The sequence below is a fragment of the Vibrio gazogenes genome, from assembly GCF_002196515.1.
GTDB lineage: Bacteria > Pseudomonadota > Gammaproteobacteria > Enterobacterales > Vibrionaceae > Vibrio > Vibrio gazogenes_A.
The window spans coordinates 1,211,102-1,441,787 of the sequence record NZ_CP018835.1 but is presented as its reverse complement, the minus strand read 5'-3'; the positions used below and the strand labels follow the sequence as shown (position 1 = coordinate 1,441,787).

Sequence of the window (230,686 nt, the reverse complement as noted above, 5' to 3'; positions counted from 1 at the left end):
AATCGGCCGATGATGAAAGAGGCAACGTTCGGTGGCGCAGTCTGTTTGAACATAACCTGACCGAAGAGAAAATATGTTTATTCAAACAGGACTGTTATGTTATCTCTCGTCAGAAGCAACTTTCTATTGCTCATCGAGAACTTTTTGTCAGAATTCCTGAGCCGGGGCAGGGCTTTATGAAAACGTCCCGGTTTATCTCAGCGATTGTCGCTGTCGGATACGAGATGGTACTGGATCGTGTTACCTGTCATCGCGTTGTACGGTTTCTCCGTGAGGAAGGTGATGCGACTGATATATATTCGATCAATTTATATGTCACTTCATTTGCTCAGCGTGCTCACTTTATCTGGTTCAGAAATTTGCTGATGCAACTGCCTCGAGCGTATCGCCAGCGGCTCTGCTTTGAGTTTACGGAAAGTCACTTAGTCAAACATCTTGACTATATGCGGCCCGTACTAAAAATGATTGCGGCGTTCAATTGCCAAATTGTGGTTGGACAGGTTGGGCGTACGATTGTCAGTACGCATTACATTAAAGAATTCAAAATTGACTATCTGAAACTTCACCGTAGTCTGGTCAAAGGGATCGAACGACGCTCAGAGAATCAGTTGTTCGTTCGGAGTATGGTGGGTGTTTGCCGTGGTGCGGACACTCGGATTATCGCCGTTGGTGTTGAATCCGAAGGCGAATGGAAAGTACTTCAGTCTTTGGGGGTCAATGGTGTTCAGGGACGGTTATTTGATGTCGAATCTCAATGGATTCCTAAACCTCGGATAACAAATGTTAAACCGGGGAAACGGAAACGCTGGAAAACGAAACCCGCTCAGCGCTGACAGAATTGGCTAAGATTCGGTGCTATTTCAGACGGAATCTTAGCCTTGAGTAAGAAATCTGTTAGAAATTGCGTGTTTCTGTCCATGTTTCTGTGTCTATATCTTGCTGTGACAGCAAGGCATTGGTACATTTAACGGAATTTTAATCTTCAATTTTCTTGCAGGATGAACGAAGAATATGTTTAAGAAACTTCGTGGCATGTTTTCAAACGACTTATCGATTGATTTAGGGACTGCCAACACGCTTATATACGTTAAAGGACAAGGTATTGTTCTTGATGAGCCTTCCGTTGTCGCAATTCGCCAAGATAAAGGGCGTGGTGGTCGTAGTGTCGCTGCCGTCGGACATGCGGCGAAACAAATGCTGGGACGAACTCCGGGAAATATTTCAGCGATCCGCCCCATGAAAGATGGTGTAATCGCTGATTTTTACGTCACTGAGAAAATGTTGCAAACTTTTATCAAACAAGTCCATGACAATAGTTTTCTTAAACCGAGTCCTCGGGTGTTGATCTGTGTTCCTTGTGGTTCAACTCAGGTTGAACGGCGTGCGATCAAAGAGTCGGCAGAAGGCGCCGGTGCCCGGGAAGTCTATTTGATTGATGAACCTATGGCTGCGGCCATCGGTGCAGGACTTCGAGTGTCAGAACCGACCGGTTCAATGGTTGTTGATATCGGTGGTGGTACGACCGAAGTTGCGGTTATCTCTCTGAATGGTGTCGTGTATTCATCTTCAGTACGGATTGGCGGTGACCGATTTGATGAAGCCATTATCAATTATGTACGCCGGAACTACGGCAGTTTGATTGGTGAAGCGACGGCTGAAAAAATTAAACATGAAATCGGGACCGCTTATCCGGGTGATGATGTCCGGGAAATCGAAGTTCGTGGTCGTAACTTAGCCGAAGGTGTACCGCGTAGTTTTACGCTGAACTCGAATGAGATTCTGGAAGCCCTTCAGGAGCCGCTCACGGGGATTGTCTCCGCCGTGATGATTGCATTAGAGCAATGTCCACCGGAACTAGCATCCGATATTTCTGAAAACGGAATGGTGCTGACAGGTGGTGGTGCACTGCTGAAAGATATTGATCGTCTGCTGACGGAAGAAACGGGAATCCCTGTTGTCGTCGCCGATGATCCACTGACATGTGTCGCCCGAGGTGGTGGTAAAGCACTAGAAATGATCGACATGCATGGCGGTGATTTATTTAGTGAAGAGTAGTGCCATCTTTGTGTCATTGTTTGAGATGAAGAGACGCTGCAAAACGGGATTGTCATCATGAAGCCAATTTTTGGGCGAGGTCCATCTCTTTCGCTACGTCTATTTTTTGCCGTTGTTTTATCAGCCAGTCTTATGCTGGCTGATAGTCGTTTAAATACTTTTTCTCACGTACGTTATTTCCTCAACAGTTTTGTTGCACCCATTCAGTATGCTGCTGACCTGCCACGGGTTTTATTTGATGGTTTTTATGAGCGAATGCAGAGTCATCGGACGCTATTGAAATCGAATCAACGCCTGAAACAAGAAGTGTTGACGCTCAGAAGTGATTTGATTTTGTTCAATCAGTATAAAGAGGAAAATCAGCGCTTAAGAAAGCTACTGGGATCTTCTTTCGTCCGGGATGAGCGCAAGATGGTCACGGAAGTGATGGCTGTCGATACCTCACCTTATACCCACCAAGTTGTCATTGATAAAGGCCGCACTGATGGTGTCTATGAAGGTCAACCCGTCATTAATGAAAACGGGATTGTCGGTCAGGTAACGTTTGTGGCTGCGCATAATAGCCGGGTTTTATTGTTGATTGATGCCAATAGTGCGATTCCTGTTCAGGATCTGCGTAACGATATACGGGTGATTGCTTCCGGTAATGGTCAATCGGAGTATATTCAACTGGAACATATTCCGAGTAGTACCGATATTGAAGTGGGAGATTTATTAGCATCCTCAGGATTAGGGGGCATTTATCCGGAAGGTTATCCTGTTGCCAGAGTATCTAAAGTGGATAAAGACACCCGTCGTGAATTTGCTGTGATTGAAGCAACACCTGTGGTTGATTTTGATCGCTTACGTTATTTGCTGCTGGTCTGGCCGAATGAAGATCGACAACAGAACGCCCGTCAGTCTTTAATGGATACATTGAATAAGGAGGGGCAGCGTGGCCAATAACGTCCTGAGAGGACATGTTGTGATCTGGGTATCCTTCTTTTGTGCGCTGGTTTTGCAGACCATTCCATGGCCGGGCGCGCTTGAGTTATTACGCCCTTCATGGATTTTACTGATTCTCTGTTATTGGGTACTCGCGCTGCCTCATCGTGTGAATGTCGGAACTGCGCTGGTGCTCGGGTTACTCTGGGACTTGATTCTCGGATCGACGTTGGGGATCCGTGGCATGATGTTGTCTATTATTGTGTATATTGTTGCGATGAATTTTTTGATTCTGCGGAATATGGCGTTGTGGCAACAGGCAATCGTGATCGGATTACTGACAATCGCGCTAGATGTCATGGTTCTGGGAGGCGAGTTTTTGTTCCGGCCTGTTGAGTTTAATGCGCTTTCTTTATGGGGCGGGATCATTAGCTGCATTTTGTGGCCGTGGCTTTTCCTGCTGCTGAGACGAGTGAGACGCTACTGGAATATTCGATGAATGACCGAATACTTTATCTTGCATCAGCTTCCCCGAGACGAAAAGAGCTCCTGACGCAGTTAGGTTACTCGTTCGACATTATTTTACCTGAGGTCGTAGAAGCGCATCAGGCTCATGAATCAGCAAAAGCTTATGTGTCGAGATTATCCCGAGAAAAGGCTATCGCGGGTTTGGACATGGTGAAGTCAGAGCAAGCGGTTGTTTTAGGTGCTGATACGATAGTGGTGATTGATCAGCATATTCTCGAAAAACCGACATGTTTGACGCATGCTCGGCAGATGCTCTTGCAGCTTTCTGGGCGAAATCATCAAGTCATGACTGCTGTGACGGTGACGGATACCCAACAAACACACACGATAGTTGTAACCACTGATGTATGGTTTAAACCGTTGTCGGATGATGAAATAGAACGTTATTGGCAATCGGGTGAGCCGTGTGATAAAGCTGGCAGTTATGGTATTCAGGGATTGGGTGGAAAATTTGTAACTCGGATTGAAGGTAGCTATTTTGCCGTTGTCGGGCTACCGCTATTTGAAACTGACCAGCTCTTGCATAAATTTTTATAAAATCAAATTGAGGTGCGCTCATGAGTGCAGAGTTGTTGTTGAATGTAACTCCGAGTGAGAGTCGCGTGGCGATGATAGAGGGTGGCGTCCTTCAGGAAATCCATATCGAGCGGGATGCGAAACGCGGTATCGTCGGAAATATCTATAAAGGAAAAGTGAGTCGGGTGTTACCCGGTATGCAGGCTGCATTTGTTGATATCGGTCTGGATAAGGCCGCTTTTCTTCATGCTTCGGATATTGTTCCTCACACTGAGTGTGTGGCGGAAAATGAAAAGCAGCAGTTTCAGGTGCGCGATATCTCTGAACTTGTCCGTCAGGGACAAGATATCGTCGTACAGGTTGTCAAAGATCCGCTCGGTACGAAAGGCGCCCGCCTGACGACGGATATTACGTTACCTTCCCGCTATCTGGTTTTCATGCCCGGGGCCAGTCATGTCGGTGTTTCCCAACGAATTGAAAGTGAGAGTGAAAGAGAACGTCTCAAGAATATCGTCGCTAATTATTGTGATGAACTGGGCGGCTTTATTATCCGGACTGCGGCAGAAGGTGCGGATGAGAAAGAACTCTCTCAGGATGCCGCTTTTCTCAAGCGCTTGTGGAGCAAGATTATCGAGCGGCGGGCAAAGTATAAAACGCGTACTACCCTTTATGGCGAACTGGGGTTGTCACAACGAATTCTCAGAGATTTTGTCGGAACCGATTTAACCAAAGTGTTAGTGGACTCGCGTCTGGAGTTTGAAAACCTCAAAGAATTCACGTCTGAATATGTGCCGGAACTGACTGAGAAACTGGTGTTGTATGAAGGCGATAAACCTATCTTTGATATGTATGATACAGAGAATGAAATCCAGCGTTCTCTGGAGCGTAAGGTTGAGCTGAAATCCGGCGGCTATCTGATTATCGACCAAACAGAAGCCATGACCACCATTGATATTAATACCGGTGCGTTTGTTGGCCGTCGCAATCTGGAAGAGACGATTTTCAACACCAATATAGAAGCAACCCAGGCGATCGCCCGTCAACTTCGGCTGCGCAATCTGGGGGGCATCATTATTATTGATTTTATTGATATGGTCTCGGAAGAACACCGGACCCGCGTGCTGACCTCCTTAGAAACTGCACTGAGTAAAGATCGTGTTAAAACCAATATCAATGGCTTCACGCATTTGGGATTGGTCGAGATGACACGTAAGAGAACACGGGAAAGTATTGAACATGTATTGTGTTCGACTTGTCCAACATGTGAAGGACGTGGACAAGTCAAAACTGTTGAAACCGTTTGTTTTGAAATTTTGCGTGAAATTACCCGGGTTAACCGTGCCTATGATGCCGATAACTTTGTCGTCTATGCTTCGCCGGCGGTTGCGGATTCTTTACAGGGTGATGAATCGCATGCATTGGCCGAGCTTGAGGTCTTTATCGGCAAACAGGTACGGATTCAAGCGGAACATTTGTATGTCCAGGAACAGTTTGATGTTGTCATGATGTGACTTAACTGAGTAGGGTATTGTGCGTTTTATAGTTTCTCGTCTTGTTCGGACATCACTATGGCTTTTATTAAGCCTGTTGGTTTTGCTTGCGATTCTGATTTCAGCTTTGAGAGTTGCTTTACCTCATATGAATCAGTATCAGATACCGATGACCGAATGGATGAACCGGCAGGCTGAAATTCAGTTTTCTGTGAAGGATATACATGGATACTGGCGTAATCGTCATCCTTCTCTGTCTTTGACGGGGTTTCAAGCACATCTACCCGATGAATCGAATATTCATTTTGCCGCAGATCGGGTGGATATTGAATTCGATTTATTCAAATCACTGCTGCAATGGCAGCCCGTAATTGCCAACTTAGTGATTCACCAGTCAAAATTAGATGTGAGTTCGGTTGATCTGTTTCAACAACAGTCATCCAATGATTCCCAAGAGCAAAAAAAAGTACAACAGGAAACCATTCGTCATCTGGACAATATTTTTCTGCGCCAGCTTGATGATTTTTCTGTTCTGGACTCGGCCATTCGTTACCGCTCAATCTCGGGTGATATCCGACAATTGGAAATTGCCAGACTGAAATGGAAAAACAAGGGTCATCACCATCAGGCTCAAGGCGTGGTGAGTGTCACCAATACCGGTATCAACTCTCTTTCTGTTCGTGCTGATTTTGAAGATTTTGACTCATTCCATGATATTTCTGGCCAGTTCTATGTCAGTTCGGACAATATTAGTGTTGGTCCATGGCTGACTCAGTACCTGAAAAAAGAGACTGGTATTCATAGTGGACAGGTTAGTTTCGATGGCTGGTTGACGCTCGAACACAATACCCCGAAAGATGGCTATGTACAGGTTCGTCCTTCCGATCTGTTCTGGTCGGATTTATCCACTCAACATGCAGATTCGGCGACAAATAAACAACACCGTTTACATATGCAGGAAGGGGTGTTCCGGCTGATTCCAAAGCAAGATGGCATGGTGATTCAAGCTCAGTCTGTGGTATTGCAAACAGACGAGGCCCAATGGCCGGAACTCAATTTTTTGATGAAATGGCAGCCTGATCATTGGCTGATGAATATCGGTGAGATTAACATTGGTTCATTAGTGCCGCTGATTAAACGGATGCCTTTGTCAGAGCAATTGCAAGGAATGCTGACACAACTGAAACCGGAAGGTACCTTGCATGATATTCGTTTAGCCGGTGATATGCAGGGCATCCGGCAATATTCCGCACAACTTTCAGAAGGCTCGATTCAGCAGTGGTATTTATTGCCAGAAGTGCATCATCTTCAGGCAAGTATCCGTGGCAATACCGATAAAGCGGTGATTCGTGCCAATCTGGATGATGACACACTTCCTTACGGTGATGTGTTTCAGGCACCGCTGATTATCCAAAAAGGTCAGGTCAATCTAGTCTGGCAGTCTACAGCGGATGGCTGGTCCTTATGGTCAGATCATGTCGCTGTACGTACGCCGGATTTACAGACTGTTGGTCAATTTAAACTGGATATGTTCCATGATCAGAGTCCGTTACTGTCACTGTATAGCGAAGTTGATCTCTTTCAGGCCGGAGAGACATGGCGTTATTTGCCGGTCCGGGCATTAGGCGATGAGTTGACCGATTATCTGTCGACTGCAATTCAGGGTGGGAAGGTTAAGACGGCGAAGATATTGTGGTACGGGCGTCTCAAGGATTTTCCTTATCAGCGAAATAACGGTATTTTTCAGGCTTGGGTCGGGTTAAAAAATGCCCGGTTCAGTTACAATACCGCATGGCCACCTTTAACCGATTTACAGCTGAATCTGCTGTTTCAGAATGAATCCATGTATCTGGATTCAAGACAGGCGCATCTGATGGATGTGAATGCGCTACGGATTACCGGACGGATACCGGCATTAATGCATTCTGGCCATATTGAAATTGAAGCAAAGGCCCAAGCCCAAGGGAATGCGTTACGTGATTTTATGACATCGACCCCGTTAGTTCATTCGGTCGGTGCTGCATTAACGACCGTACAGGTTAACGGCAAGATTCAATCTGAGTTTCAGCTCAATATTCCTTTTGAAAGCGACCAAGAGCCGAGAGCATGGGGCTGGGCTGACCTCAAGAACAACCGCGTTGATATTCAATCTCCGCCACTTGATTTACGCAAAGTTTCCGGACGTATTCGGTTTGATAATGATGTGGTAACCGCGTCAGCGTTGCAGGGGGAGATGCTTGGTCAACCTGTCACATGGGATTTTCAGGGAGAAAGTAGCAGCAAGGGATACAATGTTCATATTGACACGGTCGGCGATTGGGAAGTTACGCCCTTGGCATCTTATGTCGGCCAGAAATGGATTGCACCGCTCTCCGGCCATGCGCCATGGGAGATGGGCGTCGATATTCAGCTCAATGATATTGGTTTTTCTTATCAGGCAGACCTGAATACTGATTTGCAAGCGATAACCAGCCTGTATCCGTATCCATTCAATAAAAAGGCTCAGGAACCGGGGAAAGCCGCTCTACAGATTTCTGGTAATCAGGAAACGATCAGTGCCCGGCTTCAGGTCCCGCATGCCAAGTATCAGACAGAAATCGATGTGACACAATCCGAGCCAGTGCTCACGGCAACCAACCTGATTTTGGGGAACGGGAGCTTTAAAGTCAGTCCGATTGTCGGCCATTCAGCTGCCATCCGCTTAAATCATTTCGATCTTGATCAGTGGATTGCCTTGCTGACCAAAGAAGACGTGTCTTCTGGTGCGCCGAAAACAGGTTCCCGGCATACGATGTCAATGCCACAAATTCCGATACCGGATCATGTCGAATTGCAGGTGAAAGATCTGACACTGGCGTCACTGGAATGGCATGATGTGGATTTTCTTGCCCGACATAAAAGTTTTGGCTGGCGTATGAACCTCCAGAGCCAAGAAATGAAAGGGAAAGCCAATTATATTGCGCCCTATGATTTGAGTGTGTCTTTGGATCAACTGCATCTTTATGTCCCCGCATTGGAAAAGCGTAAAGATCATGATTCATTATTTGTTGATGAGTCTCGTCAAAATGAGCGTCGGATTACCAATTTTGATCGTCAGTTTCATCAGTTGATGCCAAACCTGACATTAGTGATCAAAGATTTCTGGTTTCAAGGGTATAAAGTCGGTCATTTGAATATGGACTTCCAGCGACAGGGGAAAACACTGTCATGGAAGAAAATAGATATCGTCAGCGGAAGTAATGAAATTCATGCCAATGGTCAGTGGACACTGGATGGGAAACAGTCCCATACTGTGCTAAACATGGATTTGAAAGGCGATAACAATAGTGATCTGATGGAACGCTTTGGGATCACCTCGGGGATTCAGAATGCCCCGTTCTCGATTAAGACACAGATGGCATGGGATGGCGCACCATGGGCGGCACAAGTTGATACCCTCAAAGGCTCGGTCAGTTCAAAACTGGGCAAGGGCAGCATCTCCGATGTCAGTGGTGCGGCACGTTTTCTGGGATTATTTAGTTTAGATTCTATTATTCGTAAGATGCAGCTCGATTTCAGTGATGTTTTTGATCAGGGAATGGCGTTTGACTCAATTGAAGGAAGCGGAGAAATATCACAGGGTGTGTTCGTAACCAATAATATTGAGATGGATGCTTTGGCTGGCAATATGACCATTAAAGGTATGGTTGACCTGAACGCCAATACCATTGATGCTGAAGTGAATTTTGTGCCTGATGTGACGTCCGGATTACCTGTCCTCAGTGCTTTTGCGGTCAACCCAGTGACAGCACTCTATGTGTTGGCCATCACAACCGTGATCTCCCCGGTGGTTGAGGTATTCACGGAAGTCAATTATGAAGTGAAAGGGCCGATTGATAGTCCTGTTGTGAAAGAGATCTCCCGTAGTAAAGGTGAGTTCAAACTACCGGAAAAACTACGCGAAGAAGCACAGCAACACAAACAAGGAGCAACCCAATGAGCCGAGTCGGTTTAATTCAGATGACATCCGGAGCTGATCCGGAGCACAATATGCGATGGATTGAAACACAGGTTGAAGCGTTATCTGCTCAGGGTGCTGAGTGGATAGTGACACCGGAAAATGCCATCGTTTTCGGTTCTAAACAGGACTATCATCATCATGCTGAAGTGTTGGGGAGCGGCCCTTTACAGGAGGCTTTGAGTCGGATTGCGAAAGCCTTTTCAGTCTGGCTCGTCATTGGTAGTTTTCCGGTGAGAACGCCACAGGGAGTGACAACCACACTGCTGGTGTATTCTGCTGACGGTCAGCTCGTCACTTCTTATGATAAGCTGCATATGTTTGACGTTGATGTTGCCGATGGACACCGCCATTATCGCGAGTCCGATATCTTTTTTCCCGGCTCCGAAGTTCGGCTCGCATCCACACCGTTTGGTGAGTTGGGGCTTTCGATTTGTTATGATGTTCGTTTCCCTCATCTCTATTCTATGTTACGCCAGCAAGGTGCTCAGGTTATATTGGTTCCGGCCGCATTTACCGCTGTGACCGGACGAGCTCACTGGGAGATACTCCTGAGAGCCCGAGCAATTGAAACCCAATGCTGGGTCGTTGCTGTGAACCAAGGGGGTGTCCATGAGGGAGGCCGGGAAACTTGGGGACACTCCATGGTGATTAACCCTTGGGGAGAGGTCGTAGCAAGTCTGGCACAAACCGCAGCGACATTGGTCGCCGATATCGATCTTGATTTGTTAGCTCAGGTGAGAACTTCAATGCCGGTATTATCGCATACAAGATTTAGCAATCAGTTTTTGGAACAGAAGAGCGAATTATGACAATTGAACATATAGAAAAAGCACTGCTTCATCCGACCGGGCTTTCTGAACAATTCATTGAGCAAACGTTGTCGACTATGATGGCTCGGCAGATCGATTATGCGGATCTGTATTTTCAGTCCAGTTGGCATGAATCGCTGGTTCTGGAAGATGGTTTGATTAAAGACGGATCTTTCAATATTGATCGGGGTGTTGGTGTCCGGGCAGTCAGCGGTGAAAAAACCGGGTTTGCTTATTCAGACCAGTTAACAGAAGAGGCTTTGCAGCAGAGTGCAACCGCAGCAAGAGGGATTGCTCAGCAAGGCCAGAGTGGTCAACAGCGGGTCCGGCAATTTTCTCGCAGCAATACGCAGGATTATTACGGTATGGATAATCCGCTTGATAGCTGGCAAAAGCAACAGAAGACTGAATTACTGAAAGCGCTGGATGCTTATATCCGCACCAAAGAGCCGCTGATTCAAGAAGTGTCGATCAGTCTGAGTGGTGTCTATGAACAAGTTTTAATTGCTGCTTCCGATGGTACATATGCCGGAGATACGCGGCCGTTAGTGCGATTATCCATTAGTGTACTGGCACAAAAAGGTGAGCGTCGTGAAAAAGGCAGCGCCGGAGGCGGTGGTCGAGTGGGTTATGATTACTTCCTGACTGAGCGAGACGGTATGGCCGTGGCTTATGAATTTGCCGATGAAGCCATTCGACAGGCTCTGGTCAATCTCGAAGCGGTTGCCGCACCTGCGGGGACCATGCCTGTTGTTCTCGGAGCCGGTTGGCCGGGTGTGTTACTACATGAAGCCGTCGGTCATGGACTCGAAGGCGACTTTAATCGTAAGGGATCATCGGTATTTGCCGGTAAGATCGGGCAGAAAGTTACCTCGGATCTTTGTACCATCGTCGATGACGGCACGTTAAAAGATCGCCGTGGATCATTGAATGTTGATGATGAAGGGGTTCCGGGACAGTATAATGTCCTGATCGAAAATGGTGTGCTGAAAGGATATATGCAAGATAAATTGAATGCACGCCTGATGGGGGTAGCACCGACCGGCAATGGTCGCCGGGAGTCTTATGCCCATTTACCGATGCCGAGAATGACCAATACATATATGCTTCCCGGTCAGCATACACCGGAAGAAATTATTTCAACGGTTGAAAAGGGCGTATATGCACCAAACTTTGGCGGTGGTCAGGTCGATATTACCTCTGGAAAGTTTGTTTTTTCTGCATCTGAAGCCTATTTGATTGAAAACGGCAAAATTACCCGACCTATCAAAGGGGCGACCTTAATCGGTTCAGGAATTGAAGCGATGCAACAAGTCTCGATGGTTGGTAATGATTTACAAATTGATAAAGGGGTTGGTGTGTGTGGTAAAGCCGGACAAAGCTTACCTGTCGGTGTCGGACAGCCAACTCTCAAACTCGATGCAATTACTGTTGGTGGGACGGATTAATCATCAATATTTTTAAATATCAAGCTGGAGTATGAACATGTCCCATGAAGACGATTATGTTTCTGTTGAGTCGTTAATCGAATTACAGAAAGAAGATACCCGAGAAATCATTCAGGCACTATTGGAAGATGGTAGTGATCCTGAAGCACTCTATGAGATAGAGCACCACCTGTTTGCTGAAACTTTTGAGAAGCTTGAAAAAGTCGCAGTTGAAGCATTTAAGATGGGTTTTGAAGTGTTGGAAGCCGAAGAAGTTGAAGACGAAGAAGATGGCGAAATCCTGTTTTGCTGTGATGCAACAATGCAGTCAGCGTTGAATGCCGAAGCCATTGATGAGCAGGCTGAAAAACTGATTCATCTGGCTGAGAAGTTCGACATCATCTATGACGGTTGGGGGACTTACTACGAAGGGGAAGACGCCCTGTATCCCGACGATGATGACGATGAATCATGATCTGATTTAGATGAATATTCAAATAAAAAACCTTGCTGCAAAGCAAGGTTTTTTATATCTAATCGAAAATAATAAGAGCTATATGATTCCGGCATGTCGGTCGTTGTAGTTGCCCACTAAATCGTTCATTTATGTTCGAGAGGAGATGCCAGAGTTGATTTTGGCTTAAGTTTCTTTGAACAAAACCAGATTCCAACGCCAATGAGCAGCGCACTGACAATATGGTAACTCTTTAATTGAACGTCCAGAAAAACGATACTGAATACACCGCCTGATAAAGGGATGATATGCGTGTAGATTTCTCCTCTTGTAGCCCCGATCTCACCAATACCTTTGTTCCAAAAGACATAAGATAACCAAGACAGAAAGAGCACTAAATACAGCAGACCAGCCAGAAAACTACCATGAGTATACGATGATAGGCTGATAGGAAATTGAGTCGTGTAGTACCAGACGATTGGTATTAAGATGACTGCACCGGTAAGAGAGCTGACAGTGACGAAAGCATTACTGGGGATCGTTTTGTCTTTTAGCCGTAAGAAAGAACAATAAAATGCCCAGCTTAAGGCCGACCCCATAGCCCATAGATCACCGGTATTGATATGGTGGAAGACTCGAGTATCGCTCACATTGCCTTTCATCACTAAAAAGAAAACGCCAAATGTACTCAAAATCACACCCAAAATATTATTCAAGGTAATTTTATCTCTGAATATGACACCATTGATAATTAATACAATCCCCGGTGTCGCTGACATATATATTGCAGCATTCAATGATGTGGTGGTTTGTAGTCCGATATAGAGTGTTAGCGGAAACAGAACTTGACCAAAAACAGAAAGAAATATTATCGCAATAAAACAGTTTCTTATCTTATTTAAATTGTTTTTAACTTGGTTGAAATACAAAAATCCAAGTAATATGGCCGTGAGTAACCATCGTGCCTCTGTCATAATAATCGGGTCTGCTTGGGCAACGAGTATATGACCAACAACGTAATTACCACCCCAAAACATGGCAGCAAGGATTAATAATAAATATGGCATTAAAATATCCATTTAAATGATTATCAATATACAACAGGGGGCATTTGTGTATTGGTGACTATAGTCACATAATTCCTTTTTTATAATGTTATTTACTCTCACATTTGGTTCTTATTAATCAGATTGAATATAAATATTATTTTTTAATTTAATGAGTTATTAGGAAACGTTTATTATTTATAATAACGTACTTGGGTTGATTTGAATCAATGTTTTTAATCTATTTTTTTTGGTCGTTATTGAACGCTGTTTTTGTGTGATTTAATAAGAATTAAAGGGATTTTATTATGTTCAATAAGATGCAAGTTTAATCATCATTTTCAAATGATGAACTTGGGATAATAAATAATTTTCAAACATTTATAAATGGTGTTTCTATTGATAATCATGAAAGGGGTTAAAAGAGCCATTGCGGTCACGTGGCGTCTCGAGTTCAAATTCACCGGATGAGTTTTCGATATTTTTCCGGGATTTACCGTTTTGCCGATTCTTAGGCTCATCAGCAAGGTGTAGGTCGATTTCAGCGCCGAGCGCAGCTTCAGTGATTTGCTTAATCAGCGGCGTGAGCAGGGCCACCTTTGCCATTCAGACCTTGTCCAGATTGGAGAGCTTTGGCAAAAGCCAAAGGCCTGAACATCGATTTCAAATATAAGGTGTCATTTCCTTTTTGGTTCGGTGTACAAGAATGACACAGAATTTTGTTCACTACCCTAATTTAGCGGACACTGGACTGCCCCCAATCTCTTTAACAGAATCTAATAAGAATTGTATAAACGTATTTATTGTTGGTGGAACGGGGGTCTCAGGGAGACGCAATATCGACATACTACGAGACCTGATTGAAAAATCAGGAAGAATTTCAACCAATCGCCCTGACTGAATATCTTTTTCAAGCATGATTCTTGAATTCAAAGCGATGCCTAAACCGTTAAGTGCTGCCTGTCGAATTGATTCGCCTGTATTGCTCACAAATCGAGGATGAATTTTAACATTATAAACCTTATTTGATTTTTCCAAACTCCAGTATTGATTGGAATGCCATTGAGAAAAACAAATGCAGTTATGCTTTATAAGATCGTCAGGATGTATAGGGATATCATTTTTCTGTAAGTAATTAGGCGATGCGACTAATACCATGGAATACGGTGGCAAATTGATAGCAACGACTCCTTCATCAACCACATCACCAATACGAATAGCGAGTTGAAAATTATTTTCAATAAGATCAACTTTTCGGTCGGTCAAATCCATTTCTATATTAACCTCTGGATAGTTTAATAAAAATTTTGAAATGAGAGGTGCTAAAATATGGTTTCCAAAAGCTATTGGGGAACTAATTCGTATGTTACCTGCAATTTTATCATTAAGTTGATGTAAGACTTCTATTGCTTCTGCTTTTGTAGCTATTATTTGATTGCTATACTTAAGAAAACATTCTCCTGCTCGCGTTAGTCCTTGTTTGCGAGTTGTCCTGTTCAATAGTTGACACCCCAAGTATTGCTCAAGTTCTTTAATCTGACGACTCAACAGACTTGGGGTTATATCAAGAGCTTCTGCGGCATTAGTAAAGCTACCTTTTTCGACTACAAGAGTAAACGCTTCAATCGATTTTATAAAGTTCATGACTATTCCTATGGGGCTCATCTGATTATGTACATATTGTAATAACTATTTGAACAAATTAGATGTTTTTAGTCAAAAAATAATGAGTTAAACTAATTTTAGTTCCCAAGGTATGAAAAAATATCGCTGATAGCGGTAGGGGTTTATATGTCAAAAATAGTTGTGTTAACGGCAGTAGCTGTATTCCGGGTAATTATACTGCTGTTATTGATGATGTGATGAGCGGGATTGATTTCAAATATATTCGGCTATTTGAGAAAAATGTTATTCAATGTGAAAATTACCGTGATATAGGAAAAGGTTATTGATAAATTTATACAAATCGATCTGACTATTTTTATTAATTTGATATGTTGGTGTGGTGTTTTATGGGCAATAAAAGTGTTTATAGGTAGGTTTTTTAATTATTTAAAAACATCATGTTTTAAATAAAAGTTATAAATAAGAAAGTTATTTTAATCGTAATAGGTGATGACGAGTCACATAAGAATCATGAGATAATAAAATATCAGTTTCCATGATTTTGAAAGCATTAAGTTTTTCGTTGTCGAGACTGATAGAGTTTACGAAATCATGTATGAATAATAAGGTATTATTATGAATATTAATTTGTCGGTTCTAACAAATCCTAAATTTGTTCTCTTTTTTATGTCGGATATTATTTCTGGATTTGGCGTTGGTATGGCAACGATTGGTGCTAACTGGTTTGTATTAATGAAAACAGATACCACCGCAAGTGTAGGAATGTTACTAGCTGTAAATGTTGTAGCAGGTTTTCTTGCCTCAGTTTTCTCTGGAGTATTGACAGATAGATTATCGCGTAAGAGTTTAATATTTTGGACTCATTTTATACGTGCCATTGGTATTACCATTATCTTGATTATTTTACACATAAATGATTTTAATATTAACTATCTGTATGCATTCGCTGCAATTAACGGAATTGGTTGGACTTTGTATATGGCTGCATCTCGTAGTTTTTTACAAGAGATCTTGGATAATAAGAACTATGTAACCGGTAACTCTCTACTCGAGATTAGCCTTCAAGTAGGGATGTTTCTTGCGGCAGGTATTTCTGGATTTTTATATCGTTATTATAGTTTTGAAATTATTTTATTGGTTAACGCCATAATGTTTATTGTAAGTGCGATTATAATTAAGCAGATTAGACATGTTAGTGAATTACAAACAGAATATAGACAAAGTTATGTACAGACATTAAAAGATGGATTTTATTTTCTTAATCAACACAAAGCTATTTTTATTCTAGGTGTTGTTTCTATAATTCCACTCATAGTCACAATGATATATAACGTTGTACTACCAAATTATGTGAGTAATACACTAGGAAAAGACAGTGTAACTTTTGGTTTTGCCGATATGTCGTATGGGATAGGTGGTTTACTTTCTGGATTTCTAATTTCCATAGTGACTAGAAAATTTAAAATGGGAAGATTAATCACTTTATTTTTTATTATTGCAACGGCAGATTTATTGTTCTTGAGTCAGAATACTCATGTATTCAATCTGTATTTATGTAGTCTATTGCTTGGGCTATCTAATTCGTCATTGAGAATTCTTATGAACTCCTTATTAATGAATGTTGTAACGAAAGAGTTCATGGGAAGGGCGATGTCAGTATGGATTGGAATATCTCTAATTTTTCAATGTGTTTTCTCATTAAGCATAGGTAATTATATCGATCATCATGGTGCTATGTTTGGCATTGTTATTATGGGACTTATCATGGGACTAGGACTAATTTTATATATTATTGAACAAATTGTATTGGCAAAAAATGTACATACAGAAGCGGGGAGTAATATCTGATGGATAAAAAAATTGTAGTCTTAGTTGAACCTAGTTTTTACGGGGTCAATTATGTCCGTGAAGCAAAAAAACTTGATTGCTTTGTTGTTGTCGTTGTATCTGATAAAAATAATCCTCAAGTTTATGGTTACAATGATTTGTACGATGATATGTTGGTATGTGATATTCGAGATCCAGAGTCAATTTATCATGCAATCAAGGTCTCCAAGTATAAACATATTGATGCATTAATTTCAGCAACAGATTATGCAATTGCTAATACATCTAAAGCTGCAGAAAAACTTGGTCTGAAATACTTAAGTTATGGTGCAGCGCAATGTGTACGTAATAAAGATATTGCAAGACAATGTTATGCAGATAATCATGTACCTTCAGCTCGATTTAGTGTTGTACGAACTATGGAGCAAGCGGAAGAAGCAGCATTAAAGATCGGTTTCCCTGTTGTGCTAAAACCAACTAACTGTGCAAGTAGCCAGCATGTATTCTTCATAGACAATGTGAAAGATTTACATGATGCATTCAAAGAAATGGAATCATTCATGACTACATACATGGGATTTCAGGTTCGTGAAGATTATTTAGTAGAAGAGTACCTAGATGGTCCTGAATTTAGTGTGGAAATTTTTGTTGAAGATGGTCAGGTTATTTTTTCTGAACTCACAGAAAAAATTACAACAGCCTTACCATTCTTTGTTGAAAATTATCATATATTCCCGTCATCAATTATGCAATTAGAGAAGCCATCGATTATAGATGTGGCAGCACAGGCCTTGAATGCAATTGGTTTGGTAAATGGACCTGCGCATGTGGAAGTGAAATACACTACTCAAGGTCCTAAAATTGTAGAAGTTAATGGTAGACCAGGTGGAGATAATATTACTTCAGACTTAATTCCTACAGCTTATCATATTGATATTTTCCGTCAGACAGTCCGTAATTTATTAGGGTTACCAGTTGATTTTAATCTCGATAACACAAGTAGTTCGGCTATTGGTTTCATTTGTGCAAATAAGGAAGGTATCCTAGAAAGTATAGTAGATTTAGATAAGTTGGAGGAAGATGAATCAGTTGTAAGGTATTCGATTGATGCTAAAGTTGGTGACAAAGTTAGAGTTCCAGAAAGTTCTGATGATCGATTAGGCTATGTTATTGTAAACATGCCTACACCTGAGCAAGCTAAAAATAAAATTATTAATATTATTAATTCCATTAAAGTTAATATAAAAAGTAAACAATTAGTAATGTAGGAACAAAGTAGACAGAATTAATAAAGACCTGATCTGACAGTTATCCAGATATTTATATTAGGTTCTGTCAGATCATTAGGTACTCACGATCCCACGGGGCGTTTAGTGTGAGAAGTTTCAAGGAAGAAGTGAGTCGATATCAGGCTCTGGTTTTGCCTTAAATGAAACCTTAACTTGTATAGTTCTCTGCGACATAGAAAAACTCGTTTCACTATCAGGGTCGTGGTAACGGCTAAGTCGCTGAACCAATGAAGCCTACCGCGTTTGCTTTGCTTCCACTTGCTTATCATCCTCATCAATCCAGAAGGTCAGAGAACCGAGGTTCATTAAGGCTTTGTTGTACTGCTTCCAGTTGGTTTTTTATGACTCCGGCTACTCAAAACATGTTCGGGGGCATTCGCGGATTGCGACATCGGCTGACATATATTTATCTTTACTGACTTTTTCCGATGTTTGGGCCCAGCCGTATAGCGGAATGCCCGGGTGTTCCAAGTTCTTCTCAATCTGATAAAGTTTGAATTTGAAATGTTGCTTCAAGTGAGGTGAGTCCCCGGATTTAACGGCAACAACCAGATAGACCTTCTTTGACGTTTTGATAAAACCAAAACTTCTCACCAAGACATTGGAAACAGAGACATTAATACCAAATAGCGTGAATCGGTCACCTGCTGGTGTCGGTACAATCGAGTAGGTTGCGTCGCTATTCTTGATATAAACCGAGAGTGTCGGATCCGGATGAGATGTGTTGTTATCAAATCGCGCATAAAAAACTGCATCAGCAATGCCATCTGAGTTTAAATCTAGCTGGTTCAAGCCACTGTTTAATTCGAAAAAGCTCGCCGCAGAATATGCATAGACAGGATTTAAGATCAGCACGAATAAATATAAATATCTCATTTGTTGATAGCCTCTTCTGGGTGATTGAATCAGTGCGATTTTTATCACCACAAAAGTTTACCCATAGGATGACAGTAATCAGGAGGCTAATATAGTCTTTGCCAGCATGATTCAAAATAGGTTTCTTACTGTGTTCATGAGTGGGGTGTATCAGGCTGGGAGGTATATCTCACTAATCGAAAATTTAAGTGATAGTTAAGCTTTTTCTATGCAGGAGAAAGGTCTTTTTATTTACGGATGAAGAAAAAAGCCTTGTTATCACAAGGCTTTTTCAGTTGTTATCGATAGGGTGAATCAGGTATTACTCCTGAATCAAAGCGACGGCTTCACGAGTGAGACGGGCGAGTTCTTCCCAGTCGCCATTTTCAATCAGTGATTTTTCGACCATCCAAGTTCCGCCACAGCCAATCACGCGAGGGATATCGAGGTAATCTTTGACGTTGGATGGCTTAATCCCGCCAGTCGGCATCAGCTCCAGACTGGTATATGGAGCAAGCAAAGATTTGACCATGCTGATACCGCCCGATGGTTCTGCCGGGAAGAATTTCATGGTGGTGATGCCCATTTCAAGTGCGGCTTCCACGGCACTCGGATTGTTGATGCCCGGAATGATTTCAATCCCCAGTTCCTGACAAGCCCGAACAGTGTTGGGGTTAAAACCGGGAGAGACAATAAATGTCGCACCTGCTTCTTTAGCAGCAATGACCTGCTCCCGGTTTAGCACTGTGCCTGCACCAATAAGCATGTCCGGTTGTGATTCACGTAGCAGGCGGATGGCTTGCGCGGCTGCATCAGAGCGGAAGGTGATTTCTGCGGCGGGCAGGCCGTTTTCTACTAATACTTTACCCAGAGGAATAATGTCCTCGGCTTTGTCGATCGCAATGACAGGAATGATTTTGATTGCTTTGATTTGCTGTTTAATGTCAGACATGGTTGTTCCTTATTGAGAGAGTAGCGCAGCCTGAGTATAGATAGGATCGATAATCGCACCGCGATGTTGAATGACTATCCCTGCGAGTTGATTACCGCGTTGGCACGAGGCTATCAGTCCGTATCCGGCTAAATAGGCAGACAAAAAACCGCCATTGAATGAGTCACCGGCCGAGGTCGTATCGATAACCTGTGTAACAGGCGTCGTGGGCACGGTGTGAGCCGATGTATCATCCCCCTGAACGAGACATCCATCCGCCCCTATTTTAACGACGCAGCGCTGTACCCCGAGTTTTTTCAAGCGATTCAGCGTGTGTGTTGGTGTGGGATCGCCCCACAGTTGTTGTTCATCATCAAACGTCACCAAGGCTAGATCGGTGAGCCGATACATGGCCTCGTAGATCGTTTTCACGGTGACGTGATGATCATCGGGCCAAAGTGCCGGACGGAAATTGCTGTCAAATGCGATTTCCACGCCTTGTTGACGCAATTTTGCCAATAGGTTGAGCAGTTCCATTCGATCTGGCTCGGGTAAGATGGCGAGAGTAATACCACTGAGGAATACCATATCGACATCGTTCAACGCTGCTTTGATCTGATGAATATTCGGATGTTGCATCAAATAGCGCGCTGCCGATTGGTTACGCCAGTACAAGAATGTACGTTCACCCTGCTCATCGAGCTGGATTAAATACAACCCCGGAGAGCGCTGTTCATCACGTAATACCAATTCGGTATCGAGTCCTTCCTGGTGCCAACGCGAGATCATACCCTGACTAAGCGGATCGTGCCCCAAAGCCGTGACGTAGGAGACTTTTATCCCCCCCGGCTCGGCATTGGCAGCGCAACCGCGGCAAAGATAAACGGCTGCGTTGAGGGTATCACCGCCAAACGTTTGTTGCATCGGGCCGAATGGTTTGCCATTCAGCTCAATCATACATTCACCGATAATGGCGATATGTTTCATCAGTTAATTCCTCTGCTCAAAATAGCGTTGCGCATTGCCGAAACAGATATTCTCAACCATTGGACCGAGCAGTGAGAAGTCGTTGGGCACTTCACCGTTTTCAACCCAGCGCCCTAGCATATTGCACAGAATCCGGCGGAAATACTCGTGACGAGTGTAAGAGAGAAAGCTACGAGAGTCGGTCAGCATCCCGACGAACTGGCTGAGCAAACCAAGCTGTGACAGTTGCTCGATTTGACGCTGCATGCCATCTTTCTGATCGTTAAACCACCATCCGGATCCAAACTGAACTTTGCCGGCAATACCGCCACCCTGGAAGTTACCGATCATGGTTGCCATCATTTCGTTATCTCTGGGGTTGAGGCAATACAAAATGGTCCGGGGCAATGCATTGGTTTTATCCATCTCATCTAAGAGGTGAGCCAGTTCAAAAGCAAATGGTCGATCCCCGATCGAATCAAAACCGGTGTCCGGGCCAAGTTGGGCGAACATGCGGCTATTGTTGTTTCGCTGGGCGCCAATATGGAGCTGCATTACCCAACCCAGTTTGGCATAGCGTTGACCAAGCCAGACCTGTACCGCAGTTGAAAATTGGGCGCATTCCAGCTCAGAAAGCGTCTCGCCATTGAAACGACGTGCTAGCAGGGCATCGAGGGTTTTGTCATCCGGAATCGGTGCATAGCGGACAATCTCGATCCCGTGGTCTGCTGCGCGACAGCCGTGGGCATCGAAATGAGCCAGACGCTTATCGAGTGCACTTAATAAATCACTGAAGCGTTCAATATTGATATCAGCGACCTTGGCCAACTGTTGTACATAGTCAGAAAAGCCATCAAGTTCAATCTTGAAAACTTTGTCCGGGCGCCAGCTTGGGAGGACGGCAATGTCGAAACTGTCATCTTGAGCGATAGCTTGGTGGTGTTCGAGCGAATCCATTGGATCATCCGTGGTTCCGGCCATGACGACGTTCATCTGTTGCATGATCCCACGGGCCGAGTAGTCGGGAGTGGCTAATAACGTTTTGCATTGCTCCCAGATAGCATCAGCGGTTTGTGGCCCCAATAAGGTATTGGTGATACCGAACGGGCGACGCAGTTCGAGGTGGGTCCAGTGATATAAAGGATTTCCTAACGTTTGTGGAACCGTCTGTGCCCAAGCGAGATACTTGTCGTAGTCGCTGGCATTCCCGGTGATCTGCTGCTCAGATACACCCGCTGAGCGCATGGCTCGCCATTTGTAGTGATCCCCCGCCAGCCAGATTTGAGTCAGGTTTTCAAAGTGACGATCATTGGCGATATCTGCCGGACTCAGGTGACAGTGATAATCATAGATGGGTTGATGACAGGCATATTCGTGGTACAGACGACGTGCTGTCTCTGTTTCCAGTAGAAAGTCTTCATCCATAAAGTTTTTCATTATTTTTCTCCTGACAGCGCGGCGACCGTTGCGCGGGCGCCGTTATCCAATAACGATTGATAGGCACGGCTGACAGCCTCAATCACTTGTGGGTTTTGGCCCAGTTCACGAGAGAAAATCGCTTCTACACCGAGTAACGCCGGCACGACTGAGACGTTGAGGCCGTGTTGATCACAGATGTCACGCAACTGTTTTGCCATCGGATCGCGCACATCAATCTCGTTTCCCGCTTCATCGACACCCGAGACATAACGCATCCAGCCGGCAATGCCAGTTGCAATCCACGAAAAATCACTGCCATGCGTCAGGTGGTAGGCTAGGCTGCGTCCCATCCGCTGGGGGATTTTCTGACTGCCGTCCATCGCGATTTGCCAGGTGCGATGTTTCAAACTCGGGTTGGTGAAACGCTCGATCAATTGTGTGGCATAGGCTTGTAGATTTGTCCCTTCCGGCATATTGAGTGAGGGTGCCTGCGCCTTCATCATCATATCGAACGCTGCTTGTCGGTAACCCGCATCCGTCATGGTGTCAGAGATATGCTCGTAGCCACCGAGGTAGCCAAGATAAGCGAGAAACGAATGACTACCATTGAGCATTCTCAGCTTCATCTCTTCATAGGGGACGACATTGTCGACAAACTCTGCGCCAGCCACATCCCATTCGGGACGTCCGGCGACGAAATTATCTTCGATGACCCACTGACTGAACGGTTCACAGGCAATGGCACATGGATCGTGGCAACCCAGTAAGGTTGCAATTTCATCGAGCGTATCAGGCGTTGCCGCCGGTACAATGCGATCAACCATGGTACAAGGGAAAGTGACATGCTCTTCAATCCAGAGGCGCAGCTGTGGATCAAGCTGTTGGGCAAATTCAAGTATCGCCGCTCTGGCCACATGCCCGTTTTCCTGAATATTATCGCATGACATGACCGTAAAGGGTTGTAAGCCACGGTCACGGCGTCGTTTCAATGCTTCAACGATATAGCCCAGCGCTGATTTTGGGGACTCGGGGGTTTGTAGATCTTGCTGAATGAGGGAATGATTCAGATCAAGCTGGCCGGTTGCCGGATCGACGCAGTAGCCTTTTTCGGTGATCGTCATCGAGACGATTGCCACTTGAGGTTCTGCCATTTTCTCCAGTACGGCTTGAATACTGTCCAGTTTCGGGTGGCATGATTCTGTCACCGAACCGATAACTTTGACGGCTGTTTCCTGTGCGCCTTTTTCGACCACGGTGTAACAGTGATCCTGATGACGCAGCGCGGTGATCAAGTCTTCACTGGTAAATAGACTGACTTCGCAAATCCCCCAGTCACTGGCGGTTTTTTGTAACAGTTCATGGGTAAACAGTGCCTGGTGTGCGCGATGGAAGGCACCGAATCCTAAGTGAACCATTCTGGTGACCAGACGGCTTCGATCATATTCTGGTAAAGATACGCCAGAATTCAGTTGTGTATTTGCAATTGTATTCATATTGCTCTCTTCTCAGATTGAAATGCGATGATGGTTCTCGGCCGGTTGACCGTTGACGATAAGTTGCCGGTTTTCTGTTATCGGGAGGCGAATCTCGACACTATCGTAATCAGGAGCAAAGTCACCAGACTTCGAGACAGAGACCTGAACTGTTTTGGCATCGCTCGTAACTGTCACGGCCAGTTCTAAATAGTGACCGTCCTGATAGGCATAACTTTCACCGTCATCGTCAAAAATAGTTTGAGAAAAATGATGGCAGCCCTGAGCCGGGAAAATCAGAATGACACGTTGGTTGTCATGCTGCGTGTTGGGGACACCTGCTTGCGGATTGAGAGGCAATGCACAGCCAGCTTTAACCAGAAGCGGCAGTGTTTCTAATGCAGCCGGTCGCGTGATGGTTTGACCGGCACTAAACCATTGGTGCGTATAGAAGTCATACCATCCCACGGTATTTTCCGGGAGATAAACATCACGCTGACGTTGATTCGGCTCAACGACAGAGGCAACCAGCAGTGATTGACCCAGCATGAAGTCATCATTTTCTAACCAAGTGTTGGCATCATGTTCATGATCGAGGAACGTCGGACGGAGCATTGGTTCATGGGCATGGTGAGCCAGCCAAAGCGCATCATAGAGATAGGGCATCAATTGGTAACGCAGCGCGATCGCTTTGCGGATAATCGGCGTGACTTCGGGATACATCCACGGCTCATTGACCGTCCCATCATCATTCCATGAATGAATGGTAAAACGTGGGTGCATGACGCCGTTTTGAACCCAGCGAACAAAGAGTTCCGGATCGGGTTTATCACCGGAGAATCCCCCGACATCATGTCCGAGGTTATACAAGCCCGATAAACTCATCCCCAAGCCCATTTTGATGTTGTATTTCAGGCTGGTCCAATTGGTTCGGTTGTCACCACTCCAAGTCTGCACGTATCGGTTCATGCCGGGACAGCCTGAACGGGAGATCAGGTAAGGGCGTAATTGCGGTGCGAATTCTCGTTGCGCGTGGTAAGACGCTTTCATCATCAGGAGTGGCTGTAATGGTCTGATTAAACCGACAGGAATCGCGTCGCCGAATCCGTAACAGCGCGCCTCGCGGTCCCATATTTCGTATTCATTATTGTCGTTCCAAGTTGCGTCGATGCCTTTTTCAAGCAACTGCGTTGTGACATTACTTTTCCACCAGTCCACAGTTTTCGGATTGGTAAAATCGAGGTGAGAGCCATCGGCATCCCAGAAGACGGAGATTTCAGGACTGTCACTTTCTGAATCCTGAATAAACAACTCCTGTTGTTTGACGGATTGATACATCGGGTGATCATGCAGTAAACAGGGCTTGATATTGGCTGCGAGCTTCATACCATGCTGGTGGAAATGATCTGACATGGCCGTTGGGTTGGGCACTTTGTCGTCATTCCAGTTAAACACATAACGTTTATCGCCAATCGAAGTGTACCCAGATGAGAGTTGGAAAGAGTCACACGGGATTTGATGGCTGTCGCACTGATCAACGAAACTCTCCAGCAGTTCTTGCGCATTGGGTTCATCGGTATAACGCATTGTCGAACCGCTATAACCTAAGCTCCATTTCGGGCCGAAGATTGTGCCACCGGTTAATTTGACGAACGCGCGGGTTACATCAATGACTTGAGGGCCAAGGATAAAATAGAAATCCAGATCGCCGTCTTCAGCGCGATAACTGCGATATTTGACGTGATAGTTATCGAGCTCATTCCCCAAGTCGAACCAGCAACTGGCAAGGTTATCGTAGAACAAACCATAACTGACATTGTGTGGTGTTCGGGTAATGTAGAACGGGATGTGTTTATAGAGCGGGTCGGTTGAGCTGGCATTGTATCCCATGGCGTCGAGATTGCGCATTTCGAAGCGACGGCCTTCACGATTGAGGTTTCCGGTCTTTTCTCCGAGCCCAAAGTAATACTCGTCATCGCCCCGATGCATGAAGTGGGCAACCCCTTCCGAACGTGTGGCGAGTTGAATTGCACCCGTTTTACGATCATGGGCGAGGGGATGCCAGTTACCTTGGGAACGATGCTGCCAGTGCAGTTGCAAAGGCTGTGTGATCGTCAGCTTAAGACGCTCAGTGGCTATTTCAACCACATCATCATCATGCTTTAACTGATAATCGGGCAGTGAATAGCCTTGTGTTGAGGTTCTTGCCCGGCCATGCCAGTCAATATCATCGGCTGACGGTGATACTGTCCAGGTTCTGTCGAGGCGCAAGCTTTCGTTTTTCTTGACTAACACCCGGAAGATGTCTTGTTCGAGGACAAATACATGTAGTGTATGTTTCGCATCACAGCGAAGAATCACTTCGTTACCCCGAGCTGAATCCCATTCCCAATGTTTTAATGTTTTCATGATTTAATCCTTACATTGGGGTGTACCTTTCGGACACCCCTAAGCATACAAGCGAGATTAATAGCCGAGGAAGGCTTGAGGCAGTGCTAAGCTGATTTCCGGAATATAGGTAACGAGCATCAGCGCGAGAACTAAGACTGCATAGAATGGCAGTAACGGTTTGATGACTTTATCTATTTTTACTTTACCCACGGAGCAACCAATGAATAGTGCACTGCCGACCGGTGGTGTACAGATACCGATGCAGAGGTTAAATGTCATCATGATCCCGAAGTGAACCGGATCCATGCCCAGATCCATCGCAATCGGCAAAAAGATCGGCGTGAAAATCAGCAGAGCCGGTGTCATATCCATGAAGATTCCCACAATTAACAGAATCAGGTTAATGATGAGAAGTACAACCAACGGATTCTCAGATACATTCATTAATGCATCACTGATCATGTAAGGAATATCAGCATTGGCCATCGCCCAAGACATGCCCATCGATGCACCGATCAGCAACAGTACGATCGATGTGGTGATGACTGACTCTAGAATAATCCCGGGGAGCTGTCTGATGGAGACTTCACGATAAAACACCACGGCCAGCATTAAGGTATAAACCACAGCGATTGCAGAGGCTTCGGTTGCGGTAAAAATCCCTCCGATGATGCCTCCCATGATGATGATGATAAGACTAAGGCTGGGTAATGCATCTAATGTTCTTTTCAGTACCATTTGAGCGGTGGGTTTTTCGGAGACCGCGTAGTGACGTTTTTTGGCGATAATCGCAGCGACGATCATCAAGCTCAATCCCATGAGCAGGCCGGGAATATAACCTGCGAGGAACAGTGCACCAATCGATGTCCCGCCAGAAATTAATGAGTAGACGATAAACGTGTTACTGGGCGGAATCAGTAATCCGGTCGGGCAAGAGGTAATGTTGACTGCCGCAGAGTAGGCCGGATCGTAACCTTCTTTCTTTTGCAGGGGAGACATTGTGCCCCCCACTGCCGCTGCGGATGCAACGGCCGAGCCTGAAATCGAACCAAACATCATATTTGCGAGTACATTGACGTGCGCTAGTGAGCCGGGTAACTGGCCACCCAGTACTTTGGCAAAATTAATCAGGCGTAGGGCGATCCCCCCCTGATTCATGATATTCCCCGCAAGAATAAAGAAGGGAATGGCGAGCAGGGAAAAGCTATCAAGACCCGATGCCAGTTTCTGTGAAATAACCGTAATGGCGGCATCAAAAGGGAGTGACAGCATCACCGTCAACAGTGATGAGATTGCGATACCAAATGAGATTGGTACACCTAATCCTAAGAAAATAAAGAAGGTACCAAACAGAACAATAATAATTTGCCAATCCATGAGTCAGTTCCTATTTCAATTGGTTAGCCACAGAATCCACTTTATGTGATTTAGTGCACATCAGGGTTCTCAGGTTGGTCAAAAAGTCAGTGGATAGATAAATCAACATGAATATGCCACTGAGGGGAATTGCTGCATAAACATATCCCATCTGGATGCTAAGAGCCGGAGATATCTGACCGGTTGCAAGGACATGCAGCATGAGTTTACCTCCGCCATAAACCATGATCACGCTGGCAAACAGGAGACTGATTACATTCACAACAAGATGTAGAATACTGAGTTTAGCCGGTTTGTTCTCTAGAATTTGTTCAAGTAATTCAATGGCTAAATGGCGCTTCTGCCCCAATGTATATGCTGCACCCATCAGGCCTACCCATATAAAAAGAAAGCGGGCGAGTTCGTCTGTTGTTGTACTGGGGGTATTCAACACATACCGAGAGAAAACTTGCCAGACGACGCAAATAACGAGGACGCTGGATAACCCGATGCAGAATATCGATAGTCCTCGATTAATGACGCCTATTAACTTGTCCATAATAACTCCTGGTAAACCAATTTTTGTTATATAAGCATGTAGGGGGTAAATTATTTCCTTAAAATCGCTTGGCATTAGAGCATGTCACACAGAAACAGCCTGTGATCGAACTCTCATTAACATTTGGTCTGAACAGTTGGGGGTGTTTTTTATGAAGTTGGTCAACCAATTGAAAGTTTTTGATTGAAATTGGTCTGCATTGACAGCTAATTTAATAGTGACCTACTAGAGATGAGACAAATGAGGCATGGATTGCTCATCCGATAATCTGAAAGATAACGCATGAAAACAACATCACTCTAAATGGAGAATATTATGCGGTTGAATAAAAAAACGCTGTCTACCCTGATGGCTTGTGTGGCGGCAGCTTCAATTTCTTTTACAGCATCAGCGACCACCATTTTAAAGTTGAGCCATAACCAAGACAGAAATCACCCTGTTCACAAGTCAATGAAATATATGGCAGACAAAGTGAAAGAGTATACGCACGGTGAGGTAAAAATTCGTATTTACCCGAATGGCCAGTTAGGGACGCAGCGTGAGTCGATGGAATTGCTGCAAAATGGCGCTTTGGATATCGCAAAATCAAATGCGAGTGAACTGGAGTCGTTTGAACCCGCTTACGGTGCATTTAACATTCCTTATATTTTCCATGACCGCGACCACTTTTACCGCGTGATGACGGGTAAGGTCGGGGACGATATTTTAAATGCATCCAAAGGAAAAGGCTTCATTGGTTTAACTTATTATGATGGTGGTGCCCGTAGCTTCTATGCGAAGAAACCGATCAAGTCACCGGCTGATCTGAAAGGTATGAAAATTCGTGTACAACCAAGTCCTACCGCCGTCAATATGATCAAACTGATGGGTGGGTCACCAACACCACTGGCTTATGGTGAATTGTACACAGCACTGCAACAAGGTGTGGTCGATGGTGCCGAGAACAACGAAACGGCGTTAACTAACTCTCGTCACGGCGAAGTCGCAAAATTCTTCAGTATGGATGAACATACGATGATTCCTGATGTACTTGTTATCAGTGAAGATTCTTGGAATAAGCTGACACCCGATCAACAAGTTGCTGTTCGTAAAGCTGCGAAAGAGTCCATGATGTATCACAAAGATCTTTGGACCAAAATGATTGCAGAAGCACAAGAAAAAGCCAAATCAGCGATGGGCGTTTCTTTCGTGAAGGTTGAGAAACAGCCGTTTATCGATGCGGTCAAACCTATGCATGATAAAGCACTGAATAACAAAGCAATTTCAAAATATGTAAAAGAAATTGATGCGTTGGCATCAAATTAAGACATGTCATTAAAGGTTGACCAATGTATCTTGGTCAACCAATTTTCAGGGACGATGTCGTAGCATGATGATCCAACAATCCCGTCCCCCCAGACTAACGGTCGTAACTAAGTGAGATCATATGGGTATTCAAACAAACTTGAGTGTTCGTGTTGATATGACTCATCCACAGCGCCTTTATCAAAAAATAGGCCTTGGATTGCAAAAACGGATTACATCCGGGGAGTTTGGTCTCGGTGATCGACTGCCGCCTGAACGAGAGATCGCAGAGGAACTTGATGTGAGTCGTTCCGTCGTTCGGGAAGCCATTATCATGTTAGAGCTGCAAGGGTTTGTTGAGGTTCGCAAAGGATCGGGGGTTTATGTCATTAAACTGCCGGACACACGACAAGAAGAGCAGGAGCCTGAGTTAAATCGCAGTAGCGATGTCGGCCCGTTTGAATTGTTACAAGCACGGCAAGTATTAGAAAGCCAGATTGCGAGCTTTTCTGCATTGAACGTCACGAAGAATGAGATCTCTCGTCTTCGATACTATTTGGATCAAGAGCGTATCAATCTGGAAAATAATACCGAGGATTACGAATATGATCGGCTCTTCCATCTGACGATCGCTGAAGCCTCTCAAAATAGTGTCTTGAGTGACATCATTCATGACTTGTGGGAGCGACGCAATGATAGTCCGATGTGGCAACAACTGCATTCACGTATCAAGAGTAATACTTACCGTTGTCAGTGGTTAGAAGATCATGAGCGAATTTTATTGGCGTTGCAAAAGCGTGATCCGGACGGTGCCAGACAAGCGATGTGGCAGCATATCGAAAATGTGAAGCAGACGCTGTTTAAATTATCCGACATGGATGATCCACTATTTGATGGTTATCTATTTCGCTAACTTTCTGAATCGAGCCATGTCGCAACATGCAGTATGGTTCCACAATGAATCATTATAAAACGAATAACTAGGAAACAATTATGGAACAAACTTGGCGTTGGTACGGCCCAAGCGATCCTGTGTCTTTAGATGATATAAAACAAGCAGGCGCGACGGGAATTGTAACCGCATTGCATCATATTCCGAATGGTGAAGTATGGGGCAAAGATGAAATTCTCAAACGCAAAACGCTGCTGGAAGAGAAAGGTTTTAATTGGTCCGTTGTCGAAAGTGTTCCGGTACATGAAGAGATTAAGACGCGCACCGGTCACTATGCGCAATGGATTGAAAATTACAAACAGTCACTGATCAATCTGGCGGAATGCGGCATTGATACCGTGTGTTATAACTTTATGCCGGTACTTGATTGGACGCGTACCGATCTGGAATATCAGTTACCTGACGGTTCTAAAGCACTGCGTTTTGATCAGATTGAATTTGCAGCATTTGAACTGTTTATTCTCAAACGGCCGAATGCAGCGGCCGATTACACCGCCGAGGAACAAGCACAAGCGAAAGCCTGTTTCGAGCAGATGTCTCAGGCACAAGTTGACAAGTTAACCGCCAATATTATTGCCGGTTTACCCGGTGCAGAAGAAGGCTATACGTTAGAAGAGTTTCAGGCGCGTCTTGATACGTATCAGAACATTGATAAAGAAAAACTGCGCGAACATATGGTGTTATTCCTACAAGAGTTGATGCCTGTGTGTGAGCAATACGGCCTTAAATTAGCTGTTCACCCTGATGATCCTCCGCGTCCGATTCTTGGTTTACCTCGGATCGTGTCAACCATTGAAGATATCGAAGCGCTGACGACCGCGGTACCAAGTCTGATGAATGGTATTACCATGTGTACCGGCTCTTATGGGGTGCGCGGGGACAATGATTTGGTGCGGATGATAGAAACCTATGGTGACCGCATTTACTTCACTCACTTACGTTCGACCTTGCGCGAAGAAGGCAATTCCATGAGTTTTCATGAAGCCGCGCATTTAGAGGGTGATGTGGATATGTACAATGTGATTCATGCGTTGCTTAAAGAAGAGCACCGACGTGAAACGCAAGGAGATATGCGTCGCATTCCGATGCGTCCGGATCACGGGCATCAGATGATTGATGATCTGAGAAAGCAAACCAATCCGGGCTATTCCTGTATAGGGCGTTTGAAAGGTCTGGCTGAGATTCGGGGTGTTGAACTTGCTTTGAAACGGGCATTCTACACCAGTAAGTAAATGATTTATCTATACCTAGTTACGTTCTTTGCTGTTGATTGACTTAGCCGCTATTCAGCGGCTTTTTTTATGCGTGACATTTGATTTTTCCCAAATGGTCGTTAATCTGGGATAATGTAAAATTGATCGAGAACAAGTTGTGACATATGAAATATTCATTGGCAGGTTATTGGCAGCTTTCTCCGCTGACTGATCTCACTGTTCCTCAGGATGATATCTGTTTTCCCGCGCCATTGAGCGAAATTCTCCCTGTCACGCTTTCTGAAACAGAGATTGCAGCACAGGAATGGCACCTCATGCACGATATTGAAGTCGATGATGCGTTGCTGGGTTATGCGGGGATCGATCTCGTTTTAGAAGGGATCGACCACTATGCCGAGATCCGTCTCAATGGTGTTGCGCTGTTTGATTGTGACGGATTCTCATCGATATATCGTAAAGATATTCGACCATTACTTCAGCCCGGCCGGAATCGGTTTGAGATTCTCTTTCTTGAACCCGATGATGAGCCATTGGTTGATGTCGAGCAGCACCCACTCTGCTTTCTGGGAAAAGAGCAGGTTCGTCATTATGACTCACGCGTCGGTATCTGGAGAGAACCTTATCTGCAATGTATCCGCCATGTCCGGTTGACGCATTTGGCCACGGAGCAAGTATGGCATCATGGTGGGGGATGTGAGCTGTTAGTGCATGTTTATTTTGACATGTTAAAGCCGGGATTGGTCTCTGCGGTGATTAAATTTGATGGGATGAGTTATCAGATCCCCATCGATATGAGAAGTGATCAGGCAAGTGCGGTCTTTCAGGTGGATGCCCCCCGTTATTTTGATCCTAGCCACCCGGATCCTCAGGATTTGTATGTCTTAACCGTTCAACTGGACGGGCAGGAAGAAAGTTGTCAGATTGGTTTGAGTGAAGGCATTTGTGTGACTCATTTTCCGCTTTGATAATGACATAGCGGTGTCGAATCAATTGCAGCGCTGTTCAAGCTGACGATAAAAAACACAAAAGGTGCAGATTTACAATCTGCACCTTTTTCGTGTTGTTTTGAGTATGACTCAGGTTGTTGAGGTTAGAACTCTTGAGGTTTGACAACCAGCACATGAATCGGGGAACTCTGTACGACTTTGCTGGCGACTGAGCCTAATACCACTTTATCAATTTTGGAGCGTTTGTGGCTTGGCATGATAATGAGGTCACTGCCCAGTTTCTCGGCATAATCCAAAATGGTGCTATAAGGTTTACCCTCAGCAATGTGGAGGTGATAGACCACTTCCTCATCGATATGCGCTTCTGCGAAAGCTTTGAGTTGTGCTTTGACATCCGCTTTCATGTTGGCTGCCGCATCTTTAGGGAAATAGGTCGAAACCATGGACATGTGAATACCAGGCAAAACATTGAGCAGATGTATTTCAGCATTTGAATGTTTTGCATGCCAGACAGCGATTTCTACCGCTTTATCGGCAAAGCCTTGTTCATTTAAATCAACAGGTACAAGAATATGTTTGTACATGGGTATATAACCTCTCTAGCCAGAATCGGAGCCATTATATGCCTGATTGGAATCAGGCATATTGATGTGGCATCTATTTTGATGATCTTATCCGGCGTTTTTGATTCCAGATTAATAATAACGTAAGGAATAATGCCGGAATAAATACCCACTCTTTCATTGGGCGCTCAGATTCGACAATGATAGAGTCAATTTTCCAATCAAAATCAATGCCGGAGGCTTCTGCCGGACTACCGAATTCAACCATATCGACGATCATATCTTGCCCTTTTTCGGTCAGCATCAAACCCATAGAACTGACTCTCTCTGCGGCTGTCTTGGCGCGCTCATCGAATGGCAGCCGAACCGTTTTCGTCACATGTTCGCCATTCATTTTGTCGCCGGAGACGACCAGTTCCAATGCTTCACCCGGATGAAGTTGTTCCGTAACCTGATAAATATCGGTTCCCGGATAGAGTTCATGCTCAGGATAGATCATGTCCCACCAGAATCCGGGACGGAAGAATGTGAAGGTTAGCGCGAGGAGTAAGACGGTTTCCCACCATTTATTTTTCGTAAACCACCATCCCTGCGTGGCAGCAGAGAACAGTAACATCGCAGTAATGGCCGAGAAAATGGTTAGCATTAAATGCCACCAAGTATCGATACCAATCAGCAACAGTTGGGTATTGAATACAAACATGAACGGTAGAATGGCTGTGCGAATATCATAGGTAAAGCCTTGAATACCAGTTCGAATCGGGTCTGATTTAGCAATTGCAGCAGCTGCAAAAGCCGCGAGACCCACAGGGGGCGTATCGTCTGCCAGAATACCGAAATAGAACACAAACAAGTGCACTGCGATGAGTGGGATGATCAGACCATGCTGTGCCCCGAGCGTGACGATCACCGGCGCCATCAGCGTAGAAACAACAATATAGTTTGCCGTGGTTGGTAGCCCCATTCCCAGTATCAAGCTGATCACCGCGGTAAAGATCAACATCATGATCACACTGCCGCCAGAGATGAATTCGACAAAGTCAGTCATCACCAAACCGATCCCTGTCAAGGTAACCACACCGACCACTGTCCCTGCGGCAGCTGTCGCGACCCCGATACCGATCATATTACGCGCACCGGACGCCAAGCTTTCAAAGAAATCATTCAAGCCGACTTTTGCCTGTGCAGCAATGTCACCGGAGCGATTCATGAAAGCCATTAACGGGCGTTGGGTCAGCAAAATAAAGATCATGAAGACGGTTGCCCAGAAGGCAGATAATCCCGGAGAAAAACGTTCAACGGTCAAACACCAGACCAATACAACAATCGGTAGCAGGAAGTGCAGACCTGATTTCAGCGTTGGTCCCGGATCTGGCACTTCACGCAAGTCCTCATCAATATCCATGGTCTGTCCGGCATAGCGGGAGGAGATTTTGACCAAACCAATATAGGATGCCAGAAGGAGCAAGGTAACGATCGGTGTTGCTGCTGAGCCAAAGGCTGCTTTTGTCCAACCCACGCCGTAATAGACGATAGCACTGATTGCACCGAGCACCAGAATGGTACCGGTAAAAGATAAAATGCTCTGTAGTAGTGTGACCGTTTTGCGACGCGGCAGTCCTTCCATGCCCGCTTTACAGGCTTCGAGATGAACAATATAAATCAACGCGATATAAGAGATGATCGCAGGCAGTGCTGCGGCTTTGATCACTTCAACATAAGAAATACCGACATATTCGACCATCAGGAAAGCGGCTGCACCCATGATTGGTGGTGTCAGCTGACCATTGGTGGATGCGGCAACTTCTACGGCACCGGCTTTGGTGCCCGGAAAGCCGACTCGCTTCATCAACGGAATGGTAAATGTGCCGGTTGTCACCACGTTTGCAATCGAAGAACCGGAGACTAAGCCGGATAATCCGGACGCAACAACCGCGGCTTTAGCCGGACCGCCTCGCATGTGACCCAGTAATGAGAACGCAACTTTAATGAAATAAGCACCTGCACCGGCTCTTTCCAGCATCGCACCGAACAGAACAAACAGAAAAACAAACGAGGTTGAGACGCCTAAAGCAACCCCGAAGACCCCTTCCGTCGTCAGCCAGAGGTGAGACATCGCTTTACTTAGGCTCGCGCCTTTGTGCGCAATGACATCCGGCATATATGGCCCGGCGAAGGTATACGCGAGAAATACCATCGCAACCATCATCAATGGTGGACCTAAAGCTCGGCGTGTCGCTTCGAGGAGTAATACCATACCGATAACCGAGACCACAATGTCAACAGTTGTCGGAGCGCCTGAGCGTCCTGCCAAAGCTTCATAAAATAGATAAATATAAGCAGCGGAGAAGCTACCGAGTAATGCCAGTATCCAGTCCATCAGGGGAATATGATCCCGAGAAGAATTCTTCATGGCCGGATACGCTGTGAATGCAAGGAATATTGCAAACATCAGATGAATGGAACGAGCCTGTGTGTCGTTGAGAACGCCAAAATTAAAAATGAATGGTAGCGGTGAGGCATACCAAAGTTGGAATAATGACCAACAGACCGGAACAACCCAGAGAATCCGGCCTGCAAAGCCCTTGGGATTCCGAGCACCTGTATCTGCCTGTGCCACCATATCCTGTACATTTGCTTGCGTCATGTACGTTATCCTTATTATTGATGGTCTAATGATGAAGTTACATCATGGCTTTCCTATCTACGGAAAGTCAGAAAAGATATTGCGAAATTAAAATGAGTGATTTATGCAATACCAAAATACAAAATGAGGAGGCGCTGGCCTCCTCATGATTTATCAAAGCGTTAGCCTGAGGAGGTTCTTATTTGAGTAAGCCAACTTCTTTATAATATTTGACTGCACCCGGATGGAGCGGAATGGAGATCCCTGCTTTCACCATGTCTTCTTTTTTCAGGTGCGCAAATGCCGGATGAAGTCTCTTGAACGTGTCAAAGTTTTCAAACACAGCTTTGGCAACGTTATAAGCAACTTTGTCGGAGACATCCGCACTGGTGACCAGTGTGGCAGCTACACCGAAGCTTTTCACGTCCTGATCGGTTCCCCGATACATACCAGCGGGTACATTGGTATAAGTATAGTAAGGGTTTTCTGCAACGATCTTGTCAATTTCTGGGCCGGTTACAGGAATAAGTTTGGCATCACATGATGTTGTTGCCTCTTTGATAGAGCCATTCGGGTGACCAACAACGTAGATAAAGGCATCGATTTTGTTATCACACAGTGCTTGAGAACGCTCTGAACCTTTTAACTCTGAAGTGAGTTTAAAGCTGTCTTTCGTCCAACCCATTTTCTCCATGACCACCTGCATTGTGGCACGGTCACCGGAACCTGGGTTACCGATGTTGACTCGCTTACCTTTTAAGTCTTTGATATTGTTGATATGGGCGTCGGTACGGGCAATGACGTTAAATGGTTCTGTATGAAGAGAGAACATTGCACGTAGTTTTTTGTAAGGACCTTGTTCAGCGAATTTGCTAGTCCCGTTGTAGCCGTGATACTGCCAATCTGACTGGACGATGCCAAAATCAAGTTCACCGGAGCGAATTGTATTGACGTTATAAATCGATCCGCCAGTTGATTCAACGGAGCAACGAATATCGTGTTCCTTGCGATCTTTATTCACGAGTTTACAGATTGCGCCACCAGTTGGGTAATAGACACCAGTGACAGATCCTGTTCCTATCGTAATGAATTCTTGCGCACTGACGGCAGTGCTTGCACCGATGGCAGCAGCAGCAATCGCGCTAAGTTTCATAATTTTATTCAATACCATGAATATTCCTTCCTTTTTGCTTGTTGTCTCTCAGTGAATATAGACTGAAGAGTATTCCTATTGAAGAAACAGCAACTTTTCATATGACTCGAAAAGTGGGCCGATAATATCAAAAAATTGGCACAAAGCTGAAATATTGTTAATAAAAATTATACATATGACAGAAATATCAGAGAAAAATTTGGTGAGCAGTAATCGAATAGGTGAGTGGAATCAATAGCTTAAATATGAGTAAAATCAAACACTAGAGATGTTGAAGATGTGATGTGTATCACGTTAAATCATTCATTAAACAGAATATTATTCTTTTTATCACTAGTGTTTTGTGCTGCAAAAATTATCCGAAATATTCAAAAAGTTCGCACACAGAATGGTGTAACTCTTCAACGGAAATTTGACGGGTTGGGGTAATGAAGATGGTATCATCACCGGCAACAACACCGAGAATGCCTTCTGACTTACCAAGTGAATCCAATAGGCGAGCAATAAGCTGTGCGGCACCGGGGCCAGTGTGAATCACCACTAAGGCTGGGTTATAATCGATATCAAGAACAAGCTCTCGTAAAGAACTTGAAACAGTAGGAACCCCCAATTCAGCAGGAAGACAGTACACCATTTCCATTTTGGCATTGCGCGTCCGGACGGCACCGAATTTGGTTAGCATCCGAGAGACTTTGGATTGGTTGATATTCTCAAATCCTTCGCTGCGTAGGGCTTCGACAATATCACTTTGAGAGCCAAAACGTTCTTCTTTCAGCAATGCTTTAAATGAGCGGACTAACAGATCTTGTTTATCTACGTTTTTCATAATTTACTTAGCAAAGGTCTTTCCACCGATGGGAGATTGACCTCATGGTTATCAAAATTACTACATAAGGTGAGAAGGTGAAGAGAGACCTTATGTATCCTTTGAATATTTTCGCATAGTTATGCACAATGCTCCAACTGATTTAAAGTTCAGTATAGAAAGGTCAGTTATAAGCGATTTACTGTCAATGAATATATAGAGCATAACGTATTGTATAATCGCTAAAAATACGGTGGGAAATAATTGCTCCGGTGAATGCTTCATATTGGTTCTTGCGTCACTTCGCAAAGCGAGTGAGAGTCAATTGTAATCAAGTTGTAATTGCTATAGCTTTTCCTGTTGCATAACTACCCTATAAAAGAAGTATCGAGAGAACGCTCAAGGAGAATTACAAATGAAAGTCGCTGTTATTGGTGCCGCTGGTGGTATCGGTCAAGCCCTTGCTCTGTTATTGAAGAATCATCTACCTGCTGGTTCTGATCTTGCCCTTTACGATATCGCACCTGTGACACCAGGTGTGGCAAAAGATCTGAGTCATATCCCAACACCTGTTTCAATCAATGGTTATTCAGGAGAAGATCCAACACCAGCCCTTGAAGGTGCCGATGTCGTGTTGATTTCTGCGGGTGTCGCTCGTAAGCCGGGTATGGATCGTTCGGATCTGTTTAATGTTAATGCTGGGATCGTTAAATCTCTTGCTGAAAAAATTGCGGTTGTTTGTCCTGAAGCATGTATCGGGATTATCACCAACCCTGTCAATACGACTGTTCCTATTGCTGCCGAAGTCCTGAAAAAAGCGGGTGTTTATAATCGGCGTAAACTGTTCGGTATCACGACGCTGGATGTGATCCGCTCAGAAACATTCGTTGGTGAATTAAAAGGAAAAAATCCGCTGGATGTCAATGTTCCTGTGATTGGTGGGCATTCAGGTGTGACCATCCTTCCTTTGCTCTCTCAGGTCAAAGATGTCACTTTCTCTGATGAAGAAGTTGCAGCTTTAACAAACCGCATTCAAAACGCGGGGACTGAAGTTGTTGAAGCAAAAGCGGGTGGTGGTAGTGCAACATTATCAATGGGGCAGGCGGCTTGTCGTTTCGGTTTGTCGCTCGTGAAAGCGCTTCAGGGTGAAGCCAATGTTATCGAGTGCGCGTATATTGAAAGTGATGGCGGACTAGCACCTTTCTTTGCTCAACCTGTCAGATTGGGTAAAGATGGCATTGAAGAAGTGCTGAGCTATGGTGAATTGAGTGCATTTGAACAAAAAGCACTAGACGGGATGTTGGATACATTGAATGGCGATATTCAGCTTGGTGTTGATTTCGCATCATAACCATTCGCTATATTGGTTAGAATAAAAAAAGCTGGCTTAGCCAGCTTTTTTATCATGCTTGAATCGCTTTATTTTGTTCGATGAACGGCGAGATGGGCCAATGAAATCAGCGCTTCTTTGTATTCGTTGTCAGGAATGATATCGAGTGCCTGAATTGCTTTGTCGGCTTCTTCCTGAGCTCTCTGCTGGGTGTAAGTGAGAGAGCCTGTTTGTTCCAGAATATCAAGGATCGTCTCTAGGTGCGCCATACCATTTGATTTTTCGATGGCATCGCGAATCATTTGGACTTGCTCGGGAGTGCCGACACGCATGGCATGCAATAGTGGGATCGTTGGTTTTCCTTCTGCAAGATCATCACCGACGTTTTTACCCATTTCGTCACCATCTGACGTGTAATCCATCAAATCATCAATAAGCTGAAATGCAGTCCCCAGGTAGCGTCCATAATCTTGAAATGCTTTTTCGGTGTCAGAATCAGCATCACTTAGGATCGCTCCGATCTGCGTGGCTGCTTCAAACAAACGGGCTGTTTTGGAATAGATCACCTGCATGTAGTTCTCTTCGGTGATATCCGGATCATTACAGTTGATCAACTGCTGGACTTCGCCTTCTGCAATGACATTTACTGCGTGACTCATGAGTTCTAATACTCTGAGAGAGCCCAGTTGTGTCATCATTTGAAATGAGCGCGTATAAATGTAGTCACCGACCAATACACTGGCAGCATTGCCAAACGTCGCATTTGCTGTGGCTTTGCCCCGTCTCATGTCCGATTCATCAACTACATCGTCATGAAGTAACGTTGCAGTGTGTATAAATTCGATAAACGCAGCCGCTTTTGTGTGAGCCTCACCAGTGTAACCCAAGGCGCGGGCAGAGAGCACTGCTAACAGAGGACGAAGGCGTTTACCTCCACTATTGATAAGATAAAAACCAAGCTGATTGATCAATGAAACATCAGAATTAAGTTGGGCAAGTATTGTCTCATTAACTTTTGCCATGTCATCGGCAGTGAGTGCTTGGATAGCTTTAAAATCCATTGTAAATCCGGCTGAAGTTCGATATTTGTAAGGGCGTAATGTTCTTTGAATCTGCCCATAATACACTAAAAAACAGGGATGAATACATGCTATAATGCTGGGCTGGGGAGAGTTTTGTCCGATGAGTTGTTTTTCGCCAATTTTTTAAAAATAGAGCTTGTTTTAAAAACTTCATTCGCGTAGAATCTGCGCCCTATTGATGATTAGTTTAGCGCACACCCAAAATTACTCAAATAGTAGGATGGCTGTGCGGAAAGAGCGGAGTAAAATATGTACGCTGTTTTCCAGTCTGGTGGTAAACAACACCGAGTAAGCGAAGGTCAAACACTTCGTTTAGAGAAATTAGACGTTGAAACTGGCGCAACTGTTGAATTTGATAAAGTTCTTCTGGTTGCTAACGGTGAAGAAATCACTGTTGGTGCGCCTCTTGTCGATGGCGGAAAAGTAACTGCAGAAGTCGTACAACACGGTCGTGGCGATAAAGTAAAAATCGTCAAGTTCCGTCGTCGTAAGCATTCTCGCAAGCAACAAGGTCATCGTCAGTGGTTCACTGAAGTGAAGATCACTGCAATCAACGCTTAAGTAGGAGAGTTTAACAATGGCACACAAAAAAGCTGGTGGTTCTACTCGTAACGGCCGCGATTCAGAAAGTAAACGTCTTGGTGTAAAACGTTTTGGTGGTGAATCTGTATTAGCAGGTAACATCATCGTTCGCCAACGTGGAACAAAATTCCATGCTGGAACTAACGTAGGTATCGGTAAAGACCATACTCTTTTTGCTTTATCTGATGGTAAAGTGAAATTTGAAGTAAAAGGTTCTAAAAACCGTAAGTTCGTTAGTATCGAAGCTGAATAATTTTAGTTTCCTGATGAATTTAAAAGCCCTGCCATTTGGTGGGGTTTTTTGTTTATTTCAAGTCTGTCAGTTTGGTTTTTACGTGTTTAGCGCATCAATGCTGAATGCTATTGAACACCAGAGTTTAAAGTGATCGACTTCGGTTGTGATCTTCGCAAGCAGGTATTATGTCTGTTTTGATCCGAAGACGAACCGCTAAAAGAATGTTATGAATGATTTACTCGGAGTTCTGCTAAATTTATAGCAAAGATATTCGAGTAATGTTGCAACGCAAGTAGTGCGGAGTGAAAGATGAAATTCGTTGATGAAGCTGTCGTAAAGGTTCAGGCGGGTGATGGCGGAAACGGCATTGTCAGCTTCTGGCGTGAAAAATTTGTCACAAAAGGCGGCCCTGACGGTGGCGACGGCGGTGATGGCGGGGATATTTATATTCTTGCGGATGAGAACTTAAATACGCTGATTGATTATCGCTTTCAGCGCTTTTATGACGCTGAACGTGGCGAAAATGGACGTGGCGGGAACTGTACGGGAAAACGCGGAAAAGACAAAGTGCTTCGTGTTCCTGTCGGAACCCGGGCTGTCGATATTCATACCAATGAAGTGATTGGTGAAGTCGCCGAGCATGGCAAAAAGCTAATGGTTGCCAAAGGCGGCTGGCATGGTTTAGGCAATACCCGCTTCAAGTCTTCAGTTAATCGTGCCCCGAGACAGAAAACGATGGGAACGAAAGGCGAAGTCCGGGAACTTCGTTTAGAGCTGTTATTATTGGCCGATGTTGGTATGTTGGGCTTACCCAATGCAGGAAAATCGACATTTATTCGCGCGGTTTCGGCTGCAAAACCGAAAGTCGCGGATTATCCCTTTACGACGTTGATTCCTAGCCTCGGTGTTGTCAGTGTTGTTCCTGAAAAGAGTTTTGTTGTTGCCGATATTCCAGGATTGATCGAAGGTGCTGCGGATGGTGCAGGGCTGGGGATTCGATTTCTGAAACATCTTGAGCGATGCCGTGTATTGCTACATATGATCGATTTGTTGCCAATTGATCAAAGTGATCCGGCTGAAAATGCCAGGATCATTGTCGACGAATTAAGCCAATACAATGATAATTTGTCACAAAAGCCTCGTTGGTTGGTATTTAACAAAGTTGACTTACTCCCTGAAGATGAATCTGACAAGATTATTCAATCTGTACTGGACGAGCTAGAATGGGAAGGTGAATATTTCCGGATTTCAGCCATCAATAAACAGGGAACGCGTGAGCTCTGTATGAAGTTGGCTGACTTTATGGAATCTTTACCAAAAGAAACGCCAGAACGGACTGAAGAAGAAAAAGTCGAATTTATGTGGGATGATTACCATCAATCGGCAATGAATAGTCCTGATGTGATTACAGAAGACTGGGATGATGAGGATTGGGACGACGACGATGACGATGGCCATGTGATTTATGTCCGAGACTAATCAATGTATTTAATTTTTTAAACCGCGATTTTTATTGCGGTTTTTTTTGTCTAAATCATTTTTCAACGTACAGTTTTCGGGCAAACTCTAAGTTTCGTATGCTATTGACGAATGGATTAGGTTGGGAATGGAATCATGACATCGAAACAGAGAGCGGTTTCTCGTCTGATTGCTCAGGCGGGGCAGATGCTGTTAGCTCACGGTGCAGAGAGCACTTTAGTCGCGGATATCATGAGACGGATAGGGATAGCCAGTGATATGGATGAAGTCGAAGTTGCACTTACGGCGAATTCACTGGTGGTGACCACTGTTTATGACGCGCATTGTATAACGACGGCACGTCGGTGTCAGGATCGTGGCATCAACATGAAGGTTGTGACTGATATTCAGCGGATTTGTATCATGATGGAAAAAGGCATCGTTGATTATCAGCTTGCGCAACAAAAACTAAATCGGATTACCCCGCAGCGATATAATCGTTGGCTGGTTCTGGTGATGATTGGCTTGTCTTGTGCGTCATTTAGCCGCCTTGCCGGCGGGGACTGGGTCATCTTTGCCGCCACTTTTGTGGCTTCTTCTGTCGGTATGTGTGTCAGGCAGGAAATTGGTCATCGTCATTTCAATCCGCTACTTAATTTTGCCGCCACGGCATTTGTCACCTCTTTAATCTCAGCGCAAGCCGTCAGCTATCAATGGGGAAATAACCCAACGTTAGTGATGGCTTGCTCTGTGTTAATGCTGGTACCGGGTTTTCCGCTGATTAATTCAGTGGCTGATATGTTGAAGGGGTATGCCAACACGGGGATTGCCCGGTTCATGATTGCGTCGCTTCTGACCCTTTCAACGTGTTTAGGGATTATTGCAGCTATGTTTGTGACAGGTGTTTCGGGGTGGTAATGATGAATATAGAGATGATCATGACGTTATTACTGGGATTGTTGAACGACATGTTTTTTGCGTCAATTCCAGCCGTCGGTTTTGCCTTGGTTTTTAACGTTCCAGCGCCAGCATTGAAATATTGTGCGCTGGGTGGTGCAATCGGTCACGGTTGCCGTTTTCTGTTAATGAAATATGGCATGCCAATTGAGTGGGGAACATTCTTCGCCGCGACACTCGTCGGCATGATCGGTGTTCACTGGTCTCATCGCTTTCTGGCTCATCCGAAAGTATTTACCGTTGCCGCGTTAATTCCGATGGTTCCTGGCGTTTTTACTTATCGAGCCATGATTGCTATGGTTGAAATTAATCATCTCGGTTTTACACCGGATCTATTTTCAGTGTTGATGGAAAACTTTCTGAAGGCGATGTTTATTATTGCTGGCTTGGCAGTTGGCTTAGCGGTTCCCGGTTTATTATTTTACCGTAGAAAGCCAGTCGTTTAGATTGCTTGAAGTTTGAATCTCGATAGAATAGCAGCTTATTTTTGATGTGATGGCAGTATTACTATGATTATCAGTATGATTGCAGCAATGGCGAAGAATCGGGTGATTGGTAAAGAAAATCAGATGCCTTGGCATTTACCCGCTGATTTTGCTTGGTTCAAACGTTGTACGTTGGGTAAACCAATCATCATGGGGAGAAAAACTTTCGAGTCGATTGGTAAGGCGCTTCCCGGACGACAAAACATCGTCATCACTCGCAATTCTCAGTTTTGTGCAACTGGGGTTGAGGTGGCAGATTCCCTTGAAAATGCATTGGCGTTAGCTGATCAGGCTGATGAAGTCATGATTATTGGCGGGGGCAGTATTTATCAATCCAGCTTACCGATGGCTTCAAGACTGTATCTTACCTATATTCAGGCTGATATTGATGGGGATACTTGTTTCCCTGAATTCGGTATTGAATGGTACGAGACCTATCGGGAAGAGTATCCACAAGATGAAAAGAATGCCTATGACATGTCATTTGTGATACTGGAGCAAAATCAAGATTAACTGGATTGCTGGCTCAGAGGAGATTAACACCTCTGAGTTTCAGTTAGCGCTGGTTGACTGAACAGTTGCTGATCTTCCCAGCGAATCATCGTTAATGTTCCCCCCCAGACGCACCCCGTATCAAGTCCGATAACATCTTTTCTGACACAACCTTCTAATGCAGCCCAGTGACCGAAAATAATACGTTTCTCGATTGGCGTTACCCTTGGGAGATCAAACCATGGGCGTAATTGAGCGGGATCGACAGCGGAAGGGGGCAACTTACAGTCCATATCTAATGCCCCACTAGGGGTGCAGAAACGCATTCGGGTAAAGGCGTTAATGATATAACGATAGCGTTCCAGACCGGATAGTGAATCATGCCACTGATTGGGCATATTTGAATACATATGCTCGATAATCCATGGCCATTGATCGCTTTGGAGCAGAGACTCAATTTCCTGAGCGGCCTGACGTGCAGTGGGCAGATCCCATTGGGGAGAAATGCCTGCATGACAGACGACAAATTCAGAATGTTCCTGAAGAAGTGGTTGATGCCGTAACCATTCGAGTAGTTCATCTCTATCTGGTGCCTGAAAAATAGCCGCGGTACGATCTTTCTTTTTCAGAGGATGAATCCCCAGTGCAATCGACAGCAAGTGGAGATCATGATTGCCTAATACAGTTTTGGCGGATGTTCCCAATGCTTTAATATAGCGCAGTGTTTCCAGTGACTTCGGACCTCTGGCAACCAGATCGCCAGCAACCCACAGTTGATCATGCTGAGGGCAGAAGTCAACTTGAGAAAGGAGTCGTTCGAGTTCGTCCAGACACCCTTGTAGATCGCCAACAATATAATTCGCCAATTGGATAGTCCTTTTTTGTTTAAAGCAATTACGTTTAAGTCATTATGCTGAAAGCAACACGTTTAAAATGCTTCACTGAAGACAATTCATTTCAGTCAATTCAATTCGAACGCTAGTTGAGAATATGCGGAACATAAAGGCGGAAAGGTTCAATTTCCGCGGTGAACTCTTCCCCCTCGCTATCATGCATGATGTACTGTCCTTGCATGACGCCAACCGGTGTTTCGAGGGCGGTTCCACTGGTATAAGTATATTCGTCATTGGCTGCAATAAACGGTTGTTCTCCGACTACACCATCGCCTTCGACAGACATCTGTTTTCCATTGGCATCTGTAATCAGCCATCTGCGTCCGATCAACTGAACCGTTTCCTGACTGAGATTCTTCACCGTAATGATGTATGCAAAAATATATCGGTCTTGTTCTGGGAGTGATTGTTCGGGGATATATTTGGTATGAACTTGCACTTTAATGCATGGCTTGGATATATCCATATAACCTCCTTACGCGGCCGTGCCGCGGATGATACCGCGGCAATGATGCAGCTAGCTGTTACTGTCCAGCCAGTTTGCCATCGCGACAAACTGGCTAAGGGATAGATTCTCCGGACGGCTAGTCGGATTGATACCTAGTTCTTCTAAAACTGAAACATCGAGTAGCGATTTATAGCAGTTACGAACGGTTTTACGCCGTTGATTAAATCCTTCCCGACAGACTCGGTCGAGCCATTTGAGGCTGGTTGCCGGATAAGGTAACTCCTGATGTGGTACGAGCCGGACGACTGCCGAATCTACCTTCGGTGGTGGTACAAACGACTCCGGTGGTACTTCCAGCACCGGTATGACTTTACAGTAATACTGAGCCATCACTGTCAGCCGTCCATAGGCTTTTGTTCCTGGCCCTGCTGCGAGTCGGTTGACAACCTCTTTTTGCAACATGAAATGCATATCCTGAATTTGATTCTGGAATTCAAACAGGTGGAACATCAAGGGTGTGGATATATTGTATGGCAGGTTACCAAACACACGCAGTTTGTTCTGAGGTTGCACCAATTGGCTAAAATCAAAACTTAGCGCATCCGCTTCGTAGATCGATAGTTTGTCTTTTAAGTCAGGATGATTTCTCAGTCGCTCAGCCAAATCACGATCGAGTTCGACGACGCTGAGTTTATCGATTTCTCTTCCGACGGGCTCTGTCAACGCCCCCAGACCAGGGCCGATTTCAACCAGATTTTCTCCGGGCCTCGGGTTGATCGCAGAAACAATACCATCAATGATATAAGGATCATTGAGGAAGTTTTGACCGAAGCGTTTTCGGGCTTTGTGTCCTAAGTGGACATCATTTTTCATCATCATTAACTACTTTGTTCTTTTATTGACTAATTCGATAGCTTGCTGTAAAGCCGTTTTAAAACTGCCTATATCCGCAGTTCCGGTGCCAGCAAGATCCAAGGCGGTACCATGGTCGACCGAAGTGCGGATAAAAGGCAGCCCTAGCGTAATATTAACCGAACGGCTGAATCCTTTATATTTTAGTACAGGAAGCACTTGATCATGATACATCCCTAGAACTGTATCCGCTTGCTCGAGATACTTGTCATGAAATATCGTGTCGGCAGGCAGAGGACCGGTGAGGCGCATATTTTCTTCATCTCTTAACACATTCAGCGCTGGCGTGATCGTGTCTATCTCTTCATTCCCTAAACACCCGTCTTCACCTGCGTGAGGATTGAGTCCACACACGTAAATATGTGGGTCGTCAATGGCAAATTTCTCTTTCAGGTCGTGATGAAGAATACGAATAATGCTTTGGAGGCGTTCGGTCGTGACTGCTTTGGCTACATAAGCAAGTGGAATGTGAGTGGTCACTAAAGCCACCTTGAGCCCTTCTGTCGCAAGCATCATCACCACCAGTGGCGTATTTGATTTCTCGGCAAAAAATTCGGTATGTCCGCTGAAGGCAACGCCGGAACGATTGATAATCCCTTTATGAACCGGGCCGGTAACGACAGCATCAAATTCATCGTTCTGGCATCCTTCAGTTGCTCGCTCCAACGTTTGCAGCACATAGCGACTATTGGCTTCATCGAGCTGTCCTGCGGTAACCGGAGTCGCTAGCGCGACATGTTCCACTACCAGTGAACCCGCTTTTTGAACGACCGGAGGTTGGGTCGGATCATAATCATTGAGTTCAACCTCGATACCCAACTGAGTTGCTCGCTGTTGTAACAGAGACTTATCTGCACAGACGACGATTTGGTGCGACCAATCTTCCTGAGAGAGTGCTAATACCAGATCCGGACCAATGCCTGCTGGTTCTCCTGCGGTGACTACAATACGCTTAATTGCCATTCGAGCTGTCCTTGAGTCGTTCAATAAAGGCACTCGCTTTTAACTCTTGGATCCAAGTACTGGATTCTTCATTAAACTTGCGATTGAATAGAATTCGATAAGCTTTATTTTTCTGTGCTGCATCGGTCTTATCCACCTGACGGCGTCCCAAGACTTCAACAATATGCCAGCCGTGAACGGTTTTAAATGGTTTACTGATCTGGCCTACCGGTAGCGTCTCAATCTGATGTTTGAATTCTGGGACATAAATATCCGGTGATTGATAGCCGAGATTGCCTTGTTGTGATGCTGAGCCCGGGTCTTGACTGTACTGCTGAGCAAGTTCGCCAAAAGTTGCTTCTTTATTATGAATCTTCTGAATGAAAGAATTCAGCTCTTTCTTAGCCCCATCATCACTTAAAATAATAGAGGGTTTGAGCAGAATGTGACGTGCATTCACCTCAGTCACAGACACCGTTTGTAACCCTTTCACATTATCAATTTTCAAAATGTGGAATCCGACACCACTACGAAACGGGCCAATAATCGTTCCTTTACTTTGCATCTTGATTTGATCAGCGAAAATGGTCGGCATTTCTTCTTTTCTCATCCAGCCCCAGTCTCCGCCTTCCAGCGCCTTAGGGCCTTTTGAATAGGTTAGTGCCAATGTTCTGAAGCTTTCGCCTTTAGCGAGTCGGCGAACTAATGATTTTGCCAGTGCTTCGACTTTAGACTTGTCATTATCACTATCAATACGGAGTTGAATATGACTAATTTTGTACTGAACGGAAGTATCTGTTTCTTGATTGAGGATATCAGCCAGCGAGTCTACTTCTGCCGGTAAAATATTAATTCGACGGCGCACGAGTGCATTACGCGCTTCTGAAATGGCTATCTCATCACGAATTTTTTCTCTGAATGTACCGTAGCTGACACCAGACTGTTCGATTGACTTTCTGAGTTCCTGTATCGTTTGATCATTTTGTTTGGCAATTTCTTCAATCGCCTGATTTAAACGACTGTCATCAATTTTTACCCCGATACGGTCGGCTTCCTGCTTTTGCAGCGTGTCTGAAATGAGTTTATCGATAACCTGTGCACGGATAACATTGTCCGACGGAAGGGTTTGATGATGATGCGTTGCATTTGCTTTAAATAGCTTCATCTCCGTGTCTATATCACTGGTTAAAATCGCACTGTCATTGACAATCACGGCGATACGATCGAGCTCGACCGGGGTTGCACTAATGTTCAGACTATAAAGGCTGATGATTGTGATTAGAAAGTATTGCCACAGTTTCATCGAAAATCCTATTGATTGGGCATATCTTGAATGCCACTTGTTGTTCAAAAATATAATGATTTACAAACACCGAGATGAACGCAACGAATGAGCCCATCAGCTTTGTTATTGCTGTTAGTCATTAGTTACTGAGCATGAAAGGCCGTCCGTAACCAATTGCATTCGATGTGAGTTCATTGTTATGTGTCATATTCGTTCCCAAGCCGATAATACCGATATTGACGCTAAAGTTGTTCTCATATCTTGCTTCGGCATCAGGATACTGTTGGAACGACGGCGTCCATTTATCCAGCTCCCGGCTGTACGTCAGGCCGATAAACCAGCAGTCAGAGATATAAGTCAGGTTCGCCTGCCACTCTAATGGATTATCTGTGGTGAGATCATAATAGTAGAGCCCTTTCGTTTGCCATTTCGGACTGAGGTTATATTGTGCAACGACACCGAGTTGTGAAATACCATCTTTGGTCAGAGAATTGACATCCAAAGTGTCACCGACGGTATCTTCGATATACTCTTGGGTGACGTAACGGTAGTTGGTCTGAATAAAGCCTTTCTCATGTCGGTACTCAAGGGTACTGTTGGACAATTGTACACGAGACGTGTCAACGTCATATTGGATCCCTCCATGATAGAACAGCGAGTCATCATAGTTGAAATCCATTTCGACAGCCCATGCTGAATAATCTGAGTTTTCTGAGGTTGAGCGATTTAAGTTATTATCTTTCAGACCTTTATCCAAATAGAATATCTGCCCAAAAGCGATGTTTAAGCGTTCTTTATATTGATCATCGAAAAAGCGCGAAGCTGCACCATAGCTAATTTGGTTCGCTGGGGCGATATAGTCAACACTCCCGTATTTACGGCTCCGGAATAGACCATAGTAGTCGGTCTGTAACGGCGTTGTATCGTAACGAGCGATGTCACTTTGATCTCTTTTGGGAATGTAAAGATACTGCACCTGAGGTTCTAACGTTTGTGTATACCCATCTAAAACGACGGTATCTCGCTCAAGAATTAAGCCAAAATTCGAGCGAAATTCAGGAATATCTCGGGATACATTTTCTTTATAGCCCTTTGAAGCATCAACCCCTTCTAAATCTTGTCGATAATAGGTTGAGAGTAATCGTGCCTCTGTTGTCCAGGTTCCCCAAGTGGCTCCTAACGGAATCTTGATTCCCGGTTCAACATGGACTCGAGTTGCTGAAGGTGCACCATTTTCATCGGTATCGAATCTTGAAACATGACTAATCAAGTCAAAATCAAGATAACGCATCAGCTCAGGGGCGTAATAGTTGAATGCAACCTGAGGCATGAGTTTGTACGGTTGATTGCCGGTTTTTGTCAGGATTTGGAAATCCCGGGTGAGCAGAGACAGATCCCAACTGGCTGAACGGTAAGTGATACTCGCTTCTTGGGTTAACTGACCATCTTGTCGGGTGCCTATTTCTGAACCTAAATCAGAAAAATAATCGATATCACTGACTTCAGCGTAATTGATCGCCAGCGCCCAGGATTGATCATAAATACCGTAGTGAGTGAGTTGGAATCCCCAGCGGTCATCTTTTTCCGGATATTTTTTATCGTCCGGCAGATATTCATAATTGATGTTGCCACTTCCGAAAGCATTCAAATAGCGAAAATGGCTGTTCAGTTGTGTTCCCCGATTTTCCATGTATTTCAGATCGGTTTGCAAATCATAGTTGGGTGCAAGGTTCCAGTAGATCGGGACATTCAGTTGAAAGCCATCTTTTGAACCGAAAGAAAATGTCGGATAAAGAAATCCGGTTTTTCGCGTATCTCCGATCGGTACCGTGAGCATTGGTAAGTAGAGTAGGGGGACGCCCAGCACTTCCATTCGCGGGTTATAAAATATTGCAGTTTCTTCATTCTGATCAATCGAAATACTGGAGGCTTTTAAACGCCAGGCGTTATCTCCGTCAGGACAGGACGTGATCGAACCATCTTCTATTTCATACATCGCCTGACCTGTTTTAGCGATATAAACCGCATCTCCCCGCCCCGGTTGGCAGAGAAAATGATAGTTGGTTTTTTCCAGCGTCAATTGGTCAGTATTGAGATTATTGGTCGCTCGCTCTGAAACTGCTTGAACTTCACCATCATCGAACTTGACATTCCCTTGTGCGACCACAATGTTATCTTTTTGGTGTAGGGTAACGGTATCGGCAGTCATCCGTTTTTTGCCCTGAACCACGACAACATTACCAGCATATGTCGCTTTATCGCCATTAACTGCTTCAAGCTTATCCGCTTCAACATTAATGGGTTGCTCATTCTGGTTGGTTGGTTCGATGTCTCCGGCACGGCACTGACCGATAGTGACCGTATTGCTTTGCGGAGCTGTTTCTGCATAACTATATGGAATAAAAAGCGCTGCACAGATCGAAGCAGCTAGCAACGAACGAGGAAAGTCTGACATCTAGTTGTGTTATCCTGTTAAATTGAGTTGATTCGGATGATCAGCATCAGTTGAACTAAAAATGTCTCTAATCATAATGGAAATTCAATCATACAGCACTAGTAGACTGCGCAACTCGTAAAAAATTCATTGAATGAGAGTCAATAATGCATATTTTCGGCAAAATTTTGGGTACTTTTTTTGGTTTATTGCTGGGTGGTCCGCTAGGGGCCATTTTCGGGCTTTTTCTTGGGCATCAGTTTGATAAAGCCCGAAGACAGTATCAAGGTTCACCATTCTCAGTCGGAGGGAATGGAGGCGCATCTCAGGAAGCGCGTCAAGATGAATTCTTTCGTGCCGCTTTTTCAGTGATGGGGCATGTTGCTAAAGCCAAGGGGAAGGTGACGAAAGAAGAGATTCGTCTGGCAACGATTATGATGGATCGGATGAACCTGAACGATGCGCAGCAACGTTCGGCACAAGAGGCGTTTCGTGAAGGAAAAGAATCTGGTTTTCCTTTAGAAGAAGTGCTTGAGCAGGTGATGCGTTCAACCGGTGGGCGACGTGATTTAATTCAATTTTTTCTAGAATTACAGATCTCCGCAGCCTTTGCTGATGGAGAGTTACATCCGAGTGAGCGAGATATTCTGCATAAGATAGCCAGAGGATTGGCATTCTCAGAAGCGCAGCTTGAGCAACGGTTGAGAATGCAGGAAGCGGCGTTTCGATTTCAACGTCATTCGGATGCGGGGCAAGGAAGTTATCAAGAGCATCAGCAGGGTGGTTTCGGACAATCATATACCTCGAATCATCTGAGTGATGCATATCATGTGCTGGGTGTTGATGAAAGTGCAGATGCAAAAACGGTAAAAAGAGCGTATCGGAAGCTAATGAATGAACATCATCCCGATAAACTGATGGCGAAAGGTCTGCCTCCGGAAATGATGACAATGGCGAAAGAAAAATCGCAGGAAATTCAACAGGCTTATGATCTAATCAAAAAGGCCAAAGGCTTTTAAACTGATTTCAGGATAAGGTCGCTATTCAACCAAAAAAGCCACAGCAAATGCTGTGGCTTTTTAGAAAGTGGCTCCCCCTGCGGGACTCGAACCTGCGACATACGGATTAACAGTCCGCCGTTCTACCAACTGAACTAAGGGGGAATAAACTTTTTAGACATCGCTGTCTATACAAAATATGGTGCCGGCTGCCGGAGTCGAACTGGCGACCTACTGATTACAAGTCAGTTGCTCTACCTACTGAGCTAAGCCGGCGATATAAAATATGGCTCCCCCTGCGGGACTCGAACCTGCGACATACGGATTAACAGTCCGCCGTTCTACCAACTGAACTAAGGGGGAATAAACCTTTAAGGCATTTCAGCCTACTGAAAATGATGGTGCCGACTGCCGGAATCGAACTGGCGACCTACTGATTACAAGTCAGTTGCTCTACCTACTGAGCTAAGTCGGCGATAATCACTTTCATATAATTTGTGGTGCCCGGAGGCGGAATCGAACCACCGACACGGGGATTTTCAATCCCCTGCTCTACCGACTGAGCTATCCGGGCAACGGGGTGTATTAAAAAGTTTTTCTCAGACAAGGTCAACAATAAAATGCAAAAAAAGTATCGTTTGTTGCTTTTATACCCAAGTTCCCCAGAAATACAGGCTTAAAGCAATATTTTATCAGAATATTGGAGGATAAAAATGGGAAAAAGAGAGGGGGGACGTTGTTGTGTAAAACCAGAATCGTCAGGGGAGTGATGGTTGTTTGCATATCGCGAATGATGCTGGTTTCAGTTCGGTCAATCCGGGAACACGGAAAACGAATTGCTGGTTATTCCGGTGATTAAAAATGAGAGAGCAGGGGGAGGGAACAACGCTGAAGCAACTGATGATACACCACACTTTTGGACATTCGTGAGCAAGTGCACTCACCAAGTTAAATCCAAATAAAGACCACCAAACGTTATCGGTGGCCAGTCACGATAGCTTTGAATATTAAGCAGTGAAATGAGCAGGTTAATTTTTCATAAACTGAGATATGATGGCAAAATCTGAGGTTAACTTACCGGCTGCATCCGCTTTGGCAAAAATAGACTTGTAGCCATTCAAGACAGAGTTATCTAACCCTTTATCCTGCATTACAGATTCTAGGTGATGCATTGCGCCATAGTGTGTTGCTACAGTCGCAAGGGTCTTTTGATCACCCTCTATTCTTCCGTCGACATTACGCGAAATAAAATCATCAACCATAAACTGCACCACAGGGCCTGAGCTTTTCCAAAATTCGCCCAAGACATTCAGGTCTACACCTTCCGCTTCACATACTGCAACGGCATGTGCGGCACCAAACAGTGCTCCCCACATCATACTCAGGGACGAGACATCAATTGCATTTGCGCTACCAATCTCACTGCCGACATGAATTGCAGAGCCAAATGCAGATAAAGTAGGCTGTACTTTCTCAAATAACCCTAGATCACCCGATATTACAATTGCAGCTTCTTCTGTGCCGATTAAGTCAGGCGTTGCTAGGATTGCACCATCTAAATAAGATGCGCCTAATTTATCCACCCATTGCTTTGCTTCTCTCGCTTCTTTTGGCGCTCCTGATGCAAGTTCAACAATGGTCTTTCCTCTAAGAAGTTCCGCAGTATGGCTTGTATTCAGCACCGCTTCAGTTGTTTTGTTGTCGCGTAGATTGCCGATAACGATATCTACACCACTAAGTGCTTGCTCAACAGTATCAACGACCTGTGCCCCAAACTCCGTCAGTGGTAGCGCCTTCTCTTTCGTGCGGTTCCAAACTGTAACATCGTGCTCATTAGCAAGCAGTGACTTAATTAATGCAGAGCCCATTAAGCCTGCACCTAAAACCGTTACTTTCATCATTTCGTTTCCTAACTGATGCCCACACTTGCAGGCATCTCATTCATTTTTTAATAGTGTAAATTAAAATTCGAAATATTTAAGTGTCGCTTCTGCCTAAACGTCTAAGCAGTACGAATCGGTAAAAGATGTTAAGAGAATCCAAATGCTGCCCAGAGGGTTCATCTGAACGTGTCTTGCTCTTTGTTACGGGTCATTTGCTTAGGATAGCTAAGCGGCATGCCCCGCGCCGCGATCAATACCCGTTCAGATTGAACGAAATTAAACCACGAAAGCTCAATAGCCCCTAGATTTATGACCCGTCCTGATATGGGTTGACACATTTTAGTAAAACGCTCGATGTACTTCATCGGGCGTTTTGTATTTTAAAGCTGTGTGTGGCCTATATTGATTATAGATTTTTACCGACTCTGCAACCATCTTTCGTGCTTCTTCTAAATTCGCAGGCTTGTTAAGAAGATATTCATTTTTGAGTATTCCATTGACTCGTTCTGCCAACGCATTCTGGTAACAATCATACCCATCTGTCATTGAGCAACTGACGCCATTCTGTTGGTGAAGCGTTTGATACTCTGCCGAACAATACTGTAACCCTCTATCTGAGTGATGAATGAGTGGTTGGTGAGTTCTTCTACTTTTAAGCGCATGAATAAACGCTTGCTTAACGGATTGAGTTTTCATGTTGTCATCAACGTGATAACCAACGATTTTCCGAGAGTAAGCATCCGTGACTAAACTGAGATAAGTTTCTCCCTCACGAGTCGGTAGATAAGTAATATCTGCAACCCACAACTGCTCGGGACGCTCAGGCGCATAACCCGATTTTATGATGTTAGGGTGACAATGAAATCGATGATGGCTGTTCGTCGTGCGATGGTATGCTTGCCTTGTTGGAACAAGAAGTTGGTTCGCTTTAAGAAGAGCAAACAAGTGGTCTCGGCCGATGATTAAACACTTTTGTGACAAAATATATTTTAGTTTTCTGACACCTATTCTAGGTTGTACCAGACGCTCTTTCTTCACAGCAATGAGCACATGAGTCTCATGGGAGACTCGTTCTTTTTCTGCTTCGCAGCGCTTGTAGTATGCTTGGCGTGAAATCCCGATAAACAAGCAAGCTTTTGTCACGGTTAACTTTGAAAGCGTTTTTTCCTCAATAATTCGGCTTTGCGCTTTTTTGAAAGACGGACTCCGAAGTCTCTGTCCATGACTTTTACAACAGCCTCGAAAAAATCGGCTTTTAGCTGAGTTTCTTCTAATTGTTGTTCAAGCTCTTTAATGCGTTGTTCAGGTGTTTGTGGGGAAGATGACTGAGACATAGCGATACCTTTTCCCTTTAATTCAGAGGCGCCTAAAGACCAATCTAGTTGACCATGCTTACGAAGCCAAACTAAAACAGTCGAGCGACCTTGAATACCATACCGCTCTTGAGCCTGTTGATAAGTCATTTCACCTTTTTCAACTTGCTCAACAACCGCCAATTTAAAGGCAAGGGAATAATCTTGCTGTGTACGTTTACCTATTGATTTCATGACATTCTCCAATTTGTGGCTGGAAAAGTGTCAACCTTAGTTAGGACGGGTCATTAGATACAAAAAAAGACGTCCTAGGACGTCTTTTTTTCTTGAAGATGGCTCCCCCTGCGGGACTCGAACCTGCGACATACGGATTAACAGTCCGCCGTTCTACCAACTGAACTAAGGGGGAAAAGATGGTGCCTCGAGGCGGAATCGAACCACCGACACGGGGATTTTCAATCCCCTGCTCTACCGACTGAGCTATCGAGGCATGGAATAAATGGTGCCGGCTGCCGGAGTCGAACTGGCGACCTACTGATTACAAGTCAGTTGCTCTACCTACTGAGCTAAGCCGGCACGATATTTATTCTCAATGCTTTTCTTTTACTTTTATTTAATCAGGTAGTTACAACACCAGATTAAATTAATCATGGTGCCCGGAGGCGGAATCGAACCACCGACACGGGGATTTTCAATCCCCTGCTCTACCGACTGAGCTATCCGGGCAACGGAGCGCTATTAAACGGATTTACACGCCAATCGTCAACTAGTTTTTCATGTTTCTATGAAAAAAGTGACTGTTTGCATGGTTTTTAACCTGGTTGTTCACAATCCAAGCGAATCAAACATGCAAGATTGATTTATAGTTTCCCTGAATTAAACATCTGTTTGTAGTGCGTGACTTTTTCCAGATAGCGGCGAGACTCTGCGTTTGGATGTTTTTTCGTCAGTGCCCAGTAAACTTGGTTGGGTTTCAGCCGGTTGATTTTACTCAGTGCCGTTTTTCTACTGCGGCTGAATGTTCGCAGCACACCGCCGGCACCACCGTTATATGCAGAAATCATACTGTATTCGAGAGACAGTGGATTGGCGACTGAATTCAAATAGTTATGTTTTAAGATATAGAAATAGGCGGTTCCGGTATCAATATTATTCTCTGGATTAAACAGATATTCAGGAGAGGGTTGCCCTGAGCGTTTTTTGATGCGTTGAAAGACATCTTTTCCTGCGGTCTTCGGCACGACTTGCATTAAGCCATACGCGTTGGCCCAGCTCACCGCGTAAGGATTGAAACTACTCTCTGTTTTGATAATGGCGTAAATCAGATCTTCCGGAATGCCATATTTGCGAGCGGCCCGACGGATAATATCAGCATACTTATAGCCGCGAATTTCAACTTGATCTTCCACCATCGGGATTTCAACATAGTAAGATTTTTTAAAATCGACCTGTTTGACCTGTAACTTATTTTTGATCAGGTAATCCGCATATCGATTGGCGCGCCAGCTCCACTGAATCGCCTTATGATCTTGATCGACGACTTGTTGATAAAGAAACGGCTTTCCTTTGAGGACGATTTTTTCGGATGAAAATAAATCGACATGTTTGGGATCATCCGGGGTCAGGAGGGTGGTGACAATGGCTTTTTTCAAATGTACCAACGGCTCGGTTGTTGCAACCGTCTCGACGGTGATTTGTCCTTGATTGAAATTGACATCAGCACGGCTGCGATAGTCATCGATATATTTCACATAGTTTGTTTTGCCGGCAATTTTAACTTCTTTAGTTCCCCAGCGATGTTCTATTTTACCGGTGAAGCTACTGATGAGAGCATCTAATGCTGCTGCATCTTTCATAAACTGGCCGGGAAGGGGCGCTAAATGCTTGGCAAACCGATTGGTCGGTTCGTAGTTCACATCGTATATTTTTTCGATCAATTCACGGCTACAACCACTGGTTAATAGCGGAATGACGAACAAGAGCAGAGTGCTGAATCGGGTGGTTCGCTGCTTGAGAGCAGTGCAGTGCGTTAAGCTGTGCATTGAAAATATGTGTCGAATCAGATTGGTCATCCATGGCACCTGTGCGGGAAACATTCACACAACCACCGTGACTGGTGACTGTGTGAATAACAACTTATGACTCACTTGGTGGTGTGTATCCTTCGATGTGGACCTCTTTCCCTTCAAACAGAAAATTCGCCATCTCTGTTTCAAGTAACTGGCGATGCTGCGGATCCATCATATTCAGTTTTTTCTCATTAATAAGCATGGTTTGTTTATGCTGCCACTCTGCCCAAGCTTCTTTAGAGATGTTGTCAAAAATTTTTTTCCCTAATTCACCGGGATAAAGTTGAAAATCCATCCCTTCGGCTTCTTTCTTCAAACGTGCACAAAAAACAGTGCGACCCATAAGGATATCCTCATTGTTCGGCGTTAAAAACTACTGATGTTATACCAGAGAGTCCAATTTCCTGCCACTTCAGCAGCCCTCAAGGTGACGTGTCAGGAATTTTTTTATCGGGGTGGGGAGACCAAGGTTGAACACTTCACTTTTTTCGACCCACTGTAACTGAGGTTCCATGACGCCCAAACGGTCGATCATCCACACATTGGCATCCAGTTTATAGTGGGTGAAGGTGTGTTTGAACGTCCCTTTGAGCTGCATATGTTCACCAAACTGTTCGGGTTGTAGGTGAATCTGTGGCAGACACCAGAGTGCGCCCCAAATCCCATCGCTGGCTCGTTTTTCCAGCAGAATTTTATGGTCCGATTCAACCCATAGAAATTGCCCGGCTTTGGTTGGAATCGTCTTTTTCGGTTTCGGCGTCGGTAATGTTTGCACTCTGTCGTATTTGAAAGCCAGACAGTTTTTTTGGAAGCAACACTGCTCGCAATCGGGGTTCTTTGGTTTACAAATTGTGGCACCGATATCGAGTAAGCCCTGAGCAAACACTCGGTTATCGGTCTCGGGTGTGAAGGTCTCGGCCAGTTGCCAGAGTTGCTTATCGACCGCAGACGTTCCCGGAACACCATCGAGGGCAAAAAAACGGCAAAACAACCGTTTGACGTTCCCATCAACAATGGGACCGTAGCGGTCATAAGCAAATGAACGAATCGCACCGGCCGTATATCGCCCGACACCGGGAATATCCAGCAGTGCTTCGAGTGACTCCGGAAATTGCCCCTGATGGTGTGTCATGATGTATTGAGCTGCTTTGCGCAGATTTCTGGCCCGGGAATAGTAACCTAAACCTTGCCAATGATTCATGACCTCATCTTCCGTGGCGCTGGCGAGCGCTTCGATGGTCGGGAAACTCGTCATCCAACGTTCGAAGTAAGGAATGACCGTTACGACCTGCGTTTGTTGCAGCATCACTTCTGAAACAAGAACACGATACGGGGATGGATTTTGTTGCCATGGCAAATCATGACGCCCGTGAGCTCGTTGCCAATCGATCAAGTGTTGCTGAAATTGTTGTGGCGATATTGGAGATTGCATTTGCATGGCTGACTTTACTTTTTAATGAATGATTTTCTATGAATGACAGTGTCCACAATTGTATTCATCTTATGCGACGATTGATGCAGATCCTGATGAAACACCGCTGATTGCAGCACAGAAAAGTTGCGTTGTAAAACACATAAATCATACATGATTCGATATAATTTTCAGTTCAGGACTTGAACCGATACGTATTCTTTGGATAATCACACCTCCTTATATCCGGGAGTAGGAAAACAGGCGAGAACCATGAGTGAAGTAACAACCAACGAATATACCGATGATGGTAAAGTCATGCGTAAAATTCGCAGCTTTGTTCGCCGAGAAGGGCGTCTGACCAAAGGTCAGGAAGCCGCGATGAATGAGTGCTGGCCTCGGATGGGAATCGATTTCCAGCCGCAAAAATTAGTTTGGCAGTCGGTGTTTGGCAATGATAACCCGGTCATTCTGGAAATCGGATTCGGTATGGGATCATCGCTGGTTGAAATGGCTAAAAATTCGCCGCATCAAAATTTTATCGGCATTGAGGTCCATGGGCCGGGTGTCGGCGCTTGTCTGGCGTCTGCACGGGAAGCCGGTGTGACCAATCTTCGGGTTATGTGCCACGATGCAGTTGAAGTCTTCGAACAGATGATTCCTGATCATAGCCTGCACCGGCTACAGCTATTTTTCCCCGATCCGTGGCATAAAAAACGTCACCATAAGCGTCGGATTGTTCAGCCTGAATTTGCCGCGATGGTACGTCAGAAGTTGATCATCGGAGAAGGTATTTTCCATATGGCAACGGACTGGGAAAACTATGCGGAACATATGATTGACGTGATGAATCAGGCGCCCGGTTATGTCAATGTTGCAACCGATGGTGACTTTATCCCTCGACCTGACGAACGCCCGTTGACGAAGTTTGAACAACGTGGGCAGCGTTTAGGACATGGTGTCTGGGATATCCAGTATCGCTGTGTCGCATAACAGACCTGAATCTGCGGATCGGCATCACCCGTAAAAACAGCTTCGTCCTGTCTGCTGGCACTTCATCTTCTCGGTATTAAGATGATTGTCTGGCGTGATAAGCGTTGTTTTTCGTTATAGAGTCTGTGAGACGATAAAAGCCAGCATGTTCCATGCTGGCTTTTTCTGTCGAACCATCATGCATTGTGAAGTAACCCAAATGAAACTAACAAACGAGATACTGAGCGAAATATTAGATGAAGTGCGTCCGTTGCTCGGACAAGGTCAAGTGGCTGACTATATTCCAGCACTTGCACAGGTTCAGGCGGATAAACTGGGAATTGCAGTCCTGACCAATGAAGGCGAATTATTTCAGGCCGGAGACGCAGAAGAAGGCTTTTCCATCCAATCCATCTCCAAAGTGCTTAATCTCACCCTATCGATGGGGATCTATACTCCGGATGAGATTTGGTCAAGAGTGAGGAAAGAGCCCTCAGGACAAGCATTCAACTCTATGATCCAGCTGGAAGTTGAGCACGGTATCCCGCGTAATCCATTTATCAACGCTGGTGCGATTGTCGTCGCCGATATGTTACAGACGCGTCTGTCTGCACCTCGTCAACGGTTGCTGGAGTTTGTCTGGGCATTAAGTGATGATACCCATATTGTGTATGACAAAGTGGTTGCCCGCTCAGAGATGAAACACAGTGACCGGAATGCCGCGATTGCTTACCTGATGCGCTCGTTCGGTAATTTTGAAAATCATGTGCAACCGGTACTGGAAAACTATTTCCACGGATGTGCATTGAAAATGAGTTGTGTCCAGTTAGCCAAAACATTCAGTTATCTGGCGAATCAGGGCGTTTCCGTGTTGAATCACAAGGCGGTGATCACGGCTGTTCAAGCCAAACAGATTAATGCATTACTGGCGACTTGCGGTCTGTATGATGAAGCCGGAGAGTTTGCCTATCGGGTCGGAATGCCGGGTAAATCCGGTGTGGGTGGCGGCATCGTTGCTATCGTACCCGGAGAGATGACCATTGCCGTTTGGTCGCCTGAACTCAACAGCTCTGGTAACTCGTTGGCGGGCAGCAAAGCACTGGAGCTGCTTTCCGGACGTATCGGGCGATCTATTTTTTAAGTTAGGATATTTTCAGGGAGCCATATGCTGATGACGGGAACATCCTTATTCCTCATCAGCCATAAATTCTGCCAGTAAATCATTGAGAAAGAGTTTGCCACGTTCTGTGATTTGCCAGTGTTGTTCGGTTTCATCCAGAAAACCCTGCCGCTTTGCCCAATCGATGGTGGGCTGAACCGTTGCGATTGGTAAGCCGGTCGTATCCGGAAAATCCTGTTTCGGACATTGCTCTATCAAGCGGAATCGATTCATAAAAAACTCAAACGGTCGATCTTTTGTCGACACCTCCGTTTCATGATCCAAATAAGGTTTGAGTAAATTCAAGTACCCTTTGGGATGTTTAACTTTGGTGGTGCGAATGATACGGCCATCGGCAAAGCTGATTTTACCGTGCGCGCCACAGCCAATACCGAGATAGTCGCCGAAACGCCAATAGTTGAGGTTGTGCTGGCACTGAAATTCCGGTTTCGCATACCCGGAAATCTCATACTGGATATAGCCGGCTTGCGTCAGTTTTTGATGTCCCTGCTCAAAAATATCCCACAACAGATCATCATCCGGTAAACGAGGCGGCTGGGAATAAAACAGCGTGTTGGGCTCGATCGTCAACTGATACCAAGATAAATGCGGTGGATCTAAAGCGATCGCTTGATCTAAATCCGCCATTGCCTGTGACAGTGTCTGGCCCGGTAAGCCGTGCATTAAATCCAGATTAAAGCTTTTTAAACCAATTTGATGAGCCAGACGGGCTGCGCGGGTTGCTTCTTCCGAGCCATGGATTCTGCCGAGCTGGGTGAGTTTCTCGTCATCAAAACTCTGGACACCGATGGAAATGCGGGTGACACCTGCCTGTCGGTATTGGGCAAACCGTTCTGCTTCGATAGTGCCCGGATTGGCTTCCATGGTTATTTCAATATCCGGTTGAAAAGCCAGTCTTATTTGTACACCGTCCAGCAGTCTTTTGATCTCACCGGGGCTGATCAGACTAGGCGTTCCGCCACCGATAAAAATGGAATGGAGCTTTCGCGGCTGGCCGTGATCCGCTGGTGCGCAGCGCTGATAGCGCAGGAGATCCTGATCAAGATCTTCCAGTAGCGCATCGATATAAGCCTGTTCAGGGATGCCCGACTTCAGCGCATGGGAGTTGAAGTCACAATAAGGACATTTCTGTACACACCAGGGAATGTGAATATACAGACTCAGCTTCGGTGGTATCAGCATGGTTGTTGCTCATTCAACTGTTGCATCAATAAGCGAAGCGCCTGGGCGCGATGGGAGAGCTGTTTTTTTCGGGCTGGCGGCAATACTGCCGACGCACATTGCTCGGTGGGAACCCAAAATACCGGGTCATAGCCAAACCCATGTTCACCATCAGGCTGATGCAGAATGGCCCCCTCCCAGACACCGTGACAAACCAGCGGGGTCGGATCCGCAGCATGTTTCATGAAGACCAATACACAGTGAAAGCGTGCGCTGCGTTGTTGTTCGGGGACATCTGCCATCGCGGTCAGCAACTTTTCGATGTTTTGCTGATCGGTTGCACCAGCGCCCGCATAACGTGCGGAGTAGATACCCGGTGCCCCATCAAGCGCATCGACTTCAAGGCCTGAGTCATCCGCAATGGCGGGTAATCCCGTGGCTGCGGCAGCATGGCGTGCTTTAATAATGGCATTTTCAATAAATGTGGTTCCCGTCTCTGCAACGTCGGAGACATTGATATCGGTCTGTGCAAGCACTTCAAAGCCGAAATCGGCCAATAAGTCAGACATTTCGCGGACTTTTCCCGGATTTCCGGTCGCTAAAACAATTTTTTGCATGATAGAAGCGTTTTCTGAGATAGGCGAATAGGGGGCACAGTGTACCTTGCCTCGTTTACTTCCATCAACGACTTCCACCAATCGGTGAATGATATCTGCGTCAAAAGGGTGGCATTGTCGTCGCAAAGCAGCAGATGAGCTATTTTTATCAAACTATTTTTATCCAAGTCCGTATCAGAGCACGGATATCAGTGCTTCGAGCTTGTGACATGCCCCGCATTTACTGCAGGCAATTTCTTGCTCGTCGGGCAACTTTTTGCTCGCCTCCGGGCAACAAGTTGCCTGTAATAATCAATCACATAATATAATGACTTGATTTCGTTGTGGAGGTGTGGTTGGCACAACTGTTGCTGCACTTATCTTATTGAATAAAAAGGTTGATCCGATTTGGAACAGAGATCAACAAGTTGAAAATCAAACCAATATATAGGTGCTCTGTTGCTTATATTGAGGTGGGGTTATTCTCAATAAGACAAAAGGCAATTCAAATGACAACGTTAGGTTTTCGCTTCACGATTGATGGTGTCCATGACGAGACGCTGGTGGTTCGTGAATACCAAGGAGAAGAGTCGGTATCAGACTCGTTCAGCGGACCGAGAGAACGAGTCTACGGCTTTCGCTATCAAATCGAACTGGCCAGTCGCAATGCCGATTTAGCCGCCAAGCAAATTGTCGATAAAACCGCATTGCTGGAAGTGATTCAAAATGGAGAGGTAACTCAGCACGTTCATGGCATTGTGCGTCATTTCAGTAAAGGGGATACCGGACACTCTCACACTTTTTATTCCGTCACCTTAGTTCCGGCATTAGAACGTCTCTCACTACGTCGCAATAGTCGGATTTTTCAAGAAAAAAACATTCTCGATATTTTTAAGATCCTATTTCAGGAGATGAACATTACCGATTATGTCTTCTCGGTTAAACGTGAATGTGCCCTACGCGAGTTCTGTGTTCAGTACCGAGAATCTGATCTCGACTTTTTCCATCGTTTGGCGGCTGAAGAAGGGCTGATGTACACCTTCACGCATGAGAAGGGCAAACATACATTGGTGATAACCGATAACAGTGAAGGATTTGCGCCGTTAGGCTCTCCGGTCCCTTACAACGCGCTTTCCGGCGGACATATGACGACCCCCTATGTTTCGACCATGACGGAGCATTATCAGTCGGAAGTGAGTTCGGTGTTAATGCAAGACTACAGCTTTAAAAAACCGGACTATAACTTCGCCCAGTCAATGGACGGGGCGGATCTCAGCTATCAGCTATCTAACTATGAACACTTCGATCATCCGGGGCGCTTCAAAGACGACGCCAATGGTAAGGCATTCAGCCAGATCCGACTGGAATATCTACGACGCACAGCACATACCGCCAGCGGCAAAAGTAATGATGCCCGAGTGCAGGGTGGGGTACGTTTTGAGCTCGAAGAACATATCGATTCAGCGATGAACCGCGAGTGGCTTGCGGTTTCCGTCAGTCATCAAGGTAGCCAACCACAAGCATTGGAAGAAGCCGGTGGCCATGGCGCGACGACTTATGCCAACCAATTTACCGTCATCCCGAAAGAGACCCTGTGGCGAGCGACACCACAACCGAAACCGCAAGTCGACGGTCCTTGTATTGCGACCGTTGTCGGCCCCAAAGGCGAAGAAATTTACTGTGATGAACATGGTCGGGTCAAACTACATTTTCCGTGGGATCGCTATGATCAATCCGATGAAAAAAGTTCTTGCTGGGTGCGGGTCTCACAGGGCTGGGCCGGTGCTCAGTATGGCTTTATGGCGATTCCTCGGATTGGTCATGAAGTGATTGTCTCATTTCTCAATGGCGATCCGGATCAACCGATTATCACCGGGCGGACTTACCACGCCACCCACGTTCCCCCTTATATTTTACCCAATCACAAAACCCGTACTGTGTTGAAAACGCAGACTCACCAAGGTGAAGGTTCTAACGAAATTCGTTTTGAAGATCAATCGGGCGTTGAGCAGATCTATGTTCACGCGCAGAAAGATCAAGACATTGTGATCAATAATATTCATCGCGAATCGGTCGGTCTGGACAGCCATCGACGTGTCGGGCGACACCTGTATCAGATGATCACTGAAAATGTCCATCGTCTGGTCGGTAAAAATGTCAATGAAGAGCTCGGACAGGATTTCCACCAGAAAGTAGGGCGCAATGTCGTTCAGCGCATCATCGGTAAACTCAGCCAGTTTATTTCCGGTGGGATCATTCAAAAGATCGAAGGCGCTTGGGTCGCCGAAATAACGGCTTCAGAAGAGAAAAAAATTGGTGCCAATCAACGGGTTGAAGTCAATAATGAAAGCTATCTCAAGGCTAAAAAAGTGATTCTGGATGCAGGAGATTCTTTGACGATTCACGGGCCGGGTGGGTTTGTCAAAATTGACAAGGGTGGTGTCACAATCTCCGGCACGAAAGTCAAAATTAACGAAGGGGGTTCACCGGATAAAGGCACCGCACCAACCATGGTGAAACCTGATGAAACCAATAAACCGCAAGAGCCGGAAGCGCCGGATCGGAGGGGATAACCATGCCAGCAGCAGCACGACTCGGTGACAACGGCTCAGGGCATGGCTGTTTTCCAGCGACGCCGATTATTGCCGGCAGCGGAGATGTCTCGATCAACGGTAAACCAGCGGCTCGTAAAGGGGATGCGATCTTACTGCACGCCTGCCCGTGCCCGCAGGTTCCCCACGGGATCCACGGTCGTAGTATCTCCGCTGGGTCTGCCAATGTATCGATCAACGGCAAACCGGCAGCCCGGGTCGGTGATGCGATCGACTGTGGCGGCTCCGTCGCCGCGGGTTCCGGCAATGTATTGATTGGTGATACGCCGTACAAATCACCGACCCATGATTGTGGGGAAGGGGCCGCGCTGAAACAATCGCCGTTCTTAAGTATTCAGCCGCTTGCAGAGCCACCACCTTTTGACTGGGCCAGTCTGCCGTTTGTGGAAGAGGTTTTTTCTGGTGCTGCGAAAGATAAGCAGAAAGTGGTTGAGGAGAAGAGAGCAGCTCCGTCGGCCATGAGACAAACAGGAGGCGGAGGGGAGAGTGGTTCTGCTGATGAGTTATACGATAAGATTCGTGCTAGTAATACTGATGTTTCTGCTATTGCCCATAATACTGGAATTAAAGCAGTAAATATTCAAAAGGTTAAAGACCATGTTTTCTATAATAAGCACTTGCTAGATAAATATGTTGACTATGGGGTTCCTGCTGAGCTGGCACGATTTGATAGTGATTTGAATCAAGCCCAAGCATGGCAAAGATTAAAAGATGGGACTCATACTGAGAAGGATATGACTTGGTTAAAACACGAAATGGCGGAACAGTGGTATGAGTCAAAACATAATTCCGGTTATACCGAAGCACATAATGCAGCAGAAAGAAAATGGACAGGTGATCCTTGGGGAGAAAGCTAATGCAATTTATTAAAGATAAGGATTTTTACAAGGTGGCAAGAATTACTGGACCAACTCATAACTTCTTATCGATTCGATTATCAGAAAGTCACTCCACAATACAGGTGACATTATTGCCAATAAAAGAAGGTGAATCTGAAAAACTTGATGCTGATGAAGTGCTTAGTCAGGTATCGTCGGGATTGGATGAAGTAAATAGAGAATTAGAGCAAACATATTTTATCTCAGAGATACAGTTTATTCCTTCTGACTCCCGGCCAGCATCAGTATACAGTTACCTGACACAGGAACTGATCAAAAGAATTGACTCCGGAGATAACTTCATTGTCGTCTAGAACTTGTTGAAAAAATAGATATGTTTATTCATAGCAATATTGGAGTTATTCATTATTTATATAGAAAACCGTCAGGATACTCTGGTTAGGGTATGAATGCTGACGGTTCACTCAGGCTAGGAAAAATAAAAAATGAAATCCTTATTCGACATATTAACCATGTCAGAAGGAAATACGTCAGAAAAAAAAACATGTTACTTACTGTTTGATCGGGTGCAGTTTCCGCAAGCGACCGAATTCTGGAACACCATGAAGCGACGCGAAGATGTCACATGGTGTGAACTGCTGCGTGGCAGTGAGCTTCAGTATCTGACCGATGTTTCGCCATTACTTATCGATATTCGCGATGGTAATCCGGGAGAAACCCTTTATTACTGGCTGGCAGACAACGAACCTCGTGCTGAGCAGTTCGGGTTTGTCGGTGTGTTTGACGGCGATTTCGCCGCACTCAGAGCCCACTGGCAGCAATGGGTGGCTTGTCGTTATCCCGATCAAAACGAAGTGATGCTGCGCTTTTATGACCCGAATGTCTTACCCCAGTGGTGGAACATTCTGACACCGACGCAACAGGCGGTGTTTCAGGGAAAGCACCAAGGGATTTATCTGCCGCGCAGAGATGACAATCAACAACTCAAACTCTTTGAATTTCCGATGATTCAGCGGACGGATTCCCCGGAATGCACTGCATTTTCAGATCGTATGGTATCTGCCGAGAATACGACGGAAGTCCATTTTCCACTGCAACTGACGCAGGATCAGTACGATCGGTTCTTTCATCCGGAACAGCGTCACGCACTGGCTGAAACCTTATATCGGAAGTTGTTACCCCAATATGGTGATGCATTGTCTTTGTCACTTGTCGAAGCGCGTTTTGATGAAGGGCTGACGCTCGCGCAAAACCGCTATGCAGATGCAACCGAGCTGGATCAAGAGACCTTCGCCCTGTATCGCTTTTATCTGGGTGACCGCTTTGATGAACATCCGGAGTTTCAGCGTTTGATGAATTTCTATTCGCTGCGCCAAGCCATCGGTGAATTCCATCATCAGTATCGGGGACGTGAGGATGAACTACACGCTTACCAGACACCGGGCTGGCTGAACGAACCGATGAGCACGGAGATCAGTTCATGACTGAATTTGATGTAAAAAATAGTGACGAAACCATCTGGTGGGGTGTGTTGTCACTTGATGCGTGGCAGATGATGCTCGAAGCGCCGGGTTGGTTTGTCGTGGCTGAAGCTGCGATTAACCCTGCAATTCGCGAGTTGGCGGAACAAAATGAGCAAACGGATCAGCGTGTGTACTGGGATGAAATGGGCAACATTCATGCCTCAATTTCTCCTTATGTGATGCCATTGCAGTCTTGGGATTGGTTTAAAGAGCAGATTGCGATTCAACCCCACTGGGGAATTGCACTTCAGTTAGATGCTCGTTTCCATCAGCTTCCTATGACGCGTCAGACCGAGTTGGTACTGCGTTATTTCCGCGCATGGACAATGGTGGAAACCCCGACTCAAGAACAAGAGCAGCTATTGCTGCGTCTTTCTGACTGGGATGTTTTCGGCGTGCTATGGCAGGCCAGCGATCCTGTCTATCAAAAACATATTCAGGGTCCCCTCCAGCAGGTTGTCTATTGGGAGCCGGAACAACCTGAGGCCAAAGTGCTCTGCTTTCAGCCCCCGATGTTAGACAAAACCACGCTACCGCTGCCGATCCGCCTGACCGATGCACAATATCAGGCGCTCAATATTTGGGGTAATCGTCAGATCTACCGCCAGTATCAGGATCATTTACAAGCCCATCACAGTGAAACTCAAAGCTGGGATCAGGCACAGTTTGATGCGTATCTTCATCAGCATGTCACTCAGGCCAATCAGTTAGGATTTCAGCAACCGAATGATGTTGTTCGCTATCTGAGCCTGACGGTGGTTTTTGGTAAGCAATTTACGACTCAGCCGTGGGCAAAACAGGTTTTACAATCTCCCGATTATCAGGGCACGCAAAGTCGGATGGACCGGTTATTTGAACGTGGGTTAGATGAATTGGATAAGGAGTCAGAACAGTCATGAGCGACAATAAGAAAGCCGATTTACTCTCCAGTGCCGAGGCAGCGACCCAGAACTTTTCCACCGACAACGTCCTCGATGGTGGCTGTGTCGAGTGTGGCTGTGAAGTGTTTATCCGTTATCACTATGACGATGGTCAGCCGGTACCGGAAGCCGACTTTGTACTGACGAACATCAAAAAAGAGATTTCGGGCAAAACTGATAAACAGGGGATGTGCAAAATCGAGAACATGGATTGTGGCGGGTTTGAGCTTCTGCTGGGCGAAGGCAGTGATGAATTTGAACCAAAAGATGTTGCGCAGAACAATCCGGTGATTCAGGCCAACCCCGAATATGCTGCCAAAGCGGGGGAGTACTTTGCCCTGTATACCCTGCTGAGTCGAGAGGGGTATCTCACTTATGATGAATCCGGTAGCTCTGATAGTTTTGTTGATGTTGATCGCAAATTATTCACGTGGGTAGACAGTGATTATGAGGAAGCTTATGACCGCTTCTGGGAGCTGGATAAAGAAATCAACCACGGCCCGATAGCGCTGAGACAGGCGGTCAATAAAATCCACCACAGTCTGGCCGGCGAAATGGCGGGGATGGCGCAGGACAATACGGCCATTTTGCTGTTTTGTGAAATTGCCCTCGGCTTTGTCCCAGTAGTCGGACAGGCGATGGACTTGTATGACTTAGGCTGCTGGGGCTGGGATACCTGTACCAAGAGTGATTTAGATTTTTGGCACTGGGCAACGGGGGCTTTGGTGGTGATTGGTTTTGTGCCGGGGCTGGGGGATGCAACCAAAAAAACCGGCAAAACTATTATTGATGCACTGAAAAAATCGGACTCACGGGTCATTCAACAGGCGATGAAGATGCTGCGCAGCTTGTCGAACGGCAATCTGGTCAAGTATCTGAAAAAGTTCGGTGGCTTACTGTCTGAGTACGCCAACAAAGCCAAAGCATTGCTCAATGAGATTATTGACGGGCTGACCAAGGCGATTAAGAACAGTAAAAGCTGGGCGGTCAAACTGCTGAGCAACTCATTTGAGATGCTGGTCGATGCGATGAAATCGCTGGAGAAGAAAATCGACGAGATGGTCGGCAAAATTACCGCCAAGGTCGATGAGTTTATCGGTAAAGTGGTGACCCGTAAAACAGGTACACCGCATCATAAAGGGGCGAACAAAGTCGATAATATCAATGCTGAGCAAGCTTCAATTCACGGTGATAAACCGGATGGCACTCATGGGAAAGATCCGACTGAAGTGGAAAAGCAGACAAAAACCAATGGTTGCGGAGAAGAAGGCGAACCGATCGATCTATACACCGGGAAGGTGTTTGAAGAGCGGCAGGATTTTGTATTAGCCGGAATGTTGCCTTTAGCACATCAACGTTACTATCACTCGACTGGTTTGAAAGTAACCGGATTGATGGGCAGTTTGTGGCGCAGTAGTTGGGATATTTCGCTGACCATCGAGGGGATGTTAGCCACCTTTACTGATACCGACTATACCCAAGCTGTTTTCGAACTCCCTGAGCCGCGAGAAGAAAGTCCCTCGTTACTGAAACCGCAGTGGCGACTGACCCGGGGAGAGCAGGCAGAATTAATCCTTCGGCATAAAGATGGGCTGAGCTACCATTTCGGTCATGCGATTGGCACGACGTTGCGCTTATCCAAAATCGAAGATGCCTATGGCAATACCATTCAGTTTGCTTATGAGCGTCGTACCCTCAAATGGATTATTCTGAGCGATGAACGGCTGATTGAGGTTAAAACCGAGCATCAGCGTATCACTCAACTGACGTTGTGTGATGCAGCACGGAGACCGCAACGTGAACTGGTTCGCTATGAATATGATAATTCTGGGCGGTTACTTGCAGTACGTGCTGAAGCCGGACGTAGCTTTGATTACCAGTACAATAAAGCCGGTTATCTGACCCGCTGGCAGGATTTGGCCCATACCTGGGTTGAACACGATTATGATGCGCAAGGCCGGGCGATTGCCAGCCGTTGTGCCGACGGGTTATGGACCGACCAAATCCGTTACGATGATGATAACCATATTCACTACTATAAGAGCGCATTCGGTGGTATTAAGGCTTACCATCTGGATGAGCGCAACCGCCCCTATGCCATCGTGGATGCAGCCGGCAACCGAATTGAGCAGCAGTGGCAGGATGATTTGTTGGTGGGTGAAACCAATGCTTTAGGTGAGACGACTGCTTATACCTATGATGCATGGGGAAATATCACCACAGCGACTTTGCCGGATGGAACGGTACACGGCTACGATTACAACGAGCAGGGATGGCTGACAAGTTACACTGACCCACTCGGTGCCAGTTGGTTGTATGAACATAATCCGCAGGGGGATGTGATTGCGGTTACCGATCCACAAGGCCGGGTCTGGCAAATGACTTATACCGAGCGTGGTTTGCGTGACTCTGTGACCGAGCCGGACGGCAGCGTGACCCGCTATACCTACAATGAACGCGGTCTGCTGATGAGGCTGGATCCGGCAACTGGCTATGGTATGACCTTCCATTATGACCGCTTTGACCGATTGGTGAAGCGGGTCAGCGACAAGCGCGATAGTCAGGGATATCTCACCCGCCAGTGGCATTACCACCAATCAAACTCTTTTCCCGATAAAGTTATCTACGAAGACGGCAGTGAAGCGCATTTTAGCTACGATATTGAGGGCAATCTGATTTCGGTTACCGATGCGCTTGGTCAAACCCAGCGCTTTGAATATGGCGCCTTCGATAAGCTCAAAGCTGTTACCGATCCACTGGGTGCAACCACGCAGTATCACTACAATGTCGAAGCCGAATTTGCCGGTGTAACCAACAGTCACGGGCAGCAGTGGCTGTACGGATTTGACCAACTGGGGCGGATTGAAAGTGAGCGTCACTACGACGGTCGCACTGAAACCTACGCCTATGATCCGGCCGGGCGATTGATGCAGCGCAGCAAACCGGACGGTCACACCTTCCGCTATCAGTACGATGTATGCGGCCGCCTGCTCCAGAGTGAAAGCTTCGATAATCAGGACAATGCAACTGGTAAAAGCTGGTATGAATATGATGCGGCTTCACGGCTGACTTACGCAGAAAACGGTGATGCGTGGATTGCACTCACCTATAGCCCGGCAGGGCAATTATTGAATGAAAATATCAACGGCACCGAACTGACCCACCAGTACGATGCAGCCGGGCGACGCATCCGGTTTAGCGGCACACAGACCGAGCGTAGCTATCAATGGCAGCAGCAACGACTATCTGAGTTGCAAGTCGGTCACCACAATCCGCTGAAATTTGCTTATCTGCCGGGTGGCGAGGAGCAGTCCCGCCAGACGGATACCGGGTTTAATCTGCAACATGAGTGGAGTGCGACCGGATTATTGCTCGGGCAGCAACTCGGCAATCAATCGCTACGCCGGTATCGCTATGATGCCTTGGATCGATTAACGGGGATTGAGGATAGCCATCGCGGCAGTGCCGAATTCACCCTTAACTCCAACAGTCAGATTACCGCAGTACGCCAGCGTAAATCGTGGGAGACCAAAGCCGGGTTTGTCCATCTGTTCGGGTATGACAGTGAGCTGAATCTCAATGAAGAAGGGTTCGGCAGTGAATATGGTGACAATGTGGTGTCACTGGCTGACGAACGGATGAAGCGCCAGAAACGTGACTATGATAAAGCCGGGCGTGTAACCGAAGTCGGCCGCTTTCAATATCGTTACGATCAATGCGGTCGGGTAATAGAGAAAAGCGAATCGAAAGACGGCTTCCGGCCGCAAAGTACGACATTTATCTGGAATGATGAAGACCGCCTGACTCACATCGAGCTACCGGACGGGCGACGTTACCGCTACCGTTATGACCCATTCGGGCGACGCATCGCCAAAGAATGCCTGCAAACTCAGCAACAGACCCACTATCTATGGGACGGCAGCACACTGGTACAACAGAGCCAAATCACCGCAGACGGCACGGCACTGACCAGCACCGAATATCTATACGAGCCGGGCACTTTCCGCCCGATGGCGCAAGTCACTACCCGCCACAACAGCAATCGCCAAGACCTGCACTATATCGTCACCGACCATGCCGGGACGCCGCAGGAGTTAGTCCGAGAAGATGGTGAAATCGAATGGCGCGGTGAGCAGGTGCTATGGGGTAAATACCAGCAGCAACAGTTTAATCTCAAAATTCAACGCGGTTATCTTGAAGATGCGGCCAACGAAGCGCTGACCTGTGACCTGCGTTATCAGGGGCAGATCGAAGATCGGGAATCCGGGCTTTACTACAACCTCAATCGTTACTACGATGCAGATAGTGGCCAGTATCTCAGCCCCGATCCTATTGGATTTGCAGGTGGATTGAGGCCACAGGGGTATGTGCATAACCCGATGGAATGGGTGGATCCGCTGGGGTTGGTTCCTCTTGATGACACTGGATGGTCTTTATACCATATTACAAATAGTAAAAACGAAGTTGTATATGTGGGAATTACGAAAGATTTCAAAACTCGTACAACACAACATATAAATTCTGGTCGTTTAGGCAAAGGATATAAAATTGATGAGATAGAACGGAACTTGACACATGAAAAAGTGAGAGGGTACGAACAAGCTGATATCGAACATTATAATACGTTAGATACCTCTCAAAGAGGAATTTATGATGAAAATGGAAAGTTCCCCGCTGGTGCAGGAAATAGGGCTCGTTCATACGATCCATCCAGATTAGAAAACCCAGATGACCATAGAGCCAAGGCTTTTAATGATAATTATCAGGACAGAATGAAAAGCCATTCCGGTAAAATATGTAAAAAGTAATATGTTTTGGTGAATAATATGAAAGAAATTAAGTTAGGTACATGTTTTTCAATACCACTAGAGAATGAAGAGTATGGCTTCGGATATGTGAATTATGAAGGTGACTTTTTGATGGTGAATATATTTGACTTCAAATCTAAGAGTTCAAAAGATATCAAAAATTCATTTGATAAACCTTTACTGATTACGGATTGGTTAATTGATTGGGTTGTTTTCTCGAATGTCAAATCCAGTCTATATCCCAAGTGGATTTTACACAGAAACATCATATTGGAAAATTATAAAAAACCTCAGTGTCATTATGTTATTTTTGGTTCTGAATTTGATAAGAAATGCTTGAATTTTATTACTGATGAAGTTCATCCGGCTAGTCATGATGAAATTGCCAAATATCCTCAATTTAGTACATATCATGTTGACTATTATGCCACTTTTGTGAGAGCAAAATATCGAGGTGTAAATTTCAATAAAGTTATTTTTGATGATGGAAAAAATGATTATGTAGTACTGTGAGAAATATGTATTGAGAGTATGTCATGTAAATATTGGGGGGAATGTGGTTTGAAAACGATTATGCAGTAATCTAAGTTTACCTCAATCGTTACTACGATGCAGACAGTGGGCAGTATCTCAGCCCTGACCCGATAGGATTTGCCGGTGGACTCAGGCCACAGGGGTATGTGCATAACCCGATGGTTGTGGGTCGACCCGCTGGGGTTGGCTAATCTATTTGATTTGGGAACCTATGGTAGCTTGAACAGTAAGATCCATGTCGGTGATAAATTACAAGTTCATGAGTTAATTAGGCATGAGTTTTTGAAACAAGAAGGGTTAGCTGGTGAATCAAGACTGTCAGGAAATCCGTCGATAGCTTTAGATTTAGATCATCATACAAGAGGTCCAGTAAAAGATACTAGAGGGATTGGTGGTGTTCATTATCACGAAGGACAAGTACGTGCTGAAAAAGGACTTGGTATGAATGATTTCGCTTCAACGATAGATGAAGAACTTGATATTACTACTGAAGCAATGAGAAGAGCAGGAATTCCTGAAGATAAGATATCTCAACTGAGGAAAGATTCTCATATTTACTATAACACACTTAAAGAATGTAAAGGTAAATAAATATGAATGTGGTTTTTAAATTAAATAAAATAATAGATGACTATAAGGGTATAACATCTGGAGGAAAGAGTAATTGTAGTGAGTGGCCTAATAACCCAATTGGGGAAAAACTTGAATTGTTATTTTCTATAAATAGTAATAGAGCAAATGAATATATAGGTAACTCTTTCTTTCCTCATGATACATTTATTGAAGTCTTTTCAACCTATAGTAAAGATAGGTATTTCTTGGATGATGTGGTTTATTTTGGCGATGAAGATGAATTGAATTATATAAAAAGTGGTTATACTAAAGTTGTTATAAGAAAAATATCGGAAGTTTCTTGTGATAACCTGTCAGGCTCATTCAAGCTAGATATAGAAAAGTATGAGTTAGATAATAGTTCATATCCCGCTTTTTCTTTTCTATCAAAGGCTATTCCTAATGGGTTGCAAGGTGTTGAAACACTACTTGATGAATATTATTTTGTTGGGCAGTTCTATTCAGCAGATATACCACTTAGAGATGGCGGGGTTTTAGGTTTATCTGATGCTAATGGGTATTTGTTTTTGAGGAAACAGCTACAGTACAATGGTGATGATGGTGTGTTTTTTGTTCAAACAGCATAATTTTTGACAATTGCAGAAATTATCCATTATTTTGTATGACGTTTCATCAGATATGGAGCATCCGCTCCATATAGTTAAACCTCAACTCTCCCCCGACAAACCCATTCCGTTATCTCCCGCAATTTCTCCACTTCACACTGCAAATAGACCAATTCTTCTGCGCTGATTTCATAATGCTCGGAATAGCGGGCATCGATGTAGGCGCGTTTAAGGCGCTGGAAGCTGCGGCGGTGGAATTTGTTTTCCATCGGGAACAGTTCGGCAAAGGCCGGATCTTGCTGGGCGCACATTGAGCGCAGGCTTTCAAGATTGTGGGTTTTGGGTAGATAGTTGGTACAGACTAACAGGGTGCAGGCGAACAGGCGTTCCGTTACCTGATGGAGTTGAAATGCAGCATAGTTGAAGTATTTATTTTCAAGCATTGGTTTATATGCTGATTCATAAAATTGTGCTGCGCTACTAAACCAATGATTAAAATGTTTGGTTGCAATAGCAACTCGCTCGGCTTCACTTAAATTCCCCGGTGTGGGCAGTTCCCGTTTATCGGCGCTGAACAGTTCAATGCCCTGTTCTCGAATATCAGCAAAGAAGTAATGACCTTGCTGGAGCTGCTGATGGACTTCATTGAGTGTGTGGACGATCAAACCGAGCGGGGCAGATGTGACGCGACGCGCGATCTGCTCTTCGGCACTGTGCCACACCGCGTACTCTTCGACCAATGACGCTCTGTTGACGATCACCAGAATGTCGTAGTCACTGATATAACCGTTAGGTCGGTCGCTAACCCAAGTGCCTTTGGCATGACTGCCAAAGAGGATAATTTTAAGAATGCGAAACTCAGCCTTACTGCCGTTTTTGTTGCGCAGAAAATCATCCAGCGTATCGCGCAATACAGTGGTGATGGTGTGAAGTTCTTGTTGCTTCCGCTCAGGGAGGTGGTCGAGTGCTGTTTTCATCGTGGCTATCCTACTATGAGCCGGGGACAAAACAAACCGTTACCACATCGAGCGGTGTTGTTTTTGTTGATGATTTGCGGTTTTGTCATGGTAATACCCTGCTGTTATTCAACGCTGGTATCGTGATCGATTTTGTTGGCAGCAGCGAGACTCACAGGATCACTTTGCGACACAATTCAGGAAAACTCATACTTTTTTAATGCTTTGGTGGGGGCTATCAATGCTTCTCTGTCACCAATGGTGCTAATACTAAAGTCGCCGAAAATGCATAAAAAATGGGGAGTATTGCGACACTGAAACCAACAACTAAACCTTCGGGATCAAAAGGAATATAACTCATTGATAAAATGATGCCGTATACGGTTGTCAATCCCGCACTGATCCAATTGACTTTGATAAATCTTAAGCATTTTTCGTCAATAGATTCATGCTTTCGGATCAATAACGAACAAAGTGCAGGGATAAATGTGCAAATTAAAGAAAAGGAATCATAAAATTGCTGCCAATCATGGTTCAATAAATAAGTAAAAACAACAATGCAACCCAGCCAATAAACAATGAATCCAATGCGACTCAATTCTCTTTCTCCCATATTATGAATTATCAGGTAGTGACTTACTTTAACGTTGCCCTAAATGATGGACAAGTCCTGAATCGAATGAGGTTAAAAGATGTATGAGAGCTCAGATAACAACGAATTAAAACAAGCCCAGTCAGTCTCTTGATTGATTCGTTGATGTCCGTGCTTTAATGAACTGCCGAACGGATTGGTGACCGTTTAAAGTGAGCCGCTCACTGCTGATCCACAAAAATCAAACGATCGGTATCAAAACCGCGTGCTTTCGCCATGTGGATAAACTGATCAATCACTTGCTGATCAACGGTTGGGGTGCGAGACAATAGCCATAGGTAATCGGTGTCCGGACCAGAGATAAAGGCATAACGATAGTCATCATCGAGGGCAAAGATCACGTAGGAGCCGTAAAAAGGGCCAAAGAACGAGACTTTTAAATAGCCTTCTGAGTCACTATTGACAAAATAGGCTTTCCCTTGGGCTTCTTCCCATTTGTTGTCAACTGCGGAAAAGCCGCGGTTCAGCACCGTAATGCCCCCGTCATCTCTGGGCGTATATTCTGCGGTGACATGGGTGAGACCTTCTTCAAATGAATGATCTAAACGGGCAATTTCATACCATTTGCCTAAATAATGTTGTACGTCGAAATTAGAGACGGGTTGAACAGTTTCGGGCATTCCAAGACAGCCCGTGAGTGTAAGTGTAACCAACATCAGCAGCAATTTTTTCATATCCGTTCCTTTTGACTGTGTGTTTATTTTTGCTCGGTGTGAATCACCGGGATCATCAATGCTGTGATGATCATAGCTGATTCATCGGGGTGTGCGAATAAAAAAAACGCGGTGCTGAACACCGCGTTTAGATGGGATGATCGTGTCCCGGTCGCTGTGATTAGTGGGTGAGCGAGATCGTCAGATTGTACTGGCCTGAACCGCTGTATGCATACACTTGGAAGTAGTAGAAATTCGCATCAGCCGTATAGGTGATCTGCTCTCTGGATGCGGGTTCTTCAGACGCTGCGACTTGTTGCCAGTTATTACCATCCCAACGCATCAGTTTCAGATCGAAGTCTGTTCCGTCAGGGCCGACCAGTGTTGCGTTGATGGTACCGCCTTCATAACGGAATGCCTGATTGTTTGGTTCGGCAGTGTATCCGCCTTGCGCAATGGTGTTGGTATACACTTGGGTTTCGGTTGAAGAGCCTCCGTTGCCATTATCACCACCGCCATTGCCGTCTTTTGAAATCGCAAACGAGATTGTTTGTGCCGGTTGTGAAATATCACTGATACTCAGGCCTGAATCCCGCCCGTTCCACCATAATGAGTTTGTTCCCCGCGATGTTAAATCATTCGGATAGATCGCAGAAAACTCACCGTATTGACCATAAACATCGTACGCATCGCCGCGGTTACGCAAGTATTCCGGATCACGGTTGCCGTCTGCATGTTCCATCTGGATGTAAGGGTGCCATTCGTCGGAGTTGTTCCCTTTTGGATCGACGTGCCAGATCGCCAGCCCGCTCCCCAATTGCTCGGTATTTTGTCCGCTTTGATAAATCGCTTCCATGTAGAAGGATTCAGCCGGATTGTCCGGGTTAGACCACTTGTAGGAGGTATTGCTGCCGGATGTGGCAGAGATACGGCCAGTCGGTGCATTCGGATCGACCGCTGGGTTTAACTCAATGACGGTTTCCCAGCCAGCCTTATCACGCAGTGGTGCAACCGGTGGCACAGGGTGTAGCATGGATCGGGCATTGGTACTGCCGTAACCCATGATACCGTACTGCGCAACAGAACCGTTTGAGCTGCCGTCGTAATCATAAAGATCGGGCCAGTCTGCGATCAGGTGTCCTGATTCATGTGCGAAAGTACCGATCGATAAGCTGCTTCCCATATCGGAGATTTGTGACGCATTGGTACAAACACCATCAGCACAGAATTGTGGGTTCACACCACCCATGTGTGGCCACAGGCCGGTTGACCAGGCACTGTTTGAATCTCCGGCGTAGAAAAAGTTAAGCCCTCTGATACGGCCCCAGCGATCCGTTGTCAGGGTGGAGAAATCGAATCCTTGTTGATATTCCATCCACTCTAATGCTTCATGAATCAGTTCTTGTGCCCGGACACCGAACTCAAGATTGGGGTCGGTATAGTAAGATTTGTTGTGTTTAGCCGTATAATAAGTACTGACTGTATTGGTATAATCGAGTTTGCCACCCGATACAGAACGGAAATAACCACGAATAGACTGGAAATTTCCGTATCCTTTATAATTTAAATCATTTAAAAAACTATTGACATCTGAACGACTAATTTCTCGGCGATCATCTGGGAAGTCAATTAATATTGTTAACCCGCGAACATTACCCGTAATATGGCTGGATGAATCGGCTGTTTGAACAAGAGATGTCGCAATTCGACTGACATCTTCCGGGATATGTAATAATTTATCACGGTTTTCTTGAGCTAATTTTTCTCTTGCTTTGGCGGACAAGCCAGGCTGCTGTTCAGTCTGAGAAAGAATGGTGGAATGAAGACTGCTTCTCAGATTTTGTTCGAGCTGCTCTTTGGCTTGAGTGACTAATTCTCCTTTAGAAACAAGGGTTGTGCCGTCATCAGAGACCTTCGCGTAAGCGAGTCCGCCCAATTGTTTGTCAAAAATGACAAGCTGACCGGAAGGGGTTCTCTGCTCGGCATAATAATCATTCCCTTCAAGTGTAAGTGTAATGACGTCGCCATTCGGTTGGGTGTAATCATACTGATAGCCATGATAAGGAATTGCCGAAAAAGCTGGCTGGCAAATTAAATATAAGCTCATTAAGCCAACGGTTGTTTTTAATTTCATAATAAACGCTCTTTGTTTTTTAAAATAATGTTTCATTCTTATTGCGGTTTAAATTGTATCAAGGGCTTTATTTTTTATCGAAGGTTTTTCTCCATAAGTTCTATCGATTTGTAAAAATAATTTCCTTATTGGGAGAGCTTAAAAATTACACAAAACTTTATTGATATAAATATAATTATTTTGTGATTTATTAATAATCAACGTGACAAAATATCCTAAAAATATCGAGTGGTAGGATGAGTGAATTGATGTGGTATCTGTTTCTCTGCAACATGTGATCTGTTTTTATTGGAGTGATGAATTTATCGACTATGATTAGAGTCTGTACATATGATTCTACCTGTGATTAACGGCTGTGTTGAACGAATGCAGGATAGTCAGGATAGAAAAATACTGATATGCAAGGGAGTCTACGTATGTCACCAGATGTTCAACTTACTCAGATGAAAGATGCGCAATCACTGTTGCGCTTGCATGACGTAACGGATGAGGATTTGGAACTCATTCGCCGATTCGGACAGATGATGATTCCGAAGTTGGGTGAATACGTGCAACACTTTTATGTCTGGCTGGAGAAACTCCCTGAATATGCTCAATTTTTCGGTGACCCCGGAAGGTTACGCTATGTTCAGGATTCTCAGGTTCGCTACTGGACTTCTTTTTTCAACGCGAATATTGACGATGACTATGTTCAGGAGCGCCGAAACGTGGGAGAGGTTCATGCGCGTGTTGGTTTGCCGCTTCCGATCTATTTTGCTGGCATGAATACCTCGATGCTGATTTTTACCCAGCAGTTATACGATGATTCGATGGAAACGGAAACATATAACGCTTATGTAACCGCGTTTATGAAATTGCTCCATATGGATACCTCGATTGTCGTTGATACTTATTCCCGCCTGACAAATAAGCGTTTTTCCGAACAGAGTAAGGCGCTGATGGCTATGTCAACACCCGTCACCATGATTTGGCAAGACATCCTGATGTTGCCGCTGGTAGGGATCATCGATTCCAAACGAGCCCAAGATATTATGGCTGCGGTTTTGAATAAGATCTCCGTGAACCGGGCCAAGATCTTCATCATGGATATTTCCGGGGTGGCGGTTGTCGATACAGCCGTTGCCAACCATTTCATTAAAATCACCAAAGCCACCAAACTCATGGGGTGTACTTGTTTGGTATCGGGGGTTTCTCCTTCGATTGCTCAGACCATGGTTCAGTTGGGCGTTAATGTCGGAGAGGTGCAAGCCAATGCGACACTCAGGGATGCGCTTGAATACGCTTTTCAGATGATTGGTCTTAATGTGACATCGTTGAATCAGTTTTCGGAATAATTCAGGAGCGCAGTCATGCGGGAATCGATTGCGATTAGCCAGCTCAAACATGCACTGGTTGCGTCTATTCAGGCGGATCTCTCAGCGGGTATTCTGGCTGATTTTTGTCATGAGCTGTTGAGCCAGCTTGCTGAGAATTATATCCACGGGGTCTTGATTGATATGGCTGGGGTAAAAACGTTGGATCGACAAGATATTGAAGCATTGATCCAGATATCCCTGCATGTTCAGGTCATGGGGCGGCAATGTATCTTTGTCGGCTTCAGACCGGGCATTGTGATGGGATTGATGAATCTGGGGGTTGATACGTCGGCATTATGTTGTGCTGCAGATTTGGAGCAAGGGCTTGTGTTGCTCCGCGAGTCACAGGAGCGCAGAGATGGATGAACAACCGGTATCGATAAAAACGCTGGGTGATGTTTATACGATTGATTGTGAAGCAGATGTCATGATGGCGGTGATGGGGACATTTACATTTGCCCAGCAGCTTAATTTTTCTCCGACAGCGACGAGTGAAATCGCTACGATTGTTTCTGAGCTGGCAACCAATATTGTCAAGTATGCAGGAAATGGCCGCATCGAGCTGACTGAAATTCTGCGCGAATTTGAACAAAAAACGGAACGTGGTATACGGGTCGTTGCCCGGGATTTCGGGCCGGGAATTCCACATATTGAACAGGCGATGGCGGAGCATTTTTCGACTGGTGGTTCTTTAGGAATGGGGTTGCCGGGCGTGCAAAGAATGGTTGATCAGTTTGAGATCCAGTCGTTTCCCGAAGCATCTGACACAGAGACGCGCGGGACCATTGTGAGTGTGATCAAATGGGGGAATGACGATGCCGTTTGAATGGTACTCTCACTGCGTTCCTTATTTGGGAGAGTCTGAGTCCGGAGATGGTGTGTTCGTGCGGGAAAATAACTTGGGTTTGATGGTCGGGATTATTGATGTGTTAGGGCATGGGCCGGAAGCCGCTCACTTGGCTCGACAGATGGAAAGTTATCTCGATGCTCGTTTTCATGCTGACGCGAGTATCTATCCCTCGTTAACGAATGAACTCCCGCAGTTACTTGAGCAGATGCATGATCATTTTCGCGGCAGTTTGGGCGCTGCTGTCACATTGGTTTTTTTCAACCTTCAGACGCGATGTTTTCAAGGGGTAGGTGTCGGCAATACATTAATGAGAAAGTGTGGTGATGACTGGCGTACTTATTTTTCTCAGCCGGGGGTTGTCGGTGAGATGATCCCGACATTGAATGTGTTTCAAGGCCCGTTTGGCGACAATGAACGCTTCTTATTGACCACCGATGGAATTAAGGAAAATTTAGATCTGGGACTGTGTCATTTTGCTCAGTATCGCCCACTTCAGCAGTTTGCTTCATTTCTGGTCGAACATTTCGGTAAACCACATGATGATATGACCGTGATCGTGCTGGAGTACAACGTATGAATGAATCGATCCACTGCCCTGTCTATCACGACAATATCAGTAAACTGGTCATCCGACACAAATTTCAGGCGATCTTTCGTTGCTATCATTTTAGCCCTGAACAACAAGATTATTTTATGCTGATGAGTGCTGAATTCGTCTTGAAGTTGCTAGAGGCTTTCGGGGAGTGTGCCATTGATTTTGTCTTTCAGCAGGAGCGGATTACAGTGAGCTGTGCGATTCCTGAATCGGCTGAACCAATAACATTGACCGTCCCCGGGCTGATGATTGAACAGAATCGTCAGGCGATCAGTTGGGCAGTGCCATGTGTTGCCAATTATCAGCCGACAGAGTTTGAATTCGAACAGTTGGCAGATCAGTTACGCGAGAAGAGCCGTGACGAGTTGATGAATGAGCTTCAGCATACAAATCAGCAACTGGCGCAACATCAGGTTGGATTAGAGCAAGAAATCGTACGACGAACACAGGATTTACAAGACAGTGAAGTCTTTGCCCGGACGATTGTTGATGGTGCACCATCGAGCGTGGCGATTATCGATGAACAGGGCAAAATTCTATTATGGAATCAAACGGCCGAAGCGATTTATCAATATCAGAGCCAAGATGTTTTAGGGCAGCATTGTATTACATTGCTGAAGATGGTGATGCCGGATACTTTGGTTGAGATCTTACAGCCGCCTATCTCCATTCAAGATCAGGCAAAAGTGTATGGTGAGTTTTTCGAGGTTGAGACGTATACCAAGTCTGGTGTGATGATTCCGGTGGATTTAGGGGTGACGATTTTTGTCCTCAATGATCGCTGTCAGGCGGCTTTATTCTTACGTGATGTTTCTGCGCGTAAGGTGGTTGAAAATGAGTTGTATGAAGCGCGTGAAAAAGCAGAAGAGGCCCTGAAGGTTAAATCGATGTTTCTGGCCAATATGAGTCATGAAATCAGAACGCCGATGAACGCAATTATCGGTATGTCTCATTTAGCGTTAAAGACCAAATTAACCGCCAAACAGCATGATTACCTGTCTAAAATCCATAATTCCGCCTCACTCTTATTGGGGATTATTAATGACATTCTCGATTTTAGTAAAATTGAGGCTGGGAAGCTGACCATTGAGAATGTCAGTTTTGAACTGGACGATATCTTTCACAATGTCTCCATACTAAACGGTCAGAAAGCATTTGATAAAGGATTAGAACTCCTATTTTCTGTGCCGCGAGGATTGCCGAAAAAGTTATATGGTGATCCGCTGCGATTGGGGCAGGTGATTATTAATCTGGTTAACAATGCGGTGAAATTTACTGAACAGGGGGAGATTTCAGTTTCTGTGAAAGAAGTGAAGCGCCAAGCGGAGCAAATTCAGTTGGAGTTTATCGTTTCCGATACAGGGATTGGCATGACGCCTGAGCAGATAGAACAATTATTTACCGTATTTACTCAGGCGGACGGTAGTACGACTCGCAAGTATGGTGGTACGGGCTTGGGGTTATCTATCTGTCAGCGTTTGGTTGAGTTGATGGGGGGGACGATTCGGGTTGAAAGTGAGTTGGGGCAAGGAAGTCACTTTATTTTTGATGTCTGGCTGAAAGCAGATCAGGGGGCTCGGACTGTTGCTGATGGGTTGCCCGATACGCTCGATGGTATTCGGGCGTTGGTGGTTGATGACAATGACCATGCCTTAACGATCATGGGAGATATGCTCGATGTGCTGTCGCATCCGCCGATATTAGTGAATCATGCTGATAAGGCGCTGGCACAAATTGACGCCTCCATCGCTGAAGGGCAACCGATCAATCTGGTCTTGATGGACTGGAATATGCCGGATATGGATGGGGTTGAGGCCTGCCGCAAGATTCGCCAGACCGTGCCATTAGAATATCAGCCTCATATTGTCATGGTGACTGCCTATGATAAAGATGAACTTGCCCATGTGACCGAAGAACTGCAATTAGCCGGTTATCTGTCTAAGCCTGTCGGGCAATCGAAACTGTTTGATTTACTGGTGACACTGTTTGGGGCTTCGGAACATCCATCCCATCGTTCATCGGTGGATCATGGTGTCAGACCTCAGGATGATCTGGCCGGGATTCGGGTATTGCTGGTTGAGGATAATGAAATCAACCAACAGATTGCACTGGAGTTGATGGCAGGATGGGGGATGGATGTGACGGTTGCAAGCCATGGCCGGGAAGCGCTTTCGCTGCTGGCTGAGTCGCTGAATGAGGCGGCAGGATTTGATGTGATCTTTATGGATCTGCAAATGCCGGTGATGGACGGCTATGAAGCCAGTGAGCATATTCGCAGTATTCCGGCTTATGATGACATTCCGCTGATTGCGATGACGGCGCATGCGATGGTTGAAGAGCGAGAGCGCTGTTTTGGTTTGGGGATGAATGATCATATATCTAAACCGATTGATCCGAATGTTTTGTTGAGTACCATTCAAAAATGGTGTCGTGCCGAAAAGTCTGCTGCCGCTGATGCCCCGCAGACGCCAGAGCCAGAAGCGGCTGACGCCGCCACTTTAACGCAACCCTCTCCGCCTCAGCTCAGTGAACTCTCTTTTCTGGATTACCGCAACGGACTGATGAGAGTGGCTGGCAATGAGCAACTTTATCAGCGGTTACTCTCTCAGTTGATTGATAAAGAACATGATATCGTTCCCCGAATCCAAAAGGCCTTAGCGCAAGAGGAGCGGACGCAAGCGACGTTGATGGCGCATACCTTGAAAGGCTCGGCTGCGAATCTTGGACTCATGCGGCTTTCCGATATTGCGGCCCGGATTGAAATGACAATTAAGCAAGAACAAGATGATGAGGCGCTGGCTGCGATATTGTGTGAAGCTGAAAAACACATGGCACAGTTGGTTCCCACCTTATGTCAGACACTCAAGCGTTCGGAGCCGACAGCGCAGCAGACCGGGACTCTGACACCAGCACACATCGCGGTGATTGAGCAGTTAGCCACTCTTTTAGCAGCATATGATAATGAGGCCGTTGCGTATCTTGATGAGCATTATCTGTTCCTTAAAGCGGTATTAACATCCACGTCATTTGACGCCTGTTGTCAGTCTATTCATGACTGTGATTTCGAAGCGGCAAGCGAAGCACTCAGAAAAGCAGTCAGTATTTATCCACTTGATCTTTCGACGGTGGCTGGGGGAGAAGATGGGTGATGAAAAAGATACGGTATTAATTGTTGATGACAATGCCGAGAATCGGGCTTTGTTAGGCGAAGTCTTGAAGCCCTATTTTCATGTTTTAATTACAACCCGAGGTGAACAGGCGATCACCGTGTGTCAGAAATATCTGCCTGATATCGTGCTGCTCGATATCATGATGCCAGAAATGGATGGCTATGATGTGTGTCGCCGTCTGAAATCTGATGAGCGAACTCAAGCGATTCCGGTGATCTTTCTGACAGCGAAATCGCAGATAGCAGACGAACAACAGGGATTTGATGTCGGTGCCGTTGACTATATTCTCAAGCCGATCAGCCCACCGATTCTGCTTGCCAGAGTGCATACACACCTGCGTCTGAAACAGGCAATGTCAGATCTTGCGAGCCAAAACCGTATTTTGGAGCAACGGGTTCGAGAGCGTACTCATCATTTGGAAAGCTTGCAGAATGCAACGATTGAAGCGATGGCCTCACTGGCTGAAACCCGAGATAACGAAACCGGTAATCACATCCGTAGAACCCAACGTTACATTAAATATCTGGCGGAAGAACTCGTCCGGCAGGGGCTTTATGTCGAGCAGTTGACCCCCGAGACAATTGAGAATTTGTTTAAGTCCGCGCCTTTACATGATATCGGTAAAGTGGGAATCCCTGATGCGATTCTCTTGAAGGCGGGCAAACTGACGGAAGATGAATTCGAGATCATGAAAACACATACTGAGATTGGGCGGAATGTGATAGTTTCTGTGGAGTCAGCGATTGATTTCAAATGTGATTTTCTGCAATTTGCCAAGGAAATTGCCATGAGTCATCAGGAAAAATGGGACGGTTCGGGGTATCCGCAGGGGCTGAAAGAGTATGAAATTCCGCTCAGCGCCCGTTTGATGGCGCTCGCAGATGTTTATGATGCACTGATTTCTGAACGGGTTTACAAACCGGCATTCTCTCATGAGAAAGCGGTAAGCATCATCAAAAAAGGCAAAGGGACACATTTTGAACCTGCGGTAGTGGCGGCTTTTCTCGCCATTGAACAGCAGTTTAGGGACACCGCCCGAACCTACCGGGACGAAGGTTTCCATGAAGCTTCTTTTCCGTCTGCGAATCAGGACAAAGACTGACCGAATTACTGATTGGAGCGTTACGCTCTGAAAAGTCCCAATGCATATTTGCAATCCCGCCACACGGTCGTTGAATGACGGATGCTGAGGCACTTTTCAAAGCTGTTGTTTTTGAACAATTGTTTTTGATCAATTGTTTTTGTTTGGCACCATTGGTTTTGTCTTGCGCAATTGATTTACCGATCCCATAGCTCAATAACACGCGATTGGATCTCTTCCGGATAAGCCCCTTCAAATGAACTATGCCGCAGGCGTCCGCGATCCGGTGCAGGTTGCAGGCAATCATGTACGACGCGATCTCCCGTATGCTCCTGACACTCCTCATCGGTATAACAGGCCAGTAATGGCAGAATCGGACCTCGATCAATCACGCGACGTTTGGTGGGATGTGTCCGTGTCGGTAATGCCCAGAGGTAATCGGCCGGATTGGTCGGATCAATATCATCATCCAGTACATAGATAACCGGACAGTTTGACCCGTACTTCGTCTGCCAGATCTTTTGTCCAATTTGATAGGCGAATGCTTCACTGTCAACACCGGGCAGCTTGTCACGCCAGTCACTGGGGACAGTGACAAATAGCCAATGGTTGGCTGTTTCCAGCGGTGACCAGACGGTCGTTACCGGTAAATCGGCTTCACGTAACATTGAAAGTGCTTCTGCACTCATCGCGACCCCGACAGCGGTATGGAATTCGTCAATCGGGCGGCCTTCCGGGATGAATGGCCAGATTGCATCATCACGATACGTAATACACTCAACATGATATACCGGCTGCATACTGGTTTCGGTCACCATATAACCCGGATACTCGCCAAACGGGCCTTCTTCACATTCTCGTTCAATCGAAAGATGTCCTTCAATGACGATTTCAGCACTTGCCGGTACTTCAAGATCGATGGTTTCACACCGCACAACATCAATTGCCTCGCCAAAGTGTCCCCCAAGGTAGTCACTTTCATTTTCGTAATCATCGAGTGGCATCGATGAAACGATAGGTAACGCTGGCTCACACCCCTGTACCAATGCGTAAGGCATTGGCTTACCAATTTTACGCCATTCTTCCCATACACAGGCAATGTGTTGTGGCAGCATGATCAGCCCAGTCATGCGATGCGCATCTAACTTCTGAATTCGGGCGATTGACCAGTTGGTCCATTTACCATCAGGTGTACGCGCCACAATCGTGCCCCATGTGTTGCAGTAAGGGCCACCATCACCTTCATGAAGATAAGGGATCGGGAATCGGTCAAGACTCGCATCAGCACCGTGCAGAATATTTTGTTTACAGGGAGCGGTTGCGACGATATTCGGTGGAATACCTTCTGCTTTGGTTGAGGTCGCCAGACATTCGACAATCTCTTGCCACGAAGCATCTTCAGGCAATCCGACAGAGAGAGCGACGCGCGCCGCCGGCTTACCTGCAACTGAGCTGATTGCTGCCGGTGCACCCATCGCTCTCATGCCTTTATCCGTACCAAGAATATTGCTGAAGAGTGGCGCGGGAGCGTGAAGATCGTAACTACGTCGTGTAATCGCAGCCATTTCAAGATGGGGGTCAACAACTCTGTCTACGTGGCGGATGTCTTCGAGTTGTTCCAGTTTTTCAATATATTGACGAAGGTCTTTCATGCGTTGCATAACGTCATTACCTCATAGAGTCACAGTGAATGGTGTTTATTTCTCTCTGAAGAGTGTACTACTATGTTCGTATACGAACAATTTATTTATGTATTTGTATGCATATTGCTATTGCAATTGCTGTCGTGAATGGGACAGCAGATGTGACACTATGATTTGAATTCGGGAGTGGATGCTACGCAGTCGATGGACTCGGTAAAGTTACAACAAAGATTGGATCATCTGAGGGATTTGGCTTGGGGAATGAATCCGGACTTGTTTATGTCTGCCCAGCTCGCCTCTTTCAATCTCAATGCCACTTTTCGCGACTTTAAATTGTTTGGACAAAAACTTAATCAGATGGGCATTGGCTTTGCCATCGACCGGTGGGGCAGTAATGGCGATTTTGAGTTCATCACCATGTAATCCCACAATATTGTCCCGGCTGGCTTTGGGCTGGATATATAGCCTTAGGATGATATCCAGCCCTTCCTGACAGATGGCGGTCATTATAGCTGATGCCATAACGGACCGATAAAGTCACCGACCATGATGTTAATAAATTGCAACAGAATAAAGACGACCAGTACGCTCAAATCAATGCCCCCTAAATCCGGCAAGATTTTTCTGATCGGCATTAGGAAAGGTTCAGTGACTTGGATAAAGACATATTCTATCGGGCTTCTGCCTTGACTGACCCAACTCAGAATGGCACGGATCAACAAGACCCAGAACAACAATCCGCCCGCTGCTTTTATCAGTGCAAGCAGCCCCAGAAATAAAAAGTAGGTATTGAATCCTGCCGCACCACCGGAAGCAAGCATCACCAGTATGGTAAATTTCAGGACACACAGCACATAGGCAAATAATACCGTTGCCATATCAAGGTTGCCTATTGACGGAATGATACGGCGCAGCGGACCAACCACCGGCTGCGTTGCTTTCACCACAAACTGGGAAAACGGATTATAAAAATCTGCACGAGCGGCCTGAAGCCAGATCCGCATCAGTACGACCATGATATACAGGTTAAACAGGGTAGAGATTAGAAAACTCATTGAATTCATAAGTTGCCCTTAGTTCGTGGATACGCCGCCTCGGTCTATCCATTATGATGATTAAAATTGTTTTTCCATCGCTTCGGCACGTTTTACCGCAGCTTGCATTGCTTGTGCAACTGTTTCAGCCAGAGCATGTTCATTGAAGGTTCGGATTGCTTCAGCGGTCGTCCCGCCTTTTGACGTGACCTGCTCTCTGAGTGCTGTGAAGTCGCTGTTCGGATTTGCTTTGACCATTGCCGCCGCGCCAACCGCACTTTGTTGAACCAGCAGACGAGCTGTCTCGGCATCAAATCCTTGGGCTATCGCTTCTTGCTGCATCGCTTCCATGAATAGGAAGAAATAAGCGGGTGCGCTACCGGCTGCGGCAATAATTCCATTCATCTGAGATTCATCATTGACCCAACAAACTTCTCCGACGGATTGAAACAGTTCGGTTGTAAACGCTTGATCCGTCTCTGTTACTGGTGCAGTAGCAAATAACCCGCTCATACCCTGATTGATTAAGGATGGCGTATTGGGCATGACCCGAATCAGGTTGAGATTCGGCGTGTTGAGCATATCACTCAAACGCTGACAAGTGATGCCGGCAGCGATAGATATCACTAGCTTTTGCGACAAATCAATATCTTGAAAATGACGGCAAACATCCGCCATTAATTGGGGTTTCACAGCAAGAACAACCACGTCTGCCTGCCGGACGACTTGATGGTTATCATGTGATGTTCGGATACCATAATCGTTTGTCAGTGGTAGCAAATGCCGATCTGTCGGTGCTGTTGCCGTGATTTGTGTCGCGGGATATCCGCTACCGACTAAGCCTGCAATGATCGCTTTTGCCATATTTCCGGCACCGATGAAGGCGATCTGTCTTTGTTCCATAGATAGTTTTCCTTAGTTTTTGGCGTCAGGTGTTTGAATAATCACGGGCACCGAAAATGGCGGTTCCGATTCTGACGATGGTACTACCCGCTGCAATCGCAGCTTCCATATCTCCACTCATTCCCATGGAAAGCGTATCCACTTCGGGATAGATATCTTGTAGTTTTTCTTTCAGTGTGGCCAATTTTTTAAATGCTGTCAGTTGGGCATCGTAGTCCGGCACGTTTTCCGGAATCGACATTAATCCTCTTAAAGTGAGGTTTGGCAGCGCAGAAATCAATGCAGCCAACTGAAAAATCTCTTGCTCTCCGGCTCCGGATTTGGAGTCTTCACCACTGGTATTGACCTGAATCAGTACCTGAAGCGGTGGCATGTCAGCCGGTCTTTGATCGTTGAGACGTTGGGCGATTTTCTCGCGATCAATGGTATGAACCCATGCAAAGTGCTCAGCAACCTGACGTGTTTTATTGGACTGTATCGGGCCGATAAAGTGCCATTCTAAAGGTTTATCCTGTGCGTGTCGGGCGAAATACTGTACTTTTTCGATCCCTTCTTGCACATAGTTTTCACCGAAAGCAAGCTGGCCGGCTTGAATCGCCTCATCAATCGCTTCGACCGGTTTGGTTTTGCTGACTGCCAGCAAAAGAACAGAATTTCGAGTACGTCCACATTTTTCCTGAACCCGCTCGATGTCTGACATGATATGTTGAATGTTTTGTGCAATCGTACTCATAATTATTTATCTAAACAGGTAGTTGTAGAAAGTTCATTGTAACCGTTCATTGTAAGCAGAACACCATCAGCAGATAAAGACTCAATTGATGTATTTTCCCGATAAAAATCGGTTCGTTCCAATGAAAACAATGATCCCTGTAAAACAGTCACCCTGAAAAAATAAAGTAACCGAATCAACTTATGGATATATCAAGCTTATTGGCTCTCAGTGTAAAACAGAATGCCTCTGATCTACATCTTTCTGCAAATCACCCGCCGATGTTACGGATCGATGGTGGATTGAGAAAGTTGGCATGTGAAACGTTATCCAGCCAGAGGGTTCTGTCTCTGACTGAATCAATGATGACTGTCGCACAGCGAGAACAATTCCGTCTCGCCCAAGAAGCAGACTGGTGTTATCAGAGTGAGTTTGGTCGATTTCGGGTGAACCGCTTTGTGCAAAGCCGTGGCTATGCTGCGGTGATGCGCTATATTCCGAATGATATTCCGACGCTCCAATCACTCGACGTGCCGGATGTTCTTGCCGATATTTGTCGCTATCGTCAGGGTTTGGTATTGGTTACTGGGGCGACCGGTTCCGGCAAATCAACGACTTTAGCTGCGATGGTTGATGCAATGAACCGTTGTGATGAGAAGCATATTGTGACGATTGAAGATCCGGTTGAGTTTGTCCATCACTCTCAGCTGTCTTTGGTCCATCACCGGGAAATCGGGCGCGACAGTGCGTCTTTTGCCGAGGCGCTGCGCGCTGCATTACGGGCCGATCCGGATGTGTTGCTGATCGGTGAGTTACGCGATTCTGAAACCATTCGCCTGGCTTTGACCGCCGCAGAAACCGGACATTTGGTGTTGGCAACACTGCATACCCGTAATGCTGCCCAATCCATTGATCGGATGATTGACGTGTTTCCTGCGGATGAGCAGAGCCGGGTTCGTACGGTGCTGGCCGAATCGCTACAGGCAGTGATTGCCCAGCGCTTATTGCCCAAAGTCGGGGGCGGTCGGGTCGGCTGTTATGAAGTGTTGATAGCGACCTCGGCGGTGCGGAATTTGATTCGGGAAAATCGACTGCCTCAGATTGAATCGGTTATGCAGGCAGGGGCCGAGCGTGGGATGAGAACCATGATGCAAGATCGGCAGCGGTTATTGACTCTCGGGAAAGTTTTGCCGGAATCCTAGGGGCTGTTGACCTTTCGTGATGGTTTTTGCAGCAATTTGTCGTGCATTTAGTCAAGGCAGGTCATGTGAAGTGTAGCGATCTACATGAACGATGACCTGAAGTCGCTAGAGAAATGAGAGATAGAGAACCAGTGAGGGGCTCACCCCCACTGGGTTTCAAACCAGCTTTCCAGAATGATCACCGCTGATTGACAGTCTATATTGCCTTTTTTCAGCGCTCGGAAACCGCCGTGCTCAAACAGTGTGCTGCGGGCTTCGGTCGTAGATAAACGTTCATCATGCAGTTCAACCGGTAAACCGAAACGACCATGTAGGCGATTGGCAAATTTTTTGGCACGAGGTGTGATGGTCTCCAAATCTTTGCCTTGTAAATCAGTCGGTAAGCCGACAATGAGCAGGTCCGGTTTCCATTCCTGAATCTGCTTCTCAATATCTTCCCATCTGGGAATCCCGTCTTTTGCCGGAAACGCCTTCAGAGGGGATGCGGTGCCGGTAATTTCCTGCCCGATCGCGCTGCCGATACTTTTCGTACCATAATCAAAGGCCATGATTGTTCTGGACATATTTTACTTTCACTCTGTTGATACGCGTCAGTCACGATAGGATTAAGCGTGTCCGGCCATTGTTGATAGCTGTGCTGGGGTGATACCCAGTGTTTTGACCGCCCGATTCCACTTCTCGTGAATCGGTGTGTTAAAAATGACTTCGGGATCGGCTTCAATCGTCAGCCAGGAATTGTCAGCTAATTCACTCTCCAGTTGGCCTGCTTCCCAACCGGAATAACCAAGAGCAACCAGATAATGACTGGGCTCGGCATCAGTACCGAGCACAGCCAGAATATCTTTTGAGGTTGTAACACTCAGCTCATCCGTCATTTGCAGGCTGGATTCATAGTGATCTTTGGGACGGTGCAAAATAAAACCCCGATCAGAAGAAACCGGCCCACCGTTAAAGACAGGGCTATTCAAACTATCGGTGTTTTCCTGCGGATAAAGTGGGTCAATCTCGACCTGTTTCAGCATAGTTTCTACTGTGATATCGATAGGGGCATTGATCATCAGCCCCATGGCACCTTCTTCATTGTGTTCACAAATGTAAATCACACTATTTTTGAAGTAAGGGTCCTGCATTCCCGGCATTGCCACAAGAAAATGATTGGTTAAATTCATCGGATGAGCCCTCGTTATTCAGAGAGAAATTCTGACACCATTTATGCTTTTACGCGACGTTCGATAGCGTCCATGAGTTTTCCTGTAATTGAAATATTGTATTTCGCTTCAATTTCCCGAACACAAGTTGGGCTGGTGACATTGATTTCGGTGAGTTTATCACCAATCACATCGAGACCGACAAAAATTAGCCCTTTTTCCTTCAGTGCCGGTGCGATTTTTTCAGCGATTTGACGATCCGTTTCTGTCAGTGGCCGGGCTTCTCCTGTTCCTCCAGCTGCCAGATTGCCTCGCGTTTCACCCTTGGGTGGAATTCTGGCCAGACAATATGGCATTGGCTCTCCGTCTACGACAAGGATGCGTTTATCACCATTACTGATATCCGGCACGAACGTTTGTGCCATACAGTAATTCTGACCTTGGTTGGTTAGTGTTTCAATAATGACGGAAAGGTTTGGATCGCCGGATTTCACTCGGAAGATCGACGCGCCACCCATCCCATCTAACGGCTTGAGAATAATATCGCCGTGCTGCTGCTGAAATGCGCGGATTTTCTCCGCTTTGCGGGTCACAATGGTGGTCGGTGTCAATTCCGGGAACCAAGCCGTAAACAGCTTCTCATTGCAATCACGCAGACTCTGCGGTTTATTGACAATCAGGGTGCCTTGTTCTTCTGCTCTTTCCAGAATATAAGTGGCGTAGATATATTCTGTATCGAATGGTGGATCTTTACGCATCAGTACTGCATCCAGCTCAGACAGCGCAATGCTTTGGCTTGACTGAATATCAAACCAGTGGTTCGGATCTTCCTGAAGACGCACAATTTGAGTGTCGGCATAAGCGACGCCTTGATCTAAATGCAGTCCATCCATTTTGATGTAGTGCACTTCATAGCCACGACGCTGTGCTTCAAGCATCATCGCAAAGGTGGTATCTTTTTTGATGTTGATCCCTTCAATCGGATCCATCACAACGCCTAGTTTAATCATTCTTTATTCTCCAAGTCTTGAGTTGGCATTTAGCCAAGGTCACCAAAACGCACCTGTAGTGCAGTGATCGCCGTTAAGGCTGCCGTTTCTGTTCTGAGCACGCGGGGACCGAGTAATATTTCTTCAAATTGATAATTTTTCGTCATCTGAATTTCTTCAGCGGACAGTCCCCCTTCCGGACCGATGAGCAGACGAATACCTTTGTCTGGTGCCGGTAGGGTGTTGATTGAATACGATGCGCGAGGATGAAGGTTCAGTTTGAGTGAGTCTGTCTCTTCACTGCACCAATCTGCCAGTGACATGATCGGTCTGATCTCAGGCATTGTATTGCGTCCGCATTGTTCACAGGCCGCAATCACAATCTTTTGCCATTGCTGCAATTTTTTCTCAAAGCGTTTTTGGTCCAGTTTGACACCACACCGTTCTGACAGCAGAGGGGTGATGGTATTGACGCCGAGTTCCACGGATTTTTGAATGGTAAATTCCATTTTGTCTCCGCGAGAAATGACTTGGCCCAGATGAAGGTGCAGCGGGGATTCATTGTCGCGAACAACAGCGTCTCCAACTTGCGCGGTGACTGCTTTTTTACTGATTTCGGCCAACTCGGCCGGATATTCTGAGCCATTACCATCAAATAATATGATTTCCTGCCCTGTTTGCATTCTCAGCACACGACCGACATGACCGGCCGCATCTTCACTTAATGTCACCAGACGAGCAGGGGAGATTTTCTCCGGATGGTAAATACGGGGCACTCTCATAAACTTTCCTAAATCAACGTTTCCTGAACCGGACTTTTCCTTAATCGATTTCTTCTCAATCGATTCTCTCTAAACCGACTTTCTGTAAACCGATTTTCTGTAAACCGATCTGTGAACAGGATGGTTCTCAACAAGCTTCCCATCAATCAAGGCTTGTCGCTTTTATTGGATATAAGATGGGCGCTGCAAACTGAAATTACAAGAGGGGTAATTGAAAACAAAAGGGAAAACTTCGTTGGTCATTCATATTCGGTGCCATTATATCTCAGGGGCTGCTGGCATTGTGTACAACGATAGATGACTTGCTGACGTTGTACTTTCCGGTGACGACGAATCGACAACGAAAATTGCTGACATTGGCAATGGTACGGGAAAGTTTCTCCGGCCACGGAACGTGTATCAAACTGATGGGTTGTCTGCGGTGGCAAACTGAAAACCTGCGTCATTACTGATTGCCATTCTGAACCGTGTGGTCTTACCCGGCCATACAGGTGGTGGACCAGCAGGTGAGCTATCTCGTGAGGAATTACTTGTTGCAAAAATTCGCTTTGATTTTCAACAAGCAGCACCGGGTTCAGACGGATTTCCCAGCAATGACAATAAGCTTTTCCGGCCGCTTTACCACGCAGTTGATAGCTAAGGCCTGGTTGCGGGAAAGGGTGTTGAAAGTAGTGCGATGCTTGCTCAATACAAGACAAGATCCGAGCGGTAACTTGGCTATGGAGTTCAACTGATATTGGTGAGGCTGACACGTTGTTCTACCTTATCTGTTTGGCTCTTCTGTTCGGTTAAAAGCAATTGCAGGGCCTGATGCAACACCGATTATTTATCATGTCGGTTTCTGTATATAGAAACAAGCCCTCCGAGTGGAGGGCTATAAATTCAAGATAATACGGTTAATGAACCGGACTGACTTACTTCAGGCCAGCAAAGTCTCTTAGTAATGCTGCTTTGTCGATTGCTTCCCATGGGAACTCATCCCGACCGAAGTGACCATAAGCTGCGGTTTTCTTGTAAATCGGCTGGAGCAGATTCAGCATTTCCTGAAGTCCGTACGGACGGAGGTCGAAGTGCTGGCGAACAGCTTCAATGATGATGTCGTGCGCCACTTTTTCTGTACCGAATGTTTCAATCATGATTGAGGTCGGATCCGCAACACCAATCGCGTAAGATAATTGAATCTCACAACGATCAGCCAGACCGGCTGCAACGATGTTTTTGGCAACATAACGCGCAGCGTAGGCTGCTGAACGGTCAACTTTAGATGGGTCTTTTCCTGAGAAGGCACCGCCACCGTGACGTGCTGCACCACCGTATGTATCAACGATGATTTTCCGGCCAGTCAGACCACAGTCACCCATTGGGCCACCGATAACAAAACGACCGGTCGGGTTGATAAAGTATTTGGTTTCTTTGTTTAACCATTCAGCTGGCAGCGTTGGTTTGATGATTTCTTCCATCACCGCTTCTCTCAATGACTCAGTTGAAATGGAGTCACTGTGTTGCGTGGATAATACCACGGCATCGATTCCGGCAATTTTGCCGTCGTTATATTGGAAAGTTACCTGAGATTTCGCATCCGGACGTAACCATGGCAGTGTGCCGTTTTTACGCACTTCTGACTGGCGTTGAACCAAGCGGTGAGCGTAAGTGATCGGGGCTGGCATCAGAACATCAGTTTCGTTGGTTGCATAACCGAACATGATACCTTGGTCACCAGCACCTTGTTCTTTCGGATCGGCGCGATCAACACCCTGATTAATATCAGGAGACTGTTTGCCGATGGTATTTAAAACTGCGCAAGAGTCCGCATCGAATCCCATATCTGAGTGGGTATAGCCAATTTCACGAACCGTGGTTCGGGTTAATTCTTCAATATCGACCCAAGCTGATGTCGTGATTTCGCCACCAACCATAACCATGCCTGTTTTGACATAGGTTTCACAGGCAACACGCGCTTTTGGGTCTTGTTCTAAAATCGCATCAAGTACGGCATCGGAAATTTGATCGGCAATTTTATCAGGATGTCCTTCTGATACGGATTCAGAAGTAAACAGATGCTTTGTCATGAGAACTCCACTCAGATGATGAGCAAGTCATACTGAACACTTACTCGAAATTATTTGAAAACAAGCGCTGAACGCAAGAGATGTTTTTACATCTAGACGTCTATTCTATTCTGCGTCGATGGAATTACAAGCTTTTTTTCATGATTAATAAACATCACGATGCTTATTGGAAATGACAATGTTTTTACTTTCGGGGAAATAACCGATAAATCTGCGACAGATCGCGCACTTATCGGCACAGTAAATCGATTGCGCCAAGTAAAGGGCTTTGCGACAATATGGTGCTTTTTTTAATATGGTATTTTGCAAATACGGTGTTATTTCGTCGTAATCTACATTCATTTTTTGCTTTATGACTTTCAGGAGCTGACATGTCTTCCCAAAAACGTCTCGCGAATGCAATCCGCGCTTTAAGTATGGATGGTGTTCAACAAGCCAATTCAGGTCACCCCGGCGCCCCAATGGGGATGGCGGATATCGCTGAAGTGCTGTGGCGCTCTCACCTGAACCACAATCCACAAAATCCGAATTGGGCTGACCGCGACCGTTTCGTGCTCTCTAACGGCCACGGCTCGATGCTGATTTATTCACTGTTACATTTGACGGGGTATGACCTGTCGATTGACGACCTGAAGAACTTCCGTCAGTTGCATTCAAAAACACCGGGCCACCCGGAATACGGCTATGCACCGGGCATTGAAACCACAACCGGGCCTCTCGGACAAGGCATCACCAACGCGGTTGGTATGGCAATTGCGGAGAAAGCGCTTGCCGCGCAGTTTAACCGTGACCAGCACAATATCGTTGACCATCACACTTATGCTTTCCTCGGTGATGGCTGTTTGATGGAAGGGATTTCTCATGAAGCGTGCTCTTTGGCCGGAACTTTGGGTCTGGGTAAGCTGATTGCGTTTTGGGACGACAACGGCATTTCGATTGACGGTGAGGTGGACGGTTGGTTCACAGATGACACCGCAAAACGTTTTGAAGCATACGGCTGGCATGTCATTCCGGCGGTAGACGGACATGACTCAGCTGCAATTGAAGCGGCGATTACCGCAGCCAAAGCAGAAACGTCACGTCCGACATTGATTTGTACCAAAACCGTGATTGGTTTTGGCTCACCCAACAAATCCGGCTCTCATGATTGTCACGGTGCGCCACTGGGTGCGGATGAAATCAAAGCAACACGTGAGCAACTGGGTTGGGAATATGGCCCGTTTGAGATTCCGGCTGATATTTATGCACAGTGGGATGCGAAAGAATCCGGTGCAGCAAAAGAAGCGGCATGGGATGAGAAGTTCGCAGCGTATCAGGCGGCTTACCCTGAGCTGGCGGCTGAATTCAAGCGTCGGGTCAACGGTGAACTGCCGGCAGACTGGGAAACACAAACCAACCAAATCATTGCACAATTGCAAGCCAATCCGGCCACAATCGCTTCCCGGAAAGCCTCTCAAAATGCTTTGGAAGCCTTCGGTAAGTTACTGCCTGAATTCATGGGCGGCTCGGCTGACCTCGCGCCTTCTAACCTGACCATGTGGTCTGGCTCGAAGTCTCTGACGCCAAATGATGCGTCCGGCAACTATATTCATTATGGTGTCCGTGAATTTGGGATGACGGCTATCATCAACGGGATTGCACTGCACGGTGGTTTCATTCCTTACGGTGCCACCTTCCTGATGTTTATGGAATATGCGCGCAATGCAATGCGGATGGCTGCGTTGATGAAAGTGCAGAACATTCAGGTTTACACCCATGATTCCATTGGTTTGGGTGAAGACGGTCCGACCCACCAGCCGGTTGAACAAATTGCGTCACTGCGTCTGACACCGAACATGAGCACATGGCGTCCTTGTGACCAGGTTGAATCCGCGGTGGCTTGGAAACTGGCGATTGAACGCAAAGATGCCCCGACTGCCCTGATTTTCTCTCGTCAGAATCTGGCGCAGCAGGCGCGTGATGCAGAACAGGTAGCAAACATCGCCAAAGGTGGCTACATCCTCAAAGATTGTCAGGGCACACCGGATTTAATTCTGATTGCGACTGGCTCTGAAGTTGATTTAGCCGTTCAGGCGGCAGCAGAACTGACTGCGAAAGGTAAGCAGGTTCGTGTGGTTTCTATGCCTTCAACGGATGCATTTGACCGTCAGGATGCCGCTTACCGTGAAGCCGTACTACCAGCCTCAGTGACTGCTCGCGTTGCGATTGAAGCGGGTATTGCGGATTACTGGTACAAGTATGTCGGCCTCAATGGTCGCATTGTCGGCATGAACAGCTTTGGTGAGTCAGCACCGGCTGGCGAACTGTTCAAATTGTTCGGCTTTACTGTGGATAATGTCGTGGAAGTGGCACTGTCTTTAGGGTAAAGATCAGCAAAGTTGCTGATTATTTATTGCATGCCGGACCTGATGTCCGGCATTTTTTCGTCGGATGATTGGTCTGTCATGCTGGATGTGGCCAGTAAGTCTGTCTGTATTTGGCGTCATGCGGTGATAGAAGGCGATTACCAATGTTATTTTTTTGTACAATCCGCTACTATCGTCACTCTAATTTAAAATGAAGAAGAACAATAAGGTGAGAGAAGAATGCTAAGAATCGCCATCAATGGTTTTGGCCGAATTGGCCGGAATATCTTGCGGGCTGTCTATGAAAGTGGCAAAAATCAGCAAATTGAAGTTGTGGCCGTCAATGAATTGGCACAACCTGACGCGATGGCTCATCTTCTTCAGTATGATTCGAGTCATGGCCGCTTTTTTAAAAAGGTTCGTTACGATCAAGAGCATTTATATATTAGCCATGATGATGGTCGTTCTGATGCGATCCGGATTCTCCACTTATCTGAGCCGAAACTCCTGCCGTGGTGTAATCTGGACATTGATATTGTGCTCGATTGTACCGGTGTTTTTGGCAGTCGGGATGATGGTCTCGCTCATTTGGAAGCTGGTGCGCGGCAGGTTCTTTTTTCACACCCCGGCGGACATAATTTAGATAACACGATTATCTACGGGGTTAACCACGACTCGTTGAAAGCAGAGCATCGCATTGTTTCGAATGGCTCATGTACGACCAACTGTATTGTGCCGATTATTAAGGTGCTGGATGAAAACTTTGGTATTGATTCTGGCACGATTACCACGATTCATTCTTCGATGAACGACCAACCCGTGATTGATGCTTATCATCATGATCTGCGTCGAACCCGGGCGGCCAGTCAGTCGATTATTCCGGTAGACACCAAGTTACATAAAGGGATCGAGCGAATTTTTCCCAAGTTTTTGAATAAGTTTGAAGCGATTTCTGTGCGGGTGCCGACAGTCAACGTAACCGCGATGGACTTAAGTGTCACAATCAATACAAATGTTAAAGTTAATGACGTAAATCAAACCATAATTGATGCTTCTCAGTGTACATTACGGGGCATTGTTGACTATACTGAAGCGCCACTTGTTTCGACCGATTTCAATCATGATGCGCATAGCGCCATTGTTGATGGTTCACAAACAAGAGTTAGTAACGGACGTTTGGTAAAAATGCTCGTCTGGTGCGATAACGAATGGGGCTTTGCAAACCGTATGTTGGATACGGCTTTGGCAATGGATTCACTACAGTAGAATTTTACGAGAACGAAGATGTATTTATTTTTTAGAGCGAAATAAATAAGATGGTCTTCTGCGGGTGAATACAGTATCAAGATAAACGATGGTTCGGCAGGGTTGCGGAACTGTCAAAATATTTTCCAATATTGCAATTTGAGGGGACAACCATGTCTGTAATCAAGATGACTGACCTGGATTTAGCAGGTAAACGCGTATTTATTCGTGCCGATCTGAATGTGCCGGTAAAGGATGGCAAAGTAACATCAGATGCACGGATTCTGGCATCACTGCCAACGATTAAACACTGTATTGAAGCTGGCGCAAAAGTTATGGTGACATCTCACCTTGGCCGTCCGACTGAAGGTGAATACGCTGAAGAATTTTCACTCCAACCGGTTGTGAACTACTTACAAGACGCACTGGATTGTGAAGTGAAGCTCGCCAAAGATTACCTCAATGGCTTAACACTCAATGCCGGTGAATTAGTTGTACTTGAGAATGTTCGCTTTAACAAAGGCGAGAAGAAGAATGATGAAGCCCTGTCTAAGCAATATGCATCTTTGTGTGATGTATTTGTGATGGATGCATTCGGTACGGCTCACCGCGCTCAGGCATCGACTCACGGTGTGGGTATGCACGCACCGATTGCGTGTGCTGGTCCTTTACTGGCAAACGAACTGGATGCTTTGGCTAAAGCGATGGACAATCCTGCTCGTCCGATGGTTGCAATTGTTGGTGGTTCAAAAGTTTCCACAAAACTGACAGTGCTTGAATCTTTGTCAAAAGTGGCTGACCAATTGGTCGTTGGTGGTGGTATTGCGAATACTTTCATTGCCGCAGCTGGCAATAATGTTGGTAAGTCACTTTATGAAGCAGACCTGGTTGATACTGCGAAAAAATTAATGGACGAGTGCGCTATCCCGGTTGCAACTGATGTCGCTTGTGCAAAAGCATTTGACGAAAATGCCGAAGCAGAAATCAAAGATGTTTCTGAAGTACAAGATGATGACATGATTTTCGACTTAGGCCCTGACTCAACAGCGGCACTGGCAAAAATTCTAAAAGAAGCAAAAACAATCCTTTGGAATGGTCCTGTCGGCGTATTCGAATTTAAGAACTTCGAAGCAGGTACAAAAGGTATCTCTCAAGCGATCGCAGATTCGGAAGGATTCTCTGTTGCTGGTGGGGGTGATACGCTTGCTGCCATTGATAAATTCGGAATTAAAGGCGATGTATCATATATCTCGACTGGTGGTGGTGCATTCCTTGAGTTTGTTGAAGGCAAGGTTCTGCCTGCAGTTGAAATGCTGGAAGCACGCGCAAAAGCATAATGATATGAAGCGGGAGAGAACAGACTCCCGCTTTCTGTTTGCCTCTGGCAGCGATTGTGCAAGAGCGATGGTTATTTGCTAGAATAGTTGCCATTATAGGTAAACACATATACAGCATATATTTGTAAAATTTTTATTGAATTGTTTTATTTTAAACGACAGAAAATAGGATCAAATCCATGTCTAAGGTCTTCGATTTTGTAAAACCAGGAGTCATTTCTGGCGATGATGTTCAAAAAGTCTTTCAAGTTGCGAAAGAAAATAAATTCGCATTACCAGCAGTAAACTGTGTTGGTACTGATTCTGTGAACGCGGTACTTGAAGCGGCTGCAAAAGTTAAGTCTCCGGTTATCGTTCAGTTCTCTAACGGTGGTGCAGGTTTCTTTGCCGGTAAAGGTCTGAAACTTGAAGGTCAGCAAACACAGGTTCTGGGTGCGATTGCTGGTGCAAAATATGTCCATACAGTTGCTGAAGCTTATGGCGTTCCTGTCATTCTGCATACTGACCATGCTGCGAAGAAACTCCTGCCATGGATCGATGGTTTGCTGGATGCCGGTGAAAAATTCTTTGCTGAAACAGGTAAACCACTGTTCTCTTCTCACATGATTGATTTGTCAGAAGAAACGCTGGAAGAAAACATCGAGATTTGTACTAAGTACTTAGCGCGCATGGCAAAAATGAACATGACGCTTGAAATCGAATTGGGTTGTACTGGCGGTGAAGAAGATGGTGTTGATAACTCAGATATGGATACTTCTGAGCTGTACACGTCTCCTGAAGATGTTGCCTATGCATACGAAAAACTGAACGCAGTTAGCCACCGTTTCACGATTGCTGCTTCTTTCGGTAACGTTCACGGTGTTTACAAACCAGGCAACGTTGTTCTGACGCCAACAATTCTACGTGATTCTCAAAAATACGTTTCTGAAAAATTCAGTCTGCCTGAAAACTCGCTGAACTTTGTTTTCCATGGCGGTTCAGGTTCTAGCGAAGCAGAAATCCAAGAATCAATCGGCTACGGTGTTATCAAAATGAACATCGATACTGATACACAGTGGGCGACATGGGACGGTATCCGTCAGTATGAAGCTGACAACCACGATTATCTGCAAGGCCAAATCGGTAACCCAAGTGGTGAAGATGCACCGAATAAGAAATACTATGATCCACGTGTTTGGTTGCGCGCTGGTCAAGCTTCTATGGTGGCTCGTCTTGAAAAAGCATTTTCAGATTTGAATGCGATTGACGTATTATAATTTGAGTTTATATCAAATTATTGTTAGAAAACCCGTTCTGATGAGCGGGTTTTTTTATAGCTGATATAATCAGGTGATGTTGGTATAACGCATGTGTTATAAATCGTTTGGCGATAAAAAGAGGGAATACAATGGCTGGAGAATCGCTCGTGAATGAAGTAATACCTTTGTCTGATAGTCTATCTCAGATCAATGAATGGTTAGAAAATAACTCGGATATCTTACTGCAGTACGGTGTAAATATTATCGCGGCGATTCTGATTTTGTTCTTCGGGAACATTTTCGTCAAAGTCATTGCCGGTAGTGTTACAAAGGTTTTGCGTAAAAAAGATATGGATCCGGCAGTTGTCGAATTTATTCATGGTTTGGTGCGCTATTTATTATTTGTGATCGTTCTGATTGCTGCGCTAGGACGAATAGGGGTACAAACTGCATCGGTGGTTGCCGTCATTGGTGCTGCGGGTTTAGCTGTCGGTTTGGCGTTACAAGGCTCGCTCTCGAACTTTGCCGCTGGTATTTTAATTGTTGCATTCCGCCCGTTTAAATCCGGTGACTATGTCGAAGTGGCTGGTGTCGCCGGCTCAGTTGAAAGCATTCAAATCTTTCAAACGATATTGAAAACACCGGATAATAAAATGGTTGTTGTTCCGAATTCCTCTGTTATCGGTGGGGCGATTACCAACTATTCACGTCATGCGACGCGGAGAATTGATCTGATGATCGGTGTTTCTTATTCTGCTGATTTACAGAAAACCAAACTCATCCTTCGTGAAACGGTTGAACGAGATGAACGTATTTTGAAAGACCCGGATATCACTATCGGTGTTCATACTTTAGCAGACTCATCGGTCAATTTTGTCGTTCGCCCTTGGGTAAAAACGGCTGACTATTGGCCCGTTTATTTTGATTTAATGCTGAATATTAAGGAAGCTCTTGATGCGAATGGTATTGAAATTCCATTCCCACAAATGAGCGTTCATCTGAACAAAGCTGATCAAGTTGATTAATATTTTCTTGAGTGAAGCGGTGTTATAAACACCGCTTTTTTTATGACTAAACTATGGTACTCATGTATTCAGCATTATTCTTTCTTCTGACAGTGGCTCGGCTGATAACGATTGCGTGTATTGATCTATTTAAAGTAAAAGAGACGCCATATATTTAATCATCGGAACGGTTTGTTGCTATTTTAGCCTGTCGTTAGCGTTTTGTTATTTTTGTCACAATCCGATCTAATTACAATCAAACTATCCTATGATTGAATACCGAAGTGATTTGAAAATAAGGATTCAACGTATGAATTCTGCGGTTTGGTAATAATCCATAATGTGTTGATGTGGGAGTAAAGATTATGCGGTTGATGATTCTGAGTTTAATGATGTTCTGTCTACACAGTTATGCAGCGGAAGTGAACTTCCCACATATCTCTGTAACCGGATTTGGTGAAGTAACAGTGGTGCCGGACAGCGCGGTCTTTTCTGTTCAGGTTGAGCAATCGACACTCAATGCTGAACAGGCGAAAGAGAGTGTCGATTCGGTTGTGCGTCAATTCTCAGAACAATTACAGGGACTGGGAGCCAAAGCCGAGCAAATTTCCAGTTCTAACTTATCGCTTGCTCCCCAGTATCATTATCCTGATGAAGGAAAGCCGGAACTGGTCGGCTATCGGGCAAGTCGCAGTATCACCGTATCCGTCGAACAGCTAGATAAGCTGAATGAGTATCTCGATGCTGCGTTGGAATCGGGTATTAACCGGATTGATCGGATTACGCTACAAGTGAAAGATCATCAAAAGTATCAGGCACAGGCGAGAGACAAAGCCATTCAGGATGCGTCAACCAAAGCTCTCTCGATCGCGAAAGGATTTAAACGTACACTCGGCCCCGTGTGGCAAGTTGATTACCACTCCCAGCAAGCGAAACCAATGATGATGCGTGCTGTATCTATGAACCAGAAAGAAAGTTTTCAGGATTATCAGGACAAGACGATAGTGATCAGTGACAGTGTTGATGTGTTATATCGATTGAATTAACTGGGGTGGTTACTTTACGTATTTAGACGATCGTACTTAGACGAAAGTTTAACGCTGGTTGAATATTGAGCAATTTGTCAGAATTGGTATACTACCAGACTTCTTGAATGATCGCCCCAGCGTTGACCGGAATAACAATTTTACCCATCTCAAGAGAAGTAAAAGAAAACTATAAGGAAATCAAATTACTGGGCAAATGAGGCTAAGTAGTATGTTGAATCATTTTCTGGTGAGATTAACGATTAGTTCTTTAGTGATCCTCGGTATAAAATTGAGTGCGTTGTACTTTTTACCGATGGTGTTGCTGTTGAATACACACAATAAAGAATTTTTCGGTTGGTAAGTTCGACGAAAGTCAAAGAAAACGGGGCGCATCTGCGCCCCGTTTGTTTATTGCTTTTTCAGTCGAATGTACAATTACAGTACATGAACCGATGCAGTGTTGGTTGTGCCTGAAGCAACAAGTGCACCAGAAACCATTACCACGATATCTCCTTTACGGCCCAGCTCTGTTTCTAGCGCTAATTTCTTACCAGAGATATAGAAGTCATCCGTACTTGCGATTGAATCAACAACAATCGGTGTCACACCTTTCGTCAAGACTAATTGCGCTGCGGTTTTCTGGTTAGTTGTCAAAGCGATGATGTGTGCTGTCGGGAAGTATTTTCTGACAGAACGAGCTGATTTACCGCCTTCAGTAGCAACCACAATCAGTGGGGCAGCCAGTTTTTCTGCTGTATCAACCGCACCTTTACATACAGCTTCTGTAATTCTCAGACGAGGACTGTCTAAACGAGAACCAAGCTCAGCCTTCTGTGCAAGGTCTGTCCGAGTTGCAATCTGCGCCATCATACGTACCGCTTCAACCGGATATTTACCTTTCGCTGTTTCACCGGAAAGCATGACCGCATCAGTGCCATCCATGATTGCGTTTGCAACGTCGCCTGCTTCTGCACGAGTTGGGCGTGGGTTTTTAATCATTGAATCCAGCATTTGCGTGGCAGTGATAACCACTTTTCTGGCTCGATTACATTTTTCGATCATCATTTTTTGCGCAAAAATGACTTCTTCTGCTGGGATTTCAACCCCCAGATCGCCACGGGCAACCATGATTCCGTCAGAAAGTTCGAGAATCTCATCGAAATTATCGACACCTTCTTGGTTCTCAATTTTAGAGATGATCTGAATATCTTGTCCGCCGTGTGCAGCAAGGAATTCACGGATTTCACGAACATCATCAGCCTTACGGATAAATGAAGCTGCAACGAAATCAACACCTTGCTCACAACCGAATTTCAGGTCAGATTTATCTTTGTCTGAAAGCGCAGGCAGTTTGACTGAAACACCCGGTAAATTAACCCCTTTGTTTTCACCTAAAGCGCCATTGTTGAGTACCTGACAGGTCACTTCAGTTTCTGTTTTTTCAAGCACTTTCATTTCGAGCAGGCCGTCGTCGACCAGAATGGTATCACCTACACTTAAATCTTGTGCGAAACCTGAGTAAGTCACAGCGGCTCGTTCTTGGTTACCGACGACGGTTGTATCTGTTGTAAACGTGAACGTTTGTCCTGCGACGAGATCGACATCTTGACCATTTTCTAGCTTCGTTGTACGGATTTCCGGTCCTTTGGTATCCAGTAGAATTGCCAATGTCTTGCCAAGGTTTTTCATCACCTGACGAAAGTTCACAATGCGAGTTCCATGCTCTTCGTAGTCACCGTGAGAGAAGTTGAGACGCATGACGTTCATGCCTGCGTTGACAAGTTCTGTTAGCTTCTCTACGGATTCAGTTTTAGGGCCAATCGTACAAACGATTTTGGTCTTCTTCATGGAAAATACTCTCCGATAATTGTATCAATTTGAAAGATAATGAGTGCCGTAAAGTGCAGTCAGTGGCCCTTGTCTTTTTCTCTTGAAGTGCCGGATTATTTCTCGCTGTCAAATACACTTTAAAGCTGAAACTCTTTCAACAAAACGGTTATTTTATAACTACACACAACCGCTTGTTTTGCGTAAAAACCGCGCAAGGCTCTGGTATTTTCGCCATCGCGAGGTGGTTTTTCAGTAAGTACACATTCAATTTTGTAATTTTCTTACTTTTGCCGAGCAGAATTCTAACACTGAATGAATGGAATATCACGGTCTAAGAGTTGTCTTAGGACAATGTTTTAGCATGAAAGATTAATTTTTATTATCGAAATAAATAGACAGAAATGTTTCGAATCGATTATTATATATTTCATATCGAAACTTTATTGTCTTTTAATCTATGCTGAAACGAAACACACAAGTCAGGCGTCATGAAATCGTGCAACTCGTCAACCAGACGGGGGAGGTGAGCGTTGAGCTACTTTCTGAGCGATTTCATACCTCTGAGGTCACGATTCGCAAGGATCTCTCATCTCTGGAAAAAAATGGGTTGCTACTGAGACGTTATGGCGGCGCGATTTCGTTGCCGAAAGAAGTGGTTGCTGATGAATTTGATAAAAATGTTTCGGTTCAAAAGATATCGCTTGCTCAGGAAGCCGCAAAACTGATTCGGGATCATCACCGTATCGTGATCGATAGCGGAGGTACAACCACAGCGTTAATCCAACAATTAAATGAAAAACGTGGCTTAGTTGTGATGACGAACACGCTTCAGGTTGCCAATGCGCTTCATGAACTGGAAAACGAACCGACATTATTAATGACCGGAGGCACTTGGGATCCGCACTCTGAATCCTTTCAGGGGCAGGTTGCCGAGTCCGTGTTGCGTTCTTACGATTTTGACCAGTTATTCATCGGATGTGACGGGATTGATTTGGCTCGGGGAACAACGACATTTAATGAACTGACGGGGCTGAGCCGGGTGATGGCGGAAGTTTCCCGGGAAGTTATTGTGATGGCTGAATCAGACAAAATTGGTCGTAAGATCCCAAATCTGGAACTGGGATGGGATCAGATCGATGTACTGGTCACCGACAGCAAGATTACCAATGAGCAAGTGGCAATGATCGAAGCTAACCAGGTGAGAGTGATACAAAGTCAAATGAATTAAGGGTTCGGACAGGAAAGTGCCTGAATCGAGGCTTTTCTGTCGGGGCTGGATATATTGAGATTTAAGTGGAGTCATAAATTATGTGTGGAATTGTTGGTGCTGTGGCACAGCGTGATATCGCAGAAATATTGGTCGAAGGGTTACGTCGTCTGGAATACCGTGGTTATGATTCAGCGGGTGTTGCGATTGTTGATGCAGACAACCACTGCACCCGGATTCGCCGCCTTGGTAAAGTGCAGGCGTTGGCTGAGGCCGTCAATGCTGCCGATGTGCGCGGTGGAACCGGTATTGCCCATACACGCTGGGCAACGCATGGGGAGCCTTCTGAAATCAATGCTCATCCACATGTTTCTGGTGATATTTCCGTGGTGCACAATGGTATTATTGAAAACCATGAAGCCCTGCGAGAACTGCTTCAAAGTCGTGGGTATGTCTTTGAGTCTCAGACCGACACGGAAGTGATTGCCCATTTAGTGGAATGGGAATTACGCCAAAGTGAATCACTGGTTGAAGCGCTGCAAAAAACAGCCAAGCAGCTCGAAGGTGCCTACGGTACTGTTGTGCTTGATCGACGTGATCCAAGCCGTTTGGTTGTGGCGCGCTCAGGTAGCCCGATTGTGATTGGGTTTGGTGTCGGTGAAAACTTCTTGGCTTCAGATCAACTGGCCTTGTTAAGTGTCACGCGCCGCTTTATGTACCTTGAAGAAGGGGATGTTGCTGAGATTACTCGCAGAAGCGTTAGCGTTTTTGATGGGCAAGGCAATCAGGTTGAACGTGAGATCATCGAATCGAGTGCTGAACATGATGCGGGAGATAAAGGCCAATATCGTCACTTTATGCAAAAAGAAATTTTTGAACAGCCGAACGCGCTGAAACAGACAATGGAAGGGCGGGTGACGCATAACTCGGTCATTATCGACAGTATTGGCAGCAGTGCGAAAGAGATCCTGAACAAAGTTGAACACGTGCAGATCATTGCCTGTGGCACCTCATATAACTCTGGAATGGCAGCCCGATATTGGTTTGAGTCATTGGCGGGGGTCAGTTGTGATGTCGAGATTGCATCAGAGTTTCGATACCGTGACTTTGTTGTTCGTCCGAACAGCTTGCTGATCACTTTATCTCAGTCAGGTGAAACCGCAGATACCTTGGCAGCTTTACGCATCGCGAAAGAAAAAGGCTATATGGCTGCAATGACCATTTGTAATGTGTCCGGCTCTTCTTTGGTTCGTGAATCCGATTTTGCATTTATGACGCGTGCCGGTACTGAAATCGGTGTTGCATCCACCAAAGCCTTCACCACTCAGTTAACAGCAATGCTGATGCTGGTTGTCGGATTAGGTCGTCAGAAAGGCCATATCGATGCTGGCAAAGAAGCCGACATTGTGCATGCGATCCACGAACTACCAGTTCAGATTGAAAGTGCTTTAGCTTTTGATAAGGCGATTGAGGCGCTGGCGGAAGATTTTGCGGATAAGAATCACACCTTATTCTTAGGACGTGGCGAGTATTATCCGATTGCCATGGAAGCTGCATTAAAGCTCAAAGAAATCTCTTATATTCATGCGGAAGCTTATGCTGCCGGGGAGTTAAAACATGGCCCGCTCGCATTGATCGATGCCGATATGCCAGTGGTTGTGATTGCACCGAATAACGATTTGTTGGAAAAGCTGAAATCGAATGTTGAGGAAGTTCGCGCGCGTGGCGGATTACTCTATGTTTTCGCTGACGAGAAAGCCGGTTTTGAAGAGAGTGAAGGCATGAAAATCATCAAGATGCCCCACGTCCATGAAGTCACTGCCCCAATATTCTACACGGTGCCAATGCAGCTCCTGTCTTATCACGTTGCCCTGATTAAAGGCACCGACGTCGATCAGCCGCGTAACTTAGCAAAAGCGGTTACCGTTGAGTAAGGGGTGATGCCGGAGAGGAATAAATTGTAGGAGAGGAATAAAGTCTCATACTAAGTAATAAAGATGCATACTGAGTATTAAAGTATCATACTAAAAAGGCAGCGATCGCATCGATACGCTGCCTTTTCTCAAATGTTGATGTTCTAAAGTGTGTCGGAACAATGAAAGATAGACTGATAATTCAGTCTTTTAAACCCTATTGTGTTCGCTTATATTTTCTAGTTTTTACAACGAGATTTATATTCAAAACAAATATCAGTCATTGACTTGGTTTTCATTATTTGATCTTTCTTTTTTAAGCTTAAACCAAATTTTCTTTCTGCCATTATTATTCAAGATAACACCTCCAAAACTACACCGCTTTGACCGCTTGCTATTCTTTGAAGTAAGTCGTTTACTGAATTTTTATTATATGAATGTTTTTTTGTTTTGATTTTTTTATCAGAACTATTCATCGAGTTTATATTTTTATTAGACATACGATGCCCTTATTTATTTAAGAATTAAGGTGTACTGAACATGTGTTATTTTATGATAGAAAATGAAGGGTGATTGCAGAGAAACATGCTAAGGATGACGCTGGAAAAACTGGCTTTATACTTTTTATCTGAAACAACGCTTGGTCAGAGCGACTACTTCCTTATCACTTTCTTAAGCGTGATAAGGAAGCCAAAATTTGTAAGACGACTAGAGTGTCATTACATTTTCTGCTTGGAAACCTTTCGGTCCTTTACCTATGGTAAAAGAAACCTTGTCGCCTTCAATGAGTTTTTTAAACCCATCACCAACGATGCTTCGGAAGTGAACAAAAAGATCGTCACCATTATTTTGAGAAATGAAACCGAAACCTTTTGTTTCATTAAACCACTTTACTGTACCGATATCTTGATTAGACATATTATGCCCCTTATAAAATTAAAATTAAGGTGCACTGAACATAAGCATTATTTTTGGGATAGAGAATTAAGGGAGATACAGAGAAAAACTTGCCAGGGATAACGCTGAAAACTTACTTTATATTTTTTATCTTGAAACAACTCTTTGTCAGAGCAAGGTCGACTATACAGGTTTAAAAAATTAAAGATAGGTTTATTTTTATTTTTATTTTATTTATCCTAAGGATGAAAATCGCAAAACCTGCGTACGCGATATCATCCGACTTAGCCACATGATACTCAAACAAAAAATCGGCCAGATAGATGAAGGGAAAGGTATCACTATCTATCGGCCCATTTTCCTATCTTTCGGCAGAGAATCTAGCCAGATTCAATTCACTAACAACCGTATTCCTTAGCAATATAAGTTTCAAAGCGACGACACAAGTCTTCGTCAGATACTAAGTTGTCACTGATTACTGTCTCACCATCCACGACTTTTATTCTGGCATTGAGCGGTGCGATGTCAGAGCGCTTCCGGGAAGATAAGTTGGCAATTTTCTGTTGCTCTATTTTCCATGCGTCTTCTGCTGAAAGGTTACATGCGTCAGCGATATATTTGGCATTGAATCCTTCTCCAGTCAGGCTCTCAATGGTCTGATTATGTGAAAGATGGTTGCCTTGGGACCAGTAGTGTTTCGCAAGTAAAGGACCAATTTCCGCATTATCAGTCAAATAACCCAATGTCCGGGTAAAATATGCACGGGTCTGATACACCGCCATATGTGCTAGCAAATAGCCCTGATACGAACATGCTGACTCATCAGATAAAAGATGCGGGATTGCCATTAACGGTCTGGGACTACATGCCAATCCTAAAATGCGCTGTTCCATATCACGCGCCAGTTTAGTCACGGTTTCGGGCGTCAGTTCGTCATCACTTAACTGATACAGTGCCCGTTCAAAGTATGGTACAACCAGAATACTTCGTTCTGTGTAGGCTTTAAAAGGCTGACGGCTATCAATCATCTGTTTGATGATGGTATCCGGTACTGCTTCGCCAGCAGCGTTTTTCGCATACTGTTTTAACCAGTCTGCATCGGTCAGCAAACTGTCACAGAACATCGACTGAGTTTCAGCATAAGCCATCGAGGTTGGGGCAAATTCCTGAGAAAAGCAGGGCGCGTTCATTTTTACATTGGCAAAATGGGCGGCGTGGCCTCCTTCGTGGAACAGGGTATTGATACCGTCATAACCGCTACCGACCTGATCCGGTTTGGCGTTACTGGTAAAATTCACCTGTGCCGCAATCCAGTTCCCCTGATCGACAAAGGATGGAATTGGACCGTGGCAGAAGCCATTCTGGTATTTTCCTTTACGATCGAGCAAATCAAGGGTTAACTCTGCACCGGAATAGTCAATATTCAAACGACCAAATGATTCCACCCAACGACGGAGTGACTGAGAAAAGGGGACATAAGGGTCCAGTTGCCGCATGACATCTCCGGCAAACGAAAATGGGAAATTATGAGCCTGTAATGCCTGTTCGCCTTTCTCTTTAGCAAGGCTATCCAGACTGTTGTGGTGGCTTGGGCGGGTACGCTGTTCAAAATCATCCAGAATGGTAAACAACTGCTCGGAAGTCATCTGCTCAGTTTTTACCACAGAGTAATCAAAGAAAGAATCAAAGCCGAGAGTGCGGGCAAATTGATTTCTCAGTTTCACCAGATCCAGAAATCCGTTATGTAGTAGCCACTGTTCCAGATCCATTAACGCCTGATGCGCAGACTGACGCACTTGCTCATGATCATTCGTGCGGATCACGGAACTGAGTACAGGCAATGATCCTTCAACTTTATTGCCCTTTTCATCGTGATAAGTCATGACATGTTGCTGCTTTTTCTCAAACAGGTCTGCTTCAAAATTGATGAGTTTTTCTTTCAGTTGATTACCTTCCGGCGTTTCGATAGCGTGCGCCTGAAACGTCGCCAGCCAGCCTTGCAATCCGATCAGTGTTGATTTTCGTTCCTGCGGGTCAATCAGCTTTTCCGCTTCAGTAATCGCTTGTTTTATATCAGCAATTTTCTGTGGGTTACTGAGATAATGGGTCCATTCGGTTTGTGCTTGGGCGGATTGGTCATGGGCATCACTGGTCCCCATATAGGTTGACCAGAACAGATCCTCTTTCTTGCGATGAATTGCGAGGTAGCTGTGGTTTAAAGTATTGAGTGTTTCGGTCGGAGTCATAGGGGCCTGCTTATCATTAAACGGTTTGATAACAAATTGATTCCCACACTACACCAATCTTACTAAGGGTTTAAGGGAAAATTCTCCCGAGAGTCACCGAGAAATGGAGAAGGTTTGTCGCACAGTGATGTTCTCTAAACTGAGCTGATTCGGGGCACCACATGCTTCGTTTTGCTGGTCATTATTTGGGTCGGGGATAGGGTTAACTATGATACAAACTAAATCAATAACTTTGCCTGATAACCGCATAGTCTTTGTTGCCCGTAAAAGCTAGGTGCCTGATATTGAATTTGTGAGCAAGGCTATGAATGTCAGTGTTCGTACCTGTTCTCAGTGGTTTTGCTATGAATGTCACCTACAATTTAATCGACAATGATCGAGAGAGTCGGGGATAAAGGAAAGCATATGAACAAATACTACCGTCTGGCATTAGGTTTCTGCACCGTCTCTATAGTCGTTGCCTTGCTATTCGCGCTAGAAAACATAAACCTACTGATTTTGGTTGTCGCGGTAGCGGGGGTATTTGCCTGCCTGATGAAGATGGAACGTTTGGCAAGAGAGAAATTCAACTTTTATGAGCAGATCCTCGATACCATCCCAAATCCACTCTCTGTCACTGATATGGATATGAAGTGGACCTTTGTCAACCGCGCTGCTACCGATCCGCTGGGAGTCAAACGTGAGAACGTCCTTGGAATGCACTGTTCAAACTGGGGAGCAAACATCTGTAACACCGAAGACTGTGGGGTGGCCTGTTTAAGAAAAGGCAAACAGACCACTGGCTTTAACCAATGGGGAAAAGATTTTCGTGTCGACTCTTTTTACATCAGTGGATTAAATGGCAACAAGATAGGCCATGTTGAATATGTGCAGGAAATATCAGAAAAGGTTGCGCTAAAAGCCGTGTACAGAGATGTGGATGCCATTAGTGAAAGCCTGACATTAGGGGCAAAAAACCTGAATGAGGCCAGCCATGCACTGACCGTCGGGTCAACTCAGCAAGCGGCCTCTGTTACCCAAATCGGTAGCTCACTCAATGAGATTCTTACTCAGGCTAATGACAATGCTGAGCGTGCTTCAAAGGCCAGTGCTGTTTCGTCTGAGGCACAGCGAGCAGCGACCATGGCCTCCGATGAAATAAGAGAACTTGAGCAAGCGATGCAGGAAATTAATCGCTCAAGTGGCGCAATTAGTGACATTATTAATGTCATTGATGATATTGCATCTCAGACTAATCTGCTGGCACTGAATGCTTCCATTGAGGCTGCACGGGCCGGTGAAATGGGGCGTGGTTTTGCTGTGGTAGCCGATGAAGTCAGAAAGCTTGCTGAGCGCAGTTCAACCGCTGCGAGTGAGTCGGCGCAGTATATTCAGATATCAGTAGGAAATATCGAAAAGGGTAATGCAATATCACAAAAATGTGTGAGTGCATTGGGCGAGATTGTTAAGCATGTGGCAACGATCTCCGACACCATCGAAGAAATCGATCATGCATCGCAAAGTCAAGCGACCGGATTGAGTCAGGTCAATCAGGGGATGTCAGAAATTGATGAAGTGGTCCACTCGACGGCAGCATCTGCGGAAGAGACGTCCATCTCTGCCTCGGAACTGAGTGATTTATCTCTGAAACTTCAGGCTCAGCTCGAAAAAATGAGAAAAATTGACGGATTAATCGATAACACTGTCCACACAGGCGGCAACATGATTGAGGTTAAAAATGTGTCATAACGTCAGGCAAAACCTAGGGGCGGTTATCCTAAGCAAATGACCCGTAACAAAGAGCAAGACACGTTCAGATGACCCCTCAGGGCAGCATTTGTCGCTCATTTATCCAGCGTTAGGTCATGGTTCATGTAGATCGGATCGCTACACTTCACATGACCTGCCTTGACGAAATGCACGACAAATTGCTGCAAAAACCATCACGAAAGGTCAACAGCCCCTAACATGTCCCAGTACAAAAAATGAAGGAAACGTTCATGGCACTTGAGCGTTTTTCCTGTATCGATCCCCGTTTATACATACATGGTCAACCCGTTTCGTCATTGATGTAGCAGTATCGCTATTTCCCATCTGAATGTTCATTCATGCGATTAATACAAACCCATGTAATTTATTAATTCTAACATATTGATTTTTCTCATCTTTATGGGTGATTTCTCACATGGCGCGACCTATTGCTACTGATAATTCTATAAAAATAAATGTAGCAATCGTCACTTTTTTGATCATAAAATGTAGCACACGCTACTTTTTAACGTATCATTCATAAAGAGAAAAACATAACGAAACAAAAGGTCTGATATGAAAAACTCAAAATTGTTTTCAAAAGCGCAGAACTTGGGGAAGGCATTTATGCTTCCTATTGCAGTTCTGCCTGCTGCTGGTCTACTCCTCGGGATCGGTGGCGTATTTTCGAATCCACATACCATCGAAATGTATCCAATGTTGGATATTCAGTTTTTGCAGTCTCTGTTTATTCTGATGAGAAGTGCAGGAGCGGTTGTATTTGGCAACTTGTCGCTCTTGTTTTGTGTCGGTGTGGCTGTTGGTTTAGCAAAATCGGATAAAGGCACGGCAGGGCTGGCTGCTGTATTAGCATTTTTGATTATGAATGTGACAATCAATGCGATGCTAACTATTACCGGGACTTTAGAAGCTTCAAACTTAAAAGAAGCCGGTCAAGCGGTAGTGTTAGGAACTCAGACCTTACAAACCGGTGTTTTAGGTGGCATTTTATGCGGTATATTGGTTGCCGTTGTTCATGGGAAATACTACAAAGCCGAACTCCATTCTTTATTAGCATTTTTTAGTGGCTCACGTTTTGTTCCTATCGTCGCTTCATTCGCGTCTATTTTTCTCGGTGTGTTCTTATACTTCTTCTGGCCGTTTTTTCAGCAAGGTATTTCAGGTCTGGGAAGCTTAGTTGAAACGACGGGGTATGCAGGAACGTTTGCATTTGGTGCAATCCTGAAAACACTGCTTCCTTTAGGTCTTCACCATATTTTCTATATGCCGTTCTGGTTTACCAGTGTTGGTGGTGAAGCGGTCGTGAATGGTCAATTGGTGCAAGGCACACAGAACATCTTCTTTGCTCAGCTCGCAGACCCTCATACAGTGAAATATTTTGAAGGTGTTTCTCGGTTCATGTCAGGTCGCTTTGCTGACTTTATGTTTGGTATGCCAGGTGCAGCTTTGGCTATGTACCATTGTGCAAAACCGGAAAATCGTAAGAAAGTCGCTGGGATTTTATTGTCAGCTGCACTGACTTCTTTTATTACCGGTATCACTGAGCCACTGGAATTCATCTTCTTATTTACCGCCCCAATTCTATACGTGTTCCACGTTATCGGTGTCGGTTTAGCATTTATGCTTTGTCATATGCTTGATATCACCGTGGGGATGACATTCTCTGGTGGCGCAATTGACTTTACGCTGTTTGGTATTATGCAAGGCAATGATAAAACGAACTATTTACTGATGTTCCCTGTTGGTGCCTTCATGTTCACATATTATTATTTAGTCTTTAGAACATTGATTACTTGGAAAGATCTGAATACACCGGGACGCCGAGATGATGTAGAAGACGATGCCAGTGAAGGAAGTTCTGTGACGGGTGACGAGAAGCTAAAAGGCATCATTCAGGCATTCGGTGGCAAAGACAACATTCTGGATTTAGATTGCTGTGCGACACGACTCCGTGTCAATGTAAAAGACGCAAGCCTTGTACAGGATGAGAAATTTAAATCTTATGGCGCATTAGCGACCGTCATTCAAGATAATGGGATCCAGGTTATATTTGGACCTCAGGTAACCGTCATTAAAAATCAACTCGATGAATATATGATTCACAGCGCTTAGTGAGACGGATGGTGTATACCGCACCATCCTTTCCATTCTTTTCATTGAGATGAGCAAGGGTAAAAAATGAAAGCAGTTGTATTAATGTTTGATACGTTAACGCGTCATCATCTATCAACATATGGTGGTGATGCCATTACACCGAACTTTGAACGTTTAGCCAAAAAAACCGTTCAGTTTGATAAGTTTTTCGTTGGCAGCATGCCATGTATGCCTGCGAGAAGGGACATGCACACTGGCAGGTACAATTTCCTTCATCGTAGCTGGGGGCCTATCGAACCTTTTGATTTTTCAATGCCTGAATATTTAGCTAAAAATAAAATTCATACGCATCTCGTTACTGATCATAAACATTATTGGCGTGATGGCGGGGCAACTTACCATACGCGTTATACGACTTTTGAATTCATTCGTGGTCAGGAAGGCGATGCTTGGAAAGGACACGTTGAGAAACCCGAAGTTGTCTATGATGCCGAAGGGCAAGAGCAGCAAGTTGTTGTGGAACGGCGCAAAAGACGCATTGCGCAAGATATGATCAATCGTGAGTACATGAAAACCGAGCTGGAGCATACGCTAAGCCGGACGATTGAAGAGGGATTGTCCTTCATCAGGACTAACTTGGATCAGGATAATTGGTTCTTACAACTCGAATGTTTCGATCCTCATGAACCCTTCTTTGTGCCGGAAAAATATCTACAGATGTATGGGTGTACCCAGTCTGACTTCAATGGTTGGATGTACTACAACGCCAATACGGATTCCGCAGAGAAACAGCAACTGATTCAAAAATTCTATAAAGCATTACTGACGATGTGTGATGACTATCTTGGTAAAGTCTTAGATATGTTTGACGACCATCAGCTTTGGGACGATACCATGTTGATGGTTTGTACTGATCATGGATTCTTGTTAGGAGAGCATGACTGGTGGGGCAAAAATATCATGCCTTTATATGAAGAAGTCGCACATACGCCATTTTTCTATTGGGATCCACGTTTGAAGTTAAAAGATGTGAAAACAGACTTCTTGGGGCAGTTGATTGATATACCTGCCACATTACTGGATTTCTTTGGTCATGACGTTCCCCCGCATATGCATGGCCGTTCTTTTTATTCTGCATTACGTGATAATCAGCCCATCCGTTCACATGCGTTATACGGTTATTATGGTGCTCACCTCAACATCACGGATGGTCAATACGTTTATATGCGTTCACCGAAAGAACGTCACAATTCTCAGTATGAGTACACCCTGATGCCAACGGCAATTGATAGTCGTTTTACTCAAGCGCAGTTAAAAGGAGCGACATTGTGTGACGGATTTGCGTTTACCAATGAGACGCCAGTGTTGAGAATTCCAACGTCGGTTAATTACACCAATTCATATCGATTTGGTGACAAGCTATTTGATATTGACGCGGATCCAGAGCAAATTCATCCGCTTGATAATGATGAGTTAGCGCTCTCTCTGCTGGAGAAAATTAAAGCCTTGTTGATTGAGAATGAAGCGCCTGATGAGCTATATCAACGCTACGCTCTGGAGGATCTAACACTTCAGAACATTCGCCAGGAAAAGATCCAATTTGAGCAGTATCAGCTTTCTGCTTATCAAAATTATAATCTAAGCCACCATTGTGTCGCCGAAGGGTTAGAAGTCCTTGGACATATTTCCGATAACCCAGCACAAGATAAGCAGAACTTATTAGCACACATTGATGACAACGAGCAAATTACGCCTGAACGTGTCTATGAGCTAGCCAGAATTTTGTATCAGGATGAGTTACTGAAAAAAGCCATTTATCAGCTCAATCTAGCCATGAGATATGACTAATGGCAACGACCTACGGTATCGAAAATGAGTCTCTGCGTGTCCGCATCAATCAGTTGGGTGCTGAACTTGTATCTATCTGGTCTAAGACCCGTCATGAAGAGCTTTTGTGGCAGGGAGATGCATGGCAGGGCCGTGCGCCGATTCTCTTTCCGATTGTTGGCAATCTGCCTGATGGTCAGTACCAAACGAAGGGGCAGACTTATACACTGCCCCGCCATGGGTTTGCCCGAAACTCACGGTTTGAATTGAGAGCTCATGATTCAAACCGTGTCGTTTTAGGGTTGCGCGATAGCGAACAAAGTCGCCTGGTTTACCCATATGGTTTTGATTTATCCGTGAGTTACACCTTAGACAAAGACACCGTCAACGTTCGCTTTGATGTGGTTAATGATCGGGAAGAGGCACTGCTGTTTTCTCTCGGATTTCATCCGGCTTTTTCCGCCAGTCATGATGCCGATTTAATCTTTGAAGATTCGCCGCAGCATTATTGCTATGGCAATCAGGGCTTTGTTGATTTTGTTTCGCAGCCGCACTTAGATATGGGATTGTCTTTGTCCCTGTCCGATGTTGATTTTTCCAGAGGTGCGATTTATATCCGGGAGCCTCAAGCGCAATGCATCGTTATAAAAGATGGGATGAAAGCGTTAGGTCTAGCATTTCCTGATGTGCCTTATCTTGTGATTTGGAAGAAGCCTGCGTGTGAGTTTATCTGTATCGAGCCGTGTTTCGGCATTACCGCGCCTTCAAGTCAAGATACTTTAGCGCTCACTGACAAACCCGGCATCATCAGGCTGGCATCGGGAGAAAGGTTTTCGACGGTTAGTAAGATTAAGCTAATGTAGTGTATGCTACATTTCATATGGTAAGATGGTTGCATGAAACATGAGAGATACTTTTTATGCCTCCTTCTCCTTTATTACTACAACTTAAAAATTCTCGCTTTTCGATGACAAAAGCAGAGTCTTTGATCGTTGATAAAATTATAGAAAATCCAAGCTATTTTGTTAGAGCATCAGCTCGTGAGTTTTCAACTTCTACGGGTGTGAGTGATGCTTCTGTCATCCGTTTTTGTCAGAAGTACAGTGCATTAGGCTATCAAGAATTCAAGGCGCAGTTACACAAAGAGCTGATGATTTCTTCTCAAGGTGAAAAACGGGCCATTTCTCCAGACATTTATATTGAAGATGATTTAGAAAGCACGGTCGAGAAAGTTGAATCCATCATTAACTATAGTGTTCGGGATACGAAGGCACTGCTCGTGACCGAGTCTTTGCAGCAAGCGGTAGACGCATTAGAAAAAGCCAATCGTCTGTTTTTTATTGGACTCGGTGGCTCAGGATTATCAGCGATTGAGGCAGGGTATAAGTTTAACCGGATTGGTTTTGATGCCAATAGCTTTAACGAAAAGCACACGATGTACTATAAAATTCAATATACTAAACCCGATGATTTTGTCGTGGTGATTTCTCACTCCGGAGAAAGCGAAGATATGATTAAAGCGGCCCAAACCGCTCAGCAGAATGGCTCAACCATTGTCGCGATCACGCAAAATGCGAACTCTACCATCGGTAAATTATCGCATATTGTGCTGCAAAATAGCTCACAAGGTGAACTTTACCAAGGGGATTCAATCGGCACACGGATTTCGCAAATGTATTTGTTAGATATCTTGTATACGGAAACACTGAAGCATTGTTTTGAAAATGTTAAGTCTTCTAAAATTAATATCAGGAGTAAGATTAATTAATTATGAGCTGGAAGAAAAATGGTGTCGATCCAGATTATCGTTTCTCATTAGCGAACGAACGCACTTACCTTGCTTGGATTCGTACGGCGATTGCGATTCTCGCAGGGGCCATCGCAATTGACCAACTGTCATTGGATTTAGCCACGCCGGGACTCAGAATCGCATTGTCTGTAACGCTATGTGGGTTTTCTGCGGTGATTGCCGGCTGGGCCTATACAAGATGGGCCCAGAATGAGCGAGCGATGCGCAGTCAAGAGCCACTGAATTATCCGTGGATAATGAAAGTCGTCAGTCTTATTTTTGGATTGATCTCACTCGTGCTGATGTTGTTCATCGTGGCTGGGTAGGTGGTTATGGAAAAGCCCGGTCTTCAATATGAACGGACGTTATTGTCATGGTGGAGAACGCTGTTGTCGTCGATAGTGATCGTCGCGGCCATTTGTCGCATTGGTTTATTATCATCCAACGCTCTGCTTGTAGTCATTGCCGTTTTTCTACTGATCAGCACCATGCTATTCAGTTTATTCACATCCATTGAACTGAGCCGGAATATTAAAGGAACCTCTGCTTCCTCTTATGGGCCGTTCATCATTCAAAAACAGGGGCTTAGCGTGGTATTGGTCTTTGCGGCTTTATTCTATGCGCTAAACATTTGCTTACGTTTTATACCGTCATAAACCCAGTTTGAGGCAGCCATGCAAACCGTCAATCAATGTCATGTGATGAGTAAGCCGAGTAGCTCAAAATGTAATTTGGATTGTAGCTATTGTTTTTATCTGGAGAAGGAAAAGTTATATCCGGATCAGAGTCAATGGCAAATGACCGAGGAGACGCTCGAGCTTTATGTTCGTCAATATATTCAAGCGCAAAGCGGGGCTGACGTTCAGTTTGTCTGGCAAGGTGGTGAACCGACATTAATGGGGATCGACTTTTTCAGAAAGGTCATTGCGTTTTGTGATAAATATGGCGAGGGGAAACATATCACGCATGCTTTCCAAACCAATGGTGTCCTACTCAATGATGAATGGTGTGAATTCTTCATCAAACATGATTTTCTGATTGGTTTATCCATTGATGGTCCTCAACATCTGCACGATAAATATCGCCTGAATCGAGCGCAAAGAGGCAGTTTTGATAAGGTTATCGCAGCCGTTGCGTTATTACAGAAACATCGCGTGGATTTTACGACTTTAACGGTTGTGAGTGATGCAAATGCTGACTATGCGTTAGACGTGTATCAATTCTTGAAACAAATCGGTTCTACCTATATGCAGTTTATCCCGTTGGTAGAACGTGAAATTGAAGAGAAAACGGCAGACGGGCTCAGTTTCGTTTCTCCTGATGTCACAGAAGCACGCGTGACCTCTTGGTCGGTGACTCCCCTTCAATACGGTCAATTTTTGACGTCTATTTTTGATGAGTGGGTCAAGAAAGATGTCGGTAAGATCTTTGTGCAAACCTTTGATAACGCTATTTCATCCTGGTGTGGAGAACCTGCCGGAATTTGTATCTTTGCCGAAACCTGCGGTCATGCGTTTGCACTAGAGTCTAATGGTGACTTATATAATTGTGACCACTTTGTGTACCCGGAACATAAACTAGGCAACATTCATGATGTCTCTATTTTTGAAATGAATAATAGTGAACAGGCGATTGAGTTTGGTCAAAGTAAGAAAAAGTCACTCACCCCAGACTGTCAGCATTGTGAATTTCTGTTTGCTTGTAATGGGGGGTGTCCAAAACACCGGTTTAATGTCTCCCCATCCGGTTTTCCTCAGCATAATTACTTTTGTGCGGGGTACAAACATTACTTCCGTCATATTGCTGAAACGATGGGACAAATTCGAGGTTTGATTTTTAACGGTCAACCCGTCAATGACATTATGATATTGAAAAATATCGACTTTAATCAGAGTCACTTACCCAAAAGCACAAAGACAGTATCAAGAAATAGTTTATGTCCATGTGGCAGTGGCAAAAAATATAAGAAGTGCTGCATGAATCGGTAACCGTTCGCTGTTGTCCGTTTGTGTCGTTGCCGAAAATGTAAACATGGTTAGGACACGGATGTTGCTTACCAATGAAAATAAGGCGAACAACTTTATCTATTCAATAGACCACTCAAGAAATTGTGGTTAAAACATGGCGATGATCACATTAATTGTAGCTTTATTTTCTGTTTATCGATATATATCACAGTCTGGTAGATTGTATTTGCTTAGATTAAAATAGTTGTTATTTTAAAAATATATGCATTGGCAATGTGGATTGTTACTGCGATTTTGCAGGCAAGACCTAAATCCAATCAGATCTAGTTGATAGTTATTATCCGGATTTGATTGGATTTAGGTTTTTTTTTGAATAAAACAAACATATCGCTCGTTATAATATGATGTTAAAAATGAGGAGAATATAAATAAAAACAGCATGCATCATCTTTAATAATCTCGTGGCTATTCGAGTACAACTGTTGAGTATTTATATCATTAGGGAGCTATGAGATAGTATTGAGTCACTGCTTAATTTTTATAAAGCGATGTAAAAGAGTACATCATCGTTTAAATACATTATATATAAGTATCATAAGATAAAATCATTGATGCTAGATGGACTATTTTATAAAAAGTATTTTGGGTATGCATTTTATTTTTTTGACAGTGTTCTGTTTGTACTCTATTTCATCCATTTCATTGTTTAAATATGTGAGTATATATCAATGGTTCTTAATAAGAATTGGTGTCAAATTGATATAACATGAAGGAAATAAGGTGCACAAAACATGAAGATAAAAAATATTGCAATTGGTGTCAGTGTTGCCGTCGCGAGTATGGCTGGGATGACTTCTTTGGCTGTGGCAAGTCAACATTCGGCAGAAAAACCCAACGTTATTATTTTATTTACTGACGATATGGGGTGGGCAGATATTGGCTTACAAGGTAGTAAAACACCAACCCCAAATTTAGATAAACTTGCCAAAACAGGTCAGCGCTGGACCAATTTTTATGTGAGTTCACCTATTTCTTCTCCCAGCCGTGGTGGTTTGTTAACTGGACGATTAGGGCCCAAAACAGGCCTGTATGGAACAACCGCGCCTGGTGTATTCATTGAAGGTGACCCGGATGGTTTCCCGAAAAAAGAAGTGACAATCGCAGACTCACTGAAGACCAATGGCTATGACACTGTGATGTACGGTAAATGGCATCTGGGTTCCAATGCCGATTCATTCCCGACTCGTCACGGATTCGATTGGTGGTATGGTATTCCTGCCAGTAATGACCGTTATTCAACGATCACACCAAATCAGTTAGAAATGAATGCGTTGATGAAAAATGATCCCAAAGCAGCACATGCTGCTTGGGTTAAGGGAATGCCTGCTTATATTCTGCCGAAGCAAGAATATTGGGATGTGCCCTTGTATATGTCTTATGAGGCCAAAGATACCATCAACGGTAAATACATTGATTATAAGGTTCCCGGTGGTATGAAACAGGCAACCTTTACCAAAAATATTACCAGTCGTGCCAAAGACTACATTGCCGAACATAAGCAGCAAAAAAATCCGTTTTTTATGTTCATGTCTTATCCCCAGACACATACACCATTGTTTGGTTCTCCTGAGTTTGTTGGGAAAGGTCATAACCGCTATGGTGACATCTTGCTGGAAATTGACTGGTCGGTCGGGCAAATTATGGATCAACTGGAAAAACAAGGGATTGCGGATAATACCATTGTGATGTTCACTTCAGATAACGGCCCTTGGTGGATGTGGAACAAATGGGGGCTGGCCGGTCAAAAAGGAAACTTGAGAGATGCGAAAGGTACCCAGTATGAAGGCGGAATGAGAGTGCCGTTTATCGTTAACTGGAAAGGTCATCTGAAAAATGAAGTCGTTGATGGCATCGGCAGTACGCTGGATATCCTGCCGACGATTATGTCTCTTACAGGCACCCATCATCCGGTCAAAGATCTCGATGGGTTTGATATCAGTAAAACATGGTTGAAAGGGGATAAGAGTGCCAGAACGACCATGCCTTATTATGTTCTGGGGCAGTTTACGGCATTTCGGATGGGAGACTATAAAGTTGTCTTCGGAGAGCGCAAAGGTAGAAAAGGGGTTGTGTGGCTGAATGAGCCGACATTGTACAATCTCAAAGAAGATCCGAATGAAACGATAAACCTTGCACAACGGTCACCGAAAATTCTGGCTGAGGTTTTGTCTGCGGCGAAGATATTTAAAGAGAATATGCCAAAACCTAAAGCACCATTATTTAATCCCAATAGTTAACTTTAATTATTATAAAAATAATGAGACTGTGCATCTCATTATTTTTCTATAACTATTATTGGAATGAATTTTTTGAAAGTTTTTTTGGGGAGTGTGATTTATTTATTCTTCATATTGATAGAAATATTTATTGAGTTTGGTCACATTAAGAGAATCAATTAGTTTTTATTTTATAATAATTATTTATTATTGGCGTTGGATTGCTACTGAATTTCAGGCAAAACCCGCCAGACCGTTATTTATAACGGTCTGGCGGGTTTTTTTATTAATAGGGGTTTGAAAGATATGAAAAATATTACAATTTTAGCAATAGCGATAGCATGTGGGTTAAGCCATAATGTTTATGCAAAGAGTGACACGACAAAGTGGGACTCTGATCTGGTCGAAAACTATAAGGAAGCGGGTTCAACAATCGAATCATTAACAAATCTGGATAATAATTCACGGTGGTTTTTTAATGGCTTCTTAAAAGGCGGCTATAACACATCAACGGATCACACTGATTATGAGAAAGCTTATTTTAGAGTGATGATGCGCATGAGGGGCTACACCGCCCTTACGGATCGGATCGGGTTTGTCGGTGATGTGCGGATGGAGGCTCAGGAAATCTGGATTGATAATGATAATAAAGTCACCAATCGTTTCGATAATTTTGATGATGATCAGAAGATTGACCAATTCCGGGTTGGTTTTGAAGATTCGGTCTGGGGCTTTCTGGGTTATGGTAAATACACCGCAACGATGTCATCGTTCTCCAATGATGTCGCTATTACGGGTTTGTATAACAACCAGTCAGAAAGAGGGAGAAAAAATGCAGGGAAAATTATTTACGACAGCCACTATGACAATAACCTGTATGTTTATGCTTCCTATGATATGGATTCTGACATCATGGGGATAGATTTCGGTTATCAGACGGCAGATATTTATTCGCGTGAAGCTGATTCCTTCGGTGCTTATCTGGCGGTTCATAATGGTCAGCCGGGTCTTTTTGTCGGTAGTAAAGGAATCTGGGGGAACCGCGGTGCGAAGACGAAAGATTCTTATCACTCCAATTCTGATACTAACTATGAGCGGACCGATAAGAATTTGCTGACTTATACATTCTATGGGTATAAGCAGTTTGCAATGGCACAACGTATGTCTTGGAACTTTTCTTATTCGAAAATGGATGATAATGAAAATGGCGATATCATCCGTAACCAAGGATATGCCACCAAAGGTCTAGGTGCCTCTGCAAATGTAACCTACAGGCTGCTCCCTAAAAACGGCAAAGGATTTTCTCCGGCGATCATTGTGAATCTGGATGAGCTTGATAAAGCTTTTGAATTCCAACTGAAGTATTATATCAATCGTAGAACCACTATCGCAATTTCTGAAGCCATGAGTGATAAAGGTGATGATCAGGTGTATATCGAGTCTCTGTTTAATTTTTAAGTTCTAGTGGCGTACTGAGATGATTGCCGCCGGAAATTGTTCATTCCGGTGGCTTTATTCATCATGGTTTATGAGCCAATGAAGGCGATAGCAATCACAGATAGAACGACTTGTAATTGCTATTGACACAATAGAAAAGTAGGCTGACTGCATTCGCACGGATTGTTACTGTTTCGGCAGGCAAGACCCAAGCAGAGGTAGAAATATCTCTGCTTGGGTTTTTTCGTTTCTGGGTGATGCAAATTGCCGACTTTCAGGAGAATAGGAAATGAAGACAAATGTCCTAGCTTTAACATTGTTAGCTGCCACTATCAGCAGTACGGTCAATGCGGCTGATTTTACACCACAGAAACAGTCTGAAAAACCGAATATCGTTCTGATTATGGCTGAAGATCTGAGCCCGAGGTGGGGGGCCTATGGGGACTCTGTCGCAAAAACCCCGAATATTGATGCATTGGCAAAAGAGAGCGTCCGTTTTCAACAGGTTTATGCGATGGCTCCCGTTTCCGCACCGAGTCGAGCTGGTGTGATTACCGGCAGATTTCCACAAACCTTAGGCTTACAGCATATGCGCACGACCAATTATCCCGGTGGTGGATATATTGGCGTGCCTGAATCACAAGTCAAAGGTTACCCCGAACTGCTCCGTGCCAACGGGTATTTCACTTACAATGATACCAAAACCGACTATCAGTTTTCGGGTGGGCCAATGAATATCGGGCCATTTACGTTGTGGGATCAACATGGTTCATCTAAAAATATGGATGATTTTATGGTTCCGACAGCGTGGCGGAATTACGATCTTCATGGCAAGCCATTCTTCTTACATCTCAATCCACAGATTACGCATGAGTCAGGGATTTTCCGCAAGGAAGATCTGTTGGATAAGAAATGGGAGCGGTTGGTTAATCGGTGGGATAAATTGCGGGCCCATTACAATATTCAGCTAACGGATCCGAAGGATATCAAACTTGAACCCTATTATCCCGACACGCCGAGAGTCAGACGTGATATTGCCCGACATTACGACAATGTTCAGGTGATGGATCAGATGGTCGGCAAGATCGTTCAGGGGTTGAAGAAAGACGGACTCTGGGACAACACCATTTTGATCGTGACGACGGATCACGGTGACGGTATTCCCCGACATAAACGCGATCTCTATGATTCGGGGCTGAAAGTACCATTTATGGTGCATGTACCGAAGCAATATCGCCCCTCATGGTGGAAACAAAATGGTCAAACAGAAAGTCGTCTGGTCTCTTTTGAAGATTTAGCCCCGACCCTTCTTGGGTTCTCCGGCAGCCAAGTTCCGGACTATATGACCGGGGTTGATTTATCGAAAGATAACGCAACTGTACGTGAATATATCTATGCCGGACGGGATCGTTTCGATAGCGTACCTCAATATGGGCGAAGTGTTCGGAACGCACGCTATAGTTATGTGTATAACGAGCATACGGAAATCCCCGGTGGATATGACAATAATTTCCGTAACAATCTGGGAATCATGCAATCGATGAAGGCGGAGAATGAAGCCGATCATCTGAACAAACAGCAAAAAATCTGGTTTGAGCCTCGCCCTCAGGAAGAGCTGTATGACAAGGTCAATGACCCATATGAGCTGAACAATCTGGCACAAGACCCTAAATATAAAGCGGTACTTGAAACCATGCGTCAGGCTTTGGTTGCGTGGGATGGCAGTGCCGTGGATATGTCACTGATGCCTGAGTCTGAAATGGTTAAACAGATTTTGGATAAAGACGGTAAACAGCGAGTGACAGAAGCACCGTTTGGTCATTACAACTCATTGTTTAAGACATTTTCGATAGTGAACCGGACTCAGAACGCATCTATCGGTTATCGATTTGATGACGGAGACTGGCTGTTGTACACCAAGGCACTCAAAGTCCCGCAAGGGGTGCATCAAATTGAATTTAAATCCGTAAGATATGGGTGGAAAGAAAGTGAAAACCAGAGCTACACATTTCAATAACGATAAATACTAATAAAAAACGAATCAGGGCTGTCGTTAGTGCGACGGCCCTGTTTCATCGAATACGAGAGGACAATGTGATGCAAAACCAGATTGAGAATTTTCAGCTCTTGTCGAAGCCGACCGGCTCCGTGTGTAACATTGATTGCGAATACTGTTTCTATCTGGAGAAGGAGAAACTCTATCCGAGCCGCAAGCAGAACTGGCAGATGGATGAAGAGACGCTGCAAAACTATGTAAAAACCAATATTCAATCCCAGTCTGCACCTGTCATCGACTTTATCTGGCAGGGTGGGGAACCGACGCTGGCAGGATTGGCGTTTTTTGAAAAAGCGGTTGCGTATCAACAGCGCTATGGGCAGGGAAAACAGATTAATAACTTTTTCCAGACGAATGGCCTGAATCTGACACAGAGCTGGGCGAAATTTTTTCACCGGCATCAATTTTTGATCGGCCTTTCTATTGATGGTAACGCCGAGCATCATAATCGCTACCGACGGTCTAAATCAGGCAAAGATACTTATGACAAAGTGATTGAAGCCATTGAGCTATTGAAAAAATATCAAGTCGAATTTAATACGCTGACGGTTGTCAGTGAGCATAATGTCCATGAGCCGTTGGCAGTCTACCGTGCTTTGAAAGCCGTTGGCAGTCATTACATGCAGTTTATTCCACTGGTCGAACGGATTGCCAGCCAGCCAGATTCGAATGGCCTGTTTCTGATTAAGCCTGACTTTTCAGAGCCGTGTCAGGTTGCCCCGTGGACGGTGCCTTCGGAAGCTTATGGGCGTTTTCTCAATACGATTTTTGACGAATGGGCGGAAAAGGACATTGGCCAGTATTTTGTAATGAACTTTGAACAGACCATGACTCAGCTCATTGGCGGAAAAGGGATTTGTGTTTTTTCTGAAGAATGTGGCGCAAATCTGGCACTAGAAGCGAACGGTGATGTGTATTCATGTGATCACTTCGTTTTTCCGGACAACAAACTGGGCAATATCCACCAGAATAACCTGCTGAAAATGGTCAACAGTGAACAGCAGATCCTGTTTTCTCAAAGTAAATCGAAGGATATCTCCGTTGATTGTCTTCAGTGTCCGGTGAAAGAAGTTTGCCATGGTGGGTGTCCGAAACATCGCTTTTCACTCTCCTCGAATGGTATTCCGAATAAAAATTATCTGTGTGATGGTTACAAAGTACATTTTAGCCATTGTATTCCACACATGCGGGCGATTATCCGCAAGGTACTTGAGTCATAACGTTGATGGTGGTGCAAGAGAATCAATTGGATGATTGACCACTGACAAAATGGTAGTAAAGGAGAATCAATGAAAAAACGAATATATACCGCAAGTCTCACCTTACTCGGGGTTTTGAGTCTGTCCGGCATTGCTGCAGCGCAAGACGAAACAGCGCCTGAACCGACATCACAGAAGCAAACTGCTGTCTCTCCGGTGTTGGAAACATCCAGAGCAATGCTACGTCAGATGATGGGGATTAATCCTGAAATAAAAGAGGCACCGATGAGCGCAGTTGCGCTGCCTATTTATCCCGGTTCGCTGATGGTTGTCCATAAGTATCATGGCATCAATTTTGACGATTTAGATCAAACACTGCCTTTTGCGACGTTTCTGACTGAGAGTTCGGTTGAACAGGTGCTCCAGTTTTACCGGGAAAAGCTGCCATCATATACAGCGATTCGATATGAGACGGCGATCGTGCTGGTACAGGAAAAGGTTGAACATGGTCATTACCCAATGGATTACCTGAATATACCGAATGTGAGTATTGATTCGGTGACATTGAGTAATGGTCAGACGGGAACCTTGATCGCGGTTATGTATCCTCGGTTAGCGAAGTAAATAAGGTATAAGGTTACCGATATCTGTGGTTTCAATCATTAGAGAGGAGGATTGCTGCGGCAGTCCTTTTTAGTGTTTTTGGGCTAAGGAGCGGCTGGGTGACTGTCTTGGTTTGAGTCGGTCAGCCCTTTGAACGAGAGCGACACAAGACAATCGGATGGCATAAATAGTAGCCCCTCCCCGGATATTCCGGAGAGGGGCGATTGGGGGTGAGTTACTCAGTTACTTCTCAGTTGCTTCTTGTTTCTGGTCCATCATATAGTGCGTCTTGATGTATTCTTTCGTACGCTTTAAAGAACCGGAAAGTGGTGCGAGTTTCTTGGCTTTGTCTACCATATCAGGTCGCAGACCAAAGTATTTGTCACTCGGATCATAATCACGCATCCATTGATCCGGGAAGTCTGCAGCTTTCTGACCAGTGGCTTTGTAACGGAACACTTGCCCTTGCGATTTTCTGGTATTGTATGGAATAACATTTTTGCCTTGGTGATTTTTTAGCTTCTGGAACAACTCGTGGCGTAAGGCTACTTTAGTGTTAATGAGTTTAGGGTCCAGAGAATCGATCAGGTTATGTTTCTCATGCGGATCGGCCTGAAGATCATAGAGTTCTTCGGTGTCCCATAAACCGTAATATTGGATATATTTATACTGCTCATTGCGGATCGCAAATGTTGTTGGTGTATAAGGGAATTTATATTCCCAGAAATATTCATAGACAAACGATTTGCTCCGAGGGGTTGCTGGTTTTTTTCCTGAGGCGAGTGGTAAGAAACTGGAACCATCATAATTACTCGGAACTTTTATGTGAGCGGCATCGAGAATGGTTGGTGCGATATCAATATTGGCAACGACATCTTCAACAACACGGCCTTTATCAAAACCGGGACCTGCGGCAATCAGAGGTACACGGATCGATTCTTCATAGGCATTGCGTTTGTCGATCAGGCCATGCTCTCCGAACATGAATCCATTATCTCCCATTACCATGATCACAGTGTTTTTATCCAGATTATGGTCTTTCAGATACTGCTGAACTCGGCCGACACTATCATCAACGGACATCAGGGTTTCGTAATAATTTCGTTTAAACTGATCCATATCCAGATTGCTATTATACGGATAATCTACGCCATGCCAGCTATTGCGTTGGTCTTTGACCCAGCGCGGTTTGCCTTTATAGTTTTCTTCAGTATTGGCATAAGTATCTGGTTTTTTGAATGTTTTTCCGGCTAATTTTCCATAGTGACGCGGTGCGGGCAGGAAGTCGGCATGAACCCCTTTGTGACCAAGATAAAGCATGAAAGGCTTACTCTTATCACGATGATCAAGCCAGTCGATTGCGTAATCGGTTAACTCATCCGTAATGTAACCTTTCTGTTTAACTTCTTTGCCGTCAACATTGAGCATCGAAGGTCTACCGAGCATATCAACCGGATAGTAGTTCCCTTGAGAATTACTGCCAATAAAGCTGATCCAGCGATCAAAACCGGCAAATCCCGGTTTGCCTTCTTTTTCTACGCCACCAAAGTGCCACTTACCGAAGAAACCGGTTTGGTAACCGACTTTCTTGAGTTCTTCAGGGAAATAGTGAAGTTTGTAAACATCCGGATTTTTATTGTTGTCCACCATACCGTGATTGTGAGCGTACATCCCGGTCAGAACACTTGCCCGGCTCGGGCCACTTAAAGATGTAGTCACAAAGGCATTTTTAAAATATACGCCATTCTTAGCCAGTTTATCCATATTGGGCGTAACCGCCTCATCATTGATAAAACCCATCGCATCGTAGCGCTGGTCATCGACGATGATGTAGACAATATTGGGGCGTTTTGCTGATGATGAATCCGAGGGTTGTGTAGCAGCAGTTGCATAATTACCGATGGCCTGAGAACAGGCCAAAGCAATTAGTGTCGGAGCAATATTTTTCATATTTTTCATAGTGATACCTTCTTTACATGATTCTTGTAGTGCAAGGTGTATTGCATTGAAGAAAATAGAGCGACAATCGTTTGTACAACATAATAGAAATAGAATTCTGATGGATTAAGGCAAAAAAAAAACCTGAACCTGAATCTCCTCGTAGATGAAGAAATTCAGGTTCAGGTTTTGCCTACCTACAGAATGTAGTTACAATCCTTGACTCACGAAAATTACGCGTCTGTATTAAAAATATCAATTGTTAATCATATTAATTGTGATGTAAGTCCTATATCTCAATTATCTCGACGTTTTTTGTATTGTAATCATTCTCGATATTTGGAGATGACATATTGAATCGATGAACTCGGTATCACCATTATTATTTTTCCCGTGTAGGCTCATCCCGCTGCGTATACTGATTTATTGATGTCAATTCTCATTTTTTTACATAAAATTTAAATAAAGTGTGATGTGAATCTTGGTTTTGTGCTTCCTGCTGGTGTTTAGGATCACTTTTTATGGGATGGTTATTGACCTTGTGATCATTTGTGATAAAACTCAGACACAATTTAGTTGCTTTGCCTATTATCATTAGGGTTAAGTAACCACACATCGGATTGTTACTGTTCAATCAGGCAAAACCCAAACAAAGTTCCTTTTTTGGAATGTATTTGTTTGGGTTTTTTTATTTGTTTTTAATAGCTTGATTGTATTTGATTATCGATTGTGTGTTGGTTTTTGAGCCAACTGACACCTATGTAAACAGCTTAATGACATTGGAATAAGAGCAATGAATGCGAATTTCTTTCATATAGTTAAATTCAATTTGAAATCAAAAATAATCTTCACATCGACTTTTTTTATTATTACCACGACATTGATCTTAACTTATCTAAGCTATGGGACTTTTGAACGAAATCGTAATCAAGCTGTGTTGGATCAAAGTGAAAGTCTGTTGGAAACGCATTCAAAGCTTATATCCAATTGGTTTAAATATCATCAGAATAATTTGGCGATCGTCCGTGATTCAATCAGCCAACCCGATCAACAAGTTGATGCAATATTTAAGCATCACTTTAAACAACTGGGATTCGATAGTCTGTATTTAATTGATGCTAACGGAGATGTGAAATATAGCCAAGGGGGAGCGTCGATTTCCGGTGATACGAAGTGGGTCAAACGAGCACTGAATACCAGATCCGACTTGATTTCTTTACCTTATTCAGATGGACATTCGAATACTTTTTCGATGTCGCTCTCCACTCCGCTCTATATCAATGGCCAGTTTTCAGGTGTGGTAGCCGGGGTATTTTCTTTAGAACGTTTTATGAAAGAAGCTTTTCAAATCAAAGTTCCAACCGGAAGTGATGCGATGGTCGTCAACCGGGATGGTTTTATTATTTTCCATCCTAAATATAAACTGGTGATGAGGAACCTATCTAGTTTTAATTCAACGTCAACAGGTGAAAAATTATTTGTAAAAGCAGAGCAGCATAGTTTTCGGAAATCGGTGACTAAAAAAGGTCGGGTTTTTACTCTGATTCCTTTTATTGTTCCTGATATGGACTGGGTGCTGGTTTTTACTGTTGAGGATTCATTGATCTATCAGCCTGTGAATGAATATTTCATGAAGCAGTTATTTATTGCGGGGGGATTATTCTATTTGGTATTCTCGGGTTAAGTTTACTTGTGTTCGGCATTTTCAAAAAGTTTGACCGAGTGAATGAGGCGCTCATGGATATTGCTTCCGGAGATGCCGATTTATCCAAGCGAATTCCCATCGATAATCAGGATGAAGTCGGTGAATTTGCTGCCAACTTCAACGCGTTCATTGATCGGATTCATTCACTGGTCAAGCATATTAATCAAGTTACACGAGAGTTGACTGAAGAATCACATCACATTTCGGATGCTTCGGAGCATCAGGGAAATGAGATTGCCGGTCAGGAAGAAAATATTACTTTAATTGCGACAGCCGTTTCTGAATTATCCAGTTCAGCCTTAGAGGTTTACAGAAATGCCGAGTTGACATCGGGGTCGTGCCACCAATGTGTAGAAATGTGTAACGACGGTGTCGGATTAATGTCTAAGAGTGAAACATCGATTCAACAGTTATCTACGGAACTGGAAAAATCAATTCATGATATTCGCTTGCTTGAACAAGATAGTCAGCAAATTGAATCGATTCTTGTCACGATTCGCGATATTGCTGAACAGACGAATTTATTGGCATTGAACGCAGCCATTGAAGCGGCCAGAGCCGGTGAACAGGGCCGTGGTTTTGCTGTGGTTGCAGATGAAGTCAGAGTGCTATCCCAACGGACACATGTATCTACCGAGGAAATTAAAGATAAAATTGAGAAGCTTCATCGTTCAACCAATCGAGTCGCGAGTATGATGCAAAACAGCTACGATTTGACCGGACGGTGTGTTGATGATGTTGTTTCGACAAGCCAGTGTCTTGACCAGATTAATACGTCGGTTGGAGAAATGAGTCAGATGACAATACAGATTACTTCAGCGGCACATGAGCAGTCTCATGTGACTGGGGATGTCAGTCAAAAGCTAGAATCGATTAAGACTGTTTCAAGCCAATTGAAACAGGAATCAACTCAGGGGATAGCTCAAGCGGATAAGCTAGAGAAGCTATCAAAGCAACTGTTCCATGAGATTGCACAATATAAAGTATAACGGGGCAAGCAAGCAGGCTTCTGCGCGATAAACACATCGCTCAATGGCTAAGAAATTAAATCTTTAACTGATCCGTATCACAATCGCTATTGTTCTTCATTGTTTGATTGAATAAGAGAAGGTAAAACGTATTCATATTGGATTGTTACCGTGAAAGCGGGCAAAACCTGAAAGAGTTGGTTCATTGACATGTGAACGTACTCTTTCAGGTTTTTTTTTGCTCCTCGGTATGTGAATTGATAAATAATGTGAGGCTTATTTATGGCTTATGAAAAACTTGCTGCCGAGATCGTTGAGTCGGTCGGCGGCGCTGCAAATATTGATAGTCTGGTCCATTGTGCGACTCGATTGAGATTTAAACTGGTTGATATGTCGGCAGCGAATCGCGAGTTGCTGCAAGAGAACTCAGCGGTGATCGCCGTGGTAGAAAGTGGCGGCCAGTTTCAGGTTGTGATCGGCAACCATGTTGGTGATGTGTTCAGTGCCATCCAGTCTTTCCTGAAGCATGGCGGGGTTCAGGCAGTCGATGGGGCAGCAACGTCTGACGCCGCCGAGAAAGAAAAACAGAGTATACTGAGTTCGTTTATTGATATTGTCTCCGGTATCTTTACGCCGTTACTGGGCATCATGGCGGCATCGGGGATCCTCAAAGGTTTGCTGGCATTAGGCGTTGCAACACAGGTTCTGACAACGAGTAGTGGTACTTATCAGATCTTCAATGCAGCCAGTGATGCACTATTCTTCTTTTTCCCGATAGCCCTTGGATACACCTCCGGGGTGAAATTCGGTGGTAATCCATTTGTGACGATGGCGATTGGTGGCGCGTTAGTCCATCCGTCAATGCTCGCTGCTTTTCACGCGCAACAATTACCCGATGCCGCAGGCATCGAATTCCTCGGTATTCCGGTAACATTCATGAATTATGCGTCTTCAGTGATGCCGATTATTTTTGCCGCGTTTGTGAGTTGTAAACTCGAAAAACTCTTGAAACATCGCATCCCCAGTGCTGTCACAAATCTGATTACCCCCATGCTATGTATCATGATTACCACGCCTTTGACTTTCTTGCTGATCGGTCCGGCGGCAACTTGGGTCAGCCATTTACTGGCCAGCGGATTTGAGGTGATTTACAGCGCCAGCCCAATGATTGCCGGAGTCGTGATTGGTGCTTTCTGGCAGGTATTCGTAATTTTTGGTCTGCATTGGGGCTTCGTACCGATCATGGTCAACAACCTCAGTGTGCTGGGGGCTGATACCATCGGGCCACTTTGTCTGGCCGCGGTATTGGCACAAGCCGGTGCAGCATTGGGTGTCTTCCTCAGATCACGGGATACGAAAACCCGGGCACTGGCCAGTTCTGCGTTTACCACCGGTTTGTTCGGTATTACAGAACCTGCGATTTATGGGGTGACTTTACCGCGTAAACGGCCATTCATCTTTGGATGCGTCGGTGGTGCGATCGGGGGTGGGATTATTGGCTTGTATCAGACCAAAGTGTTCTCATTTTCATTGCCCAGTATCCTGACATTTCCGCAATATATTCCGCCAACAGGTGTGGATGCATCCGTTTGGGCTGCAATTGCGGGTTCGGTTGTCGGGATTGTTCTTTCAGCCGGGCTGACTTTCTTTTTCGGTGAACCGCGTGGTGAGAAACCTGCCAATCCGGTACCGGTATCAGCGGCAAAATAGCGGGTGAGAAGAATCAGAGCAGATAATTCTTTGTTCCTGATTTAATTTGAGGGGCGGAGTACTTGAAGATCAAGGGAATGGCTCACGAGACAGCTTCTTATTCGGGCAGAAAAGAGCTGGATTGTCTCGTGAGCCAAATAGATTGTATATGACTCAGCTTGTTACGGTGGTAAATTTGCTCTTTCCCATCCGGAACTGGCTATTTTCAGACCGATTGAGTATTCAGCTTGGCTGAGCATTTCCAGCGAAGTCTGAATTGGCTTTAATGATATGGGTAATACTCATTTGATGATGGTTGCGAACTTGAATGAGTGGCCGAGCCCGCGTTTGAGTTTGACTTGTCCATGTCAATCGCTGTCTTTGCTTAGGATAGCTAAGCGGCATGCCCCGAGCCGCGATCAATACCCGTTCAGATTGAACAAAATTCAACCACGACAGATCAACAGCCCCTAAGTATACACTGATAAAATCTCATATATACCCAAGTAACCTCAAGATGAAGCACTCCCGGAGGGCGAGTTCACTGAACTCAGAGACTGTGTTAGAGATTCTCGCCATAGAATGGCTATGACTCAAATCTCTGCCTTGCCTCTGAGCCCAGTGATTCTCGCTGAAACTGCATCTTGAGGTCATTTGGGTATAAAACGAATATTAACGATGAACGAGATGGTAAAAAACGATAAAGAATATGATCCATTCGAGGTGTTCTTCCATGGATTACATTAAAAGGAACACTATTTTCTAATCAATATCATAAAGGTACAGTGATTGTCTTGACTTAAGCGATAGAATCGTTCTAGCAACATTAAATTAATGAATGCATCATTAATGATAAATTAACTAAATGATAAAGTACCTAAATAATAAAATAACAGTCACAAATTTGATATAAATATTAATGTTTTAAATGTTATTGATGATAATTAGTGGCGAAAAATCACAATGTGTATAAATATTATGAACATCATTTAAACCGTAAAGATCATTGTAAATTCCAATATTAACTAGATTGTCCCGTTTAGCATAAAACGCTGACGTCAATGGTAAATAAAAGGAATTAAACAATGATAAATAAGACATATCACTTATACAATTCATCTACATCGCGTACCTCTGAAACTGTCAATCACGATAAAAATTTTTTCTATCCTATTCTTGGTGATTCGAATTTAATGAAGCGGATTAAACAACAAATTCGCTTTGCCTCAGAAGTCAATTTTCCTGTTTTCATCTCTGGTGAAACGGGGTGTGAAAAAAAAGATGTGGCATTTAATATCCACTATCACAGTGCACGCTCCCGAGAACCGTTCATCTGTATTCCCGCCAATCTTCATAATGCGCAAACCTATCGTGACTATCTGTGTCATTGTATTGAGCAAATTGGGAATGGTTCTATTTATCTGGAAGAAGTCGATAAATTAGAACCCTCGTTCAAAGACGAACTGATTTTTTTATTAACACAAGATTCATTTCAGGACGCATTAATAAAAAATAAAATTCGCTTAATTGTCTCCTGTACAGAACCTTTTTATAACTTACCTTCGGAACAACAGTTTATTGCCAAAATATTAGGTTCTTCCGTACCTCAGTTTAATTTTCACTTGCCACCATTACGTGAGAGAAAACAAGATATAGAACAGCATATCCAATACATCTTGGGCCGATTTGAACGCCAAGTTTTATTTTCTGATGATGCCTGGGAGCAACTGAAACAATATGAGTGGCCCGGCAATATTAGCCAGTTACAAAATATACTATTGTTAATTACTTCATTGGATCAAACAGAGATCACCACGGATGATCTGGCGCGTTTAGGACTCTGTCAAAAAGCAACGCCAAAAGTAGATTTGATCGAGCATTTACTCCGTCATGAGCAATCATCATGGACCAACATGCATCCGGCATTAACCAAAGCATTACTGTTTTTAAGTGAACACTTCCACGAAGACATCTCTTTGAGCCAAATCGCCGCCGCCAGTTATACCAGTGCCTCTCATTTATCATATTTGTTCCGAGAACATCTGGGCTCTTCATTTAAATCGATGCTGTGTCAGCTCCGGATCCGTGAAGCCCAACGTCTGATTATGACCAACCCACTGATCAAGATCACCGATGTGTGTATGAGTGCCGGATTTGGCGACCTCAGTCATTTTGAAAAAATGTTCAAACGTTATACCGGTTGTACGCCAAGAGAGTTCCGACAAGAACAACGCCGGGAACACGACTATTTCGTCGCCCACTAATCACCGATTTATTGCTAGATCAGCCGTGATTATTCATCCGTTAAGCCAAGTTATCCAATCGCCTTACTTCTAATATGAAACTCAGTCACAGGATGGCGTCAGGAAGCCGGAAGATGGAAATTGATGTTCAGAAGTTGTTAAGCGAATTGACACCCAAGGTTTCACGAAACACGCAGTTGAATTTGGTTGCTGCCTCACTTGGCAGAGCCGCAGAGAATGCAACTCAGGTTCAGCAGCAGATACAGACAATTGTCGTAACCAACACTGCACTAAGTTCGAGTTTGATTTACGCCATTGCACTGAAAAGTTCGTCGTCCTGAACCGGCTTTGAAGGATGAATCGTCATCTTTCATGACTAAGAGGAGCATATCTATGCCAGTAAATGATGCGGTTACTGATTCGGTAACCCAAGTCAACACGGAAGCCGTTGGCAGTACACCGGCTGCGGCGATTGGGAATCTGCTGATTTCCACGAGCCATGCGATGGGGCTGACAGCGCACAGCAGTGTAAGCGCGAACCAGCAGGGAACTTTGGTCCACCAGACCTCGACAGTACAGGGTGTCAATTCATTGCTGAGTACCGGTAGTGCAATTGTCGGTCGTAGTGTCGAGCTCATTCTAGAACAGAGTAGTAAGAAGAAAAGCTAATTCAGTGAACGTAGGAGAATATTATGCCAGTGAATGAACAAATCACCGATTCTGTAACACAGGTGAATACAAAAGTTGTCGGGGAAACTCCCGCGATGGCAATGGGCAACCTGCTGATGTCAACCAGCCATGCATTAAGTAATGCAGCACATAATGCAACAGCGGCGCAACAACAGGCTCAGATTACCATGCAGGCCGCGACCGTGCAGGGCGTCAATTCTTTGATGGCCATCGGTTCTTCCGTCATTGGGCGGGGTGCTGAAGGCATCATTGAAAAAGGTTAACACCATGATGTGTTAACTCGTTCTGCCTGAGATCTGATTGTGGTGAAAATCCAATAGTGGCATGAGCAGAACACCGTTTTATCAATTAACTCGTAAAAGGAAATCACAATGCCAGTAAATGAACAAGTGACTGACTCGGTCACACAAGTCAATACCAAAGTCGTTGGTGAAACCCCAGCTATGGCAATGGGTAACTTACTGATGTCAACCGGCCAAGCGTTAGGAACGGCTGCTCATAATGCAACGGCTGCTCAGCAGCAAGCGCAAATTACGATGCAGGCTGCCACAGTGCAGGGCGTCAACTCATTGATGTCTATTGGTGGCTCGGTTGTTGGTCGTAGCGCTGAAGGCATTATTGAGAAAGATTAATCATGCTTTCACTACCTTTGCCGGATTCGCCGGCAAAGGTACTTAAAAGGAGCATAGGATGAAAGACACTGTACGCCCTCCTGAGCCGGATCAAAGTGCATTCAATTCTGCGTTTCAGTCGGTTGCTCAATCGACTGCACTGGCATTATCGGATGCAACAGACAACCTGCGTAACCTCAACACGCTCAGTACCACGGCAATTGGTTCCGCATTGAGTCAGATGTTAGAGACCGGCGATTTGAAGTATGCCGATATCATTGAACAGGCTCAAAAAGTCGTGACCCATGGTGCGGATAACTTTGGCGTCGTCGGGGAAAAAATTGCCACCGTGCTGTACGACTCTGCCAAATAATCGTTGCGACCAATACGACGATCCCGTATCGAAGCCACACAAGGGAAGAGATATGAGTGATAGATCCTGATTCAATCCACGTCATGATCTTTGATTTTCCTCATCGCAAATCAGGATCATCAGCAACCATCAAGGAGTGACGATGATGCAAGAGCAGAATCCCCGTTATGAAAATGAATCGCGCCAGGAGTTACCCCAGCAGACGATTGAACATTTCAATACATTGCAGGTATATACCGCCCAGCCGACCAGCCTGTTGGAAACAACATTGGCAGATACGTTGGGGCTATCGATGTATAACGCGATCACCAATCAACAACAGTCACAAATGACAACCGCAGCGTCGGTGACCAATGCTTGTGCCCGGTTGCTGCAAACACAGTCTCCCGCGATGTCAGCGTCATCCCGAAAAGATTCGCATGCAGAGCCCGAGCCCGCGATTTTTGTTGATGGGTCAGATCGTTTGTCTCCGGATGCCGGTGAATCAGACAATACCGCGGTAGACACCAAAACAACCAAGCGTTTTAACTTATTCAAGTTTTTAAAACGGAATAAACAACAGCCGGAGGAAACACAAGAATGAGTCATCAACCATCATCCACCGATATCGAGCAGCGACTGAACCAGATTCAGCAAGCCACGGAAAACCAGATGCAAGAGATTCAGCAAATGGTTCGCCAGAATCAGGATCAATTTGAGGCATTGGAGATGGGCGAAAATATCCAAAAGGTTCATCAGGAAGTGAACCAGATGTTTGAAGATGTTCACACCCAGATCGAGCAGGAAATGCAAAAAATCAATCAGCAACTTCAGCAGGTATTGCCTGAGCAGCACGCATAAACGAGGAAATTATGTCTAAAAAAGTGAACGAACAAATTACGGACTCAATCACTCAGACCAATACGCAGGTACTGGCGAGTTCTCCAGCTAATGCGATGGGGAATCTCTATACTGCAATGAGTCTGGCAATGTCGAATCTCAACCATAATGCGACATCGGCACAGCAACAAGCCGGTATCACGATGCAATCGGCAACGGTTCAGGGGATCAACTCACTGACGGCTATCGGCACTGCGGTATTGGGTCGTGCAGCCGAAGATATCGTCGAAAAAGGTTAGTCATTGGCATTGGTCAGCAAAAGGGGCAGCCATTCAAACCAAGGTGTGTGAATGGCGAATCCCCTTTAAACCAGCCGTTCCTCTTTCCTCCACGGAGAACACATCATGGCAAAACAGGAAAATACCGATCTGGAACAGGTCGATGAGATGATCAACCAACTGACCGAATCTGCCATGTCAGATACTATGGGATTGCATATGCAAAATGCAGTGACGATTCAACAGGGGATGCAAGCCATCAGTAACGCTTCAACTTCCACCGCTTGCGCCCTGATTTTACAGCAAGGTTAAGCGATGACGAGTGACGTCGCAGTTTGACGCATTATCTTGACTCAGCGCGATGCTTTGATGAGGAACCATGTCGAAAGGATCAACCACTGACAAGGCGAAACAGTCCGTTGCACAGTCAACGGCGATTGCCGTTCAGGATGCTGTCGATAATCTCCGCAACCTCAATACGATCAGTACCACTGCGATTGGGGTGGCATTGTCACAGTTGTTGGCAACCGGTGATGAAAAATATATCAAGGTCATCGAACAAGCTCAGCAAGTGATGGAAAAAGGGACTGCGAATTTTTCTGAGCTGGGGAATAAAGCGGCAGAAGTCGCGAAGAAATTTGATTGAGGCAGCACACCTCATTTCAGTCGCTGATGATCTGGGTTTGAATGTGATTGAGTTTGAACATTTGGCATATTACTTAGGCATATAGGCCGCCAGAATCAGTCTTGGGTTGGCTTGCTTATCAATCTGACATAACCGCGAAATCTGCCCGCTCCCCGTCCGCTGTGAATCTAAGGCATAGGTACAGCGTGATCGATGATCAAACTCAGCCAGCATTGCGGCATCTTGGGTATCAAAAGCGCCCCATAAGACACTCAGCAAACAGACCCGATCACCTTGCAAATAGCGCTGAAAAGTCGTAACTCGCGCCATATTCATGTGCATTTTCTGCCGCTCACGGGCGTGACGAAACTGTTGCTCATGCATTGAGAATATTTCATACCAAACGGATTTATGTTCTTGTCGAATACCGAAATCAGCGTAAGAAGCCTGCCGTTTACTGCACACTTCAATCTGATCCGCCTTTTCTTGGTAGTGAAGGTAGTTGTCGTCGGCGGTATAGCGGGGTGTATAGGTGAGATTTGAATTCGGATGATGTTGTTGCAGCGTCTGCCCCAGCTCGACCGTCAGCCAGGATTTCGCGAAGGTGCGGATCTCTGGATCGGCAAGATACTGATTGGCTCGCTGAAAATCATAATGTTCGGCAAAAAAGGTGAGAAGTTGTTGGGCGTTCATCTGTGCTCCTTACATGATGGATTCATCGATGATGGTGTGGTGTACAGTGATGACTGTAAGTGATTGGGGGGGGCGGATCTCGGTGTTTTTCCCTGAGTTCTTAAAACTCAGGTTTTGGTTGGTGTTGGGGGCGATTTTCTGTTGCATGGGGTTCGCAGCCTCCGGCTCTCCAGATTTGACGCACAATTGAGTTTCCCGATTTCAGAGGCTTCTGAGCTCTGTGCGCCAGTTACTCTTGCCAAGATGCAAGAGTAACCAGAAAATCTTTTTGTTTGACTTGGTCGCACGTTGTCCAGAACCGCCTTTTACGGGCGTCCTGCCCGGAAAAGCCTAACCATTCTTCCATGAATGGTTTTCTTTGTTCAGAATTTTATTTGAATTCAGAGAAACATATACAAAGCCAATAGAATCGATGTACTCAGGGTAAAAATTCAAGGATGAATTTTTAGCTTTTCGTGAGCAGGAGCGAATAAAAGCGCCCCGGCTAGCGTCCACGAACTAAACCGTTCTTTTGGGTACTTTTGGAACGCCAAAAGTATCTGGGGCGCTTTCGGAGATGCGATTGAAATCGAGGAAAGTGATTGCGCACCAAACCAGCAGCCTATTATTTTTATCTTCCCAGCCTCCGGCCCCGAAATTTGACGCACAATTGAGTTTTCTGATTTCAGTAGCATTGGTGCTCTGTGCGCCAGTTCATCTTTCAGAGATGAAAGACGAACCAGAAAATCTTTTTTGTTTGACGGCGTCGCGTGTTGTCCAGAACCACCTTTTACGGGCGTCCTGCCCGGAAAAGCCTAACCATTCTTCCATGAATGGTTTTCTTGGTTGGGTGGTTGATTTGAGTTGAGTGAAACATTTTAAAAGCCAATTTGACCGATGCGCTCAGGGTAAAATTTAAATCGTTTAGACCTTCTTTTTTTGTCCCTAAAAAATAATTAATAAAAACAGTAAGATACAGAAGGGCGATTTTAACAAGGTAAAAAAGGGTTTTTGCCGCTAACCGCTTGCTGCCGCTTATTTTTTCGTGATATGTTCATTGTTCACTGCCGCATAGGCAGCTTAGAAATCAAGCCAAACATTTTCACTTCTCTTTCTTCCGTTCACTGCCGCATAGGCAGCTTAGAAAGGAGTGACACTCAGTTGAGGCTGATGCCACTCCGATTTATTTCAATCAGCCACTGGTTTACTCATCAAGCATGATTTCTTCTTTCCGCAGATTCATTTCATCAAAGGTAATCAGATTATTGAGGTACAGGATAACCTCTCGCAGTTCATTTTGAACGATACTGGGGTGCGAATTGGTGATAAGACAATCAATCAGATAGCTGCGAGCTGTCAGGTGTAAATCGAGGTTGGTTTTTGACATGGAAAAGCCTCTTCGAGAATATGAATTGCCCCACCACGCAAAGGTTCCAATCTTTAGGTGGTGGGCTGGACAAGGTTGGAACAACCGCCTCGAAGTACGGCCAGCATACGCTGCCTTGCCAGCTCACCATAATTGAGCAAGGCTACACATAAAAAAATACTGAGACAAGTTCAGCATATGATGTGCTATCGAGTTTTATCGGTGTTCCAATCCCGACACCGTTTTTTTCGGTGCCTGCGTAGCGTAAGTGGTATCAGGGATGTTGACGAGTCGTCGCAGTGTGAAACGCGAGTGATGTTGTTGAATTTCATCCTTTTCTAATTCTTGATGTGTCATTTTTGCGAGTGATTTCAAAATGTTGGAGAGAGATACGGTCTCAGTGTTTGTTTTTCCCAGCCTCCGGCTCTCCAGATTTGACGCCCAATTACGTTCTGCGATTTCAGAAGCATTGGTGCTCTGTGCGCCAGTTCATCTTTCAGAGATGAAAGACGAACCAGAAAATCTTTTTTGTTTGACGGGGTCGCGAGTTGTCCAGAACCGCCTTTTACGGGCGTCCTGCCCGGAAAAGCCTAACCATTCTTCCATGAATGGTTTTCTTGGTTGGGTGGTTGATTTGAATTGGGTGAAACATAGTAAAAAGCCAATTTGATCGATGCGCTCAGGGTAAAAATTCATGGATGAATTTTTAGCTTTTCGTGAGCAGGAGCGAATAAAAGCGCCCCGGCCAGCGTCCACGAACTAAACCGTTCTTTTGGGTACTTTTGGAACGCCAAAAGTATCTGGGGCGCTTTCGGAGATGCGATTGAAATCGAGGAAAGTGATTGCGCACCAAACCAGCAGCCTATTATTTTTATCTCCCCAGCCTCCGGCCCCGAAATTTGACGCCCAATTACGTTCTGCGATTTCAGAGGCATCGGTGCTCTGTGCGCCAGTTCATCTTTCAGAGATGAAAGACGAACCAGAAAATCTTTTTTGTTTGACGGCGTCGCGTGTTGTCCAGAACCGCCTTTTACGGGCGTCCTGCCCGGAAAAGCCTAACCATTCTTCCATGAATGGTTTTCTTGGTTGGGTGGTTGATTTGAATTGGGTGAAACATAGCAAAAAGCCAATTTGGTCACAGGACTCAGGGTGAAAAATCAGGACGATTTTTCAGGATTGCTTGAGCAGGAGCGAATCAATCCGACCCGGCTAGCGCTCACGAACTAAACCGTTCTTTTGGGTACTTTTGGAACGCCAAAAGTATCTGGGGCGCTGTTGGAGATGCGATTGAAATCGAGGAAAGTGATTGCGCACCAAACCAGCAGCCTATTATTTTTATCTCCCCAGCCTCCGGCCCCGAAATTTGACGCACAATTACGTTCTGCGATTTCAGAAGCATTGGTGCTCTGTGCGCCAGTTACTCTTGCCAAGATGCAAGAGTAACCAGAAAATCTTGTTTGTTTGACGGTGTCGCACGTTGTCCAGAACCGCCTTTTACGGGCGTCTTGCCCGGAAAAGCCTAACCATTCTCCCGGAATGGTTTTCTTGGTTGGGTGGTTGATTTGAGTTGGGTGAAACATAGCAAAAAGCCAATTTGGTCACAGGACTCAGGGTGAAAAATCAGGACGATTTTTCAGGATTGCTTGAGCAGGAGCGAATCAATCCGACCCTGATTACACGCTCTGAACTTAAACTCAAGGCACTTTTGGGTACTTTTGCTGCTGGGCAAAAGTATCTGGGGCGCTTTCGGAGATGCGATTGGAATCGGCAAAATCAAGTGCGCACCAAACAGCAGCGCCACAATGTTCATCTCCCAGCCTTCCGGCCCCAAATTTTGACACACAATCCGTTCCTCGATTCCTGAAACATCGGTGTTCTGTGCCCAAAACAGACTAATATAAATACTTTATCTTCTTGCAAAATCATACAGGCACCGTCTGGTTAAAAGACGCTGTGATGCCTTGGTGACTATGAATCAAATATGGGTGAATTTACATGAAAAGGATTTTAATCGGTGCATTGATCATTGCGATACAGGGGTGTGCGAATGAACCGAAGAACACCGAACAAGTTCCACCGTCATCTTGTGTCGGTAGTACTATCATTACCGGTGATTTAAGTAGCCGGTTTAAGTTGGTTCAAGACTCAGCGCTGCTTACTCAGGCCATTGGTGAGCCGTTGAAGGGGAAGTTATGTCAAGGGGAAGTTTATGAAAGCACAGATAAAGTTACAGTCTATCGTGCATGGAATAGTACCAACCCTCATAGTCAGTTTGGTCAGTGGTGGTCATTTCAATTTCCGTCAGGCAAGACAGCGACATATAGACAAGATTATGAGATTTGTTATCAATGGTCACCACTCGATAAGTTGGTGAAATGTACATTGAAGGCAGGCACAAAAGTTGTTGTCGGTAATGGTCAAAGTGCCCTGTGTTCTGAATATCTCAGTTATCCGGTTTCGGAGAAGCAGCAAGTTTTTATCACCAATGCATCTGATGCTGTAGAGAACTGTGAGAACTACGATAGTGTGATGAGTTGGAAATAGGGTGACACAATCAACTGTTGTTCCCCCCAGCATCGACGTTTGACGCACAATTTAGCTTTCAGCGACATGACATGCTCAAAGATGATTTTAAGCATGTCATAGTTGGTCATTCACTATTCACCAAATGACTATTCACCAAATGACTGTTCACCAAACGACAGCGCTCCACAATCATTCCCCCCAAAACCATCCCAAGGCTGTATCGAGTGCCGGTGGATGAAGCACATCATGTAAGACGCTGCATTTGTCCGTTGCGGCTGCATGGGGATCCCGATAGGTGATCCCGAGGCCTAAACATTGTATCTGAAGGATCGGTGGTAATAGACTCAGTTGCATCATCACTTGCTTCAGCCCGATTTGCGAGCGTCCAGACGGTGGATGATTCAGGCACTCTGACACGATCTGATACATCGGGTTTCGGGATTGTCTGGCCTCGGTACTATCGACGAATGCTTTGCCCCACTGTAGTCGGGTGCCGTAAAGGTAACAGCGGACTGAATGCATCATCAGCCAGTAGATTTCACGTTCAGCATCAGGTGCGGGCCAGCGATGATGGCAAAGACAGGCAAATAGTGCCACCGCAAATTTATGCTGCGCATCAGGGTCTGACTGAACCAATGCCCGCATGATGGCATCATTGATCCGGTTCAGAATTCGTTCTTCGCCTGCGGGAGACGGAGTGGATAGGATGCCCTGAGACGGTGGATGCATTGTGTGTGTCGTCGTGTGTGGTTGTCTGCCAGTGGCAAACTTCTGCTGTTGGAGCCAACGTTCATTCAGTCGGCCGCCAGCGAGCCAATCGACGTGGTTGAGTGGATTAATCGGCCAGCGTTGCGGGGATTGCTGTGAGCGCTGAGCCGGTGAAGCAAATGCTTGATGTGTCGGCGCCGTATCATTGACTGATGGTTGCTCCGTTGCGGCATCATGTGATGGTGTGAGCACGGAATGTCCCTGCAACCTTGGGTTGGCGGTGAGATAAGCGAGTTGGTAGGCCAGTTGTTGGGCGAGTGCCGGCTCAGCCTTTGCCATTAATGCGGCACTTAAGGCCGCATAATACAGTCGTTCTGCTTTCATACCCTCTCCAGAACTTATTCTGTCTGTGGCGCCTTCAGCGCTTTGACTGAACTATTGTATTGCGGCAGAGCTTCGACAAATCGATTGATGACTTGTTCGGCAACTGCGGCTTCGACGGGCGGCTCGCCAACATAGCTATCGACTTCAGTGCGAATATGTCCACCGCTCAGGGCATCTTTTTCTCGTTGAACCACAATGGCATGAATGGACTGGCAAAAAGCAAAAGCGTCGGTTTTACAATAAATTCGATGCTGACTACTGGTATTACCGCCATTTTGATAACGAGGTGCAGCATAAGAGACCATGTAAGGTTGGGTGGTGGGATCATTACCGATTAACTCTTCGCAGGAGAAGAGTACAAAGTCAGTGGAGCGGTATTGTTCCATCATATGGTTACAGATGGGTAAATCGGCTTCAATGGCCAAATTGTAATCACAGAAGAAAATATCAACACCGGGGATTAAGTTGCGAATCATCATATCGAAGGCACTTTGCACACCATCCGGTAAACCGTCTTGTTCTGGCAACTGCTCGTAATTGACTGATTTTACCGAATAGGCTTTTTTCCAGCGCGCCAGTATACCGTTACCGGTCGTCCTATCGTGGCTTTTATAGGCAACTTTGTAGCCGTTGTCGAATAAGTCTTCAACATCTGGCTGATCAGTGAGGAAAGCAAAGTGACGGCCATCAGCGGCTTCACATAAGCGAAATAGCAATTGTCTCATTCTCTTTCTCCAAGTTGAGTCATGACGGAGTGATCCTAAAGGTTCTGGTGTCGAGAAACTTGGCTGAATGGATGCGTAATGACGGTTTTCTGATGAAATTGTGTGTATCGGGGCCGAGGCGGTTGCCGGTAATGAGGCAGGATGACAAACGGCTGATGCTCGCAGTACATGGCGGATGCCGGTTAGGAGGCGGAGGTGTGGGGTTGACCCACTGTGCTTTGCCGGATGCCGGGGCTCCTCATCGTCATTCTCATCATCGGATTGATGCGCTGAATCGCTGTCTGAGGATTGTGCCGGCGTGTCACGGGGTGCTCTCGGGCGCTCGGTCAATGGAGGGCGTGGCAAAGCGGTATTTTCAGATAAATCGGATGGACTTGGCGATAAGTGAAGTGCTTCCGTAGGGGAATACGTCACAAATGTGCCTGTTGGCATCGAATCTAAATAGTGGGGTAAATGCTGTAAAAAATCACGATAAGGGTTGCATTGTTCTGGAAATGAAGCAATTTCACTCGATTCTGGTGCTGTCTGAAAGTCCTCCGTTTGGGTGGGGCTCTCTGGTGAGACTTGCGTCTCGGATGGTGTAACAAGCACCGTATCCGGCTCGGTTGGTTGCGTCAGGGCCTCAGCCGCTTGCTGCGGCTGTGAGATTGTGTTGTGAGAGGTTGCTATCTTTGAGCTTGAACGCGGTTTTGCCGTCCGGTTCGCGATACGGCGGACGAGATGGTAACCGGACGGAACCCAAATAATACGAGTGATTCGAACGCGTCTCATGGTTTCTCCTCCTGTACCTGTGTTGTCAGTCCGTACCGGTGATGATGATTGGTAATGGTCGGTGCCGGGTTATTTCAACTGACTGGTTATGGCCTGAAATACCTGATTGACTATTTTTTGGACCTCGGCTTTGGCGATGATCTTGAGGGTTTCCATCTCTGCGGCCAGAAGGGCTTTTTCCCGTTCGATTTCGATTTGAAACTCTTCTTGCGTCAGCTCTCCGTTTTGTAATGCAGTCTGTAGCGCTTCAAATTCTCCCTGTTTTTGATTCAGGCTGGCTTTGAGCGTATTTTCGATGGTTGATTTTAAGGGGGACTGCCCGAATTGTGCGGCAACCTGATCGACGATCGTATCAATGGAAAAGGACATAAAGACTCCTTTGTCAGTGGTGAATCATAGCCATGAGTTCGTCAAGGCCGGTGGTGATTGATGTTCAGGAATGTGAGGTGTTTTTCGCAAGTTCACCCTGAGCGATCGTGTCGAGCAACCGCTGATACTGCGCGCGGTGGCGTTTGAGCAGAAAATCTGAGAGATAACCGTTCTTTTGATGCTGAGCCATGTCTTGTTGCCAGAGCTTGGCCAGAATTTCCGCTTGTTTATACGTCTCTTCATTCATTTTTCGCCACTTCTGTAACCGGACAAATCCCCGAATCTCGACATCAATATTTAAGTACTGATGCTGAAATTGGTCATAACGGCGTTCTTTGGCGGGTAACACTGCCATCTGAATGTACAGCCGATCGATTTGGTTATTGATTTGCTGAATTTTCAACATCGTTTGTGGATCATAGTCGGCAACGAGCTGAACGGTGCATCCCGATAGTAAGAAGAACAGGATGAAAAGCCAACGTGAAGGTATTTTGATCATAGGAGCTTTCCGAAAAATAAAACGAGCTTTGATTATGTGATTTCTGGGCCGGAATACTCAGTGAAATGCGTGAATATTGCCGTTGTTTCACCGATATTTCGTGAGGAAGAACCGTTAATATCAATGGTAGGCGGTATTGAAGAGTGCTCCCCGATGACCGATACGAATAAGATTTTACGGCAAATCGAAAAAGCGTTTAAACCGAAGCCACCGAAACAGCAGCAGAAACTGACGCCGAAGCAATTGGCACAGATGGCGAAGGTGAAGTCATCGATTCATCTGTTCAGACTGAAACTGGGGACGCTGGATCGGGTGAAAGATGAATCGGATCAGTTGATTCAGGAATTGATCAAAACTTTTATCCAACAGATCCCCAAACAAATCACGCAGGCAACATCGGGACTTGCACCGAGTTCAGGCGAGCATGGTTCAACGCATGGTGCAGAGCAGGATCCACCGCTGGATGATTTAGCGCCAGGTACTGTTGATGAGCAAACTGTAAAGCAAAACAGCAAAGGCCATCGAGAGCCCGATGATACTGAGCATTCTGACTGATGATTCCGGATAATAGTTCTGCAAATTGGGAAACAGAAATGAGACATAACAAATTGCCGGAATGCCCAGATAGAAACTGCCGAGGTAAGGTGAGAGTGGCGCGTGATAAAATTGCGTGAGAAAAATGGCATACAACAGATAGTAAACTGTAAAGCGCCATTGTGAGATATCAAATGACTTCCAGCGGAAAGGTACAATCATCAGCGGTAAAAATACCCATATCATGGTTCAGCTGCCCTAAAAGAAATAGATGAGTTTGGAATCAGGGATTAAATTGAATTTACGTCTATGCAAATAGACGCTTATATGTTAGCACAGTTTTATGATGGCTAGGATGAGATTTCAGCCGATATTGCATCATGTCATTGGTTATTGGTGATATATAAAAATGAGCCTTGCGAATGCAAGGCTCATACGGTGTTGATTGTTTATCCTGCCACCAAGTCGGCTGGTCTGGCTTGTGCCGGAGCATCACTGGTTTCCTGACGATTGAGTAATCGTTCCACCAGCCAGTCGGCAGCCAGCGCGCAAGCTTCTGCATTGGCATTATGTGCATTGTGTTCCGCACCTTTAAAGAAGACCTGTTGTTTATCGGTGGCGGTTGCTTCTTCATAAATGCGCTTAACGTTCGATGACGGAATTAAAAAGTCCGGGCGGTTGTGAATGATCAACAGCGGACAATCAATGGTCGTGGACAGTGTATTCATGGCGAAACGATCGATAAATGGATGGACATCGGTAATGGCTATATTGCCACGATAGGCAAATACCGCTTCAAATTGAGGATGTTCTTTGATGCAGCTTGACAGCTCATAGCCGCCACCCATCGAGATAATGGCTTTGACCTTATCCTGATGTACCGCTGCGGTTCTGGCCATTAATAATCCGCCCATACATAAACCATATAGAGCGATATCGTTGCCGACGTCAGCGCGATTGAGCAAGTAATCAATCATCACTTCATGGGCTTGTTCTGATTCGGGTTCAACACTGATGTTATAGTGGTAGAAAGTTTCTCCTTGCCCCGGACCGTCAATATTTAAGACCGCGATTCCCCGTTCGAGAAAATGGGTAATCACATAATGGACTTCTTCTTTAAAGCCGGTTATGCCACCGGTTGCAATCACAACAGGGACATCATCACTACAATTCAATGGCTTCATCAGCCAGCCGACCAATTGCCCATTTTTGTAGGGAATTTCGGTTCTTTCTGCGCTAAAGCGGTTATCAAGCGCCAGTGCGCGGGAGAAAATGTCTAATTCTTTTTGATATAACGCTGCTTTCTCTTCATCAAATTCTAGCAGCCCGTAATGGGCAATTCGGTATAAAGCCGCTGCTTTATATGATAATCGGCAGGCGCTCAGTTGATGTCCGGCAGCGAGTTTTTCGCCGGCTACTTCATCGAGGTGCGCTGCCAGTGAGCAGCAGGTTTCGAGGTAGTCTTGACCTTTGCGAACGACTTGGTAATCAATTTTGTTGTAGTCCGAAAAATCAATTCCCCGGGCGTTTAATCGGGCTGGCGTCTGTCCTTTTGGGAATGGGCGTGGTTGAGTCATCTTGTTTCTCCTAAGCTGCGATGGCAACAGTGAGTAATTCATGCAATACATTGGCGATCACATTGACATTTTCTTTGTCCAGAATGGTGTAATGAGTTCCGGGAACTTCGAATTCTTTGATCGTGGATTGTGCAAAACACTGCCATTGCTCAATTTCGGTGCCTTCAACCAACGAGATGTTCAGCACATCCAGTATTTCTTGGGGTTGGAACACCGCTGCTTTGAAGAAGATTAAATCTGCTTTCAGTTTCTGAGATGGCATATGTGTTCTCAAGGTATTGTGATTGCTGCGCCATAGTTCGTAGTACAACTTGAATTCTTCGGTACTGAATCCCCAAGGTACCCAGCCTTTTTGTTTGAGGTAATCGACCACTTCTTCAAGGGTGTTGCTTTGCATATCATTGAGCGGTTCTTTGGTGTTAAAGAACATGCCGCAGATGATAGGAAATGATGCCAGAAAGCGTTGTTCACTGAAGACGGTATTCGAGTAGTATGCTTGCGGTGGGTGGCTGTCAAACATGATCACTTGCTCGATGGTTCTGCCTGTTTGTTCGAACTGAAGCGCCATTTCCAGTGCCGCATTGCCACCGAATGAGTGACCGGCAAGGATCAGGTTACCGGTGGGATAAAGCGCGGTAATCTTTTCATTATAGTGACGGGCCAAATCACACATGGCCATGATGTCATTGCCTTCATCACGGAAGGGATACTGAATCCCGTAAACAGGGTGACCTTCTGGCAGGTTACGTGCGACTTCTTTATAGCCCATGACGGTGCCGCCTGCCGGGTGAATCAGGAATATTGGTGCTAGATTTCCCTGGTCATTGAAACAGACAATGTGCTCATCAAAAGTAGAGTGTTCATTGCCATGTTTGAGATGATAAATGACTTCAGAGATTTTGTTTAACGTATTGTTTTCAATGAAAGTCTTATTCGACAGTGTGATTTCATAGAAATCCTCCAGCTCAATATTCATCTGAAGTGCGGTAAATGAGTCACCGCATAACTCATAGATGTCGGTGGTTTCAGCCGAAGGGATCGTTTCGCCTAAGTCATCAAGCCAGATTTGGCGGATTTTGTCTTGAATACTTTCCAATGTTACTGCTGAATCGTCAGACGTTGGCTGTTCAGCCTCTGGTTGGGGGGTGAGCGCGTTGCTGAGATAAGTCGGCTCAATTTCAAAGACGGTTTGATTAAACGCATAGCCCGGCAGTGAGATTTTCCGAACGGGCTGAACCGCGTAGAATTTTTCCCAGTGGATGGTCAGACCCTGTTGCCATAACCAGCAAAGTATATTGAATACATCGTCGTTGCTCAGATAAGAAATTTCGCAGTCGGTCTCTGCCACTTTTTTGATGTCGGCGTTGTAGGCATGAATCATCACTTTATCAATCAGCTCATTGGTATAGATCATTTCAACGTCTAATGGTTCGACGACCATTTGTGCGCATAATTCTGCAAGGAAACGGTGTTTTTCTGGCAGTTCCGCAAAGTTGAAATAGTGAGCATGATTAATGAAGGTTTCCGGTAAGGTCAGCTCCTGGTTTTGATAGATTTTAATCCGACAAATGCCGGTGGGCTGATAAACCGTATTTTCGGTGAACGCTGCGAGTTGATGATGTAGCTCGTCAATATTCGCGGCCTGGACCCACTGACGATATGGGAAGTGATGTCTTCCGGTTGCCAGTGTATAGGCAATGTCTGTCAAATCTTGATCGCTGTAGTGCTGAACCGCTGCTGCAATTTGCTGACTATTGTGTATCAAATCTTGTGCTGTCCGGCCAGACACCAATAGATGTTGTGGTTTGGATGGTGCGCGTTGTGAAGGGGAATGGTAGATATCGCCAGACTCAACAATCATATGGGCATTGGTGCCACCCAGACCGAAAGAACTGATGGCTGCATAGCGTATATCGCTGTCATGATCATACCAGTCGGCCAGTTGGGTGTTGATTTCCAAGCGACTGTTGTCGAGTTCAAGCAGTGGGCTGGGTTGATTAAAGTGAATCTGGGGCAGCAGGGTATGATGTTTCATCATCAGTGCGACTTTGATCAATCCGCTGATGCCTGAAGCGCTATCGGTATGGCCGATATTGGCTTTGACCGAGCCGATTTTTACTTTCTGACCTTGATGACCGCTATAAACTTCTTTGAGGGCATTGATTTCAATCGGATCGCCCAGCTTCGTAGCGGTGCCATGGGTTTCTACATAGCTGATCTGACCGGCGTCGATACCGGATAATTGTAATGTGTCTTCAATAACACGAGTTTGTCCTGAAATGCTGGGGGAGGTGAAGCCCATTTTATCCTGACCATCATTATTGATTGCGGATCCTTTGATCACACAGTAGATCTGGTCACGGTCACGTAATGCGTCTTCGAGTAATTTCAGCACGACAATACCGCAGCCATCACTGACCACTGTACCGCAGGCATCTTGGTCAAACGGGCGGCAGTGACCATCAGGCGACAAGATGCCGCCATCCTGATATTTATAGCCTGCTTTGACGGGGAAGCGAATGGTCACACCGCCGGCCATGGCAATATCACACTCGCCATTGAGCAGACTCTGGCAGGCCATATGAACGGCAACCAGAGAGGTTGAGCAGCCGGTCTGAATGGTCATTGCTGGGCCACGCAGGTTCAGGGCGTGAGAGACTCGCGTACAGAGGAAGTCTTTTTCATTGCCGAGAACGACGGGGTATTGATTGAGTTCATGGCGATAATCTGAATTAAAAATATGGTGGGACAGATAGGTATTGGAACTACTGCCGCCATACAGGGCGATATCCCCCTGATAGGTAAATGGGTCACATCCGGCATCTTCCAGCGCGTGCCATGCGGTTTGTAAAAAGATCCGCTGTTGTGGATCAGTTAATAGCGCGTCCCGGTTCGAGATATTAAAAAACTTATTATCAAATCCGGTTGCGTTATTGATGATGCCCGCTCGTTTGACGTAGTTTGCATCCTGAGTGTACCAAGGGTCACTTGCTTGTAACTCTTCATCTGTGAATGTGGTTAAGCACTCTTTGCCGTGTTTAAGATTATCGAAAAAGTCTTGAATATTATCAGCTTGTGGGTATTTGCCTGCAATTCCGATGATTGCTACCTCTATGCCATTTTTTTTCATTTTATGCACCATTTAATTGGGGTTGACGTTGTCTTCTATTTTTTAATTGATTGATTCTTTTCTGCGCTCTTGCCGTCTTTTTCGGTCCGGTCTCTGTGTTGGGCGCTATTGTGGTTTTATCGGATAAAAATCGAGCTAAGCTCCGGATATTTCTGTATTTAAATAAATCGGTAACCAATAACTGATTGGGGTAGTGTTGATTCAGTTGTTGATACACTTTTAAGATAGAGCTTGAGTTTCCTCCCATGGTGAAGAAGTCACTTTCCAGATCGATTTCGTCGAGGCCGAGAATTTGCTGCCAAATCGACAAGATGGTGACTTCTGTTGCTGACTCTGTGACCTGATTTCGGACTGTCGGCAATAATTTGGTTGAAATGTCATGCAACCGTTGCATATCGACTTTGTTATTGACGGTCAGTGGAATTTCATCGGTGAGATAGAATTGTTGCGGAATCATGTACTCCGGTAGATCGGCGGTGATCTCTTGAATAATCTCTTCGTAATCAATCGGAGCGTTAACCAATAAGTAAGCGATGAGAATCGTGTCACTATCGGTTTTTTGGGTTGTGACAAATGCGTGAGACACGGCCGAAATACGAGATAGCTTGGCCTGGATATCACCGAGCTCAATCCTGAATCCGCGTATTTTGACCTGATGATCGATGCGACCCAGATAGTCAATTTCTTGATCACTGATAAAGCGCGCCAGATCACCGGAGCGATACAAACGTCGCGTTTCTCCTCCCAGCGATGTTTCAATGAATTTTTCTGCCGTGAGTTCAGGGCGGTTGAAATATCCTTTGGCTAACCCTTCACCGGCGACATACATTTCTCCCGGCCAGCCAATTGGTAATGGGTGACCCAATGTATCCATGACCACGACGCCTAAGTCATTCAGAGGCATTCCGATCAGGCTGCCCCGGTCTTCAAGACAGTCTTGTTGCGTGAGCTTGCGATAGGTCACGTGAACGGTTGTTTCCGTGATGCCGTACATATTGATCAGGCTGACGCGTTCACCGTAGGTGTTGTACCAAGGTAATAGACTCGCCAGATTGAGCGCTTCCCCTCCAAACACGACTACCCGTAATTGATTCAATGGGAGTTGATTGCGAATACAACTGTCACTGAAGCGGGAGAAGGCAGTCGGAGTCTGATTGAGGACGGTGACCTGTTCTTGCTCGACCAATTGCGCGAACTCTTCGGGGCTGCGTGAGATCAGATAAGGCACTATCACCAGACGGCCACCGTAGAGCAGCGCACCGAAGATCTCCCAGACCGAGAAATCAAACGCAAATGAATGGTAAAGCGTCCAGACATCGGTATCAGAAAAATGGAAACTATCATCGCTGGTGGTAAACAGGCGAACGACATTGCGATGGCAAATCTGAACACCTTTGGGTTTACCGGTCGACCCCGAGGTATAAATGATATAGGCCAGATCTTCACACTCCGGCAAATATGATGTCAGGGAACCGCTCGGCGTCTCTTGTGCCAATGCATCGAGGTCAGGCACGATCACGCGTGGCAGCAGCGGTTCAAATCTTGCGGTGAGGCTCTCTTCAACCAAGCCGTTTACCGCTTGAATATCGGATAAAATATCACCCACACGGCTATCGGGGTAAGCAGGGTTTATCGGTACATAACAGGCACCGCATTTCAACACGGCAAGGATCGCGACAATCATTTCGGGGCCGGGGTTGAAGCACAGTGGAATTTTGTCACCGCGCTGAACGCCATATCCGATGAGCTGGTGGGCCAGATTGTCGGCCAGATTAAATAATGACCGATAGGTGAGTTGCGTATCGTTGTAGCGAATTGCCAGATGATCGGGATATTTTGCTGCGGTTTCATTCAGCCAGTCAACCAGCGTACGATTGGTGCTGCCGGACTGGAGAGCCAATGGGCGTTGTGTTTGATTCGGCGTAAAACCAAATTCGGAGAGTGCCCGTTCTGGCTGTTGCAGGCAGATATCAGAAAAGTGGACAAAGTTAGCCAAAATCCCTTCCGCAGTTGCATGACTGATCACGTTATCTTTATGGAGAAGAAAAACATCAAATCCGTCCGTGATTTCTTCCACCACCATCAGTAAGTCAAACTGACAATCGATCTGTTCGATGTTGAAAGGCTCCAGGGTTGTCTGATTGATCGTGATGGATTGCCCTTGAGAACCATACAACAAAGAGGACAGGCTGCCTTGGTAGGGTTGGGAACGTGTTTGATAGTTGAAGCACACATTAAATAACGGATTGGCCCCTAGTGAGCGTTCTGGTGCGCAGGCTTCGACGATACGTTTTAAGGGGAGACGACTATGACGGAGTGCATCGAGTATCATCTCATTGCCAGTTGAGAGCGTATCGCTGACGGTCTGATTTGGTGAAAAATGGTATGGGATAGGGAGCACATTGACGGCATAACCTAAACCGAGATCTGGAAAGCTCTTTCTCTGACTGACAGATAAACCCATGCAGAATTCGTTTTGTCCGCTCAACCGGTATAATGTCATCGCAAATATCTGACTCAGTAACCGTGCCGGGCTGATACTTGTGTGCTCACAGTAGTGTTTGATATTGGAATATAGCGATCCTTGAATCTGAGTTTTACCTATATGGCCATTGAAGTCATTGTGAGGGGGCGTATTTGGTAATAGTTCAAGCGCAGTCTTCTTCTGCTTTAATTGCGCCACCCAGAAATGAATGTCATCATGGTATTCATCACTATCGATATATTCACACTGCAATTCACTCAGTGCTGTCGCAGGGAATGAATGTTTAACATCATGTTCAAATAATTGTTTGATAATCGTTTCAATCAGATGAAAGTCAGAAATAATATGGTGTACTCTAATTATAATGAGATTTTTTTTGTTAACTTGATTGATGTGAAGCTTGACTAGGCAGTCGTCTGTTTTGAGATCGAATCTCTCTAGTAATACATTGTTAATAAATTCTTCTTCATTTATTTCTTGATGTGATTGAATAACGTCATCCATATTAAAATATGGCGTTTTATATTTTAATAACGTCGTGTCGCTGGGTCTGAAATGACTTCTTAATTCAGGATTTTGATTGATAATATCCATGAATCTTTGACATAAAATTGTTATATCTGTTTGTTTTTCTAGTTTAAATGCGATTCTAATTTCATTCTCCCGACTGGTTGAATGAAACCCATCAACAAACCACATGGCTTCTTGAGCACATGAAACGACATAGCCTTCTGTACTAATCATACTGACGAATTCCTGTAAATCTAATTTTTATATTTTCAATTGTTATGATTTATTAATCATATTTTACATATAAATGTATTTATTAATTTGATATAAATAATCATTACAAATTGGGGTGGTCTTTCTACTAAGTATTGTGATGGTTAAATAATTAATTTAAATTTAACCATACGAAGTACACTAATAATGTATTCATATATTTATTCATTAATAATATAAATAAAAAATATAATTGGTCGTATTTAATTGATAACAGATGTATGCATACACCATCCTGATTGGGTCGGTAAGTATCCCAAGTCAGAATGATAGTTATTGTTAAAGTAATATTTGATGCATTGAGTTTCATTTCAATTAGTTTGATAAACTATACTTTTCCATTTAGAAGTCAAGAAATATTTTGTTACATTTTGGCGGGTTTATATGCCGGACGAGTCACTATCAATTTCAAAGATAGTAGTCTATTTGAATTGTAATTCTGTAAATTTGTATTTTTATGGCGTTATATTCTAATTTATTGGTTTTTTTAATTTTTTTTAGTTTTTAATTTTGTTACATGTTCATGAAGACCGAGATGTTTTATCGACTCATAAAATGAACTGATGAGGGAGACTAAGGCGGGGTTGAATCTTTGGTTTCCGGTGTTTTCTTACGAATATTATCGATGATCATATCCAGTGCACTGAACAGTACTTCAATGCTGTAACCGGCAATAAAGGCCAGTGCCATCGGTGACAGTGTCATTGTGCCTATGTCTGGCTTGAGCAGCCAGCCAGTGATCATGCCAGCCAGACAGCCGAGAGTCAGTCGCAGTCGGTAGCCGATTTCGCGGCTGGCGGTATAGGTCAGGGTTCTGATCTGTTGTAACAGGCTCCGCAGGACAAAAATAAAGGCCCCCAACAAACCGTACATTAAGGGCAGAACATAGTTTTGTAACATTTGCAGAACGGACTGGGCAGCGATCAAATGAGTGGCAAAGTGAATGGTCTGCTCTTCCTGACCGGGTGGGATCAATTGATCCGCCGGTGTCCGTTGAAAATCGTTGCCGAGCATCCAGACTTGATTCCAATATTGTAATAGCTGATAACTGGCGCGGAGATGATTTTCGTAGAGCTTCGCGTTTTGAGGTGAAGACGACTCGGATTGTTCTTGCACTGCCGAGGCAGATAACATGGGCAAATGTGTATATTGCAACAGGGTTTGGGTTAATCCGTAACCGAACAGATAATAGATCTGAACGCTGAGCAGCATGATTAAGGTAAAGACGGTATAACGGCGATACCAGATAATCGTGCGATTGGCGCGGGGAGACTCGATTTGTCCGTTCACGGCATTGGGAACAACGGATTTGATACTTTCGACGGTCACCGGCCAGACCTGAGTGGCGAGTTTGTCATAGCAACGCAATAAGCGGTTTTCGTCGTCTTCTCCCCAATTGCGGCTGTGCAGGTTGGTTTGTGCGTTGATAATGCCTGCTGCGATATCTGGATCAACATTCAAGTTTCCCGAACGGGCAACATAATGTAACAGTCGAATGCCATCGTTGATCAGCGTTTGTGTTTCGGTCAGCGCTGGCGGTGGTGCCGTTTTATCTACACTTGATGGCGGTACGGACGCCGCGCTCCCGGAGGAGCGACGGCTGAATGCGCGAATAACCATATCAATGGGCACTTATCTGTATTGAACGGTGTGACTGAATGACGCTTCGGAATACGCACTCATCGTTTAATGTTTAATATGCATAAAAAGCGACCTCATTGTCGTCATAATCAAGCAGGGTGCACCGGCCTCCGGTATTGTCCCAGATCGCTGTCGGGCTATTAAAACTATATTCATTGTCGGCCGTGGGGGGACGATTGGTATAAACCAGAACTGTCCCTGATGGTGTCAGTGTTGACCCTGAGGGGAAGGTAAAAGTGTGATCATTGAGCTCTGACCTGAGCTGCCAATCAGTGAGATCAATATGATGTTCAGAAAAGTTTTTTAACTCAACATATTCGTCCCCTTCTGTTCTGAACTCATGACCGTCATAGTGCAGATAACTAATCAGGACATAATCGCGAGCGACATTGCCGTAAATCCAAGTTGAGATGACGTCACCCTTGCTATTGAGTAGTGTGGCGGTATCGCCATGATTATTCCAGATTGGGCGATTGGAGTTGAAACTATACTGGGCTCCGGGCTGGGTATAAACGGTTATCGATTCACCGCTACGGATCAGGGTATTCTCGGGGAAAACGTAGTGCTGGCTGGGAGAACCGGCATTGATACGAAATTGACTGATGTCCCAAATGGCATGGCTTCGGTTGGTCATGGTGACAGACTCATTGTTGTTTGGCTCCCCGCGAAAATCCAGCCCGGAAATTTGGAGATAAAGCTTCATTTGCAAATCATTCAGTCTGTCCCAGAACTCGTCCATCTTGGCGTTTTCTAAAGGATCGGTTGACAGAATCTCTTGGCAGAGAGGATGTATTTTCAAAGTTGTATTTGACACGGGTGGTCTCCTTTTATCATTGAGTCCGTGATGGCAATTGGGTTGCCTTACTTACATATGGTGAATCACCACCAGGGGTTGATTCATGGCGACTGATAGGCGGTGCTATCCAGATATCCTGAGTGAATATCACCGTGCGGTATATCAGACGGATTGACTTATCCTTGATGGTGTTCATAAGCCCGTTGTAGCTTCTCATCGTAGTGGTTTTCAGCATAACCCGGGCCATTGTAATACCGGGCAAAGGTTGCCCAATCGAGGGATTGAATGGCACTGAGTAGTTTCGGATTGGATTGAATAAAATGAACGAAGGCCATCAGGTGATGACGCTCTGCCAAAAACATATCCCGGACAAAGCTTTCGACGTCTGCATAGCCTGCGCTTTGATGGTTGAATCCCATGATCTGATAGCGTCCGTAAGACGCTGATTTCAAAGCGGCTTCCCGGTCCAGTGTCAGAGCTTGTTGTAGCCGTTCGTACTCTTTTTCTCCGCCGGCATACAGCGCCCGATTCCATTTTGGCGAAGAAATATCCGGATGGGAGTCATTAAACCGATGGTCACTATATTTAGAGAACTGATGGGCTTCAAACAATAAGCAGGGGGCACCGGATGCAAAGAATCCACTACCGGATGATTCGACATCCGAAACCGCTTTGATCGCAGCAACGTCACATGAGAGCAGTTCGCTGGCATCCTGATAATCCTGTTCGCTGAGTCCTCTTTGTGGCGCAGATTCCGGTAACGCCAGATCGGGAATATAAGCCGGAGTCGGCAGGAGTGCTTGCTTGAGTGCCTGTTCACTTTTGCCACCGCAGTCGATCCGATTATCGGGATGCCGATAACCTAATAGGGTGGTTTGTAACAGACCGATGGCTTGACAGGTTGGCGATTGATCCGGGGCTTCGATAATTTGTCCGTCTTCTGCCAGGGGCGTTTGCAGGCCGATCTTGCCGGCAATCTGATTCAACGCCTTCTGGATATTCAATACATCTTCCGGGGAATTGTCTGCACCGTTGCCGACTGATGCCGTCAGTTCCAGCTCTTGCATGGTTCGCTCCTTGTATAATATGGGTGGATACAAGGCCACAGTAGTGGAATTATTAAGAAAATTATCGGGAATAATGGGGAATTAATAAGGGAAAGTGATGATGTATCTAGGAAAAAATAAGCAGACCATCTTGGCCTGCTTCAATCGGTCATAGAATGAATGATGCGATCAATCATTCAACCTTAGTGGCATACCACCCATACTTTTCTGAGGGCGTATTTTGAGGTGTCATATTATACAGTTCTCCTGCCATTGTATTTGTCCCTCCGCTTTTTTGGAAAAAATATCCGACGTAGTTTTGTGGTGTATCTAAAAGTGGAGAAATATCTCGGCTAAACATAATTGTACTACCTGAAACAGAACCGACAATTTTACTGTTGGGTTCGTTAGAATTGGTACTTACCATTGTCCCTTCGAGCAGTAATTTATTTTGTGAGATTTCTACATCGTAGGTAAAACCATTGACATTAAATTTCCACAAACCGGAAAAATTAGTCGTTGCTGCACTGACCATACTGGAGAATCCTACAGTTAATCCGAGTAATACGGCACTCATTTTTTTCATTGTCTTTACCTCATTGTGAATGATTAGATGATGGTATGGGATTTTTAACCATCTGTTTTTTTTATAATAAATGATAATTGTGATAATTCTATTATTTATTTATTTAAAATACCCGGCGGCTTTTTTTAGTCTATCGACCATCACTTTCTGGTTCTGATTATCGGCAAAAGCGATGGTATTTGAGGCGTAAATATGTTCGCCGGTATCGAGCGTGACGATTCTGGCAAGGCCGGTACTGCCCCAGAAGGTGTTCACGAGCGTGCGATCATCATTGGGCAGATGATTTAATTCAGCAGAACGATAATGGAGGACTTTGGTCGATGCCGGTGGTAGCTCGGCGTTATTCTGATAATCCTCCATCAGCAACCGTACATCGACATAGTTATTGCCACTGATTTGTACCCGCATTAATGCCACAGGGCGGAGTGAAGTACTGACCCGGCCGGTATTTCCAGCCACAACATCGAGAGTGAAATAGCTATATTGGTGATATTTTTCGGCTTTCAATTTGTTGAGTTGCGCTTCGATACCGCGAATATTGTCCCGCAGCAGTTCCAGCCGATAATTATTTTGTTTGATGACTTCACCGAGATCATCTCTCACGTCGGACAGTAAAAACTTCAGGGCCGGCAGATTAAATTGGGGCGTCTGTTTTCCGGTAAATTTCAATTCGGCATAGTTGCGGGTGATTGTCAGTACCTGTTGTTCGTAGTAGTGGGCTTCTGAATCATCGATATAGTTGCTGAGCGTCCACTGTTTCATTTCGCTGACCCTGAATTCACTGAGCTGATGTTCGTGATCTTTCGGATCCAGATAGGCATTGATGGTCGCAATGTATAGCTCTAGCTTGGCGCGAGTTTCAGCAATATTTTTCAGATCCTGACGGGCTGCATCATAGGCATCAGTTAAGGTGGATACGGTGAATTCGGGGTAGTCGATTTTATCTCCCTTTTCCCCCTGAGGGTTATATTCATAGCGTAGTTGTTCAGGAATATAAGGCTCAAGCAATTTGAGTTCATCGGTATCGAGTGTGGTTTTGAGATGATCGGATTCGATCCGTTGAATGCCGGTGATTTCTAATGTGACATCCGATGTTTCGACAAAATAAATTTGCCAGACCGGGATCACCGATGCCGATGCGATACCTGCCAGCCCTAACAATATCGGCCGACTTTTGGTCTTTAACTTTTCCAGTAATGGTTTCATTGACATCGTCCTCTCAATCTCTGCATTGATCACAGCGTATTCGTGATGCAACTACTTGGCGAAAATCGTTTTTTTGACGGTGAAATTACGCACCATGATATTGAGCGGTGAACCGACGGGGGTCGCATTGATAGTCATTCATCCGTTTGACCTGAAAGTTCCTGTGTTAGGCCGATAACTTTTCGGCAAGCTCAACAATACTGAGTCCATGTGAACTAACGGAACAGAGATGCATGATCAACTTAGAAGAGTTTGTCCATTCGATTCATGTGGCGACGGCTTCAGCCGGAGAAGCGCTCATCCAGAAAAACCTTGATTTGCTGGAGCGATTTTTTGAGCCGGCGGATGATGATGATGAAGACATCACACATATGGCAGAAATCGGCCGTTCCGATGCCAAAGTTGAAGGCAAAACACTAAAGCGCGGTGAGAAAAAAGAACCACCGTCGGATGATGCACCGAAGCTGTTTATGCATGGTGAATACGGGGGCGAGATTCCGATTCTTAAACCGAAAATGGTCGCAATGCAGTATCCGACGGTGACTCGCAACGGGCCGGGTATCCAAACTGTCAATGTTCCGTTGATTACTCTGATTCCGTTATCTCAGGTTGAACTCCGGGAAATGAGTTTTTCTACGGAATTGGAGCTCAGTGTCAACGGTGATGCACTGCAAGTTTCATTTCCTAAACGAACGCTCAAAGCCAAAGAAATGGCAGAAGAAGGTGCCAAGCAGGGGCATGGTGGTAAAGCCAAGCTGGAGGTAAAAATCGCAGCGATGGAGACGCCGGACGGGCTGAAATATATCGTTGATGGTTATGAAAGAGCGTTGAGAGCGCAGGTTCCGGGTTAATTCATGAATGAAATCGTGATGAATCAATAATAAATTTGATTCATCACCATAACAGACAGTGACTGACCGTTACTGACTGTTATCACGTCGAGCACGGGGTTGAGTGCTCTCTGATGAGTGAAAAGCAGGTGTTTACACACAGATAAGGAGTCTTTATGGCTGTCTCTTCCGGGCCGGGTCTGGTCTCAATGGCGCAACAATTCAGTGGTCTCCCGATGGGAGATTTGATCGGCGGGCCGCTCATGGCCGCTGCCGATGCGAACAATAAAATGGCGATGACACAGGTGAAGTTCATGCTGGATACCTGTTTCAGTAAACAGGCTGTCAAAGGTGGGAGTGACGATCAGTCATCAGGTTCCGAATATCAGCCGGTGATGGTTGATTTGAAACTCAAGCGGCCCGTAATTACGACCACCAAAGGTGAAAAAGAAGGAGACTCGACCGTTACTACCGATACCGCGGAATCATCGATTTCGATTCCGTTGCTGACATTGCTTCCTTTGAATGCACTGGCGGTTGATGATGTCAGTATCGAATTCAATATGGAAGTGAAGTCCAGCTTCTCGAATGAGCAAAGTCAGCAAGAGAAAGAGAATATGAGCGCTCAGGGGAGTTTTGAAGCGAAGATCGGTTACGGCCCGTTTTCTGCCAGTGTGAGTGGTAGCGTTTCGAAATCTTCTGAAAAGAGCAACAGCAACACAGAAAAATATGAGAAGAGTAATAAAGCGAGTTATGACGTTAAAGTTCATGCCGGTCAACTGCCGTTGCCTGAAGGGGTTGGTGTGATCATTAAGGCTTATACCGACAATATTGCACCGATTATGGTGACTGAAAACAAATCATCATCGTGATGAAATAACCTCACTTGGCCAGCCTGCTAGTCTATGCCCTGGGGTTGGCCCTTTTTCTCTATGACCATGTTTGTCTTTATCTCAACAGAGGTGTTGCCATGAATACCCAGTTACCTTGTCCGACTTGCCTTGAAAACGGTAAGAAAAGCATCATTCACATTGAGCCTGAATTGTTGTTATCCGGTGCACATTTCTCGTGTCCGATCTGCCATAGCTCGGTGTCGCTGTCGATCAGTAGTTATCCTATTTATCGTCAGGGGTTAGATAAGTATCGCCAATATCAAATGGTGACTCACGGGCTGAAAGCAGAAGGCGAGCGGCCGAAACTTGATCGTCGCTAACTTAATCGTAGCTAGCTTAATTATGGCTCACTTAATCGTACCCTACGTAATCGTAGTTTACTGAGATAAAGGTATGCGTGATGAAGAAGAGTAAGTCTACAAAGACTCAACCCCAATCTTCCGGGATGTTGGCTGAGTGGTTGATGCGAGATATTCTCCGGGCCAAAGCGCGTGCGGAAGATGAAAAATTCTCACCGCTTCAGGACTACTTTTCCATTGATGACGATGCGATGATGACGGCCAAACCGGTCGGGATCAAAATGCCTTGTGTGACTGATGAGGGCATTCATTACCAAGTGCAATGGATACCGTTATACATGTTGTGCCCGTGTCGTTTTTTCAAAGTTGAGAGTTTGTCACTTGAGTTGAATGCCTACCTTGAACAACGTGACCGAGATGACACAACTGCGGTTGCGCCGCAGGTGACGTTATCTAAAAAAGCCCGCTGGTGGTCGAACAATACACCAGTCAAAATGTCGCTGCATTTTTCAGAGTCCTCGGGGCAAACGATCCGTATCGCGTGTGATGAGCCCATGCCCGCTGCGCCATCCCCAGAGACGGATTGACTCTGGGAATGTCACTTATCTTGTTTAAGCCGGGCTGGAGACAAGTCTGATGGTATACAGCATGACTTTATACGGCATGATGCGCCAGATAAGCTTTGGCCGGAGCGCTGCCCATGTAGCGGGTTAAGGTCTTTTCTGACACTTGGCGGAGATCGACCACAATCAGGCCGTCAAGGGAATCATGAAAATCCGGGTCAACATTGAAGCAGGCAAATTTGCCGTTCAGTCCCAAATACTGCCGCAATAGCACCGGTACGCCTTTTCCTTCATCGATTCGGGCAATCACTTTGGACAGCAGTTGTAAGTCTGCCAAGGCACTGAGCAGGTGAATACTCCAGTCATGGGATTTGTGGGTCGGTAGTGGATTGGTCGGCTTGACGAGCTGCGCCTGCTCGGGATCGTAGTAATTCAGAGTCATCGTTTGTGCCATCAACTGACGGGCATCATCACTGTACTCATTACTGATACTGACGGGGCCAAACAGGTGCGTATATTTGGGATGGCGGGTGACGAAAGTCGCGATCCCTTTCCAGAGCAGTAGCAGGGATGCCATGCTTTTCTGATAAGACTGCGCAACCACAGAACGCCCCATTTCTATAGAGTGACCCATTTGATGAATGAACTGCGGGTCATAGTTGAACAAGGTACTGGAATACAGCCCGGCCAGACCATGCTCCGCCATCAGTTGATCGACCAGACCTAAGCGATAGGCACCGACCAGTTCATCAGCTTCCCGATCCCAGATAAACAAATGGAAGTAATGACGGTCGAACTTATCTATATCCAGTGCCAGCCCGGTTCCTTCACCGACCTGACGGAAGTTGATTTCCCGGACACGGCCGATTTCGTGCATGATGCATGGGATTGAGGCTGCTTTGGCGCAATACACATCAAATTCATTATATTGCAATATGTGCTCTTCTGCGGATAACCGGGCCAGATCACTTTTCAGATCATCAAGCGGCAGACGAGGCGCGACAGGAGGGAGGGTGAGATCGCCATCTTGCTTGTTGCGTTGTTTTTGGGTCGCCGGATTGAGCAGGTAGGTATTAAAGCGAAGGTAATGGACCAATTGCTCATCATTGAGAGGGGTGACTTCTTTATACTGAATTGACTGCCCGATGGCGATCTCGATTGAACGGGATTTTTTATTGAGTAGTTCCCGCCCGAGCATCAGCGTTCTCAATAGCGGGTGAATTTTTCCTGCCATATAGAAACGCTTGGAGTTTTGCCCATTAATAAAGATGGGCACTGACGTTGCGTGGTGTTTTTTAATTAAGCGGCTGACAGACGTGCTCCACGCTTTATCCTGTAGCCGTTGTTGTTTGATATCGACCAGATGAGAGACTTCTCCGGCAGGGAAAATCAGCAGCAGACCACCGTGTTCCAGATGACGATGGGCAGCTCGCATGGCTTTCCGGTTCGCCTGTTGTGATTCACTGGTGTTAAAAACATCGACACCGATAAATAGCGAATCTAATTCGGGAACGGTTTTCAGATAATGATTGGCGAGAATTTGGATATCAGAACGAATTTGTAGCAGCATTTCAGCCAGAATCACGCCTTCAACACAGCCGAGTGGATGGTTGGCAACCACGACGGTCGGGCCGGAAGCGGGAATATGATTCATGTTCCCTTTAATCACCCGATAATCGATACCTAAAATTTCCAAAGTGAATCTTAAAAAGGTCTGAGTATCGCAGTTTGCCGGACGCTGCGCGTAAAACTTATCTAATTTGGTTAAGCCTGTTGCCCATTCCGCAATGTGTTCTCCGACACCAAATGGCGTCTTTTGGGGAAGCTTAAAAGGACTATTCGCTAACATATCAACCTCGAATCATGATGATGATTTCTATGCTAGGGCGGGTTTGTTGCAGACGCGCTTCAGATTTATGAGGCTTTCATGTCATGCCGGTGACGTTCTGATGACCTTGTTGTTGCAAGATAATGAACGCCATTTGATTTAGTTCAAAAAAACGGTAGCTTAGTGTCTGTTCTCAGGCTTTCTGCTTGAAGCTTTTACCTTGAAGTAAGAGACTGAGCACCTTATGGTTTTATGACTGCTTTAGACGTTCAAGCTATAATCTTTCTACATCGAATCAAGAGATACCAATTAGGGGAAAATTATGTTCCAAGCTCTCTATATCGACAAACAAGGTGATGATTATCAATGTGCGCTGAAAACCCTGCAGGATGAGGATTTTCCTGAACATGGTGATGTGATCGTCCGGGTTGATTATTCCACGCTGAACTTTAAAGACGGATTGGCGATTACCGGAAGTTCACCGGTCGTCCGTTCTTTTCCTATGGTTCCGGGGATTGATTTCTCTGGTGTCGTTGAATCGAGCCAGCACCCTGATTTTTCAGTTGGTCAACGGGTATTGATCAATGGCTGGGGACTGGGTGAGAAATACTGGGGCGGTCTGGCACAAAAAGCCAAAGTTCCGGGTGAATGGTTACTACCGGTGCCAGCAACACTCAGCAATTTCGATGTGATGGCGATTGGGACAGCCGGTTATACGGCGATGCTCTCGGTTCTGGCATTAGAGAAACAAGGCGTATTACCGCAGAATGGGCCGATTTTGGTGACCGGGGCCAATGGTGGTGTCGGTGGATTTGCGGTCGCATTTTTGGCAAAACTCGGTTATGAAGTTGTGGCTTCGACGGGACGTCCTGAAGAAGCGGATCGGCTCTATGCGCTCGGTGCATCTGAGATTATTGAGCGGCAGAGTTTGTCTCAACCGGGAAAACCGCTGGCAAAAGAACGTTGGGCGGGTGTGATTGATTCTGTCGGCAGTCATACATTAGCCAATGCTTGTGCGTCAACGGTATATGGCGGTGTCGTCACCGCATGTGGACTCGCTCAGGGGATGGATTTTCCCGCCAGTGTGGCACCGTTTATTCTACGCGGTGTGACTTTAGTCGGGATCGATAGTGTGATGTGTCCGATGAATGAAAGACATATGGCATGGGAAAAAATTGCCGAGTTGGTCGATTCAGACCTCATCGCACAGGCCAGCCGTGTGATTGGTATGTCGGAAGTCATTGAGACCGCACAAGCCTTACTGGCAGGCAAAGTGGCAGGGCGAGTGGTTGTCGATGTCAATCAGGCTTGATTTATTGACCTGACAGACTTGTCATTTTCATCACCGGAGAGATATGCTCCGGTGATGTTGAAGTCGGGTTCGCTTATCTTTCTTTTAGTTCCGCTCTCCCTTTTTTACACCTACGATTCAAATCGCTACTTTCATATTGTTGAGCGTCAAACCGCTTACCATTGACCCCTTGATCATTGGGTTATTTATCATTGAGCCATTTATCATAGAACCATTTATCGTAGAACAACGAACCTTCAAAACCGGATTTCTCCCACCAATCATCAGACTATTCATGCCCGTTGATGTGATCCGCTGGCGGGGCTCTATCGTTATTGGGAGGTAAATCATGGGGGATGGCTGTGTGATGCTACTGCGAAAATCTCCCCCACGCAGCGATTGTATCTTTGTATTTTGTCTAAGCTTTTCTATATTTAGGAATGTTTTATATGTTCCATGCGTATTATGAATCGCGATGTTTGGTCGATTTTGTCTATAAAATCAATATGATACTGTTTTTATATATCAAAATTATCTGAATTTATTTGAGATTTGCAGGTCGAATGGAAACAAGGTGTTGGATTCTGGTTTAAAAATGATTCAGGTAAAGGTTTGATGATCATGTTTATCAGAGCGAAGCATCACTATATACCTTTGAGGGAATTGACATTGTATAAAGTAAAAGCTTTTCTGGGGCCGTTATATCCAATTGTTAGCGCTGCGGTTGTTTTTATTCTTCTTTTTACGATTTCCCGTTTAGGTCTGTCGTTATGGCAGGTTGAACGGGTGAATGATGCCCAAGGATGGGGAAATATTTTCTTGGGCGGTTTACGGGTTGATGTATCGTCGATCTGTTACTTGTTGATCTTGCCTGCACTTCTTTCTGCACTTTTTTCAGGCGATCATCTGATTGGACGTTGCTGGCATGTCATTCTCCGTATCTGGTTGACTGCCGGATTATGGCTGGTTGTGTATATGGAAGTGGCAACCGTTCCGTTTATTCAAGAATATGACCTTCGTCCGAATCGATTATTTATCGAGTACCTGATCTATCCGAAAGAAGTTTTTGGGATGCTTTGGAGCGGCTATAAACTGGAGCTGCTGATTGCTTTGATTATATCGGTGGCAACGATTTTCATTGGTTGGCGCTGGTCGAAGACATTGGTGACAGGACTTTCTTTCCCGCGCTGGTACTGGCGTCCGGTGATTGCCGTTGTTGTGGTTGCTTTGGGTGTGATGGGGGCTCGTTCGAGCTTTGAGCATCGTCCGATGAATCCGGCGATGGTGGCTTTTTCCAGTGATCCATTGATGAATGATTTTGCATTAAACTCTTCTTACTCGGTGATTTTTGCTGCTAAACAGATGGGCTCTGAAGCCAGTGCATTTCAGTTTTATCCGAAAATGGCCAAAGACAAAATTATCAAAGAGGTGAAAGCCTCGATGAATGTTCAGCCGCAAGATTTTGTGCCGGGTGATAAACCGACATTGGCTCGCCATCAGGCACAGTATCAGGGTAAACCGAAGAATATTGTCATTTTACTCTTGGAGAGCCACGGGGCTCAGTTCGTCAGTCGCCTCGGGGGCATTGATGCTTCACCGAATATCGATCACTTAATCGATGAAGGTTGGGCCTTTACCCGGATGTATGCCACAGGAACCCGCTCTGTCCGTGGGATCGAAGCTGTAACGACCGGGTTTACACCGACACCGGCGCGTGCGGTTGTGAAACTGGGCAAGAGTCAGACGAACTTTTTCACGATTGCCGATCTCTTGAAAAAGCAGGGCTATCATACGCAGTTTATTTACGGTGGAGAGAGCCATTTTGACAATATGAAGAGCTTTTTCCTCGGCAATGGCTTTGTGGACATGCAGGATTTTCCAACCTTTAAGTCCCCTGAATATGTGGGATCATGGGGAGCTTCCGATAGTGACTTGTACAAAAAAGCGGATGAGCAATTTACCCAGTTGGATGCACAGCATAAACCTTTCTTCAGTTTGGTGTTCTCCTCATCCAATCACACGCCGTATGAGTTTCCGGATCGCCCGTTTGAACTGTATAACCAGCCGAAGAATACGGTAGAAAATGCAGTGAAGTATGCCGACTATGCTTTAGGCCAATTTGTGAAGAAGGCCAAGCAGTCTGCGTATTGGAATGATACGATCTTTGTCGCTGTGGCTGACCATGATGCCCGAACCAGCGGTAATTTACCGGTGCCTATCGGCCACTTTAAAATTCCGGCGATTATCTTTGGTGGTGGTATTGAACACCGACTGGATGATCGGTTGGTCAGTCAGATTGATCTGCCACCGACACTATTATCTCTGGCGGGGATCAGTAGTATCAATCCGATGGTCGGCAATGATATGACCAAAACAGTGCCGGTCGACAAACAGCGGGCCTTGATGCAACGGGATAAAAACTTTGGTTGGATGACCGCCGATAATCAAGTGGTGGTGATTCGTCCTGAGCAGGGGATTACAACGTATCAGTATGATCCGCAAAAGGATACGTTAACCGACCATCCTGTGGCTGAACCTGTCGTAGAAAGGGCTCACGCCTATGCAATGTGGGGGAGTCTGGCTTTTCGGGATAATTATTATCAAGCGCAAGAGAATTATCACTAGCTTCAGATAGGGCGGATTGTTTCGGGGCGGCAGAGGCCGCCCCGCTTCAAATCACGGACGAATGGTGATAAACAGGGGTTTCTATCATCATGACATTGGGCGTCTACATTGGTCGAATAAATCGCGAAGTCTGACCTACACTTGAGGGATGTAGGTCTAATTGGATATAGCGATGGCAGATCAAAATATCGGACAAATACTCCAGTCTTTCAATAACATAGAATCTCGAATCCAAGAGCAGAATGGTATGTTGCGAGAGTTGACTGCGAAGGTGAAGTCACTCGAAGCACAGAATAAGCAACTGGTTCAGATGATCCACCAATTGCAATCACACGCATCAACCCCGCCTGAGGAATATGGTCAGAGTAAAGCTGAGTTTCAGGAGAAAGTCACGCGTAGTTTACGGTCGATTGAAGATAAATCGAAGAAAGCGATTGAGCTGATTAAAGCCAATGGCGGTAAAAAACGTGCTTGGCCATAATCGATAGAATGAGCCATGAATCGGGTAGGCCGCGAGTTTCAAAGAGCGTGTGATATAAAAACGTTCAGGCAGCACATGATACTGCCTGAACGTTTTTATTTTGAGCAATTTGCATTGACGATGTCGCTTGTTTGAGCAAATTTTTGCCATGCGCGCATTTTCTATAATAGTGAATGAACTTTTCCTTATTATATCTGTGTGATATAAACCTCATGCATATCAAGTGCCGCTATTTAAATTTAGCTGGTCTAGATTATGTTGGCTGGGAAATATTTTTAAATGACTTTTTGAAATCCCAACACTTACTTTAAAATCATAGAATTGGAATCTTTATGAAAAAAATATTTATTTTCGTGATTGGCCTTATGGTGCATGTGAATTCATTCGCTTTAGACGCGCAAGGAAATGGTCGTGGATGGATTAGTTTAGGTGTGCCCAATTATATTCACATGGGAACAGACGGCCGATTTTATCTCAATGGGACTCATCAGGGACAATGTGCAGGTGTTAGACCGCAATATTTTAGATTGAATATGGATAAACCACATTTTAAAGAGTTCTATTCATGGTTGCTTTCAATGCAAGTACAAAAGAAAAGTCTCGATTGTGTCGTCGATAGCGGTTGTGGCAGTGATCAGGTCTGGGTGAGTTACTGCCGAGGCAGTATGTAGTTATATCAGCCTATCTCTTGGCTTATATCGGTTTGATTTGTTCCAAGAGGTGCAGAAATCTCAATATTTGATATCGGTGATGGCTGATTTAGTGATGGGGTAAAATCTTTTTTACCCCAGAAACGTGATTGATCTATTCGTCGCGCAGCATCACATCGAGTTGATCCACCAACTCGACCCAATCCGCATCGTCCTCAATTGCCTGTTTCAAAAAAGCGGATTGGGAAGCTGTCCAAAAGCTGGCTTCATGTATCAGTGTTGAGTCTCGTGAATGTCGATGGTTTTTCACGAACGCTTTGATTTCTTCCGGTGAACTTCCGAGACCAAGCTGTTCGAATAGATCCGACATGTCGTGTTGATAGATTTCCATCACTGCCTCCTGAGTTGTGTCCACTTACCTGAAGTATATACGTTGTGCAAAAATTAGTCGGTTTTAACGTCGTGACTGATATTTTGGTTTACAGATTGGCATAAAGAAAAAGGACTTTCCATCGACCAAGACACCGGAGCGGTGAAAACCAGCCAATATTGTGACAACGAACTGGTCAGGGCTTTAAAAGGGTGATGACTGCCGGACGTGAATTAATCACCCGTGTTTTTGCATGGCGGATAGAGTCCGGCTTAGCGCCTTCTTTTAACTTGGAGTTCTGTGAATAAGTGTATTTTTAGGGGAAAAAGAGTGATTGGGTAAAACGGTTTTGCCCAAATTCGAGCTAGTCAACATGACTAGCTCAACTATACCTATTTCAATTACATCTCTACAATTCTTCCATCTTCAATTGTTTGCTCTAATGAAAATGAATTTAATACTCCTTGTATCACCAGATAAACTAATACCTCATCAGCGTTATTTGTTAATCCTCTAACGCCTTCTGGGGATACTCTTATTGCAGTCCCCTCATAGACATCAATACAATCATCATCAATTAAAAACTGCCCGGTTCCTTTGATAAAAAAGTAAATTTCCTCATTTTTTAGATGTCGATGATAAAATGGCAGCGAGGTATGCGATTCCAATTGGTTTAAAGAAACGATGGAACCAGAGCAATTGAGAACCTGACTCAAAAATAATTTACCAGCAACTTTTCCTGCAATCGCATTATGGGCAAATGTGTATTTTCTTAAATCCGATAAGTTTTCAGTTTTGAAAACTGAATAGTGGTTCCTATGTTCGACCCGATATTCTTCTGACATCACCATACTCCTTAGTTATATTTTTGTGTTCATGATGATGCTAAACTGCTTCACTATATGTTCAAGGTAATATAGTGAAAGAGGGATTTGTATGACGTGGCCTAAAGAAAGAAAATCGAAAAGTCGGGAAGAAATTTTAGAAAGTGCATCTCGCCTCTTTACTGCTTATGGATACGATAAAATCTCTATAGGGGACGTGATGAAAGATGCAGGAAAAACACATGGGGGCTTTTATTCACACTTTTCATCAAAAAACCATTTGTACGCTGAAGCAATCACCAAAGCAGCAAAAATGAGCATGGACAAACATTGGGACACCAATATTAATACCGTGTTCACAAATTATCTCAGTATGTCTCATGTCAATCTTAAGGATCCATCTTGTCCTCTTGCATTTTTAACCACCGATGTTGCCACAAAGGAAGAGGAAATAAGAGATGTATACACCAATGTTTTTAAAGGATTTTCAGCTTTAATAGAACACAACAAACAAGTGAAAGATAAAGAGATGTCTTACGCTATTTCAGCAATGCTCATTGGCGGCGTTGCTATCGCCAGAGCGTTAACAGATGAGCAACTGGCACAAGATGTGTTGGATTCATGTAGAAAAGTTTGTGAACAGGTGTCTTCTAACAAGGAGTGATAGTAAGAGTCTGGTTTGTTGTGGCACACAAAAAGTGATAACTGTTTTAAATGTTTTCACTACTTTTTGTCATCCGAAATAAACCCTTTTAGGTTTAACTCGTAACACAGTTTTGTCCATAAACGTGTTAGTCAACATCATACTAATCACTAAAATAATAGTGGCTCATCATCACGGAACCCAAATCAAATTAATTTCCTAGTTTCATATCTACAACTGCATCTCACTTACCACCACTGTATAATACGCGCTCATTTTAATAATAAATAAAAACAATTAAATTCAATAAGTTACCAAATCATTCAAGTCTACAACCTGATGGCTTATGAGTTCGCTCAGGTTGAAGGGGATTTCATGTCCTTGCGTGAGTCCGATGTGAAATCTGTAATTCCCTTCGGGATATCCTTTCAAGCCTTTCTCGAACAGCTCCGCACCGGGCATCAGGTATTGCTTACTGATGTTCCGTCTATCCCTTTACTGATCCAAGATCGGGATGAATGGGGCAATCTATACTGGCGGGTCAATCCTGCGGTTGAATCCAATATCGATTCGTTGGCTCACAAAGCCTATACCGAGAGAGTGGGACTGGTGAATCATGGGGTCGGTTCATTCTATTCCGGGAGTGTCAATGCGTTGGTTTATACCGAGCCTTACATTGAGCCTGAACCCGTGAAATTATCCCTGAAAGAACGCTATGAGAAACAATGCCGGGAAAATCATCTCAATAGTGAAAAAACGTGGGCGATGCTTCAGGAAAGAAAAGCTCAGGAAAAGGCACAGGAACAGCAATTTTTTCTGGGATGGATGCAGGTCGAATCAACGCAATCTCAGCAAGATTTGTGGACAAGTCTGTTCACTTCTGACACGACCACGACACAAAAGCAATTAGTCAAAAAGTATAATACTCATCTGAATGAACCCGTTCGTCAGGGCGAAATTGTTATATTACCAACCACGGAGCCAACGACCGATAAAGAGAAGCAGTCGCTTACTGAGTTACAGGAAGAGGCGCAAGCAGCTAGTACCGAATTAGCGAAGCTTAGTGATGAAGAGGTCGCAACTGTTTACCGCCATTTTGAATTATTAGACTATTATGCTTCGAACGGTTTGAAATATATCCGGGATAACGGCTTACCTTCGGATCAATATGCTTATGCATCAGTCGGTGTTAGTGCCGTTGCGACGGGGATTGAAAGTCACTTAAAGCATGTCGGTAGTATCATTCAGGAAATAAATTCTCTTTATGTAACCCAAGTGGCTATGGCAAGTCGTACAGGTGGGATTAATTATGGTTCTTTTGTTGCCGAGCGTGCGGCACTGCTCAATAAACTGGATCAATCGTTTACCCGCTTTTCGAGTCGCGCTATAAACATCCCGGCTTTCCGGCAGGTGAAAAAATCACTCAGGCTTTCTACAAAATCAGTGATTCATCATGCAGATGAAATTATTGAAAAGGGAATTGTCCCGAACCTTGGTAAACGGATTGCCAATATTTCAATCGGAATTCAAGGTGCCAAATATGTTGGGCGCGTTGGAGTTATGCTATCAGGTGCCAGCGCTTTAGAAAATATTCATCAGGCTTGTGTTTCTGATGAAAATGGCGAATGTGCTAAGACATCGGTTGTAGAAACAGCAATGAAAGTTGGTTATAACAAAGTAAATCAATGGACGCTTAACGCTTGGTCACTTGTTGTTTTGAGTTTTTAAAGTGTTGTGACGTTGGTGAAAGCGCCACTGTTTGCGACGTTATGTTCACCCTCATGGGAGGCAAATTTGGTACGAAGAACATTAATCAATAAGTTTCACCTTTTTGAAATTAATACAAAGGATACGCTTAGCTATTTGTTGCTAAAAAACACTACGATTGACCCTCGTTCAATTCAAGAAGATGTTTTTCGACAGCATTCAGAATTAACACGACAGCAAGTGGATTTATTGCTTAAATTTCATTTGTCATCTCTCGGAGATGCACCTCAAAAAGTGAGCAAGATTGGAAGCATGGAAGTTTTCCCAATAGGGGAAGAGTTATATTCTGATATAGAAAAGCACGAGCTTGAAATCAAACTCATACGTTACTCGAATAGCAATTTTGTGATTCTAGGTACAGCTGAAAGTGACGAAGTGTTTTTAGATGCTTACCTTGATGAACTTGACGATTATGGTGAGGGTTATAGCTCTATAGTCGAATCATACATTGTTCATTTTATGCCAAGCGTAAACTATAAGCATATTAGTGATATCGACGAAATTTTCTCTAATTGCACGGTATATGACTATGAAACAATGGCTTGGGTTACACCAAAGACCTCAACATACTTTTCCTAATCTGACAGAAACACTATAGAGCATCATTTTTAAAACGTTTCTGTCCATAAACGTGTCAGTCAACACCATACTGACCACTAAAACAATAGTGGCTCATCATCACGGAACCCAAATCAAATTAATTTCCTAGTTTCATATCTACAACTGCATCTCACTTACCACCACTGTATAATACGCGCTCATTTTAATAATAAATAAAAACAAGTAAATTCAATAAATTACCAAATCATTCAAGTCTACAACCTGATGGCTTATGAGTTCGCTCAGGTTGAAGGGGATTTTATGTCCCTGCGCGAGTCCGACTTAAAATCTGTGCTCCCGAACAGAATGTTATTTCAAGCCTTTCTCGAACAGCTCCGCACCGGGCATCAGGTGTTGCTTACTGATGTTCCGTCTATCCCTTTACTGATCCAAGATCGGGATGAATGGGGCAATCTATACTGGCCTATACTGGCGGGTCAATCCTGCGGTTGAATCCAATATCGATTCGTTGGCTCACAAAGCCTATACCGAGAGAGTGGGACTGGTGAATCATGGGGTCGGTTCATTCTATTCAGGGAGTGTCAATGCGTTGGTTTATACCGAGCCTTACATTGAGCCTGAACCCGTGAAATTATCCCTGAAAGAGCGCTATGAGAAACAATGCCGGGAAAATCATCTCAACAGTGAAAAAACGTGGGCGATGCTTCAGGAAAGAAAAGCTCAGGAAAAGGCACAGGAACAGCAATTTTTTCTGGGATGGATGCAGGTCGAATCAACGCAATCTCAGCAAGATTTGTGGACAAGTCTGTTCACTTCTGACACGACCACGACACAAAAGCAATTAGTCAAAAAGTATAATACTCATCTGAATGAACCCGTTCGTCAGGGCGAAATTGTTATATTACCAACCACGGAGCCTACAACCGATAAAGAGAAGCAGTCGCTTACTGAGTTACAGGAAGAGGCGCAAACAGCTAGTATCGAATTAGCGAAGCTTAGTGATGAAGAGGTCGCAACTGTTTACCGCCATTTTGAATTATTAGACTATTATGCTTCGAACGGTTTGAAATATATCCGGGATAACGGCTTACCTTCGGATCAATATGCTTATGCATCTATTGGTGTTGGTGCCGTTGCTACAGGAATTGAAGGTCATTTAAAAAATGTCAGTAGTATCATTCAGGAAATAAATTCTCTTTATGTAACCCAAGTGGCTATGGCAAGTCGTACAGGTGGGATTAATTATGGTTCTTTTGTTGCTGAACGTGCGGCACTGCTCAATAAACTGGACCAGTCATTTACCCGCTTTTCAAGCCGCGCTATAAACATCCCTGCTTTTCGGCAGGTAAAAAAATCACTCAGGCTTTCTACCAAATCTGTAATTCATAATGCGGATGACATTATTAAGAGTGGCGTCGTCCCGAACCTTGGCAAACGAATTGCCAATATTTCAGTTGGTGTTTGGGGGGCTAGAGGTGTTGGTTATTTAGGCCTTGGATTAGCAGCAGCTAGTGGAGTAAATAATATTTACGATGCTTGTTCAGTCGATGGTAGAGGGGAGTGTGGTAAAACAACTGCAAGGGAAGTTGTAGGCTTTTTCTCTGGATGGATTGCTGGCGTCTGGGGGGGAGAAATCGGAGCTGCTATTGCAACTCTTGCATTAGGCTTTGTTGGGGCAGCGTCTGCACCAGTGATTGCCATTGCTTTGGTTGGTAGTGCTGTTGCTGGGGGATTCATTGGCGGTACATTTGGATCTATGGCAGGTAAAGCTACAGTTGATATTATTTATGAAAAAACGATGGAAGGACTCGAATAGTGAATCTCATTGACTGGATACAACTGATTTCGGGCGGTTTTTTTATAGGCTGGATTGTTCCTTTGGGAATTCAATCTATCAGTATTTCATTAGGTAATTCAAAGCGTATTCTGTTTATAGATGAGCAGTTGGCGAAAGATGTTAATGAAGTCTATGAAAAGCCTTTTCACATGACATTTTTTGCCATAGGTGGGCGTTTTAACCGTTATTGTGTTGCGTATCCGTTTATTTATCACCGGATGACGACAACATCTAAAGGTTTTCGGGTTTTGATGACCCTGAACTCGGCCTGTTTCTACAGTTTCTTTATCTTTTGGCTTTCTGTTATTGCTGAACGTTTTCTTTGATTTCAGTCCATACAAACATCATTTGACACCTCCCTCCAACAGAACTCATCTACCCGTGTACTGGCAAAATCCAGTGCCGGGCTTAGGAACCTCGATATAACCAAAAGGCGCATGGAGAATTCATCATGTGTCATTGTGATTCATCTAAAGACCCTTCCGATCTCATTCATGAAGCTCACGAAATTGTTTTAGGATTGTCGGCCTTGGCAATCGCTCAGAAAGGTTCTATGGAACATTTAAGCGGGGAATCGTTGTTTTTCCTGCTACAGCCGATTCAGAACAAATTAGAGGTTGCATTGATGCGGATGAAGTAGAGAATTCAGTGAACCATTTGATGATTGTAACTTGTTGTAAAGGTCGGAATACTCCGGCCTTTTTTCTTATCCGGGAACCGAATATAGCAGCCGGATTTATAGCACCACTGCTATAAATAATTTTGCTATAAATATGCTATAAATAGAAAACAAAGAAAAAGGACTTAGATGAAAATCACCTAAGTCCTTGATATTTGGTGGGCCTTCCGGGACTTGAACCCAGGACCTGCCGATTATGAGTCGGATGCTCTAACCAACTGAGCTAAAGGCCCCTTAAGACGGACGATTATAGGGGATACGTCTGATACTGTCTAGCCTCAATGGTGACTAAATGTGCTTATATTTTATTCACTTAAATCATTGGGCATAAAAAAGGTGAGCATCCGCTCACCTTTTGTACGTTACTTTAATCAGACTACTCGTCTAAGAAGCTACGCAGTGTTTCTGAACGACTTGGGTGTCGTAATTTGCGTAGTGCTTTGGCTTCGATTTGACGAATCCGTTCACGGGTTACATCAAACTGTTTGCCCACTTCTTCAAGAGTGTGGTCTGTGTTCATATCGATACCAAAACGCATCCGAAGCACTTTGGCCTCACGAGGGGTTAGCCCTGCCAGAACATCACGTGTCGCAGCCTTTAAGCTAGTTGCGGTTGCTGAGTCTATTGGCAGATCGAGCGTTGTATCTTCAATGAAATCACCCAGATGCGAATCTTCGTCGTCACCGATTGGTGTCTCCATTGAGATTGGCTCTTTGGCAATCTTCAGCACTTTACGGATTTTGTCTTCCGGCATCTGCATTCGCTCTGCCAGTTCTTCCGGTAGTGGCTCACGCCCCATTTCCTGAAGCATTTGACGAGAGATCCGGTTCAGCTTGTTGATCGTTTCGATCATATGGACTGGGATACGAATCGTCCGTGCTTGGTCAGCAATCGAGCGAGTGATTGCCTGACGAATCCACCATGTTGCGTAAGTCGAGAATTTGTAACCACGACGGTATTCAAATTTATCAACAGCTTTCATCAGACCGATATTCCCTTCCTGAATCAAATCAAGGAATTGTAGGCCTCGGTTGGTGTATTTTTTCGCAATTGAAATCACCAAACGTAAGTTCGCTTCAACCATCTCTTTCTTGGCTCGACGTGCTTTCGCTTCACCGATAGACATACGACGGCTGATATCTTTGATACGCACAACACTTAAAGATGTTTCTTCTTCAATGGCTTTAAGTTTCTGGATCGAACGGCGGATGTCTTCTTCGCTCTTACGAATTTTATCAACATAAGGTTTGTCAGATGCTAAAAGCGTATCCAGCCAGTTTTCGTCAGACTCATTACCGGTAAATGCTGTAATAAACGCTTTTTTCGGCATTTTGGCATGTTCAACAACATGCTTCATGATTAAGCGTTCTTGTGTTTTGACCCGATCCATTGAGCCGCGAAGTGTTTCAACCAGATTATCAAACTGTTTTGGGGTCAGACGAAACTCACGGAAGGCATCGAGAACAAGTTCAGATGCTTGTGACGTTTGTTCGGTAGACTCACCGAATTCATTCAGTGCTAACTGGTAATCACGATATTTGTTACGAAGGTTATTGAACTTCTCTTGTGCTAGTTCAGGATCGATACCGACATCGTCGTCACTATCATCATCATCACTAGTGTTATCACCACTTTCTTCGTCTTCCTCATCCTCCTCCTCATCATCTTTATTCTTTGATGCAAGAGGCATATCTTCGTCTTCCAGATCTGACCCCGTCAGTTCTGAACCGATATGGGTCGCTGTTGGTGATGTTGTTTCATCAGCATCTGGATCGACAAAGCCTGAAATCAAATCGGTGAGTCTTAACTCTTCAGTTTCAACTCTGTCGAATTGTTCAAGGATGTAAGGGATGGTTCCCGGATATTCGGCAACAGCGCTTTGAACTTGGTTAATCCCTTCTTCAATGCGCTTTGCAATATCGATTTCACCTTCACGAGTGAGAAGCTCGACAGTTCCCATTTCACGCATATACATACGGACTGGGTCTGTCGTACGGCCAATTTCACTTTCAACACTGGAGAGAGCTGCTGCGGCTGCTTCTGCAACATCTTCATCCGTAATGTTCGTATCATCATTCAGTGCCAGATCATCAGCATCAGGTGCAGTTTCGACTACCTTGATACCCATGTCGTTAATCATCTGAATAATGTCTTCTACCTGCTCAGAATCTACAATTTCTGCAGGGAGGTGGTCATTGACTTCAGCGTAGGTCAGATAGCCTTGTTCTTTGCCCTTAAGGACAAGTGATTTAAGCTGTGACTGCGGATTTTGATCCATAGACGGTATCCAACTTCATTTCTAGTGACGGAATTAGTATGCGGAATGCAAACCACGTATTCTAACAAATTAATCATTTGTTGGCTATAAATAAGGGATTACGCTTTTAAATCTAGCATCAATGCTAGTAGTTCCCTTTTCTCGTCAGCTGATAAACCAACGCTTCTCTCTTTTGCCTGCAGATTTTCAATTTGTTTTTCAACACACTGGGTAATTATCTTATCCAGTGAGTCTAAAAATATTTCTTCTTGATTGTCTTCTACGAGAGGGATATCCCAGCTAGCAAGACGTGATAGAAGAGGTTCATTTCGATGGCCTCGCCAGTTTTCAAGTAGCTGACCTGTTGTTACATTGGGGTAATTTCGACATTTTTCAAGGACCTCAATAAATAAGCTCAAGCCGGGAATATCAAGTGTCGCGATACTTGAAAGATCCGGTATCCTATCAGCATAGTTCGGATTTTGCAGAAGCAAAGCGATAACTTCTCTCATTGGTGTTCGCTTCATTTCCGCTTGCGGGCGAATCGCCGGTGTGTGTTCCGAAACTTGCTTTTTATTCAATGCCGATTGAATCGCATTTGCACTGAGGCCGGTGCGCAATGACAATTCTTCCCAGAGATAAATTTTTAGTGCTTCGTCCTGAACCTGATTAATTAAAGGCTCGGCCAGATGGATAACCCGAAAACGACCTTCCCGACTACTGTTATCTACCACACGAGACATTAATCCCTGAAACAGGAAATCAGAGAAAGACATCGATTGCTGAACTTGATGTTCGAATGCTTCTGTACCACGTTGACGGATGTATGAGTCTGGATCTTCTTTGTCCGGCAAGAACATAAATTTCAGGGTTTTATTACCACTGAGTAGGGAGAGCGCATTCTCTAATGCTCGCCATGCAGCTTGTCGTCCTGCATTATCGCCATCATAACAACAAACGACAGCATTAGTTTGTCGGAAAAGTACCTGTAGATGATCGTTGGTTGTGGATGTCCCCAAAGATGCAACCGCATAGTCAACACCGTACTGAGCCAGTGCCACGACATCCATGTAACCTTCTGTTACCAGAATTTGTGGCGGCTCACGATGCGCCTGAAGGACTTCGTATAAACCATATAACTCTTTTCCTTTGTGGAAAATGTCGGTTTCCGGCGAATTGAGATATTTGGGTGTCCCGTCCCCAAGAACTCGGCCACCGAAACCAATCACACGTCCACGACGATCCCGGATGGGAAACATCACCCGACCTCGAAAACGGTCATAGCGACGCCCGTTGTCATTCTCAACCAGCATTCCTGCAGCGGTGAGCATCTGTTCTGACTCTGGCGTGCGGGAAAAATTTTTATGGATCAGATCCCATTCATCAGCGACATAGCCGATACCAAATTTTTGGACAATATCTTTCGATAGACCGCGATTTTTTAAATAATCGATTGCCACCTTGCTGCTTGGATGTCTGAGTTGATGGCGATAAAACTGCGCAATCTGTTCCATTAAATCATACAAGGTGCGTTTTTGTTCTTTACGCGCCTGTGATTTTTGGGCATCGAACGGGGTTGTGCCTTTTTCTCTCGGGACTTCTAATCCAAGTAAGCCTGCAAGTTCTTCAATGGCTTCGACGAACTCTAAACGTTCGTATTCCATCATGAAGTCGATGGCATTCCCATGCACACCGCAGCCGAAACAATGATAGAATTGTTTGTCTTGACTGACACTGAAGGATGGCGTTTTTTCATTGTGAAAAGGGCAGCAGGCGCTGTAGTTCTTTCCCTTTTTTTTAAGTTTGACGCGAGCGTCAATAACATCGACGATATCCAGTCGAGCGAGTAAATCATTGATGAAATTTCGAGGAATATACCCAGCCATAAGACCTGATAGCTAATGTTACTGTGGATAGCTAATTTACATGTTAGCGTGTATACAAACAAGCCGTGCCATATAGAATAGCACGGCTTGATGTTTAGAGGAGTGGGTTAAGTAAGTTTGCTTTTAACTAAGCCGCTAACTTTTCCCATATCTGCACGCCCTTGAATTTGCGGTCTCAATACAGCCATGACGTTACCCATATCCTGCATGCCTTGAGCACCGGAAGCGGTAATTGCGTCATCAATGAGTTGCAGCACTTCATCATCAGTTAATGGCTGAGGCATAAATTCCTCAAGCACTGTGATTTCGTTGCTTTCCGCATCTGCCAGATCTTGTCGTCCCGCAGATTCGTATTGTGCGACAGAATCGCGACGTTGTTTAACCATTTTTGTCAGAACAGCAACGATATCATCGTCGGTTAGCGTAATCCGCTCATCGACTTCACGTTGTTTGATTGCTGACATAGCTAAACGAATAGTGCCAAGGCGAATTTTATCCTTGGCTTTCATCGCAAGTTTTTGCTCTTCTTTGAGTTTGTCAATCAGAGCCATAACTCATTCCTTTCCGAAGGAGCTATTAGTACAAGCGAACGCGACGAGCGTTTTCGCGAGCAAGCTTCTTAGCGTGACGCTTTTGAGCTGCTGCTTTAGCGCGTTTGCGAACAGTGGTTGGTTTTTCATAGTGCTCACGACGACGCACTTCAGAAAGAATACCTGCTTTTTCACAAGAGCGCTTGAAACGACGCAGAGCGACGTCGAACGGTTCGTTTTCACGTACTTTAACTACTGGCATATGCCTTTCACCTCAGGGGATATTCGTTAACGCTGGTCTCGTTCAGTCGGAATATATCCGGTACTTACCAGCACAATCAAAAATGGTGCGGAATTTTAATCCGAATGGAAAGGCTTTGTAAAGTGTTTTATGGATGAATCTCTGTACAAAATTTGTCTGTCCTGTGAAGGCAAGGTAACATGGCGTCAATTTTGATGTCGAGATGGAATTTTTCCGGAAAATTATGCGTGTATTAGGTATTGAAACCTCTTGTGATGAGACGGGGATTGCGATTTACGATGATGAACAAGGTTTATTGGCTCATCAATTATATAGTCAGATAAAACTTCATGCTGATTATGGTGGCGTTGTCCCGGAACTTGCTTCAAGGGATCACGTTAAGAAAACAATCCCTCTGATTCAGGCTGCAATGGCAGAGGCTGATTGTCGCCCGGAAGACATTGATGGGGTGGCTTACACGGCCGGCCCGGGGTTAGTTGGTGCTTTGCTGGTTGGTGCCACGATAGGGCGTAGTCTCGCTTATGCCTGGAATGTACCAGCAGTACCAGTTCATCATATGGAAGGACATTTGCTGGCACCGATGTTGGAAGAAAACCCGCCTGAGTTTCCTTTTGTTGCGGTGTTGGTTTCGGGTGGGCATACCATGATTGTCGAAGTCCAAGGCATTGGGGCGTATCAGATCCTCGGTGAATCAATTGACGATGCCGCCGGAGAAGCATTCGATAAAACAGCGAAGTTAATGGGGCTGGATTATCCGGGAGGGCCATTATTGGCTCGTTTAGCTGAAAAAGGCACTCAGGGCCGCTTTCGTTTTCCTCGTCCAATGACTGACCGGCCCGGGCTGGACATGAGTTTTTCCGGCTTAAAAACGTTTGCCGCTAATACGATTGCTGCACATGGTGATGATGAGCAGACGCGTGCCGATATTGCCTATGCTTTTCAGGAAGCCGTGTGTGATACGTTGGTGATCAAATGCCGTCGGGCTCTGGAACAAACCGGATTAAAACGGATCGTCATTGCAGGCGGGGTGAGTGCCAATCAACGGTTGAGAGCCGATTTAGCGCAATTGGCTCAGAAAGTCGGTGGTGCGGTCTATTATCCGCGGACTGAATTTTGCACCGATAATGGTGCCATGATTGCTTATGCTGGTATGCAACGCTTCAAAAATGGAGAAGTTTCCGGCCTTACCGTGCAGGCGACGCCTCGCTGGCCAATTGATCAGCTTCAGGCGGTTCATTCCTGAACGCTATGTTCAATAACAGCAGCCCAAATATTACGCTCAACCTGTTTTTCTTGCTGGATTCTGTTTCCACGGGATTTGACTGAATAGAGCTAACTTGGGCTGTTTTTCTGTCAGTGCTCATATAATCACCGAGCATTAAAAAATAACAATAGTATGAATCAGTCTATAAGGTCATCAAACGAATGAAATCATTTACAGTGAACGGCAAAACAATGCGTTATCAGGATATCGGTACTGGCGAGGTGCTACTGTTCGGCCATAGCTACCTTTGGCATAGCCAGATGTGGCAACCACAAATGGCTGCTTTGAGTCAGAATTATCGGTGTATCGTTCCCGATTTATGGTCACATGGTCAATCTGATGCCGCCCCTGACGATATGCATTCGCTAACAGACTATGCCGAACACATGTTGGCACTCATGGATCATCTTGCGGTTGAGTCATTCTCAATCATTGGATTGTCTGTCGGCGGTATGTGGGGAGCTGAGCTGGCATTGATCGCACCAGAGCGAGTGAATGCGCTGGTTTTGATGGATACGTTTATCGGGCTTGAGCCTGAAGTGATGCATGCCAAATATTTTGCAATGATCGATGCCGCAATTGCAACGCGGTCTTTTCCTGAACCAATGATTTCACAAGTTGTATCGATGTTTTTCTCTGATCATGCTTTACAGCAAGCGGCAGAACCTGATTTTGTCACAGCGTTTCGAACGTTTTTGCTGGAAACTTCGGGGCCGCAGATTGCGGAAATGGGCCGAATCGGCAAGATGGTGTTTGATCGTCGGGATCTGATGGATGAAACAGATAATCTGAATTTGCCTGTATTGATCATGGTGGGAGAGCAGGATAAGCCTCGGCCAGTGTTAGAGTCTCATCTGATGCAGGATGCTATCGCGGGGAGTCGACTGGTTGTGGTTCCTCAAGCCGGTCATATCAGTAATCTGGAGCAACCGGAGTTTGTCACACGAGCGTTGCAAGATTTCTTTGAGTCACTTGCGCCTTAAATCTCAACACCTTCCTTAATCAATCTGACAATTAAGAGCACTGTCTTTGTACATTGGCCTTGATTGTCAGATCAGTTTTTTTCACCGACTTTGGGTTCTGTGCCATTGAGCAGACGTTTCATATTTTCTTGATGTCGGAAAACAATCAGGCAGCACAGCATCGCGACAGGTAACGTGTAGTTGGGTTTGATCATCCAAGTGTATAGGGGCGTGAGTAACACGGTGATTAATGCTGCCAGCGAAGAATATCGGGTGATAAGCAAGGTTGTCAGCCATGTCACCATGACTACCGCGGTTAAGTCGAGCCCGATCGGTGCGATTGCGCCTAATGCTGTTGCGACGCCTTTTCCCCCTCGGAAATGGAAAAAAATCGGATAAATATGCCCTAAACAAGCGGCAATTGCGATGACGCCAAGCAGGAAAGGCGTTACACCCAGAAAGTAACTTCCCCAGACTGGAATCGTGCCTTTCAGCATATCGCATAACAGCACAATAACGGCTGCCTTTTGGCCGCCGACCCTCAGAACGTTTGTTGCGCCCGGATTATGAGAGCCGGACTCTCTGGGATCGGGAAGCCGGAATAGACGACACACAAGCACCGCACTTGAAATCGAGCCAAGCAGGTAAGCTGAGATAATGATCAGAAGTATCAATGGCGTCATGTGGGCCCTGAGTTGTGTGCAAGTTTAACTGTATGATTCGATCTATAAAAATCTATATTAATTTCGCATATTGAAATCATTTAAGTATATGATAATCACTATACCTAAGTCATCCTAAGGAGGCTTGGGTATATGCCAAATTGATCTTAAAATACAGGTTTAAACAGAATTATTTGTTGTATATCTGATGGCGCTCTCTTTCTGGCAGCTTTGAGAGCAGGTTTGGTGATAACACAGGATGATTTTTTATCTCAATTCGATATTTGGGATTGAAATGTGGTGAGATAATTGATGGATAAAGTATTTATAGAACAGTTAGTTGTTGTCACAACGATCGGTGTTTACGATTGGGAACAGCAGATCAAGCAGAAGCTCGTTTTCGATATCGAAATGGCGCATGACAATCGCCCGGCAGGTCAGAGTGATGATGTCACTGATGCATTGGATTATGCTCAGGTGAGCCAAAAGATTATTCAATATGTTGAAAATGGAAGGTTTTTACTCATAGAACGTGTCGCTGAAGAGGTTGCCAATTTGATCATGACGACTTTTACAGTGCCTTGGCTCAGGATTCGTCTGACGAAACCGGGGGCGGTGCCTCAGGCGGCTGGTGTCGGTGTCGTGATTGAAAGGGGCCAGCTATGACGTTGGTTTATGTCGGTGTCGGTTCCAATATCGACCGACATAAGCATGTCGAGGCCGCAGTCTGTGAACTGAAAAAATTGGGAGATCAACTTCGCCTTTCAACGGTTTATGAATCTCCGTCACAAGGATTTCGAAGTGAGGCATTTTTCAATTTAGTCATTGAAATGCAGACTGATCTTTCATTGTCAGCTTTTACCGGAATGCTCAAGGATATCGAGCGAAACTGGGGGCGACAACCCGATGCCCAAAAATATCAGGATCGAACGTTGGATCTGGATATCATCTTATTTGGTGATGTTGTGAGTGATGAAGCACCGCAGTTGCCTCGTCAAGATATTTATCAGTATCCGTTTGTGATTCAGCCGCTTTTTGAACTGTGCCCTGATCTTTTATTGCCGGGTGATGGACGAAGTGTCCGACAAATTTGGCTTGAGGCTGACAATCTGGAAGTTTTGAAGCCTGTAGAATTCTGGTTCACTAAAACTAATTTTCCCAATGTAAAGAGTAAATAATGGATTTAATTCAAAGTGTTATACTTGGATTGGTTGAAGGTATTACCGAATTTTTACCAATCTCATCAACCGGACATTTAATTATTGTCAGTGATTGGCTTGGTCTCCCTCAAACAGAGAGTAATAAAGCTTTTGAAGTCATTATTCAGCTGTCCGCTATTTTAGCTGTGCTGACGAATTATAAAGAGCGCTTCCATCCCCGATATTTTGCATTATGGATGAAAGTATGCATCGCATTTTTACCCATCGCAGCTATTGGCTTTTTGTTCCAGGATCAAGTAAAAGCGCTGTTTAACATTCAGGTTGTCCCGATCATGTTCATTATTGGGGGGATTATTTTTCTGATTGTAGAGCGTTTCTTGAAAAATCATGCTCCGACGGCTGAAACATTGGATCAAATCACCTATCGGCAAGCGATTTGGATCGGGATTGCTCAGGTGTTTGCTTTGATTCCGGGGACCAGCCGGGCCGGTTCAACCATCGTTGGTGCTTTACTTGTGGGCGTCAGCCGTAAAGCGAGTGCTGAATTTTCATTTCTACTGGCCTTGCCGGTGATGCTTGCTGCGAGTGGTTTAGATTTATTGAAAAACCATCAAAATTTTCAAGGTGAAAGTGCGTTACCTCTGATTGTTGGTTTTATCACGTCTTATATCGCAGCTTGGGTTGTCATGAAGCTGTTTCTCGCTTTTCTGAATCGCTTTACATTCAATGCTTTTGGTATTTATCGCATCGTGTTCGGTGGCTTTTTACTGTATTGGGCTTATTAATCTTGCTGAACCGTTGTGTTGTAAGGGCTACTGGTCAGCAAGTCGGCCCTTAACGGACTGATAATATAAGAGGGAAGTTCTTTTCAGTCATTTTTGATAGACTTCTCAGACATTCTATTTGAAATCACAAGTGAGCGTCATGCGAGTATTTGCTTTAACACTGACTCTATTTTTAATCGTGCTCCAGTATACTCTGTGGTTTGGCAAAAATGGCGTTTCCGATTTTCATCGTGTCTCTGATGAAATCGAAACTCAGCGTTCGGTGAATGTGAATTTACAAAAACGAAATAAAGAAATGTATGCAGAAATAGATGACTTACGTCAGGGGCTGGATGCCGTTGAAGAAAGAGCAAGGCATGAGCTTGGTATGGTGAAAGAAGGTGAAACATTTTACCGTGTGATTAATGAGGACCGCCCCTAAATGGTTCAGGAACTCATTTCAGTGGTTATTCCAGCGGCTGGTGTCGGCCGTCGGATGTTAACCGATAAGCCGAAACAGTATTTGATGATTCACGGCAAAACCATTCTGGAACATACAGTCGAAAAATTGCGTGCTCACCCACAGGTTGGCAAAGTCGTCATTGCCGTCGGTGAGGATGATCCTTATTTCAGTCAGTTATCTCTCGCCTCTGATCCTGAGATTATTCGGGTTGCCGGTGGTCAGGAACGATCAGATTCGGTTTTTGCGGCACTGGATTATGTTGTGAAACACATCCCGACAACATGGGTGATGGTGCATGATGCGGCGCGTCCATGTATTCGTTTGAGTGATATTGATCGCTTGATCGAAGTCGTCATATCACATGACGTTGGCGGGATATTGGCAACACCGGTTCGGGACACGATGAAGCGAGCCGATCACAGCCAAGATATTATCGGTACTGTAGAGCGAGAGAACCTCTGGCATGCATTGACCCCCCAAATGTTCCGGACTGATGAATTGCACCGTGCTTTATCCCGGGTGATTGATCAGCATATCGCTGTGACAGATGAAGCTTCAGTGATGGAATGGCATGGGGACAAGCCACGTATTGTTTTGGGTCGAGCTGATAATATTAAAGTGACGCAACCTGAAGATTTAGCACTGGCTGAGTTTTACCTCAGTCGAGAATAATAGATAAGCCTTAAAGAATAATACCTTAATAAAGTAGTAAGGAATGGTTATGTTTAGAATTGGTCACGGGTTTGATGTTCATAAATTTGGCGGTGAAGGGCCTGTCATCATTGGCGGTGTATCGATCCCTTATGAACAAGGGCTATTGGCTCATTCAGATGGCGACGTGGCTTTGCACGCATTAACCGATGCATTACTGGGCGCCATTGCAGCCGGAGATATCGGACGCCACTTTCCCGATACGGATGAACAGTGGAAGGGGGCTGATAGTCGAGCGCTGCTGCGGAGTGTTTATCAGAAAGTGATTGCGCATGGTTATCGATTGGGTAATGCCGATATTACGATTATTGCGCAGGCACCGAAAATGGCACCTTACATTGACCAGATGCGAGCTTTGATTGCTGAGGATTTGGCAACTGATATCAGCCATGTCAATGTGAAAGCGACGACGACAGAACGATTGGGATTTACCGGACGTAAGGAAGGGATCGCCTGTGAAGCTGTTGTGCTATTAATGAAGTAATTCACTGATTTTATTCATGAGTTTAGTTGTAAATAACCCCGTCAGGGGGATGGCTTGACCATCATAACGAGGATATCCGCATGGATGATGTTTTAGCCAATCTGGCCTATTTATATGGAAAACCAGTTGCAAAGGCAAAAATCAAAGTAAAACCAGAACATTTTATTGTCACGGAAGATCTCGGGTTTCCATTGGATGGATTGGGTGAGCACCTGATGGTTCGCATTCGCAAGAGCGGAGAAAATACCAGCTTTGTCGCCAATGAGTTAGCTAAAGCATGTGGTGTGAAGTCGAAAGATGTGAGTTGGGCGGGTTTAAAAGATCGCCATGCTGTCACCGAACAATGGTTGAGTGTTCACTTACCAAAAGGGGAGACCCCGGACTTTTCTGCTTTTCAGGCGCGTTATCCCCACATAGAGATCCTTGAAACGACCCGTCATCAGCGCAAATTGAGACCGGGAGATCTACGAGGGAATCATTTTCAGATTACGTTAACAGAAGTCACCGACATCGCGGATGTTGAGCAACGCTTGAACATGATTTGTGAACAGGCCGTGCCGAACTATTTTGGTGCACAACGGTTTGGTCATCAGGGCAATAATTTAAATGAGGCTCGGCGATGGGGACGGGAGAATGTCCGCACTCGCAACCAGAATCAGCGCAGTTTCTATCTTTCTACCGCTCGCTCTTGGATTTTTAATCAGATCGTCTCCGAACGGATTACAAAAGATTGTTTCCATCATTTGATTGATGGAGACATTGTGCTTCAGGGCAATGAAGCAATTCTCGTTGAAGGCGATGACATGCTTGCTCAGTGGCAATCATCCGTTGTGCAGCGGCAAGCTGGTATTTCAGCGGCTCTGGCCGGAGATAATGCGCTGCCAACCCGTCGAGAAGCACTCGCTTTAGAACAGCGGTTTGTTGATGATGAGCCAGATTTAATGAAATTGATTCGCGGGAACCGAATGAAGCATGAAAGGCGGAATATTGCTCTCAAACCTCAGCAACTGGATTGGAAGCTGGGGGAAAATGAGGTTATATTGAATTTTTCGCTTGATGCGGGATGCTTTGCGACTTCTTTATTACGAGAGCTAATTGAAGAAATACCTGTGGAAAGGGAGTTCTGATTGATGAAAATTTTGTTGAGCAATGATGATGGTGTCTATGCTCGGGGAATTAATACGTTAGCTGAAGCGTTGTCTGATTTGGCTGAAGTTGTGGTTGTGGCTCCGGATCGAAATCGCTCCGGGGCTTCTAACTCTTTGACACTGGAGCAACCTTTGCGGATTCAGCAAATTGCACCAGCGATTTACTCTGTTCAAGGGACACCCACGGACTGTGTTCACTACGCTTTGAATGAATTAATGAAAGATGCCTTACCTGATTTGGTCTTGAGTGGTATTAATCATGGTGCGAATTTAGGCGATGATGTGTTTTATTCCGGGACTGTTGCCGCAGCAATGGAAGGGCATTTTTTAGGGGTTCAATCCATTGCATTTTCTTTGGTGGGTGAGACTCATTTTGATACCGCTGCTCATATTGCCCGCCAGATTGTCAAACAACACTTACATTCTCCAATCCCGACCAATCGATTGATGAATGTCAATATTCCTGATCTGCCGTTGGAACGTATTCACGGTATGAAAGTGACTCGTTTGGGAGCAAGACATCATGCGGAGAGTATGATCCGGCAAAAAGATCCGCGAGGGCATGATATTTACTGGTTGGGACCGCCGGGTAAAGAACAGGATGCAGGAGAAGGCACTGATTTTTACACCGTTGATCATGGATTTGTGTCGCTCTCGCCATTACGAGTGGATTTGACCGCCCATGAGTCGATCAACGCGGTGGCAGATTGGCTGGAAAGGTAGTTGATATGTCAAATTCACTCGCTGATAAGTTGATCGACTTTCTTGTCAGAAACGGCATTGAAGATTTACGTGTTCTGGACACGATGCGTGAACTACCGAGAGAGAATTTCGTTTCACAGGCCATGGTTCATCAGGCGTATGAAAATAACGCATTACCAATCGGGTTGGGGCAGACTATTTCTCAGCCTTATATTGTTGCCAAGATGACCCAACTGCTCGCACTGACACCGACAAGCCGGGTACTGGAAGTCGGAACCGGCTCTGGGTATCAGACCGCAGTATTGGCACGTTTAGTTGAGCATGTGTGTTCGATTGAGCGAATAAAAACGTTGCAATGGGAAGCAAAGCGTCGTCTGAGACAACTGGATATTTACAATGTATCCATGAAACATGGCGATGGCTGGCAGGGATGGCGCACCAAGGCACCTTTTGATGCCATTATTGTGACAGCTGCTGCTTCTGAAATACCTCAGGCGCTGTTAGATCAGTTGGCTGACGGGGGACGATTAGTGATCCCTGTTGGTAGTGATGAACAACAGCTCCTGAGAATCACCCGGAATCATGAGTCGTTTCATTCAGAAATCATTGAAATGGTCCGGTTCGTTCCTTTAGTTGCAGGTGATTTAGCCTAACAATGAGAAGCAGCATCAGACTTTTAATTTTAGCCGTTTTATCAACATATCTGATTGGATGTGCCGCGATATCACCCGCACCGGTGTCTGACGTAAAAAAGGCCTCTCGGGGGAGTTACCGTGGGAGTTACTATCAAGTTAAAAAAGGAGATACACTTTACTTTATCGCTTACCTAACCGACAAAAATGTAGAAGATTTGATCAGTTATAATCATCTCTCCCCCCCTTATACGATCTATCCCGGTCAAAAAATACACTTATGGAAACCCGCTTATACACCGCCTTCTTACGGGAAGTCACAGTCTGTTGCCATGGGCAAAAATGGGATAGGGATCAAAGGTTCTGATGAAGTGTTAACTAGCGTCTCATTAAAAGATTCTAAGAATAAGCAAATCTCTAATAATTTAGAGAATAAATATGACGAAGTTAAAAAACCGTCAGGTAAAAGTATTGAATCTTCACAATCAAAGGGGTATGGTGAATCCGAAGGTAAAGAAAATGTTAATTCTAATTTACCAACTACTAATTTAGCACATGTCACAAAAGTTGATAGGTGGCTATGGCCAACAAAAGGGAGGGTTATCCGAAAATTTTCGGCTATTGATCAAGGGAACAAAGGGATTGATATTGCAGGGCAGCGAGGTCAGTCCGTCGTATCTTCGGCAGCAGGAACCGTTGTTTACTCGGGGAATGCTTTAAGAGGTTACGGTAATCTTGTGATTATAAAGCATAATGATAAATATCTTAGCGCGTATGCGCACAATGATCGGTTGCTAGTGAGTGAGGGACAAAGTGTAAAAGCTGGCCAGAAAATCGCAACAATGGGAAGTTCCGGTACCAGCAGTGTTCGTTTACATTTTGAAATCCGCTATCAGGGTAAGCCAGTGAATCCAAAACGCTACTTACCATAAGTATTTGAATTGATAAGCGTAAGCACCATATAGCGACATTGAAAGTAGTAGTGTCTTGCTAGCTCGCCAGGGGGAGGCATCATGAGTAAAAGCAATTCAGTAACTAAGGTCGATCAATTTGATTTTGATTCAGAAGCGTTTGATCTCAATACATTGGACAATGAGGTCAGTTCTAACGCAACATCCGTCGAAACTCGGGAAGATTACGAAGTCACTTCCAAAAGTTTAGACGCGACTCAACTCTATTTAGGCGAAATTGGTTTTTCTCCTTTGTTAACCGCTGAGGAAGAAATCCTGTATGCACGTCGGGCTCTCCGAGGAGATGAAGCCGCTCGTAAGCGCATGATTGAGAGTAATCTACGTCTCGTTGTTAAAATATCTCGCCGATATAGTAACCGTGGTCTGGCTTTGCTGGATCTAATCGAAGAAGGCAACCTCGGGTTGATTCGGGCCGTTGAAAAGTTTGATCCAGAAAGAGGATTTCGCTTTTCTACGTATGCAACCTGGTGGATCCGGCAAACGATTGAACGGGCGTTGATGAATCAAACCAGAACGATTCGTTTACCTATTCACGTTGTTAAAGAACTAAATATTTATTTACGGACAGCACGTGAGCTATCACAGAAGTTAGACCATGAACCAACAGCGGAAGACATTGCGCTTGAGCTGGATAAATCGGTTGATGATGTCAGTAAGATGCTCCGCCTGAACGAACGAATTAGTTCTGTTGACACACCGATTGGTGGTGATGGTGATAAAGCATTGTTGGATATTATTCCTGATGCAAAACACTATGACCCCGAATATTCAACAGAAGATGATGATATCAAATCTTCACTGTTACATTGGTTAGATGAACTGAATCCGAAACAGAAAGAAGTGTTGGCAAGACGCTTTGGTTTACTCGGATATGAACCATCCACTTTAGAAGAGGTTGGTAAAGAAATTAATCTAACCCGTGAGCGAGTACGCCAAATCCAAGTTGAAGGCCTGCGTCGTTTAAGAGAAATTCTACTGAAACAAGGCTTGAACATGGAGTCTTTGTTCGATGTAGAGAGTGAAGAATAAGACATCATTTATTATCTAAAAAATTAGTAACCGATCATTTTAAGCGAAACCCCGTTTGTACGGGGTTTCTGTTTTCATCCTGTATGGATTACAATTTTCGTACATCTGAATGCGAGACATTACAGGCACTTGTATTCCATTTCTCACCAATTTTTCTCGATTCACCCTGACCTTTCGGAATACCGACATACTCGACACAGACTTTGGGTTTTCCGGTTTTGTAGTTCTTGATTTTCAGGTTTCGGATGGTTGCTGAATCTCTATAGTTGCCGTTGATGCCAGCAATTGATCCAATTTTAGCATCCACTTTAACGCCATTGATTGAGAGGTATCTCGGGCCACCATTGTTGGTACAATTTCCGCAAGAACGATACAGTTTTCCGTGTTGACCAGTGAGGGTGAAATTGCCGCGGATTTCGGTCGTGCTATTTTTCGAGTTGTGCTGGAATACTTTGTCAGGTTTGCCACCCGGGCCATTGGCACTGTTATAGGCAACCCCACCGATAATGGTCATTCTCTTGCCATTATTGGTCGCAGCATCTTCACAGATATCTTCCCAGATGACATTTTGTAAAGTGCAGTTACCGGATTCACAATGAATACCATCAGCACCGCCATTTCGAGAGATGCGGACATTTTTTACGGTTGCGTTGTGTAAGGTGAGCACGGCTTTCTGACCCTCTGCATCCCCATTACAATTTAATCCGATGGTTTTACCTCCGCAGTCAACCGTTTTGTTGCTAATTACCGCCCCTGCATAACACTCAGATGAGCTGGCAGCCATGAGACTGGTGGTTAAATAATTTGCTTCGCTGCTATTTGTGCTGGAATCATTGGAAATAAAGGTGTGATCCTGATCATCAACTGCCTTGATCTGGTAGTAATAATCGGTGTAGCCATCTGCTGTTGTATCTTCAAATGTTCTTTCATCCGGAGTCAAAACCGCAATTCTTTCTCCTTGATCTGATAATGTGGACTTTCGGTAAACTTCTTGACGTACGATACTATCCTGATCGGATGACCAGCTCAGGATGGTTTGTGCGTCTTGCTGGTATAGCATGAGTGTCAAATCACTCGCCATTGCAAACTGGCATGACAGTAATGAAAGTAAAGCCACCGTTGTTCGATGAATCATCATATGTTCCCTTCTTGTTTTTTATATGGACAGGATATCGATTCTTATTATAAATATACTGAGCAAGTAAAATGCTCATTTATACTATTACCACTTGTCTTAATAAAAATCCAAAACATCGTTTCATTTGTTTGTTTTATTGAATCAACGATCATCTTATTGTGAAATTCTCATTTCTGTTACTTGCAATATTGCGGATGTTGTTAGTGCTATCGGAATATGGGATGAGTTAGATATCAATCATGTCTCAGTTTGAGGAATAGCCTGCAGACGAGTCATAAACGGTGAGGGTGCACCAAACTAAAACGTTCATACAGTGACTTGCACAGATTTAAATCACAGAGCTGTTTACGTCGATCAATGTTTTATTATTTTTTTATTAAAAACAATTCATTATATGCTAGTGGTATCGTGGCTACCGTGGAATAAATCATGCTTGTTATCGATTGATTGGCACAATAATAGGGATAAGGTGAAGTCATGAAAGCGCTCATTATCGGGGCGGGCATCGGTGGGATGTCAGCTGCAGCTGCACTGAAACAAAATGGAATTACATGTGAAATCTATGAAGCAGTGAGGGAGATTAAACCAGTCGGAGCAGCTATTTCGGTATGGTCTAACGGGGTGAAGTGTATGGCGCATCTCGGTATGGGCCATATCATGGATGAACTGGGTGGGGCGATGAACTATATGTCTTATCAGGATGGGTTCTCTGGTTCTACCATGACACACTTCAGTTTGATGCCGCTGGTTGAAGCGGTCGGCACAAGACCTTGTCCGGTTTCGCGGGCTGATTTGCAAGCAAGTATGCTCGATTGGTGGGGACGTGATCAAATTCATTTTGATAAGCGGGTTGAGCGGGTTGAACAAACCGCTGAAGGTGTGACGGCTTGGTTTACCGATGGCTCTGTTGCCGAAGGCGATTTTATGATTGCTGCGGACGGCACACACTCGGTAGTTCGTGCCGAGGTTTTAGGGCATTCGGTCGAACGGAGATATGCCGGTTATGTGAACTGGAATGGGTTGGTTGAGATCGATACCGCCATTGCACCAGCAGATCAATGGACGACTTTTGTCGCTGAGGGAAAGCGGGTTTCAGTGATGCCGATAGCGGACAACCGTTTTTATTTCTTTTTCGATGTACCGTTGCCGAAAGGATTACCAGAAGATCGAACGACGCTGAAAGACGATTTGCGCCGTTACTTTCGGGATTGGACCCCTCATGTTCAAACGCTGATTGAGCAGATTAATCCTGAAACGACCAACCGAATTGAGATTCATGACATTGACCCTTTTGAGCAGTTAGTGAACGGTCGGATCGCTTTATTGGGTGATGCCGGGCATAGTACCACACCGGATATTGGTCAGGGGGGATGTGCAGCGATGGAAGATGCGGTCGTTTTAGGACTATCTTTTTCACAACATCATGATATTGAAACAGCGTTACTTCATTACCAAAACGAACGATTAGAACGGGTGAAAGCTCTGGTTTTAAAAGCAAGGAAACGATGTGAACTGACCCATGGCAAACAGATGGAGCAGACGTTGGCTTGGTATAAATCATTAAAAACCGAAACGGGGCTGCATATTATTGAGGGGCTCAGAGAAACGATTGTTGCCGGGCCGCTGGGATGAGAGCTGTCGATGAGCCAGTCAGAATGACGGACATCATCGAGCGTCACTTCATCGGATCGATTATGTGGATTGCTCGCTAGCGTGAGATGGCACAGGCTGATCCGGTAAAGTGATAATGAATGTACTTCCCTGACCGAATTGACTTTCACAGTGTATTTTCCCGTGCAGGATATCTGTGACGATATTATGTGCAATACTGAGCCCTAAACCACTGCCGCCATGACCGCGTTTGGTGGTAAAGAAAGGTTCAAAGAGTCTGGGCAAATCTTGGGGAGGTATACCAGTACCGTTATCCGTGACGATGATTAAAGTTTCTTCTTGGGTTTTTTTAGCTGAAATGGTTACTTCTCCGTTGATTGTATCGGATTGTTCGCAATCAGGTGAATAAAATGCGTGAATGAGACTGTTGGTGATCAGAATGGTGAGCACTTGCGCCAGTGCTCCGGGACAGGTGACTAAGTGAAGATCTTGCGCGATGTTGACAGAGAGGTGATGCGGTGTTTTTTTAAAGTTGGGTTGCATCGTCGCAATGATCTTTGAAAGGTATTCTTGTACGGAAATAGTCCGATAGTCCGGGCTCGATTGATCAACGGCTATTTCTTTAAAATTAGAGATGAGCTTTGAAGCATGTTTGAGCTGTGAACACATTAAGTCAGCGGCTTGACTGGCGTTTTCGATAAAAATTTCTAGTTCGGCCCGGGTCAATGCGTTTGATTGTACTTTGGTATGAATTTCCTGTATTTCCTCATAGAGGTGAGTGGTGCCGGTAATGGCAATGCCTAATGGTGTATTGATCTCATGTGCAACCCCAGCGACCAAGCCGCCGAGTGCCGCCATTTTTTCAGATTCCACGAGTTCACGTTGAGTCCGTTTGAGATCTTCAAGAGTTTCTTGTATTTCTTGATTGGCTCGTTGCAGATCAACGGTTCTGGATGCAACTCGTTGCTCTAGCGTCTCATTCAATTCTTGCAGCGCGACAGTTCTTTCAGCAACTTTATCTTCCAGTTCGTTATTGGTGGTGAGTAGGTTTTCGGCCAGGTTATTAAAACTGTGCGCGAGTTCATTGAGCTCTTTTGCCTGAGTCGGGCTGGTTTTCGCTCTCAACTGATGTTCTCCGAGACGAATTCTGCGACCATCGGCGGCAAGTTTGATAATCGGCGATGAAATCGCCCGCCCCAGAGCCAGTCCAATGATGATCGCGATAATACCCAGCACACCGGCTGCCATCACCAGTAAATATTGGTAATGTTTCATCGGTTGCATCATTTCGTGATGATCCACCTTCACGATAATCGTCCAGTTCAGCTCTGGTAAATAACGAGCCACAGCAATCACATTGGTATTTCGATAATCACGCGACTGAATAATGTCTTGGGTGTGATGTTCAATAGCTTGAATGAGTACATCATCGTTTACGAGTGCGAAAGAGGTTGTATCTGCGGGGTTTGTTAAATATTGAGGGTAACGGAGTGGCGTGATATAGACGAATTGATCGGCTTGATTCTTGGTGAAGAGAATCGTCTCTCCTGATTCGCCCATCCCCGTATAGCTTTGAGTGCTGTTCAGTAATTCATCGGCTGCTAGTGTTACCACCACCATACCGATTTGTTTATCTTGAAGGCGCATGGGCGCTTCGATGTGAATATACAGTCTCCCATTCAAATCGCGAGTGATGCTTTTTAATATAATATCGGTTGGGCTATGGTCGGTCAGTGCAAGTGTGGCAGCTACTTTGTTGGCTTGATTTGGTGCTGTCTGGATGATGGTTTCACCACTGACGGTTTTTAGTTGAATAAACTTCACTTTTGTGACGGAGCTGATGGCATCCTGGATGATACCGACCATCTTTTCGAATGATTGCTGATTTTGATTAAGTAAGTAATCGTTGAGACTTAAGCGGAGTTGTGTCCTGCTGGCGATCAAGGCGACTCGATCTTTCCAAGCATGAATAAGGTTATAGAGTCGGTCTTGTTGGTTTGTTGCGACCGCATTTAAAAGTTTATCAACGGATTGATTCAGCAGGTTTGCACCAGCTTGATTTGAGATGTAGCCAAATGCGCCCATGCATAAGAAAACCAGAAATAAACAAAAAGCTGTAATTCGATAATAGATAGACATGTGCTATCTCCAATGATGACTACCGAGAGTGATAAGAGTCTAGTTGCTTCTTATTCGTATATGTAAAAGTCCATTCATATACTAAAGTTGATTAGTAAAGCAGTAAAAATCAAGTTCCACATGGTGAATGGACGTATGAAAACAGTCAGGTTCAGCTGGGATCAGAGAGGGCAGGGAAATGTCAGAGCAGGATATGCTATTTGATGAGTCGGGTAATCTAAGTCAATCATCTCACATCAACACCTGTAAAGACGAACCTTCGAGGTGGAAAATACTGATTGTCGATGATGAAGACGGTGTTCACACAATCACGAAGCTGGCTTTGAATCGGACCCAATTTGACGGTAAAGGACTCACATTTTTCAGTGCATATAGTGCAGCTCAGGCAAAAGAGATTCTGTCATCTGAAAATGATATCGCGGTGGTGTTATTGGATGTAGTGATGGAAACGGAAGAAGCGGGCTTGGAGGTGGCTGAATATATTCGTGATGTGCAGGGCAATCATCTGGTTCGGATTATTCTGCGTACCGGTCAGCCGGGAACCATTCCGGAAAAAGATATTATTGAACAGTATGATATTAATGATTATCGAGAGAAGACCGAGCTGACTAAACGTAAACTTCATTCGACGGTTTATACCGCACTCCGTTCCTACCGTGACATTTCGGCCTTAGAGAATCATAAGCTCGGTCTCGAAAAAGTCATTTCTGCGACAGCGAGTATTCTCAAACACAAATCAATGGAAAGTTTTGCTCAGGGAGTGTTGGAGCAGGCCTCGTCGTTGCTGTATATGGACGATGACACGATGTCATCTGAAATCAAAGGGGGGCTGGTTGAAAAAAATATCGATAATGTCGAGGTACTGGCTCAGGTCGGGGATATCTCCGCTCAATCCTTCAAGGCATCCATTTCTCAGGAAAATCTCGACATGACCCAGGGAAGTGACCAAGCACTTCATTATCAAGCAGACAATATTTGCCACATCTCCAATGTTAACGGTGTGGAGACCATCTTGAATATTACCGGTAAGCATCAGTTTAAAAATATTGATATGCATCTTGTTGAAATGTTCTGTAATAACATGGCCATTGCGTTAGACAACTTACGACTCAATGATAGCTTGAGGAACACGCAAAAAGAGATTGTTTATGCGATTTGTGGTCTGGCTGAAACCCGCTCTAAAGAAACAGGTAACCATGTTCGTCGAGTTTCTTATTATTCCCGAATTATCGCTGAAGAAATTGGCTTGAGTCCGGCTCAATGTGAAGAGATTTTCTATGCCGCGCCTCTCCATGATATCGGTAAAATTAGCATCCCAGACTATATTCTGAATAAGCCGGGTAAGCTGAATGATGAAGAATGGGAGCTGATGAAAAAGCATACCATTGTGGGAGAGAATTGTTTGAAAGGCTCCCATCAACCTGTGATGCAAGCCGGGGCAATTATTGCCAGTCAGCACCATGAATACTGGAATGGTCAAGGTTACCCGCGTGGGTTATCCGGTACAGATATTCATATTTATGGCCGAATTGTCGCGCTGGCTGATGTCTTTGATGCCTTGGCAAGTCAGCGCTGTTATAAAGAATCATGGGGCGAGAAAGAGATCGTCGCCTATATCCGCGACCATTCGGGTAAGAGGTTTGATCCACAATTAGTCGCCATCTTTGAGCGTCGACAAGCCGACTTTTTCCGGATTTTTCGAGAATATGACGATAGTCAGTCATATATGCCTACGGTATGAAAACTCGAAGAGGATACGGCTTGAAAAGCGCAGCTCAATGGCTGCGCTTAATTTTTAGGATGACGCTTGATTCAAGGTAACGGTTGATTTAGAGATAACGCTTCAGTAGATAGAGTTGTTCGAGCGCTTGTCTCGGCGTGAGGCTATCAGGGTCGAGTTCTGCGAGTTGTTTCTCGACTTCGGATGGTTCCGGCATCAAGCTCAGTTGATTGGCGACATCAACCACAGGCGATTGTCCTGTCCGCTTTCCATCCAACTGGTGGCTTTGCTCCAACTGAGATAGCTTCATTCGCGCATTTTTGATCACCGCTTTCGGCACACCGGCCAGTCCGGCAACGGCTAATCCGTAAGATTTACTGGCTGCCCCTTCCTGAACCGCGTGCATAAATGCAATGCTATCGCCATGTTCGACAGCATCAAGGTGGACATTGGCGAGATGCGGTAGCAACTCTGGAAGTTCGGTTAATTCGAAATAATGTGTAGCGAACAGTGTCAGTGCGCCAATTTCTGTCGCCAGCCACTCAGCACTGGCCCATGCCAGAGACAGACCATCGTAGGTACTGGTGCCACGCCCGATTTCATCCATCAATACCAAACTGTATTGCGTCGCATTGTGTAAAATATTGGCTGTTTCCGTCATCTCAACCATAAAGGTTGAACGGCCCGAAGCCAGATCGTCAGATGCTCCAATTCGGGTGAAGATGCGATCAGTGAGGCCGATCTTGGCGGACTCCGCAGGGACATAACAGCCAATATGTGCCATTAATGCAATCAGCGCTGTTTGGCGCATATAGGTTGATTTACCCCCCATATTCGGGCCAGTAATAATCAACATTTTCCGTTGAGGATGTAGTGCTACCGGGTTGGCAATAAATGGGTCTTGCATGACCTGTTCGACAACCGGATGACGACCTGACTGAATATAAATTCCTGCTTCTGTGGTGATTTCCGGACGACAGTAATCCAGCGTTTCCGCCCGTTCCGCCAGATTTTGCAGTACATCAAGTTGTGATATGGCAGCGGAGAGTTCCTGAAGTTGTGCCAGATAAGGCAGTAGTTGATCAAATAATGCTTCCCAGAGTTGTTTCTCCAGAGACAGTGCTTTTGATTTTGAATTCAGCACCTTGTCTTCATGTTCTTTGAGTTCGGGAATGATGTAGCGTTCCGCATTTTTCAGCGTCTGACGGCGTACATAGTAAGGCGGAACCAGATGACTCTGTCCCCGGCTCACCTGAATATAAAAACCATGGACATTATTATAACCGACTTTCAGTGTATCGATGCCATGACGCTCCCGCTCGTCATGTTCCAGTTGTGCCAAATATTCAGTCGCCCCATCCGCTAAATTGCGCCATTCATCCAATTCAGCATGATAGCCTGCTGCAATCACACCACCGTCGCGGATCACCACAGGAGGATTCTCGACAATTGCTTGTTCTAGCAAGGTTGCGATCGACTCAATCGGTTGGCAAGACTGGGCCAGTTGCTGCAAGTGTGGATGGGTCAGTAATGAGAGGTTTGTCTGTAATGTCGGTAATTGATGCAGGGCGTGACGCAGACGCGCCAGATCTCGGGGACGGGCTGAACGAATCGCTAAACGAGCCAGAATCCGTTCGATATCACCAATCTGTTTCAATATCGGTTGTACGTCGCTGAAAATGCCTTGTTCTTTGAGTTCACCGATGGCATCAAGCCGATGATTGAGCACTTCAATCTGACGTGTTGGTTGATGCAACCAACGTTTGAGCATTCGGCTTCCCATCGGGGTCGCACAGTGATCGAGCACTTCAGCCAGTGTGTGCTCTGTGCCTCCGGATAGATTTTGGGTCAGCTCCAGATTACGCCGGGTGGCTGCATCCATAATTACGGTTGTGTCTTGGCGATCATAGATCAGGGCGCGAATATGAGGGAGTGCGGTTCTTTGCGTATCTTTGACATACTGAATCAGACAGCCTGCGGCGCACAATCCTTTTTCGGCCGTTTCGACGCCGAAGCCAACTAAATCTTTGGTGCCGAACTGTTGGTTTAACTGTTGTCTGGCGGTGTCCAGTTCAAACTCCCATACTGGGCGACGGCGGTTTCCTTTCCGGTTTCCCATGAGGTGAACGGCCTGAAAATCCTCGGGAAAGAGCAGTTCTTTCGGTGCAGTTCTTTGCAATTCGGCTGCCATGGATTCTTCACTATCCAGCTCACAGAGCTGAAAACGACCTGAAGTCATATCAAGTGTGGCATAGCCGAATTGTTGGCCTTGCTGGTAAATGGCTGCAATCAGGTTGTCGAGTCGTTCCGGTAACAGAGCTTCGTCAGTGATGGTTCCCGGAGTCACGATGCGGACAACTTTTCGCTCTACCGGACCTTTACTGGTGGCGGGGTCTCCGATTTGCTCGCAAATAGCAACCGACTCACCGAGCTGAACCAGCTTGGCTAAGTACCCTTCAACGGCATGGAAAGGAACGCCAGCCATCGGAATGGGTTCTCCGGCGGATGCGCCCCGTTTGGTCAGTGAAATATCGAGTAACTGGGAAGCGCGTTTTGCATCATCATAAAATAGTTCGTAAAAGTCCCCCATACGATAAAACAGCAAAATATCAGGATTTTCAGCCTTGAGCTTCAGATACTGTTGCATCATGGGCGTATGTTTACTTTCTGGTGCTTTATTTGAGGTGGGATTATCGATCATTTTTTATATTTCAATGCCAATTAGGTCGTGATAAAACGGCTCACCGCAAGACTCGATTTTGTTGAATGCGCTGGTGGCCCGAATGATGAGTGCTTTGCACCCGGAATAATCATCATATGTGGGTGTTGAGCAATGGGGGAAAAGAATAGCAAACCTGCAATGAAGAGCGCAACAAACGCTTCGAATTGGGGGAGATGAAACGTTTGAGCGCTCTGATTGGTATCGGGCAAGAGAGGCATAAACCTCTCTCTGAAACAGTGAATGTTATTTGAGCTTGCTGGGTAGGTCAGCAATGTATACCGCTGGTACTCCTTCAAAGTCACTGGTAAATAACACCCCCTGATCATTGGGGGTAAATGAAGGGTGGGGATGCGTGATTTGACGATCACCATCAAGTACTTGCCAAGAGGTACTGTGTTTTGCCAATCGGGCGAACGTTTTCTTGCGTGTATTGAGAATATAGAGGAAAGGATCATTCTCGATATTGTAGCTATCGGTGTCGTTCACATCCGGTGGGGTATCACATCCGTCACCGACCATCAGCGAGCCATCAAAGTTACTCATCAAATGAGAACACGGTGGCATTTCCATTACGACTTCATTGACTAACGTTTGGGGATCGACTCGACATATGACCCGTTCGGTTTGCCCTTTTAGGTAGGACACGTACGCCATCGCGCTTCCATCCGGAATCCAGAACTCATGAGTACAGGACTCTCCCGGCGCATGAGATTTGACTTTGCGGACATGGCTGCCGTCACCGTCCACCAGCCACATTCTCGCATCGACAAGATCATGAGGCCCTTCATGGCAGAACCCGATGGTTTGATCATCAAACGGACGATAGATCGGATGTCCCAGCCAGGCATCTTCCTGGTGGATGACGTTGACATCACCCGTCGCAATATCGACTTGAATCAGGCGACAAGTCGGATTGGTATGATAAAACTCAGCAAATTTTTCCCATGATGTGAGCGGTTGCCAACTGTCTTTATGAATTTCGATGCCAACCAGTTTGGTACAGTCTGAATTCGCCACCCATGTACCGTAACCTTTCCACGCTTCATCTACGGTGTAAATCAGCGTTTCTTCGAGAGTCTTAAAATCAACTTTCATTAAGTTGCGTTCATTTTTGACATAGAAGAAGCTTTGCTCATCGGATGAAATAAACCCACCGAAAGTGTTATCGCCGCTGCCTTCTGTCAGTTGTGTTGCCTGTTGGGTGGTGAGATCGAGCAGATAGTAATTTCGATTGGTGTCGAAATCTCCGGCAAATAGCAATTTCTGTCCGTCTTGGGTAAAACATTTCTGATAAAAATAGTTGCGATGGCATATCACATTCTTGGGTGTCAGTCGTGTCACCTTGACTTGCGTATCTGAATCGATGAAGCTTTCAAAATCAAGGTTGATTACATCACCTTTGGCCATGAATGTTCTCCTGTTATAGTCGGACTGTCGATACCGACAGTCCTCATGATTTGATTAACGAGCGGGAATCGCTTTTCCCTGAATTTGTTCCACTCTGGCGCTTTTTTTCAAAGCATATCCGACGATAAAGATGACCCCGGCACAGGCAAGAAACATCAGTCGTCCCCACAGTGGGTTCGGGATGAGAACCATGAGTGTCAGGCCACAAGCCATATAGGTGACCAAGGTGCCGAGTTTGGCTCGTTGCATCCGGTCAAATTGATCCTGATCTTTATCAGTCACGACACATTCTCTTTCGACATCAGCAAAGAACTTGTCTGTTTCGATTTTATTGGTGTCGTTGGCCTCTTGGTAAAATAGTGTTGTCAGGCAGAAGAATCCAGCCGTCAAGAATAAGTGTGCAGCAATCGTAATCATCGTCCGCATTTCACTGGTTTCTCTTCCGGTCAGCGTCTCAATGCCAAACCAACCGGCGACGAATTGTGGGGTGAATACCTTCACAACCAGTAAAGACACAAACATACCGACCACAACTGTTGCCCAAGGCGCCCATTTCGGCGTTTTGCGGATTAAAATACCAAGGAATAATGGCACCAGAATCGGGGATTGCAGTAATGTTGCAACCTGCATCATCAAGTCAAACAGGCTTAAGCTTTTCAGTGAGTTAAAGAACTGAGCCATCAAAATAACCAGAATACCATTCACCAGACAAGCCAACTGGCCGACGCGTAGTAGTTCTTTGTCATTCGCTTTACCACGACGGACAATATTGGCGTAGAAGCTACGGACAAAGATTCCTGAATTTCGGTTGAGGGCTGAATCCATCGATGACATCGTTGCGGCAAACAGACCTGCCATGAGTAGCCCGACGGTGCCTACCGGCATGGTTTCTCTGGCAAAGACGAGATACACCGCGTCTCTGGCTTTCGCACCAAGTTCTGGATAGGCTTTTGCGGCATCGGGGTAAAGAATGGCGGATGCCCAAGGTGGAATAAACCAAATGACCGCACCGACCATCATCATGATTAACGCCATTAATGCTGCTTTACTTGCATTACGTGAATCTTTGGCATTGAGGAAACGATACGACTCCTGCATGTTGTTGATACTTTGTAGCTGCTTGACGACAAAGAAGATAAATGTACAAACCAACAACAGTGGGTAATTCATATCTGGGCCAGAAACGAAGCCACCAGGGAATTCTCGGATGATTTCACCCGGACCACCGACAAAGTAAAGTGCGACGATAGCACAGGCCACAGAAATAACGGCCACGATGAGGGTTTGGATAAAGTCTGATGCAACCACGCCCCAAGCCCCACTGAGCAGCGAAATAATTAAAACTGCAGCGCCAGTGACATAAATGGTGGTAATGATATCGGCATTAAAGACCGCCGAGGCGAAAACACCAAGTCCATTCAACCAAACCCCGGCATTGATGACACTCAGTGGAATAATCACCCACGTAAAGAATTGCTCGTTCCCATTACCGAAGCGGCGTTTGATGCCTTCGGTTGGTGTATCAACACGCATTTGGCGGAAACGGCGGGCGAAATAGAAGTGCGCAAAAACATAAGCCACCATGTTGCCGATGAAAACGGCCAGAACCGCGAACCCATCGTTAAATGCTTTTCCGGCAGCTCCGGTAAACGTCCAGGCAGAAAACTGAGTCATGAATGCAGTTGCCCCCACCATCCACCATAGCATTTTACCGCCACCCCTGAAGTAATCACTGGTACTGGCGCTCGCCATCTTTTTAAACAGTAGACTGATCGCGATCATCAGTATGAAGTAACCTGCAATCACAAGATAATCATATTGCATTACTTATCCCTTTATGAATATTTGATAAGTCTATTTTTAAACAAAAAAATAAAAAGGTGTGTGATTAATATCAAAACGATGGTTCATTTTTGTTTTTTTTATAATTAAATGTGACGTGTGTCGTGATTAATTCTGTGGTGCTGATAGGGATTCAATCAGTGGAATATCACAACTGGAAATGCTCGCCATCATCGGGTTGATGAAGCTTTTGTTCACAAATGATCATTGAATGAGTGTAGAGTATCTTGGCAGAAAGGAGAGTCTATCCTATATAAATCAGGTATTTATGCTGGTGGTTTTGCGATGGGGGTCAGGTTTCTGGGTGAAACCTGACCAGTAACATCAGAGTAGACAAGAGGTTGATCAGGGGTGCTGATGCAGCCATGTCCGGATATTGTGAACCGCCATTTGACCGGGGATTGGCGCTTGAGAAGAAATTTTGGCAGCCTGTTTCAATTTAGATAGCATGACCTGCTTAGGGTGCTCTCCGTTATCATCGGTCGGTTGCCCATCAACAATCAGCGTATTATTCCGACGGATATCCGCGTGAACGACATCATCATATGGGCTGGTAGAATAGAACCGATAAGAACGATTGCCAACGAAGGTTCCTTGTTTCTGAGTCTCGGTATAAGGGCTCTTTCTGATCAGGAAATTGAAGCGCTTATTGTCAATGGCGACGTTGTTTTCAAGGGTTAAACGACCCGGGTTAAAATTATCGGTAAAACCGTCCATATTGTTTTGATAGGCAAGGTTATTTTTGATGATGTGTGCGACAGGTAACCCCTCTCCGCCAAGTTTAAATCCGTTTCCTCGGCTGCCGCCTCTGGCTTTCACTTGTAGCGTCTGACCATTTTTATAAGCGATCGAATCGATGATCGTTACAACGCCATTGGGTCCGTCTTCTACTTTATTGAATAGATCCCAGCCATCATCGATATTGTGGTGAGAAATACAACGGATGAAGGTATTGCCGTTACCGATACGCATTTTTGCCGCGAAGCCGTCGGCATTGATCTGGGATGGATCCATGTTGTTATAGCTTTGACTGTCTCGAACAAGGTTATGACTCGCCCAAAATGCACGGGGAGATTTTGCCGGTGAGGTAATTTGAAAACCGGTATCTGATGCATCATGAGTGATAATGCGATCAAATGTATTGTGGCTACCGTAGACAATGTAACGCGCCCCAGCAACTTCAAGGTGAGAGACATGCCAGTAGTTTGCATGATGGGTGATATCTCCTGTAAAACGAACATGATCCCCACCGGCTTTTAGCGTTTTGATCTGATTCGCTTGTCCACTTGCAGTCAGTGGAATGTTCAGAGCCCCATATTCGCCATCTTCGAGTGTGATTGTACCACCCGGAGGGAGTTGTCGAATCGCATCTGCGAGAGTAAGGCGGCCATGATTGCCATTCGGGTTGACGAGGAGGTGCGTTGGATCTTTGAGTGCCACTTTAGTGACGGTTTGCTGATACTGCTGAGGGGCATGATTTGAGCCCGACCCAGGGGTAAAGTGGAGTGAAAATTGCGTTTTTGCCGTTGTTAAGTCTGTGTTCACACTGAACAGTTGACCTGCCGGCACTTTTTGATTTTTAACCAGTAACTTACCGTCTTGGTAGAGGGTAAATTCACCGGTGTCACTGGCACGTGACTGAAACAGATAATCCGTTGTGGCCGACTGTTTGGGAGATGCCGGTTGCAGTACCAATGATGCGGGTTGAGGGTGATAAGCCGGTGCATTGGTCAGCGTCGCCGGCTGAACCGTCAGATGAGCATTGCTGATGGTGACTTTGGCATTACGTGAAGCAAAAAAACCAACGTATTGAGTTTTTGGATCCTGCATGGCGATGATATTGGTATTCGCGCCTTTGATGTGATGGCTTTCACTCATGTCACCATAATGATAGGTCGCGGTATAGCCTGTATCCGTCCGGCTCAGTGACATCTGGTAGGCGATGTTGTTCCCATAGGGAACCCCTTTGACAAATTCATTTCGGACGATGTGGTTTCCTTTGGTTCCCCAAGGTTGGTAAACCCCTTCCCGGTAGGTGGCATTGACATTGATCCGCCCGTTGCTTTTCTTTTTATTGGCGCGCAAGGCATTCATTACCATATTTGATGCAGAGGGGAATTCCTCTGCACCGGGAGGCTGAGGATCTAAACGTGGAGAACCAAGAATATCACGGACCATGATACCTGCCCCTTCCTGACGGTTTGGGGTTGATCCTGTTTCCGGACCAAGTTGGTTGAGCGTGATCGTTGCTGATAAAGTGAAGTTCGCGTTGGCCGGGAGTTTCGTGTAGTAATAAGTCATGCCTTCATGTGAATTCGCCAGTTTGCCACCACGACTTTCAATGGTAAATGTGTTGAGCAGTGGGCCTGGTTGTACAGGTTGACCATTGAGAGTGACAGCATTGAGTCCGACTTTTTCCGGTAAAATTGTCGATGCAAAATTCAGATCGGTTGACTGGCCGAAGGTGATCGCCTGCCAAGTTAAGTCCTGAGGGGCGGGGAGGGCGCTATATTGTGAGCAGGCAGATAAAGACAAAATCGACGTCATGAGTAATGTCGTTCTGTGCAGTTTCATCATGGTGAACCTCTTATTGAAAAAGAAAAGGCTGAATTCGAAGTCGTGTGACATCTTCACATTCCCATATGACAGCCTGATACATGAATTCTGGAGCTATCGTTTTGAAGTGGTATGCCACGTTGCCGAAGAGCCACGGTTTGGGGTGGCAGATATCGATAAAATACGACACGATCCATGTTGCTGGCTGGTCGCATCCCGTGTGCAGTGGTGTTTCGATATCTGCCAGATGCTCGATGAGCAAATATCAGTCAGTTAGAAATTGTATTTCAAACCGACCCGGTAGCGAGGGACGTATTGGTCTTTACCTGCGGTACTTTGAGTCGTATTTTGAGATGTCAGCCCGAATTCGACAAACGGACGCCATCCGTTGTCCCACCCCTGATATTCAGCGAAGAAGTTGACCAGATTCAGGTAATTGCTATCGCCATCGTAGCCGCTGGAAGCGGATTGCTCGAACTTACCCTCGAAGTCAACGCCCACTTTGTATTGTTCCATTTGGTATGCGGTCACAAAGTTGATCTGACTGTAATGAGAATTCGGTGAGTCATTGGACGGCACTTTCATCCCGTAGCGATAGCGAAGGGAGGCGTTCCAGTTATCACTGATTTTATAGACCCCTTTTAACTCAAATTTATGCACGATGGCACTGGAAGATGAGTCGAGCGCATAGGCAGGTTGCAGTTTAAAATCTTCATTGACGGTGTAGTTGTAACCAATTTTTGTTTCGTGACCGGCACTCTTCATCTCACCGAAATTGACGCTGTCTTTTTCGTAGCCCCATTTCACTTCTTCACTGATGCCAATGCCATTATCGAACCGATGTGAAATCGCTAATCGATCACGGTGGCGCGCTGCTTTTTCCCCTTCTTCTGGAATGAATTCATGTCGGACATTTAGTGACGTCGCATGTGCTGCGCTTGCGGTTAAACCAAGGAGTAGAGTAGAGATAATTAATTTACTGTTCATACTGAAACACCGTTTTGTTATTTGTATTGTCACGGTTTAATTTATATCCAATTTTAATTTCTTTGAACTGATTGGTATGAATAACGTGATCTGTGAAGCGGTGTTTTAATATAAATATGTCAATAAACGTGATCTCTTTAGTATTTGTGGGATTTTCTTCGTGGTGTTGTCGCTATGAGAGGAAGGAATGGCATGATTTTTAATGCTGATAATTTTATATGATTGATAATATTTAACTTTTTAACTGCTTATTAATGCGTGATTCTAGAGGGAGACTCTGTGATTATCTGATTTTTATCATCATATTTTCATATTTTTACATTCATATTAACTTTTTTCATATCCAATATGCAGCATATAGGGATGGTTTTGTAAATTTTATAAAGCTGGTTTTACTTTAAATATAAAAATGAAACTGCATTTCACATTTTTTATTTTTAAGATTAAAAAATAGCATTCAAGATCACAAATATGAGGTTGGGTACTGGTGGTTCAGGTGGAATTCAGTTTAATAGAATAATGAATCCGAATGAGATGTTTACCTGAATTGACCATTCGCCACTGTTGTTTTTTTTTCAGAGGACGAGAGCAATATGTATGAAAGTCGTAAGCTGGGACTTGCTTACTTGTCGCCTTATATTATCGGGCTATTAGTTTTTACTGCATTTCCCTTTGTATCGTCATTTCTGATGAGTTTTACCGATTACGATCTGATGACGTCACCAGAATACGTCGGTATTGAAAACTATCGGTATATGCTGACGGAAGATGACCTGTTCTGGAAATCAATGAGTGTCACATTCTTATATGTGTTCCTGACTATTCCAGTGAAGTTGGCATTTGCCTTATTCATTGCATTTATCTTGAACTTTAAGTTACGAGGGATTCGCTTTTTCAGAACGGCATATTATATCCCATCAATTCTTGGGAGTAGTATTGCCATTGCGGTTTTATGGCGGGCATTGTTTGCCATCGACGGGGTATTAAACGGCATGTTAGCCCTGGTTGGTATCGATGCAGTGAACTGGCTTGGTGAACCATCTTTTGCGCTATTTTCGATTACGCTGTTGCGCGCTTGGCAGTTTGGGTCGGCTATGGTGATTTTTTTGGCAGCTTTGCAGAATGTCCCTCAATCTCAGTATGAAGCCGCATTAATTGATGGTGCCAGCAAATGGCAGATGTTTATCAAGGTCACGGTGCCTCTCATTACGCCAGTTATTTTCTTCAACTTTATTATGCAAACCACACAGGCTTTCCAAGAGTTTACCGCGCCTTATGTCATTACAGGTGGCGGGCCGATGAAGTCAACCTATCTGATCTCACTCTACATCTACGAAACCGCATTTAAGTTTTTTGATATGGGGTATGGGAGTGCACTGGCATGGGCGCTGTTTATTGTCGTCGCAATATTTACATCAATCACATTCCGTTCTTCGAAGTACTGGGTGTTCTATTCAGGTGACAAGGGAGGTAAATAATTATGGCTTCAGTCGTTGATGTCTCTGCCGAACAGAAAAAAAGTAATCATAGCTATGTGGAGAATGATCGCACCATTCGCCGTGAAAAAATCAATGCAGCAATTCGTTATACGATTCTGATCACTGTCGGTTTCATGATGCTCTATCCATTGCTGTGGATGTTTTCTGCTGCCATGAAACCCAATCATGAGATCTTTTCGTCGATGAATCTGATTCCAAGTGAATGGAGTCTCGATGGGTTTATCAATGGGTGGAAGACCGGAACGGAGTACACATTTGGCCATTATATTTTCAACACTTTTGCTTACGTGTTACCGAAAGTTTTCGTGACGGTTGTGTCGTCAACCATTGTCGCGTATGGGTTTGCCCGGTTTGACATTCCATGGAAAAAGTTTTGGTTTGCCACGCTCATCGCGACGATTTTGTTGCCGCAATCGGTTCTGTTGATCCCACAGTATTTGATGTTTCGTGAGATGGGATTACTCGACACCTATTTACCGCTTTATTTGCCTTTTGCATTTGCAACACAGGGATTTTTTGTCTTCATGCTGATCCAGTTTTTGCGCGGTGTTCCGACCGATATGGAAGAGGCTGCCATGATTGATGGATGTAATTCTTTTCAAGTGCTCTGGCATGTGGTTGTGCCGGTTATTCGTCCTGCAATTATTTCCGTGGCACTGTTCCAGTTTATGTGGTCGGTGAACGACTTCCTTGGCCCGCTTATCTACATTTCCAGCGTTGAAAAGTACCCCATCGCCCTGGCGCTGAAAATGTCCATTGATGTGACGGAAGGTGCAAGGTGGAACGAAATTCTGGCAATGGCTTCAATCGCTATCATTCCTTCAATTCTGGTGTTCTTTATGTCACAGAAATATTTTGTCGAAGGCGTCACCAGCAGCGGTATTAAAGGTTAAATTCTGAGGAGTAATCACAATGGCGGAAGTGAAGTTTAACAAATTAGAGAAAGTCTACTCGAACGGTTTTAAAGCAGTCCATGGTGTTGATTTAACCATTCATGACGGTGAGTTTATGGTGATAGTCGGTCCTTCCGGCTGTGCCAAATCGACGACATTACGGATGCTTGCCGGTCTGGAAAATGTAACTGGTGGCGAAATCGTGATTGGTGGACAAGTCGTCAATAACTTGGCCCCGAAAGATCGGGGCATTGCGATGGTCTTCCAGAATTATGCGTTGTATCCGCATATGACGGTACGGGAAAATCTTGGTTTTGGTCTGAAACTACAAAAACTACCCAAGGATGAAATTAACCAGCGCGTTGAAGAAGCTGCAAATGTGCTTGAAATCGAAGAGCTACTTGACCGTTTGCCAAGGCAGTTATCCGGTGGTCAGGCACAACGTGTTGCTGTCGGGCGGGCGATTGTCAAAAAACCTGATGTTTTTCTGTTCGATGAACCGCTCTCTAACCTCGATGCCAAATTGCGCGCATCCATGCGGGTTCGGATCACTGACCTACATCGTCATCTGAAACGTGAAAATCATCCGGCAACAGCGGTTTATGTCACTCATGATCAAACTGAGGCAATGACGATGGGGGATCGCATCTGCGTCATGAAGCAGGGCGAGATCATGCAAGTTGATACACCGGATGAACTATACAACAACCCCATCAATATGTTTGTGGCCGGCTTTATTGGTGCACCGGAGATGAACATGTGTGATGTCACACTCTTAGAACAGGGCGATGACATGGCAGTCCAGCTTGATGATCAAATTTTACACCTCCCCCCGCATAAAGCGGCCACCATCCGTAGCCATGGTTATCAGCATACCGTGTTAGGTATTCGTCCGGATAGCATCACGCTTGCGCTGACGGAGCCGGGAAGCGATCAACAGACCATTATCGGGGATGTGATTCGTATGGAAAACATGGGGCATGAAGTGTATGTCCATTTTCTGGTCGGAGAGCATCCATTCATTGCCAGAATCCCGATCGATGATGTCCGGGATAAGCTCAATATGGAATTAAGGAAAGGCGTGACGTTTGTGGTGGACATGAACAAAGCACACATCTTCGACAAGGAGACGGAACAGAATATCTCTATACAACAATAAATAAACCGGAGAACAACAATCACTTATTTGGAGACGAATCCATGAACAACAAGGTACTGATTACACTGATTTCTGCTGTTATTGCAACCACATCCGTGGCTGTACAGGCCCAGACTGAACTGCGGATGTCATGGTGGGGAGGCAATAACCGCCATCAAGCGACGCTGAAAGCGCTGGAAAAATTTCAGGAAAAATACCCTGATATTAAAGTGAAAGGCGAATATACCGGCTGGGACGGGCATTTATCCCGTTTGACGACGCAAATTGCCGGTAATACTGAACCGGATGTTATGCAGACCAACTGGAACTGGATGCCGATTTTCTCCCGCGATGGTAATGGCTTTTATGACATGAATGCCCAAGCTGAAACGCTACATTTATTTAATTTTCCCGGAGCACTCGGACTGACAACCATTGACGGAAAATTGAATGGTCTGCCGGTCAGTATGACGTCTCGCGTGTTCTTTTATAATCGCAATATTTGGATGAAAGCGGGTGTCGGTTATCCTCACTCATGGGATGAACTGATGAAAGTCGGGCTGACTTTCAAAGAAAAGCTTGGTGAGGATTACTATCCGTTGGTCATTGAGGCCCGTGATGTTTTTGCTATGAACCGCTCTTATTTTATTCAGAAATATGGCAAAGACATCATCAATCATGACACCAACTTGATCAACTTTAACCAAGAAGAAATGGCCCAGTTCTTCCAGCTTTACGTCGATCAGGTTAAAAATCATTTGTTCCCATCAACCAAAGAGTTTGCTTCTTACGGCAAAGGGAATATGTATGAGATGCGTCCGTGGATCGATGGTCGCTTCGGTGGTTTGTACATGTGGGACACAGCGATTGGTAAATATGCAGCGAACTTAGCGCCACCGATGGTGCTGGAACTCGGGCCTTATCCAATGCTTGATGGTGCGACAGACTCCGGATTGTTGGCCAGACCTTCGATGATGTTCTCTATCGGGCGGAACACCAAGCACCCGAAAGAAGCCGCGTTGCTGGTCGACTTTTTACTCAATGATCCTGCGGGAGTAAAAGCAATGGGCTTGGCTCGTGGTATGCCGATCAGTCTGACAGGATTTAAAACCTTACAGGATGATGGTCAGATTGATGATCAAAGCTTGTCTTATCAAGGCTATCGTTTAGCTCAGCAATTACCGAAGCAGATCATTCCGACGCCCTATACCGATAATGCACAATTGCTAGAGTTATTTGAAGAGTCAATGCAGCAACTGGATTATGGTCAGACGGATGTAGAAGGCGCAGCTAAAAACTTCCTGCGTCGTGGTAACCGGGTGTTGAAACGGATTGCTGATTAACAACGTCATTGTCCTGCTTACCTGATAGGTTATTGTACTTTTTTATTCTATTTCCATTCGATAAAAGCCCCGGTCTCGGGGCTCTGTCTATTTTGATTTGGAGGGTTTGCATGTCTGCATCTCGACACTCGCGGTTGGCTATCGTGACTCGCTTTTATCAACAGGCGCTGACATTGGCGCATGCCGAGTTTTCTCCGTTGTTGGCCGATGGCCTTAATGTGAGATCCGGGGAGCCGGTTTGCTGGACTTATCCAGATGATCGGCGCGTGGCGATGAGTAATTTTGCCAGCCAGCAAAACCTGATGCGTGGGCTGACGGCAATGAGTATTGTGACTGGGGATGACACTTTTTTGCGACAGGCACAAGAGACAACGGCCTATTTTCTGGATCACCATGTTGATCATCATAGTGGTTTGTTTCACTGGGGCGGACATCTGTTTGTTGATCTCAATTCCGGCCATCCGGAAGGGCCGGAGAGCAAAGCTCAAGTGCATGAACTGAAGCACCATTTTCCTTATTATGATCTGCTGCATCAAATTCGCCCCGAGGTGACAACGCATTATCTGAAAGGATTTTGGGCTGCCCATGTGACCGACTGGCAAAAGCTGGATCTCACGCGACACGGTGAGTATGGCCGACCGTTTTCTGAGAATATTTTTCAACAGCATGTACCTGAACCCGTTGTGGATCCACGTCAATGGCCAGATCTACCGGAAACCGTCGGTTTGACCTTTGTGAATGCATCGACTGATTTGATCTATGCGGCTGTTCATTACTATCGCTATACCGGTGAGCAAGATGCTTTAAACTGGGCGAAGCATTTATATCATCAGTTTGTTTTGGCTCGTCATCCAGAGACGGGGATGCCGGTTTATCAGTTTTCTTCTCCGCAACAGCGAGAGCCCGTTCCGGACAATGATCGTTTAACATACTCTTGGTTTGGCGATCGGGCGGCTCGGCAGTTTGGCCCTGAGTTTGGCGCGATCGCCCGTGAAGCCAATGTACTGTTTCGGGATTGTTGGCCGTTAATTATGGATAATCCGCTGGCAATGATGGCTTGTGCGGAGCAAGTCGGTGATCGGCAGTGGCTTGAATGGGTCTGTGACGGATTAAAAGCGTATTTTCGCTATGCTTGGGATGAACACAATAATCAGATGATCCCGATGTGGAATAGCGGTCAGGATATGACAGGATATACATTTGTCCGGGATGGCTACTATGGTGATAAAGGGACAACACTGTCGCGTCAGCCTGCGGATCCGGCTTATTTGTTTCCATTGATAAAAGCGGCATTTTTGACGGAAGATCCTGAATTATACCAACTGGTGAGCCGCATGTTTGCGCGATTCAATTTAGGCACGCTTGATCCGGTTACGCTTGTTCCTACTCGTCTTGCTCAAACCACCCCATGTGCATCGGCTTATCTGATTTTTGCACTGTTAGAACTGAATCAACATCACCCCGTCCCCGAAGTCTTACATTTGGCAGATTCAGTCGCGGAAAATTTACTGACACGACACTATCATGCGGAGAGCGGCTTGTTTACTGCGCATGCGCAACAGGAAAATGCACGGCTCGATGATCCGATTCCCTATGCTTTAGTGGCGATAGAAGCGGCCTATCAACAGTGCTATGCGCAGCTCCCGCCATTGTTTTCCACCGGGGGTTATTTACATGGAGAACAACGCATTGCCGGAGAGGTCAAAGTCGTGTATGACCGAGATGTTATCTACGAACAACCTTATCCGGAGATGGCGATGTCAACGGGGCCGGTTGCGTGAGAGAGACCTCTTTCTCGGTGGCAACTTCGCCTTCCGGTTACCGCTCTTGGTTGCGTCAACGGCACTGGGTATTATTTAAACGGGATATTTGGCCATTTGCCTGGCCGATTTTTATTGAACTGACTTGTGTTGTCATGATGGGTATCATCAGTACGGTTCTGGTTAGCCGACTCGGTGCACAAGAAACTGCTGCGGTTGGCATTACCGATAGTCTGACTTGGGTTGTCATCTCATTGTTGTCTGCAATTGCACTGGGTGGTTCGGTGGTGATAGCACAAGCTTTTGGTCGCTCGGAGCGGAAAAAGGCACAGGACTGTGCAAGTCAGGTGATGTCACTCAGTGTGTTGGTCAGTCTGTTCGCTTTGTTGCTTATCTATGCTTTGGTTACACCGGTTTTGTCTGTTGTTGCCTATGGCGCGACAGAACCGGTTATTCATTTGAGTGAGCTTTACCTTCAGCTTATTGTTTTCAGTTATCCAGCCTTAGCGATTACATTAGCCGGCAGTGGTGTGCTGCGAGCTGTCGGAAACTCTCGTCTGCCAGCATTGAGTAATATCATGATGAACCTGCTGAATGTCGCATTCAGTTATCCGTTGATCTATGGGATTGATGACATTTTCCCCGGGAGTTGGCACGGATTGGGGTTGATTGGCTCTGGCATCGGTATGATTGCTGCCCGATGGGTTGGCGCGGTACTTATCTTGATTTGTCTGCTTCGTAATACAACCATAAACATTCAGTTATCGCAGTATTTCCGTCCTTTTCAGCGAGAAACGCTGGTGGAGATTTTAGCGATCGGCATTCCCTCCAGTATCGAATCATTGATGTTTAATCTGGGGAAGCTCATCACTCAAATGATGGTGGCAGGGATGGGGACAGTTGCAATGGCGGGAAATGTTGTGACCTTCTCGGTATTACTGCTGCTAAACATTCCCGGTAACACACTGGCGATGACATCCACTGTCTTGATTGGTAAACGTTTAGGCCAATATAAACCGAATGTGGCATACCAGGAGATGAAGTTGATCTTCTGGCTTGCGACTGGATTGCTCACGTTGTTTGCAGTACTGATTGTGCCAATGGCAGAGACAGTGGCCCGCTTTTATATCTCGGACGATGATGTTGTTGGCGTGGTGACCAACTTATTGTTGATTAATGCCCTGATGACACCGATATGGGGGGCTTCTTTTGTTTTGCCGGCTGCGTTTAAAGGAGCGAAGGATGCGACTTTCTGCATGTGGGTGGCGATTGCCAGTATGTGGGGCGCACGAATGATGCTGGGGTATATTCTAGGGATTACTCTGGAGATGAATATCTATGGGGTCTGGCTTGGGATGTATCTGGACTGGTGGGTTCGTGGTGTCATCTATTTCTACCGTATGGTGACGCAAGGTTGGTTGACCGTCTATCGGAAAAAAATACTATCCTAGCTCTCTTTTGTTCGGGGACATCGCCCATAGAAGAACTGAGGGAAGACATAGAAAAACTCTCGCCTAAAAACACCGGATAGATTCACACCGGTATGATTTATGCGAGAGTCCCTAGGGGCTGTTGACCTTTCGTGATGGTTTTTTCAGCAAGTTTAGCGAATGATGTTAGCTACTTCTTTCACAAGTGCTGCAAGTTCGTCCCATTTCTCCTCATTAATCAGCTGATTCGGAACCATCCATGTACCACCACAAGCCAGTACGCTTGGGATACCCAGATAATCTTTCACATTCTGAGGATGAATGCCGCCCGTTGGCATAAAGCGCACTGGATAGACGGCTGACATTGCTTTGAGCATCGCAGTACCACCCGATGGCTCGGCAGGGAAGAACTTCAGTGTCTCCAGTCCCATTTCCATCGCCTGTTCAACCAGACTGGGCGTGTTGACCCCCGGAATGATAGCGATTTGTCTCTGCTGGCAATACTTCACCGTCGTTGGGTTAAATCCCGGGCTGACAATAAAATCTGCACCAGCATCGATTGCAGCGTCAACTTGGGCAGGGGTGAGTACCGTTCCTGCCCCGATTAATATCTCTGGATAGGCTTCACGCATACTGGCGATGGCTTGTGCTGCTTGGGCGGTTCGGAACGTCACTTCAGCGCAAGGCAGACCATTCTCAATGAGCACCTGTGCCAGTTTGACTGCCTTTTGTGCATCATCTAGCGCGATCACCGGAATGACACCGATAGTTTCTAACTGTTTTTCGAGTGTTTTCATCTTGTTTCCTCATTATCCGATACTGAATCTTCGATCAATTCTGTTTACCTTTTTCCATATCAACTGGTGTCTCAATCTCAGGCATATTTTGTTTGGGAATAATGGCGCCACGATGTTGAATAACCAGTCCGGCAAGCTGATGGGCTGATTGAGCGGATGATTCACAAGATTTACCCAGTAGTCGAGCCGCGAGATATCCGGCACTAAAAGAGTCACCGGCCGCAGTGGTATCAATAATCTGTGCGACGGGTGTCGGTGCGACTGACCATTGGGTCGTGTCACTTGCCACAAGGCAGGCTTCTCCCCCTTGTTTGATGACGATTTCTTTGACATTGAGGTTGCGCGTACGCGCCAGTGTTTGGGAAACGTGAGTATCCCCCCAAAGAGCGGTTTCATCATCAAAGGTCAGAAATGCAAAATCGGTAAGAGATAAGACTTGGGTATACCAATGTTGGGCATCTTCTGCACTCTCCCATAGCGTTGGCCGATAATTATTATCAAACGCAATGGCAATGCCATCTTGGTGACAGAGGCGTAGAGATTCAATTAGAACTTCGCGGCAGTCTGTGGGCAGTATTGCCAGACTAATACCGCTTAAATAAATTAAACCATATTGTGCTAAGCGTGCTGCAAGCTCGGTTGGGGTCTGCTGCCGTAGCCAGTATTTTGCTGCTGAGTCATTACGCCAATAGTAAAAGCTGCGCTCCCCATCAGCAGCGGTTTCGATGGCATAAATACCGGGTAATTTGTCAGGGGAAACGGCTACCAGACTTGTATCAACACCTTCTTGCTGCCATGCGTCGAGCATATCTTGACTGAATGGATCTTTTCCCAAGCCTGTGACATAAGCGGTGGTGATCCCTCGCGAGTGAGTTAATCTCGAAAGATAGATTGCGGTGTTGAGCGTATCCCCGCCAAACCCTTGTTTGACTTGGCCATCGGCTCGCTGCAATTCAACCATACATTCACCAATAATGGCGACCTGAGTTATTGGCAACATAAAAGCTCCTGAGAATAACAACCGAGTAAAAAGATAATCCTATTCTTTATTGATAAAAAATAAAATAACGTTTTATTTTTATGTGATTAAGATCTTTTTATTGATTGCTTGGTACGAAACATCATCCAAACTCACATGGCATGGCTTCGGGAACCTCGCACAGAAAAAGTCAGCCTATGACAGGCTGACAAACAACTGATTCTTAATCTTTAGTAGGTAGATCAATCAGTGAAAACTATTTCAGCAAGTCACGTACGTATGCTGCAATGTCTGGTTTCTGACAATTGTCGAAGAAACATTCCTGAAAGCGAGCTCCTGACACAGCCGTTTTGACCAGTTCTTGATCCATTGCTCTTAACGTATCGAGATAGTTATCTTTGACGACTGCAGATTTGACCTGATTGAGGATCCCGGCATTTTGTTTCTGTGGCACGGCACGGTCGAGTGGGTAACCCTGCCCTCGTTCGCCAGTGGTAAATGCTTTTTCAAAAATATAGCGGATATTCAGTTCTGCGCCCCAGCCATAACCTTTAGCAAATGCCAGCGAGAGGGCATTACCATTGTTGATCTGGTTGAACAGAAATGCATCGGACGGCTCTAGACAGTAACCACATACAACACCTGGGTGGATGTTGAGTGACATCATTGCACCTTGACCAGTACCACATCCAGCCACGACAAAATCTACGGCTTCTGAATTTAGAAGCAGGCTTGCCATGATGCCGAGATGAATGTAAGTCAGATGGTGATCGTTTTCGTCACTCATACCCACGTTGTAGACTGAGTCGCCTTGTGGTGTGACGACTTGGGTCAACTCATTCAGTACCACAGCGTTTTTAGCTGCTTGACTGTTTTCCATCATTAACGCGATTTTCATGTTTATGCTCCTGCGGTCGACTACCGCAATATAGATTTATGATTTGAGGAAATCTTTCCGCATCGGTGTGAAATTATCGAGCAACACACCGGGTTCGAGACAGACACACCCGTGCATAACATTGGGTTCTTTATAAAGGACGTCCCCTGTCTTGACGATCTTTGTTTCATCACCAATTGTGAACTCGAATTCACCGGACAAGACATAAGTGAGTTGTTCGTGAGGGTGGTTATGCATCGGACCAACAGCACCTTTTTCAAAGTGAACTTCGACGCTCATAATGTTATCGCTGTAGGCGAGGATTTTTCGTGATACACCACTCCCAAGATCTTCCAACGCAACTTCTTGGTTATAAATGAACATTTTTTCCCTCTTTCATTTGACGGAAGAACCATCAATCGGAAACCAATGTCGATTCCCGATTCGATGGATTACTTTTACTCATAACCCGAATTAACGAGCGAGCCAGCCACCGTCAACGGCAATTGTGTAGCCATTGATATAGTCTGATGCTGGCGATGCCAGGAACACACACGGTCCGGCTAAATCTTCAGGAAGCCCCCAACGTGCCGCTGGGATCCGTTCAACAATTTCTTGATTACGTGATTCATCAGCCCGGAGAGCTGCTGTGTTATTGGTTGCCATATAACCGGGTGCAATCGCGTTGACATTAATCTGATGTTGCGCCCACTCATTGGCCATAAGACGCGTAATGCCCATCACACCACTTTTTGATGCAGTATACGAAGGCACGCGAATACCACCTTGGAAAGAAAGCATTGAAGCGATGTTGATGATTTTGCCGCCTGTGCCTTGCGCAATAAATTGCTTGGCAACTGCCTGAGACATAAAGAATACTGACTTCACGTTGATGTCCATGACGTCATCCCAGTCTTGCTCTGAAAATTCAATCGCGTCATTACGGCGGATAATGCCCGCGTTGTTAATTAAGATATCGATGTGACCAAGTTCAGTCACGGCTTGATCGATAATATTCGGAATATCATCCAGCTTCATTAAGTTTGCTTGAATCGCAACGAATTTTCGACCGAGCGCCTGAACCTTTTCAATTGTTTCTGTGGGGTGAGCAATGTTGACTCCGACAATATCACAGCCAGCACCTGCTAAACCTAATGCCATTCCTTGGCCTAATCCTGTGTCACATCCAGTGACAATTGCAACCTTTCCTTGCAGGTTGAATGAATCGAGAATCATATTCTGCTTCCTCCAGTGGTAACATGCAGCGCGAATGAATCATGATCGTTCACGTTTTGTATGATTTACACTACACAAAAATAATAGAACTGGCAATTTTTTTTGAAACGCTTTTTCATAAAATATGATTTGTGTATTTATTTTGTGGATGAAAGGGGCTGGTTCTAAATTTTTGAAATGGCTTTTTTAAATTACTGGCTCTCTGACTACTCTTCGCTATAATGAGAAAAAGACAAACTTGTAGGAATAGATTATTCATGCAGAAATCTACCCAGCCAGAAGCCGTTTCTTCGGTATTAAAAGTATTTAGTATTCTTCAGGCATTAGGCGAGCAAAAAGAAATCGGAGTGTCTGAGTTATCCCAACGTTTAATGATGTCTAAAGCGACGACTTACCGCTTTTTACAGACGATGAAGTCCCTAGGATATATCTCTCAGGAAGGTGAGGCCGATAAATATTCTCTCACCTTGAAACTGTTTGAACTTGGTTCAAAATCACTCGAGTATGTCGATCTTGTTTCTCTTGCTGATAAAGAGATGCACTGTATCTCTGAAAAAACCAACGAAGCGGTTCATTTGGGGGCTTTGGATGACGGTGCAATTATCTATATCCATAAGATTGATTCTGGGTATAACTTAAGAATGCAGTCTCGCATCGGACGGCGTAATCCGCTCTACAGTACCGCGATTGGTAAAGTTTTATTGTCTGAGAGAGATGAGTCTTTTGTTCGTCAGGTTCTCGAATCTGTTGAATTTGTGAAGCATACTGATAAAACATTAGAGAATGTTGATCAGTTATTAGCAGAATTGGCGTATGTCAGAGAACGCCACTTTGCTGAAGATAATGAAGAGCAAGAATCCGGTTTGCGTTGCCTTGCTGCACCTGTTTATGACCGATTTGGGAATATTATTGCCGGTTTGTCGATCTCGTTTCCAACGATTCGTTTCGATGAAAAACGGATGTCTTATTATGTCGGGTTACTGCATCAGGCCGGCAAAAATATTTCTGAGCAACTCGGATATCATCAATATCCGGTCTAGCCCATTCAATGAGCGGATTTATTTGTCAATGGCAGCAAAGGCTGCCATTTTTTATTGGGGGCGATAATTTTGAATCCGGTTTGCCGGGAGCTATTTGGCGGCGGTCGGTTTCAGGACGCAGTTTTGATGAGTGAGCGCTTAGGATGATCGCATTGAGATAATCTGAGTTATTGCAACACGGAGAGAAAATGGATGGAATTGCATGAAACGTTAAGCCAACAAATTGGGGAATTACTTGTTGCGTATGGTGATGTTTTGGTGACAGCAGAATCCTGTACCGGTGGCGGTATTGCCACTGCCATTACAGAGATAGCCGGGAGTTCTGCTTGGTTTGATCGCGCGTTTGTCACATACAGTAATGAAGCCAAACAGCAAATGCTGGGTGTCCGGCAAGAAACGTTGTCACAGTGGGGAGCGGTCAGTGAGCAGACCGTTTTAGAAATGGCATCCGGGGCTTTATTACATTCTCAGGCATCGTTGGCTGTTTCAGTGAGTGGTATTGCCGGGCCCAGTGGCGGTAGTGTCGAGAAAACCGTGGGAACAGTTTGCTTTGCTTGGAAAACCCGTTCGGGCTGGAATAAGGTTGAAACAGTGCATTTTTCAGGAAGTCGCGCGCAAGTTCGTTCACAAGCGGTTTACCACGCTTTGCAGACGATCCATGATTATTTGATCCATGAGCGTGTTCCACTGTCATAAAAACAGTCATCGTGTGAGCTGCCAGCGTTTGCTGATCATGGCATTGAATGGTGGTATGCGGTATCAAGAGATGACCGGAAAGTGATATGATCCCAAGGATTCAAACCTGTCAGGAAAATTCATCGACAGGTCTGGACACTGTATGAATTTACAGTATAATCATCCAACATATTTCGGGGTAATAACCCATAGACTTAATATTTGAAAGTGACTGTCTGGAGAACGTAATGGACGAGAACAAACAAAAAGCACTGGCCGCGGCACTGGGACAAATTGAAAAGCAGTTTGGTAAAGGGTCAATCATGCGTCTTGGTGATAACCGTGCCATGGATGTTGAAACGATCTCTACAGGGTCTCTTTCGCTGGATATTGCTTTAGGTGCCGGTGGTTTACCTATGGGGCGGATCGTTGAAATCTACGGCCCTGAATCTTCAGGGAAAACAACGTTGACACTGGAAGCGATCGCTGCTGCACAGCGTGAAGGTAAAACCTGTGCATTTATCGATGCTGAACATGCGTTGGACCCTGTTTATGCGAAGAAACTTGGGGTTGATATTGATGCATTGCTTGTCTCTCAGCCGGATACCGGTGAACAAGCGTTGGAAATCTGTGATGCATTGGCGCGTTCTGGTGCGATTGATGTCATGGTTATCGACTCGGTTGCTGCATTGACACCGAAAGCAGAGATTGAAGGTGAAATGGGTGATAGCCATATGGGGTTACAAGCGCGGATGCTTTCTCAAGCGATGCGTAAGTTGACCGGAAACCTGAAGCAATCGAACTGTATGTGTATTTTCATCAACCAAATTCGGATGAAAATTGGGGTGATGTTTGGTAACCCTGAAACGACGACTGGTGGTAATGCTTTAAAATTCTACGCATCTGTTCGTCTTGATATTCGTCGTACTGGCTCGATTAAAGAAGGCGACGAAGTGGTTGGTAATGAAACCCGCATTAAAGTGGTGAAAAACAAAATTGCTGCACCATTTAAAGAAGCAAATACACAAATTATGTATGGTCAAGGGTTTAACCGCGAAGGAGAACTGGTTGATCTAGGTGTTAAGCATAAGCTTGTTGAGAAAGCCGGTGCTTGGTACAGCTATAACGGTGATAAAATTGGCCAAGGGAAAGCGAATGCATGTAAATACCTGCGTGAAAATCCTGAAGTTGCCAAAGTTATCGACCATAAAATTCGTGAAATGTTGCTGAGTAAAGAGCCGATTCCTGAAGATGAGCATGAAGGGATTGAGCAAGCGCTTCCACAAGAAGATTAATTCGCAACGCGATCCGATGTTGAAACAGCCCTGCAGATGCGGGGCTTTTTTTAAGGGAACGCCAGATGAGCAGAGAAAATTCAAGAACATGTCTGGAAACGGCTATTCAGCTGTTGAGTCGCCGAGATCACGGCCGAATTGAGTTATTCCGTAAGTTGATGTCCAAAGGGTTTGACGACGATGAGATTGATCAAGCTGTTCAAGCGTGTGAACAGTATGGCTACTTAGATGACGTTCGTTATACACAAGGTATGATTCGGCATCATATTGCTAAAGGTCATGGTGAGCAGAGAATTTACCAGTCGCTGAAGCAGAAGCAAATTGATGAGTCCATTATCGCTGAGCAGTTGGCTGAGTTAGATGTAGATTGGTTTGAATTGGCGACATCAACAGCGGAGAGAAAATTTGGCATCAGTATTGAAGAGCCAGTGAAAGATCCCAAGGTGTATGCGAAACAAGTTCGGTTTTTGCAGTATCGAGGGTTTAATTTTGAACAGATTCAATATGCATTGAATCCCAAACACAGATAATGTACTTATATTTACTCCTTCCGCACCGGTTGATTTTGTTGACCAGCCTTTTCAATAGCATGAAGTCGATGTCCGACCTTGTGTCTCTGTATTGACAATTCAAAACAAAACTAGGCGAACACTTATCCATGCTTTACAATAGTGCGCAAAATTTTAGTTGAATCTTTGAATATTTCAGGAATAGCGCATGTACATGAGCACTGACGAGGTTCGCCAGGCGTTCCTCTCGTTCTTTGAGACAAAAGGACATCAAATCGTAGACAGTTCATCTTTGGTCCCTGCCAATGATCCAACACTGCTATTCACGAATGCGGGGATGAACCAGTTTAAAGACTGTTTTCTTGGATTAGAAAAGCGTGATTATACGCGCGCTGTTACCGCGCAACGCTGTGTTCGGGCTGGTGGTAAACATAATGATCTGGAAAATGTCGGTTTTACCGCACGACACCATACATTTTTTGAAATGTTGGGTAACTTCAGTTTCGGTGATTATTTTAAGCAAGATGCAATCCAGTATGCGTGGGAGTTTCTGACTGAAATCCTTAAGTTGCCTCAGGAGCGTTTGCTTGTCACTGTTTATCAGACTGATGACGAAGCGTTTGATATCTGGCACAAGCAGATTGGTCTGCCAACGGATCGTATCATCCGTATTGGGGATAAAAAGGGTGGCAAGCCTTATGAGTCAGATAACTTCTGGCAAATGGGCGATACCGGACCGTGTGGACCGTGTTCTGAAATTTTCTATGACCATGGTGAGAGCATCTGGGGCGGTCCTCCGGGATCACCAGAAGAAGACGGTGACCGGTTCATTGAAATCTGGAATAACGTTTTCATGCAGTACAACCGCCATGCTGATGGCACGATGGAACCTCTGCCAAAACCGTCCGTCGATACAGGTATGGGGATTGAGCGTGTTTCTGCCATTATGCAAAGTGTGCACTCCAATTATGAAATCGACGTATTCCAGACTCTGATTAAAGAAGCTGCGCAAGTGATTGGATGCGATGATCTCTCAAATCAGTCGCTTCGCGTGGTTGCGGATCATATCCGTTCTTGTTCGTTCTTAGTTGTTGATGGGGTCGTACCATCTAACGAAGGGCGGGGTTATGTTTTACGACGCATCATTCGTCGCGCTGTACGTCATGGCAACAAACTGGGTGCTCAGGGCGTATTCTTCCATAAATTGGTTGGTCCATTGGCTGAGATCATGGGCAGTGCCGGTAAAGAATTGAAAAAACAGCAAGCGGTCGTTGAAAAAGTGCTCCGTATCGAAGAAGAAAACTTCGGGAGAACTCTGGAACGCGGCATGTCTATTCTGAATGATGCGTTGGAAAATCTGGATGGCAAGGTTCTCGACGGAGAAACGGTTTTCAAACTTTATGACACCTATGGTTTCCCTGCTGATTTGACCAATGACGTTGTACGTGAACATGGCCTCAGTATTGATGAAGCCGGATTTGAACAGGCGATGGAAGCACAGCGTCAGCGTGCTCGCGAAGCCGGACAGTTCGGCACCGATTATAACACCATGATTAAAGTTGATGCTTCAAGCCATTTCTGTGGTTATGAAGGGACGGAAGGGCAAGGCAAAATTGTTGCTATGTTTGTTCATGGTGAACCGATTGAGACTTTGTCATCCGGTGACCACGCCATGCTGGTATTGGATGAAACGCCATTTTATGCGGAATCTGGTGGTCAGTGTGGTGATGCCGGTGTTATTCGTACCGATGGCGGTGTGTTTCAGGTTGTTGATACTCAGAAACAAGGCAATGCAATCATTCATTACGGCTCATTGGTTGAAGGCGTTCTGACTCAAGGTGAAACGGCTGAGGCTCAGGTTGATGCCAAAAGAAGAGCTGCTACATCTCTGAACCATTCTGCGACCCATTTGCTGCACGAAGCATTGCGCCGTATTTTGGGTGAGCATGTGACACAGAAAGGTTCATTGGTCCGGGCGGAAAGCCTGAGATTTGACTTCTCTCACATGGAAGCCATGACGGCTGAAGAACTGAAAGAAGTCGAACGGATGGTCAACCAGCATATTCGGAAAAACCATACCGTTGAAACCAATATCATGGACCTTGATGAAGCGAAAGCGAAAGGCGCGATGGCTTTATTTGGCGAAAAATACGATACCAAAGTTCGCGTATTGTCGATGGGTGATTTTTCGACGGAGCTGTGTGGTGGTGTCCATGCAAGCAGTACTGGTGATATCGGGTTGTTTAAGATTGTCTCTGAAAGTGGTATCGCTGCGGGGGTTCGTCGGATTGAAGCCGTCACTGGTGAATCTGCACTGGATATGATTGATGAGCAGCAAGCTACTTATGAAGGTAAGTTGGCGGAAGCGGCTCAGAAAGCCAGACAGTTGGAAAAAGAAATTCAGCAGATAAAAGATAAGCTAGCATCTCAGGCCAGTTCTAATTTGCTCCAGCAAGTGAAAGAGATAGCTGGTGTGAAAGTTTTAGTCGCTCAATTACAAGGTGCGGATAATAAAGCCCTTCGCGGTATGGTTGATGAGTTAAAAAATCAGCTGGGCAGCGGGGTGATTCTGCTGGGTAATGTGAATGACGACAAAGTTGGTCTCATTGCCGGGGTGACGAAAGATTTGACGGGGCAGGTGAAAGCCGGAGAGCTTGTCAATCTGGTTGCTCAACAAGTCGGTGGCAAGGGCGGTGGTCGTCCGGATATGGCTCAGGCTGGCGGCAGCGATGTAAATGCACTGTCTCAGGCTCTGGCATCGGCGGAAACATGGATTGAGTCCCAGTTGTAATCTGAATTACATGTAACTTTAGATTGATTCAAAATAATTATTTATTCCTGACCAAGTGGTTTAATTAGCGCCTGTAAACTAAGCTGATAAACCACTTGGTTTTGTTTTTATCGTATTTACGGTGATGTTCTTGAATCGTCAGGTGACATCACTATGGACCGAATGAGGCCCAAACTGATTGTCTGGGTTGATTTCTGAGTGAGACTCTGTCTTAGGAAGGTGACGACTGGTGAAAACTCCCCTTATAGTTCAAAAATTTGGTGGGACATCGATGGGTTCGATTGAAAGAATCCATACGGT

Annotated in this window: 205 protein-coding genes, 10 tRNA genes and 3 pseudogenes (2 of these 218 cut by a window edge); 123 read left to right on the top strand and 95 right to left on the bottom strand. The window is 45.1% G+C overall.

Annotation, left to right across the window (positions count from 1 at the left end; genetic code table 11):
* The 10 genes from csrD to rraB form a co-directional block, all read left to right on the top strand.
* Window positions 1–833: the 3' portion of an RNase E specificity factor CsrD gene (gene csrD / locus BSQ33_RS06625; RefSeq protein ID WP_027694110.1), read on the top strand. The gene continues 1,102 nt to the left of window position 1, outside the view; the window shows 833 of its 1,935 coding nt (coding positions 1,103–1,935); its start codon lies beyond the left edge, outside the window; its stop codon occupies window positions 831–833.
* Between the two features lie 178 nt (window positions 834–1,011).
* A complete protein-coding gene (locus BSQ33_RS06620; protein WP_021019751.1) occupies window positions 1,012–2,055 on the top strand; it encodes a rod shape-determining protein in 1,044 nt (347 codons plus the stop codon).
* A gap of 57 nt (window positions 2,056–2,112) precedes the next feature.
* Window positions 2,113–3,000 (top strand): rod shape-determining protein MreC, encoded by an 888-nt coding sequence (mreC, locus tag BSQ33_RS06615; protein WP_021019752.1) that lies wholly within the window; start codon window positions 2,113–2,115, stop codon window positions 2,998–3,000.
* Window positions 2,990–3,478, top strand: a complete 489-nt coding sequence (gene mreD, locus BSQ33_RS06610; RefSeq protein ID WP_088133695.1) for a rod shape-determining protein MreD — start codon at window positions 2,990–2,992, stop codon at window positions 3,476–3,478. Before mreC ends, mreD begins: the two co-directional genes overlap by 11 nt.
* Window positions 3,475–4,044 carry a Maf family protein gene (locus BSQ33_RS06605; RefSeq protein WP_021019754.1) on the top strand — a complete coding sequence of 190 codons (570 nt, stop codon included), beginning with the start codon at window positions 3,475–3,477 and terminating at the stop codon, window positions 4,042–4,044. Before mreD ends, BSQ33_RS06605 begins: the two co-directional genes overlap by 4 nt.
* A gap of 20 nt (window positions 4,045–4,064) precedes the next feature.
* Complete coding sequence (gene rng / locus BSQ33_RS06600) at window positions 4,065–5,534, top strand: ribonuclease G (RefSeq protein ID WP_021019755.1); 1,470 nt, start codon at window positions 4,065–4,067, stop codon at window positions 5,532–5,534.
* Between the two features lie 19 nt (window positions 5,535–5,553).
* Window positions 5,554–9,492, top strand: coding sequence for a YhdP family protein (locus BSQ33_RS06595; protein WP_088133694.1), 3,939 nt, complete (start codon window positions 5,554–5,556; stop codon window positions 9,490–9,492).
* Window positions 9,489–10,322 (top strand): carbon-nitrogen hydrolase family protein, encoded by an 834-nt coding sequence (locus tag BSQ33_RS06590; RefSeq protein ID WP_021019757.1) that lies wholly within the window; start codon window positions 9,489–9,491, stop codon window positions 10,320–10,322. The genes BSQ33_RS06595 and BSQ33_RS06590 overlap by 4 nt, the downstream gene beginning before the upstream one ends.
* Window positions 10,319–11,770 carry a metalloprotease TldD gene (gene tldD, locus BSQ33_RS06585; protein ID WP_088133693.1) on the top strand — a complete coding sequence of 484 codons (1,452 nt, stop codon included), beginning with the start codon at window positions 10,319–10,321 and terminating at the stop codon, window positions 11,768–11,770. The genes BSQ33_RS06590 and tldD overlap by 4 nt, the downstream gene beginning before the upstream one ends.
* Window positions 11,771–11,807: 37 nt before the next feature.
* On the top strand, window positions 11,808–12,224 hold the full coding sequence (gene rraB / locus BSQ33_RS06580; protein ID WP_021019759.1) for a ribonuclease E inhibitor RraB: 417 nt from the start codon (window positions 11,808–11,810) through the stop codon (window positions 12,222–12,224).
* A gap of 125 nt (window positions 12,225–12,349) precedes the next feature.
* Here rraB and BSQ33_RS06575 read toward each other — a convergent pair whose 3' ends face one another.
* The 3 genes and pseudogenes from BSQ33_RS06575 to BSQ33_RS06565 all read right to left on the bottom strand — a co-directional run bounded on the left by BSQ33_RS06575 (window position 12,350) and on the right by BSQ33_RS06565 (window position 14,893).
* A complete protein-coding gene (locus tag BSQ33_RS06575) occupies window positions 12,350–13,282 on the bottom strand; it encodes a DMT family transporter (protein ID WP_198298163.1) in 933 nt (310 codons plus the stop codon).
* 381 nt (window positions 13,283–13,663) lie between these two features.
* Window positions 13,664–13,907 (bottom strand): annotated as a pseudogene (locus tag BSQ33_RS06570) (transposase); the annotation flags it as partial.
* A gap of 68 nt (window positions 13,908–13,975) precedes the next feature.
* A complete protein-coding gene (locus BSQ33_RS06565) occupies window positions 13,976–14,893 on the bottom strand; it encodes a LysR family transcriptional regulator (RefSeq protein ID WP_198298162.1) in 918 nt (305 codons plus the stop codon).
* 597 nt (window positions 14,894–15,490) lie between these two features.
* Between BSQ33_RS06565 and BSQ33_RS06560 the strand changes: the two genes are divergently transcribed.
* A complete protein-coding gene (locus BSQ33_RS06560) occupies window positions 15,491–16,723 on the top strand; it encodes an MFS transporter (protein WP_088133690.1) in 1,233 nt (410 codons plus the stop codon).
* On the top strand, window positions 16,723–17,970 hold the full coding sequence (locus BSQ33_RS06555) for an ATP-grasp domain-containing protein (RefSeq protein ID WP_088133689.1): 1,248 nt from the start codon (window positions 16,723–16,725) through the stop codon (window positions 17,968–17,970). The genes BSQ33_RS06560 and BSQ33_RS06555 overlap by 1 nt, the downstream gene beginning before the upstream one ends.
* A 197-nt stretch (window positions 17,971–18,167) precedes the next feature.
* Here the strand turns inward: BSQ33_RS06555 and BSQ33_RS21525 are convergent.
* The 9 genes and pseudogenes from BSQ33_RS21525 to BSQ33_RS06515 all read right to left on the bottom strand — a co-directional run.
* Window positions 18,168–18,297: pseudogene (locus tag BSQ33_RS21525) on the bottom strand (transposase); the annotation flags it as partial.
* Between the two features lie 45 nt (window positions 18,298–18,342).
* A complete protein-coding gene (locus tag BSQ33_RS06550; RefSeq protein WP_088133688.1) occupies window positions 18,343–18,867 on the bottom strand; it encodes a carbapenem self-resistance protein CarG family protein in 525 nt (174 codons plus the stop codon).
* A gap of 301 nt (window positions 18,868–19,168) precedes the next feature.
* Entirely contained in the window at window positions 19,169–19,798 is a 630-nt protein-coding gene (locus BSQ33_RS06545) for a bifunctional 4-hydroxy-2-oxoglutarate aldolase/2-dehydro-3-deoxy-phosphogluconate aldolase (RefSeq protein WP_021019766.1), read from the bottom strand.
* Window positions 19,799–19,807: 9 nt separating this feature from the next.
* Window positions 19,808–20,764, bottom strand: a complete 957-nt coding sequence (locus BSQ33_RS06540) for a sugar kinase (RefSeq protein ID WP_088133687.1) — start codon at window positions 20,762–20,764, stop codon at window positions 19,808–19,810.
* A 3-nt stretch (window positions 20,765–20,767) separates the two neighbouring features.
* Window positions 20,768–22,180, bottom strand: a complete 1,413-nt coding sequence (gene uxaC / locus BSQ33_RS06535) for a glucuronate isomerase (RefSeq protein WP_088133686.1) — start codon at window positions 22,178–22,180, stop codon at window positions 20,768–20,770.
* Entirely contained in the window at window positions 22,180–23,655 is a 1,476-nt protein-coding gene (locus tag BSQ33_RS06530) for a mannitol dehydrogenase family protein (protein WP_088133685.1), read from the bottom strand. Before BSQ33_RS06530 ends, uxaC begins: the two co-directional genes overlap by 1 nt.
* A gap of 12 nt (window positions 23,656–23,667) precedes the next feature.
* Window positions 23,668–26,043: a TIM-barrel domain-containing protein gene (locus BSQ33_RS06525; protein WP_088133684.1), complete on the bottom strand. Its 2,376-nt coding sequence runs from the start codon at window positions 26,041–26,043 to the stop codon at window positions 23,668–23,670.
* 57 nt (window positions 26,044–26,100) lie between these two features.
* The gene (locus BSQ33_RS06520; RefSeq protein WP_088133683.1) at window positions 26,101–27,402 is read right to left on the bottom strand and encodes a TRAP transporter large permease; all 1,302 of its coding nucleotides are present in this window, start codon (window positions 27,400–27,402) and stop codon (window positions 26,101–26,103) included.
* A 10-nt stretch (window positions 27,403–27,412) separates the two neighbouring features.
* Window positions 27,413–27,940, bottom strand: a complete 528-nt coding sequence (locus BSQ33_RS06515) for a TRAP transporter small permease (RefSeq protein ID WP_021019772.1) — start codon at window positions 27,938–27,940, stop codon at window positions 27,413–27,415.
* Between the two features lie 315 nt (window positions 27,941–28,255).
* Between BSQ33_RS06515 and BSQ33_RS06510 the strand changes: the two genes are divergently transcribed.
* From BSQ33_RS06510 to BSQ33_RS06495, 4 genes are all read left to right on the top strand, one after another.
* Window positions 28,256–29,245 (top strand): TRAP transporter substrate-binding protein, encoded by a 990-nt coding sequence (locus BSQ33_RS06510; RefSeq protein WP_021019773.1) that lies wholly within the window; start codon window positions 28,256–28,258, stop codon window positions 29,243–29,245.
* Window positions 29,246–29,366: 121 nt separating this feature from the next.
* Window positions 29,367–30,137, top strand: coding sequence for an FCD domain-containing protein (locus BSQ33_RS06505; RefSeq protein WP_021019774.1), 771 nt, complete (start codon window positions 29,367–29,369; stop codon window positions 30,135–30,137).
* Window positions 30,138–30,217: 80 nt separating this feature from the next.
* On the top strand, window positions 30,218–31,408 hold the full coding sequence (gene uxuA / locus BSQ33_RS06500) for a mannonate dehydratase (RefSeq protein ID WP_088133682.1): 1,191 nt from the start codon (window positions 30,218–30,220) through the stop codon (window positions 31,406–31,408).
* A gap of 146 nt (window positions 31,409–31,554) precedes the next feature.
* On the top strand, window positions 31,555–32,355 hold the full coding sequence (locus BSQ33_RS06495; protein ID WP_088133681.1) for a glycosyl hydrolase 2 galactose-binding domain-containing protein: 801 nt from the start codon (window positions 31,555–31,557) through the stop codon (window positions 32,353–32,355).
* A gap of 125 nt (window positions 32,356–32,480) precedes the next feature.
* Here the strand turns inward: BSQ33_RS06495 and BSQ33_RS06490 are convergent, their stop codons facing one another.
* The 4 genes from BSQ33_RS06490 to argR all read right to left on the bottom strand — a co-directional run bounded on the left by BSQ33_RS06490 (window position 32,481) and on the right by argR (window position 37,505).
* Window positions 32,481–32,921 (bottom strand): universal stress protein, encoded by a 441-nt coding sequence (locus tag BSQ33_RS06490; RefSeq protein ID WP_021019777.1) that lies wholly within the window; start codon window positions 32,919–32,921, stop codon window positions 32,481–32,483.
* Window positions 32,922–32,994: 73 nt separating this feature from the next.
* Window positions 32,995–35,547, bottom strand: coding sequence for a TRAP transporter permease (locus tag BSQ33_RS06485; RefSeq protein WP_088133680.1), 2,553 nt, complete (start codon window positions 35,545–35,547; stop codon window positions 32,995–32,997).
* Between the two features lie 178 nt (window positions 35,548–35,725).
* Window positions 35,726–36,697 carry a TAXI family TRAP transporter solute-binding subunit gene (locus tag BSQ33_RS06480; RefSeq protein ID WP_021019779.1) on the bottom strand — a complete coding sequence of 324 codons (972 nt, stop codon included), beginning with the start codon at window positions 36,695–36,697 and terminating at the stop codon, window positions 35,726–35,728.
* Between the two features lie 337 nt (window positions 36,698–37,034).
* A complete protein-coding gene (gene argR, locus BSQ33_RS06475; protein WP_021019780.1) occupies window positions 37,035–37,505 on the bottom strand; it encodes a transcriptional regulator ArgR in 471 nt (156 codons plus the stop codon).
* Between the two features lie 394 nt (window positions 37,506–37,899).
* On the opposite strand from argR, the gene mdh reads away from it, so the two are divergent.
* Complete coding sequence (gene mdh / locus BSQ33_RS06470; protein ID WP_021019781.1) at window positions 37,900–38,835, top strand: malate dehydrogenase; 936 nt, start codon at window positions 37,900–37,902, stop codon at window positions 38,833–38,835.
* Between the two features lie 68 nt (window positions 38,836–38,903).
* Here the strand turns inward: mdh and ispB are convergent, their stop codons facing one another.
* Window positions 38,904–39,875, bottom strand: coding sequence for an octaprenyl diphosphate synthase (gene ispB, locus BSQ33_RS06465; RefSeq protein ID WP_021019782.1), 972 nt, complete (start codon window positions 39,873–39,875; stop codon window positions 38,904–38,906).
* 270 nt (window positions 39,876–40,145) lie between these two features.
* On the opposite strand from ispB, the gene rplU reads away from it, so the two are divergent.
* From rplU to folA, 6 genes are all read left to right on the top strand, one after another.
* Window positions 40,146–40,457 carry a 50S ribosomal protein L21 gene (gene rplU / locus BSQ33_RS06460; RefSeq protein ID WP_021019783.1) on the top strand — a complete coding sequence of 104 codons (312 nt, stop codon included), beginning with the start codon at window positions 40,146–40,148 and terminating at the stop codon, window positions 40,455–40,457.
* A 16-nt stretch (window positions 40,458–40,473) separates the two neighbouring features.
* On the top strand, window positions 40,474–40,731 hold the full coding sequence (gene rpmA / locus BSQ33_RS06455; RefSeq protein WP_021019784.1) for a 50S ribosomal protein L27: 258 nt from the start codon (window positions 40,474–40,476) through the stop codon (window positions 40,729–40,731).
* Window positions 40,732–41,022: 291 nt separating this feature from the next.
* Window positions 41,023–42,192, top strand: a complete 1,170-nt coding sequence (cgtA, locus tag BSQ33_RS06450; protein WP_021019785.1) for an Obg family GTPase CgtA — start codon at window positions 41,023–41,025, stop codon at window positions 42,190–42,192.
* Between the two features lie 135 nt (window positions 42,193–42,327).
* Window positions 42,328–43,089 carry a threonine/serine ThrE exporter family protein gene (locus BSQ33_RS06445; RefSeq protein WP_021019786.1) on the top strand — a complete coding sequence of 254 codons (762 nt, stop codon included), beginning with the start codon at window positions 42,328–42,330 and terminating at the stop codon, window positions 43,087–43,089.
* Window positions 43,089–43,574 carry a threonine/serine exporter family protein gene (locus tag BSQ33_RS06440; protein ID WP_051116187.1) on the top strand — a complete coding sequence of 162 codons (486 nt, stop codon included), beginning with the start codon at window positions 43,089–43,091 and terminating at the stop codon, window positions 43,572–43,574. Before BSQ33_RS06445 ends, BSQ33_RS06440 begins: the two co-directional genes overlap by 1 nt.
* A 63-nt stretch (window positions 43,575–43,637) precedes the next feature.
* The gene (gene folA, locus BSQ33_RS06435; protein ID WP_088133679.1) at window positions 43,638–44,126 is read left to right on the top strand and encodes a type 3 dihydrofolate reductase; all 489 of its coding nucleotides are present in this window, start codon (window positions 43,638–43,640) and stop codon (window positions 44,124–44,126) included.
* 23 nt (window positions 44,127–44,149) lie between these two features.
* On the opposite strand, the gene apaH is transcribed toward folA, so the two are convergent.
* The 6 genes from apaH to lptD form a co-directional block, all read right to left on the bottom strand.
* On the bottom strand, window positions 44,150–44,971 hold the full coding sequence (gene apaH / locus BSQ33_RS06430; RefSeq protein WP_088133678.1) for a bis(5'-nucleosyl)-tetraphosphatase (symmetrical) ApaH: 822 nt from the start codon (window positions 44,969–44,971) through the stop codon (window positions 44,150–44,152).
* 112 nt (window positions 44,972–45,083) lie between these two features.
* Window positions 45,084–45,464, bottom strand: coding sequence for a Co2+/Mg2+ efflux protein ApaG (apaG, locus tag BSQ33_RS06425; protein WP_021019790.1), 381 nt, complete (start codon window positions 45,462–45,464; stop codon window positions 45,084–45,086).
* Between the two features lie 51 nt (window positions 45,465–45,515).
* The gene (rsmA, locus tag BSQ33_RS06420; RefSeq protein ID WP_027694116.1) at window positions 45,516–46,319 is read right to left on the bottom strand and encodes a 16S rRNA (adenine(1518)-N(6)/adenine(1519)-N(6))-dimethyltransferase RsmA; all 804 of its coding nucleotides are present in this window, start codon (window positions 46,317–46,319) and stop codon (window positions 45,516–45,518) included.
* 9 nt (window positions 46,320–46,328) lie between these two features.
* A complete protein-coding gene (gene pdxA / locus BSQ33_RS06415; protein WP_088133677.1) occupies window positions 46,329–47,321 on the bottom strand; it encodes a 4-hydroxythreonine-4-phosphate dehydrogenase PdxA in 993 nt (330 codons plus the stop codon).
* Window positions 47,311–48,603, bottom strand: a complete 1,293-nt coding sequence (gene surA, locus BSQ33_RS06410) for a peptidylprolyl isomerase SurA (RefSeq protein WP_021019793.1) — start codon at window positions 48,601–48,603, stop codon at window positions 47,311–47,313. The genes pdxA and surA overlap by 11 nt, the downstream gene beginning before the upstream one ends.
* A gap of 121 nt (window positions 48,604–48,724) precedes the next feature.
* On the bottom strand, window positions 48,725–51,040 hold the full coding sequence (gene lptD, locus BSQ33_RS06405) for an LPS assembly protein LptD (protein WP_088133676.1): 2,316 nt from the start codon (window positions 51,038–51,040) through the stop codon (window positions 48,725–48,727).
* A 146-nt stretch (window positions 51,041–51,186) separates the two neighbouring features.
* On the opposite strand from lptD, the gene djlA reads away from it, so the two are divergent.
* Window positions 51,187–52,038 carry a co-chaperone DjlA gene (djlA, locus tag BSQ33_RS06400; protein ID WP_021019795.1) on the top strand — a complete coding sequence of 284 codons (852 nt, stop codon included), beginning with the start codon at window positions 51,187–51,189 and terminating at the stop codon, window positions 52,036–52,038.
* A 68-nt stretch (window positions 52,039–52,106) separates the two neighbouring features.
* On the opposite strand, the gene BSQ33_RS06395 is transcribed toward djlA, so the two are convergent.
* The 14 genes from BSQ33_RS06395 to mutY all read right to left on the bottom strand — a co-directional run bounded on the left by BSQ33_RS06395 (window position 52,107) and on the right by mutY (window position 58,720).
* Window positions 52,107–52,182 (bottom strand) — tRNA-Asn (locus BSQ33_RS06395).
* A gap of 35 nt (window positions 52,183–52,217) precedes the next feature.
* A tRNA-Thr gene (locus tag BSQ33_RS06390) sits at window positions 52,218–52,293 on the bottom strand.
* Between the two features lie 11 nt (window positions 52,294–52,304).
* Window positions 52,305–52,380, bottom strand: a tRNA-Asn gene (locus BSQ33_RS06385).
* Between the two features lie 36 nt (window positions 52,381–52,416).
* Window positions 52,417–52,492, bottom strand: a tRNA-Thr gene (locus tag BSQ33_RS06380).
* Between the two features lie 23 nt (window positions 52,493–52,515).
* Window positions 52,516–52,591: transfer RNA gene (locus BSQ33_RS06375), tRNA-Phe, on the bottom strand.
* 454 nt (window positions 52,592–53,045) lie between these two features.
* Complete coding sequence (locus tag BSQ33_RS06370; protein ID WP_088133675.1) at window positions 53,046–53,918, bottom strand: NAD(P)-dependent oxidoreductase; 873 nt, start codon at window positions 53,916–53,918, stop codon at window positions 53,046–53,048.
* A 321-nt stretch (window positions 53,919–54,239) separates the two neighbouring features.
* A protein-coding gene (locus BSQ33_RS06365; RefSeq protein WP_198298138.1) for an IS3 family transposase occupies window positions 54,240–55,447 on the bottom strand; the annotation gives its coding sequence in 2 pieces (ribosomal slippage) (window positions 54,240–55,096 and window positions 55,096–55,447; 1,209 coding nt in all).
* Window positions 55,448–55,546: 99 nt separating this feature from the next.
* Window positions 55,547–55,622, bottom strand: a tRNA-Asn gene (locus BSQ33_RS06360).
* A gap of 5 nt (window positions 55,623–55,627) precedes the next feature.
* A tRNA-Phe gene (locus tag BSQ33_RS06355) sits at window positions 55,628–55,703 on the bottom strand.
* 10 nt (window positions 55,704–55,713) lie between these two features.
* Window positions 55,714–55,789: transfer RNA gene (locus BSQ33_RS06350), tRNA-Thr, on the bottom strand.
* A 74-nt stretch (window positions 55,790–55,863) separates the two neighbouring features.
* A tRNA-Phe gene (locus BSQ33_RS06345) sits at window positions 55,864–55,939 on the bottom strand.
* A 134-nt stretch (window positions 55,940–56,073) separates the two neighbouring features.
* Window positions 56,074–57,285 (bottom strand): membrane-bound lytic murein transglycosylase MltC, encoded by a 1,212-nt coding sequence (gene mltC / locus BSQ33_RS06340; protein ID WP_420070622.1) that lies wholly within the window; start codon window positions 57,283–57,285, stop codon window positions 56,074–56,076.
* A 64-nt stretch (window positions 57,286–57,349) separates the two neighbouring features.
* Entirely contained in the window at window positions 57,350–57,625 is a 276-nt protein-coding gene (locus BSQ33_RS06335) for an oxidative damage protection protein (RefSeq protein WP_021019798.1), read from the bottom strand.
* A 69-nt stretch (window positions 57,626–57,694) separates the two neighbouring features.
* Window positions 57,695–58,720 (bottom strand): A/G-specific adenine glycosylase, encoded by a 1,026-nt coding sequence (gene mutY, locus BSQ33_RS06330; RefSeq protein WP_021019799.1) that lies wholly within the window; start codon window positions 58,718–58,720, stop codon window positions 57,695–57,697.
* 246 nt (window positions 58,721–58,966) lie between these two features.
* Here mutY and trmB point away from each other — a divergent pair, with 246 nt between their 5' ends.
* Together trmB and glsB are read left to right on the top strand one after the other, a co-directional pair.
* The gene (trmB, locus tag BSQ33_RS06325; protein WP_021019800.1) at window positions 58,967–59,686 is read left to right on the top strand and encodes a tRNA (guanosine(46)-N7)-methyltransferase TrmB; all 720 of its coding nucleotides are present in this window, start codon (window positions 58,967–58,969) and stop codon (window positions 59,684–59,686) included.
* A 199-nt stretch (window positions 59,687–59,885) separates the two neighbouring features.
* Complete coding sequence (gene glsB, locus BSQ33_RS06320) at window positions 59,886–60,806, top strand: glutaminase B (RefSeq protein WP_027694118.1); 921 nt, start codon at window positions 59,886–59,888, stop codon at window positions 60,804–60,806.
* A gap of 45 nt (window positions 60,807–60,851) precedes the next feature.
* Here the strand turns inward: glsB and hemW are convergent, their stop codons facing one another.
* Both hemW and BSQ33_RS06310 read right to left on the bottom strand, forming a co-directional pair.
* The gene (gene hemW, locus BSQ33_RS06315) at window positions 60,852–62,027 is read right to left on the bottom strand and encodes a radical SAM family heme chaperone HemW (RefSeq protein WP_088133674.1); all 1,176 of its coding nucleotides are present in this window, start codon (window positions 62,025–62,027) and stop codon (window positions 60,852–60,854) included.
* Window positions 62,021–62,623: an XTP/dITP diphosphatase gene (locus BSQ33_RS06310; protein ID WP_088133673.1), complete on the bottom strand. Its 603-nt coding sequence runs from the start codon at window positions 62,621–62,623 to the stop codon at window positions 62,021–62,023. Before BSQ33_RS06310 ends, hemW begins: the two co-directional genes overlap by 7 nt.
* Window positions 62,624–63,111: 488 nt before the next feature.
* On the opposite strand from BSQ33_RS06310, the gene tssI reads away from it, so the two are divergent.
* The 10 genes and pseudogenes from tssI to BSQ33_RS06265 all read left to right on the top strand — a co-directional run bounded on the left by tssI (window position 63,112) and on the right by BSQ33_RS06265 (window position 75,037).
* Window positions 63,112–65,175, top strand: a complete 2,064-nt coding sequence (gene tssI, locus BSQ33_RS06305; protein WP_021019804.1) for a type VI secretion system tip protein TssI/VgrG — start codon at window positions 63,112–63,114, stop codon at window positions 65,173–65,175.
* A 2-nt stretch (window positions 65,176–65,177) separates the two neighbouring features.
* A pseudogene (locus tag BSQ33_RS06300) lies at window positions 65,178–65,474 on the top strand (PAAR domain-containing protein); the annotation flags it as partial.
* Between the two features lie 596 nt (window positions 65,475–66,070).
* Window positions 66,071–66,406, top strand: a complete 336-nt coding sequence (locus tag BSQ33_RS06295) for a hypothetical protein (RefSeq protein WP_021019806.1) — start codon at window positions 66,071–66,073, stop codon at window positions 66,404–66,406.
* A 132-nt stretch (window positions 66,407–66,538) separates the two neighbouring features.
* Window positions 66,539–67,537 carry a DUF4123 domain-containing protein gene (locus BSQ33_RS06290; RefSeq protein WP_021019807.1) on the top strand — a complete coding sequence of 333 codons (999 nt, stop codon included), beginning with the start codon at window positions 66,539–66,541 and terminating at the stop codon, window positions 67,535–67,537.
* Window positions 67,534–68,475 carry a DUF4123 domain-containing protein gene (locus BSQ33_RS06285; protein ID WP_088133672.1) on the top strand — a complete coding sequence of 314 codons (942 nt, stop codon included), beginning with the start codon at window positions 67,534–67,536 and terminating at the stop codon, window positions 68,473–68,475. Before BSQ33_RS06290 ends, BSQ33_RS06285 begins: the two co-directional genes overlap by 4 nt.
* On the top strand, window positions 68,472–73,304 hold the full coding sequence (locus tag BSQ33_RS06280; RefSeq protein ID WP_088133671.1) for an RHS repeat-associated core domain-containing protein: 4,833 nt from the start codon (window positions 68,472–68,474) through the stop codon (window positions 73,302–73,304). Before BSQ33_RS06285 ends, BSQ33_RS06280 begins: the two co-directional genes overlap by 4 nt.
* An 18-nt stretch (window positions 73,305–73,322) precedes the next feature.
* Complete coding sequence (locus tag BSQ33_RS06275; protein WP_088133670.1) at window positions 73,323–73,817, top strand: Imm26 family immunity protein; 495 nt, start codon at window positions 73,323–73,325, stop codon at window positions 73,815–73,817.
* 131 nt (window positions 73,818–73,948) lie between these two features.
* Window positions 73,949–74,029: a hypothetical protein gene (locus BSQ33_RS22205; protein ID WP_420070626.1), complete on the top strand. Its 81-nt coding sequence runs from the start codon at window positions 73,949–73,951 to the stop codon at window positions 74,027–74,029.
* 28 nt (window positions 74,030–74,057) lie between these two features.
* On the top strand, window positions 74,058–74,429 hold the full coding sequence (locus tag BSQ33_RS06270; protein WP_198298161.1) for a hypothetical protein: 372 nt from the start codon (window positions 74,058–74,060) through the stop codon (window positions 74,427–74,429).
* 2 nt (window positions 74,430–74,431) lie between these two features.
* The gene (locus BSQ33_RS06265; RefSeq protein WP_088133669.1) at window positions 74,432–75,037 is read left to right on the top strand and encodes a DUF1963 domain-containing protein; all 606 of its coding nucleotides are present in this window, start codon (window positions 74,432–74,434) and stop codon (window positions 75,035–75,037) included.
* Between the two features lie 74 nt (window positions 75,038–75,111).
* Here BSQ33_RS06265 and BSQ33_RS06260 read toward each other — a convergent pair whose 3' ends face one another.
* From BSQ33_RS06260 to BSQ33_RS06240, 4 genes are all read right to left on the bottom strand, one after another.
* Complete coding sequence (locus tag BSQ33_RS06260) at window positions 75,112–75,993, bottom strand: HEPN domain-containing protein (protein WP_088133668.1); 882 nt, start codon at window positions 75,991–75,993, stop codon at window positions 75,112–75,114.
* A gap of 217 nt (window positions 75,994–76,210) precedes the next feature.
* The gene (locus tag BSQ33_RS06250; RefSeq protein ID WP_088133666.1) at window positions 76,211–76,585 is read right to left on the bottom strand and encodes a hypothetical protein; all 375 of its coding nucleotides are present in this window, start codon (window positions 76,583–76,585) and stop codon (window positions 76,211–76,213) included.
* Between the two features lie 200 nt (window positions 76,586–76,785).
* Window positions 76,786–77,298, bottom strand: coding sequence for a lipocalin family protein (locus BSQ33_RS06245; protein WP_088133665.1), 513 nt, complete (start codon window positions 77,296–77,298; stop codon window positions 76,786–76,788).
* 160 nt (window positions 77,299–77,458) lie between these two features.
* The gene (locus BSQ33_RS06240) at window positions 77,459–79,411 is read right to left on the bottom strand and encodes a M6 family metalloprotease domain-containing protein (RefSeq protein ID WP_021019814.1); all 1,953 of its coding nucleotides are present in this window, start codon (window positions 79,409–79,411) and stop codon (window positions 77,459–77,461) included.
* A gap of 416 nt (window positions 79,412–79,827) precedes the next feature.
* On the opposite strand from BSQ33_RS06240, the gene BSQ33_RS06235 reads away from it, so the two are divergent.
* From BSQ33_RS06235 to BSQ33_RS06210, 6 genes are read left to right on the top strand one after another with little or no spacing between them, the layout of a single operon-like run.
* Window positions 79,828–80,745, top strand: a complete 918-nt coding sequence (locus BSQ33_RS06235) for a protoglobin domain-containing protein (RefSeq protein WP_021019815.1) — start codon at window positions 79,828–79,830, stop codon at window positions 80,743–80,745.
* 15 nt (window positions 80,746–80,760) lie between these two features.
* Window positions 80,761–81,132 (top strand): STAS domain-containing protein, encoded by a 372-nt coding sequence (locus BSQ33_RS06230; RefSeq protein WP_021019816.1) that lies wholly within the window; start codon window positions 80,761–80,763, stop codon window positions 81,130–81,132.
* Window positions 81,125–81,592 carry an anti-sigma regulatory factor gene (locus BSQ33_RS06225; RefSeq protein WP_088133664.1) on the top strand — a complete coding sequence of 156 codons (468 nt, stop codon included), beginning with the start codon at window positions 81,125–81,127 and terminating at the stop codon, window positions 81,590–81,592. The genes BSQ33_RS06230 and BSQ33_RS06225 overlap by 8 nt, the downstream gene beginning before the upstream one ends.
* On the top strand, window positions 81,582–82,193 hold the full coding sequence (locus BSQ33_RS06220; RefSeq protein WP_088133663.1) for a SpoIIE family protein phosphatase: 612 nt from the start codon (window positions 81,582–81,584) through the stop codon (window positions 82,191–82,193). Before BSQ33_RS06225 ends, BSQ33_RS06220 begins: the two co-directional genes overlap by 11 nt.
* On the top strand, window positions 82,190–85,360 hold the full coding sequence (locus BSQ33_RS06215; protein ID WP_088133662.1) for a PAS domain-containing hybrid sensor histidine kinase/response regulator: 3,171 nt from the start codon (window positions 82,190–82,192) through the stop codon (window positions 85,358–85,360). Before BSQ33_RS06220 ends, BSQ33_RS06215 begins: the two co-directional genes overlap by 4 nt.
* Window positions 85,353–86,483: a response regulator gene (locus BSQ33_RS06210; protein WP_027694120.1), complete on the top strand. Its 1,131-nt coding sequence runs from the start codon at window positions 85,353–85,355 to the stop codon at window positions 86,481–86,483. Before BSQ33_RS06215 ends, BSQ33_RS06210 begins: the two co-directional genes overlap by 8 nt.
* A 176-nt stretch (window positions 86,484–86,659) precedes the next feature.
* On the opposite strand, the gene BSQ33_RS06205 is transcribed toward BSQ33_RS06210, so the two are convergent.
* The 5 genes from BSQ33_RS06205 to BSQ33_RS06185 form a co-directional block, all read right to left on the bottom strand.
* Window positions 86,660–88,123, bottom strand: coding sequence for a UbiD family decarboxylase (locus BSQ33_RS06205; protein ID WP_021019820.1), 1,464 nt, complete (start codon window positions 88,121–88,123; stop codon window positions 86,660–86,662).
* A 201-nt stretch (window positions 88,124–88,324) separates the two neighbouring features.
* Window positions 88,325–88,627 carry a DUF167 family protein YggU gene (gene yggU, locus BSQ33_RS06200; RefSeq protein ID WP_027694121.1) on the bottom strand — a complete coding sequence of 101 codons (303 nt, stop codon included), beginning with the start codon at window positions 88,625–88,627 and terminating at the stop codon, window positions 88,325–88,327.
* Window positions 88,612–89,169 carry a YggT family protein gene (locus BSQ33_RS06195; RefSeq protein WP_021019822.1) on the bottom strand — a complete coding sequence of 186 codons (558 nt, stop codon included), beginning with the start codon at window positions 89,167–89,169 and terminating at the stop codon, window positions 88,612–88,614. The genes yggU and BSQ33_RS06195 overlap by 16 nt, the downstream gene beginning before the upstream one ends.
* Window positions 89,170–89,220: 51 nt before the next feature.
* A complete protein-coding gene (proC, locus tag BSQ33_RS06190; protein ID WP_021019823.1) occupies window positions 89,221–90,042 on the bottom strand; it encodes a pyrroline-5-carboxylate reductase in 822 nt (273 codons plus the stop codon).
* A gap of 25 nt (window positions 90,043–90,067) precedes the next feature.
* The gene (locus BSQ33_RS06185; protein WP_021019824.1) at window positions 90,068–90,775 is read right to left on the bottom strand and encodes a YggS family pyridoxal phosphate-dependent enzyme; all 708 of its coding nucleotides are present in this window, start codon (window positions 90,773–90,775) and stop codon (window positions 90,068–90,070) included.
* A 182-nt stretch (window positions 90,776–90,957) separates the two neighbouring features.
* On the opposite strand from BSQ33_RS06185, the gene BSQ33_RS06180 reads away from it, so the two are divergent.
* Window positions 90,958–91,956, top strand: a complete 999-nt coding sequence (locus BSQ33_RS06180; RefSeq protein WP_088133661.1) for a type IV pilus twitching motility protein PilT — start codon at window positions 90,958–90,960, stop codon at window positions 91,954–91,956.
* Window positions 91,957–92,096: 140 nt separating this feature from the next.
* Here BSQ33_RS06180 and ruvX read toward each other — a convergent pair whose 3' ends face one another.
* From ruvX to metK, 6 genes are all read right to left on the bottom strand, one after another.
* On the bottom strand, window positions 92,097–92,519 hold the full coding sequence (ruvX, locus tag BSQ33_RS06175; protein WP_021019826.1) for a Holliday junction resolvase RuvX: 423 nt from the start codon (window positions 92,517–92,519) through the stop codon (window positions 92,097–92,099).
* Window positions 92,520–92,561: 42 nt separating this feature from the next.
* Entirely contained in the window at window positions 92,562–93,125 is a 564-nt protein-coding gene (locus BSQ33_RS06170) for a YqgE/AlgH family protein (protein WP_021019827.1), read from the bottom strand.
* A gap of 41 nt (window positions 93,126–93,166) precedes the next feature.
* A complete protein-coding gene (gene gshB / locus BSQ33_RS06165) occupies window positions 93,167–94,114 on the bottom strand; it encodes a glutathione synthase (RefSeq protein ID WP_021019828.1) in 948 nt (315 codons plus the stop codon).
* Between the two features lie 29 nt (window positions 94,115–94,143).
* Window positions 94,144–94,875 (bottom strand): 16S rRNA (uracil(1498)-N(3))-methyltransferase, encoded by a 732-nt coding sequence (gene rsmE, locus BSQ33_RS06160; RefSeq protein ID WP_088133660.1) that lies wholly within the window; start codon window positions 94,873–94,875, stop codon window positions 94,144–94,146.
* 239 nt (window positions 94,876–95,114) lie between these two features.
* A complete protein-coding gene (locus BSQ33_RS06155; RefSeq protein WP_088133659.1) occupies window positions 95,115–95,627 on the bottom strand; it encodes a SprT family zinc-dependent metalloprotease in 513 nt (170 codons plus the stop codon).
* A 162-nt stretch (window positions 95,628–95,789) separates the two neighbouring features.
* A complete protein-coding gene (gene metK, locus BSQ33_RS06150) occupies window positions 95,790–96,944 on the bottom strand; it encodes a methionine adenosyltransferase (protein ID WP_021019831.1) in 1,155 nt (384 codons plus the stop codon).
* 371 nt (window positions 96,945–97,315) lie between these two features.
* On the opposite strand from metK, the gene tkt reads away from it, so the two are divergent.
* The 6 genes from tkt (at window position 97,316) to BSQ33_RS06120 (ending at window position 105,159) form a co-directional block, all read left to right on the top strand.
* Window positions 97,316–99,310, top strand: coding sequence for a transketolase (gene tkt, locus BSQ33_RS06145; RefSeq protein WP_088133658.1), 1,995 nt, complete (start codon window positions 97,316–97,318; stop codon window positions 99,308–99,310).
* A 219-nt stretch (window positions 99,311–99,529) separates the two neighbouring features.
* Window positions 99,530–100,555: an erythrose-4-phosphate dehydrogenase gene (gene epd / locus BSQ33_RS06140; protein ID WP_021019326.1), complete on the top strand. Its 1,026-nt coding sequence runs from the start codon at window positions 99,530–99,532 to the stop codon at window positions 100,553–100,555.
* Between the two features lie 152 nt (window positions 100,556–100,707).
* Window positions 100,708–101,871: a phosphoglycerate kinase gene (locus BSQ33_RS06135; protein WP_021019327.1), complete on the top strand. Its 1,164-nt coding sequence runs from the start codon at window positions 100,708–100,710 to the stop codon at window positions 101,869–101,871.
* Between the two features lie 179 nt (window positions 101,872–102,050).
* The gene (gene fbaA / locus BSQ33_RS06130) at window positions 102,051–103,127 is read left to right on the top strand and encodes a class II fructose-bisphosphate aldolase (protein ID WP_021019328.1); all 1,077 of its coding nucleotides are present in this window, start codon (window positions 102,051–102,053) and stop codon (window positions 103,125–103,127) included.
* 131 nt (window positions 103,128–103,258) lie between these two features.
* The gene (gene mscS / locus BSQ33_RS06125; RefSeq protein ID WP_088133657.1) at window positions 103,259–104,134 is read left to right on the top strand and encodes a small-conductance mechanosensitive channel MscS; all 876 of its coding nucleotides are present in this window, start codon (window positions 103,259–103,261) and stop codon (window positions 104,132–104,134) included.
* 344 nt (window positions 104,135–104,478) lie between these two features.
* Window positions 104,479–105,159 carry an oxidative stress defense protein gene (locus BSQ33_RS06120; protein ID WP_027694040.1) on the top strand — a complete coding sequence of 227 codons (681 nt, stop codon included), beginning with the start codon at window positions 104,479–104,481 and terminating at the stop codon, window positions 105,157–105,159.
* A 417-nt stretch (window positions 105,160–105,576) separates the two neighbouring features.
* Here the strand turns inward: BSQ33_RS06120 and pykF are convergent, their stop codons facing one another.
* Window positions 105,577–106,989 (bottom strand): pyruvate kinase PykF, encoded by a 1,413-nt coding sequence (gene pykF, locus BSQ33_RS06110; protein WP_088133656.1) that lies wholly within the window; start codon window positions 106,987–106,989, stop codon window positions 105,577–105,579.
* A 439-nt stretch (window positions 106,990–107,428) separates the two neighbouring features.
* Between pykF and BSQ33_RS06105 the strand changes: the two genes are divergently transcribed.
* Window positions 107,429–108,199 (top strand): DeoR/GlpR family DNA-binding transcription regulator, encoded by a 771-nt coding sequence (locus BSQ33_RS06105; protein ID WP_088133655.1) that lies wholly within the window; start codon window positions 107,429–107,431, stop codon window positions 108,197–108,199.
* An 80-nt stretch (window positions 108,200–108,279) separates the two neighbouring features.
* Window positions 108,280–110,112: a glutamine--fructose-6-phosphate transaminase (isomerizing) gene (gene glmS / locus BSQ33_RS06100; protein ID WP_088133654.1), complete on the top strand. Its 1,833-nt coding sequence runs from the start codon at window positions 108,280–108,282 to the stop codon at window positions 110,110–110,112.
* A gap of 687 nt (window positions 110,113–110,799) precedes the next feature.
* Here the strand turns inward: glmS and BSQ33_RS06095 are convergent.
* Together BSQ33_RS06095 and BSQ33_RS06090 are read right to left on the bottom strand one after the other, a co-directional pair.
* Window positions 110,800–111,009: a cold-shock protein gene (locus BSQ33_RS06095; RefSeq protein WP_021019335.1), complete on the bottom strand. Its 210-nt coding sequence runs from the start codon at window positions 111,007–111,009 to the stop codon at window positions 110,800–110,802.
* Between the two features lie 377 nt (window positions 111,010–111,386).
* On the bottom strand, window positions 111,387–113,234 hold the full coding sequence (locus BSQ33_RS06090) for a M3 family metallopeptidase (protein ID WP_088133653.1): 1,848 nt from the start codon (window positions 113,232–113,234) through the stop codon (window positions 111,387–111,389).
* Window positions 113,235–113,639: 405 nt separating this feature from the next.
* On the opposite strand from BSQ33_RS06090, the gene BSQ33_RS06085 reads away from it, so the two are divergent.
* The 13 genes from BSQ33_RS06085 (at window position 113,640) to BSQ33_RS06025 (ending at window position 130,252) form a co-directional block, all read left to right on the top strand.
* A complete protein-coding gene (locus BSQ33_RS06085) occupies window positions 113,640–114,962 on the top strand; it encodes a methyl-accepting chemotaxis protein (RefSeq protein WP_021019337.1) in 1,323 nt (440 codons plus the stop codon).
* 627 nt (window positions 114,963–115,589) lie between these two features.
* Window positions 115,590–117,095: a PTS transporter subunit EIIC gene (locus BSQ33_RS06080; RefSeq protein ID WP_198298160.1), complete on the top strand. Its 1,506-nt coding sequence runs from the start codon at window positions 115,590–115,592 to the stop codon at window positions 117,093–117,095.
* A 66-nt stretch (window positions 117,096–117,161) separates the two neighbouring features.
* Window positions 117,162–118,925 carry a sulfatase gene (locus BSQ33_RS06075; RefSeq protein ID WP_021019339.1) on the top strand — a complete coding sequence of 588 codons (1,764 nt, stop codon included), beginning with the start codon at window positions 117,162–117,164 and terminating at the stop codon, window positions 118,923–118,925.
* On the top strand, window positions 118,925–119,767 hold the full coding sequence (locus tag BSQ33_RS06070) for a hypothetical protein (RefSeq protein WP_088133652.1): 843 nt from the start codon (window positions 118,925–118,927) through the stop codon (window positions 119,765–119,767). Before BSQ33_RS06075 ends, BSQ33_RS06070 begins: the two co-directional genes overlap by 1 nt.
* A 56-nt stretch (window positions 119,768–119,823) precedes the next feature.
* A complete protein-coding gene (locus BSQ33_RS06065; protein WP_021019341.1) occupies window positions 119,824–120,672 on the top strand; it encodes a MurR/RpiR family transcriptional regulator in 849 nt (282 codons plus the stop codon).
* Between the two features lie 2 nt (window positions 120,673–120,674).
* A complete protein-coding gene (locus tag BSQ33_RS06060) occupies window positions 120,675–121,019 on the top strand; it encodes a YidH family protein (RefSeq protein WP_021019342.1) in 345 nt (114 codons plus the stop codon).
* A 6-nt stretch (window positions 121,020–121,025) separates the two neighbouring features.
* Window positions 121,026–121,349, top strand: coding sequence for a DUF202 domain-containing protein (locus BSQ33_RS06055; RefSeq protein WP_088133651.1), 324 nt, complete (start codon window positions 121,026–121,028; stop codon window positions 121,347–121,349).
* Between the two features lie 18 nt (window positions 121,350–121,367).
* Window positions 121,368–122,681 (top strand): anaerobic sulfatase maturase, encoded by a 1,314-nt coding sequence (locus BSQ33_RS06050; RefSeq protein ID WP_088133650.1) that lies wholly within the window; start codon window positions 121,368–121,370, stop codon window positions 122,679–122,681.
* A 770-nt stretch (window positions 122,682–123,451) separates the two neighbouring features.
* Entirely contained in the window at window positions 123,452–124,957 is a 1,506-nt protein-coding gene (locus BSQ33_RS06045) for a sulfatase-like hydrolase/transferase (RefSeq protein ID WP_088133649.1), read from the top strand.
* Window positions 124,958–125,242: 285 nt separating this feature from the next.
* A complete protein-coding gene (locus BSQ33_RS06040; protein WP_088133648.1) occupies window positions 125,243–126,394 on the top strand; it encodes a hypothetical protein in 1,152 nt (383 codons plus the stop codon).
* A gap of 268 nt (window positions 126,395–126,662) precedes the next feature.
* Entirely contained in the window at window positions 126,663–128,390 is a 1,728-nt protein-coding gene (locus tag BSQ33_RS06035; RefSeq protein WP_088133647.1) for a sulfatase, read from the top strand.
* Between the two features lie 80 nt (window positions 128,391–128,470).
* Window positions 128,471–129,649, top strand: a complete 1,179-nt coding sequence (locus BSQ33_RS06030) for an anaerobic sulfatase maturase (RefSeq protein ID WP_088133646.1) — start codon at window positions 128,471–128,473, stop codon at window positions 129,647–129,649.
* A 69-nt stretch (window positions 129,650–129,718) separates the two neighbouring features.
* Window positions 129,719–130,252, top strand: a complete 534-nt coding sequence (locus BSQ33_RS06025; protein WP_088133645.1) for a hypothetical protein — start codon at window positions 129,719–129,721, stop codon at window positions 130,250–130,252.
* A gap of 222 nt (window positions 130,253–130,474) precedes the next feature.
* Here the strand turns inward: BSQ33_RS06025 and BSQ33_RS06020 are convergent, their stop codons facing one another.
* Window positions 130,475–132,190: a sulfatase gene (locus BSQ33_RS06020; RefSeq protein ID WP_088133644.1), complete on the bottom strand. Its 1,716-nt coding sequence runs from the start codon at window positions 132,188–132,190 to the stop codon at window positions 130,475–130,477.
* 772 nt (window positions 132,191–132,962) lie between these two features.
* Here BSQ33_RS06020 and BSQ33_RS06015 point away from each other — a divergent pair.
* The 14 genes from BSQ33_RS06015 (at window position 132,963) to BSQ33_RS05950 (ending at window position 142,191) form a co-directional block, all read left to right on the top strand.
* Complete coding sequence (locus tag BSQ33_RS06015; RefSeq protein WP_088133643.1) at window positions 132,963–133,853, top strand: cache domain-containing protein; 891 nt, start codon at window positions 132,963–132,965, stop codon at window positions 133,851–133,853.
* A gap of 53 nt (window positions 133,854–133,906) precedes the next feature.
* Complete coding sequence (locus tag BSQ33_RS06010; RefSeq protein WP_157721358.1) at window positions 133,907–134,863, top strand: methyl-accepting chemotaxis protein; 957 nt, start codon at window positions 133,907–133,909, stop codon at window positions 134,861–134,863.
* Between the two features lie 261 nt (window positions 134,864–135,124).
* Window positions 135,125–136,552 carry a PTS transporter subunit EIIC gene (locus tag BSQ33_RS06005; RefSeq protein WP_088133641.1) on the top strand — a complete coding sequence of 476 codons (1,428 nt, stop codon included), beginning with the start codon at window positions 135,125–135,127 and terminating at the stop codon, window positions 136,550–136,552.
* A 1,064-nt stretch (window positions 136,553–137,616) separates the two neighbouring features.
* Window positions 137,617–138,795 (top strand): AraC family transcriptional regulator, encoded by a 1,179-nt coding sequence (locus BSQ33_RS06000; RefSeq protein WP_088133640.1) that lies wholly within the window; start codon window positions 137,617–137,619, stop codon window positions 138,793–138,795.
* 113 nt (window positions 138,796–138,908) lie between these two features.
* Window positions 138,909–139,115, top strand: a complete 207-nt coding sequence (locus BSQ33_RS05995) for a RebB family R body protein (RefSeq protein ID WP_021019356.1) — start codon at window positions 138,909–138,911, stop codon at window positions 139,113–139,115.
* A gap of 52 nt (window positions 139,116–139,167) precedes the next feature.
* Window positions 139,168–139,443, top strand: a complete 276-nt coding sequence (locus BSQ33_RS05990; protein ID WP_021019357.1) for a RebB family R body protein — start codon at window positions 139,168–139,170, stop codon at window positions 139,441–139,443.
* 23 nt (window positions 139,444–139,466) lie between these two features.
* Complete coding sequence (locus tag BSQ33_RS05985) at window positions 139,467–139,727, top strand: RebB family R body protein (RefSeq protein ID WP_021019358.1); 261 nt, start codon at window positions 139,467–139,469, stop codon at window positions 139,725–139,727.
* Between the two features lie 108 nt (window positions 139,728–139,835).
* Entirely contained in the window at window positions 139,836–140,096 is a 261-nt protein-coding gene (locus BSQ33_RS05980) for a RebB family R body protein (protein ID WP_021019359.1), read from the top strand.
* Window positions 140,097–140,154: 58 nt separating this feature from the next.
* A complete protein-coding gene (locus tag BSQ33_RS05975; RefSeq protein ID WP_021019360.1) occupies window positions 140,155–140,448 on the top strand; it encodes a RebB family R body protein in 294 nt (97 codons plus the stop codon).
* A 142-nt stretch (window positions 140,449–140,590) separates the two neighbouring features.
* Entirely contained in the window at window positions 140,591–141,031 is a 441-nt protein-coding gene (locus BSQ33_RS05970; RefSeq protein ID WP_021019361.1) for a RebB family R body protein, read from the top strand.
* Window positions 141,028–141,288, top strand: a complete 261-nt coding sequence (locus tag BSQ33_RS05965) for a hypothetical protein (protein ID WP_021019362.1) — start codon at window positions 141,028–141,030, stop codon at window positions 141,286–141,288. Before BSQ33_RS05970 ends, BSQ33_RS05965 begins: the two co-directional genes overlap by 4 nt.
* A gap of 11 nt (window positions 141,289–141,299) precedes the next feature.
* Entirely contained in the window at window positions 141,300–141,566 is a 267-nt protein-coding gene (locus tag BSQ33_RS05960; protein ID WP_021019363.1) for a RebB family R body protein, read from the top strand.
* Window positions 141,567–141,671: 105 nt separating this feature from the next.
* Complete coding sequence (locus BSQ33_RS05955) at window positions 141,672–141,857, top strand: RebB family R body protein (RefSeq protein WP_021019364.1); 186 nt, start codon at window positions 141,672–141,674, stop codon at window positions 141,855–141,857.
* Window positions 141,858–141,924: 67 nt separating this feature from the next.
* Complete coding sequence (locus tag BSQ33_RS05950; protein WP_021019365.1) at window positions 141,925–142,191, top strand: RebB family R body protein; 267 nt, start codon at window positions 141,925–141,927, stop codon at window positions 142,189–142,191.
* Between the two features lie 69 nt (window positions 142,192–142,260).
* Here BSQ33_RS05950 and BSQ33_RS05945 read toward each other — a convergent pair whose 3' ends face one another.
* A complete protein-coding gene (locus BSQ33_RS05945) occupies window positions 142,261–142,863 on the bottom strand; it encodes a hypothetical protein (protein WP_088133639.1) in 603 nt (200 codons plus the stop codon).
* A gap of 1,183 nt (window positions 142,864–144,046) precedes the next feature.
* A complete protein-coding gene (locus BSQ33_RS05935; RefSeq protein ID WP_021019369.1) occupies window positions 144,047–144,229 on the bottom strand; it encodes a hypothetical protein in 183 nt (60 codons plus the stop codon).
* 1,266 nt (window positions 144,230–145,495) lie between these two features.
* Here BSQ33_RS05935 and BSQ33_RS21520 point away from each other — a divergent pair.
* A complete protein-coding gene (locus tag BSQ33_RS21520; RefSeq protein ID WP_157721357.1) occupies window positions 145,496–145,651 on the top strand; it encodes a hypothetical protein in 156 nt (51 codons plus the stop codon).
* A gap of 190 nt (window positions 145,652–145,841) precedes the next feature.
* Here the strand turns inward: BSQ33_RS21520 and BSQ33_RS05920 are convergent, their stop codons facing one another.
* Window positions 145,842–146,051 carry a hypothetical protein gene (locus BSQ33_RS05920; RefSeq protein ID WP_088133635.1) on the bottom strand — a complete coding sequence of 70 codons (210 nt, stop codon included), beginning with the start codon at window positions 146,049–146,051 and terminating at the stop codon, window positions 145,842–145,844.
* Between the two features lie 152 nt (window positions 146,052–146,203).
* On the opposite strand from BSQ33_RS05920, the gene BSQ33_RS05915 reads away from it, so the two are divergent.
* Window positions 146,204–146,752: a hypothetical protein gene (locus tag BSQ33_RS05915; RefSeq protein WP_088133634.1), complete on the top strand. Its 549-nt coding sequence runs from the start codon at window positions 146,204–146,206 to the stop codon at window positions 146,750–146,752.
* A gap of 171 nt (window positions 146,753–146,923) precedes the next feature.
* Here the strand turns inward: BSQ33_RS05915 and BSQ33_RS05910 are convergent, their stop codons facing one another.
* The 4 genes from BSQ33_RS05910 to BSQ33_RS05895 form a co-directional block, all read right to left on the bottom strand.
* Window positions 146,924–147,826, bottom strand: a complete 903-nt coding sequence (locus BSQ33_RS05910) for a hypothetical protein (RefSeq protein WP_088133633.1) — start codon at window positions 147,824–147,826, stop codon at window positions 146,924–146,926.
* A gap of 14 nt (window positions 147,827–147,840) precedes the next feature.
* Window positions 147,841–149,322 carry a hypothetical protein gene (locus BSQ33_RS21950; RefSeq protein WP_232471956.1) on the bottom strand — a complete coding sequence of 494 codons (1,482 nt, stop codon included), beginning with the start codon at window positions 149,320–149,322 and terminating at the stop codon, window positions 147,841–147,843.
* A gap of 69 nt (window positions 149,323–149,391) precedes the next feature.
* The gene (locus BSQ33_RS05900; RefSeq protein WP_088133632.1) at window positions 149,392–149,691 is read right to left on the bottom strand and encodes a hypothetical protein; all 300 of its coding nucleotides are present in this window, start codon (window positions 149,689–149,691) and stop codon (window positions 149,392–149,394) included.
* Window positions 149,692–149,755: 64 nt separating this feature from the next.
* Entirely contained in the window at window positions 149,756–150,190 is a 435-nt protein-coding gene (locus BSQ33_RS05895) for a hypothetical protein (protein ID WP_088133631.1), read from the bottom strand.
* Window positions 150,191–150,250: 60 nt separating this feature from the next.
* On the opposite strand from BSQ33_RS05895, the gene BSQ33_RS05890 reads away from it, so the two are divergent.
* Window positions 150,251–150,745, top strand: coding sequence for a hypothetical protein (locus BSQ33_RS05890; RefSeq protein ID WP_157721356.1), 495 nt, complete (start codon window positions 150,251–150,253; stop codon window positions 150,743–150,745).
* Between the two features lie 428 nt (window positions 150,746–151,173).
* On the opposite strand, the gene BSQ33_RS05885 is transcribed toward BSQ33_RS05890, so the two are convergent.
* The 8 genes from BSQ33_RS05885 to BSQ33_RS05850 form a co-directional block, all read right to left on the bottom strand.
* Window positions 151,174–152,301, bottom strand: coding sequence for an alpha/beta hydrolase family protein (locus tag BSQ33_RS05885; RefSeq protein ID WP_157721355.1), 1,128 nt, complete (start codon window positions 152,299–152,301; stop codon window positions 151,174–151,176).
* 10 nt (window positions 152,302–152,311) lie between these two features.
* Entirely contained in the window at window positions 152,312–155,431 is a 3,120-nt protein-coding gene (locus BSQ33_RS05880) for a beta-ketoacyl synthase N-terminal-like domain-containing protein (protein WP_198298158.1), read from the bottom strand.
* A gap of 1 nt (window position 155,432) precedes the next feature.
* Window positions 155,433–158,660, bottom strand: coding sequence for a non-ribosomal peptide synthetase (locus BSQ33_RS05875; RefSeq protein WP_088133628.1), 3,228 nt, complete (start codon window positions 158,658–158,660; stop codon window positions 155,433–155,435).
* Window positions 158,661–159,272: 612 nt separating this feature from the next.
* Window positions 159,273–160,319, bottom strand: coding sequence for a hypothetical protein (locus tag BSQ33_RS05870; RefSeq protein ID WP_232471955.1), 1,047 nt, complete (start codon window positions 160,317–160,319; stop codon window positions 159,273–159,275).
* 73 nt (window positions 160,320–160,392) lie between these two features.
* On the bottom strand, window positions 160,393–161,154 hold the full coding sequence (locus tag BSQ33_RS05865) for a lamin tail domain-containing protein (protein ID WP_088133627.1): 762 nt from the start codon (window positions 161,152–161,154) through the stop codon (window positions 160,393–160,395).
* 158 nt (window positions 161,155–161,312) lie between these two features.
* Window positions 161,313–162,203 carry an N-acetylmuramidase family protein gene (locus BSQ33_RS05860; RefSeq protein ID WP_088133626.1) on the bottom strand — a complete coding sequence of 297 codons (891 nt, stop codon included), beginning with the start codon at window positions 162,201–162,203 and terminating at the stop codon, window positions 161,313–161,315.
* A gap of 172 nt (window positions 162,204–162,375) precedes the next feature.
* Window positions 162,376–162,768, bottom strand: a complete 393-nt coding sequence (locus BSQ33_RS05855; RefSeq protein WP_088133625.1) for a hypothetical protein — start codon at window positions 162,766–162,768, stop codon at window positions 162,376–162,378.
* A 99-nt stretch (window positions 162,769–162,867) separates the two neighbouring features.
* Window positions 162,868–163,980: a hypothetical protein gene (locus tag BSQ33_RS05850; protein WP_088133624.1), complete on the bottom strand. Its 1,113-nt coding sequence runs from the start codon at window positions 163,978–163,980 to the stop codon at window positions 162,868–162,870.
* A 227-nt stretch (window positions 163,981–164,207) separates the two neighbouring features.
* Here BSQ33_RS05850 and BSQ33_RS05845 point away from each other — a divergent pair, with 227 nt between their 5' ends.
* The 4 genes from BSQ33_RS05845 to BSQ33_RS05830 all read left to right on the top strand — a co-directional run bounded on the left by BSQ33_RS05845 (window position 164,208) and on the right by BSQ33_RS05830 (window position 166,583).
* Window positions 164,208–164,825: a DUF2589 domain-containing protein gene (locus tag BSQ33_RS05845; RefSeq protein ID WP_072963602.1), complete on the top strand. Its 618-nt coding sequence runs from the start codon at window positions 164,208–164,210 to the stop codon at window positions 164,823–164,825.
* A gap of 155 nt (window positions 164,826–164,980) precedes the next feature.
* Window positions 164,981–165,676, top strand: a complete 696-nt coding sequence (locus BSQ33_RS05840; RefSeq protein ID WP_198298157.1) for a DUF2589 domain-containing protein — start codon at window positions 164,981–164,983, stop codon at window positions 165,674–165,676.
* A 98-nt stretch (window positions 165,677–165,774) separates the two neighbouring features.
* Window positions 165,775–166,017: a hypothetical protein gene (locus tag BSQ33_RS05835; protein ID WP_157721354.1), complete on the top strand. Its 243-nt coding sequence runs from the start codon at window positions 165,775–165,777 to the stop codon at window positions 166,015–166,017.
* An 80-nt stretch (window positions 166,018–166,097) separates the two neighbouring features.
* Window positions 166,098–166,583 (top strand): hypothetical protein, encoded by a 486-nt coding sequence (locus BSQ33_RS05830; RefSeq protein WP_157721353.1) that lies wholly within the window; start codon window positions 166,098–166,100, stop codon window positions 166,581–166,583.
* A 67-nt stretch (window positions 166,584–166,650) separates the two neighbouring features.
* Here the strand turns inward: BSQ33_RS05830 and BSQ33_RS05825 are convergent, their stop codons facing one another.
* Window positions 166,651–168,408: a lysophospholipid acyltransferase family protein gene (locus BSQ33_RS05825; RefSeq protein ID WP_088133621.1), complete on the bottom strand. Its 1,758-nt coding sequence runs from the start codon at window positions 168,406–168,408 to the stop codon at window positions 166,651–166,653.
* Window positions 168,409–168,709: 301 nt separating this feature from the next.
* Here BSQ33_RS05825 and BSQ33_RS05820 point away from each other — a divergent pair, with 301 nt between their 5' ends.
* From BSQ33_RS05820 to BSQ33_RS05805, 4 genes are all read left to right on the top strand, one after another.
* Window positions 168,710–169,699, top strand: coding sequence for an MDR family oxidoreductase (locus BSQ33_RS05820; RefSeq protein WP_088133620.1), 990 nt, complete (start codon window positions 168,710–168,712; stop codon window positions 169,697–169,699).
* A gap of 648 nt (window positions 169,700–170,347) precedes the next feature.
* Window positions 170,348–172,303, top strand: coding sequence for an LTA synthase family protein (locus BSQ33_RS05815; RefSeq protein WP_198298156.1), 1,956 nt, complete (start codon window positions 170,348–170,350; stop codon window positions 172,301–172,303).
* Between the two features lie 172 nt (window positions 172,304–172,475).
* The gene (locus BSQ33_RS05810) at window positions 172,476–172,784 is read left to right on the top strand and encodes a hypothetical protein (RefSeq protein WP_088133619.1); all 309 of its coding nucleotides are present in this window, start codon (window positions 172,476–172,478) and stop codon (window positions 172,782–172,784) included.
* A gap of 332 nt (window positions 172,785–173,116) precedes the next feature.
* Window positions 173,117–173,455 carry a hypothetical protein gene (locus BSQ33_RS05805; protein WP_088133618.1) on the top strand — a complete coding sequence of 113 codons (339 nt, stop codon included), beginning with the start codon at window positions 173,117–173,119 and terminating at the stop codon, window positions 173,453–173,455.
* A 133-nt stretch (window positions 173,456–173,588) separates the two neighbouring features.
* Here BSQ33_RS05805 and BSQ33_RS05800 read toward each other — a convergent pair whose 3' ends face one another.
* Both BSQ33_RS05800 and BSQ33_RS05795 read right to left on the bottom strand, forming a co-directional pair.
* Window positions 173,589–173,825, bottom strand: a complete 237-nt coding sequence (locus BSQ33_RS05800; protein ID WP_088133617.1) for a DUF2789 domain-containing protein — start codon at window positions 173,823–173,825, stop codon at window positions 173,589–173,591.
* A gap of 380 nt (window positions 173,826–174,205) precedes the next feature.
* Window positions 174,206–174,649, bottom strand: a complete 444-nt coding sequence (locus BSQ33_RS05795; protein ID WP_088133616.1) for a hypothetical protein — start codon at window positions 174,647–174,649, stop codon at window positions 174,206–174,208.
* Between the two features lie 91 nt (window positions 174,650–174,740).
* Between BSQ33_RS05795 and BSQ33_RS05790 the strand changes: the two genes are divergently transcribed.
* The 7 genes from BSQ33_RS05790 (at window position 174,741) to BSQ33_RS05765 (ending at window position 180,076) form a co-directional block, all read left to right on the top strand.
* The gene (locus BSQ33_RS05790; RefSeq protein ID WP_088133615.1) at window positions 174,741–175,292 is read left to right on the top strand and encodes a TetR/AcrR family transcriptional regulator; all 552 of its coding nucleotides are present in this window, start codon (window positions 174,741–174,743) and stop codon (window positions 175,290–175,292) included.
* 354 nt (window positions 175,293–175,646) lie between these two features.
* Window positions 175,647–176,999, top strand: a complete 1,353-nt coding sequence (locus BSQ33_RS05785; protein WP_157721352.1) for a hypothetical protein — start codon at window positions 175,647–175,649, stop codon at window positions 176,997–176,999.
* 66 nt (window positions 177,000–177,065) lie between these two features.
* Window positions 177,066–177,617: a hypothetical protein gene (locus BSQ33_RS05780; RefSeq protein WP_088133613.1), complete on the top strand. Its 552-nt coding sequence runs from the start codon at window positions 177,066–177,068 to the stop codon at window positions 177,615–177,617.
* A gap of 246 nt (window positions 177,618–177,863) precedes the next feature.
* A complete protein-coding gene (locus BSQ33_RS21515; RefSeq protein ID WP_157721351.1) occupies window positions 177,864–178,091 on the top strand; it encodes a hypothetical protein in 228 nt (75 codons plus the stop codon).
* 133 nt (window positions 178,092–178,224) lie between these two features.
* Window positions 178,225–179,415, top strand: a complete 1,191-nt coding sequence (locus tag BSQ33_RS05775; RefSeq protein ID WP_232471954.1) for a hypothetical protein — start codon at window positions 178,225–178,227, stop codon at window positions 179,413–179,415.
* Window positions 179,415–179,762: a hypothetical protein gene (locus BSQ33_RS05770; protein ID WP_074371893.1), complete on the top strand. Its 348-nt coding sequence runs from the start codon at window positions 179,415–179,417 to the stop codon at window positions 179,760–179,762. The genes BSQ33_RS05775 and BSQ33_RS05770 overlap by 1 nt, the downstream gene beginning before the upstream one ends.
* A gap of 125 nt (window positions 179,763–179,887) precedes the next feature.
* On the top strand, window positions 179,888–180,076 hold the full coding sequence (locus BSQ33_RS05765; protein WP_072955804.1) for a hypothetical protein: 189 nt from the start codon (window positions 179,888–179,890) through the stop codon (window positions 180,074–180,076).
* A 195-nt stretch (window positions 180,077–180,271) separates the two neighbouring features.
* Here BSQ33_RS05765 and BSQ33_RS05760 read toward each other — a convergent pair.
* From BSQ33_RS05760 to rpsU, 5 genes are all read right to left on the bottom strand, one after another.
* A tRNA-Ile gene (locus BSQ33_RS05760) sits at window positions 180,272–180,348 on the bottom strand.
* A gap of 143 nt (window positions 180,349–180,491) precedes the next feature.
* Window positions 180,492–182,393 (bottom strand): RNA polymerase sigma factor RpoD, encoded by a 1,902-nt coding sequence (gene rpoD / locus BSQ33_RS05755; protein WP_088133612.1) that lies wholly within the window; start codon window positions 182,391–182,393, stop codon window positions 180,492–180,494.
* Window positions 182,394–182,491: 98 nt separating this feature from the next.
* Window positions 182,492–184,258: a DNA primase gene (gene dnaG / locus BSQ33_RS05750; RefSeq protein ID WP_088133611.1), complete on the bottom strand. Its 1,767-nt coding sequence runs from the start codon at window positions 184,256–184,258 to the stop codon at window positions 182,492–182,494.
* 107 nt (window positions 184,259–184,365) lie between these two features.
* On the bottom strand, window positions 184,366–184,809 hold the full coding sequence (locus tag BSQ33_RS05745) for a GatB/YqeY domain-containing protein (RefSeq protein WP_088133610.1): 444 nt from the start codon (window positions 184,807–184,809) through the stop codon (window positions 184,366–184,368).
* 25 nt (window positions 184,810–184,834) lie between these two features.
* A complete protein-coding gene (gene rpsU, locus BSQ33_RS05740) occupies window positions 184,835–185,050 on the bottom strand; it encodes a 30S ribosomal protein S21 (protein ID WP_001145625.1) in 216 nt (71 codons plus the stop codon).
* A 223-nt stretch (window positions 185,051–185,273) separates the two neighbouring features.
* Here rpsU and tsaD point away from each other — a divergent pair, with 223 nt between their 5' ends.
* Both tsaD and BSQ33_RS05730 read left to right on the top strand, forming a co-directional pair.
* Entirely contained in the window at window positions 185,274–186,293 is a 1,020-nt protein-coding gene (gene tsaD / locus BSQ33_RS05735) for a tRNA (adenosine(37)-N6)-threonylcarbamoyltransferase complex transferase subunit TsaD (protein ID WP_088134543.1), read from the top strand.
* Window positions 186,294–186,475: 182 nt separating this feature from the next.
* On the top strand, window positions 186,476–187,297 hold the full coding sequence (locus BSQ33_RS05730) for an alpha/beta fold hydrolase (protein WP_088133609.1): 822 nt from the start codon (window positions 186,476–186,478) through the stop codon (window positions 187,295–187,297).
* A 71-nt stretch (window positions 187,298–187,368) separates the two neighbouring features.
* Here the strand turns inward: BSQ33_RS05730 and plsY are convergent, their stop codons facing one another.
* Window positions 187,369–187,959, bottom strand: a complete 591-nt coding sequence (gene plsY, locus BSQ33_RS05725; RefSeq protein ID WP_088133608.1) for a glycerol-3-phosphate 1-O-acyltransferase PlsY — start codon at window positions 187,957–187,959, stop codon at window positions 187,369–187,371.
* A gap of 291 nt (window positions 187,960–188,250) precedes the next feature.
* Here plsY and folB point away from each other — a divergent pair, with 291 nt between their 5' ends.
* The 11 genes from folB (at window position 188,251) to rpoS (ending at window position 196,002) form a co-directional block, all read left to right on the top strand.
* Window positions 188,251–188,604, top strand: a complete 354-nt coding sequence (folB, locus tag BSQ33_RS05720; RefSeq protein WP_088133607.1) for a bifunctional dihydroneopterin aldolase/7,8-dihydroneopterin epimerase — start codon at window positions 188,251–188,253, stop codon at window positions 188,602–188,604.
* Entirely contained in the window at window positions 188,601–189,116 is a 516-nt protein-coding gene (gene folK, locus BSQ33_RS05715) for a 2-amino-4-hydroxy-6-hydroxymethyldihydropteridine diphosphokinase (protein WP_088133606.1), read from the top strand. The genes folB and folK overlap by 4 nt, the downstream gene beginning before the upstream one ends.
* The gene (locus BSQ33_RS05710; protein ID WP_088133605.1) at window positions 189,116–189,883 is read left to right on the top strand and encodes an undecaprenyl-diphosphate phosphatase; all 768 of its coding nucleotides are present in this window, start codon (window positions 189,116–189,118) and stop codon (window positions 189,881–189,883) included. The genes folK and BSQ33_RS05710 overlap by 1 nt, the downstream gene beginning before the upstream one ends.
* Before the next feature lie 139 nt (window positions 189,884–190,022).
* Entirely contained in the window at window positions 190,023–190,304 is a 282-nt protein-coding gene (gene ftsB, locus BSQ33_RS05705) for a cell division protein FtsB (protein ID WP_088133604.1), read from the top strand.
* Window positions 190,305–190,997: a 2-C-methyl-D-erythritol 4-phosphate cytidylyltransferase gene (gene ispD / locus BSQ33_RS05700; RefSeq protein ID WP_088133603.1), complete on the top strand. Its 693-nt coding sequence runs from the start codon at window positions 190,305–190,307 to the stop codon at window positions 190,995–190,997.
* A 49-nt stretch (window positions 190,998–191,046) separates the two neighbouring features.
* Window positions 191,047–191,520 carry a 2-C-methyl-D-erythritol 2,4-cyclodiphosphate synthase gene (gene ispF / locus BSQ33_RS05695; protein ID WP_088133602.1) on the top strand — a complete coding sequence of 158 codons (474 nt, stop codon included), beginning with the start codon at window positions 191,047–191,049 and terminating at the stop codon, window positions 191,518–191,520.
* 80 nt (window positions 191,521–191,600) lie between these two features.
* Window positions 191,601–192,647 carry a tRNA pseudouridine(13) synthase TruD gene (gene truD, locus BSQ33_RS05690; protein WP_088133601.1) on the top strand — a complete coding sequence of 349 codons (1,047 nt, stop codon included), beginning with the start codon at window positions 191,601–191,603 and terminating at the stop codon, window positions 192,645–192,647.
* A gap of 3 nt (window positions 192,648–192,650) precedes the next feature.
* Window positions 192,651–193,391: a 5'/3'-nucleotidase SurE gene (gene surE / locus BSQ33_RS05685; RefSeq protein WP_088133600.1), complete on the top strand. Its 741-nt coding sequence runs from the start codon at window positions 192,651–192,653 to the stop codon at window positions 193,389–193,391.
* Window positions 193,392–193,396: 5 nt separating this feature from the next.
* Window positions 193,397–194,023 carry a protein-L-isoaspartate(D-aspartate) O-methyltransferase gene (locus BSQ33_RS05680; protein WP_072955843.1) on the top strand — a complete coding sequence of 209 codons (627 nt, stop codon included), beginning with the start codon at window positions 193,397–193,399 and terminating at the stop codon, window positions 194,021–194,023.
* A 2-nt stretch (window positions 194,024–194,025) separates the two neighbouring features.
* Entirely contained in the window at window positions 194,026–194,934 is a 909-nt protein-coding gene (locus BSQ33_RS05675) for a peptidoglycan DD-metalloendopeptidase family protein (protein WP_088133599.1), read from the top strand.
* 81 nt (window positions 194,935–195,015) lie between these two features.
* Window positions 195,016–196,002 carry an RNA polymerase sigma factor RpoS gene (gene rpoS / locus BSQ33_RS05670; protein WP_088133598.1) on the top strand — a complete coding sequence of 329 codons (987 nt, stop codon included), beginning with the start codon at window positions 195,016–195,018 and terminating at the stop codon, window positions 196,000–196,002.
* Window positions 196,003–196,090: 88 nt separating this feature from the next.
* Here the strand turns inward: rpoS and BSQ33_RS05665 are convergent, their stop codons facing one another.
* Window positions 196,091–197,140, bottom strand: a complete 1,050-nt coding sequence (locus tag BSQ33_RS05665) for a pectate lyase (RefSeq protein WP_198298155.1) — start codon at window positions 197,138–197,140, stop codon at window positions 196,091–196,093.
* A 477-nt stretch (window positions 197,141–197,617) separates the two neighbouring features.
* On the opposite strand from BSQ33_RS05665, the gene hpxO reads away from it, so the two are divergent.
* Complete coding sequence (hpxO, locus tag BSQ33_RS05660) at window positions 197,618–198,772, top strand: FAD-dependent urate hydroxylase HpxO (protein WP_088133596.1); 1,155 nt, start codon at window positions 197,618–197,620, stop codon at window positions 198,770–198,772.
* A gap of 60 nt (window positions 198,773–198,832) precedes the next feature.
* Here hpxO and BSQ33_RS05655 read toward each other — a convergent pair whose 3' ends face one another.
* Window positions 198,833–200,890 (bottom strand): sensor histidine kinase, encoded by a 2,058-nt coding sequence (locus BSQ33_RS05655; RefSeq protein WP_088133595.1) that lies wholly within the window; start codon window positions 200,888–200,890, stop codon window positions 198,833–198,835.
* 178 nt (window positions 200,891–201,068) lie between these two features.
* On the opposite strand from BSQ33_RS05655, the gene BSQ33_RS05650 reads away from it, so the two are divergent.
* Window positions 201,069–202,631, top strand: a complete 1,563-nt coding sequence (locus BSQ33_RS05650; RefSeq protein WP_088133594.1) for an HD domain-containing phosphohydrolase — start codon at window positions 201,069–201,071, stop codon at window positions 202,629–202,631.
* Window positions 202,632–202,719: 88 nt separating this feature from the next.
* Here BSQ33_RS05650 and mutS read toward each other — a convergent pair whose 3' ends face one another.
* From mutS to BSQ33_RS05615, 6 genes are all read right to left on the bottom strand, one after another.
* Window positions 202,720–205,311 carry a DNA mismatch repair protein MutS gene (gene mutS, locus BSQ33_RS05645; RefSeq protein WP_088133593.1) on the bottom strand — a complete coding sequence of 864 codons (2,592 nt, stop codon included), beginning with the start codon at window positions 205,309–205,311 and terminating at the stop codon, window positions 202,720–202,722.
* Between the two features lie 20 nt (window positions 205,312–205,331).
* Window positions 205,332–205,550, bottom strand: a complete 219-nt coding sequence (locus BSQ33_RS05640) for a hypothetical protein (RefSeq protein WP_088133592.1) — start codon at window positions 205,548–205,550, stop codon at window positions 205,332–205,334.
* Between the two features lie 25 nt (window positions 205,551–205,575).
* The gene (locus tag BSQ33_RS05635) at window positions 205,576–206,739 is read right to left on the bottom strand and encodes an oligogalacturonate lyase family protein (protein WP_088133591.1); all 1,164 of its coding nucleotides are present in this window, start codon (window positions 206,737–206,739) and stop codon (window positions 205,576–205,578) included.
* Window positions 206,740–206,793: 54 nt separating this feature from the next.
* Window positions 206,794–208,563: a sodium:solute symporter family protein gene (locus tag BSQ33_RS05630; RefSeq protein WP_088133590.1), complete on the bottom strand. Its 1,770-nt coding sequence runs from the start codon at window positions 208,561–208,563 to the stop codon at window positions 206,794–206,796.
* Between the two features lie 363 nt (window positions 208,564–208,926).
* Window positions 208,927–211,155, bottom strand: coding sequence for a right-handed parallel beta-helix repeat-containing protein (locus BSQ33_RS05625; RefSeq protein WP_088134542.1), 2,229 nt, complete (start codon window positions 211,153–211,155; stop codon window positions 208,927–208,929).
* A gap of 255 nt (window positions 211,156–211,410) precedes the next feature.
* Window positions 211,411–212,124, bottom strand: a complete 714-nt coding sequence (locus BSQ33_RS05615; protein WP_088133588.1) for an oligogalacturonate-specific porin KdgM family protein — start codon at window positions 212,122–212,124, stop codon at window positions 211,411–211,413.
* Between the two features lie 593 nt (window positions 212,125–212,717).
* Between BSQ33_RS05615 and BSQ33_RS05610 the strand changes: the two genes are divergently transcribed.
* The 6 genes from BSQ33_RS05610 to BSQ33_RS05585 all read left to right on the top strand — a co-directional run bounded on the left by BSQ33_RS05610 (window position 212,718) and on the right by BSQ33_RS05585 (window position 220,208).
* A complete protein-coding gene (locus BSQ33_RS05610; RefSeq protein ID WP_059121587.1) occupies window positions 212,718–213,602 on the top strand; it encodes a carbohydrate ABC transporter permease in 885 nt (294 codons plus the stop codon).
* A gap of 2 nt (window positions 213,603–213,604) precedes the next feature.
* Window positions 213,605–214,516: a carbohydrate ABC transporter permease gene (locus tag BSQ33_RS05605; protein ID WP_198298154.1), complete on the top strand. Its 912-nt coding sequence runs from the start codon at window positions 213,605–213,607 to the stop codon at window positions 214,514–214,516.
* Between the two features lie 19 nt (window positions 214,517–214,535).
* A complete protein-coding gene (locus tag BSQ33_RS05600) occupies window positions 214,536–215,675 on the top strand; it encodes an ABC transporter ATP-binding protein (protein WP_088133587.1) in 1,140 nt (379 codons plus the stop codon).
* 41 nt (window positions 215,676–215,716) lie between these two features.
* On the top strand, window positions 215,717–216,997 hold the full coding sequence (locus BSQ33_RS05595) for an ABC transporter substrate-binding protein (RefSeq protein WP_088133586.1): 1,281 nt from the start codon (window positions 215,717–215,719) through the stop codon (window positions 216,995–216,997).
* Window positions 216,998–217,107: 110 nt separating this feature from the next.
* Window positions 217,108–218,778, top strand: coding sequence for a pectate lyase (locus BSQ33_RS05590; protein ID WP_088133585.1), 1,671 nt, complete (start codon window positions 217,108–217,110; stop codon window positions 218,776–218,778).
* The gene (locus BSQ33_RS05585; RefSeq protein WP_232471953.1) at window positions 218,775–220,208 is read left to right on the top strand and encodes an EmmdR/YeeO family multidrug/toxin efflux MATE transporter; all 1,434 of its coding nucleotides are present in this window, start codon (window positions 218,775–218,777) and stop codon (window positions 220,206–220,208) included. Before BSQ33_RS05590 ends, BSQ33_RS05585 begins: the two co-directional genes overlap by 4 nt.
* 152 nt (window positions 220,209–220,360) lie before the next feature.
* On the opposite strand, the gene BSQ33_RS05580 is transcribed toward BSQ33_RS05585, so the two are convergent.
* From BSQ33_RS05580 to kduD, 5 genes are all read right to left on the bottom strand, one after another.
* Window positions 220,361–220,984: a bifunctional 4-hydroxy-2-oxoglutarate aldolase/2-dehydro-3-deoxy-phosphogluconate aldolase gene (locus BSQ33_RS05580; RefSeq protein ID WP_088133584.1), complete on the bottom strand. Its 624-nt coding sequence runs from the start codon at window positions 220,982–220,984 to the stop codon at window positions 220,361–220,363.
* A gap of 34 nt (window positions 220,985–221,018) precedes the next feature.
* Window positions 221,019–221,984: a sugar kinase gene (locus tag BSQ33_RS05575; protein ID WP_088133583.1), complete on the bottom strand. Its 966-nt coding sequence runs from the start codon at window positions 221,982–221,984 to the stop codon at window positions 221,019–221,021.
* A 235-nt stretch (window positions 221,985–222,219) separates the two neighbouring features.
* Window positions 222,220–222,861 carry an RpiB/LacA/LacB family sugar-phosphate isomerase gene (locus BSQ33_RS05570; RefSeq protein ID WP_088133582.1) on the bottom strand — a complete coding sequence of 214 codons (642 nt, stop codon included), beginning with the start codon at window positions 222,859–222,861 and terminating at the stop codon, window positions 222,220–222,222.
* A gap of 36 nt (window positions 222,862–222,897) precedes the next feature.
* Window positions 222,898–223,224 carry a cupin domain-containing protein gene (locus BSQ33_RS05565; protein WP_088133581.1) on the bottom strand — a complete coding sequence of 109 codons (327 nt, stop codon included), beginning with the start codon at window positions 223,222–223,224 and terminating at the stop codon, window positions 222,898–222,900.
* 90 nt (window positions 223,225–223,314) lie between these two features.
* A complete protein-coding gene (gene kduD / locus BSQ33_RS05560) occupies window positions 223,315–224,076 on the bottom strand; it encodes a 2-dehydro-3-deoxy-D-gluconate 5-dehydrogenase KduD (protein ID WP_072955889.1) in 762 nt (253 codons plus the stop codon).
* Window positions 224,077–224,333: 257 nt separating this feature from the next.
* Here kduD and kdgR point away from each other — a divergent pair, with 257 nt between their 5' ends.
* The 6 genes from kdgR to BSQ33_RS05530 form a co-directional block, all read left to right on the top strand.
* Window positions 224,334–225,116 (top strand): DNA-binding transcriptional regulator KdgR, encoded by a 783-nt coding sequence (gene kdgR, locus BSQ33_RS05555; RefSeq protein WP_088133580.1) that lies wholly within the window; start codon window positions 224,334–224,336, stop codon window positions 225,114–225,116.
* Between the two features lie 192 nt (window positions 225,117–225,308).
* Window positions 225,309–225,812: a nicotinamide-nucleotide amidase gene (gene pncC / locus BSQ33_RS05550; protein ID WP_088133579.1), complete on the top strand. Its 504-nt coding sequence runs from the start codon at window positions 225,309–225,311 to the stop codon at window positions 225,810–225,812.
* 227 nt (window positions 225,813–226,039) lie between these two features.
* Window positions 226,040–227,086 carry a recombinase RecA gene (gene recA / locus BSQ33_RS05545; protein WP_088133578.1) on the top strand — a complete coding sequence of 349 codons (1,047 nt, stop codon included), beginning with the start codon at window positions 226,040–226,042 and terminating at the stop codon, window positions 227,084–227,086.
* 65 nt (window positions 227,087–227,151) lie between these two features.
* The gene (gene recX / locus BSQ33_RS05540; RefSeq protein WP_088133577.1) at window positions 227,152–227,616 is read left to right on the top strand and encodes a recombination regulator RecX; all 465 of its coding nucleotides are present in this window, start codon (window positions 227,152–227,154) and stop codon (window positions 227,614–227,616) included.
* A 187-nt stretch (window positions 227,617–227,803) separates the two neighbouring features.
* Window positions 227,804–230,386, top strand: a complete 2,583-nt coding sequence (gene alaS, locus BSQ33_RS05535) for an alanine--tRNA ligase (protein WP_088133576.1) — start codon at window positions 227,804–227,806, stop codon at window positions 230,384–230,386.
* Between the two features lie 229 nt (window positions 230,387–230,615).
* A protein-coding gene (locus BSQ33_RS05530; protein ID WP_088133575.1) for an aspartate kinase crosses the window boundary here: on the top strand, window positions 230,616–230,686 show its 5' end (the start). Its footprint extends 1,117 nt past the window's final position; only the first 71 of its 1,188 coding nucleotides appear in the window; it begins with the start codon at window positions 230,616–230,618; its stop codon lies beyond the right edge, outside the window.

Bases quoted from the DNA above. Each gene is read 5' to 3' on its own strand.
- BSQ33_RS05885 (WP_157721355.1), bottom strand. From the start codon at position 152,301: ATGACTCAACCACGCCCATTCCCAAAAGGACAGACGCCAGCCCGATTA.
- BSQ33_RS06515 (WP_021019772.1), bottom strand. From the start codon at position 27,940: ATGGACAAGTTAATAGGCGTCATTAATCGAGGACTATCGATATTCTGC.
- surE (WP_088133600.1), top strand. From the start codon at position 192,651: ATGAAAATTTTGTTGAGCAATGATGATGGTGTCTATGCTCGGGGAATT.
- BSQ33_RS05665 (WP_198298155.1), bottom strand. From the start codon at position 197,140: ATGATGATTCATCGAACAACGGTGGCTTTACTTTCATTACTGTCATGC.
- BSQ33_RS05945 (WP_088133639.1), bottom strand. From the start codon at position 142,863: ATGAACGCCCAACAACTTCTCACCTTTTTTGCCGAACATTATGATTTT.
- BSQ33_RS05820 (WP_088133620.1), top strand. From the start codon at position 168,710: ATGTTCCAAGCTCTCTATATCGACAAACAAGGTGATGATTATCAATGT.
- BSQ33_RS05565 (WP_088133581.1), bottom strand. From the start codon at position 223,224: ATGTTCATTTATAACCAAGAAGTTGCGTTGGAAGATCTTGGGAGTGGT.
- BSQ33_RS06445 (WP_021019786.1), top strand. From the start codon at position 42,328: ATGACATCGAAACAGAGAGCGGTTTCTCGTCTGATTGCTCAGGCGGGG.
- BSQ33_RS05575 (WP_088133583.1), bottom strand. From the start codon at position 221,984: ATGTTGCCAATAACTCAGGTCGCCATTATTGGTGAATGTATGGTTGAA.
- pncC (WP_088133579.1), top strand. From the start codon at position 225,309: ATGGAATTGCATGAAACGTTAAGCCAACAAATTGGGGAATTACTTGTT.
- cgtA (WP_021019785.1), top strand. From the start codon at position 41,023: ATGAAATTCGTTGATGAAGCTGTCGTAAAGGTTCAGGCGGGTGATGGC.
- BSQ33_RS05855 (WP_088133625.1), bottom strand. From the start codon at position 162,768: ATGAAAAAAATGAGTGCCGTATTACTCGGATTAACTGTAGGATTCTCC.
- BSQ33_RS05615 (WP_088133588.1), bottom strand. From the start codon at position 212,124: ATGAACAGTAAATTAATTATCTCTACTCTACTCCTTGGTTTAACCGCA.
- BSQ33_RS06620 (WP_021019751.1), top strand. From the start codon at position 1,012: ATGTTTAAGAAACTTCGTGGCATGTTTTCAAACGACTTATCGATTGAT.
- BSQ33_RS06105 (WP_088133655.1), top strand. From the start codon at position 107,429: ATGCTGAAACGAAACACACAAGTCAGGCGTCATGAAATCGTGCAACTC.
- BSQ33_RS05980 (WP_021019359.1), top strand. From the start codon at position 139,836: ATGCCAGTAAATGAACAAGTGACTGACTCGGTCACACAAGTCAATACC.
- tssI (WP_021019804.1), top strand. From the start codon at position 63,112: ATGACAACGTTAGGTTTTCGCTTCACGATTGATGGTGTCCATGACGAG.
- ispB (WP_021019782.1), bottom strand. From the start codon at position 39,875: ATGGATTTTAAAGCTATCCAAGCACTCACTGCCGATGACATGGCAAAA.
- BSQ33_RS06050 (WP_088133650.1), top strand. From the start codon at position 121,368: ATGCAAACCGTCAATCAATGTCATGTGATGAGTAAGCCGAGTAGCTCA.
- BSQ33_RS06250 (WP_088133666.1), bottom strand. From the start codon at position 76,585: ATGGGAGAAAGAGAATTGAGTCGCATTGGATTCATTGTTTATTGGCTG.
- BSQ33_RS05870 (WP_232471955.1), bottom strand. From the start codon at position 160,319: ATGGTTATTCGCGCATTCAGCCGTCGCTCCTCCGGGAGCGCGGCGTCC.
- BSQ33_RS06485 (WP_088133680.1), bottom strand. From the start codon at position 35,547: ATGACGCAAGCAAATGTACAGGATATGGTGGCACAGGCAGATACAGGT.
- uxaC (WP_088133686.1), bottom strand. From the start codon at position 22,180: ATGAAAAACTTTATGGATGAAGACTTTCTACTGGAAACAGAGACAGCA.
- BSQ33_RS06085 (WP_021019337.1), top strand. From the start codon at position 113,640: ATGAACAAATACTACCGTCTGGCATTAGGTTTCTGCACCGTCTCTATA.
- BSQ33_RS06280 (WP_088133671.1), top strand. From the start codon at position 68,472: ATGAGCGACAATAAGAAAGCCGATTTACTCTCCAGTGCCGAGGCAGCG.
- tldD (WP_088133693.1), top strand. From the start codon at position 10,319: ATGACAATTGAACATATAGAAAAAGCACTGCTTCATCCGACCGGGCTT.
- rpmA (WP_021019784.1), top strand. From the start codon at position 40,474: ATGGCACACAAAAAAGCTGGTGGTTCTACTCGTAACGGCCGCGATTCA.
- BSQ33_RS06245 (WP_088133665.1), bottom strand. From the start codon at position 77,298: ATGAAAAAATTGCTGCTGATGTTGGTTACACTTACACTCACGGGCTGT.
- BSQ33_RS05880 (WP_198298158.1), bottom strand. From the start codon at position 155,431: ATGAAAAAAAATGGCATAGAGGTAGCAATCATCGGAATTGCAGGCAAA.
- BSQ33_RS06550 (WP_088133688.1), bottom strand. From the start codon at position 18,867: ATGAGATATTTATATTTATTCGTGCTGATCTTAAATCCTGTCTATGCA.
- BSQ33_RS05655 (WP_088133595.1), bottom strand. From the start codon at position 200,890: ATGTCTATCTATTATCGAATTACAGCTTTTTGTTTATTTCTGGTTTTC.
- ftsB (WP_088133604.1), top strand. From the start codon at position 190,023: ATGCGAGTATTTGCTTTAACACTGACTCTATTTTTAATCGTGCTCCAG.
- rpoS (WP_088133598.1), top strand. From the start codon at position 195,016: ATGAGTAAAAGCAATTCAGTAACTAAGGTCGATCAATTTGATTTTGAT.
- BSQ33_RS06285 (WP_088133672.1), top strand. From the start codon at position 67,534: ATGACTGAATTTGATGTAAAAAATAGTGACGAAACCATCTGGTGGGGT.
- BSQ33_RS05600 (WP_088133587.1), top strand. From the start codon at position 214,536: ATGGCGGAAGTGAAGTTTAACAAATTAGAGAAAGTCTACTCGAACGGT.
- BSQ33_RS06530 (WP_088133685.1), bottom strand. From the start codon at position 23,655: ATGAATACAATTGCAAATACACAACTGAATTCTGGCGTATCTTTACCA.
- glmS (WP_088133654.1), top strand. From the start codon at position 108,280: ATGTGTGGAATTGTTGGTGCTGTGGCACAGCGTGATATCGCAGAAATA.
- BSQ33_RS05845 (WP_072963602.1), top strand. From the start codon at position 164,208: ATGATCAACTTAGAAGAGTTTGTCCATTCGATTCATGTGGCGACGGCT.
- BSQ33_RS06135 (WP_021019327.1), top strand. From the start codon at position 100,708: ATGTCTGTAATCAAGATGACTGACCTGGATTTAGCAGGTAAACGCGTA.
- BSQ33_RS06000 (WP_088133640.1), top strand. From the start codon at position 137,617: ATGATAAATAAGACATATCACTTATACAATTCATCTACATCGCGTACC.
- BSQ33_RS06235 (WP_021019815.1), top strand. From the start codon at position 79,828: ATGTCACCAGATGTTCAACTTACTCAGATGAAAGATGCGCAATCACTG.
- BSQ33_RS21950 (WP_232471956.1), bottom strand. From the start codon at position 149,322: ATGAGACGCGTTCGAATCACTCGTATTATTTGGGTTCCGTCCGGTTAC.
- BSQ33_RS05640 (WP_088133592.1), bottom strand. From the start codon at position 205,550: ATGCCTCTCTTGCCCGATACCAATCAGAGCGCTCAAACGTTTCATCTC.
- BSQ33_RS06020 (WP_088133644.1), bottom strand. From the start codon at position 132,190: ATGAAAAATATGAAAAATATTGCTCCGACACTAATTGCTTTGGCCTGT.
- BSQ33_RS06055 (WP_088133651.1), top strand. From the start codon at position 121,026: ATGGAAAAGCCCGGTCTTCAATATGAACGGACGTTATTGTCATGGTGG.
- BSQ33_RS05935 (WP_021019369.1), bottom strand. From the start codon at position 144,229: ATGTCAAAAACCAACCTCGATTTACACCTGACAGCTCGCAGCTATCTG.
- BSQ33_RS06575 (WP_198298163.1), bottom strand. From the start codon at position 13,282: ATGGATATTTTAATGCCATATTTATTATTAATCCTTGCTGCCATGTTT.
- recX (WP_088133577.1), top strand. From the start codon at position 227,152: ATGAGCAGAGAAAATTCAAGAACATGTCTGGAAACGGCTATTCAGCTG.
- BSQ33_RS06195 (WP_021019822.1), bottom strand. From the start codon at position 89,169: ATGAATTCAATGAGTTTTCTAATCTCTACCCTGTTTAACCTGTATATC.
- folK (WP_088133606.1), top strand. From the start codon at position 188,601: ATGACGTTGGTTTATGTCGGTGTCGGTTCCAATATCGACCGACATAAG.
- BSQ33_RS06040 (WP_088133648.1), top strand. From the start codon at position 125,243: ATGAAAAATATTACAATTTTAGCAATAGCGATAGCATGTGGGTTAAGC.
- BSQ33_RS06080 (WP_198298160.1), top strand. From the start codon at position 115,590: ATGCTTCCTATTGCAGTTCTGCCTGCTGCTGGTCTACTCCTCGGGATC.
- BSQ33_RS05745 (WP_088133610.1), bottom strand. From the start codon at position 184,809: ATGGCTCTGATTGACAAACTCAAAGAAGAGCAAAAACTTGCGATGAAA.
- BSQ33_RS05590 (WP_088133585.1), top strand. From the start codon at position 217,108: ATGTCTGCATCTCGACACTCGCGGTTGGCTATCGTGACTCGCTTTTAT.
- BSQ33_RS06510 (WP_021019773.1), top strand. From the start codon at position 28,256: ATGCGGTTGAATAAAAAAACGCTGTCTACCCTGATGGCTTGTGTGGCG.
- BSQ33_RS06025 (WP_088133645.1), top strand. From the start codon at position 129,719: ATGAAAAAACGAATATATACCGCAAGTCTCACCTTACTCGGGGTTTTG.
- BSQ33_RS05840 (WP_198298157.1), top strand. From the start codon at position 164,981: ATGGCTGTCTCTTCCGGGCCGGGTCTGGTCTCAATGGCGCAACAATTC.
- djlA (WP_021019795.1), top strand. From the start codon at position 51,187: ATGCATATTTTCGGCAAAATTTTGGGTACTTTTTTTGGTTTATTGCTG.
- BSQ33_RS05985 (WP_021019358.1), top strand. From the start codon at position 139,467: ATGCCAGTGAATGAACAAATCACCGATTCTGTAACACAGGTGAATACA.
- BSQ33_RS05955 (WP_021019364.1), top strand. From the start codon at position 141,672: ATGGCAAAACAGGAAAATACCGATCTGGAACAGGTCGATGAGATGATC.
- mutS (WP_088133593.1), bottom strand. From the start codon at position 205,311: ATGATCGATAATCCCACCTCAAATAAAGCACCAGAAAGTAAACATACG.
- BSQ33_RS05950 (WP_021019365.1), top strand. From the start codon at position 141,925: ATGTCGAAAGGATCAACCACTGACAAGGCGAAACAGTCCGTTGCACAG.
- BSQ33_RS05625 (WP_088134542.1), bottom strand. From the start codon at position 211,155: ATGAAACTGCACAGAACGACATTACTCATGACGTCGATTTTGTCTTTA.
- BSQ33_RS05835 (WP_157721354.1), top strand. From the start codon at position 165,775: ATGAATACCCAGTTACCTTGTCCGACTTGCCTTGAAAACGGTAAGAAA.
- BSQ33_RS06205 (WP_021019820.1), bottom strand. From the start codon at position 88,123: ATGCAACGCATGAAAGACCTTCGTCAATATATTGAAAAACTGGAACAA.
- BSQ33_RS06215 (WP_088133662.1), top strand. From the start codon at position 82,190: ATGAATGAATCGATCCACTGCCCTGTCTATCACGACAATATCAGTAAA.
- BSQ33_RS06310 (WP_088133673.1), bottom strand. From the start codon at position 62,623: ATGCAAAAAATTGTTTTAGCGACCGGAAATCCGGGAAAAGTCCGCGAA.
- BSQ33_RS06605 (WP_021019754.1), top strand. From the start codon at position 3,475: ATGAATGACCGAATACTTTATCTTGCATCAGCTTCCCCGAGACGAAAA.
- BSQ33_RS05860 (WP_088133626.1), bottom strand. From the start codon at position 162,203: ATGCAAGAGCTGGAACTGACGGCATCAGTCGGCAACGGTGCAGACAAT.
- BSQ33_RS05570 (WP_088133582.1), bottom strand. From the start codon at position 222,861: ATGAAAATCGCGTTAATGATGGAAAACAGTCAAGCAGCTAAAAACGCT.
- kduD (WP_072955889.1), bottom strand. From the start codon at position 224,076: ATGATTCTCGATTCATTCAACCTGCAAGGAAAGGTTGCAATTGTCACT.
- BSQ33_RS06440 (WP_051116187.1), top strand. From the start codon at position 43,089: ATGATGAATATAGAGATGATCATGACGTTATTACTGGGATTGTTGAAC.
- BSQ33_RS06015 (WP_088133643.1), top strand. From the start codon at position 132,963: ATGAATGCGAATTTCTTTCATATAGTTAAATTCAATTTGAAATCAAAA.
- BSQ33_RS05650 (WP_088133594.1), top strand. From the start codon at position 201,069: ATGTCAGAGCAGGATATGCTATTTGATGAGTCGGGTAATCTAAGTCAA.
- BSQ33_RS06220 (WP_088133663.1), top strand. From the start codon at position 81,582: ATGCCGTTTGAATGGTACTCTCACTGCGTTCCTTATTTGGGAGAGTCT.
- ispF (WP_088133602.1), top strand. From the start codon at position 191,047: ATGTTTAGAATTGGTCACGGGTTTGATGTTCATAAATTTGGCGGTGAA.
- BSQ33_RS06095 (WP_021019335.1), bottom strand. From the start codon at position 111,009: ATGTCTAATCAAGATATCGGTACAGTAAAGTGGTTTAATGAAACAAAA.
- BSQ33_RS06490 (WP_021019777.1), bottom strand. From the start codon at position 32,921: ATGTACAAACATATTCTTGTACCTGTTGATTTAAATGAACAAGGCTTT.
- dnaG (WP_088133611.1), bottom strand. From the start codon at position 184,258: ATGGCTGGGTATATTCCTCGAAATTTCATCAATGATTTACTCGCTCGA.
- BSQ33_RS06540 (WP_088133687.1), bottom strand. From the start codon at position 20,764: ATGAAACATATCGCCATTATCGGTGAATGTATGATTGAGCTGAATGGC.
- BSQ33_RS05910 (WP_088133633.1), bottom strand. From the start codon at position 147,826: ATGAAAGCAGAACGACTGTATTATGCGGCCTTAAGTGCCGCATTAATG.
- fbaA (WP_021019328.1), top strand. From the start codon at position 102,051: ATGTCTAAGGTCTTCGATTTTGTAAAACCAGGAGTCATTTCTGGCGAT.
- BSQ33_RS06230 (WP_021019816.1), top strand. From the start codon at position 80,761: ATGCGGGAATCGATTGCGATTAGCCAGCTCAAACATGCACTGGTTGCG.
- apaG (WP_021019790.1), bottom strand. From the start codon at position 45,464: ATGGATATATCCAAGCCATGCATTAAAGTGCAAGTTCATACCAAATAT.
- hemW (WP_088133674.1), bottom strand. From the start codon at position 62,027: ATGCTGATACCACCGAAGCTGAGTCTGTATATTCACATTCCCTGGTGT.
- rsmA (WP_027694116.1), bottom strand. From the start codon at position 46,319: ATGAAAAATGATGTCCACTTAGGACACAAAGCCCGAAAACGCTTCGGT.
- BSQ33_RS05610 (WP_059121587.1), top strand. From the start codon at position 212,718: ATGTATGAAAGTCGTAAGCTGGGACTTGCTTACTTGTCGCCTTATATT.
- BSQ33_RS06565 (WP_198298162.1), bottom strand. From the start codon at position 14,893: ATGAACTTTATAAAATCGATTGAAGCGTTTACTCTTGTAGTCGAAAAA.
- mltC (WP_420070622.1), bottom strand. From the start codon at position 57,285: ATGACCAATCTGATTCGACACATATTTTCAATGCACAGCTTAACGCAC.
- truD (WP_088133601.1), top strand. From the start codon at position 191,601: ATGGATGATGTTTTAGCCAATCTGGCCTATTTATATGGAAAACCAGTT.
- rpoD (WP_088133612.1), bottom strand. From the start codon at position 182,393: ATGGATCAAAATCCGCAGTCACAGCTTAAATCACTTGTCCTTAAGGGC.
- BSQ33_RS06070 (WP_088133652.1), top strand. From the start codon at position 118,925: ATGGCAACGACCTACGGTATCGAAAATGAGTCTCTGCGTGTCCGCATC.
- BSQ33_RS06060 (WP_021019342.1), top strand. From the start codon at position 120,675: ATGAGCTGGAAGAAAAATGGTGTCGATCCAGATTATCGTTTCTCATTA.
- rplU (WP_021019783.1), top strand. From the start codon at position 40,146: ATGTACGCTGTTTTCCAGTCTGGTGGTAAACAACACCGAGTAAGCGAA.
- BSQ33_RS05765 (WP_072955804.1), top strand. From the start codon at position 179,888: ATGTGTCATTGTGATTCATCTAAAGACCCTTCCGATCTCATTCATGAA.
- proC (WP_021019823.1), bottom strand. From the start codon at position 90,042: ATGGAACAAAGACAGATCGCCTTCATCGGTGCCGGAAATATGGCAAAA.
- BSQ33_RS06545 (WP_021019766.1), bottom strand. From the start codon at position 19,798: ATGTCTGACATTAAACAGCAAATCAAAGCAATCAAAATCATTCCTGTC.
- BSQ33_RS06240 (WP_021019814.1), bottom strand. From the start codon at position 79,411: ATGAAATTAAAAACAACCGTTGGCTTAATGAGCTTATATTTAATTTGC.
- BSQ33_RS06370 (WP_088133675.1), bottom strand. From the start codon at position 53,918: ATGATGAAAGTAACGGTTTTAGGTGCAGGCTTAATGGGCTCTGCATTA.
- BSQ33_RS05785 (WP_157721352.1), top strand. From the start codon at position 175,647: ATGTCCTTGCGTGAGTCCGATGTGAAATCTGTAATTCCCTTCGGGATA.
- mutY (WP_021019799.1), bottom strand. From the start codon at position 58,720: ATGCAAATGCAATCTCCAATATCGCCACAACAATTTCAGCAACACTTG.
- mdh (WP_021019781.1), top strand. From the start codon at position 37,900: ATGAAAGTCGCTGTTATTGGTGCCGCTGGTGGTATCGGTCAAGCCCTT.
- BSQ33_RS06560 (WP_088133690.1), top strand. From the start codon at position 15,491: ATGAATATTAATTTGTCGGTTCTAACAAATCCTAAATTTGTTCTCTTT.
- BSQ33_RS06065 (WP_021019341.1), top strand. From the start codon at position 119,824: ATGCCTCCTTCTCCTTTATTACTACAACTTAAAAATTCTCGCTTTTCG.
- BSQ33_RS06265 (WP_088133669.1), top strand. From the start codon at position 74,432: ATGAATGTGGTTTTTAAATTAAATAAAATAATAGATGACTATAAGGGT.
- recA (WP_088133578.1), top strand. From the start codon at position 226,040: ATGGACGAGAACAAACAAAAAGCACTGGCCGCGGCACTGGGACAAATT.
- rsmE (WP_088133660.1), bottom strand. From the start codon at position 94,875: ATGAGAGTGCCCCGTATTTACCATCCGGAGAAAATCTCCCCTGCTCGT.
- BSQ33_RS06075 (WP_021019339.1), top strand. From the start codon at position 117,162: ATGAAAGCAGTTGTATTAATGTTTGATACGTTAACGCGTCATCATCTA.
- ispD (WP_088133603.1), top strand. From the start codon at position 190,305: ATGGTTCAGGAACTCATTTCAGTGGTTATTCCAGCGGCTGGTGTCGGC.
- BSQ33_RS06010 (WP_157721358.1), top strand. From the start codon at position 133,907: ATGGATATTGCTTCCGGAGATGCCGATTTATCCAAGCGAATTCCCATC.
- BSQ33_RS05790 (WP_088133615.1), top strand. From the start codon at position 174,741: ATGACGTGGCCTAAAGAAAGAAAATCGAAAAGTCGGGAAGAAATTTTA.
- trmB (WP_021019800.1), top strand. From the start codon at position 58,967: ATGAGTGAAGTAACAACCAACGAATATACCGATGATGGTAAAGTCATG.
- BSQ33_RS06045 (WP_088133649.1), top strand. From the start codon at position 123,452: ATGAAGATAAAAAATATTGCAATTGGTGTCAGTGTTGCCGTCGCGAGT.
- BSQ33_RS05915 (WP_088133634.1), top strand. From the start codon at position 146,204: ATGAAAAGGATTTTAATCGGTGCATTGATCATTGCGATACAGGGGTGT.
- uxuA (WP_088133682.1), top strand. From the start codon at position 30,218: ATGGAACAAACTTGGCGTTGGTACGGCCCAAGCGATCCTGTGTCTTTA.
- glsB (WP_027694118.1), top strand. From the start codon at position 59,886: ATGAAACTAACAAACGAGATACTGAGCGAAATATTAGATGAAGTGCGT.
- hpxO (WP_088133596.1), top strand. From the start codon at position 197,618: ATGAAAGCGCTCATTATCGGGGCGGGCATCGGTGGGATGTCAGCTGCA.
- BSQ33_RS06495 (WP_088133681.1), top strand. From the start codon at position 31,555: ATGAAATATTCATTGGCAGGTTATTGGCAGCTTTCTCCGCTGACTGAT.
- pdxA (WP_088133677.1), bottom strand. From the start codon at position 47,321: ATGGCAATTAAGCGTATTGTAGTCACCGCAGGAGAACCAGCAGGCATT.
- plsY (WP_088133608.1), bottom strand. From the start codon at position 187,959: ATGACGCCATTGATACTTCTGATCATTATCTCAGCTTACCTGCTTGGC.
- kdgR (WP_088133580.1), top strand. From the start codon at position 224,334: ATGCAGAAATCTACCCAGCCAGAAGCCGTTTCTTCGGTATTAAAAGTA.
- BSQ33_RS05635 (WP_088133591.1), bottom strand. From the start codon at position 206,739: ATGGCCAAAGGTGATGTAATCAACCTTGATTTTGAAAGCTTCATCGAT.
- BSQ33_RS06335 (WP_021019798.1), bottom strand. From the start codon at position 57,625: ATGGGTCGCACTGTTTTTTGTGCACGTTTGAAGAAAGAAGCCGAAGGG.
- alaS (WP_088133576.1), top strand. From the start codon at position 227,804: ATGTACATGAGCACTGACGAGGTTCGCCAGGCGTTCCTCTCGTTCTTT.
- BSQ33_RS06210 (WP_027694120.1), top strand. From the start codon at position 85,353: ATGGGTGATGAAAAAGATACGGTATTAATTGTTGATGACAATGCCGAG.
- BSQ33_RS05680 (WP_072955843.1), top strand. From the start codon at position 193,397: ATGTCAAATTCACTCGCTGATAAGTTGATCGACTTTCTTGTCAGAAAC.
- BSQ33_RS06480 (WP_021019779.1), bottom strand. From the start codon at position 36,697: ATGGTATTGAATAAAATTATGAAACTTAGCGCGATTGCTGCTGCTGCC.
- BSQ33_RS05975 (WP_021019360.1), top strand. From the start codon at position 140,155: ATGAAAGACACTGTACGCCCTCCTGAGCCGGATCAAAGTGCATTCAAT.
- yggU (WP_027694121.1), bottom strand. From the start codon at position 88,627: ATGGCATCAGCTATAATGACCGCCATCTGTCAGGAAGGGCTGGATATC.
- BSQ33_RS05595 (WP_088133586.1), top strand. From the start codon at position 215,717: ATGAACAACAAGGTACTGATTACACTGATTTCTGCTGTTATTGCAACC.
- BSQ33_RS05965 (WP_021019362.1), top strand. From the start codon at position 141,028: ATGAGTCATCAACCATCATCCACCGATATCGAGCAGCGACTGAACCAG.
- BSQ33_RS05830 (WP_157721353.1), top strand. From the start codon at position 166,098: ATGAAGAAGAGTAAGTCTACAAAGACTCAACCCCAATCTTCCGGGATG.
- BSQ33_RS05730 (WP_088133609.1), top strand. From the start codon at position 186,476: ATGAAATCATTTACAGTGAACGGCAAAACAATGCGTTATCAGGATATC.
- BSQ33_RS06260 (WP_088133668.1), bottom strand. From the start codon at position 75,993: ATGAAAACAGCACTCGACCACCTCCCTGAGCGGAAGCAACAAGAACTT.
- tkt (WP_088133658.1), top strand. From the start codon at position 97,316: ATGTCTTCCCAAAAACGTCTCGCGAATGCAATCCGCGCTTTAAGTATG.
- BSQ33_RS05710 (WP_088133605.1), top strand. From the start codon at position 189,116: ATGGATTTAATTCAAAGTGTTATACTTGGATTGGTTGAAGGTATTACC.
- BSQ33_RS06035 (WP_088133647.1), top strand. From the start codon at position 126,663: ATGAAGACAAATGTCCTAGCTTTAACATTGTTAGCTGCCACTATCAGC.
- BSQ33_RS06170 (WP_021019827.1), bottom strand. From the start codon at position 93,125: ATGAATTTAACCAATCATTTTCTTGTGGCAATGCCGGGAATGCAGGAC.
- BSQ33_RS06505 (WP_021019774.1), top strand. From the start codon at position 29,367: ATGGGTATTCAAACAAACTTGAGTGTTCGTGTTGATATGACTCATCCA.
- BSQ33_RS06525 (WP_088133684.1), bottom strand. From the start codon at position 26,043: ATGAAAACATTAAAACATTGGGAATGGGATTCAGCTCGGGGTAACGAA.
- BSQ33_RS05605 (WP_198298154.1), top strand. From the start codon at position 213,605: ATGGCTTCAGTCGTTGATGTCTCTGCCGAACAGAAAAAAAGTAATCAT.
- surA (WP_021019793.1), bottom strand. From the start codon at position 48,603: ATGAAACTGTGGCAATACTTTCTAATCACAATCATCAGCCTTTATAGT.
- argR (WP_021019780.1), bottom strand. From the start codon at position 37,505: ATGAAAAACGTAGATAAACAAGATCTGTTAGTCCGCTCATTTAAAGCA.
- tsaD (WP_088134543.1), top strand. From the start codon at position 185,274: ATGCGTGTATTAGGTATTGAAACCTCTTGTGATGAGACGGGGATTGCG.
- BSQ33_RS06120 (WP_027694040.1), top strand. From the start codon at position 104,479: ATGCGGTTGATGATTCTGAGTTTAATGATGTTCTGTCTACACAGTTAT.
- BSQ33_RS05825 (WP_088133621.1), bottom strand. From the start codon at position 168,408: ATGTTAGCGAATAGTCCTTTTAAGCTTCCCCAAAAGACGCCATTTGGT.
- BSQ33_RS06005 (WP_088133641.1), top strand. From the start codon at position 135,125: ATGGCTTATGAAAAACTTGCTGCCGAGATCGTTGAGTCGGTCGGCGGC.
- folB (WP_088133607.1), top strand. From the start codon at position 188,251: ATGGATAAAGTATTTATAGAACAGTTAGTTGTTGTCACAACGATCGGT.
- epd (WP_021019326.1), top strand. From the start codon at position 99,530: ATGCTAAGAATCGCCATCAATGGTTTTGGCCGAATTGGCCGGAATATC.
- BSQ33_RS06275 (WP_088133670.1), top strand. From the start codon at position 73,323: ATGAAAGAAATTAAGTTAGGTACATGTTTTTCAATACCACTAGAGAAT.
- pykF (WP_088133656.1), bottom strand. From the start codon at position 106,989: ATGAAGAAGACCAAAATCGTTTGTACGATTGGCCCTAAAACTGAATCC.
- folA (WP_088133679.1), top strand. From the start codon at position 43,638: ATGATTATCAGTATGATTGCAGCAATGGCGAAGAATCGGGTGATTGGT.
- BSQ33_RS05580 (WP_088133584.1), bottom strand. From the start codon at position 220,984: ATGAAAACACTCGAAAAACAGTTAGAAACTATCGGTGTCATTCCGGTG.
- BSQ33_RS05900 (WP_088133632.1), bottom strand. From the start codon at position 149,691: ATGTCCTTTTCCATTGATACGATCGTCGATCAGGTTGCCGCACAATTC.
- BSQ33_RS06180 (WP_088133661.1), top strand. From the start codon at position 90,958: ATGGATATATCAAGCTTATTGGCTCTCAGTGTAAAACAGAATGCCTCT.
- metK (WP_021019831.1), bottom strand. From the start codon at position 96,944: ATGACAAAGCATCTGTTTACTTCTGAATCCGTATCAGAAGGACATCCT.
- rraB (WP_021019759.1), top strand. From the start codon at position 11,808: ATGTCCCATGAAGACGATTATGTTTCTGTTGAGTCGTTAATCGAATTA.
- BSQ33_RS05960 (WP_021019363.1), top strand. From the start codon at position 141,300: ATGTCTAAAAAAGTGAACGAACAAATTACGGACTCAATCACTCAGACC.
- BSQ33_RS21515 (WP_157721351.1), top strand. From the start codon at position 177,864: ATGGCTTATGAGTTCGCTCAGGTTGAAGGGGATTTTATGTCCCTGCGC.
- BSQ33_RS06225 (WP_088133664.1), top strand. From the start codon at position 81,125: ATGGATGAACAACCGGTATCGATAAAAACGCTGGGTGATGTTTATACG.
- BSQ33_RS05995 (WP_021019356.1), top strand. From the start codon at position 138,909: ATGGAAATTGATGTTCAGAAGTTGTTAAGCGAATTGACACCCAAGGTT.
- BSQ33_RS05675 (WP_088133599.1), top strand. From the start codon at position 194,026: ATGAGAAGCAGCATCAGACTTTTAATTTTAGCCGTTTTATCAACATAT.
- BSQ33_RS06295 (WP_021019806.1), top strand. From the start codon at position 66,071: ATGCAATTTATTAAAGATAAGGATTTTTACAAGGTGGCAAGAATTACT.
- BSQ33_RS06290 (WP_021019807.1), top strand. From the start codon at position 66,539: ATGAAATCCTTATTCGACATATTAACCATGTCAGAAGGAAATACGTCA.
- BSQ33_RS05990 (WP_021019357.1), top strand. From the start codon at position 139,168: ATGCCAGTAAATGATGCGGTTACTGATTCGGTAACCCAAGTCAACACG.
- rpsU (WP_001145625.1), bottom strand. From the start codon at position 185,050: ATGCCAGTAGTTAAAGTACGTGAAAACGAACCGTTCGACGTCGCTCTG.
- BSQ33_RS05895 (WP_088133631.1), bottom strand. From the start codon at position 150,190: ATGATCAAAATACCTTCACGTTGGCTTTTCATCCTGTTCTTCTTACTA.
- rng (WP_021019755.1), top strand. From the start codon at position 4,065: ATGAGTGCAGAGTTGTTGTTGAATGTAACTCCGAGTGAGAGTCGCGTG.
- ruvX (WP_021019826.1), bottom strand. From the start codon at position 92,519: ATGTCCAGAACAATCATGGCCTTTGATTATGGTACGAAAAGTATCGGC.
- BSQ33_RS05795 (WP_088133616.1), bottom strand. From the start codon at position 174,649: ATGTCAGAAGAATATCGGGTCGAACATAGGAACCACTATTCAGTTTTC.
- BSQ33_RS05875 (WP_088133628.1), bottom strand. From the start codon at position 158,660: ATGATTAGTACAGAAGGCTATGTCGTTTCATGTGCTCAAGAAGCCATG.
- BSQ33_RS05970 (WP_021019361.1), top strand. From the start codon at position 140,591: ATGATGCAAGAGCAGAATCCCCGTTATGAAAATGAATCGCGCCAGGAG.
- BSQ33_RS06555 (WP_088133689.1), top strand. From the start codon at position 16,723: ATGGATAAAAAAATTGTAGTCTTAGTTGAACCTAGTTTTTACGGGGTC.
- BSQ33_RS05630 (WP_088133590.1), bottom strand. From the start codon at position 208,563: ATGCAATATGATTATCTTGTGATTGCAGGTTACTTCATACTGATGATC.
- gshB (WP_021019828.1), bottom strand. From the start codon at position 94,114: ATGATTAAACTAGGCGTTGTGATGGATCCGATTGAAGGGATCAACATC.
- BSQ33_RS05805 (WP_088133618.1), top strand. From the start codon at position 173,117: ATGAAAAAAATATTTATTTTCGTGATTGGCCTTATGGTGCATGTGAAT.
- BSQ33_RS05800 (WP_088133617.1), bottom strand. From the start codon at position 173,825: ATGGAAATCTATCAACACGACATGTCGGATCTATTCGAACAGCTTGGT.
- BSQ33_RS06030 (WP_088133646.1), top strand. From the start codon at position 128,471: ATGCAAAACCAGATTGAGAATTTTCAGCTCTTGTCGAAGCCGACCGGC.
- BSQ33_RS05810 (WP_088133619.1), top strand. From the start codon at position 172,476: ATGGCAGATCAAAATATCGGACAAATACTCCAGTCTTTCAATAACATA.
- lptD (WP_088133676.1), bottom strand. From the start codon at position 51,040: ATGTCAGACTTTCCTCGTTCGTTGCTAGCTGCTTCGATCTGTGCAGCG.
- BSQ33_RS06185 (WP_021019824.1), bottom strand. From the start codon at position 90,775: ATGAGTACGATTGCACAAAACATTCAACATATCATGTCAGACATCGAG.
- mreC (WP_021019752.1), top strand. From the start codon at position 2,113: ATGAAGCCAATTTTTGGGCGAGGTCCATCTCTTTCGCTACGTCTATTT.
- BSQ33_RS06520 (WP_088133683.1), bottom strand. From the start codon at position 27,402: ATGGATTGGCAAATTATTATTGTTCTGTTTGGTACCTTCTTTATTTTC.
- mscS (WP_088133657.1), top strand. From the start codon at position 103,259: ATGGCTGGAGAATCGCTCGTGAATGAAGTAATACCTTTGTCTGATAGT.
- BSQ33_RS05850 (WP_088133624.1), bottom strand. From the start codon at position 163,980: ATGTCAATGAAACCATTACTGGAAAAGTTAAAGACCAAAAGTCGGCCG.
- BSQ33_RS06590 (WP_021019757.1), top strand. From the start codon at position 9,489: ATGAGCCGAGTCGGTTTAATTCAGATGACATCCGGAGCTGATCCGGAG.
- BSQ33_RS06090 (WP_088133653.1), bottom strand. From the start codon at position 113,234: ATGACTCCGACCGAAACACTCAATACTTTAAACCACAGCTACCTCGCA.